The following is a 230,686-nucleotide window of genomic DNA, read 5'->3' as shown; positions in this document are numbered from 1 at the left end:
CGGTCGACCGAGCAAGATGTTTCCGAAGACGATGAGTGCCGAAATCGAGTACCCGATCACCTCGGTGATAATCGCAACGTGATAAGCCAGGTAGCCGCGACCCCAAACGGGATTGGCACGACGATAAAAGTGCTGATACGGCCCAAACAGAACCGCAGCCAACGACTGCCAAAAGCCCAGGCGTGGCGGTGGCGACTCGAATGTTGGTGATATTCCCCGAAAACGGCGCTTCGTCAGTAATGCCATAACGAATCGGCCCAGGCGCAAGCCAACACCGACTACAAAAATGGTCATTGCAATTGGTGCAACAATATTCAGTAACGTGATAAGCATAGGACACCTCTACTTACGAATAGCGAACATACTAATCGGCGGTAATTGAGCGTTGTTTTGGTGCGGTCACGACTTCACGCCAGGCCCGTAACAGGTCGTACACGTGAGGATGATCCTTGCTGAATCGTCTGACAATATCATCCTGCTCAAGCCAATCAAGGAGGGCTGGAAATTCGGGAAGCTGCATCAACATTGACAGGCGACCCTCAATACTGTGCGCAACGAAAAACTCGTGATCACGATTCTGTAATTCGGCCGGAATGCGCATCCGATCCAGTTCACCGCGTTTGGCAAGCGCCTGCTCCATTGCGGCATACACAACCTCAAACAACACCAGTGCCATACGTTCGCCTTGCGGGGCCAGGCCGTAGGTCTGACAGGTATCTTCCAGTGACAGCGTACACACCACGCACGGTGATGTCACGTATGTGGCATTGGTGGCGCGAATCTGGTTGGCCTTCAGCACCGAAATCTTGCGACGAGTCGCAGTGTTTTCCGGTAACCGCATCCCACCGGCACCACCATTGCAGCAATAATTATGCTCGCGGTTGGGTGTCATCTCGATAAAATTGTCGGTGACGAGATTCAGTAATTCGCGGAACAGATCGCCCAGGCCAGAAAGACGGGTCGCATAACAGGGATCGTGCAGCGTCACCTTCAGATGAGTCTTTTCAACCGGTAGCCGTCCCTGCTTGATCAAATCAAGCATCAGCGCATCAACACTAACAATCGGATAGCGGAAAGGCCGGCCCAGGGTTTCAGAGGCTTCGGCGTAAAGGGTGCGGGTATCGCAGCCACACTCTACGAGCAGAATGTTCTTCACGCCCAGCCGATCCGCTTCCTGTTCCCAATCTTCTAACATTTGCTTTGAAAGGTTATGATGCACAGCAATATGGTCAATCTCAGTGCCGGTATCAATCACATAAGGCGAAATAGTGTAGCTGACACCAGCCGCATTCAGAATTTTGATAAGTTTAATGCCGTAATCAGGAATTTTCGTATTACCGGCTGCCGGGCACACAAAGAGCATGTCAGCCCCAGGCACATCAACCGGCACCTCCAAATCCTCACTACGCAAAAACAGGCCGACGCGACCGATGACCTGGGGCATGGTTAACCCAAAACTATGTCGATGTCGATCAGTATTTTCGATAATTGACCGAATGGTGGGATTGGCGAGGCTCAGACCGGAATCGGCGTATGCGGCGCGGGCCAGGCGAACAATCCGGCGAATACTAATCCCGGATGGACAGGCCAGGGTACAACGTCCACAGGCAGTACATGCCCAGAAGTATTGCATATGTTCCCGCAAATCGGCGACTGTGGGAGTTGGCACTAACCCCAATGCACCCCCAATGCGCCCCTCCACCGTCATATAGCGATGATAGATCTGGCGAATCAGACCGGTCTTATACGTGGGATGAAGTTTCTCATCACCGGTCACCAGATACCATGCACATGCCTCGCCGCACATCTTGCAATCCATGCAGGCTTCGAGGTTGACCACATCCTCGGCAGTCAGGTTGTGGCGCAACGAATCGACGAACGCTTGCATCTCCGGTTCCATGCAAAGCCCTCCTCACGATGGTTTTGATATCCAAATGTGTCAAATGCGATTGATTGAAGATGGGAATTGGTAACAGGACGAACATGGGTAACGCACTCCCCCTCAGCGCAGGCCGAGAAATGGTTCTGATAAATGTCACCCCGATAACGTAATAACCAGGAAAGATGTATAAGGCATCAAAATCAAGTAATTTTGTGTACTAAAAAATGTTTTATTAAAAACATTTTCTTGCTATTGTTTTTATCTGTTTATTCATATCTCAAATTGCGATGTTTGAATTATAATCATTCCCTCAGAGAATATTTGTTAAGATATAACAACCCGGAATTGTCGCATGATCCATCTGTTATCAATCAGCACAACGGTGCGGCGTATAGCGCATTGCAAAGGGCAATAATCGGTTTCGCAAACTGGTGCCCACGTTCACAATATTCCGCAGGTATTTACTCATCGATGCTGTCTGCGCTTGAACACGTTGCGGAGGAGGCGAAATCAGCGGGATATTCCAGGATATTGTGATGCGGCGTAAGGCGTGTTAGCCCGCACATTTTGTCTGCCCTGGACTCAGGATTGCCCGCCAAACTTCGCGCCACGTGCATCACGAGCGGGCAAGGCAACTAATTCAGCGTGTGATTGCTGCTGCGGCAGCCACGCTGCCGCACGCCAAACTCTGTGAAAGGGGTTGTGCTTGCTTGCACGATCAGTAGGGGCGACGCATACGTCGCCCCTACTCGTCATCATATCAAAGATGGCAGCATAATGTGACACACCAGCCAACTCTTGCCTTGATACTGTACCTGAACGAGGCACTGCTGGACGCCAGCACTAGTAGGGGCACGGCATGCCGTGCCCCTACCGCTGCACCGCCGACAACCAACCAGTGCTCGCCAGTAGCACTTCTGAACGATACACGTTGTTGAGAACGATGTGGGGTCAGACTAGAACCTATTTCAAAAACATCGACGAGAAGGTATCTCATTCATTGCCAACCGATTCCATGGTCGTGACGAGCACACCCGGCGTCCGCGTGACCAGCCGGGTCAACGGCGTACCACGCACCGGGTCGTGAGCACGGCTGCTGCGGCAGCATGGCTACCGCACTCCAAACTACGCGCCACGTGCATGCCGAGCGGGCAAGGCAATTAATCAAGCGTGTGCTTGCAGTGCGGTAGCGTGGTTGCCGCACGCCAAACTACGCGCCACGCGCATCACGAGCGGGCAAAGCAAGTAGCACCTGTTTCACCATTACTGGATGATGTTGTCAACGGCGTGCCACACGTTGGGTCGTGAGCGCGGCTGCTGCGGCAGCATGGCTGCCGCCCGCCAAACTACGCGCCACGTGCATGCCGAGCGGGCAAGGCAAGTAGCACCTGTTTCATCATTACTGGATGATGTTGTCAACGGCGTGCCACACGTTGGGTCGTGAGCGCGGCTGCTGCGGCAGCATGGCTGCCGCCCGCCAAACTACGCGCCACGTGCATGCCGAGCGGGCAAAGCAATCAATCCTACGTCTCATTAGACCGGAGATAGTCGTTAGCCCTCCTATCTCCTATCTCCTATCTCCTATCTCCTACCTCCTATCTCCTATCTCCTACCTCCTACCTCCTATCTCCTATCTCCTATCTCCTACCTCCTACCTCCTATCTCCTATCTCCTACCTCCTATCTCCTACCTCCTATCTCCTACCTCCTACCTCCTATCTCCTACCTCCTATCTCCTACCTCCTATCTCCTATCTCCTCCCTCCTCCCTCCTCCCTCATCCCCCCAACTCAACCGTCGCGCTGAGCGCCGTTGCCCCGTCAGGTCCCTGTGCTTCCAGATCGATGCGGTCGCCGTTGGGGCGGGCCAGCAGGCGGAAGGGGGCCAGATCGAAGAGTGGCGCCTGGCTGCGGAACGAAAAGCCAACAATCGGGCGGGATGTATGGTGACGGGCCAGTTCCATTAGCAGGACTGCTACCAGGGGGCCATGCACGACCAGGCCCGGATAGCCCTCTTCGTGCTGAGCGTATGGCCGGTCGTAGTGAATCCGATGCGCATTGAAGGTGAGGGCTGAGAAGCGAAAGAGCAGACGCGGATCGGGCACAACAGTACGGGTGATTGCATCGTGTACCGGTGGTAACTCTACCGGTGTGGGGGCCGGCACCGGTGCCCCCGGCTCACGGTACACGATGTCTTGCTCTTCTTCGATACAAAGCATCTCATGTTGGTATATCTGGTAGCCGACCGTCACAAATGCCAGCGGCCCGCTGCGACCGCTTTTTTGAGTGATGTTGCGGATCACACCTTCACGACGCGCCGGTTGGCCGATGCGCAGCGGGTGATGAAAGCGGATGCGGGCACCGGCAAACATGCGGCGTGGATAGGGTATCGGTGGGATAAAGCCGCCGCGCTGCGGATGACCATCACTGCTGAGCTGCGACTGTGGGGCACGGGGCAGAAAGTAAAACCAGTGCCAGAGCGGAGGGAGCGGACTATCCGCAGTTGGTGCTCCCGACGGCGGCTCAAGCGTTGCGGCTGCGGCAATCGCCTGGGCCAGACAAATATCATCTTCCACCTGCTCAGTACGCCCAATCCAGGCCATCCAATCCGCGCTGCTCATGGTCGGTTGACCTCCTTGTTTGCAATATTGATACGTTTGGTACGTGGAACAGGCCTATTATACTATGCATAACCCACGTATAACCATCGCAAATTGTGCAGGAGGTGCAAGTATTTACTTACATTAACTCACAGTTAACTCTTAGAAACTGACAATTGCGCACGTTTCGCTTTTATGCTATGGTATGAATACACGACTCCATGATCCATATTCTGGATGAGCCAGGGCGGCCATGGTGGCCTCATGCTTAGCCAATGGTGGCTGCGGGTATTCTTTTTGTTTACGGCAAGGAGAGGGAAGAGGAATGGCAAAAGCGTCACGCCTGACCAGATCAACCGGTCAGCCAACGGAGGTGTCAGAAGGACAGGTCACCGGGACAAGCGAGATGCCCCCCACAGGAGAAGAACCATCAGGACACGCAGAATCAAAGCCGCCGGCCAGTGATCCGATGAGCACACCGGGCACCGGTCAGGAGCAGTTGCCGTTGAGTGGCATTCGGGTCATTGATGTAGGTAATTTTCTGGCCGGCCCGTATGCTGCTTCCATCCTGGGTGAATTCGGTGCCGAGGTGCTCAAGATCGAACACCCGCTGGGTGGCGATCCGATGCGTCGTTTCGGCACTGCAACTGCGCGCCACGATGCAACACTGGCCTGGCTGAGCGAGGCCCGTAACCGTAAGTCGGTCACGATTGATCTGCGTCAGCAAGAGGGCGTTGCGCTCTTTCTGAAGCTGGTCGCCAAATCCGACATTCTGATTGAAAACTTTCGCCCCGGTACGATGGAAGAATGGGGCTTGAGCTGGCCTGTTTTGCAGGCGACGAATCCCGGACTGATTATGCTGCGGGTGTCGGGCTATGGTCAGACCGGGCCGTACCGTCGGCGTTCGGGGTTTGCCCATATTGCCCACGCTTTCAGCGGCCTCTCGTATCTGGCCGGGTTCCCCGGCGAAACGCCAGTCTTGCCGGGAACGGCACCGCTCGGCGACTATATCGCCAGTCTGTTCGGGGCGATTGGGATTTTGATCGCGCTGCGCCACAAAGAGCAGACCGGACGCGGGCAGTTGATCGATGTCGGGATTTACGAAGCGGTCTTCCGGATTCTGGATGAGATTGCCCCGGCTTACGGTCTGTTCGGCAAGATTCGTGAACGCGAAGGGGCCGGGAGTTTTATTGCTGTTCCGCATGGCCATTTCCGCTCGAAGGACGGCAAGTGGGTTGCGATTGCCTGTACCACCGACAAGATGTTTGAACGGCTGGCCGAAGCAATGGAGCGCCCGGAACTGGCTTCGCCGGAACTGTACGGCGATCAACGCAAACGGCTGGCAGCACGCGATATTGTGAACCAGATCACGATTGAATGGGTCGGTTCGTTGACGCGCGACGAGGTGATGCGGCGTTGTCTGGAGAAGGAAGTTCCCGTTGGCCCACTCAACAGCATCGCCGATATGTTCAACGACGAACATTTTCTGGCTCGCGGCAACTTTGCCTGTATCGAAGCCGAGGGTATCGGCGAAGTGGTGGTTCCGAACGTGATCCCCAGACTGTCAGAAACACCGGGACGGGTGACCAACCTCGGCCCACCGCTGGGGAATGCCACGTATGAGGTGTTGCGCGAGCTGCTTGATATTTCTGCCGAAGAGATCAAGCGTCTGCGCAGCCGCAAGATTATTTAGCCATCCCGATCACAAGTTGCTACCTTGGTCACCACAGAGACACGGAGGACACCGAGGAACGGGTATAACCTGACTTACTGCCTTGAGGCGTGACGTAGTGCGTCGATGGGAACTGGATGCTACCCAAATCATGCAGGTACGTCACACGGTGTTATGCGCAACGTCGTGCTGTTCATCCTGAAGGTCAGCTTCCGTGTCCTGCTCACAGCACAGATGGCAACCTGGGTTATGCTGTAACAATACCACTTACGAGGTGAAGGCAATGGATGGAACGACCACAACGTTGCCGCTGGCCGGAATTCGCGTTATCGATGCCGCGACGGTGATTGCTGCGCCTTTTTGTGCGACCCTGTTGGGCGAATTCGGCGCTGACGTGTTGAAAGTAGAACATCCTATCGGCGGTGATGCGCTGCGCCGCTTCGGGACGCCGACCGCACGCGGCGATACGCTGACCTGGCTGAGCGAGTCGCGCAACAAGCGTTCGGTTACGCTCAACCTGCAACATCCCGAAGGGGCGCGTGTCTTCAAAGAGCTGATCGCCCACTCCGATGTGCTGTGCGAAAATTTTCGCCCCGGTACGCTGGAAAAATGGGGGCTGGGTTGGGATGTGTTGAGCAAGATCAACCCGCGCCTGATTATGTTGCGGGTCACCGGCTATGGGCAGACCGGGCCGTACCGTGATCGACCGGGGTTTGCCCGGATTGCGCACGCCGTCGGTGGCATCGCGTATCTGGCCGGTATGCCGAAAGGGACACCGGTGACGCCGGGGTCAACGACACTCGCCGATTACATGACCGGTCTCTACGGCTGTATTGGCGTGCTGCTGGCGCTGCGCCACCGCGAACAGACCGGACGCGGCCAGTACATTGATGCCGCTCTGTACGAATCGGTCTTCCGCTGTAGCGATGAGCTGGTGCCGGCCTACGGGATGTATCGCAAGGTGCGTGAACGCCACGGTTCCCACTACAACGAGTTTGCCTGTCCTCACGGCCACTTCCAGACCAAAGACGGGAAATGGGTGGCGATCTCGTGTGCGACCGATAAGCTGTTTGCCCGACTGGCAAATGCGATGGGGCGCCCCGAACTGGCGTCGTCGAGTGTCTACGGCGACCAGAAAGTACGGCTGGCGCACGCCAGTGATGTGAACGAGATTGTGCGTGACTGGTGTAGCTCGCTGACCCGCGCCGAAGTGCTTGAGCGCTGTTACGCCACGGCTACCCCGGCGGCACCGCTGAACGACATTGCCGACTTCTTCGGTGATCGCCACGTCCACGCTCGTCGGAATCTGGTCGCGATTGATGCCGAAGACCTGGGGGAGACGTTGATCATGCCGAATGTGGTGCCAAAGCTCTCGGAGACACCGGGCAGCATTCGCTCGCTCGGCCCGAAACTCGGCGAGCATACGGAAGAGGTCTTGAAAGAGATTCTCGGCATGTGCGACGAGCAGATCAACGATCTGCGTTCAAAGCGGGTGATATAGGTTCTGGCTATGGGAGCGAGGGCGTGGCACCGATGCACGGCGATGCGCTCTACACGTCCTCGGCTAATGGTGGCCTGTATCGGCAAGAGTAATGGCACCGCAGCGCACCCATACCTTGCCTGGCACGGTATGGGGAGCACGGCGATCAACCATCTCCCGTTCGGCTGGGGCAGGGCGGCACGATTGACCGGCGACCGGCGACACCAGGCACTATTCGCCGGCCCGGCCCGCAACCCGGCGCAGATCACCGATCTGCGCTCGCAGCGGGTGACTCAGGTTCTGGCTGGGGGAGCGAGGGCGTGGCACCGATGCACGGCGATGCGCTCTACACGTCCTCGGCCAATGGTGGCCTGCATCGGCAAGAGTGATGGCACCGCAGCGCACCCATACGTTGCCCGAAACCGTATGGGGAGCACGGCGCGGCTGGTGCAGGGCAACGGTACGACCTGGGGCAGGGCGGCACGATTGACCGGTGACCGGCGACACCAGGCAGTATTCGCCGGCCCGGCCCAAAATCCGGCGCAGATTAGCGATCTGCGCTCGCAGCGGGTGACTCAGGTTCTGGTTGTGGGAGCGAGGGCGTGGCACCGATGCATGGCGATGCGCTCTATCCGTCCTCGGCTAATTGGTGGCTTGCATCGGCAAGAGTGACGGCACCGCAGCGCACCCATACCTTGCCTGGCACGGTATGGGGAGCACGGCGATCAACCATCTCCCGTTCGGCTGGGGCAGGGCGGCACGATTGACCGGCGACCGGCGACACCAGGCACTATTCGCCGGCCCGGCCCGCAACCCGGCGCAGATCACCGATCTGCGCTCGCAGCGGGTGACTCAGGTTCTGGCTATGGGAGCGAGGGCGTGGCACCGATGCACGGCGATGCGCTCTACACGTCCTCGGCTAATGGTGGCCTGCATCGGCAAGAGTGATGGCACCGCAGCGCACCCATACGTTGCCCGAAACCGTATGGGGAGCACGGCGATCCACCATCTCCCGTTCGGCTGGTGCAGGGCTGCGCGGTACTGGCGATCCTGAAGCGAATGACGCTTCGTCACGTTCGAGATGACGTCTTCCCATCCAACAGGCTATACCATCGCATACTTGCGGAGGCAGTGAGTGGTATCCGCATTGATTTGAGAGGAGCACCATGAAGGGTATTCTCCACGGATTGCGTGTAGTGGAGGGATCGGCCTTTGTTGCCGCACCGCTGGGGGGCATGACGCTCGCGCAGTTGGGGGCCGATGTGATTCGCTTCGACCCTATCGGCGGCGGTCTCGATTATAAACGCTGGCCGGTTACGCTCGACGGTAAGCATAGTCTGTTTTGGGCCGGTCTCAACAAGGGCAAACGTTCGATTGCGATTGATATTCGCCATCCACGCGGGCAGGAGTTGCTGACGCAGCTTATCTGCGCACCCGGCGAGCATGCCGGTCTCTTTATTACCAATTTTCCGGCGCGCGGTTGGTTGAGTTACGATGAGCTGAAGCGTCACCGCGCCGACCTGATTATGGTCAATCTGGTCGGGCGGCGCGATGGCGGGTCAGAGGTGGATTACACCGTTAACCCGCAGTTGGGGCTGCCGTTTATGACCGGCCCGGTCACGACGCCTGATGTGGTTAATCACGTGCTGCCGGCCTGGGATATTGTGACCGGGCAGATGATTGCGCTCGGTCTGCTGGCTGCCGAGCGTCACCGTCGGCTGACCGGTGAGGGGCAACTGGTGAAGATTGCGCTGAAGGATGTCGGGCTGGCGATGATCGGCCATCTGGGGATGATTGCCGAGGTGATGATCAACGATACCGACCGTCCACGGCAGGGGAATTATCTCTACGGGGCGTTCGGGCGCGATTTCGAGACCCTCGATGGGAAGCGGGTGATGGTGGTTGGTTTGACCGATTTGCAGTGGAAGGCGCTGGGCAAGGCGACCGGTCTGACGGATGCGTTCAATGCGCTCGGTGCGCGGCTGGGGCTGAATATGGACGAGGAAGGCGACCGCTTCCGTGCCCGCCACGAGATCGCTGCGCTGCTTGAACCCTGGTTCCACGCCCGCACGCTGGCCGAGGTACGACGCATCTTTGAACAGCACCGCGTCACCTGGGCGCCGTACCGCACGGTACGGGAAGCGATTGCCCAGGACCCCGACTGCTCCACCGATAACCCGATGTTTGCGATGGTCGAGCAGCCCGGCATTGGGAGCTACCTGATGCCGGGTTCGCCGCTGGATTTCACTGCCGTCCCGCGTCTGCCTGTCCAGCCTGCGCCCCGGCTCGGCGAGCACACCGATGAGATTTTGCTGGAGGTGCTGGGCTTGAGTGAAGCTGAAGTCGGTCGCTTGCACGATGAAGGGATTGTGGCCGGGCCAGATCGGGCAGCGTAGCCGTATGCACTGCCGCCGAATGATGAGATTGAAACACGGAGGGAGAAGATCATGCGCAAGCTAGCTCACAACTTCTACAAACCGTTGGCCATCGGTGCTCCGGAGCCGATCCGCGAGCTGCCGGTTCGCCCAGAGCGGGTCGTCCACTTTTTTCCGCCCCACGTGGAAAAGATTCGCGCCCGTATTCCCGAAGTCGCCAAACAGGTTGATGTGCTGTGCGGCAATCTGGAAGACGCGATTCCGATGGACGCCAAAGAGGCCGCCCGCAACGGCTTTATCGAGGTAGTCAAAGCAACCGATTTCGGCGATACCGCGCTCTGGGTGCGGGTCAATGCGCTCAACAGCCCATGGGTGCTCGACGATATTGCCGAGATTGTGGCCGCGGTGGGCAATAAACTCGATGTGATTATGATCCCGAAGGTCGAGGGGCCGTGGGACATTCACTTCGTTGATCAGTATCTGGCGCTGCTCGAAGCCCGCCACCAGATCAAAAAGCCGATTCTGATCCATGCTCTGCTAGAAACCGCCCAGGGCATGGTCAATCTGGAAGAAATTGCCGGTGCCAGCCCCCGCATGCACGGCTTCAGTCTGGGGCCGGCTGATCTCGCCGCTTCGCGTGGCATGAAGACCACCCGTGTCGGCGGTGGGCACCCCTTCTACGGCGTGCTGGCCGACCCGCAAGAAGGTCAGGCCGAGCGGCCATTCTATCAGCAAGACCTCTGGCACTACACGATTGCGCGGATGGTTGATGTGGCAGTTGCCCATGGCCTGCGCGCCTTCTACGGCCCCTTCGGCGACATCAAGGATGAAGCCGCCTGCGAAGCCCAATTCCGCAACGCCTTCCTCCTCGGCTGCACCGGTGCGTGGTCGCTCGCGCCCAACCAGATTCCCATCGCCAAGCGCGTCTTCAGCCCGGACGTGAACGAGGTGCTCTTCGCCAAACGCATCCTGGAGGCGATGCCCGATGGTTCGGGGGTGGCGATGATTGACGGCAAGATGCAAGACGATGCGACCTGGAAGCAGGCGAAGGTGATCGTTGATCTGGCGCGGATGATTGCGAAGAAAGACCCCGACCTGGCCCAGGCGTATGGTCTGTGACGGTGCAGCAAGGAGAGAGGGATGAGCGCTAAAACCAATCCCGGCAACTTCTTCGAGGATTTTCGGCTTGGTCAGACGATTGTCCACGCCACGCCGCGCACGATTACCGAAGGCGACGTTGCCCTCTACACGTCGCTGTACGGTTCCCGCTTTGCGCTTACCTCATCAACCCCCTTTGCGCAATCGTTGGGGCTGGAGCGAGCGCCGATTGATAGCCTGCTGGTGTTTCATATCGTCTTCGGTAAGACGGTACCCGACATCTCGCTCAACGCGATTGCCAATCTCGGCTACGCCGGTGGACGCTTTGGCGCAGTGGTCTACCCCGGCGACACCCTTTCCACCACTTCAAAGGTGATCGGTTTGCGCCAGAACAAAGACGGCAAAACCGGTGTGGTGTATGTCCACTCGGTGGGGGTGAACCAATGGGACGAGGTCGTGCTCGAATACATCCGCTGGGTGATGGTGCGGAAGCGCGACCCGAACGCACCGGCACCGGAGACGGTTGTCCCCGACCTGCCCGACTCGGTACCGGTCACCGATTTGACCGTCCCGTACACCGTATCGGCGGCGAACTACAATCTGGCCCACGCCGGCAGCAACTACCTCTGGGACGATTACGAGGTGGGTGAGAAGATCGATCACGTGGACGGGGTCACGATTGAGGAGGCCGAGCACATGCAGGCGACCCGGCTCTACCAGAACACAGCGCGGGTCCACTTCAACCTCCACGTTGAGCGGGAAGGGCGGTTTGGCCGGCGGATCGTGTACGGCGGCCACATCATCAGCCTGGCGCGTTCGTTGTCGTTCAACGGGCTGGCCAATGCGCTGAGCATTGCGGCCATCAACAGCGGGCGCCACACCAACCCCAGCTTTGCCGGCGACACGATCTACGCCTGGTCAGAGATTCTTGCCAAGATGGCGATTCCGGGCCGCACCGATATTGGCGCCTTGCGGGTACGTACCGTCGCCACCAAAGATCGCCCGTGTCACGATTTTCCCTACCGTGACGCGGAGGGGAACTACGATCCGGCGGTGGTGCTTGATTTTGATTACACAGTATTGATGCCGCGTCGGGGATGACTGGTCGCCCTCACCTCACCCCCCGGCCCCCGCTCCTCTCCCCTGACGGGAGAGGAGCGGGGGAGGGAGGGGCGTGCGCCATTATGGTTGCCGGTTACTGCAATCCCGGCCCCCCTCCCGGCCTCCCCCCGCTGGCTATGCATTACCCATAACTGGTGTCAACCACGTGCGTATCAGCCGGTATGATCGCCATAGGTGCTGTTGTGGGCGACTGGACTGGTGGCAGTGCGCTGCTCCAGCCGTGCTATCACGTGCTGAATGGATTGCCTTACACGCTCATCATGCGCGTGGCGCAAGGTTTGGAGTGCGGCAGCCATGCTGCCGCGCCAGCCGTACACACGATCCGGCGCGTGGTACACCGTTACCCATCCTGGTCACGAGGGTGTTGGATGTGCTTGTTTCGATCATCGCGTCGGTCAGGCATGCATGCGACCCCTACGTGTAGGTGGTTATGTTGCAAGAGATTCGTGCTTGCGCACCAGCGGCCACGGCCAGCACCTGCCGGCGGTGGCGAGGATGCCTGCACGCAGGCTGGAAGCCTGCGCCACGGGGAGCCGCCACAGGGGGCACTTGCAGCCAGCCTAACGCAGCGTGACATGTGGGTAATGCATAGCGCGCTGGGGCGCGGGAGAGGGGCAGGGGGTGAAGGCGTGCTCTGCATAGCTCCCATGCATCTCATTCCCGCCCCCCTCCCGGCCTCCTCCCGCTGGAGGAAGGTGGCGGTGTGCTACATCAAAAATCAGCTCGTCGCCCGTGTGATGGGGGAGCAAAAGCGATGCGCTCCGGTCAACCAGATGTGATCTGACTGCACCCTTTCTATCCCTGAACTGCTGAAGGCGACAGCCCCGGCACTTCAACCACTATCTTCTTATCTCCTAATCTCCTACCTTCTACCTTCTACCTTCTACCTTCTATCTCCTATCCCCTATCCCCTATCCCCTATCTCCTATCCCCTATCCCCTATCTCCTATCTTCTATCTCCTATCTCCTATCTCCTATCTCACACTTTACGCCGAAAGCGACGCAATAACGCGCTAAACTGTCGCCGTTCGGAGCGGTCGAAGGGCTTGCCGGCATACACCACCCGTTGATACGCCTCGGTGAGCGCCTGTAATTCGGCGGCACCTGCGGGTAACTCGCCGCTGATCCGTTCCGCATACTCTGCCGGGGTCTGCGGTGGCCGGCGGGGGTAGCCACGCGCAGTGGCGTGACGGAGCGCAGCATGGTAGCAGGCAATCACCGTATCCACCGGCCCGCTGCGGCTGCACCGTGAGTGTGGTGGGGGAGGCGGCTCCTCTTGCGAATGCCACCAGTGCGGCCAGCCCCCGATACGCCGGTGGCGCAGGTGGTGCCACCAGGCCGTCAGCCAGGTCACGGCATTCACCCATGCCGCCTTCAGCCACGTCTGGCGGCGCGCAATCCGCCAGAACGCCAGCACGGTGAGCACGGCTACACAGAACCAGAAGATAAGGCCGGGCCATACCATCGGCTCGCTGGCGGTGGCCGGAGGAATGAGCGGCGGCTGCGGGATGGGCATCGCGGCGGAGGTTGAGTTTGTGGTGAGGAGCCAGTTGAGCAGCAGGTAGAGGAGCATTGGCAGCAGCATGATCAGACTGATCAGGCCGACGAACAGGAGCGATGCGATGAGGCCGATGAAGATGACCAGCCCGACCAGTGAGTAGATGGCCCGGCGCCATTCTTCCGGCATGGACATCTCGCGGGGGAAGGGAAATACCAGCGTCAGCACGATCATCAGACCGATGAGCATTACGCTCAGCAGGTGCCAGCTTCGTTGCACATCAACCGCGACCTCGGCACCATCGCTCTGCCAGTCGGCCAGGGACGCCCGCCGGCGGGCAAGCTCGATCAGGCTGAGTCCGCCGATCAGATACAACGCAATCCAGCCGGAAAACGCATCTGCATTCCCTGGCCGCCAGCTCTGGAGCCAGATGATCAACAACCCGCCCCAGCTTACGCCGCTGATGATCGCTTTGACTGCATTCCAGCGGCGAATTTTTGCGTCGCTGTTGTAGAAGAGTACGTCGAGAGTGTACAGGGGCATTTTTTGGGGTGGATTTGGTGTTATGGCCGCGATGGCAGCGATCCCGCTCCGACTGAGCATCACCACCGTAGTCAGCGCCAGCAGGCAGATGAGAAATGGAACATCGAAGAAGGCCAATGGATCAGTGATCCAGCTCATCATCGCCCGGATACCCTCGCCGCCGAAGCCCAGCGTCGCTACCAGCCGGGCCAGCACAACCAGCGCAAAAATCTCGGCGGCCAGATAGCGCAACGTGCCACCTTCCGCTTCGTGCAGGCCGGCCAGCATCCGCATCCGCAAGGCAAACGCTTCCATACCGGCGATGATACTGGCACCGATCAACCACAACGGCTGCCAGCCGATCTGATCCAGGATCAGATCGCCGATGGAAGCCAGGGGCAGCGTGATCAGAAGCACAATCAGGATCGCCGGGCCGATGAGTGAAGGCTGGTGCATAGCCCCTCCGCCGAGTCGTCGCCTGTCAGATAACTTCTATTGTACCTGATAGAACTATCATTCGCATGTCAGATACCATCTCGATCATGACGTGCTATACTACCTGCGATGTCGGACTATACGCGGCGCAGAGCAGGACGCTGCAAGACAATACATCAGGTCATACATCTTATGATTCGCTCACGTCGTTTACATGCAAATGGTCGCAATGGTCGCCGCCACGTGCCGCCACATCTGTTGCGCGGGTTGCGGGGCCGATCAACACCACGATCTGCGGTCAGTCGCTGGCTTGTTAATGCGCTCCTGGCCGGACTTGGTTTAGTAGCGGTGGTGATCGTCGCTATCGCCGGCTTTGCCTACAATGCCTACGCGCAGGTTGCCGAGAGTCTGAAACCGCGACTGGCTTTGCTCGATAACCGGGAATTGTTCGAGAACTCGCGCATCTTTGACCGTAACGGTGAGCTGCTGTACGAGTTTTTCGATACCGGCAAGCGCACAAAAGTGACGATTGACGAGATTAGTCCGCTGTTGATTCAGGCGACGATTGCGATTGAGGATAAGACCTTCTATACCAATCCGGGCATCGATCTGGCCGGTATTGTGCGTACTCTGATTGACAGCCTGCGGGCAGGTGAAGAGACCGGTGGTGCCTCGACGATTACACAGCAGGTGATCAAGAATAGCGTGCTCACCCCGGAAGAGCGTCTCCCGGAACGGCGTTACGAACGGAAACTGAAGGAGATTATCCTCGCCCAGGAGCTGGATCGCATCTATACCAAAGATCAGATTCTTGAGCTATATCTGAATGAGAATTTTTACGGCAATCTGGCCTACGGTATTCAGGCGGCCAGTGAGGTCTATTTTGGGGTGAGCGCGGCTGATCTTGATTTGAACCAGGCGTCGCTCCTTGCCGGTTTGCCACAGTTACCATCGGTCTACAATCCGATTAACTATCTGGAGCGCGACGAGCAGGGTGGTTATCTCCCGCCCGTCTTTGTCGGCGATGGCTGGCTTGACCCCGATGCCCGTCTGCCCGCCGGCACACCGCTGCCACGGATCCGGCAGGCGGCTGTGTTGCGTCGGATGGTTGAGGATGGCTACATCACCGAAGCGCAGGCTCGCCAGGCATTGGCCACACCGCTGCGGTTCGCGCCGCAAGAGGCACCCCTCAATGCGCCGCACTTCGTCTTCTATGTGCGCGACCTGCTCTTGCAACGCTACGGCGCTCAGATTGTGTATGGCGGTGGTTTGCGGATCACAACCACGCTCGACCTGCAATTGCAACGGATGGCCCAGCGCACCGCCTTCGAGCGTATCGCTGAACTGGAGTCGCGCAACATTCACAATGCCGCGGTCGTGATTATGCAGCCGAACACCGGTCAGATTTTGGCGATGGTCGGTAGTATTGATTACAACGCGGTCAAACCAACCACTACGCCCGGCGAGTCGGGTAATGTGCTCGACGGTCAGGTGAATGTGGCGACACGCGAGCGGCAACCCGGTTCGGCGCTGAAGCCGTTTACCTACCTGGCGGCGATGGAACAGGGGATGACCCCAGAGACGGTGCTGTGGGATGTGCCAACTCGCTTCCCAACCGGTACCGGTGACTGGTACGCGCCGCAAAACTATAACGGCCAGTGGAACGGGCCGGTTCGTATCCGTACCGCACTGGCGAATTCGTTGAATATGCCGGCAGTGCGGGCACTGAAGTTTGCCGGGATTGACTACACGATCCGGTTGCTGGAACGGGTTGGCATCCGTACCGGTCTGAAACGTGGTGCCGGTTTCTACGGCCTTTCGTTGACGCTCGGTGGCGGTGAGGTGTCGCCCCTGGAGCTGACAACCGCGTACAACACTCTGGCCAGCGGTGGTCGTTACTTTGCACCGGTCGCTATCCTGGAGATTACCGACTCGCAGGGCCGTGTTCTTGAACGGTTTACCCAAACCCCTGGCGAGGAGGTGGTTGATCCGGCGCTGGTCGCAATCATCTCTGACATGCTCAGTGATGATCGTGCGCGCCAGGCCATCTGGGGACTGAACAGCCCGCTGCGGCTCAGCCTGCCGGCTGCGGTCAAGACCGGTACCACCAACGACTGGCGTGACGCCTGGGCAGTCGGCTATACGCCGTTTGTGACGGTTGGCGTCTGGACGGGTAACAACAACAATGAACCAACCGCCCGGGTCGAGAGTCTGACCGGTGGTGGCATTATCTGGCGCAACGTGATGGAGAATATCTTTCGGCTGATCGCCGAAGATGAGCGATACCGCGACCTGTTCGCCGCACCCTTCCCTAACGGAGAAATCCAAACCGAATTTGTGCTACCTGAAGAGGTGGTACCGCGTCCGATCTGTGAACTGCCCGGCCCATTCGGTGGCTATCGTGAAGAGCTATTTACGCTTGATATGATCAAGCGGCTGGAAGAGGCAGCGCAACCGACACCGGAAGCGACCACCGGTGATGCCATCCCGAACGAAGGTTTCTGTTCGGCCTACACAAAAGTACGTGTTGTCCGGATTCCGACCCCGGAAGAGTGGACAACCAGCGGCGAGCTACGCCCCAATCCGCCACCGCCGCCGCCAACAGACCCCAAAGCACCACCGTTGCCGCAAGACCTCAGCGCCTTAACCGATGGTGCTTATTGCCGACCGGCGCCTGATGCCGCCTATCCGCCGGAGCTGGTACGGGACATCTACCTGTGGAAGCTGCCACCGCCCGATCCTGATGAAGAGGTTGAGTATAAGTGGCGCGGCGGTGATGCAACGGTTCCGCTCAAGTACGAAGAGCTGCCGGAGTGTACCCCGGCAATGTTTGAGCCACCGATCCCGGTGCCACCGGTTGAAGGTGCTATCCTGATGCCCGATCTGCGTCGGTTGGGTGAAAATCAGGCGAAAGAAGTGCTGGCGCTGTTGGGCATTGACCCCGGTCGGATTTACGTTGATTACCAGGGGCCAGATCGTGCCGGCGAGGATTATTATCGGTATGGGCCGTATGTGGTCCTGAGTTCACTCCCGGCAGCGGGCGAATGGATCTTGCCGGACACAACCATCGTGCTGGGCATTCGCGCACCTGATCCAAACCCCGAACCACCAGCATCCGACAGTACTGAGGGCAATTGAGGCGACAGCACAACCGTACAGGAACGTTCACGGAGTCAGGCAGGCTGAAACCCCGCCTGACTCCGTGTAAGCCCCTACGGGGTCAGGGCATCACACCTCACCGGCAGGCCGCCAGCCGCGCTGTTAGGCGAGCGATAGCCCTCCCTCACGATGTGTAAGCCCTGGTGGGGGCTAGAGGCACACCTCCTGCCAGCAGGCCAGCCACGCTGTCAGACGAGCAGAAGCCCTTCCTCACGACGTGCAAGCCCCGTTGGGGCTAGAGAGGTGCCACTCCCGCCGGCAGGCCAGCCCCGGAGGGGCTTCAATGTCTTGAGGCAGGGTTTTAACCCGCCGACCTGTATCAACCCGCTGCCTCCTCAACCTGCTGCTCACCGCCGATCCGCCGTCCGCTTGTAACCTTTCGGCGGCTGATTGCATCACCTTATATAGTGGGTGAATATACAGGTAATCACCGGACAGGTAGGAGCATTATCTTCATCGAACATACGGAGAGGCGTTATGAAGCAGATTGTCGTGATTGGCGGTGGGGCTGCCGGTGTGGAAGCAGCAGTTGCTGCCGCCCAGGGCAACACAAAGGTAACACTGGTCAGCGAAGGGCCAATTGGCGGTCGTACCGGTTGGGATAGCCTGCTACCGAGCAAAGTATGGCTCCATGCCGCTGAGGTTGCCGGTATCGCGACGGCGGCAGCCGGCGAGGGCGTGGCGGTTAACGGGGTGCAGGTCGATCCGACAGCCGTCTTACAACGGATCAAACACGTTGCAACGCGATGGAGTGATCACGAGCAGCAGCGGTTGCAGGCGGCTGGCGTAACCGTTATGCAGGGGGTTGCCGCCTTCAGCAGTCCTCACGAATTGACAATCCAGACTCAGGCAGGCCAGCAGACGATAACCGCCGATGTCATCATTATTGCGACCGGTTCTGTTCCCCGCTTCCCCCCGACGATGAAACCGGACGGGCAGCGGATCATCGCGCCGCGCTTTGCCAGCCATCTCCATACCCTTCCCGACGACATTATCGTAATCGGTGGTGGCCCGACCGGCAGCGAATTTGCCTCGCTCTTCAGTCGGCTGGGTGTCAAAGTGACCTGGCTGGTCGGTAGCCCTGGCGTTTTGCCGATGTTTGCCACCAACGCCCGTTCAACCCTGGCCGCAGCGATGCAGGCACACGGTGTCGAGATACATCAGGTTGATGTCGAACGGGCCGAGCGCACGGAAGAGGGGGTAAGCGTTCTCGCGGCAGATGGCACTACCTATACGGCGGCCATGGCATTCCTGGCGATTGGCCGCACACCCGATCTGAGCCGGCTCAACCTCAGTGCCGCCGGCCTGACCGTTGAGGCGAATGGTCAGCTAACCGTTGACAACTACGGACGCACGCCAGTCAACCACATCTTCGCGGTCGGCGATGCGGCGGGCGGGCCGATGCTGGCGAACCGTGCGCTGGCGCAGGCGTGGATCGCCGGGCGCACCGCTGCCGATCTGCCGGCACCGGGGTATTGCCCGCACACCATCGTGCATGCCGTCTACACTGTGCCTGAAGTTGCCCAGGTGGGACTGGTCATGGATACAGAGCTGTCACGTATCCGCGCTGAATATGGCTCGTCGCTCAAGTCCTACCTTGGTGCAGAGACATCTGGCTGGATCGAGCTGACCTTTGATCCGATCACGCGCCAGGTTCGCGGTGGGGTAGCAGTGGGCGATCATGCTGCCGATCTACTGGCCCCGGTTGCCCTGGCGATCCAGACCGGGGCTACCCTGGCCGATCTGGCAGCCGTCTTTGCCGCCTATCCAACGTTAAGCGAGACTGTTTTTGCCGCAGCGCGCGCAGCAGGGTGATAGGCTGAGATCCTTATCAGACTGGTCACCGCGCACCGGTTACTTCAAGCCGGTGGAGAGTGGTACCCTTCCCAGCAGGGGCGAGGCGCGGGAGAGAGGAGAGGTGCGTGCTCTGCATTACGTCCCTCTCCCTATTCGCCTGCTTACGATGGGTTCGGGTAGGGACAGCAAATATGCGCTAATATCAAATCTGGTGTCGTAGCGTGTATAACCCGTAATCCGATAATCACCCTGCCACCACACCTGCACACGGAAGTGTGCAACCAGCGTTCCTACTCCCCACACAGTAGTCACACGTTTCAGCGAGGATACCGTTGCCAGACAGGATTGCCCGTGGCGCATTGTTTGGAGTGCGGCAGCCATGCTGCCGCGCCAGCCGTGCTGACGATCAGGGGCATGTTGTAGCGGTTTTCACGCGAGTCATGGGGATACTGTGCGGGTAGATCGCGTCCGTCGGGTCTGATCATCCGTGATGAGTCGACGGCGCGTGAGCGGTGGTGTAGGTTGTGGAGCAGACGTCCGGCCTGCCTATCAGCCACTTTTCGCTCTCGTCCGATGACGAATGATGGACTACTCAGTCGGCAAATCTCATCACTGGGTCGATGCGCAACAATGCGTCCATCAGCAGTGATGCACGGTATCGATGAAGATGTGATCCAGTACAACGGCTATCGTATCAGGCAGCCCCAGCGCATGCTTCTGATCTCCCCTCTCCCGCGCGCCGCAGCGCGGGAGAGGGGCCGGGGGTGAGGGCGTTCAGAGCGTCCTCACGTCCTATCTCTTGCCCAGGCGCATAGATGTTGTGTCCGCCCTTGAACCCCAACGGGGTGTGGCGCATCACTCTGCTGCAACCAGCACTGGCGTATCACGCTCGTTCATGTCACGCCAGTGCTGTACCTGAACGCGACTGCGCATGAATTCAGTTGACGGCGCCGACCTACCAACGACTCGCCGGTGTCGCACCCGGTGGTGCGCCAGCACAGTTCCGATAGCCAGAATGATGCGCACTATCAGCCGAGACTTGATATACGTCGTGCCCTCTCCTCGTGCTCAGCGAGTCGTCACCGGCTGCGGATGGCTGGCTTCGTAGGCGATAATCGCCTCTTCCTGTTGGAGCAAGAAGCCGAGTTGATCGACCCCATGCAGCAGGCAGTATTTGCTGAAGGCATCAATCGGAAAATGCACCTGTCGGCCATCCGGTAATGTCACCGTCTGTGTTGCCAGATCAATCGTCAGATGCATCTGCGGATCAGCCGCATAACGGGCAACCAGTTCATCGTAGACCGCCTGGTCAATCGTTACCGGCAGCAAGCCAATCTTGAGCGAATTACTGCGAAAGATGTCGGCAAACGATGGTGCCAGCACGGCTTTGAATCCGTAGTCCTGCAATGCCCAGGGGGCGTGCTCGCGCGAGCTGCCACAGCCAAAATTACGCCCACTGATCAGAATGGTTGCCCCGGCAGCTTCCGGTCGGTTCAGCGGAAAATCGGGATTGGGTGTGCCGTCCGCCTGGTAGCGCCACGCCTCGAAGAGACCGGCAGCCAGACCGCTGCGGTCGGTCACTTTGAGAAAGCGGGCTGGGATGATCTGATCGGTATCAATATTCTCTACCGGTAACACGACGGCTTTGCCGGTAATGGTTGAAACTGGTTCCACGAGAGCCTCTTCTAGTTCAACAACGTGCGCGGATCGGTAACCACGCCTGTGATGGCTGCCGCTGCTGCGGTGAGTGGACTGGCCAGCATCGTGCGTGCTCCCGGCCCCTGCCGACCCTCAAAGTTGCGGTTCGAGGTGCTGACAGCGTATTTACCCGGTGGCACTTTGTCGTCGTTCATGCCCAGACAGGCGCTGCAACCGGCTTCACGCCATTCGGCACCGGCTTCTTTGAAGATGCGATCTAACCCTTCGGCCTCGGCAGCGCGCTTGACCTGCTGCGATCCGGGAACCACCATTACTCGCACGCCGGGGGCTACCTTGCGTCCACGGAAAAACTGGGCTGCCTGCCGCAAATCTGACAGGCGCGAGTTGGTGCAGGAACCGATGAAGACAACATCAACCGGGTGGCCCAGGAGCGGTTTGCCCGGTTCAAGCCCCATGTACGCCAGCGCCTTGTCGAGTGCCGCCCGGCTCCGTGCATCGGGCATATCCTCCGGGCGTGGAACTGGGGCGTCAATGGGAATGCCCATACCCGGGTTGGTACCGTAGGTAATCATTGGTTTCAGTTCACTGGCCGAGAGGGTTAACTCGTGATCGAAGGTTGCCCCCTCGTCACTGGGGAGTGTTCGCCAGCGTGCCACAGCGGCCTCGAAATCGGCCCCCTTCGGCGCAAAGGGCCTACCGGCGATATACTCGAAGGTCGTATCGTCGGGTGCGACCATACCGGCCCGTGCCCCACCCTCGATGCTCATATTGCAGATCGTCATCCGCTCTTCCATCGACAGCGCACGGATCGCTTCACCCATGTACTCAAAGACGTACCCCGTACCGCCGCCGACGCCGTATTTGGCGATCAACGCCAGAATGATGTCCTTGGCAGTGACCCCTGGCCCCAGCCGGCCATCAATCCGTACCGCACACGTCTTTGGCTTGCGTTGGAGCAGGCATTGGGTTGCCAGCACATGGCCGACTTCCGAGGTGCCAATGCCGAAGGCCAACGCACCAAAAGCGCCGTGCGTGCTGGTGTGACTATCACCACAAACGATGGTCATCCCCGGTTGCGTCAATCCTTGCTCTGGCCCAATGACGTGCACAATGCCCTGATTCTCGTCACCCAATTCAAACAGTGGAATCCCAAACTCGGCGCAGTTTTTTCGTAATTGTTCAAGCTGGCTGATTGCCATTGGATCAACGACGGGAATAATGCCCAGATGATTACGCGGCGTTGTCGGTGTGCTGTGATCCATCGTCGCCAGCGTCTTGTCGGGTCGGCGAACCCGCAGCCCGCGCTGGCGTAATTCAGTAAACGCCTGCGGTGAGGTTACCTCGTGAATGAGGTGCAGATCAATGTAGAGCACGGCAGGCGTTTCAGCGGTTTCTGGTCGTACCAGATGTGCTTCCCAGACTTTCTCAAACAGGGTGCGCGGTTTGTTCATCTTTGCTCTCCTCCTTGCCGCAACCTACGACGCATGATTACCATTAGCGCCACGCCAGCGCGGATAGCTACCAAAGATTTTCAGCATGCCCGTATGCAGGCGAATGCGTTCGAGGGCACGGGCAACGTGTGGTTCGCGGCGGTGTCCATTGATGTCAACCAGAAAGATGTATTGACCAAGAATCGCACGGGTTGGGCGCGATTCGAGCTTCGTCATATTAATATTTTCGACGGCCAGCTCCTGGAGGGCGCTCACCAGACTGCCGGGTCGATCCTCGCGGGTGAACCCAAAACAGAAACTGGTTTTGTCATCACCGGTGGGCGGGGCATCTTCGCGGGCCAGCACAATGAAGCGCGTCACATTGTGAGGGCTATCGGCAATCTCACGGGCCAGGATCGTTGCACCGACCAGTTCGGCTGCGCGCAGTGTGCCAATTGCCGCCGCCGGACGTTCATCAGCCATCGCCTCGGCGGGGGCAGCCGAATTGCTCAGCGAAGCGACGGTAGCCACGCCGGGCAGGCAGCGCTCAACAAAGCGCCGACACTGGGCCAGTGATTGCGGATGCGCGTACAGCACTTTAATATCGCTCAGTTGTAAACCGGGTCGGGCCAGGAGATACTGGCGAATTGGCACAACAATCTCGCCGGCGATTTGCAAATTCGTCTCGTGGATCAGCAGATCAAGCGTATAGCTGACGCTACCTTCCAACAGGTTTTCAATCGGCAACACCCCAACGGTTGCCGCTTCCGTTTCAATGGCTGTGACCACAGCCGGAATACTGGCCAGCGGCAGCAGTCGTGCCTCGCGCCCTGCGGCATAGGCAAGCGCTGCTTCTTCGCTGAAGGTTCCCGGTGGGCCGAGGTAGGCAATGGTTTGCATACGTGTACTGACGCAGGTGTGTTGCAGATGAGATGCCAGGTTACGCTTGTGGCATCCCGGTGTCGTGGTTAACCGATCCTGGCGGGAAGTATATGCTTCCCGTCAGGATCGCACAAGATCATCTACCCAAGCGTACTACCGCCGAAGATGTCAACCGGCAGTGTCCCGCTTTCTCCGCTGTAGCCGGCGGCATACGCCACTGCCTCAGCCTTGATTCGCTCCTGACGGGCAGCCAGCATCTTGTTGAGGGCCGCCATGTAGGCTTGCGCAGCGGCCACAATCGTATCGGTATGTACACCGTACCCACTAAAGATTTGCTGCGCCGGTCGGCGACCGGTCAGGCTGGTTGCGGTACTGCTGCTCTCGTTCAACCGGGCCGGTGCACCCTGTTCGCGAATACGCACAGTCACTTCAGCGACTGCATCAAGCCCTTCGGTGATCGCATTGATCGAGAACTCGATCAACTCGTTCGGACGCTGAATAATGCGGTTGATTGCCTGGTAGACCGCATCAACCGGGCCGGTACCCTGGGCGCTGTCAATCCTGGTCTGCCCATCAGGGCCGATCAGCCGTACAGTCGCCGTGGGGATCATGCCGATACCCGACGCATACTGGACGTGATCGAGTTTGTATAGTTCAGGCGTATGCTGCATCTCACCGGCGATCAGCGCCTCGATATCGCGGTCATCAACCTTCTTCTTGCGGTCACACAAGTCTTTGAAGCGGGCAAAGACGTGCTGGAATTCTTCCTCATTGAGCTTGTAGCCCTTCTCTTCCAGATACTTGCGGAAAGCGTGGCGTCCAGAGTGCTTGCCGAGCACCAGGGTATTGCTGTCGAGACCAACCGTCTCGGCACTCATAATTTCATACGTTTGCCGGTACTTCAAGACGCCATCCTGGTGAATGCCCGACTCGTGGGCGAAGGCATTGGCACCGACAATGGCCTTGTTGGGCGGTACCGGTACGCCGATGAAGCTGCTCACCAGGCGCGATGTGCGAGCAATTTCGCGCGTCTCTACGCGAGTGCGCAGACCGTAGTACTGCTGACGAGTGTGCAGGGCCATCACCACTTCTTCGAGCGAAGCGTTACCGGCCCGTTCGCCGATGCCGTTGATGGTACATTCGACCTGCCGCGCCCCTGCCCGCACGCCGGCCAGCGAGTTGGCGACCGCCATGCCCAGATCGTCGTGGCAGTGGGTCGAGAGGATACAGCGTTCGATGCCCGGTACATTCTCGCGTAGATCACGGATCATCGCCCCGTACTCGTCAGGGGTGAGGTACCCAACTGTATCAGGAATATTGAGCGTCGTTGCGCCGGCGGCCACTGCCACTGCTACCGCTTCACGCAGGAAGAGCGGATCGGTACGACCGGCATCCATCGGTGAGAATTCGACATCTTCGCACAGCGAGCGTGCATAGCTGACCATCTCGTGAATCAGGGCCAGAGCTTCGGCACGTGTCTTGCGAAATTGATATTCCAGATGGATGTCTGAAGTTGACATAAACGTGTGAATGCGCTTTTTGGCCGCCGGCTGAATTGCACTCCACGCCTTGTCGATGTCGTCGCGATTGGCACGCGCCAGCGCAGCGATAATCGGGCCGTCGGGAGTACCAATTTCGCGGGCAATTTCGTGCACTGCTGCCCAGTCGCCGGGGGAAGCTGCCGGAAAACCGGCCTCGATAATGTCAACCCGCAGCCGGGCCAACTGGCGGGCAACCTCCAGCTTCTCTTCCAGAGTCATCGTACAGCCGGGAGCCTGTTCACCATCGCGCAGGGTTGTGTCAAAGATACGGACGTACTCTACACTCGGTTCAGTCGTGTTGCTCATGGGTACCTCCTGTGATGTGGTGGTGTGTCGTGGCCGGAGCAACTACCGGCCACGATCTATGCAATCTACTCTCAGGCGCCACCTTCACCCGGCTTGACTTCGCGCGGGTTGACGAAAGGCATCATGCGGCGCAGCTCACGACCAATCTGCTCAATCGGATGGTTAATATCAGCCTGTCGGTAGGCGTTGAAGCGCGGTCGGCCATTGTGATTCTCATCGATCCAGTCTTCGGCAAAGGCACCGCTCTGGATGTCGGCCAGAATCTGGCGCATAGCGGCACGGGTCTGATCGGTAATGATCTTCGGCCCCGCTGTGTAATCGCCCCACTCAGCGGTATCGCTGACCGAGTAGCGCATGTAGTTGAGACCACCCTGGTAGAAGAGGTCAACGATCAGCTTCAGCTCGTGCATACACTCGAAGTAGGCAACTTCTGGCTGATAGCCGGCCTCGACCAGGGTCTCGAAGGCGGCCTTGACCAGCGCACTCACGCCACCGCACAAGACAACCTGTTCGCCGAAGAGGTCGGTCTCGGTCTCTTCGGCAAAGGTTGTGCGCAACACCCCGGCACGGGTGCAGCCAAGTCCTTTGGCGTAGGCGAGCGCATCTTCAAATGCTCCTCCAGTCGCATCTTGCTCAACCGCAATCAGTGCCGGAACGCCACCACCCTGCACGAAGACCTCGCGTACTCGATGACCGGGCGCTTTCGGCGCGACCATGCTGACATCGATACCCTGGGGCGGGATGATCTGACCAAAGCGAATATTGAACCCGTGCGCGAACATAAGCGTTTTACCGGGTTCCATTGCCGGTGCAATATGCTCGCGGTAGAGGTCGGCCTGGCCGATGTCAGGGGTCAGGATCATCACGATCTGCGCTTCGCGGGCAGCCTCGGCTACCGTCATCACTTTCAACCCGGCAGCTTCGACCTTGGCCCAGCTCTTCGAGCCGGGGTAAAGACCGACGCGCACATCGAGGCCGCTGTCGGCGAGGTTACGGGCATGGGCGTGACCCTGGCTGCCGAAGCCGATGATGGCAATCGGCTTGTTCTTCAAGCGGTTGAGATCGGCCTGATTGTCGTAGTACAGTTCTGCCATGATTCTCTAATTCCTCACTCTCATGCGATGCCCGCTGCATCGCGCACGATGTAAGAACCACTGAGACGCCCAAAGCGGGCGTCTCAGTAGCTAACGATTAATTGAGAACCGGTACGGATGCGCCATTCGTTGCCGGCTCTACGTACTCTCCGGCGTTGTGGCCGCGAGCGCCACGTACCATGGCAATGCGACCGGTGCGCATCATTTCCTTGATCCCGTAGGGACGTACTACCTCGATGAAGTTCTCGACCTTGCCCGGCGTACCGGTCATTTCGACGATCATCGTATTGCTGCCGACATCGACGATCCGTGCCCCAAAGACGCTGCACATCGAGATGATCTCGTGGCGTACTGCCGGTGGCGCATGCAGCTTGATCATGGTCATTTCGCTCTCAACCGTCGGATCGTCGGTTACATCGCTCACCTTGATCACTTCGATCAGGCGGTAGAGCTGCTTGACCACCTGCTCGACATCTTCCGACTCGACAACCAGCGTCAGCCGGCTAACGCCGGGGGTCTCGCTGTGTCCAACGGCCAGGCTTTCGATGTTATAGCCGCGACGGCGCACCAACCCGGTCACACGACTCAGCACACCGGGTCGATCTTGCACGAGGGCGACGATGGTATGTTTCTTCATTGTCTGCTACTCCTTCATCTCACAAGGTTGTCTGCGCCCTACGCCTGCGACTCAGACAGGATCATCTCGCCGATTGACTTGTTCTGGGGCACCATCGGGAAGACGTTGACCTCCCGTTCGACCCGGAAATCGATCAGGACTGGGCCATCGGTCGCGTGGGCTTCATCAATGGCATCCTGCACATCCTCGCTGCGTTCGACGGTCAGACCCTTCCAGCCGTAAGCCTCTGCCAGTTTGGCAAAGTCGGGGCCAGAGAGAGGTGTCCCGCTGTACCGCTTGTGCTCGAACAGCTCCTGCCACTGCCGCACCATGCCGAGATAGCCGTTGTTGATGACGGCGATCTTGACATTCTTCAACCCTTCCTGCACGATGGTCGCCATCTCTTGATTGGTCATCTGGAAGCCACCGTCACCGACAATAGCCCAGACCGTATCGTTGGGGCAGGCGATTGCCACGCCCATGGCTGCCGGCACTGCAAAACCCATCGTTCCGGCACCACCCGATGTAATATGCGTGCGTGGGCCGTGGTTCCAGTCGATCAATTGGGCTGCCCACATTTGGTGCTGACCGACATCGGTGACCACCCGATAGTTGCCACGTGCGTTCAGAGTGCGGCTCAGCGCCTCGTAGACATCGTGCGGCGGCAAGGCCATATTTACCATCGCGGCCCGGTTCTTGTACTGCTGCTTCCCCTGGTGCTTATCCTGCATCTCGCGGATGTGCTCCATCCAGTCCGAAGCATGCGTGTGCAGATCGGCCAGCTCGCTGGGTGGGGGCAAATCCTCCAGGAATGCCTGCAACACCAGCCGGGCGTCGCCGACAATCGGCACGTCAACTCGCACGTTCTTACCAATCTCAGAGGGATCAATGTCAACGTGAATGATGCGGGCGTTGGGAGCAAAGGTACTGGCCTTACCGGTCACCCGGTCGTCGAAACGACCGCCGATGTTAAAGAGAACATCACACTCCTGAATAGCGCGATTGACATGCACCCAGCCGTGCATACCCGGCATACCAATGCTCAACGGATGATTTTCGGGGATAGCGCCAATGCCGTGCAGGGTGGTAATCACCGGAATCCGCAACCGTTCGGCAAACTCTTGCAGCTCGCGGTGCGCACCCGCCATGATGATGCCGTGACCGGCGATGATCAACGGCTTCTTCGCGCTGATCAGCAGCTTAATCGCTTCCCGAATCTGACGACGGTTTCCATGATAGGTTGGCTTGTAACCGGGCAGATTGAGCTTGATGTCCCAGTTCGGTACCGTCGTCTTCTGCATTGCATCTTTGGTAATGTCGATCAGCACCGGGCCGGGTCGTCCGGTTGTTGCGATGTAAATTGCCTCTTTGAAGACATAGGCCAGCTCATCGACATTCTTCACCAGATAATTGTGCTTGGTAATCGGCATCGTAATTCCGGTAATGTCCGTCTCCTGGAAGGCATCCTTACCGAGAACGTGACTGCCGACCTGTCCGGTAATTGCCAGCAAGGGCGTACTGTCCATCATCGCATCGGCAATTGGCGTAACCAGATTGGTCGCGCCGGGGCCACTGGTGCCGATACAGACCCCGATCTTGCCGGTGGCACGGGCATACCCCTCGGCGGCGTGACCGGCTCCCTGCTCGTGGCGACACAACACGTGGCGCAGCCGGTCGCGATAATCCCACATCGCGTAGTAGAAGGGCATGATGGCACCGCCGGGAATGCCGAACATCACTTCGACTCCCTCCCGGATGAGGGCTTCACACATAATCTGGGCGCCGGTAAGAGGTTTGGTCATCGAACTTACTCCTGTCCACAATGAATCTGTAACCGAGCTTTTGAGACACAGCCATAGGTAGCGGTCATTAGCGCAACCCTGCGCTATGCCGTTCCAAACGACCAGGTCTATAACCGACGAGCCACAGCAATGGGGCAATACGCCGCTACTCACTCCGCTGTGAGTAACCGAACGCGCAGCGATGCGTCGGTAGGCGACGGTGAACTGAATTGAATACCAGATGCCGGTGAGATGCTACCGGCACGAAAACGAGTTGCGGCTGCCATGCCTGTCGTAGCCAGAAGAGCAGGTTGTGTTTGCTGAGCCGCACCACGTTGATCCTCTCACGGGTACTAAAAAACCTCCCGATGTTCGGGAGGTTCAGTCTTGCATCCTGATCTGGGGCTTTGCGTCCTTCCCCTCCCTAAACACGTTTGCTCCACCCGCCAATAAGGCTAAGGAGGAGTACGAGTACGAGAAGGATAAGGCTTACAAAGTGAGCAACCATAGATTTGTACTTTTCACCCAAATTGACGATCCGCGAAGAGGATACCACAGAGCGTCGGGTTTGTCAACAGGGCAGGCAGAACCTGATCGTCATGAATCTTCCTCAACCTGCTGCTACGGCTAACAGCCTTTCCCTTGCGCTGAAGTGGTGAGGAAACGATAGTCTATCCTGCTCCCAGGCTGCCGGAGTAGAAGCGAGGAGCGCTGACGACCATCGCCAGTGCCATCACTCGTCGGATTGGGTGCCCTACTCGTCTGTCATGCGCGTGGCGCAACGTTTGGAGTGCGGTAGCCATGCTGCCGTGCCAGTCGTGCTTACGATCCGGCGCGTGTCACGTCGTTGATCTGGCTGGAGACAAGGATGCTGGGTGTGTTCGTCACGATCAGGGAGCCGGTCGGCAATGGGAGATGTTTTTTTGAAATGGGTTCTATTCCTCGCTGGGAACACACGCCTCTGTTCACACGTCTCCTCACCACAGCACGCTTCCATCTCTGGGAGCGCACATTTCCAGCGCGCACTCCCCGGCCTCTGCCTCCCCTCACTACACCCCACCAAGAGCGGCTCACACCCGATGCGAGAGAGAGGTTTTCAACCTGGTTCCAGGATGCCGGGCTTCCTACCTCCCCGCTCTCCGCCAGCCCGCTTCAATCGCTTCCTGTTCGGTACAGAACCAGCGCTCGCCGTATTCTTCACGAATACGGGTGCTATCGTAGTCTCTCATACCGGGCAGATGGTAGATTTTCTCGCCGGTTTCGATGGAGATGTTTCCTTTAATGACACACTCAGGCGGGCCGGGACGTTTGGCAAAGATTTGGGCTACGGTTGTTGTGACAGTATCACCCGCAAATGCAACTGTAAAGAGTCCTCCCGCCACAAAGAAGAGCACGATAACTGTCAACAGCAACACAACATCGGTGAGGCTCCAGGGCTGACCTTTTTTACGGTGTTGATGAACATACGACCTGCGTCGGGGAGCAGGTAAGCCCTCAATCCAGGCGTAATCGGCGCGGATTTTGCCATCTCGATCAATAGTCGTGGTGTAGAAGATCGTGTCGCCTACGACCGGGCGACGGGGAATGCGGCCAAAGGCAGTGATGTGAACGAACGTTCTTTCCTCTTGAGGGTCAACGATAAATCCATACCCTTTTTCGTCGTACCATACGCTGAGTGTGCCTTGCTTCAATGTGGTGTCCATGATGGTGCTCGTCTGGCATGAATGCGATGGCGTATACAACAAAATATTGTACTATTGCTGATAAAAAATTGACAATAGTACTCAAGTATTCTCATACCTGGTACTGCAATTCGTGAGCCGCTTATGAAGCAACATGTGTGCTGATACAGGTGATGGAAACGAACGGCGGGCGAAGGTTGTGGCTTCGCCCGCCTGGAGCAGCGGTTTCAAGTAACGCTCAGTTGTGCTGACGATGACCGCAAGTTTCCCTGCGTATGGGTCGTACCTTACGATGAGGCGAGCATAATGATCACGCTGGTCTTATTATCAATCACCGAGACAAGAATGGTCGCCGTGCGCCCATCCTTGCTGAAGGTGAGCTGGTAATCGCTACCGTATTGACTGACTTCACCGGCCTGCCAGCCCTGGGCCACCATCTCGGTCTGGTAGAAGGAGACAATGTTATCCGGTGACTCGGTGGTTTCAAAGCTGATCAGGTCACCCATCTGAACCCTGTTGCTGATATTCGCCGGTAGGGGAATCTCGGCACCTGCGGCCTGCTGCTGAGCACAGGTTTCGGGCAGGGTGATGTTGGTATTGGCGTCCAGTTGGGTGACGTTGTATTCCCAACGGATGTTGCCCAGTTGGCCAGGGAGCGGTGTTCCACCTTCTTCCGTAGTGACACCTGTGATCGTGCCGGTAAATTCACCAATATGCCGCACGACAACTGCCGGGTCTTGTGCAGCCCAGATTTCGCCTTTGGCCTCACCCTGATAATTGGGGGTCTGTTCATTGATAGTAAAGGTGTAGCGATCAGTGGTAAAACCGTTGACCTGCACCCCTCGCTCAACGAGCTGTGCCTCTGGGATGCTACCGATCAGGGCGTCGGGAGTGAGCATGCTCCCACTGAACAGATCGAAGTTCCCCATGGCCATACAGTACGGCTGATTGCTGTCTTCTACATACTGGTACACCTGACCGCCAACCTGAACGCTGATAATGCGAACTAATCCAGATTCGGGCGATGTGCTTTCCATCGTGAGACTGCGATCACCATTGGCGAGGATGATTTGCTGCATCACCAGATTGAACGGTTCTGCCTCCTGCCCTGATTCCTGTGATGTTCCTTCCAGCTTCATCTCTACCTGCACATTACCCAGTGCCGTCAGGTCAGCGTTCGTGCTCAATACTGGCGCTTGCTCGACAGTAGTATCGGTGGTCGGAGCAGTGGTCGGCGCAGTAGTTGGTGATGTAACATTTCCGGCGGGGCGAGGGGTGCGGGTTGGGCGGGCTTCTTCGGTCGTTGGCGTGGGCTGTGAACTGCTGGTTGCGCCACCGCCACAGGCTGTCAGCAACAGAACAAGGGCAGTGGTGATCAGAGAGAGGATTGCTTTTTTTCCAGTCATCGAAATTGCTCCCTTGTTACGATAACCGCAGGCGTCCAGGGTTGACACCGCCAGATACTGTAGCATGCGAGAGAAGGTCTCACAAGGGAAACAAGATGACGATTTTGTCAGGTTGATACGCGATGTCGCTGCGCGTATGCCCATTCGATGGCGCATAAGAGGTGTTGGGCAGTGTCCTGCCAGCGTGGGAGGGTACTTGCTCGTTGCCGGGCAGCAGTGCTCAAGTGCTGACGCAGGTGTGCGTCGCGCATTACAGTGCGTAAGGCAACGCTCAATGCCTGCTCGTCATCGGGATGAACGAGCATTCCCCCAGCGCCAACCAGGGCTGGTACCGGCCCGACTGCGCCGGCGATCACCGGCAACCCACAAGCTAACGCTTCGGCAAAGACCAATCCATACCCTTCAAACCGCGAAGGTAAGGCAAACAGACTGGCCCGCGCATAGCGTTCGGCAAGTTCGTCATCTGCAAGGACGCCACGCACAATCACGTTGGCCGGACAGTGCTGGATGGCCTGCCAGACCTCACCGGCATACACCGGATCGGCATCGCTTTCACCGATCAGCTCCAGCCGCCAGGGATGCTCTGCTACCTGCCCCCACACCCGTACCAGATGGGCCAGATTTTTGCGCGGAATCCATTGGGCGACGGCGATAACCAGCTCTTCCCGCGCTTTGCCAACCGGCATCCGACTCAGCAGACGGTCACAACCGCCAGAAGCGATATGAATGCGGGCAGCTTCAACGCCGCGCGCAATTAACGTGTTAGCCCCATCATCGCTGACTGCAACCAGCGCATCAGCCCGTAGTAGCATCTGTTCCCATTCGTACTCGCGCGGATCGCTTGCTCCGGCAACTGTCGGCAGTTCGTGAACCAGCGTCACCAGCGGACACAGCCTCTGCCAGTGCGCCAGCCAGGGAGCCACGACGGCGCGGGCCAGCGCATCAACCACAATCACATCATAGCGGCCTGCCTCAACCAGTTGGCCGGCCCGGTTGCTGGCCGCGATCTGTCCGGCTACATCCGCCGGCCCCAGCACAATCTCCTCGACCGGTTGATTGCGAGCCTGCCAGCACCGAAAGACCTCGCGATGGTAGAGGTAGCCGCCGGTACGCCGTTGCGGATCGCCGACGGTGAGAAACGCAATGCGCAGGGCCATACCTTCATCCTTCCAGCCTGCTCTGATAACTGGCGAAGGCTTGCGGATTTTCCCAGATGCGCACGGTGAGCGTCATTAAACCAACGCCACGAATGGCAGCCGCAATCCGATCCCAGCAATAGCGCGCCACGTTTTCAGCAGTGGTATTCACGTTCTCCAGACCGGCGACAGTACCCAAATCACGGTAGTGCAGGTCGGCAACGATGGCGTTGACCGCCTCTTGCAGGCGTGTAATGTCGAAGAGGGTGCCGTCCGCTTGCAGACGCTCCCCGCTCACAATCGCCTCCAGCCGGTAGGTATGCCCGTGCATCCGGGTGGCTGGGCCGAAGTTCCCTTCCAAACGATGAGCCGCTTCAAACTGGGCAATGACGCCGACTTCATACATACGTGTCTCCTTTGCACAGAGCGCGAGGTCTTCGCTTCTCAGAAATCCGGGCCATCTTCTACTGGCCCGTGTTATTGGGATGTATCGCATCCTTACAGACGATAGTTTTCGTTCGCTGCACCCCGGCTGGTCACCACACCAGCACGGCCCAGGGACGAGAGCGATTCCGGCGGGCCTATCACTCCCATCGTTCACGTTTGTGGTGCGTAATCAGCATACGTCAACATCACCTGTACCAGCCCTGGCGGTGCCTGATCAAGCAGATCATACGCTGCTGCGGCTTGCACGAAAGGAATGCGGTGGCTGATCAACTCGTTCAGGCATAGGCGCGGTAAGAGGTTCATCACGGTGGCGCTCCGCCGTGCGTAATCCCAGCGTGGCAGCGTTTCTGGAGCCAGCCGACCAACCTGCGATGAGCGCAGGCGTACCCGACCACGGTGAAAATGCCCTCCCAGGATCAGTGGTGCCGGTTTTTGCCCGTACCACGATGCAACCACCACCAGCCCCTCTGTCGCTGTTAGTTCAATCGCCTGTTGTAACGCAGCCGGTGACCCGCTCACCTCAACCACTATATCGGCCCCCCGTCCATCGGTAAGTTCGGCAATGGTTGCCGGATCAGCCTGGGCAAGGGTCGTGGCACCGAATTGGGTGGCCAGCGCCCGACGATGCGCATCGGGTTCGACCGCAATCACCTGCGCACCGGTTCGTTGCAAGAGCTGTGTGACCAGCAAGCCAACCACACCCTGTCCCAGCACAACGACAGTTTCTCCCAGCCTTGGTGCTGCATCGTGGCAAATCGTCAGCGCTGTTTCGACATTGGCGTAGAACCCACCCAATGCCGGATCAAGGGTGTCCGGTAGCCGTTTGACCAGATGCGCCGGTAGGGTGAAGATAGTCTGGTGCGGATGGAGGGCCGCGACCGGATCACCAATCTGAAACTGCTCAACCCCTGGGCCAATGTCGATGACTCTGCCGGCGATGGCGTAACCGTATTTGATGGGAAAGGCAAAACTTCCTTGCAGCGTTGGGAGATCGAGGGCCAGGGTTGGATCGACCTCACCGCGATAGACCAGGCGTTCGGTGCCGTGACTGATCAACGATGCAATAGCTGCGATCCGCACGTCACCGTAAGCCGGTGGTGGAGCAATCTCCTCACGGATGCTCACCGTGTGGGGGGCGGTAAACCAGATGGCTTGCGCGGGTAAGGGTTTCATACCGTCTTGACTGCTTCGCTGATTGCTACTGATGGTGTGCCAGATCGCCTTCGATCACCACATCAGCGCCATACGTCGTCCAGGTGACGTTCGTCAGTCGCAGAGCCTGATTTAGCGTGAGGATGCCCAGATCGCCGATAGCTGACGGCCCACTACCGAGGATGATCGGCGCAATCGTGACTGCCAGCGCATCAACCAGGTTTGCGCGCAGCAGACTCGTGATCAGGCGCGCACCACCTTCAACCATCACACTCGCCACACCCCGTTCGCCGAGCGCTGTGAGGAGTGCTGCCAGATCGACACCACCGCCAGCCGCTTCCGGCATAGTCAGCACCGTCGCGCCGCATTCCTGTAAGGCGATACGTCGTTCAAGCGGCGCCGCAGCAGTGCAGGCCAGCAGGGTACCCGTGCCGGCACCATCACGAATGACGGCAGCGGTCGTTGGTGTGCGGAGATGGGTGTCTACAATCACCCGCAAGGGATCAGGCCCTGCTACCAGCCGCGTGGTGAGGCGTGGATCATCGCGTAACACCGTACCAACCCCAACCATAATCGCATCACTGTTTGCCCGCAGGTGATGACAAAAGCGGAGCGATTCGGGGCCGCTGATCCACTGCGAGCTGCCGTCAACGGCTGCCACCCGACCATCGAGGGTTTGGGCAAAACATAGCGTAACCCGAGGACGCATCATCTTCGCCGCACAATTTCTACCATCGAACCGGCGAGGATTGTCTCGCCCAACCGCACTCCCGGTTTCGTCACCCGCACCGCTACTGCGACTATCGTCGGATGATCGTGCAAGACGGCAGCGGCAATCCGCTCGGCGACGGCCTCGGTTAGTTTGAGCGGTGGCCCACAGACAATCTCGCGCACCCGGTCGTGAATCTGACTGTAGTCAACCGTCTGACTCAAATCATCGCTTACACCGGCTGCCTGCAAATCAAGCTGGACGGCTACATCAACCACAAAGCGCTGGCCGAGTCGATTCTCTTCGGGGCGAGTGCCATGGTAACCGATAAACTGCATCCCGCTCAGAATGATCCGGTCGTGCCCAATCCCCCACTCATCCATCGCTCGTATCCTTTTCTACAGCCAGACCGTACATCAGCGGGATTGCAGGCACATCTGCCGGGGGATACATCCGGCGCTCCGGAGTTGCCACCATGCGCGTGAACGGTCGCTCGCCATTAACGTAACAATACTCTCGCAATACGTGCAGGCGCAAGCCGGCCTGCACCAGGGCAGTCACCACCTCACCAACCCCCCACCGATAGAGGGTACACGGCTCTGGGTTGACAAAATCGCGTACTCCGGGCAAAAACCCGGACGGTGATAGCCCACCGTCGGCAGCACCAACATAATCGCCGACACCGGGCAGGGTCAGCGTTTGACCACCCTGTGGATAATCGTAAGCCAGTTGCCAGTCGGCGTTGAACATATTCGAGGCCGGATGAAACTCCATCAACACAAACCGGCCACCGGGTGCCAGCAGATGTGCGATACCATTGGCAAAGGCCGTGAGGTCGCGCAACCAGCAGATAACACCATAGCCGGCATAGATACGTTCAAAGCGGGTATTGGCTGCGGCAGCGGCAGCCAGATACTCGTACACATCGGCCTGCACGAACGTAGCCGGAATACCGCTGGCAACACTCAACGCCCGTGCGTGAGCTATAGCGGCATCGCTCAAATCAACCCCCGTCACGATAGCACCACGCGCAGCCAGCGACAGGCTATCCGCACCCGTATTGCAGAGGAGATGCAGAAGCCGACAACCGCGCACATCACCGAGCAGGGCCACTTCTTCGGGGAACAGCGTTGAGCCGCCCTGGCGGAGAAACGCCGCTTCATCGGCGCGATGGCTGACGTGGGCAGGCACAACCGCATTCCACGAGCGACGGTTTTGTTCTGTAACCGGGTCTGGCATAGCGTTAGTAGTATAAGGTATCTTCGTCCTCATCAACCCCAAAAAAACGTAGCCATTCTTCGACTTCGGCCTTACTCAAAGGGCGGTCGCCCCGTTTATCACGCGCATTGATGCGCGGCTGATCGAGCATCTGCAAACGGCGGGCAAACTCTTGGGCCGACATCACCCGAATGCCACGGGCTTGCGCTTCACCGACCACTGCCCGATCCGAGGAGACGACCAGCCACTCATCGCAGCGGCGAATCGCCCGAATTTGCCTGATCAACTCGTGGTCGGCATTCTGTGGTGGTTTAACAAAGCGTGTCTCAACTCCGAACCCGTTGAGATTTTGGGGATGACCATAGACACCACCATCAAACACAACCACAATTTTCCGGCCACGCTTTTTGGCGACGTAGCGACGTAGTTTAGCGACCAGCTTTGCTTCGTCATCGGGATCGCTGAGTTCAATGTCGGGCATTTGACCGATCAGATTGTGGCCATCGATTAAAATAGGCATGTCTGTATTGTACCTGAAGAGTGATTGGTTAAAGCAGAATATGCATAATCTGCTTTTGGTGACGTTGATAATGATAGTTCCTTGATTGATTGATCGGCGTTCTACGCTATGCTTCCTCATCCCAACGCATATCTGGTGACAGAGAGATTTATCGCCGGGGAATATCCTTTTCCGACCGCCGCTGACATCCAGCGACTTGCGTGGTATCAGGCCGCAGGAATCACCTGTTTCATTGATCTTACCACACCGGGCGAAGCCTGGTCTTACGCGCCCGCATTACCATCACCCATGCACCATCAGCGTTTCAGTATTCCCGATTTCGGTCTGCCTGCTACCCCGGCCCAGATGCAAGCCATCCTCGCTGCCATAGACGAACAGCTCAACCGGGGCGCGACCGTCTACCTTCACTGTCTCGGTGGAGTTGGCCGTACCGGCATGACCGTTGGCTGCTGGCTGGTGCGCCACGGATTTAGTGGCGACGAAGCCCTGGCAACAGTGGCCCGCCGCTGGCAAACGGTGGCAAAGGCTGCTATGCACCCACAAAGCCCTGAAACACCAGATCAGCGTGCGTATGTTCTGAATTGGCCGACATTGCAACTCTCGTTGTCGGTACGGCGTCGGATGGAGTAGAGATTGGAAGCTTACCGGTCTGCGCAGGGTTGTGTCATCTTGACCTGACAGTTACAAGATGTTTTGTCCATTGTTAATATGTTCATGTTCAATAACGTGTAAGGAATAAACCATGAAAACCGTTGAACCGCCTGTCTCCCCACAACGTCCACCTGAATATCCTCTCCGACGCCGTCTGTTGGGGATTATGCTAATCATAGGTGGACTGGGCTGGTTACTGTTTGAACTGGTCAGTCGCGGCTCAATTGCCGGCTTTGACCTGCAACTGGCCCGTGAAAATAGTGCTCAAACGCTACCAGTCCAGCGTTTCGCCGTCAGCCGCGTCGAAGTGACTGGTGTCAATGATCAGGTGACATTATCGGCAACCGATGGGGAAGAGGTCATCTTACGTGGCGAGCGGCGTGGTTTTGGATGGGCAGCCAACGCTGCGGCTGCGGCTGCGGCCCAGATTACGATAGAGGTCGAACAGCGGGGTGACACACTCTTCGTCCATGTGCGCCGTCAGCCGCAGATAATGTGGTATTTTGGCCGCGATCCGTATGCAAGCCTCGAACTGTCCCTGCCACGCGATGTAACGTTCAACGTTGAATTAGTTTCAGGTGATGTAACGCTGCGCCAGATTGAGGCGAGCGGAACGATCACTACCGTCAGCGGTGATGTGGTTGCCGACCGTACTAGCGGTCAACTGACCGTGAACACAACCGGCGGCGATATTGAACTGCGCGATCATCGTGGCGGACTAAAAGTTGTGACCATTGGTGGCGATACGGATGTGAATGGTCAATTCACCGATCTCGATATTCAGGCTATTGATGGTGATGTTACCTTACAAGGTTCATTTAATACTGCTGTGATCGGTACCGTCTCCGGCAGAGTGGCTGTCGAGGCTACCGAGGCATCCCGGCTTACCATCAGTACGACGAGCGGTGATGTACGCTTTACCGGCCAACCGGCTGCCGAACGCCAGGAGATAGAGACGATTGCCGGGAATGTTGAACTCGTTCTGCGAGAGCCACTTGATACACAGATGACGTTCACAACCGTGAGTGGAAGGATAAACATCCCGTCGGAACTGTCTGCGCTGTCGGCTAACTCGCGCTCATTTACGGCCACGTTCGGCCAGGGCCGCACCGTTCTGAAGACCAACACAACTTCTGGTGACATTACCCTCCGCCTGTACAAATAATCGCAGGCAAAATCTGTGCATAGTATTTGCAAACGTGGTATCCTGATAACAGGTATACCACGTTTGTTGCTTTAAGTGACCCAAACTAGATTGAGGATATAGATCATGTCAACCCCAACCGAAATCAATACCACCCGCAAATTTGAGATTCGGGAGGAGTACCGCAGTGGCCCTGATGGCTTAATGCGGGTCTGGATGTCCTCACCCGTCCAGGGCTTGCCGGTGCTCTTGATCCACGGGTATGGTGCCCTCATCGAACACTGGCGTCCGGTGATGAGAGCAATTGCCGGTGAACAGACGTTATACGCTCTCGATCTCTACTATTTCGGTTACTCGGCGCGGCCTGCCGGTCGGCCCAGTCGCGAACGGTGGGCAGCCCAGGCCGCAGCATTGATCCGCAATACGATTGGTCGTCCGGCGGTGGTGGTTGGTCATTCGATGGGAGGTGTGGTCAGCGCGCAACTGGCGCGTGCCTACCCTGATCTGGTACATGCCCTGGTTCTGGTCAACAGCTCAGGAGCACAGTTACAGGCACGGCCACTCAGCACCTTTGATCGTTTCATGCTCGATGCCATAGGTTCACCGCTGATTGGCGAGGCACTGGCCGGCGTATTCGGCAATCGCTGGGGGGTACGGCAGGGGTTGTTGTCGGCGTACCATCGCAAAGAATGTGTCACCCCGGAGCTGGTTGAGCTATTTAGTGGCCCGCTTCGCCGTTATGGTGCAGGTTCATACCTGAAAGTCAGCCGTGAATTTGCCAATCTAGTCCTCGACCTTACGCCCGGCGAAATTAAACAACCCACGCTCCTCATCTGGGGAGCCGAAGATCGCTCGATTCCACCCGCCCATGCCGAAATTATCAGGCAACGGATGATCCCACACGCCGAGATCAAAATCATCCCCGACAGCGGTCATTGTCCGTTCGATGAGACACCGGCTGCATTTCTCGATATTCTCTTGCCGTGGTTGCGTAAAGTTGGTGAGCAGACTGTGGTGGCTTAGTACCGCCGCCGGGTAGCCCCGCCGGGTCAGGTGGGCTAAAGCCATCCCTGACAGCATGTAAGCCCCGTTGGGGCTGGAGGCACCCACACCCCGCCGCCAGGTAGCCCCCTATGTATTACCCATAACGCGAATACTGCATTGCCCGCGTGCCGGCGCGGGTCGGGGGCGTGATGACGGGTGTGCTCCCCAGCCGGGAGCTGGGAGCGCGCGCCTCCGGCGCGCATGGTGCCGGTACCAGTGCTGGAGGGAGGAGCCAAACGCAAGCTCCCGCCCCTGGCGGCATTCACGGACGGCCAGGATAGATGAACGAATACAACGTCTACCCTATCAGGAAGCCCTCGATCAAATGTCTGCCCTCCCCTCTCCCACCCGGCTACGCATTACCCATACCTGGTGTCAACTACGTGCGTATCAGCGGTGATGATCGCTATGGATGCTGTTGTGGGCAACTGGCCCGGTGATAGCGCGCAGCTCCAGCCGTGCTATCACGTGCCGGATGGGTTGCCTTACTCACGCATCATGTGCGTGTCGCGTAGTTTGGAGTGCGGCAGCCATGCTGCCGCGCCAGCCGCGCTCGCGATCACGTGGAGGTCGCAGCGGTTACCCCGCAGCTCTGCGCACAGTGGGATCACGTTTCAGTGTCGATACCGTTGCCGACCACCATTACCCGTGTCGCGTAGTTTGGAGTGCGGCAGCCATGCTGCCGCGCCAGCCGTGCTCACGATCCGGCGCGTGGCCCACCGTTACCCATCCTGGTCACGGCGGTACTGGATGTGCTCGTGACAATCATCGAGTCAGTCAGGCATACATGCGATACCTGGGCGTAGCGGTGTTGTTACACTTGGTTCGTGCCTGCGCACCAGCGGCCACGGCCAGCACCTGACGGCGGTGGCGATGATGCCGGCACGCGGGCTGGAAGCCCGCGCCACAGAGAGTGCTTGCAGCCTGGCCTAACGCAGCGTGACATGTGGGTAATGCATAGAGGTAGCCCCGAAGGGGCTTCCACGAATTGAGGCAGGGTTTTAACCCACCGACTCCTGAAACCCGCCGATGAATTAACCCGCCGCCCGGCACCCACACCCCGCTGCCAGGCAGCCCCGGAGGGGCTTCCACGAATTGAGGCAGCGTTTCAACCCGCCGACCCATGAAACCCGCCGCCCGGCACCCACACCCCGCCACCAGGCAGCCCTGCCGGCCTTCCGCGAATTGAGGCAAGGTTTTAAGCCGCCGGGCTATGAACCCGCCGATCTATGAACCCGCCAACCCCAACCTCCCCTTCGCGCACCTCTCTGGTATAATCTGCACACCATTATGCATAGTTCGATGTAATTGGAGTCACTCCACGATGATCGAATTTGTTGCCATCGGCCACGTTACCCGTGATTTGTTACCGCAGCAGACTACTGCTCCTGGCGGTACAGCTCGCTTTGCTGCTCTGCTGGCCCAGCGCCTTGGCCTGCGTGCAGCCATTGTGACGGCCAGCGTCGAGCCTGCTCCGCCTGGCGTTGCCTGGATCAGCCTGCCCACAACGTTCAGTTCTACCTTCGAGAATCGCTACACACCTGCCGGACGGCAGCAATGGCTACATGCGATTGCGCCGTCTATCCCGGTCACCGCTCTACCGGCGGCATGGCGGACAGCGCCAATCGTGCTGTTGGGGCCGGTACTGCATGAGTGTTCACCAGACCTGGCCGGTGCGTTTCCTGGTGCCCTGATTGGCGCAACTGCACAAGGCTGGTTACGCGATTGGAATACCGATCTGCCAACACCGATCCGGCCTCGACGCTGGCGACCGACTCCTGCGGAACTGAGGCATCTCCACGTTCTGACGCTCAGCAGCGAGGATGTCGCCGGTGATGATGAGCTAGCTGCGTATTACGCCCGGCTGGTACCAATCGGGATCGTGACCCACGGGGCAGCGGGTGCCACCCTCTTCATCCACGGTAAACCGCATCACATCCCGGCGTTTCCTGCCCAAGAGAGTGATCCAACCGGCGCCGGTGATGTCTTCACCACCGCGTTTCTGATTCGCCTGTGGGAAACCGGCGATCCGGTAGGAGCGGCTCACTTTGCTGCTGCGGCGGCGGCATGTGTTGTTGAGGGAGTCGGTGATATGGCATTACCGGATCGGGTACAGATTGCCCAACGGATGGCTCGTGTCCCCGATCACGGCTAGCATCATTGTGAGCAGATCAACGCGCTAAGCGGTATGGTACGCTGGTCACGACTGTACCGCGTAAGCGCAATGCCGTTTTGATCAGCAAACCGGTCTGGTTATGCAAGAGATGCTCCCACCACCGCGCCGGCACAAATTCGGGCAAGATAACCGTGATCACATCATCACCATAGCGCGACTCAACCTCTTCGATGTAGCGTAAGATCGGATTGATCAACGAGCGATACGGCGACTCAAGTACTACGAGCGGAATATCACATCCCCAATTCTGCCAGCGCTGGCGGAGCTTCGCCGTCGCTTCCGGGTCAAGATCGACATACACCGCTGTCACATTATCGGGCGCAATCGAACGGGCGTATTGTAAAGCGGGGAGAACGCCGCGATGAATCCCACTCACCAGCACAATTGCTGTATGCCGACGCAGTTCCGGCGGCAGGATAGCACCGCTTAGCGACAACTGCTCCGCCACACGCTGGTAGTGCTGATTGATGGCGCGGAAGACCATCACCAGGATCGGAATCGCCGTAATTACCATCCATGCGCCATGAACGAACTTGGTGACCATCAAAATCACCAGCACAATGCCCGTCAGCGTAGCTCCGATACCGTTAATCATCGCACTGTAGTGCCAGCCCGGTTGCTTGCGGCGAAAATGCCGGCGCACCATCCCTGATTGCGAGAGGGTGAATGAAGTGAATACACCCACCGCGTACAGCGGCAACATCGCGATCTCATTCGCCTGAAAGATCACAACCAGCACCGCAGAGCACAGCCCCAGCACCAGAATCCCGTTGGAAAAGACCAGCCGGTCACCGCGCGAAGAGAACTGACGCGGCAAGAAGCGATCACGCGATAGAAATGACGCGAGGCGCGGAAAATCGGCAAAGGCGGTGTTAGCGGCTAATACTAAGATCAGGGCGGTTGCTATCTGGATGAAGACGTAGAGCGGCCCCACCCCAAAGATCGTGCGGGCAATTTGCGAGACAATCGTCTCGTGGGTAAACTCATTTGGTACAGCCTGATGCGTATAGGCCAGCCAGGTAATCCCAAGAAACATCGTCACCAGCAGGCTAATCATCAAGGTCAGCGTAATAGCAGCGTTACGCGCCTCCGGTGGCTTAAACGCCTGCACACCATCACTGATGGCCTCAATCCCGGTGAGTGCCGTACAACCGGCGGCGAAAGCGCGCAGAATGAGCCAGAGCGATAATACCTCACCGGTCGGTGGAATGTCGGGATCAATCGAGTGGACAACAGGGTCGGCACCGAACATCAAATCATGGGCGATACCGAAGACAATCATCGACAAGATACCGCTGATGAACGCATATGTTGGGATCGAGAAGATAAAACCGCTCTCTTTGGCACCGCGCAGATTGGCAATCGTAACGATCAAAATACAAACCAACGCAATCTCAACGGCATGATCGCGTAGTGTTGGGAAACCCCAGTTCGTTGCGAGCGAGGTAATGGCTGCCACACCGGCGGAAATACTCACAGCCACTGTCAAGACATAATCGATCAGCAGCGCACCGGCAGCAACCAGACCCGGTAGATCGCCCAGATTATCGCGGGTGACAATATACCCACCACCGCCTTGCGGATAGGCATGAATTGTTTGCCGGTAGGAAAAACCGACAATCAACAGCAATCCGGCAATCGCTGCCGCAATTGGCAACGAAAGTCCTAATGCGACACTGCCGCCTAAAACCAGGATTGTGAGGATTGCTTCTGTTGCATATGAAACCGAGGACAACGCATCAGAAGAGAAGACAGCCAGTGCAGTTGCTTTGTTAAGACGTTCGTGATGTTGGTGTTCAGTTGCAATCGGTCTTCCAACCAGAATGCGTTTAAGCTGGGCGAACATAGCCACACATTCCTTGCTAAGGTGCCGTTGATTCGGTTTCCACATAAAAAACGGAACGCAAACCGCGCACGGCAGTCGGCGTTCCGTCGGCTGTCGGTCGCAGAGTCGATAGATCATCAACCTGCGCATCATCCCTGACGCTCACCGGATCATAGCACTTTTGTTCCCTGGCGTCAATGGGGTGGTTCTGCTTGATAGTAGAAGTCAGACCATCGTTCGACAAGCACCGGCACACTCAGCCACTTACGGTCAGTGCCTGACCGATTTTCCACTTCATGCCTGGGTGACGATACGAGTGCATAGCCTCCAGGATATTTCTTACAATTCGTATTGTATTTTGGCCCGCAGTGTTGGAGATATAATTCCGAGTGCCATTTCTATGATATGCTTGATATCACGCTTACTGAAGTTTTTCCCCATCCACCATCCGGGGATAATTTCAACGGAGCATTGTTTAGCCAAATCAGGCCGATCGGGATAGAGTTCTAGCCTGTTGCGGGCTATGTATTTCCGTTTACTGCCGTGCTTCATTGCGGCAAAACGGTCAAGGAAACCCGGGTCAGCTTCTGCCAGCCGTTGGAAGAGCTTGAGCATAGTTCTAATTGCTGATCCAGGTTTATATGTTTTGCCTTCAAACATAATGAAACATTCACTACCGGCTCTGACCCGATCATCTGTCTCAATCCTTTCCGCCGGCAGGGGATTTCGAGTTCGTGGTAAGGTCGGATATTGGGGAGGCACATCAACGTGATTTCGCATCACAGTTGTGATAAATCTACTGCACACGTCCAGGTCAGGCTTGTAACCACACAAGTCTTCAACTTTGTCGGCGAGCAGTTCCAATAACAGCGAATCCGGCTCTTCGAGCAAGCTTTTCCAGGCTTTCGGGAGTGCTGCCTCTATCTCTCTGGTACGGGCAACATTTTGGTAATCGGAAAGCGTAGCTTCCAGTGCCTCACCGGAGCAGACCCAATCATATTGCAGGTATCGCTCAAGTCGGTAAATAGACTCTTCAATATCGCTTTCAAGAAGATCGAGTTTGTACACTCTTCTTTCGTCGTAGGAACCTTGTGCATTAGTAAGATAGAAACTCCATTCCTGACCATTAGTAAAAATGACCATTGGGATTCCTTGAAGAAAGGCATATTCAAATAGTTGTCGATCTGCCCAATCAGACATACCAGCCTTCTTAACCACGATAAATATCAAGGGCCGACGGCTAATTGGATGGCAAAGGGCAAAATCGACTCACCGCCCTTCGACCGAATACTCCGGAATCACGACATTTGTGTCAAATACAGGCCATCCAAGTTCGTGCAGGGAAGGAAGTACAATTCCTTGAGATACCGCAGCCTCAGATGGAAACTCACCACGTCGTAAACGTTCGCGAACCTTTTCTATGTGGTTTGCAACGGGCATTACGCAACCTCATCGTTACACTCATCGGATGCCAGGATGTTCTCATATCTGTACGATAGGTTTTTTGGATGATTGTCATAACTACATATCACAATTTTGCCCATTCGTCAATCCTCTTTAGCGCAAAGCTGTCTTAATTATAGTGAAAAAATGACTATTTTGTGGAATCTAAAATGCACAGCAGCGAAGTCAGTTCGGCTTTACCAGCGAATGTAGGCGATAAGACAGTAATGAGGATATAGAGGTGTTCTTTACCAGAAGACCAAATCTTGCTCAACGATGTGCATTGTTCAGGTGTAATCCTCGTGCAGAAACGGTACCAGGTGTGCTACCGGTGAGACACTGGTGGGTTGTCGTCGGCGTTGTAGGGGCGACGCATGCGTCGTCCCTACTGTCATCTAGCGGTATATCGTTCAGGTGCAGCATCAGGGTTATTCTGCCCCTGGGTTGCCGGTATAGAAGCGAGCAGCGTCGGCAACCATCTCCAGTGCCATCACGCGGATTGATGGCCTTGCCCACTCGTCATGCGCGTATCGCGGCGTTTGGAGTGCGGCAGCCATGGTCACGATCAAGTGCGTGTCACACTGTTGCCCCTGCTGGTTACTGGGATGCCGGGTGTGCTCGTCACGTATTTACTCTATGCGCCGGTCCGGTAAGCTGATTTTAGCATGGATTTGTGAGCTGAAGACGCTTCACCTTCTCACGAGAAGTGCCCATCACCACGGGATGGGCACACAGCTATTGCAGCATGCTTACTGCTCTGACCGACAAGCGGTGAATTCCTACAGTTGCATAACCTGCGTTCCCCTACCGACGAGCGAGTGTGATAATGGCCGGCACCCGGTCGAACATCCAGAATGCGAAGACCATACCGATGATTGAAACACTTAGTGCCCACGCGACCAACAACCATAGCGCGCTCAGCCACCATCCCACCAGGACGAACCAGAGCGCACGGATCAGGAATGGACGCTGCGGGACACTGCTCTGGTAGACCTGATTGCCGACGATGACAAGGTTATTTCGCTGCGGGGCAAGCGTGACCACCTGCGGCATCCGATTGAGCATCCACAGCCCAACCGGTAGCCCAACAATAGTCACACACAAAATCCATCCAATCGCGGCCCAAATCCCGCTAAACCATAATCCGAAGACGAAGAAATAGATCACGCGGATCAGGATGTTGGGGCCGCTGCGTTGTTCAATTCGGATTGGCTGCTGTTGCACAGTTTGCCTCCTTTCCAGTACCTGTACACTTACTAATACGTCAGAAATGTCAGTAAGTTGCAGCAGTGAACGTTGCCATAGAAAATAGAAAAAGAGTAGATAGGAAATAGATTCGATGGTGTTATTATGTGATAACAGGCTGGCTGTGTATCAGGCATTCGCTGTGGCGTATGGTGAAGGTAGCAGCATGACTTCCACACCAGTTTTGCGCCGCAGATACCGGGGCTGTGCCATCCCGTAGCGCTGTTCACTGGGCAGAGTGTCTTATCGCGCTCAAGTTACTCGATCTGCAAGTAGTGATATAATCAAAATGTGACAATTATCACGCTCTTTACACGCGAGCTATGTTATGGATACACCGGCAATCGAGACAATTGATCTGGTCAAGCGCTATGGCAACCTCACGGCCCTTGATCATGTCAATCTACAGGCTCCCTCTGGCAAGATATATGCGTTGCTTGGCCCAAACGGCGCCGGCAAAACAACACTCCTCAGCATCCTGACCACATTGTTGCCACCCACGGCAGGCACGGCACGTATCCTCGGCTATGATGTCAGTCGCGAGGCTGCCGAGGTGCGCCGCCGCATCGGCGTAACATTTCAAGAGATGGTACTCGATCCTCTCCTGACCGGTCGTGAGACGCTTGATTTTCATGGTCGCCTCTATCGGTTGCCGGCAGCGGTGCGGCGACAACGGATACGCGATCTGGTGGAGCTGGTTCAGTTGACCGACGCGATTGATCGTCCGGTCAAGAGCTATTCTGGCGGCATGAAGCGTCGCCTTGAGCTGGCCCGTGGTTTGATGACCGATCCGCAGGTGTTGGTGCTCGATGAGCCGACGCAGGGTCTCGATCCGCAAAACCGGGTGAATATCTGGCAGTACGTGCGTGATCTGAACCGGCAGCGAGGTATGACCATCTTGCTCACCACGCATGCGATGGACGAAGCCGAAGCACTGGCCGATCTGGTGGGAATTATCGACCACGGTCGCCTGATTGTTGAAGGTCAACCAACCGACTTGATCGCATCTCTCGGTTCGGACGTGATTCGGGTGCGCGGGCAGGGTGACTCTCACCATCTGACCAGCGCGATATGTGGTATTGACGGTGTGCAGCGGGTTGAAACCGATCCGACAGAAGGATTGATACTCATCTACACCGACAATGGGAGTCGGCGTTTGCCGGTGGTCTTGAGTGCCGTAAGTGGCAACGGCTTTGCGATTGAAGATGTCACCCTGGCGCGACCATCGCTCGGTGATGTCTTTCTGCACTATACCGGCACTGCGTTACGTGATTAGGTGAAAGAGATATGTACGCAACCTACGTTATCTGGACGCGCCACATGCGCAAGTTCGTTCAGCAGACCGAAGAATTGTTTGGACTGGCGCTTCAATCGGTGTTGTGGGTGGTGCTCTTCGGGGTTGGGATGCGCGGCATGATCGGTGCGGTTGGCGGCAACGACTATATGTCGTTTATCCTGCCGGGCATCATTGCGCTGAGCGCACTTGGTGGCGCCGTTGGCGGCGGCATGGTCTTACTCGACGAACGCCTGCGTGGGATTGTCAAAGAGTATCTGGCAGCGCCAATTCCGCGTCTGAGTATTTTGCTGGGAAGTGCCGCCAGTACTGCGACTAAAGCCCTCTTCCAGGCTGCTCTGATGCTGGTGGTTGGTTTGTTGATGGGAGCGCGCTTAAGCGTGAATCCTATCGGTTGGCTGGGCGCACTGGCGTTGCTGGCGGTATTTGCAATTGGTTTCAGTGGCCTGGCTCTCGGTGTTGCGGCTATCTCGCGCAGTATTGCCGGGTATCACGGGATGATTTTTCTCTTTAACTTACCCCTGTTGTTCGCCTCTAACGCACTCTACCCGCTCGATGTATTACCGGGCTGGATGCGGGTGATTGTGCTGATCAATCCGGCTACCTACTTCATTGATGCGGTACGGGCACTGGCATTTGGTACTGCGGCTACCTTACCGCTCTGGCTTAGTGGCCTGATTCTGATCGGCTTTGCTGTCCTAAGCATGATGTTTGCGCTGACACTCTTTCAGCGCTCATTGCGGGCATAGATCATCTCGCCTCGTGCAGGCTGTATAACCGCATAGAGCTTGTCTCAAATCTGGTTTAGTGTCAGTCATAACACGCTATTTACCGTCACCCTGACTCTGTGGTTGTAAGCGCTATGCCACGGTGGGTAAGCGCTGGTATACCCTGCGAGCACGCGCCTCCCGCTCGCTCACCGGTAGCACTGGGAGCGGGCGCCTACGGTTCGCTCCCCACCTGAACCAGCTCGCGACAGCGAGAGCCATTATGCACCAGCGCTTCCCTGCCCCCAGCGGGGGCTATGCATTACCCACAACTGGTGCCAACCATGGGTGTATCAGCGGGTATGATCACCATGTATGCTGTTGCGGGCGACTGGCTCGGTGGCAGTGCGCCGCTCCAGCCGTACCAGCACGTGCTGGATGAATTGCCGTACCCGCTCGTCATGCGCGTGTCGCGCGGTGTGGAGTGCGGCAGCCATGCTGCCGCGCCAGCCGTACTCACGATCCGGCGCGGATTGCAGCGGCCTCCCGTGCCGGTACGTGCCCCTGATGATGGGGATGGCTGAACGCAGGCCGGCAGCCTGCCCCACAGCGTACTTGTGCTGGTGGTGTGTAGAGGCGGGTTCCGTAGGGGCGGGTTCTCAACCCGCCCCTACGGACGGTACCTGTACCGTTCACCTGACTATCCACGGGATTCGGTGGATGGGAATGTCTTGCATCGCGTGCCGTGAATGGTTGTTCAGATGTGATCGCAGCCACTACGCTTCCCGCTCCCGCGCAGCGCTATGCATCACCCATACCCAGGTTGTCACTTTCTTCGCTCATGAGCAGCACCTATCTCATTGTGCGCGATCCTGGGCACTATCGCGTTGCATCGCTGTCGCGTGAGTCTCACGTCACGCATGGGCAGCGGATGGTCGCAGTGGTAGCGGCAGTAGCCAGTGTGTCAAACCGTGGGGCAGGCTGGAAGCCTGCCAGCGGGGCCAGCGCCTGCTGGCGGTGGAGAGGATGCCTCTCCAAGCAGGCTGGAAGCCTGCGCCACGGGGAGCGCTTGCAGTTCGGTCTAACGCAGCGTGACATGTGGGTAATGCATAGGGTGGGCCGGTCCTGAACCCGGGACGGGTTGTGAACCCGCCCCTACTCCACTATGCATTACCCATAACTGGTATCAACCACGTGTGTATCAGCGGGTATGATCGCCATGGATGGTGTTCTGGGTGACTGGCCCGATGGCAGCGCACAGCTCCAGCCGTGGTATCACGTGCTGAATGGGTTGCCTTACACGCGCATCATGTGCGTGTCGCGCAGTTTGGCGTGCGGCAGCCATGCTGCCGCACCAGCCGTGCTCATGATCCGGTGCGTGTCACAACGTTCCCCATCCTGGTCACGAGATTGCTGAATGTGCTCGTGCCGATCAGCGAGTCGGTCAGACATGCATGCGATCCCTGCGCGTAGACGGTTATGTTGCACGAGATTCGTGCCTGCGCACCAACGGCCACGGTCAGCATCTGCCGGCGATGGCGATGATACCTCCACGCAGGCTGGAAGCCTGCGCCACGGGGAGCGCGTGCAGCCTGTCATAACGCAGCGTGACATGTGGGTAATGCATAGCCTACTCCAGGGGGCGACGTGGGGCGACACATGTGTAGGGGCGACGCATGCGTCGCCCCTACGGAATGATGCACCGCTGGACACCCGTAGGGGCACGGCATGCCGTGCCTCTCTGGACTTTGGCCCTTGTTCCACCTCCCCCCAGCGGCTATACATTACCCATAACTATTTTGTCAACTTCTTCGCTCACTAGCAGCGTCTACCTCATCGTGTGTGATCCTGGGCACTATGCGCGTTACACTACTGTCATGTGGGTCTCACGTCACGAACGGGAAACGGATGGGAGCAGTGGCGGTAGCCGGTGTATCAGCCTGTGGTGCAGACGTCCAGTCTGCGCACTAGCGGCCACGGCCAGCACCTGACGACGGTGGAGATGGTACCGGCACGCGGGCTGGAAGCCTGCACCACGGGGAGCCACCACGGGGATCGCTTGCAGCCCGTCTGACGCAGCGTGACATGTGGGTAATGCATAGCCCAGCGGGGGCGGGTGAGGGTGGGGGGCTGCTGTCCCGTGACAGTGGTACAAGTGATGGACAAGTACAGGCAGGATGTTCACCCTGCGGAGCGTGTCAACTGCCATTACTGGACTGATAAATTGGCAGTGGTGCATAATATCATGCGTCTGCGCCGGTGATAACTCACCGGCGGCTCGCTGTGGATGCCTGGCAACACTCCAGCATGGTCTGACAACCGGCATACTGTGTCAATCAGGGTTTGATAGTACTACACCCCACCAGCGTAGTCGGATCGATATTCTCGTCACCACGCCAGACCTGGTAATCGAGATGGGGGCCGCTGGCGAAGCCCGTATTGCCCATCAGGCCGATCACGTCACCCGCCTGTACGTATTGCCCATCGATGACTGTAACTACCGCGAGGTGGGCATAACCGGTTCGCCAGATGCCATCCGGCGCCATGACCCAGACGTGATGCCCGGCTGGGTAACTATCGAGGGTCACGCGAACAACACCATTGTGGGTGGCGACAATCGGGGTATACCAGCTTGATCCAGGCTCGGCAATCCCGTCGCCATTGCCGTCAACTGCCAGATCGACTGCACCCCACACATGGGCCGGGGCGTGGGTGCCCACCCCGTATCCCTGGGTGATCACTACCTGCCCCGTTGTGGGTTGGACCGGGCAACCGTGTGGGCCGGCTTCATCGAGGTAAAAGCTGGGGGTGGGGATTGGGGTAGGCGTCCGTGGCGGGAGTGGCGCGACCAGGGGGGCCAGCGCATCAGCGGTTGGCGTGGCAGGTATTGAACGAGCGGCCTGCGGAGCAGTTGGTAATGGACGAATGATGTCAGGGGTTGGCTGACGATCAGGGGCATTGAGGGCCTCGCCGACGTGGTGTATGGTTGTGCTAAGCAGTTGCTGCTGCGCACGTTGCCACTCGGTCATCACCAGCGGACTAAGTGCCAGCGATGTTGCCAGACCGGCTGTGAGTATAAGCGGGGTTAAATTAGGTGATGAAGAACGTTGCTGGAACGGGGGAAAAAGGGTTGTCGGCGAAAGCCCCAACACCAGCGCAATTGCTTCGACTTCGTGATTGCTGAGGCGGCGTAGACCGTACTCTGCCTCAGCAATTGCACGTGCAGGAATACCACTCAAAAGAGCCAGATCAACGAACGTCAGATCACGGGTTCGACGAATAGAGCGAAGTGTCTGCATACCTGTCCTCTTGCAACAACACGATTAGCTTGAAGATAGCACAATCGTGCAGCGGGCAAGATGACAGAATGCAGACAAATGACGCTTTAATCACCCTTCGCTATCTGTTCTTTCGCGGCGTACTCGGCTTCCAGCTCGGCCAGTTTGCGCTTGCGCTCACGTTTCTCCAGGCGATTCAGGGTAATGTAACCGGCCAGGATCGATACGAAGAGTGCCGGCCACACCAACCAGGCAAAGCTGATCTTGATGCTGATCGCAAACAGCAGGCCGAACAGACCAATAAATACTCCCCCGGCAGCCATGTATACTTCAAAGCTGGTGCTGGTCAGGTAGACTTCATCCCGTGGACTGAACCGTTGCTGTCGCGCCATAGGTATACCTCGTCTTGTGAGGAGCTGCCAAACCTGTACGTCTATGCTAGCACAAGCGCCCGGCGGATGGTAGTAGGTGAAACTATGCACTTTTTGTGCAATTTCTGTGCTTTTATGTCAAAGGTGTCCAATCAAAAAGGGGCAACGGTCAGTCGCCCCGGACAGTCTAGCGAGCCTGCGCTGCGGGCTGGCCCTTCCCCTCAATCAGCATGCGCAGACGGTCGAGCTGAATCCGCATGTCCAGTGAAGCAAAGATTTGCCCAAGACCGACAACAAAGACGCGCAGACTCGGATCGGGCACTTCATACTCAACCCGATTTTGCACAATCGTGCGGTCGCCATCGGCAAACCAGCGCCAGAGTTCTTGCCCACGCCAGAGGCCATCGATAGTGAGCAGGATATGGTTACTATCGCGTTCAGTAACGGTGTAGGTCGAGCCGGCCAGCGCCAGTGATTTTAAGCGCAGTTTGTGCTTGCTCCCCAGAGTCATCAATTCGCCTTCAATCGGGTCAAGTACGACTAACGGTGATCGCCACTCCATCATCAGTTGCGGATCGGTCAGGTAGCGCTCGACGGTAGCGGGTGGCGCTTTAATTGAGACAAACTGTTCCTGGACAATCATACGTCTCTCCTGTGACTAAGCACTCTCAATCGTTGCCCGGTAATACTCTTCGATGCCTCGTTTCAGCATAAGCGCCGGATAGCCGGTAATCGGCACGCCCAGGGGGTTGCCGACAGCATCATTTGGGCCGAGTGATACCACCTCGCCGAGTTCAACCGGCTCGTAGGCGCGAGGTGCTTCACCGCGAGCTTCGGCAGCCAATACCTCGGCCAGATGTTCACCTTGTCGCATGGCATACGATGCCGTTGGTGGCAGGGTGCCACCCCGTCCATCGGGCACTGCTGCACAATCACCGATGGCGAACACAGTGGCGTGGCCTTGCACGCGCAGATAGCGATCAACCAGCACCCGTCCGAGGCGGTCGGTAGGAAAGCCTGCCTCGGCGAGCAAGGCCGGGGCGCGTACACCTGCCCCCCATACAATCGTGCCGGCCCGCAAAAGGCGACCATCGGCGAAGCGCAGACGTTGTGGTTCAACCTGCACAACCGGTGTCTGCAAAAAGATGTTAACACCGAGACGTTCCAGGCGGCGTACAGCCTCGTTGCTTGCCCAGGTGCCGAGATGGGGCAGCAGATGGTCTTCACGCTCGATTAGGGCGATCCGTACCTCTTTGCGGGGAGCACCTGTCTGGCGGCAAAGATCATCGGCCCAGGCCGCCAGTTCACCGGCCAGCTCACAACCGGTATAACCACCGCCGACAATCGCTGTTGTCATCGTGATCCGCAATTCAGTGGGATCGGTGATCGATGCAGCACGGGTGAACTGTTCAATCAGGTGCTTGCGCAGCTTAAGCGCATCAGAAAAAGTGCGCAGGGGGAGCGTATATTCACGAGCACCGGGTACCTGGAAGGCAGTTTCACTCCCTAAAGCGAGGACCAGCCGGTCGTATTCCAGCGTTTGACCGGTGTTGAGCACGACTCGCCGCTCAAGCGGATGAATAGCCTCGACGCGACCTTCGATCCGCTCGACTTCGCGCCCCCGGAAGAGGGTATCTAACTGATAAATCGACTTCTGGTCGGTAATACCGGCAGTTGCCGTGAGATGGAGCAACTGTACCAACTGATGATACGGATTCTGATCGACGACCTGAATAGTTATTTCCAGCCCGTATGCCCGGCGTAGACGGGCCAGATCAAGCGCAGTCCGTAAACCGGCGTAACCGGCACCAAGAATCACGATCCGCATAGTGACAATGCTCCGTGGAACAATCGCGATTGCAGAGGTATCGTCATCGCATCCCTCTCTTTACAGCATACCACGGTCTGGTTGCCGGTCAACCTTATAACAGAGCGACATTCCTCTCAGAGTGGCAAACGCAGAGGCCAGGATGTTCAATTGCCCATCCTACACCTCTGCGTCACTCAGCAAGCGGTAAACGATCACGGCGCCGGTGGTGTCTTGGGTGGTGTTTCGACCCACTCATCAACCTTCGCCGCACCCTGTTCGACGGCATCAGCGGCACGACCGGCAGCCCGGCTAAAGCTGGTGCCCAACTCTTCTGCCGCACGGGCCAGGCGCTCGGTAAACGAACGCACCTGTTCGCCGACACGCTGCGGGCTGGGCAGGTTGATCTGGGGTGGATCGGCGGCAAAGATGTCGTCAACCACCCGTTCAGAGACGTTGGCCAGCTCTTTGGGAAAAGCTACAACGGCCATTGCCACTTCAGCCATCGCCCGTCGTACCCGGCGGCGCGAGTTGCGCGGCAGCAAGACCAGCGGTACGGATGCTACCGTCAATCCAATCCGTGTAGCACCACCGACGAAGCCGGCTGCCATCTCAAACAGCCCATCGCGCTCGTTTGTTGTCTCATTGCTCATACTACACTCCTCCTCTGCTCTGAAGAGAGCAAATGGCCCTACTTCGCCTCTCCTTTTGGCTCTTCACCCTCTTCCGCCCATTTCTCGATGCTCTTACCCGCAATCTCGGCGAAATCGCGTGGTAGTGAAGCAAAGGCGTACATCAACTCTTTGGTAGCATTGTGCATGTGCTGGCGCGACTCCGGCGGCAGCAGAGCCAGGGGGAGGGTAAAGATCGAGAAACCGAGCCGAACAATCCCACCTCCGAATTCCATCGCCGACTCAACGAAGCTGTCGTTGCGTCGCACCGGTACGCTGCGTACCCGCACCTCGCCTTCACTCTCTGTCATCATCGCACCTCCTTAGATACGGTCAGCCAAAATAGCCGCCTACGAGAAAACCCGAAATAATCTGAATCAACGCGACGAATGGATTTGAGGCCAGTAGATAGCGAACATAGTTTTGCTGGGTTGGTTCCTGGTAGAGTTTGATCTGATTGTAGATCGGTGCCACCAGGGCCAGAAACATAAATGCCGCTACCCAGTACTGTCCCCAAATCAACGCCAGGATCATCAGCATTGCCTCGAAGCTGTTAATGGTGACGTAGGCAACGATCAGGGTGCGTTTCACCCCGATTGCTACCGTGAGCGATTGCAGACCCAGCTTCCGGTCGCCCTCAACGCTCTTGATGTCGTTGAGGAAGAGCAAGCCGGCTGCCAGACCGCCATTGATCAACGCTACCACCACGCTCTGCCAGGTCAGTGGGGCAAAGATTAGATGCCCGGCCATCCAGCTCATACTGACATAGCCTAGCCCCACTGCCGGCGGCCCAAGCCAGAAGTGCTTCTTGAGCTTGATTGGCGGCATGCTGTAGATCACCGACAACACGATCCCGACCACAGCAAACAAAACGATGAGTGGATTGCCGAAGACCAGTGAGACGAGAAGGGTGGCCGCACCGAGTACGATCCAGTTCCAGCGGGCTTCGTTCAGTGAGATGATACCGGCAGGAATGGGCCGTTGCGGATCGTTGATCGCGTCGAGATCACGATCAAAGTAGTCGTTGATACTCTGGCTGAAGCCGGTACCCAACGGGCCGGTCATTAATGCCCCCAGTAGCATAAGCCACCAGTGATCGGGTCGCGTCCAATCAAAACCTCGCTCGTAGCCTGATGCCAGGGCGCCACAAAAGCAGACCAGCACTGGCGAGATCCATGTCACCGGATCGGCAAGTTCAATATGTGCCCGGATTTTTCGGCTGAGCGAGACACGTTGTTCAGTCGAAATCATAATTGCTTACCGCATTGCCGGGCAGAATCTGCACCGGTCACAAAACCACGACTCCGCGTTACGGCTTGACCGCCTGATACAATACGTGTTCGTACCCTTCATCGAGAGTGACATCGGTAAATCCAACCTGGCGCAACAAATCTGGATAGACGGCATGATCTTTGAATTCCAGTACCGAGAAGCCCATCCCAATCGCGCACAGGTAGTGGGTGAGGTAGTCGTAGTTGGGATGGTTTGGATCACTGATCACCATATCCAGAATCAGAATTCGTCCGCCGCTGGGCAGGGCATCGTAAGCCTTCCTGAGCAACATCGTGCAGAACTGCGCATTCATCGGGTAGAGAATGCGCGAGAAGAGGACGGCGTCGCCAGGTGGGTATGGCTCGCGGTACATGTCAATAGCGACGGGAGTGATGCGGTCGGCTAGCCCTTTGGCCGCCACATTTTCACGTACCAGATCAAGGGCGCTGGGCAGGTTGATCAGGGTCACTTTGAGTTGGGGGAATGCCTGGCAGAGGGCGGCAGCAATATCACCAATGCCGCCACCAACATCGATTAAGGTCTGCACATCGGCAAGCCGGGCGCGCTTGATCAACAATTCAGTAAACAGTTGAATGTTCGAGCGGTGTAAGGTTTCGTAGAACAGACTGTCTTCACGGGTGCGGGGTGGGTGTGGCACGATGCTGGTAAAATCGACCTTGCCACGCACGACATCGGCAAGTCGCAAATAGTAATTTTCGATCAAATCAGCAATGTAATCAACGAATGGTACCATCGTCATATTGCGATGGCGTTCGGGATCGGCGAAAAATTGATCGGCGAACGGCGTCAACTGCCAGGCGTCACCCTGCCGCGTTACCAGACCAATCTGTTCCATGGTAATCAGAAACTTCTCGAGGCGCGGAGGTACCGTCTCGGTAAGCGTTGCTAAGTCGGCCAGGGTGCGCGGGGCAGATGCCAGCAGGTCGAACAACCCCAAATCTTTGGCGGCTTTAATCACGAAGAAGTCAACCGTGCCTTTAAACACCATATCGTAGGCGCGGTTGGTCGCCGCAAACAGATCGTGCTGGGTCAGATCTGTCCCGTTCGTTTTTGTCGCATCCACTGATGGTACCGTTGTCATGCATTCCCCCTCGTGCACAGATGTGTGCCACTATGAAAGAACTGAAGTCGAGTCATTGGTCCTGGCAGCCATTCGGTTGAGCCAGGGCTGGAAGAAGATCGGAATAAAGCTGAGCCACCAACTGAAATAGCCGACCCAGGCAAAGATGCGATGTAACCGTCGCTGATGCGGATGATGGTGCATCGTTTTTTCCCAGCGATGTCCGGTGATCATCGCGCCGACCATACCGATAGTCGGTAGAGGGCCGGTGATCATAAAATAGATCTTCAACCAGCGCGGCTGGTGTTGTCCGCCAAATTGCTCTTCGCGAAAGAGTCGCCCAATGCCAACCAGGGCAATCAACAGGTTCATCAACCAATCGAGAGCGTGCGCCAGATTGGCAAGACGGGTGCGCAGCGTTGATCGTGTTGGTTGCGATCCACGAGCTTCCTGCCGGCAGAGATAGAGCACTGCGGTATAACATGCGAGCGACACCCCCGACACAGCGGCCATGACGTACAGAATAATTCGGTCAAAGTGCGTTGAGTTCATGTAATTTGTATTATAGTACAAATCGGCGACATTTCAAACAACAAGTGGTGATGATCTCATTAACACGCGTTGCCACTCTCGCAACCCATCCGGGTCGCCGTACCAGGGACGTCCGTGGATGGGTGAGTGATGAAGGCCGGGCACGACCAGATATTCAGCTCCAGCCAACGCTGCACAACGGAGCGTTGTAATTCCATCTCCCCACGCTTGAGCGCCGGCAGGACCATCGATCATGACATAACTGTTGTAGGCCATCCGTTCAATCCAGCGTCCTTTGCGATTGGCCTGAATGCTTCGCCCAATGATCGAGGTGTAGCGAATGTGGCGGTAATATGCGCCTGGATAACTGCGATTGGTGAAGCCGACAGTCTGCCGGGTCCAGAATTCCTGACTGTGGTGCGGTGTACCGAGCATGATGAGGTGATCGACGAAGCGGTGTCCGCCATAAATCTCGCCTTTGTAGGGCTGATCGCCAAGATACATGCGGGCGACGGTTCCACCTACACTGTGCGCCAGAATCGTGACGGTCTCGGCACCCGTTTCGTGCAGAGCCTGCGCGACCGTCTCGCGGACAATCCGCAATACCGGGCGAAAATCCCAGTCGCGGGTCAAGGCCCAGCGCAGGCGTCCGATGGGGGTCACGAAGACCCGAAAATCAAATGGGGGCTGCGATAGCGCCTGGGCCAGGGCGCTAAAGTCGTTGGGACTGGTCAGATACCCACCGATGATGACCAATGGACGAACCATACCTACCCTCACCCGGCATCAAACCAGAGTGGTACCACGTCACGTGCCCCGTACCAGGTTGCCGGTGCGTTGTACGGTGCGTGACGGGCACCTTCCAGGATCAGGTTGTCGGCACCGGCCAGGTAGCAAGCTGCGGTCGGCACGATACCGTCGCCGATGAGATTGCCGTTGCCGAACGAGACTTCATAGGAACGATAGGCAATCATCTCCTCCGGTGAACCAAAGCGCCGCCCACGCACGCTACGCCCCGCAACAGCCCGATATCTAATGTGGGGAAATGCCGCACCTGGATAACGGGCTTCGAGCCAGTCGGCAAATTGCTTGACCCATACCTCTGAGGTGGCGTGGGCAGTACCTAACGTTGTCAAACTTGCTACCACCTTGTGTCCGGCATAACGAACGCCCTGGTATGGCTCATCGGCCAGATACGCACGGGCAATCCGGCCACCGGCGCTGTGTCCGATTAAGTCAATTGTATCGGCGCCAGTTTCGCTTAAGGCAATCTGCACCGTTGCTGCCAGGGCATCAAGCGCCGGGCCAAAGTTGGGGTCACGCAGTGCCAGCCAGTCGAGCCGACTGAAATTGACAACGTAGACGATGCGATTGTAGGGTGGCGCAGCCAGGATGCGCGCCATTCCGAAGTAATCGGCGGGTGACGATAGCCACCCGCCCATGATCACCACCGGACGAGTCATAGCTTACTCTTTATCCTCAGAGCGCTCTGGTTCAGTCGTGGTCTCGGCTGAACCGGTTTGCGCAGTCGATGTGGCGTTGCTGCTGCCGTTGCCGTTATCGGCTACGACCTTGATCCGACGAATCGTCTGGTTCTGCGGTTTGGCCGGTTCACCGGGCAAGGCATTGATGACAGCGTTGCACAGATCGCCACCGATACGGAACAGTTCCTCGGTCTGGAAGCGCAGCCAGTGGCCGTAGAAGTTGAAGACCTTTTCGGTAGTGGTACGCACTTCGCGGGTGAAGGCTTCCAGTCCTTGCGGCGGCAGAGCACCACGGGCATACGACCGTAAGAGATAGCCGATGGGCTGAATATCGGTTGGTAATTCATCACCGGCCAGGCTGCGTTGTGTCGGTGTCGAAGGCGTACCTTCACCGCTCGTTGGTCGATAACTCGCCGGCGCAAACCCGCGTGGTGTCGGTGTAAACGAGGGGGTACCAGGTGTGTACGAGCGTGGCGGTGGTGTGTAGGTTGTGCGTGATGACACCGACGGGGTCCCTTCATCGGTGTAGCGTACCGGTTCTTCGTAGGTCAGCCCGAAAAAGCGCTGGAGCCAGCCGGGCATCCAGCCGGGGCCGGCGGCCTCTCGGCGCTGTGGCGTTTCATCGGTCAGACCAAACCATCGGCGGACAAATCCGGGTAGCCAGCGAACGGTGTCGTTGTCCTCATTGAAGCGATTCATACCCGCTCCTCTCTATCACGAGCCAAAGGCAAAGAGACGGCGACGTTGCGGCACATACGGTGCAAAGCAGAAGTTGATAATCTGTTCCAGATCATCGTTGGGATAGCGACGATCAAGTGTTGCTATCGAGTCGAGCACGTAGAGTAGCTGTTCCACCGGTGTTTCGGGCTTGCAGCGCACGAGTTTTTTGATCAATACCCGGCGTAATGCCAGACTGTAGCGTAATGATGTGGTTGCTAACCGGGCCAGCAGTTGATCGCGCACGTCAATATTTTTGGTTAACCGATCCAGCCAGCGGGCCAGCCCCAGGCGTTCACTCCGATCAAGGTAATAGTTCACCAGATCGGCCAATCCAACCATCGAGGTTACGCTGATCACCTCTGCCCAACGCTTGGGAAATGAGAGGCGATTGAAAGCAGACAACGACTCCAACTGCTCGACTAACTGACATGCCGAGTGGTACGGTTCGCGTTCAAAGGTGCGGCGCAGACCGGCTTCTCGCTCGGCCAGCATCGCCACGGCTTCACGTACCACACCGTCGCTATCGTCGTATCCCCCGTGGTACAGATGCATCTCGTGGGCCAGTTCGTGGAGTGCAATACCAACACTACCATCTTCGTCCCAGCGACCCAGCAGGACTACTGAACCGGAACGTGGTGAGAAACTCCCGCTATCGCTCCAGGCAGTGTCGCGAACGGTATCCATGGCCTCGAAGGTGAGCCGTTCGGCGAGCACTGTCGGCGGCAGATCGGGCCACATTTTGGTCGCCAGCCGTCGCACCTTGCCGGCCAGGCGGCGTGGACGGTACGTATACTGGCCCACCGTCAGCGGACGGTCATCGGCACGTTCCATGTCAATGATCAATTGCTGACCGCCGGAACGAAGCAACAATTGCATAGACGACCCTCCCTAGCGAACACTTTTCAAAAAGAGGCGCATAATCTGAATAACCTGTTCGGGCAACTCAAATAAAATCAAATGACCACATTTTGGTACTTCCAGGAACGAGCCGTTTGGAGTTAATGCAACCAGTTTGCGGCCATCAGCCGGACGCATAATGGGATCATTCGCGCCGGCTACCAGCAACAATGGCTGGCGGATCATGCGTGCCTGTTCGGCCACTGCATTGAGAATCTCCGGGCGCGACAATTCGGTTGCCGATACCCGGACTGCTGCCGGATCACAGTAGCGTAGCCCTAGCGTGCCGAGTCGAATGTCGCTGATTGACGGTGTATGTTGCGCCATGACCAGTCGTGCGTAGATGAACGGGAGCCACCACAGGTTTCGCCGTTCGATTGGTCGTAGCACTCGATTAAATACGACATCGAGCAGACGCGGCACAAACGCTGATGCCAGTTTGTTGTACGGTAGCAGGCTGAAGTTGAAGAAGATGAGCGAACGTACCATATCCGGGTGATGTGCGGCGACGTGTAGCCCGACGAACGCACCGAGCGAAAAAGCGGCCAGATGCACCGCACCGAGATCGAGTGCGCGGATTAACGCCTGGAGATCGGCGCTAAAGCCGGCCACCGTATAATTCTGACGTGGATCGGTATCCGAAAAGCCATGTCCCTTTAAGTCGTAGCTGATCACGCGATAGCCGGCTTGAGCCAGCGGATCAACCACGTGGTGCCACCAAAACGACGAACAGTCCCAACCGTGGATCAGGACGAGTGGCTGACCATCAGAAGGTCCAACGTCTTGATAGTGATGCACAACACCGTTCAACTCAATAAATCGGGCACGGGCCAGGAGCGCTCGTTCGCCTTCCAGTCGTCGCCGCTCACGGCCACTCAGGCGACCGGCAAGGCGGGTTGCCACTTCATTCGCGTAGGCGACATACTTTGCCGTTGGTGGCGCATCAACCGGTCGCGCCGGCGGTCGCTCAAACGGAACAGGTTGGGCAAGGACTGACATACGCGCCCCCTTCGCTATTCTACCCATAACCGAAGCTGTTCCCCTTCAACTCTGGCCCGTAACCGACCACCATCCACCAGGCCAGGCAGGAGTACATGGCGACGCATCTGTCCGAGCTGGACAACGACTTCTTCACTGGCCACAGCAATGTCAAGCGCTTTGGGATCGAGGAATGGAATCAGGAGGCGCATGTCTCGCTCGCTGCTTTGTGGACGCGGCGGCTCAGTCGCAAAGATGTCGCCATCGCGGTAGAGTGCTGCCCCGCGCAAAGCCCATGAATCCCGATCAGTTGGCGTTAGATCAAGCTGTCCAATCCGCAGCAACGGTCTGGCCCGACTGGTTTCGTGACTAAAGTCGTGGCGGCTCTCATCATCAACCTGATCGGGTGAGCCATTCACAATGACTTCATCACTGGCCATTCCATAAAGGCCAAAGGCGGTTAAAGCCGAGCGTAGTGGCGGCAGGCGCAACTCTGGTGGCAGCACAACCATGCGCACCCGTGCACCGCTTTCGGTTTCCAGCCGTGCCCGTTGGGTCTCCAGCTCAATGCGCAATTCCTGCAGGGGGGCAGTGGCGCTTGGGGCCAGAATAGCCGCCGGGATCATTGCCTGTTCCTGAGAAGCACGTGATTTTCCCGGCCCCCGGTCGAGGCCGAAAATGAGACGGACTGCCCAACGCAACACATCCGGTAGGGTCAGTGCCCGGATCAGTGCATCGGGTGCCGGGCCATCAAGGATCAGCAGGTCGAAGCGCCCTGACTGCCGGGCACGTTCGGCAACCAGCATTGCTGCCACCGCATCAATACCGGGAAAAGCGGGCAATTCATCGGGGCCGAGGTCACGCAAACGGGCAACCAACCCACTCCGAAGCGAGGGGCGCACCTGTTCCCAACGACGTGCGACCTCCTCGTGGGGATGGATTTCCATTGCCGCGAGATTCGGTTCAAGTTCGAGTGGGCGGGCGCCGAGGCTCTGGTGCAACAGATGCCCAATCAGGTGTCCTGGCCCACTCGACGCCAGCAGCGTGCGATAGCCGCGACGGGCGGCGTGACAGGCTGTTGCGAGCGCAGCCGCGCTCTGTTGGAGTTGATGATGAGCAGTAAAGATCAGTGTGCGCATGCGAGTGCTCGCGACCGGCGCTCAAGGCAACCGGCATAATCAACCATACGACCCTGAGCAAGCCAGTTTGCTCAGGCTGCTTCAACTTGCTGCTTATTGGCGGTGCGCACGACATTTGCCTCGTAGAAGGCCAGGCGCAACACTCCATCTTCGTACCGATAATCACCAAGGGTGCAGTCGTACAAAACGCGCGGCAAGGCGATGGTACGCTCCAGGCGACCAACGACAATCGTCAAGTCGGGGCCACTGTGGCTGACCTCAATTGCCTCACCGGGATCAAGAAATGGCAGGCGCAGACAGAGATCGTACTGACCAGGCTCGCCATCATCACTCCATTGCTCCAGCCAGATCGGACGTTCGTCGTATAACAGCGCGCCCGGATCAACCTCGCCAAACGTCAGCCGGCCCACGTGTAGCAGCGCCTCAACCCCAATCGGCTCGCCACCCTGCAACACCGTGCGGAAGATTGGTGTTGGGGCAAAACTGCTTTCAATTTCGGCCAGGTACTGCTGCTGGAGATTTACCCAGTAGTCAAAGTATGGGCCGAGATCGGTGCGGTGGGGCAAAATCTTATTAACCAACACGGCATCCAATTGCAAGCCATACAGGCTCAGGAAGGTGTACGCCCGTCGGGTTTCGAGCAGGGGTAATCGTTCAGGATTCAATACTAGCCGTACCGATACATTCGAGCTGACTAAAAAATTGGCCAGTTGATCCATCCGCTCCAGCAGTTTACCAACCTCTTCAAAGAAGCGGTCGTCGGGCAGATCGCGGCGGAAAGGACGCGCAACATTCGCGATTCCACGATACACCCGGAAGAGGCGTTTGCCGGCTTCGCCACCGATAATCATCTCGGGATACGCCAGGAGCCGCAGGGTATTACCGGTAGGTGCTGTATCAAGCACTATCGCGTCCCAACGTCCACTCTGGGCCTCGTCCATTACTCGTTGCAGAGCCAGAATTTCATCGAGGCCGGGTTGATTAGCCAGCTCAGCAGCCGTCGAGCGTTCGATCCCTCGGGCCGAATAGGTGGCAGTTACGAATTGTTGGAAACCACCCAGATTTTGACGCCACTCGTAAATGGTATCCACCTCAAGGCCATAAAGATGAGGTGCCAGTGGCGTTGGTCGATCACGACTAATCGCGATCCCCATCACATCGGCCAGCGAGTGTGCCGGATCGCTCGACAGCACCAGTGTTCGGCGACCGGCTTGCGCCAGCATCACCGCAGTTGCCGCCGAGAGGGTTGTCTTACCGGTGCCACCTTTCCCGGAGTAGATAATGACGCGCGTCATAGTTCCTCATGTGCCTGCTGTGTTGTGATACCCCAACCCCATTACCTTATTCCGCATCGCTATCGTTGTGTCCGTTACGTGTTTCAGGCGTGATGCCTGTCCCACTGCCACTCACCGTTGCCGGGCGGTCGGTGCGATTAACAACAATTCGTCGCACCGGCACAGACCCATCCTGTCCACTATCAGGTGTCTCCGAACGACGGATACTGATGGCCCGCCGTACCGGTTGGTTCGCCGGGGTGGCCGGGTTGTCTGTGGCAGCCGGAGCGGTTGTCGTCGGCTCTGGCGCAGGGGCTGGCGATGATTGACGGACTGCTGCCCGAACGGCGATCCGCCGTTGGGGTGGCTCAGCAGCCGATTGTTGTTCGGTGGGTTCGGCAAACCGTACTGCCGCCCGCACGACCGGTCCAACCGGTGCCAGTGGGCCACCTTCAGCCTCTTGCTGCGCCGCAGCGTAATAGAGACCACGCATCGCATTGCGCCGTACCCGTGGGTCTTGCATGTTATTGATCAACTCGGTTGCGCCACTCAGGATTTCACTCGCTCGCCGCATCCCGCGGGCAAGACCACGCGGAACTTCAAGCATCAGGCGCAACGAACGACTCACCTCGTACATATTTGGCTGTTCGGGCAGTGTCGGCAACGGGCCAACCGGTGCCGGCGGTGTCTCTGGCGACACGCCACTACCGCTACGCTGACGTTCGTAAGCCGCAATCAGGTTCCCCGGCGAGGCTGGTGTTGCTTCCTCTTCCTTATCAGCCGCGCCAAACTTCCACCATGGCTTCTTCTTTGGTTGTTGCGGTGCCGGCTCTGGCATCGGTGGTGGTGCTGGTTCAGAAGCCAGGAAAAATGGCGGTAGCGGTTTCCGCTCAACTGCCGGAAATTCTGCTTCAAATGCCTTGATCAGTTCTTCACCGGTGACACCGGCTACTACCTGATCACCAACCCAGGCCACCATTTTGGCCAGCACATCGACGTCCTCAACCGGCATATAATCGAGCGTATTGATAATGACGCGCTCCGGCTGACCGGCTTCCTGTACTTCGCCGAGGGCCACCCGGCGTTTGCGCGGTGGTGTTGCCGGTATCCGCAGGGCCAGGCTCACCCGCCCGTGCCACGGATCCCAGGTCTCGGCACGAACCACATCAACATCACTCCACGGAAAGCCATCAACAGTATCATTGAAAAACCCACGCGCCCACAGAATCAGCCGCCGGTCGGTCAGCGCAACGAAATCGGCGAGCGCGAGGCCACCAATGCGACGTCGTTGTTCGTCGAGGAGCGTACCATCGAACAGTGCCAGTAGGGTCTCGCCTTCTTCAAGCAAACCGCGCTGCTGCATCTCTTCGACGCTGGCCATACTCACATTAACACCGAGAAATGGTCTCATACCTGCTCCTTGGGCGGTTGCGACCGCCGATGATTGCAACACTTATGTCGTTCGATCTTGATCGGCATCACCCGATCCACTCAACGCTGCCAGCGACGTGCGGTGAAGAGGGGTTGTCCGACGGCGGAGCGGAATCTCGCGCCGATCCGTGATATTCAATGGAGATGAAGCCGTTGCAGTCGGCTGAGTCATTGCCGGTTCGCGAGAGGGTGTGGCACGTCGGCGCAACGGAATCTCGTGGTAGCGGTGCGGTGCTGGTGTTGCTTCAGGCGTGGGCGGCTCAACCGGTGGAGAAGGCGCAGTTGACTGCTGATTCCCCATCTGCCGGTTAAGAAACGCCAGCGCAATCTGTTGAGCTGCCGGATTATTTGCGACAGTCTGAACCAAATCATTGACAGCACGAATAGCATCGGTTAATTCACGAATACTGGTCGGACTTAAATCAAATGGCAAATCCGCCTCGCGCAACGTGCGCCGCAGCGTGTCCCATGCCGAACGAGCGAGGCGACCAGCGGTAAAGATTTGATTTGGCGGCAGGTTAGCCGGATCAATCGCAAAGAGTGCATTTGGCGCTGCCGGGGTACGTGCAGCACCTCCCGGCCAGCGGTATGGAGTTTCATCTATGCGCAACGCATCTTCGGAACCATAAATAGCAGCACCGAGCGCTGTCATCACATCAGGAGCGGCTTGCCGGGCATCGATGCCGGCAGCCAGCGCCGATCTTGCCGTTTCGGCGGCTGTACGCAACAACACCATCAATGCCGGCACATACGCCTGTGGTACCAGAGTCAGCGTAAAAATCTGATCATCGGTATCTGGCGCGCTAAAGCCCATCGTCACTGCGCCGTGGATCGGATCAATCCCGCGCCCATCAATCAACGTCAGCTCATGCAATGGAAAGGCATAACACAAATGCCGGCCATAATCTCGTGCCCACAGGATCACCCGCAAGTCGGTGATCAGACAATAATCGTGCAGCGTTGGGCCGCTCAGCCGCTGTCCCTGCTGATCGACCAAAACGCCATCTATCGCGACCAGCACTTGCTCGTCAGGATCGAGCACATCCAGTCGCGTAATCTCTTCCAGATGAGCCGGTACGGTGGTATGACTGTAGTAGAGCAGGTTAATCATAACGCTCCCGAGGGATCGGCGTGAGGCGACAGAACGCACGCCTCACGCCTGCCCGCCAGCCTAGCGGTTGAAGCGCGAGCGAATGCGCTTCGGACGGAAGCCGTTGCTCGGGCTGCTGCTGAACGCTCCCTCGCCCGAGCCGCTCCGGGACACGCCCGGGTAAGCATTGCGGTTGATGTTGTCAACCGCTGCCGCGGTGGCCTGTAGCGCATTCGAGACCCATTGCCAGTGGCCCTGGAACATGATGTCGCCGATTTGCGCCACCTGCGCCGACGACTCCGAGAACCAGCCTCTCGTCGCCATGCACACACCTCCTTATCAAACGGACTCCATTATTCAGGTCACCGGAGGCAAGCCTCCGAGAAACCCCACAGTTCAGGCTGCCTCAGCGTTGCGCCATTTGCGGCGCCATGAAGGGGACAATCAACCATTCACCCTCCATCTCGGCCTGACCGGCTTCCAGGCCGGCCAGACTGGTCGGCAGCGTAATGACCCGCCGGAAGTCGCCGATCTGTATCACCAGCTCGTCGCCGTTCTGATACAGATCGAGCTGCGACACATCAGCGAATGGCAGGCGGATCTTGACCCGGTACGATTTATCACCAACTTTGGCAATGTCCAGCGGTGCCCGGTCGTAGAGCACGGCAGTTGGATCCATATCGCCGTAAATGTCATCTCCCATCTGGCGTAGCTTCTCCAGGCCCACCACTTCTTCGGGATAGTACGGTACCCGCCGGATAGGCAACGGCACGAAGGCATGTTCAACATCCTGGAGATAGCGCTGTTGCACATCGCGCCAGTGGTTCAGATAGCCGCTATCCTGATCGAGGGGCAAAATCTTGTTCACCACTACCATATCGACGGTCATACCGTACATCGACAGGTAGGTTAAGGCGCGCTGGCTCTCTTTGATGACCATCTTTTCCGGGTTCATCACCAGGCGGATCGATGTCTCCCGCGGGTTGGCCAGTGTTGCCGTTACCCCCTCCATCTGGCGGAACATCTCATCAACCGCATCATAGACTTCGGGTGGGGCAACCATTTTGTTAAGGCCGGGCGTAATCTTGCTCATGGGCCGGATCAACGGCCTGATGACGTAGCGCTCGGCACCGCGTAGCATGTTGATTGCCCATTTGAACGTCTCGGGGGCTGAGAGCAGGCGCAGCGTTTCTCCCGTTGGTGCGCAGTCGATCACCAGGAGATCGTAGTCGCCACGCTCTTTGTGTTTCTTGATGCGGATGAGCGGAAAAGCCTCTTCCATACCTGGCAGGACGCTCATCTCGTCGGCCAGAATGCCCTGTACGCCCTGCTCGGCCATCAGTTGCGCGAAGTGCTCACGCACGATACCCCAGTTGCTCTCGATATCGTGATAAATGCTCACTTCAAGCGCATCGAGGTTTTTGGTAATCCGAACCGGTTCCGGGCCGAGTGGCCCTTCCAGATCGAGCGAGTCGGCCAGCGAGTGGGCCGGATCGGTGCTCATGACTAGCGTCTTCAAGCCTCGATCGGCGGCCCGGAGAGCTGTTGCTGCGGCGACACTTGTCTTGCCAACGCCACCTTTGCCGGTGAAGATTAGAGTGCGCATCAGGGCCTTTCCAGGAGCTACTGCTCGGCTAGTAACGACCGCCACAAAACGGTGTTAATGAGGTCTGCAATCGAACACGACATGAAGTTTTTGCTTAAAAGCCAAAACCCTTCTTCCTCCCGCTGATTTTGGCCTGTACCGCAATAGTAGCACGAATATCCGCATGTGTCAACAAATTTTTCTCATATGCATCAGGCTCGTATTGCAGTCTGATGCCTTTCTGATACTGTGTAAGCCGTGTTTTGACGTTTGTCAACGCAGTAGAGTTTGACGGTTCGTTGCAATATAATAACAGGAATCTGGCCGGTCTCTGATCACGTCTGCGATAGAGTTCGTAGTATGATTTGCAACGAGCATACGAAACAGAGCGCGGTCAGCGCTCTGTCGGGATGTTCTGTCTGTTGCATCACAGTTGCAATTTTGACGTGTTATGTACTGACATTATACCATCTCTGCTGCTCTTTGGGCGAGTGTTGTAAACAGATCAGACTGATCCAGGTCGTCCGTCCAGGGAATAACCTGCCAGATTTCAGTGTGGCTCACCGAAGCGCCGGGATCGAGGCGGCAGAGCGGGGCCAGTGTTTCGAGTTCGGTACAACCGCGGTCGTAATAGATTTCAAGATTGCAGTTGTTGTCCGGGTAATGGGCAGCAGGCTGGTACACCGTTCGTTTGATGAAGAGGGTCGCCTGGTGGAGATAGGCCAACCAGCCGGCAGCGCTATGCGCTCCCACTTTGGCCGGTGGCCCGGCAATCGCGGTGTCGATCAGGATGAAGTCATCGCAGAAGGCGAGTCGTGGATCGGGCAGAGGGGTGTAGGGCCAGAAGGCGATCTGGCGATTGGGAAGCAAGGGATTGGCAGGGGGCTGGCCGTTGTGTAATGGTAAGATCGCTTTTCCTCCCGGTGCCAGTTGGGTAATCGCCCACGGCGCCAGTTCCACCGGCCACAGCCCATGGTTGGTGAGTGTGTGTTGCAGATGTAACCGTGGTTGTTCAGGATCAAGGGTTACAGTCAGGCTCTTCGCGATATATCCCGGATCAACGGCGCTGCGCAGCGTGACGCCGTGATCGATCTGTTCTGCCGCAGGACCATTGAGATCAGGCCAGTAACTGCGAGGAAAAGCTTCAGGCGCATGCCAGAGCCGATGTCCACCGAGGAGAACAAACTCGCCCCACGGCGTCTCCCAGCGGGCGTTTGGTGTTTCGGCCAGCAGGTTTGGGCCGTTGTCGAGGTGCAACGCGAGGATACGCGGGCCTCCGGCTGCCAGGACTGTCAGACGTAAACGGCGTGACGTGATCGTCAGGGTTTCATAGCTCATACGGGTGTCTCTCTGCACGCAGGTTTCAGGTGAACTCAGTGCTATAGGAATCAAAATGGCTTCTCATGGTAGCATGCAATCGTGCATGACGTTCAACCACACTATGGAGAGGTTTACATAATGAGTGAGCCAACGATCTACGAGCAAATAGGTGGTGAAGCAACCTTTCGGCGGATCGTCGATATTTTTTATGCGCGGGTGGAAGCCGACCCACGTTTGCGCCATCTTTTTCCAGCCGATCTCGAACCGGGCAAAGAGCATCAGCGTCTCTTCTTGATGCAATATTTCGGTGGTCCGCGCACATACAGCGAGCGTCGCGGACATCCACGGTTACGTATGCGGCATGCGCCATTTCCCATCGGACCACGTGAGCGTGATGCCTGGCTGGAACATATGCTGGCCGCGCTCAATGAAGCCGGTGTTCCGGAGCCGGCCCGTTCGGTGATGGAGAACTATTTTCGCCATGCGGCACAGGCAATGATGAATCGTTTGGGGGAAGACTAGGACTTATTTCATAAAAGCTGTACTGTCGCGCTCTCATAACCATCGCCGGTGCCATCACGCGCCGGATTGGTTGCCTTGCTCGCTCATCATCCGCGTGTTGCGTCGGTTGGAGTGCGGCTCGCGCTTGACCTTAGCGATTGATGGTCGTCCCGGGCGCTCATCATCCGCGTGTTGCGTCGGTTGGAGTGCGGCAGTCATGCTGCCGCGCCAGCCGTCCTCACGATCTGGCACGTGTCACGTCGTTGACCTGACTGGTCACGCGGATGCCGGGTGTGCTCGTCACGATCATGGAATCGGTCGGCAATGAACGAGATACCTTCATAGCAGATGTTTTTTGAAACAGGTTCTAATATCAAACCCGAAACACACGATGCCATGGTGCGATCCGGGATGTCCCCTTTCTGTTCGCCGCATTCCCTCGCATGGTAAAGTGAGCAGGTATATGTACCACGTAGGGGTGGGTTCTGAACCCGCCCCTACAACCCGCCCCTACGGAACCAGACCATATCACGCAGGTTAATATAAGGGGGCAAAAGCAGTATCTGCCCGATCACCATTCCGGTTGGTTTCCTGTGTGAACTGTGCATTATAAAGCCAGCGTTACCCGGCACAACGCCGGGTAACGCTGGCTCTTTCATCAATCAATCGTGTTTTACGAATGCTTGGCGGGATAGATCACAATCTTACGATTCTCGCCCTCACCTGAACTTTCGGTATAAATTGTTTTGTCGTTACGCAGGGCGAGATGAACGATTCGTCGTTCGTAAGCTGCCATTGGCTCCAGCATAATTGGCCGACCGGTCTGCCTTACCCGTTCAGCCATCCGCCGGGCCAGACTTTCCAGCGATTCCTGGCGGCGCTGGCGGTAATTGCCAACATCAACCACCAGTTGTGGCCATTTCTGCACGCGGCGGCTCACCAGCAAATTGAGTAAAAACTGTAGGGAGCGGAGAGTCTCACCGCGCCGTCCGATCAAAAGACCCATTGCTTCTTCATCAGCGCCTTCGACATGGAGCGTGATCGTTGCTTCAGGTTCGCCATTTGGGCCGGTGGCATGCGAAATGACCGCCGTCACATAGGCGTGAATATCCATGCGCTCGAGCAGATCTTCAAGAACACGCTGCGCAATTTCGCTCACTTTTTCTACTGATGGCGCCTCTTCCTCGTCTTCAACAACAGTGACACGCACCAATGCTTCATCACCATTCTCACCCGGGTCCAGGACTTCAATCGCAACTTCGTCACGATCACGGCCCAGTTGGGCGAGCGCCAGCTCGACAGCTTCGGCGACGGTGCGTTCGCTGATCTCGATGCGCTTCATAGACACCTCTCGGTCATGGTGACCGTCTTACAAATCTTGCTAACGACGGCGACGGGGATTGGGGTGCTGGCGTGAAGGGCGCTGTTCCGTGTGCGTCGGATCACTCTCCTCCACGGCTGCTTCGGTTAATGGACGCATAACTGACCAGAAATCAATTTTTGGCGTTTCGGGTTGGCTTTCAGACGTGCTTCCTGTCGATGCTGATGCCAGTGCTAACGTTGGTGTTGGACGATTATCGGGTGGCAGGAAGCGCAGGTAATTGGCCAGCGATCCCCAACCTGACGTGAAGTACTGTTGCACAACACCCACAACACTGCTGACTACCCAATACAACACTGCTCCAGTTGGAAAGGTGAATGCGATATAGCCGAAGACAAACGGCATAATCAACATTGCCTGCGTAAAGGCTTTCTGTTGCGGATCCTGGACTCGTGGTGTAGCCATCAACTGTTGCATCAACTGTAAAACAATTGAAAGCACCGGCAAAATCAGATACGCAAAACCGGCAAAACCATTCGGCCCGAACGCCGGTACACCCAGATCCATACCAAAGAAGGGGGCAGCCAGGATCTGAGCCAGCCGCTCGTCTTTCAACATTTCAGCCGCCGCCGCACTCAGATTCACCCGCTGCTCAGGCACCATCAGGTGATAGACCGCCTGATAAACGCCAAAGAAGATCGGCAATTGTAACAGGAGGGGTAGACATCCACCTACCGGATTAATTTTGTGCTCACGGTAAACGCGCAGGGTCTCTTCTTGCAGCCGTTGCGGGTCTTTGCCGTATTTGCGCTGAATCTCTTTCAAAATCGGCTGCACCTCTTGCATCCGGCGACTCGAGCGGAGTGAGCTGAGGGTGAGCGGCAAAATGAAGAGACGGGCGGCAATCGTGAAGAGCACAATGCCCAGCGCCATATTGCCGGTCAACGACGAGAAGAAGAGTAAGAGTTGTTCAAGCAATCCAACAAATGCCGACCAAATGTTCATTGCGATCCTCGTTCGTGTTGTGGAAGTGGTGTATCTGAAACCGGTGACACTGTTTCATTCGTGGGTGCCGGCAGGAGACAGGCCTGCCGCAGTAGCGCAGTAATATCGTCCTGCAATTGTGTGAACGGTGCGTCAATCACCTCTGGTGTGCGAATGGTGAACACCATATCGTAACCGGCTGTCAGTCGTGGGAGCAGCAAGCGCACAGCTTCGCGCACACGACGGCGGGCACGGTTGCGTTGTACGGCGCCGCCGACACGGCGACTGACAACGAAGCCGCAGCGTAAGGTACGTCGTCGAGCCGGTGCGACGGTGAGAATGAGCCACGGCGAGGTGAATGTGCGTCCTTCCTGACGCACACGACGAAACTGTTCGGGTCGGCGTAGCCGATATGCACGTCGCATGGATAAGAAAACAAACGGGTTATCGCCGACAGATGACCTGCTGCTCCAGCGTGCTGCCCGGTTCTGTTGGTGATAACCCGTCCCATTCTGCGCTTAGCGGTGGCCGCGGCGCACAGCTCGCCGCTCATCACTGACGGTCAATTTCCAGCGCCCCTTCAGGCGTCGGCGGCGAAGAACTTCGCGTCCATCTTTGGTTGCCATGCGCGCCCGGAAGCCGTGCTTACGGCGGCGCGGAATGCGCTTTGGTTGCCAGGTTCGTTTCGGCATTGTATGTACTCCTCAAGGTGTTATTTATAGCATGCCAAAAGCTGATGCCATTATACCCGTCACGGCAGATTGATGTCAAATAGTTGCCTGCCAACCCGCAGGCTGGCAGGCAACAGGTTTTCAACAGTCAGACTTATTCGTCGTGACCAATCTGCTGGAGCGTGCGGCGGATTGCGTCACGCTGCCGCCGATTGGTTGGTCGCTCCATGTCGTCTTCATCGTCGTCGTAATCACGGCGGCGACGGTCACGGTCGCGGTCGCGGCGGTTACTGGAGCCACCAAACTTGGTCAGCAGATCTTCGAGGGTTGCATTACCCTCAAAGGTCTCGTCATCGTCTTCACCAACGACATAGGTTTCAGGTGCTGTCTGCGCTGCCCGGCGGTCTCGGCGGTCACGCCGCTCATTACGCTCGCCACGCTCGCCACGCTCGCCACGCTCACTGCGTTCACCGCGCTCGCCACGCTCACCGCGCTCGCTGCGCTCACGAGCGGCCTGGGCTGCGGCGGCAAACCGCTCCATATTGCTCCGACCGGCACGGGCTGGCGCAGGCTCGGCAGGAGTGGTCGCTGGTTCGGTGGTGGTCTCAGAAGCAGGCTGCTCCTCTTCGAGCCGCATGGTCAGGCTGATCCGCTTGCTCTGCTGATCAACGCCGAGCACCTTCACCTTGACCTTGTCGCCAACCTTGACCACATCTTCAACTTTCTCTACCCGATGAGGGGCAAGCGCCGAGATATGGACAAGGCCGTCGCGGCCAACCCCAATGTCGACGAATGCACCGAAGGGAGCGATACCGCTCACCGTGCCTTCGAGTATCTGGCCGGTCTCGAGCTGCTGCATGCGTTGCGTGCGGAGTGCTCGCCGCAGGCTCAGGCTGATACGGGCAGCTTCGCCATCAATCTCAAGGATCTTGAACTGATAGCGCTCGCCAACTTTGACCGCATCCTCTGGTTTCTCGACCCGACCCTCGGCCAGTTCGCTGACGTGGATTAAGCCATCTTTGCCAACACCGATATCGGCAAATGCCCCGAAAGGTGCGAAACCGGTAATCACTCCTTCGACCACATCACCGACACGCAGTGCAGCCAGCTTCTCGCGATCAACCTCTTGTCGGCGCGGTTGCTGCTGTTGTGGCTGAGGCTGACGCGCCCGCCGTGGGGTTTCGGCCCGCGCAGGATCACGCATCGTCAGGCTAATCCGACGTGCTTCTGGCTCAATGCTCTTGACCCACACTTTCACCGTATCACCGATCTGAACTACCTCTGAAGGTGTCTCGATGCGACGGTCGCTCATTTCGGAGATGTGTACGAGGCCATCACGACCAACGCCAATATCAACGAATACTCCATAGAGCGCAATCGAGGTGACCTTCCCCTCCAGCTCCATACCGGGCTGCAGGTCTTTCAGCCGTCGCGGCTTGTGTGGTTGATCATCGCTGACCGGTGTAAAGCTGGCGCCCGTTGCCTCAGAGCCGCTTGAGGCGCTCTCACCCGCTGCGGTTGGGGCCGTTGCTGAAGCGTCAGCCTCCCCTGTGGCGGCGGGCAAAACCGCCTCCTCTTCAGGGGTAGGCGCTGCCGCCTCCGCCGCCTGTTCGTGTGCAGCGACGGCAGCTTCAGCCGCCGGAGCGCTGGCTGCCGTGTGAGGTGTGTCAGGCAGCTCGCCCGCAGCGACCTCTTCCCTACGTACCTGATCCGTCATTGCCTACCTTCCTCCTCGCGTAATGACAGGTTACCCAATTATGCTTGTAGCATCTGACAACAGAATTGCCCGACGCTCACCGACAATAGTTATGATCTCATCTGTTGCCGTACAGCCCTCACCAGACCATCATCATGGAGATCTTCCAGCCGGTAGTATGTTCCGCGCAGATACTCTGCCAGTCGTCGTGATAGCCCTCGTTCAAAGTGTGGGTGTTCGGTATCGATGACAATCGCATGAATTTGATGTTCAGCAATCATCTCGGCAATCCGATACGCCTCTTGTTGAGGCGGCAGATCGGAGATAGAGACATTTGCCTGACCATCGGTCAATAGAACCATCAGCGGTACTACCTCTGCATCACGGCGGCGCGCCCGCTCAAGCAACTCGAACGCGGTTAGCATCCCACGCGATAATGGCGTCTTGCCACCGGTTGGCATCGATTGCAGGCGCCGTTGCGCCAGTTCGACGCTATTGGTGAGCGGCAGGAGCACGCGAGCGTAATCGCGCTGGAAACTGACCAGACCAACCTGGTCGCGGCGTTGATACGCATCGCGCAGCAGCGAGAGAACAGCCGCTTTCGTTGCCTGCATCCGCTCTTCGGCAGCCATACTCCAACTGGCATCCACCACAAAACAGACCGCATTGCGTGTCCGGCGTACCCGCACCTTTTGGCGCAGGTCGGTACGCTTAATCAGTATCTTCGGTCGGCGCCGGTGGGGCATACCAACGGTATGCAACAACTCGGTACGCCGCTTGCGCTGGTAGATAGCTGCTTCACGCAAGGTCGCATCGAGCGCCAGATCGGTTACCTTTGTGGCACGGCGGCTCGTGATATAGCGGCCCTGCTTCCGTGTCGTGCGCGAGCGTGAACGTCGTCCGGGTGCACGTCGTTGGGTGCGGTCGGGTGTTGCTTCCAGGCGACGCGGCTTAAACAGATCGCCGGCACGGTGTTGTGTTCCACCGGTCTGCTGTTCGCTTACAGGTGCTGTCGCTTCTGGTTGCCCGGCACCACCGAGAGGCATGGTTGTACTACCTCCGCCACTCTCGTTGCCACCTTCGTCGTTCGTCTCGCTCACATCGGTGAGGTCAGGGTTTTTTTTTACTTCCGCCTGCACACTCACCTCTTCTGCCCGTTTCCCGTACTGATCGAGAATACTCGCCAATCGTTGCTCATCAAGTTTGACTTCACCGAACGGTTGGCGACGCATACGATGTGGCAGCGCCAGCTCGGCAGCGAGACGAATGTCTTCGGCTACCAGTGTGCGTCGGCCACTCCAGGCAGCGTGGGTGCGCGCCGTCTCCAGAATGGTCAGGTCGGCCCGATGACCATCGACCCCCATTTCGATGCACAGGCTGGCAACTACTGCCATATCGGTGCGATCAATCCGCACGTGGGGCAACAACGCACGGGCAGCAGCAATCCGCTGGGCTAACGTCTCCTCGGCAGCCTGCCATTGCTGGATGAAGCCAATTGGATCAGCTTCATAGGCCATACGGCGCTCGATCACGGCGATCCGGTCGTTGACATCGGTGAGACCGACGACTTCTACTGCCAGCCCGAACCGGTCGAGAAGTTGCGGACGCAACTCACCCTCTTCCGGGTTCATCGTGCCAACCAGGATAAAGCGAGCCGGATGCGAGACACTCACCCCCTCGCGCTCGACCGTATTGATGCCCATCGCGGCAGCGTCGAGCAAGAGGTCTACCAGGTGATCGTCGAGGAGATTGACTTCATCTACATACAGAACGCCACGATTCACCTGTGCCAGAAGTCCTGGTTCAAAGCGGCGCTGGCCTTCCGTGATCGCGTGTTCGAGGTCAAGCGAACCAACAACTCGATCTTCGGATGCCGAAACCGGTAATTCAACCAGACGGATCGGGCGAACCATCGTTGGCAGCGGCCCTTGCTTCAAACGCTCCTGACAATCGGCACACAGGGCGGCTGGAGTGTCGGGGTCGCAACTGTACGGACAATCAACCACCACGGTAATTGATGGTAGCAGGCGGGTTAGCGCACGTACAGCAGTTGATTTTGCTGTTCCTTTCTCACCCCTGATCAGCACGCCGCCGATCCGTGAATTGATCGCGTTGAGGATCAGTGCGCGCTTCAAACGCTCTTGGCCGACGATGGCGGAGAAAGGATAAACCGGTCGTTGCGGAAGATTTGTGATATTCACGACAACAAAAATCTTCTAGCTCAGCGTGAGCCAGAAGCCATAGCAGCAATGCCGCGCAGTTTTAGAATGCAGCATGTTCTTCATCCGACGGGCGAACCTGACCTACGGCAATGCTCACAGCGAACACGTCCGCTTGCTTGCAACGAAGCAGCATAGCAATTGTGTCACAAAGCCGCCGAAAAGTCAAATGGTTCAACTATTGTATTCGCGATGGCGCAGTGATGTAAAGACAATGTTTGGCGGTATGCTATAATGAAGCGATGTAATCCGGGCTAACCGGATGGTAAGGAGCGTATTCGTCTGGCTCAGGCAGCGGTTTCGCCGCCTGGTAACACGTGGAGTATACCTGTGGGTCTCAACCCCTTCAATACGATCTTTGGCGCCTTTAGCCGTGACCTTGGTATCGATCTAGGCACTGCCAATACCCTGGTGCACGTGCGGGGGAAAGGGATTGTGATTAGCGAACCATCGGTCGTCGCAATTGACACCCGCACGAAAAAGGTGCACGCGGTTGGTGCCGAAGCCAAGGCGATGGTCGGCAAGACACCGGCCAACATCGTGGCGGTACGCCCACTTAAGGATGGGGTGATCGCCGATTTTGATGTGGTCGAGCAGATGCTGGCTTACTTTATCAAGAAAGCCCATACCTATGCTGCCCTACCCCTGATCGATCCGCGCCCACGGGTTGTGGTTGGGGTACCATCGGGTGTGACCGAAGTCGAAAAGCGGGCAGCGCGTGAGGCGGCATTGAATGCAAAGGCTCGTGAGGCTTACGTGGTCGAAGAGCCGATGGCTGCGGCAATCGGTGCCGGACTACCGGTTGAGGAGCCGATTGGTTCGATGATTGTTGACATCGGTGGCGGTACGACAGAGATTGCCGTGATTGCCCTGGGTGGCATTGTCATCAATCATTCGATCCGCATTGCCGGCGATGAGATCGATGAGGCAATTATTCAATTTGCTCGCCGGGAATACAATCTGCTGATCGGCGAGCGTATGGCAGAGAAAGCCAAGATCGCTGCCGGTTCGGCGTATCCCCTTGATGAAGAGATCAAAGTTGTGCTGCGTGGGCGCGATCTCCTTACCGGCTTGCCGAAGGCCATTGAAGTCAGCTCGGTTGAGTTGCGTGAAGGGATTGCCGGGCCGGTCAATGCGATTGTCGCCGAGGTGCGGGCTGCGCTGGAAGAGACGCCTCCCGAACTTGTCGCCGATATTATGGAGCACGGGATTATGCTGGCCGGTGGCGGATCGTTACTACACGGTCTCGATAAGCGGATTGCTGCCGAGACCAAAATGCCGGTTCACATCGCCCAAGACCCGCTTTCGTGTGTGGCACGGGGGGCAGGGAAGATGGTTGAACACTTCGACAACAGCGTCTACCAGGATATTCTGATGCGCACCCAGACGACGCGGCGGGTGCGGAGATAGTCCATGCGCGATTTTCTCGACGAACGACCGTTAAAACTGCGGCGTGAAGTAGCCGGTGACCGTGGCTACTGGCGGGTCTTTGCGCTGGCCTTGAGCCTGGTATTGGTCAGTGTCCTGCTGATTGTCCTTGATCGGCAGGGTGTGATTGCACCTGCACGGCTGATGGTACGAGAGACGATCCAGCCGCTTGCCGGTTGGTTAACCCAGCGCCGCAGTGAGCTATTGTCGTGGTGGGCAACGCCGCGTGATGCGGCCACGATGCAGGCCAGGATTGCTGAACTTGAAGCGGAAAACACCCGTCTCGCCGCCGAAGTGTTGCGTCTTGAGCAGGCGCGGGTTGAGAATATTTTCTTGCGTCAGCAACTCGCGATTACGCAATCATACCCCTGGACTATTTTGGGCGCAGAGGTGATGATTCGCGCCCCCGATGCAGCACGGCGGGTCTTAACGATTGCCCGTGGTGCCAACGATGGAGTGCGCGTTGGGATGGCTGTGATTGGCCAGCAGCCAGGTGGGCCACCGGCGCTGATCGGTGTGGTGGAAGCAGTTGGACCACGAACTGCTGATGTTTTGATGATTACCGATATTAGCAGTCAATTGAGTGTGCGTTTGCTGCAAGCTGATACTGCACCGCTCGGTCTGATGCAAGGGCAATGGCAGCGGGGATCACGGATGCGGGTAGAGTTGATTGATCGCAGTATTACCATGCGCGAGGGCGATCACGTGGTCACAGCCGGTATTAGTGGGGCGCTTAATCTTCCACTCGATCTGGCATCAATGCCGACCGCAGTACCGATTGGGGTTGTGGAAGCGGTGCGTCAGGAAGGTCAACGGCAAATTGGCGAGATTCGGCCATTCGTCGATCCGGATCAGGTGCGCTACGTGTGGGTAATTCTCAGCCAAGACGATTAGAAGAACGCCTGGCCCGCGAGCTGGGTTTGCTGCTGATCCTGCTGGTAATCGCACTGATCCAGGTGACGCTCTTAACCGGCCCGACAGGGTTTTCTGTGCCGATACTGCTGGTGTTGGCAATTGCCAGAGCACTGGTTGGATCAAGCACCGCCGAACCGGTACGTGGGCTGATACGAAGTCTGTGGTGGGCTTTCTACGGCGGTCTGGCCCTGGATGTCCTGGGATCATTGCCGATTGGTAGTCATGCTATCGCCCAATTGCTGGCGGTCATCGTTGTTGGGCTGGCAACACGACGATTCGCGGTTGAACGTCCAATCGTGCCGCTGCTGGCAGTAGCATTTGGCACGTTGATTTACGAGGCAGTTCTCTGGCTGATCGTACTGCCGCCCATCAGTGACTGGCAGACCTATGGGTTGATTGTGATGCTACCATCGTTGTTATTAGCACTTATTCCAACCCTGCCGGTAGTGGCCATAGTGCATCGACTGGTGCGCAATACCGAATATCAATGATGGCGTTCTATGCAGACGATTGCCTGGAAAGCGTGATGAACGGCCATGGCACGACTGATTGCTCTGCGCAGTATCCTGTTACTGGTTGTGGTGGTGCTGGTATCCCGGCTGGCCCAACTACAACTGATTGAGACTGATACGCAGCGATTCGGTGCCGACATCGAAGTTACCACCCGTCGTTACCTCACCAATCAGCCACGGCGGGGAGAAATTTTCGATGCCCGTGGTGTGCTGTTGGCCGAGAGTGTGCCGATTTATAACCTGGCCGTTATTCCCGGTCAACTGCCTTCCTCCAGCGCTGCACCAGAACAGCGGGCACTAACGCTGGCGCGGCTGGCGCAGATTGCCGAATTACCGGCGACACTGGTGATTGATCCTGGTACTGCGATTGACACCACACCCGGCTTGCGCAGCGATCTCAGGTCATTTGGCAGCTTGCCGACGGCAAGTGATGTTGTGACCATGACTATCGCACCATCTGATGTCCTGCGGGCGCTAGATGTGAGTCAAAAGTACCGCGATGTGGCAACGCTGGTCAACCCGATTGAACAGCTTCTCACGCAGGCGAATGTGCGTAGCTACCAGCCCATTGTGATCAAGGAAGACATTTCACCGGAACTGGCACTGGCACTACGCGAAAATGCCAATTATCTGCCCGGTGCCCGTGTCGTTGAAGGTTTTCGCCGGCGCTACCCGTTAAGTGGTGAGATACCTTCATTATCGCACCTGCTGGGATATGTCGGACGGATCAATGCATGTGAGCTGGTAGCGGTCAATCCGGCAAGTTCCTGGTTGCGGGCATTGACTGACATCACTGCCAACGCGCCAACCTGTGGCCTGATGGCAAAATCGATTGAACCGACCAGCGTTGGTTTACCGCCCTATTTGTCGAGTGATCAAATTGGCAAAGATGGCCTGGAAGGTGCTTACGAGTCGGTGTTGCGCGGCCAGATGGGGATTGACTCGCTCCTGGTCGATGCGTTGCAGCGTCCGGTCAGCGGGGTCACCACCCTGCGGGCAGTGGCTAACGGGCATGATCTGATCTTAACCATCGATACCCGGTTTCAGGCCGAGGTCGAACGCATCCTCCAGCGCTGGATCAATGTCGGTGAAGAGCGCCGGTTAGCAGCACGGGAAGCGCATAAACGGGCGTATGAACCGATAGTCGCCGGCGTAGCAGTCGCGCTCGATCCACGTGATGGGCGCATCCTGGCCATGGTCAGTCTCCCCGACTACGATAACAACATCTGGGTAGACCCGGCGCGGATCGCTGAGTTGCAGGCTCTGCTGGCACCACCTGATGCCGAGACCCAACAGACATTGCAACGTCTGGCACCATTCACCAACCGAGCGATTGCCGGTCTATACCCACCCGGCTCGACAGTCAAGCAATTTGTTGGTGCAGTTGCGCTTCAACAGGGCATTATCGCGGCAGATACCCAACTCCGTGATCCCGGTTTGCTGCGGTTGATCGAGCGCAGTGGTGCTGAGTTCATCTTGCCCAACTCGGTGCGTAATCGTGATAATGGGCTGATCAACGTTCGTGATGCCTTGCGGCTCTCTTCAAATGTCTTTTTTGCCAGTATAGCGGGCGGGAACGATCAGGCGATCAACCTGGATCAGCGAGCATTACGGATTACCGGTCTCGGTATCGACCAACTGGTGGAAGGGCTGTCGTGGTTCAATTTTGGCCGTCCAACCGGGGTTGATCTGGTTGGCGAAGCCAGTGGACGGGTGCCAACCCAGGCATGGAAAGCCCAGGTTCTACGTGAAGCCTGGACGACCGGTGACACCTATAACACAGCGATTGGTCAGGGTTATCTGGAAGTAACACCGCTCCAGTTGGCAGTAGCAGCGGGGGCTGTCGCAACAGATGGTACTCTGTACCGACCGCATCTGGTTGATCGAATTGTCGATGAGAATGGTCAGCTTATTCAGCAAATGCAGCCAGAGGCCATTGGGCAGGTGCCGATTGACCCCCGACACCTGGCAGCGATCCGTGAGGGATTGTTTGCGTCGATCACCGATGGTCTGGGTGTTGCAGCCCGTGAAGTCTGTTCAGGCTTACGCATTGCCGGCAAAACCGGAACAGCAGAGTTTGGCCCACTCTTGACGACGGCGGATGGGCGGTTAGTGCGGCAAAGCCACGCCTGGTTTGTCGGGTTTGCCCCCTACGAAAACCCGGAGATTGTGGTGGCTGTGCTGGTTGAGGGTGTTGGTGACCTGAACGATGGCTCGTCAACGATTGCTGTGCCGGCGGTAACGCAGATTATGCAGGCCTATTTCGGGATCACGCCACCGGCTAACCGACCGGCGATCTGTCCGGTGTTGCCAGGGGAGTGATCTCGTCGGCATTCTGCATGTGTGCCAGTGTAACCGGATGATCAAAATGGGCAAAAAATGTGATTGATAGCTGTTGCGTAATTCATCATCTGATAATGTCTGTTCATCTCATCAGTTTATAAGGTTATGCCCGCCTCTTGCTCACAAATGGGCATCATCATATCAAATCTGGCAGAATAGAATAGAGGTTAGGCCAAACCAGGCAGCTATTATCCTGATATTGCACCTGAACGATGCACCGCTGGACGGTAGGGGGGCGACGCACTACGGCCTGGTGGCACACCTGAACGATATGGTATCACGGGGCATTCCCGTGCTGAAGCGCTATCAGTGAGCCGCTGGTGAGTGGTTACGGGTATGGGAGAACCGGCTCGGCACATCCGTGCTCAAGGGTGACGTCAGAGTGGATTATGCCGTGTTTCTGTGCTCCCGATGGGCCACTGACCGATGCGACACCCGCCTGACATAGATCACGGCCAGGGCGAAGGCATGGTTTCCACACTCCAGACTACGCAACACAGACATCAGTAAGTGTGAGCGATGGACTATACCAGCGTTCTCTTGTGTGGCGTCACCTTGCCAGAGAAGTGCTACGTTGCTGCTGATGATTCGGTTCCAAACTCCAAATCGGTCAGTACAACCAGGGCATCGAAGTCGTCGATCAGATCGGGGGCATATGTGGCTACAGTTGTACGGGCAATTGAGCGTTCGGTGTGATCTGTGCGACGCAGCAGACGGGTGATGTCTGCAATATCCTGTGCCCGACCTGCCTGGAGCTTCATCAGGATCAGAAATTGTCGCGCCAGTACCGGGAAGCCGGCACAATCGCACACAGGCTGTGCCAGTGCCTCGTCCAGCCAGGGTTCATTCAATACCAGTACATCAATACTGTAACCGGTTTCATCCTGCGGATGTGCCGTAAATCTGCTGATGGGCAAGGGGTTGCCAATGCGATAGCCGGCAGCGGTAAACGCCGCTCGTGCTACCTGTTCATCGCGAGCATGAATGATAATATCGACATCCTGGGTAAGACGCTCTGGAGCATAGGCGCGTAGTGCCATTGCCCCAACCAGTGCCCAGCGGATGTGGTGCAGTATCTGCGATAAGTCCGGTAATTATTGCAAAGCGGTTCTCTGATCCAGGAATGCATCCGATGAGCCGGTACCTCTGGCAGCACGACGGAGGGCAATGCGAACATACGGGTTTTTGGGTTGTAGCGTTTGCACAACTTGCTCCAACGGTAAAGCTGCGCCAGTTACAGAGGCTTTTGGGTAACGGTGAGTTGTTCTGATGCTTCTTCTGGCATTATACCCTGCCGACACTCTTCCTTACAACACAACGCAGGTTGGTGTATACCAGGTATTTCCCCTGTTGTGTTGGAAGGGGAACGACGTGAGGTGGGGTTGTTGTCATATTCAGTGTGGCAGGACGCTTCAGACACACTGGAAGTTGTCAATTACTGACAGACTACAGAATGTGACGATAACACACAGCATCCCTATGACCAGCAGGGTAAACGTCGTGACACACGCCGGATCGTGAGCACGGCTGGCGTGGCAGCATGGCTGCCGCACTCCAAACGCTGCGACACATACATGACAAGCGGGCAAGACAACCAATCCAGCGTGTGATGGAACGACCGGAGCGACTCTCTTGCATAAATGGGTTATGAGCAGGACAGGCAGTCTTTGTTTATTGGCAGACGTTCATTCGCCTGTGCGATGCCGGGTAGCACGACCGCACCGCTTTGTGAGATAAGTTCTACCCTGCCCGCGGCAATGTCAGCGTGAAGGTGCTTCCTTTGCCGATGCCGGCACTGGCAGCGCTGATGTCGCCACCCATGGCCCAGGCCAGGTGGCGGGCAATGGTGAGACCAATCCCACTGCCGCCACTGGTACGGGCACGTGAAGGGTCGGCCCGGTAGAAGCGTTCAAAGATGAAGGGCAGGTGTTCGGCAGAAATCCCGATCCCGGTGTCTTCCACGATGACCTGTACGTTGTCGTTGTTGAGTTCGGATCGCACAGTGATACAACCGCCTTCTGGGGTGTAGCGTACTGCATTGCCAAGCAGGTTGAGCAGGATTTGGGCGACGCGGTCAGCATCGGCATGAACCAGGATCGGTTGCTGATCGGGGGCAAACTGTACCTGGAGACAACTGTCGAGCACTTGTGGTTGAATTTGCGCCACGACCCGCCGGATGACGTCGTTGACATCGAAGGTCGTGAAGTGGAGTGCGATTTGACCGGCTTCAACTCGCGAGAGGGTCTGAAGATCATCAACCAGCCGGCGCAGACGACGTACTTCCTGTTTCATGTCGAGGAACGTATCGGCGGTGTTGGGTAGTACGCCGTCGATCAACCCTTCGAGGTAGCCTTCAATGCCGGCGAGCGGTGTGCGTAGCTCGTGGGCAACGTTGCCAATCATCGTGATGCGCCGTTGTTCAATCTGTTCCAGTGCCTCGGCCATCTGGTTGAAACTCTCGGCAACGGCACGTAGTTCGTCGCTGGCGGGTACCGTAACTCGTTCGTCGTAGCGTCCGGCAGCAATGCGGCGACTACTGCGGGCAATGCTGCGCAGCGAACGCAAAATGACCTGAACCAGCAGAATACTGGTGGTGAGACCGGCAATGGTTGCGGCCACTGCGGCAACCGTCAGCGCCTGCACGACCGCAGTACGTACAGTGGCAACCTGGTCGGGGGCGATGCTCTGTTCAATCAGTATATTGGCGGTGAGGTTGAGTGTCACCACTCCGACCACCACCACCAGCATTTGGGCGCCAATCATTTGCCAGCGTAGTTGCCGCCAGAAGCGCATGGCTTGCCACCTTCACCATTATCGCATTGACCCCCGCTATGCCGGTGTATCAACAAAGCGATAGCCAACGCCGCGTGCCGTCCGAATAACATTTTCGCCGGTAATGGCCTCGATTTTGCGCCGAAGCTGACTGACATACACATCGACAACCCGGTCGGTGCCAAAGAAATCAGCACCCCATACCTTTTCAATCAGGTCTTCGCGACTGAGCACACGATTGTGGTTGCGGGCCAGGGCCAGCAAGAGATCGAATTCAGTCGGTGTTAGCTCCAACAGTTGACCATTGGCCCGGGCTTCGCGCGCTTCCGGGTCAATTTCGACATGCGTAAAGCGCATCAGCGAGCTTTTGGCCGTTTTGTTGCGTTGCCGGCGCAAAATAGCTTCTACCCGTGCCACCAGTTCGCGTGGGCTGAAGGGTTTGGTAAGGTAGTCATCAGCGCCCACGCGCAAGCCGGCAACCCGATCCATCTCGTCGCTCCGTGCAGTCAGCATCAGGATGTAGACATCTGAACGCTCGCGCAGGCGGGCAGTGATCTCCATGCCGTCCATACCGGGCAGCATCAGATCGAGAACGATCAAATCAGGTTGCTCTTCAAGCGCCATCTGCAACCCTTCCGGGCCGGTCGTTGCACACAAGACGCGGTACCCGGCGTGTTCGAGGTAGGCTTTGGCGACATTGCGAATACTGGCTTCGTCATCGACAACGAGAATGGTTGGTTGCATACATCCTCGCACGAATACTGACTGTTCACGCGGTAGAGACGGTATCGATGTTTCTGTCGCGATACACCTCACAGGCGAGCATTGCTAAGCACAACGCCGAGGAGGTTGGCTTTCACCTTCTCAAGTTTTTGACGGGCCTCGCGCACGCGATCACGGCGCGAGCGACCGGCCTGCACCACCAGGAGTACCCCATCGACACGGGTAGATAGCACCAGCGCATCGGTCACGTTCTGCACCGGCGGGGTGTCGAAGATGACAATGTCGGCGGCCTGGCGCAGACGGTGCAACAGCCCTTCCATACGCCGTGAACCGAGGAGATCAGCAGGACGGGGTGGAAGCGGGCCACTTGGGAGCAGGCTCAACCCTGGCACCTCAGTAGGCTGGATCGCCAGCGGTGCTTCCTGGTCAAGGATGGCGCTGGTCAGTCCCTGCTCGTTGGCCAGCCCAAAGATCGTGTGCAGCATCGGCTGGCGCAGATCGCAATCGACCAGCAACACGCGCTGTTCGGCCTGGGCCATCGTGACGGCCAGATTCGCTGCGGTCAGACTCTTTTCCGGGGTCGGTTCGGCTGATGTGATCAACAGAGTGTGAATTGGTTTGTCAAGACTCGAAAAGAGAATATTGGTACGAAGGGTGCGATATGCTTCCGCAGCGGCAGACGCCGGTTCGCGCAAGGTAATCAGCACCTGCTCAGACGACGAGGTCACGATCATGACTCCTACCTTCAAACCCAATGCATAGCGCGGGTTACACTCTCGCAACAAGATGGCCGGACTGACGAGTTACTACCGTTCGCTAAGCGGAATAGCGCCGAGTGTGGGCAGCCCAACAAAACGCTCAACATCTTCAGACGTTTTCAGGGTGTCGTCGAGATATTCGAGCACGAAGGCCAGGACGATCCCTAAGACCAGGCCGAGGATCGCTCCGGCCAGCATGTTGATGCGGGTGTTGGGGCGAATCTCGACCAGACGCGCCGGCTGAATCCGGGTTACGTTGATGCGAGCGGTGCCTTCCAGGGTTGCGTTAATTCGATTTACTTCGGCGACGATCCGTTCGCCCACGGCATCGGCCAGCGCCTGCGATTGATCGAGACGGGGTAAATCGACCTCGATCACGATCTTCTGCTCGTCAGGACGCGGCTGGATGTTGACATCTTCCATTAACCGTTCACCGCTGATGTCAAGCCCGATCTGCTGGCTGATCTGGTCGAGCACGCTGGGTTGCATCACCAGCTCGCGGTAGCTGTTCATCGAATTGCGCAGCACAATGTTCAGGCCGTTGTCGGCCTGATTGGCCAGCGCCAGATAGACCGCCTGCGAGCGATAGGTTTGCGGGAGTAACTTGCTGATCACATAGGCACTGCCCACGGCGGCGATGGCGGTGAGAACGATTACCCACCAGCGTTTTACCAGGACATTTACATAGTCGCGGATTTCCATAATCGATTCTCCCTGCGTTCGTAGAGCACAGTAGCAGCAACTGCCAGCGCGAACCCGGCGATTAGACCAAGCGCCGTGCGCAAGGCAGCGTCAAATACTACCGAGCGCAGTGATGTGGCCGGTTGGGGGGTGCCGACACCATCAAGAACGACCACGCTCAGTTGGGTGTCGGTGCGACCCCAGAATGTCAGACCTTCGGTTTGTAACACGGTAATCGCCGCTTCGACTAATGCCTGTGCCGCAGCCGGTGACGATGCCTCGCCGGAGATGTCTACGGCGCGGTGAAGCGGATTTATCCGCAAGCCTTGCTGAATCTCGGCCAGGGTGAGGTTGATGTTGCGTGTCGCCAACAGTGGGCTAACCTTTGCCGCAAAACTGGCACTGCTCACCACCTGTGGCATATCGTCGATAATATATTCGGTTATCTGCCAGATTTCTGCCGAGTCGGTGGCTGTTGTCGCCGGATAGGTAATCAAGAGCCGGGCAGTGGCAGTGTAGCGGGGTGGCTGTTGCAGGTCAAACCAAAGGCTTAGCCCACCGGCGATCAGCGCCGGTACGAGCATTAACAGCCAGAAACGGCGCACAATGCGAAGAAGGGTTGTCAATTCCATAGTCGTGCAATATTCCCATTGTTGTTCTCGCCACCATCTTACTATACTTTGCCGCATCGTGCGAGATGAAGTGATTTAGCAGACATAACAATAATCGCTCAGACGGCCAGTAAGCGTTGGCCGGTCAGGCTCTGTTCAAACTCGAAGAGCCGCCCTTCACGCTGGGCCGTCAATGCTTCGGTGACGAAGTTGCGGAAGGTGTTGAGAAAACGCTCGCGGCTAAACTGTTCGGCGTGGTGACGGAGTACCAGCGGGTCAATCGTATCAGTTCGCGAAAGGGCGACGGCAGCGGCCAAAGCGGCAGCGGTGGGCTGATAGAAAAAGCGACCAGTGACACCCTCGATCAGGGTTTCCAGCGCACCACCGGCTGCGTAGGCAATGACCGGTCGGCCTACAGCCAGCACTTCGAGCGGTGTAATACCAAAATCTTCTTCGCCGGGGAAGATGAAGGCGCGGCAGCGGGCAAACAGATCGAGGCGGGTGGCTTCATCGACCCAACCCAAAAATTCGATGTTCGGGCCGGCCATCCGCTCAAGCCGGGCGCGGTCGCGGCCATCACCGAAGATTTTTAGCGGCAAGCGTAAACGATTAAATGCCTCAATCGCCAGTTCCAGCCGTTTGTACGGGATTAACCGGCCACCGGCGAGGTAAAACTCTTCAGGTGGCTGCGGCTCATACGGCGGTAGATCAACCGGGGGCGGAATAACCTTTGCCGGACGGCGATAATAGCGGGCGATGCGTCCGGCAACCTCGTGCGAGTTGGCTACGAACAGATCGACCCGATTGGCGCTCACCGTGTCCCAGATGCGGAGATAATTCAACAGGAATGGCAGCAGGTGGGCCTGGATACCGTTAATCTGCTCACGGGCCACGTAGTCATCGGTGCGCCAGGCGAAGCGCATCGGGGTGTGGCAATAGCAAATGTGCAGCGCACCCGGACGCGGAATAATCCCTTTGGCAAAAGCGCTCGAACTACTGATAATGAGATCGTAGCCACTCAGATCAAACCGTTCAAAGGCGGTTGGGTAGAGGGCAACGTAACGGCGAAACTGGGTTCGCCAGGCCGGCAGTTGTTGCATGAACGAGGTGCGAATGTCCCAGGTTCGATACGCAGCCGGCATGGTAGTCGGATCAAAGATCGAGGTATAGACCGGCGCCGTTGGAAAAAGATCGTGGAGCGCCTCGAGCACGCGCTCGGCGCCGCCGTACTGATTGAGATAGTCGTGAACAAGAGCGACCCGCATGGTCAATGCCTATCCTACCCGGCCAATTGCCGTTGCTGGATAGGATAGCACAAGTTGGTAGTTATGATGCATTGGCTGTGGATGGTGGACTGAATTGACGGCGCAGGGCCAGACTGATGGCGGTCATCAACGCCATGGCGCCGGTGCAGGCCAGGTATGCGGTAGAGAGATCAAAGGCGTCGGCGATGCTGGCCATCAGAGCAACGGCGATCAGGGTACCGATGCTGATCGCGATGTTAATGACGCTCTGAGCCACACCGCGATCACCGGCGGCGACCTCTTCAAGCACCAGAGCGCGCAGGGTGCCACCAACCACGATACCCAGGCCGCTCCCCATAATCAGCGTTGCCAGAATAAAAAGCCAGAAGGGGGCGGCGGGCAGACCAAGCAACCCCGTCCCAATCATCAGTTGGCCGTAACCGATCAGCATCGCCATCCGACCTCCGATCCGTGGCAGGATGCGTCCGGCGATGATCGACGTTACCGAAGCCAGAAAGACCAGCGGTAGCAAGAAGAAGCCGGCCTGACTGATTGGCACGCCAAAGTTGACCGCTACCGAGGTGATAAAGATAATGCTCCCCATGGCAATCCCGGAACCGGCAGCCAGCAGGTAGACAATCTGCAACTGGCGATTGGTAAACAGACGCGGTGGAAGCAACGGAACCGGGGCGCGCACCTCACGCCATGCCAGCAGTGGGGTGAGCAGAGCCACCAGCAGGAAGAGCCACGGCCAGAGCGTCAACCCCAGCAAGCGATCAAGAAGCTGATTAATTCCCAGAGTGATGCTGACCAGAATCAGCACCAGCAGCGTCAGTCCCGGCCAGTCAAAGGCAGTGGCGGCAGTTGCCCGGTGCACGGCAGTCGCACGGGGGAGCGCGCGCCAGCCCAAAAAGATAACCGCAGCCGCAACCGGTAGATTGAGCAGAAAGATCCATTGCCAGGCGGCCACCGCCAGGATGAGCGACGCCAGTACCGGGCCGACCAGGAAGGCCATGCCCGACGTGGCGCCGATCAGCCCCAGCGCCTTCGCCCGTTCCGCCGACGGTAACACGTCACCGATCACGGCACTGGCAGTGGGCGTGATCCCACCGGCACAGACACCCTGCAATGCCCGCCCAATCAGCACCATCGTCAGGTCGTGGGAGAGGGCGATGATCAGAGAACCGAGGGCAAACCCAAACACATTCAACAGATAGACATTGCGGCGTCCGTAGCGATCACTCAGACTTGCCATTAACGTCGTGCTACTGAGTGAGCAGAGCGTAAAAATAATGGTGACCAGCACAACCTGGGTATTGTCAATTGCGAATGCTGCTCGCAACGCCGGCACTATCGGCCCGATAATCGCCGAGTCGAGCGCTGACATAAAGACGCCTACAAACAGCACCGTCATAATGGCACGGCGGGTATCAGTTTCAGGCACAGCCACTGAAGCCATGAGACCTCCTTTTGTGCTGGTCAATGCTGTTATGATCTGACAGTTGCCGGTTAAGCGGGCGGTGTCAGGTTACTCAATCACGTGTAATTGGGTCTGCCGACCGTGCAGCCACTCCATGCGACCACCGGTTAACACAGCGTCTTCTTCCAGGGCGATCCGTACCGGCTGATCGTCCCACTCAGGCACGATTGCCACATTATTCAGCTCAATCGCGTAAACCGTTTCGTCGTAGAGCGGGTAATCACCGGCACCGGGAACACCATCTTGCCTGTCCCAGAGGCCAATGGTCGGGCCAGCCGCATGACCGTGAAAGCCGAGGGGATGCGAATAGATCGACGGCTGTAAGCCTGCACTTATTGCCCGCTCACGGGCGGCTGCCAGCACCTGATTACCGGTGCGTCCCACCTGCATCTCGGCCATGACAATATCTTGCAAGTGGTTGGCCTGCGCCAGGGCAGTGACCAGGCCGGGCGGGGGGGCGGTTTCACCACGGGCAAGAACGTAAGCGTGCTGTTGCTGGTCGGTACACAGACCGAGATGACAAAAACCAACATCGCAATGGAGCAGGTCGCCGGGCCAGATACGATTGCGCGTCGCGGGTGTATTGAACGGCATACCACGCGCCTGGATACTGACCGTAGGCTGAAACCACGCCCGTAAACCGGCCTCGTGCATCGTCTGCCGCAGCCACCAGACGACATCGTCGGTGGTCGTGATGCCGGGAGTGATAACGGCACGGGAGAAGGCGGTAGCGATCAACCGGTGTCCAAGCGCAACCAGCTCTGCGTACACCGCCAGTTCCGCCGGGATGCGTCGTTCGAGCCAACCGATGACCAGTGGCTCCGCACTGACACAGCGGGCAGCGAGTGGGCCGAGTGCCGCCAGCAAGCGTTCGTACTCGTGGTGGGAAATACCATCGGCGAAGGCGAAGGTGGCTGAGGTGTTGATACCGATGCGCTGCGGATCGTACTCGCCGACAATCCGGGCCAGACAGTCGTCTTGCGACTCGGTATCAGGGTTCCATACCTGCTGGTAGAGATCGCCGTAGCCGTAGCGATCTAACGTGAGCCGGTCAACGACACCATCATCACGGCGGGCAAAGATCAAAATCGTGCGGCGGCGAGCGTTCATTGCCGGCGCCGGCAACAGAGTCATGATAACCGGGTCTTCATTGTATTCACGGGCAACAACAATCCAGAGATCAATGCCGGTGCGTTCCATTAAGACGGGCAACAGCGTAGCGAGACGTTCGGCCAGCCACTGATTCTGCACATCGGCCTGCCGGCGGAGCGAAGGTTCGATTGGCGTGATTGTCATATGAGTAACAGTCTACACATGAAAGGTAATCGTCGCTTTTCATTATACCGTATGTGATGACAGTGCCGTTGTAACTGCCGCTGTCAATGTGGTCAACGTAAACGGCTTCGCCAGAAAAGAGACCCGTCCACTCGTGCGTAAATGTGGTGGCAATTCCTGTTGCGAAAAACCGCTCATTAAAATGATGCGCAAGGTTGGAAACTGTTCGAGCAGCGTGGTTGCCAGTTCATCGCCGGTCATGCCCGGCATGGTGAGATCGATCAAGGCCAGGACGATCTGTGATCCGTATTCCTGCATAAGCTGGAGAGCTATATCGCTGTTTTCAGCTTCGTGAACGGTAAAACCAAGGCGACGAAGCATACGTTGGGCAACCTGACGGACTTGCGGTTCATCATCAACCAGCAACACCATTCGCCCATCGCCCGGTGTTGTCTCTGGTTGGGATGTGACAGTCGATGGCGATGGCAAGGGGGGATCGTCGGATACGTCAGGTGCGGTGGCGAGTGGCCAGAAGATGGTAAATGTTGTACCTGCGTGCAGCGTAGTGTCGAGCTTGAGGGCACCACGATGAGCGCGGATAATCCCGTTCACGGCTGCCAGGCCAAGGCCACGACCGGTAAATCTGGTACTGAAGAATGGATCGAATATCCGGGCTTTGGTTAGTTCATCCATACCGTGGCCGGTATCCTGCACAATCAATGCCGCATACCGGCCAGGTGGCTGGTCGGCACCGATCTCCATCTTCTGCATATCGGTGGCACTCAACTCGCGGAGTTCGGTCGTAATCCTTACGATGCCAGCACCATCAATTGCTTCGGCGCCATTTATCACCAGATTCATCAATACCTGACGTACCTGAGCAATATTGGCTTCGATAGGGAGTGGGGTTGCTGAAGGGTGGAAAATCAACTCGATGCGATGTGGTACCAGGCTACGCAGGATGGTTTGCATTTCATCTACTGCTCGTCGCAAATCGATGCGTTGCATAACCGGCTGGTGGCGACCGGTATATGTCAGGAGATGATTGGTCAATTCGGTGGCACGCAGAGCCGCCTGCTCAATCTGCACCAGCAGGTCGTAGAGTGAATGATCGGCGGATACTTCATTCAAGGCGAGCGATACATTGCCCAGCACACTGACCAGCAGATTATTGAAATCATGGGCAATACCGCCGGCCATAACGCCCAGACTTTCAAGGCGTTGGGCTTCACGTAGACGTTGTTCGATCCGTTCCCGTTCCAGTTCGAGCTGTCGTCGTTCGGTTACATCGAGCGAAATACCAGCCACACCGTAGAGGTTGCCTTCGTGGTCGAAGAGAGGAAACTTTACAGTTGTAAATGCTGTTAAGCCGTCGGCTGTCCAGCGATCATCATCGCGCTGAATGGGACGACGTTCCCGAATCACTTCCTGATCGAAAGCGCGATAATAGGCAGCCAGAGCAGGTGCGAAGAGTTCATCGTCAGATTTCCCGATCATCTCCTCTGGCCGATAGCCAGAGAAGCTGGCTAAACGCTCATTCACCATCAGATAGCGACCTTCTGCGTCTTTGACAAAGATGAGGGCTGGTATCTGATCGATGATGTCTTGCAAGAGGCGGCGACCGGTTTCGATGGCAGCCTCTGCCTCGCGCCGGGCAGATACGTCTTCCACCAGGCGTACCAGAAACGTAATCTCGCCGTTCTCATCACGCACTGCCAGGCAGGTCATGCGAGCGTACACAATATGACCATCTTTGTGGAAGTAGCGTTTCTCTATCGTATAGCTGTCACGCTCGCCGTTGAGTAGCTCAATCCACAGTTCCAGATCACGTTCACGATCATCGGGGTGGGTGCGCTGCAAGATCATCTTACCGATCAATTCGTCTCGTTCAACCCCCAGGATGGCAGTGACAGCACGGTTGCAATCGAGAATACGCCCACTCTCTTCGATAACGACAATACCCAGACTCAACTGATCAAACAGGGTTGCGAAGCGACGTTCACGATCACGCAGGGCGATGGCGAGGCGATGCTCTTCGTCGCGCACCCGTATCCAATCGGTAACATCACGATTGATCTCGCCAATCAGTATCAGGCGATTGGCGACATCGTAGACCGGAAAGTAGGTTGTTTCAGACCAAAACTGTTGATCAACAACCCGACCCTCAAGCCTGGCTTCGGCGGTGTTGTATGGAGTTGGTGGCATGGTGGTAATCTGTCCCCGTCGTGCTGACTCAAATGCAGCGACAAAGCCGTGCTTTTGCGCGGCTGGATCGTTGTAGATGTTGTAGACGCCGACAACCTGATCAATGGGTGTAGCAACCAGTTGCGCGTTGGCCTGATTCATCGCTACTGCCAGTCCATCGAGCGAAAAGAGCACCATTGGGATCGGCAATTGGTGAAAAAGCGTATCGAATGGCAACTGGTTTGGGGCCAGATTGGCGGAAATCTGTGCTCTCAAGATCGAGAGTTGCTGGCGCAAGAGAGCATTTTCGCGTTCGAGAGATCGCAATCGCTCGTGTATGTCCATGATCGTCTCCTTTGGAGCATTGCGTTGTTACCCAACCGCTTATCTGGCCAGATTGATAGAGTATTTACCCTTTACTGCTCGATCATCTGGTAGTATGGCGGCAGGAGGCAGTACGTGCAGGTATTGCCCCTGCTGCCATGTTCTGCGCGTGATCAACGACCACTGAAGTTGGGAGCGCGTTTCTCGATAAATGCCTGCATCCCCTCTTTTTGGTCAGCACTGGCAAACAGCAGATAGAAGTTACGCAGCTCGATAGCCAACCCCTCGCGCACAGTGGTTTCGGCGGCCATACGGACTGCCTCTTTCGCCAACTGTACAGCCAGTGGTGATTTGGTGGCAATGGTTTGCGCGATCCGACGGGCTTCATCGAGCAGGCTTTCAGGCGGGCAGACCCGGCACACCAGGCCGTGGGCGAGAGCTTCCTGAGCACTGATGGTCGCGCCGGTCAGGATCAATTCCATTGCGCGATACGGGCCAAGGGCGCGGGTCAGCCGTTGGGTGCCACCAGCACCGGGAATGATGCCCAGATTGATTTCCGGTTGTCCGAACTGCGCGTTTTCACTGGCGATGATGATGTCGCACATCATTGCCAATTCACAACCACCACCGAGCGCATACCCATTCACGGCAGCAATCACCGGTTTGCGCACCGCGGCGATGCGTGCCCAGCGCGCAATCATGCCACTGGTGAGCATATCAATAGGCGTGGCATTGGCCATCGCTTTGATGTCAGCGCCGGCAGCAAATGCCCGTCCGGCGCCGGTGATAATGATCACGCGGATTGTGTCATCGGCATCGCAGGCTTCTAAATGGCGAATGAGGTCATCAATCAAGGCCGGACTGAGCGCATTGAGGGCCTGGGGGCGATTGAGGGTGAGGATGGCGATGGGGCCTTCAATTGTGCTGAGAACCAGAGACTCTTCACTCATACGTTGATCTCCTTGTACATAAACGACAGGACTGTCGTTTGCCGACAATAATACCCTGTAACAGATGCACGTGTGCAGGATTGGATAGCTTTTGCGAAAGGTTGCTCTCGATTGTACCACGCCCGTTGCACGAAGTAACCGCTCTATGGTACATTGAAGCCAGGAAAAGCCGGGTTGCTCGCGCCACCAAAAGGAGACGCGCCTTGACCCCAGTAGAAGACCCTAACCTGCCCGGTCGGATTACGCCGGCAATTGAAGATTATCTGAAAGCTATCTACCTGCTCCAGCAGCAGGTCGGTGCGGTGACGACGACCTTGCTCGGTGAGCAGCGTGGTTCGCGACCCGCATCGGTCACCGGTATGATTAAAAAGCTGGCCGAGATGAATCTGGTGCAGCATACTCCGTACCAGGGCGTGATCTTGACGCCAGCCGGTGAGCGGATTGCGCTTGAAGTGATTCGGCATCATCGCCTGCTCGAACTCTATCTGGTGGAGGCCCTCGGCTATAGCTGGGACGAGGTTCATGAAGAGGCTGAGCGGCTGGAACATCATATCAGCGAGAAACTTGAAGCCCGGATCGCCGAGCGATTGGGGTTTCCCGATTTTGATCCGCATGGCGATCCAATCCCAGGCATTGATGGTGTCTTGCCGACCACACGGGCGATCCGCCTAGCCGATCTGCCGCTCAATCAGGTAGCCCGGATCGTGCGGGTGCGCGATCAGGCGGCTGAGCGGTTGCGATACCTGGCCGACCTTGGGCTGGTGCCTGGGGCACGGGTCACAGTGGTAGCGAGTGCGCCTTTCGATGGCCCACTGACGGTGCAGATCGGGACGAATGAGCCAACACCGCTCGACCGTCGGTTGGCGCGCACGATTGAGGTTGAGGTGGAGTCAGAGGCTGCGTGATGTGGGCAAGGGGGAGCGTTCTTCTTCGTTGTGCTTCCGAAGGTGCACCACAGAGACACAGAGAGCACAGAGGGATGTAGTGCTGCGGCATGTTTTCCTCCCCCGGCGTGTTTCCGGTGACAGGGTGGTAGGTGTACCACAGCGGCACGGAGGGCGCAGAGGGATGTAGCGCTGCGGCATGCTTTCCTCCCCCGGCGTGTTTCCGGTGGCAGGGTGGTAGGTGCACCACAGCGGCACGGAGGGCATAGAGGGATGTAGCGCTGCGGCATGCTTTCCTCCTCCGGCGTGTTTCCGGTGGCAGGGTGGTAGGTGCACCACAGCGGCACGGATGGCACAGAGGGATGTAGCGCTGCGGCATGCTTTCCTCCTCCGGCGTGTTTCCGGTGGCAGGGTGGTAGGTGCACCACAGCGGCACGGATGGCACAGAGGGATGTAGCGCTGCGGCATGCTTTCCTCCCCCGGCGTGTTTCCGGTGGCAGGGTGGTAGGTGCACCACAGCGGCACGGATGGCATAGAGGGATGTAGCGCTGCGGCAAGCTTTCCTCCTCCGGCGTGTTTCCGGTGGCAGGGTGGTAGGTGCACCACAGCGGCACGGATGGCATAGAGGGATGTAGTGCTGCGGCATGTTTTCCTCCCCCGGCGTGTTTCCGGTGGCAGGGTGGTAGGTGCACCACAGCGGCACGGATGGCATAGAGGGATGTAGCGCTGCGGCAAGCTTTCCTCCTCCGGCGTGTTTCCGGTGACAGGGTGGTAGGTGTACCACAGCGGCACGGAGGGCGCAGAGGGATGTAGCGCTGCGGCATGCTTTCCTCCCCCGGCGTGTTTCCGGTGGCAGGGTGGTAGGTGCACCACAGCGGCACGGAGGGCACAGAGGGGGTAGGAGTTTCACCACAGAGGCACAGAGGGGATTGAGGCCATTTGCTCTCTCCCGTACCATCTGCGTTGTGCTGCTGATGGCGGGGTGGTAGATTCGCCACAAAGACATGGAGAGTACAGAGGGGACATCTTTGCGGCATGCCCTCCCCTCTCCCGTTGTGTCGTTGTGTCAGTGGCATGGTAGGAGTTGCACTACAGCGGCACGGAGGGTACAGAGGGGCATCTCTGCCAGACGTAGAAGACCGTTTTGAGAGCAGAGTTATGTGGCAGTGAAAGACTCGTTCTGCCCCTGTCACGTAGCCGGCGAGTTACTTGCCGGTTAATGTGGTGTGGAAGCCGAGTTGCCGGCTACACGCCAATGCTGCTTCGCGCACCCGTGGTCCCAGTTCTTCGGCTCTTGCGCGGTTGAGGCGGGTGGACGGGCCAGACAGACTGATCGCGCCAACGACCTGTCCGCGGCGGTCGAAGATCGGTGCGGCAACGCAGCACACACCCTCCTCGCGCTCTTCATCATCGAGAGCAAACCCTCGTTCGCGGGCAGTCATGAGTTCAGCGCGGAGACGTTCGGGGTCGGTAATCGTCCTGTTTGTCCAACGCTCGAAGTGACCGCCGGCAAGGTACTGTTCGAGTTCGGCAATTGGTAGCGCAGACAGAATGGCTTTACCACCGCCGGTACAGTAGAGTGGTGCCCGTTGACCGATTTCGGTGAACATCCGTACCATATGCGGGCTGGGAATCTGTTCCTGGTAAACGGCGAGGTCGCCCTGGCGAACGATCAGATTGCTGGTCTCACCGGTCTCGGCGGTCAGTTTCACCAGTTCGGCGCGGGCAATGCGAATCAGGTCAAAACGACGACTGCGGGCAGCGCGGGCCGCGACTTCCAACAGCCGCGGCCCCGGCCCGTAGCGGCGGGTGCTTGCCTCTTGCGTAACATAGCCACGTGCGGCTAAACTAGAGAGCAGCCGATGGACGGTGGCAAGGGGGAGATCAAGCTGCTCGCTTAGCTCGGAGACACTTAAGTCGTCGTCGGCGAAGGCCAATGCTTCCAGTACATCGAAGGCACGATCCAGTGACTGTACCATACGCTTTTCACCATTCAAAACCTCTTTCCAATCATAGTGTAATGGAAAGTCGTCTTTTTTGCCAACTGGGACAGCAAAACTTACATTTGTGGTGCGCAACATATGAACGCTATGCTTGAGACCTTCTCTTCCGATGATCTTGGCTCAACGGCAACCCGTAAAGCTCGTTTGCAGAGTGTACCTGTACCTGGCCCGCACAACGCACTCTGGTATTTTCCACAACTGGCCGGAGGCTATTTGCGTATTATGCGTAATGCCGCTCTGATTCAACTGGCGCGGTACACGCCATTTATCGCGGTAAAAAACATGATCTACCGCTGGTTAGGGGTGAATGTCGCGCCGCACGCCAGCGTTGGGCTGATGGTGATGTTCGATATTTTCTTCCCTGAAGATATTACCCTGGGGGAGAACTGTGTGATCGGCTATAATACAACTATACTCTGCCACGAGGTGACTCGTCGGGAATGGAAGCGTGGCCCAGTTGTGATTGGCCCTGATGTGACTATCGGGGCAAACTGTACCATTTTGCCCGGTGTGGTGATAGGGGCTGGGGCAACCGTTTCGGCGATGAGCCTGGTGAACCGGGATGTGCCGCCAGGGGCGTTCGTGGGTGGCGTGCCAATTCGCCGTCTCGACCGCTAATGGAATGACCAACGGGTTTTCGTTGCAATGAACAGTAACCGCCAGCGAGGTTGTTATGCGTCAGGTTCGTCAACTTATTGATTGGATATACGCCCTGATAACCGGCCATCCCCTGCTTTTTTGGGCGTGTATGCTGATAAATCTGTTTGGGGTGGTCTGGGGTGGTATTGTCTGGTATGGGCCAATGCTGGCTTCTTCACCGGCCTGGGCCTGGATTTTTATTCCCGATTGTCCGGCAGCGGCCCTCTACGCGACGATTGCGTTTATTTTGCTCCGCTATGGGCGGCAGGTGCCCTGGTTTACTGCGTTCGCTGCGTTTGCCTGTATCAAATACGGTTTGTGGACGCTGGCCTTCTGGACGCGGCACTGGCTTGGTGCAGGTACGGTCGAGCCGCTGGAGTTGATGCTGTTCGTTTCGCATATCGGCTTGACCTGCGAAGGTGTGTTGCTGGCGACACGGATCGGCCCGCTTGGTATGACGGCACGGGCAGCGGTTGCGGCCTTTTTCAGTCTGTCGATCCTGGTGGATTACGGGCTTGGTTTCCATCCGCCGTTGACCTGGGTGGTAACGCCAACCTTTGCGCTGTGGACGGCGGTGATCCTGACCAGTGTTTTAGGGTTCTGGCTGACTCGGCCATCGCTGGTAGTGGCCCAGCGTGCCGAAGCGTTGGGGTTGCAGGTGCCGCGGGAATGAGTGGTTGTGGATGGGCAGATTTGATAGCTGGTATTGTTAGGACGCCCTCATCTCCGGCTCCTTGCCCGCGCATCAGGCTATGCATTACCCACATATAGCGCTGCGTTAGGCTGGACTGCAAGCGCCCCCCGTGGCACAGGCTTCCAGCCTGCGTGCCGGCATCATCGCCCCCGCCGGCAGGTGCTGGACGTGACCGCTGGTGCGCAGGCACGAATCGCTTGCAACATCACTGTCTACACGCAGGTATCGCATGCATGCCTGACCGACTCGATGGTCGGCATGAGCACATTCAGCACCCCCGTGACCAGGATGAGTAGCGGTATGCCACGCGCCGGATGGTGAGCCTGGCTGCCGCACGCCAAACGTCGCGACACGCGTATATCGAGCGGAAAAGGCTTGCGCTTCCAGTGGTGCGCATTCCCAGGGATGCGAGCCGGAGGCTCGCGCTCCCAGTGGCGTGCGCACTTCCAGGGATGCGAGCCGGAGGCTCGCGCTCCCAGTGGTGCGCACTCCTGGCGCTCCCAGGGATGCGAGTCAGAGGCGCACGCTTCCAGGAAGCCGGCGCTTGCGCATCACGATGGAGCGCTTGAGGTCGTCGGGTGCGAATGATGGTGTGCTGTGACTTTTATGAAGCCAGCAGGATCAACGGTATGCCACGCGCCGGATGGTGAGCGCGGCTGGCGCGGCAGCATGGCTGCCGCACTCCAAACGTCGCGACACGCGCATAACGAGCGGGAAAGGCTCGCGCTTCCAGTGGTGCGCACTCCCAGGGATGCGAGCCGGAGGCTCGCGCTCCCAGTGGCATGCACGCCTGGCGCTCCCAGGGATGCGAGTCAGAGGCGTACGCTTCCAGGAAGCCGGCGCTTGCGCATCACGATGGAGCGCTTGAGGTCGTCGGGTGCGAATGATGGTGTGCTGTGACTTTTATGAAGCCAGCAGGATCAACGGTATGCCACGCGCCGGATGGTGAGCCTGGCTGCCGCACTCCAAACGTCGCGACACGCGCATAACGAGCGGGAAAGGCTCGCGCTTCCAGTGGTGCGCACTCCCAGGGATGCGAGCCAGAGGCTCGCACTCCCAGTGGCATGCACGCCTGGCGCTCCCAGGGATGCGAGTCAGAGGCGTACGCTTCCAGGAAGCCGGCGCTTGCGCATCACGATGGAGCGCTTGAGGTCGTCGGGTGCGAATGATGGTGTGCTGTGACTTTTATGAAGCCAGCAGGATCAACGGTATGCCACGCGCCGGATGGTGAGCCTGGCTGCCGCACTCCAAACGTCGCGACACGCGCATAACGAGCGGGAAAGGCTCGCGCTTCCAGTGGTGCGCACTCCCAGGGATGCGAGCCAGAGGCTCGCGCTCCCGGCGGTGCACACTCCCAGGGATGCGAGCCGGAGGCTCGCGCTCCCAGTGGCATGCACGCCTGGCGCTCCCAGGGATGCGAGTCAGAGGCGTGCGCTCCCAGGAAGCCGGCGCTTGCGCATCGCGATGGAGTGCTTGAGGTCGTCGGGTGCGAATGATGGAGTGCTGTGATTTTTATGAAGCCAGCAGGATCAACGGTGTGACACGCGCCGGATGGTGAGCGCGGCTGGTGCGGCAGCCATGCTGCCGCACTCCAAACGTCGCGACACGTGCATATCGAGCGGGAAAGGCTCGCGCTTCCAGTGGTGCGCACTCCCAGGGATGCGAGCCAGAGGCTCGCACTCCCGGCGGTGCACACTCCCAGGGATGCGAGTCAGAGGCGCACGCTTCCAGGAAGCCGGCGCTTGCGCATCGCGATGGAGTGCTTGAGGTCGTCGGGTGCGAATGATGGAGTGCTGTGATTTTTATGAAGCCAGCAGGATCAACGGTGTGACACGCGCCGGATGGTGAGCGCGGCTGGCGCGGCAGCATGGCTGCCGCACTCCAAACGTCGCGACACGCGCATAACGAGCGGGAAAGGCTCGCGCTCCCAGCGGTGCGTACTCCCAGGGATGCGAGCCGGAGGCTCGCGCTTCCAGGAAGCCGGCGCTTGCGCATCGCGATGGAGTGCTTGAGGTCGTCGGGTGCGAATGATGGTGTGCTGTGACTTTTATGAAGCCAGTAGGGTCAACGGTGTGACACGCGCCGGATGGTGAGCGCGGCTGGCGCGGCAGCATGGCTGCCGCACTCCAAACGTCGCGACACGCGCATCACGAGCGGGAAAGGCTCGCGCTTCCAGTGGTGCGCACTCCCAGGGATGCGAGCCGGAGGCTCGCGCTCCCAGTGGCATGCACGCCTGGCGCTCCCAGGGATGCGAGTCAGAGGCGCACGCTTCCAGGAAGCCGGCGCTTGCGCATCACGATGGAGCGCTTGAGGTCGTCGGGTGCGAATGATGGTGTGCTGTGATTTTTATGAAGCCAGCAGGATCAACGGTGTGACACGCGCCGGATGGTGAGCGCGGCTGGCGCGGCAGCATGGCTGCCGCACTCCAAACGTCGCGACACGCGCATCACGAGCGGGAAAGGCTCGCGCTTCCAGTGGTGCGCACTCCCAGGGATGCGAGCCAGAGGCTCGCATTCCCAGGAAGCCGGCGCTTGCGCATCACGATGGAGCGCTTGAGGTCGTCGGGTGCGAATGATGGTGTGCTGTGACTTTTATGAAGCCAGCAGGATCAACGGTGTGACACGCGCCGGATGGTGAGCGCGGCTGGCGCGGCAGCATGGCTGCCGCACTCCAAACGTCGCGACACGCGCATCACGAGCGGGAAAGGCTCGCGCTTCCAGTGGTGCGCACTCCCAGGGATGCGAGCCGGAGGCTCGCGCTCCCAGTGGTGCGCACTCCTGGCGCTCCCAGGGATGCGAGTCAGAGGCGCACGCTTCCAGGAAGCCGGCGCTTGCGCATCACGATGGAGCGCTTGAGGTCGTCGGGTGCGAATGATGGTGTGCTGTGATTTTTATGAAGCCAGCAGGATCAACGGTATGCCACGCGCCGGATGGTGAGCGCGGCTGGTGCGGCAGCCATGCTGCCGCACTCCAAACGTCGCGACACGTGCATCACGAGCGGGAAAGGCTCGCGCTCCCAGTGGTGCGCACTCCCAGGGATGCGAGCCAGAGGCTCGCACTCCCGGCGGTGCACACTCCCAGGGATGCGAGTCAGAGGCGCACGCTTCCAGGAAGCCGGCGCTTGCGCATCGCGATGGAGTGCTTGAGGTCGTCGGGTGCGAATGATGGAGTGCTGTGATTTTTATGAAGCCAGCAGGATCAACGGTGTGACACGCGCCGGATGGTGAGCGCGGCTGGTGCGGCAGCCATGCTGCCGCACTCCAAACGTCGCGACACGTGCATCACGAGCGGGAAAGGCTCGCGCTCCCAGTGGTGCGCACTCCCAGGGATGCGAGCCAGAGGCTCGCACTCCCGGCGGTGCACACTCCCAGGGATGCGAGTCAGAGGCGCACGCTTCCAGGAAGCCGGCGCTTGCGCATCGCGATGGAGTGCTTGAGGTCGTCGGGTGCGAATGATGGAGTGCTGTGATTTTTATGAAGCCAGCAGGATCAACGGTGTGACACGCGCCGGATGGTGAGCGCGGCTGGCGCGGCAGCATGGCTGCCGCACTCCAAACTACGCGACACGCGCATAACGAGCGGGAAAGGCTCGTGCTTCCAGTGTTGCACACTCCCAGGGATGTGAGCCAGCGGCTAGCGCTTCCAGGAAGCCGGCGCTTGCGCATCACGATGGAGCGCTTGAGGTCGTCGGGTGCGAATGATGGTGTGCTGTGATTTTTATGAAGCCAGCAGGATCAACGGTATGCCACGCGCCGGATGGTGAGCGCGGCTGGCGCGGCAGCATGGCTGCCGCACTCCAAGCGTCGCGACACGTGCATATCGAGCGGGTAAGGCAACCAATCCAGTGCGTGATGGCATTGGCTCTGATCGTCGGTCATCCTTGCTATTGCGCCAGCGTGCCGGAAGCAAGATGTGCTGTGGTTGGTGATTGGCAAGCGTTTATACGCCTGGGCGATGGTCGGGTAGCACGACCGTACAGCTTTGATGAAAGAAGTTCTTGTGCAACGCTGCTGTGTCCGGTCGTGGTGTGGGGGTGATGGCCGGGTGGTGGGTTTTGCTGCTACCAGATGTTCGGTGACTGCACGACGCCGGTTGTCTGATTAGTGATCATTTCCACTCATTTGAGCCAGCAGGATGGCACGCAGTTCGTGGCGGCGCAATTTGCCGGCAGCCGTGCGTGGCAATTCGTGCAGGAATACGATGGTGCGCGGTACTTTGTAGCCGGCCAGGCGACTACGGCAGTAGGCGATGAGTTCTTCGGCAGTGGTGGGCTGTTGGGCGACGATGGCGGCCACCGGGCGCTGGCCCCATTCCGGGTCGGGTAAGCCGACCACTCCCGCTTCGGCGATTGCCGGATGGCTGAGGAGAATGGCTTCGATTTCGGCGGGGTAGATGTTTTCGCCGCCAGCGATGATCAGGTCGCTGCGCCGGTCTACGACGTAGAGGTATCCTTCCTGGTCGAGGTAGCCTAGATCACCGGTGTGAAACCAGTCGGTGGGGGATCGAGGCGGTAAGCCGAGGTATCCCGGCGAGATGTTTGGGCCGCGCAGGCAGATTTCGCCGACTTCGCCGGGTGCTGCCGGTTGACCGGATGGGGTGACGATGGATAGTTCGACCGGTAGCAGTGGTTTGCCGGCTGAACCGAGTCGGATTAGCGACTCGGCGGGGGAGAGGGTTGCCGCCTGTGATGCCGCTTCGCTCATGCCGTAGGTTTGGGTTACCGGAATGCCACGGGTGGCACATTGTTCGAGGAGTGTCTGTGGTGCCGGCCCGCCACCGAGCAGGACGCAGCGCAGGTGGGGCGGGAAGGGGCTGGGGTCGATGGCAAGCAGCCGTTGGAGCATGACGGCGACGAGTGAGACAATGGTGATGCGCTGTGCGTCGAGGTCGTGCCGTACCAGCGCCGGATCGAAGCGTTCGTGGAGTATCACCGGTATGCCGTAGATAGCACCGCGCAGCAGGATGCTCAGGCCGCCTACGTGAAACAGCGGGAGTACTGCCAGCCAGCGATCATCTTCGTGCAGGCCAAGGTTGAGCATGGAACCGATGGCGTTCCACCAGTGGTTGCCGGCGGTCAGGATTGCGCCTTTCGGGCGGCCAGTGGTGCCGGAGGTGTAGATGATGGTGTGCATTGCGTCCAGGTCAATTGGAGGTGCCGGTGCCGTCGGTGCTGTCGTTGCGGCGGTGAGTTCTTCGAGTACGATCAGGGGACGGTTACCCGCCGCTTCGCGTGCGACCGGTAGCAGGTCGTGTTCGATGATCAACAATGCCGGGTCGCTGTCCTGGATTTGGAACGCTAGCTCGGCTGCTGTGAGGCGGGTATTGAGTGGCACCAGGGTGATTGCTGTGCGTGGTGCGGCGTGGACAATGGCTACAAAGCCGGGGCGATTACGCGACAGTAGGGCGACTCGTGCGCCGGGTGTAACCAGTTGGCGCAGGTGGGATGCAACTGCACCGGCCCAGCGATCAAGTTCGGCGAAGGTGTATGTTGTGCCGGCGTAGATCAGTGCCGGACGGTGTGGATGCAATGCGGCTCTGCGAGCCAGCCAGTCAGGTATGAGCATGGGTCAAACTGTCTTCCAATCGCGAACAGAACACCGAAGATGAGCTGTTAGCGGTCAGCGCCAACCGGGGTGTGAGCAGCCACGACATTATACGGCAAGATACTCTCGCCATTTGGCATGGCCGGGCGGTGGGGATGCAGCGCAGCCTGGGCGCTGGTTAGTGTGGTGTCTGTATCGGCCACATCATACCCCAATTGCACAGAGCACACTGAACTCCAGGTGTAACCGGCCAGCGCCGACCAGGGTGTGAGCAGCCACGACATTGTACGGCAAGGTACTCTCGCCAGTTGGCAGTGCCGGACGGTGGGAGTGCGGCGCAGCCTGGGCGCTGGTTAGTGTGGTGTCTGTATCGGCCACATCATACCCCAATTGTACAGAGCACACTGAACGCCAGGTGTAACCGGCCAGCGCCAATCAGGGTGTGAGCAGCCACGACATTGTACGGCAAGGTACTCTCGCCAGTTGGCAGGGCCGGACAGTGTGGATGCGCGGCCTGGGGTGCCGGTCGGTCTGGTGTCTGGATTAGCCAAATAACAACCCAATTGCGAAGAGTACGCCGAACGCCAGATGTAATCGGCCAGCGCCGACCAGGGCTTTGTTGAGGGCCCGACCGCGTTCGCGGTTGACGAAGTCGATCAGGTTGAGTGCCATTGGTGCGGTTAGCCAGGCCAGCAGGGTGAATGGTGAGGCTCCGCCCCACATCCAGGCCAGGGGCAGTGATACGAATGCTCCGATGACCAGGATGGCAAATTCGCTGCGGGCGAACCGTTCGCCGAAGATGACGGCCAGGGTGCGTTTGCCGGCTTTGCGGTCGGTGGGTGCGTCGCGCAGGTTGTTGACGACGAGGATCGCGGTGACCAGCATGGCTATCGGTAACGCTGCCCATAGGGCAATCCAGCGGAACTGGCCGGTGTGGGCGAAGTCGGTGCCGATAACGGCTACCAATCCGAAGAAGACGAAGGTGAACAGGTCGCCGAGGCCGTGGTAGCCGAGGGGGAAGGGGCCGGCGGTGTAGAGGATGCCGGCGGCGATTGAGAGTAAGCCGATGACCAGGATGGGCCAGCCGGCAACGGTGATCAGGTAGATGCCGGCCAGGGCCGCCAGGCCAAAGCTCACCAGGGCTGCTGTGAGTACTGTGCGTGCGGGGAGCAGGCCGCTCTGGGTGACCCGTACCGGGCCGAGGCGTTCGCTGGTGTCGGCGCCTTTTTGGGCATCGAAGTAGTCGTTGGCGAGATTGGTGCCGATTTGAATGAAGAGTGCACCGAGTAGTGCAGCCAGCATCACCAGTGGTTGAAATGCGTCACTGCTGTAGGCCAGGGCTGAGCCGACCAGTACCGGTACGACGGCTGCCGGGAGTGTTGCCGGGCGGCTCGCCATTAGCCAGATTTTGAGGTGTGATGGTGGTACTGATGTTGCTTTGGTTGTCATAGTGTGCTCTTTCTGTCACGTGAGTGGTGGCGCTCACTTCACCCCTCGCCCCCCTCCCAGCCTCCCCCCGCTGGGGGGAGGAGTTAGGGGAGGGGAGATGGGCGTGCTCCGGGTGGCTTCCGGTCATCGGTCCCCTCACCTCACCCCCCAGCCCCCGCTCCTCTCCCCCGCCGGGAGAGGAGCGGGGGAGTAGGGAAGGGCGTGCTCCGGGTGGCTTCCGGTCACCGGCCCCCCTCCCACCCTCCCCCCGCTGGGGGGAGGAGTTGGGCGCAGGCTGGGGTGAGGGTGTTTCTCCTTCGCACATCACTTCCTGGCCCCCCTCCCAGCCTCCCCCCAACGGGGGGAGGAGTTATCTTTTTCGGCCTCCCCCGTTGGGGGGAGGAGTTGTCAATTTTTTCGGCCTCCCCCGCTGGGGGGAGGAGTTGGGGGAGGGGGTGGGGGTGTGCCCTTGCCTACCGGTGTGTCGCGTTTACGGGTAGCGACGGAAGCGGCGGAAGTTGGGCTTGCGCTTTTCGAGGAAGGCTTGTTTGCCCTCCTGCGCCTCTTCGGTCAGGTAGTAGAGCAGGGTTGCGTCACCGGCCAGTTGCTGGAGTCCGGCATAGCCGTCGGCGGCAGCGTTGATGCTGGCTTTGAGCATGCGGATGGCCAGTGGACTCTTTTCGAGGATTTCGCGTGCCCATTGCACGCCCTCGTCTTCGAGGCGTTCGAGGGGGACCACGGCGTTGACCAGCCCCATTTCGAGTGCCTGCTGTGCGTTGTATTGGCGGCAGAGGTACCAGATTTCACGCGCTTTTTTGTCGCCGACCATGCGGGCCAGCAGGTTTGAACCGTAACCGCCGTCAAAGCTTCCCACTTTTGGCCCGGTCTGACCAAAGATGGCATTGTCGGCAGCGATGGTCAGGTCGCAGACGACGTGCAAGACGTGTCCGCCGCCGATGGCGTAGCCGGCGACCAGGGCGATGACCGGTTTGGGAATGATGCGAATCAGGCGCTGGAGGTCGAGCACGTTCAGGCGTGGAATCTGGTCTTTGCCGACGTACCCGCCAATGCCGCGCACGCTCTGATCACCGCCGGAGCAGAACGCTTTGTCGCCGGCACCGGTGAAGAGGATCACACCGATCCGTTCGTCGTCGCGTGCACGCGAGAAGGCGTCAATCAGCTCGTTGACGGTTTCCGGACGAAATGCGTTGCGCTTTTCGGGACGGTTGATGGTAATTTTGGCAATGCCTTCACCGGCAGCATCGTGTTCGTAGATGATGTCGGTATAATCGTGAACTTTGACCCACTCGATTGGCATAGGTTTCCTCGCACTTGTGCTTATCGTTCCCTATTAATAATGTACCACAATCATTGGTGTCGGTGGTTTGGCGATGTGCGGAATGGCCTGACGTATTTCACCACAGAGGCACAGAGGGCACAGAGGTTTTAAAAGTATCTCCTCTACGTCTCTGTGGTGTACCAACATGACGAGACTTCCCATCGCCATCATGGTTAGTGCTGGAACACGCCCGTCACGGTGAGCACAGTGGGCGCGGCAGCATGGCTGCCGCACTCCAAACATGGGCAATCCTGGCGGGAAAGGGTATCCTTGCCGGTGTGGGATGCCACCGCATTTGATATTACCCTCTCTGTGTGCTCTGTGTCTCTGTGGTGCAAGACAAACGTGACGAGAGCGCTGGGTGGGGAACGCGGATACGCGCGGATGGGGCGGATGGCCGCGGATGATACCATGTTGGTGCGACGCTCGGCACCACCAGCGCGTGGGGCACCTGGTGCGCTGGGTGGGGGACGCGGATACTCGCGGATGGGCGGATGGTCGCGGATGATACCATGTTGGTGTGGCGCAGCATCTGGGAGGGACAAAAAGTTTCGGCAGTTACTGTCGATGCCCATGTGGAGAATGCCACTTGTTCGTTTACTACCGTTGGGTTATGCTATTCGCCAGATGATTAGGCTGCGGTTGATTGTCTGCGCCAGGGTTGAGGCAGAGATTGGGCAAGCCGGCGGTAGCGATTGGGCAGTCTTTTCAGGAAGTTCCTGTGTCTGAACAGCCCCCTGCACTGGCATCGTCTCTCCCCTTCACTCCTGCTGGTGGAAACTGCCGGCCCGACATGCGCAATTCGTATACGGGCAACATCACGATCACCGCGTGAAAGAGACATCATCATGGCGCGCAAAGACCTGGATATTCGGATCAAGTTCTTGCTGATTGGCGCAGAGGTGCTGTTTGTTGGCATCCTCAGCTTGATGCGCATTGCAATTACGGGCTGGCTGGTGTTAATTTTTGGCTTTCTGCTGATTGCATGGGTGGTGTTTCACCTGGTGCTGATGTCAGTATTCATTCTGAATCTCAGATCAAGCACCATGGATATGGTGCTCTTCATTACCGTTCATCTGTCTTACCTGCTGGCCTGGTTATTTCAATCCGATGCCGATGATGTGCGGGTCAGGTGGGTGATTCAGTTGTTCCCGTTCACTGGCGGTCTGGAGCCATTTTTGGCGGCATGGGGCGGCACGCTGTTTTTGATCGCGACTGCGGTGAACCTGGTGTGTTATGCGGTTATCTTCATTCTGGTTATAGTTCGGATCGTGCAATTTCTGGTGTCCCTCAATAAGGATGCGCAAGCCGCGTAGGGTTGCTGGCTGGAAGCTGTTTGCACCATCGCGCTGGTGGATCAGGTGTTAACCACAGAGGCACAGAGGGTACAGAGGTTTTTTATTGTGACCGGTGTCTCGGTGGTGCAATACCGACGTGACGAGACTGCCCATAGCCAGCGGGGTTAGCGCTGGAAGACACACGCCACGGTGAGTGTGGTGGGCGCGGCAGCATGGCTGCCGCACTCCAAACACGGGCAATCCTGGCGGGAAGGGTATTCTTGCCGCTGTGGGAGACCTCGGTATTTATCCTCGCTGTGTCCTCTGTGTCTCGGTGGTGCAATACAGACGTGTCAAGACTTCCCATTGCCAGCGGAGTTAGCGCTGGAACACGCCCGCCACGGTGAGTGTGGTGGGCGCGGCAGCATGGCTGGCGCACTCCAAACACGGGCAATCCTGGCGGGAAGGGTATTCTTGCCGCTGTGGGAGACCTCGGTATTTATCCTCGCTGTGTCCTCTGTGTCTCGGTGGTGCAATACAGACGTGTCAAGACTTCCCATTGCCAGCGGAGTTAGCGCTGGAACACGCCCGTCACGGTGAGCATGGTGGGCGCGGCAGCATGGCTGCCGCACTCCAAACACGGGCAATCCTGGCGGGAAAGGGTATTCTTGCCGCTGTGGGAGATCTCGGTATTTATCCTCGCTGTGTCCTCTGTGTCTCGGTGGTGCAATACAGACGTGTCAAGACTTCCTATTGCCAGCGGAGTTAGCGCTGGAACACGCCCGCCACGGTGAGTGTGGTGGGCGCGGCAGCATGGCTGGCGCACTCCAAACACGGGCAATCCTGGCGGGAAGGGTATTCTTGCCGCTGTGGGAGACCTCGGTATTTATCCTCGCTGTGTCCTCTGTGTCTCGGTGGTGCAATACAGACGTGTCAAGACTTCCTATTGCCAGCGGAGTTAGCGCTGGAACACGCCCGCCACGGTGAGTGTGGTGGGCGCGGCAGCATGGCTGGCGCACTCCAAACACGGGCAATTCTGGCGGGAAGGGTATTCTTGCCGCTGTGGGAGACCTCGGTATTTATCCTCGCTGTGTCCTCTGTGTCTCTGTGGTGCAAAACAAGCGTGACGAGACTGCCCCTTGCCAGCGGGGTTAGCGCTAGAATACGCACGCTGCGGTGAGTGTGGTGGGCGCGGCAGCATGGCTGCCGCACTCCAAACACGGGCAATCTTGTCGGGAAGGGTATCCTTGCCGGTGTGGGAGACCTCGGTATTTATCCTCGCTGTGTCCTCTGTGTCTCGGTGGTGCAATACAGACGTGTCAAGACTTCCCATTGCCAGCGGGGTTAGCGCTGGAACACGCCCGCCACGGTGAGTGTGGTGGGCGCGGCAGCATGGCTGCCGCACTCCAAACACGGGCAATCCTGGCGGGAAGGGTATTCTTGCCGCTGTGGGAGACCTCGGTATTTATCCTCGCTGTGTCCTCTGTGTCTCGGTGGTGCAATACAGACGTGTCAAGACTTCCCATTGCCAGCGGAGTTAGCGCTGGAACACGCCCGTCACGGTGAGCATGGTGGGTGCGGCAGGATGGCTGCCGCACACCAAACACGGGCAATCCTGGCGGGAAGGGTATTCTTGCCGCTGTGGGAGACCTCGGTATTTATCCCCTCTGTGTCCTCTGTATCTCTGTGGTGCAATACCAACTACAGAGGCAACTCTGTATCCTCCGTATCTCTGTGGTACAACATTCCCCTTTTAAAGGTTTCCGGCTAGACGTTGTACTGTGTTGTATAATAGATTTCAGTTATCACTCAATGTAATTAACCCTACAACAACAACAATGATTTCCCTGCAATTGCAACAAGCCCTGCAACGACTCCGCGATGGTATATGCACCTCGTCTGATCTGGAGGTTGTACGTGCTGCCTTGCAGTCTGGGCAGATTAGACTCAGCACCCCCACGCCTGGAGGGGCAATCGGTGGCAGTGGCGATGCTGTGCTGGTCGTCACTCGTGATGGCAATGTTTTGCAGCGGTTGCGTGGTACCGCTGCCAATCAGGTGAAGCTGGCCGACCTGACTGTTCGTTATCTGCGTGCCGTCATTGAGGACTGGCAGTATCTGACGGTCTTAACTCGTGGTGAGGATCGGCGGGTACCGTTGACCGGGGTCTTTATTTATGCGTCAGGTTTGCCCGCGACCTGAACGGCCCTCGTTAGCGCCATCGCCGCCCATTTCTGAGCCATCTGCTCAGCAGGCGACGGACACTGGATACGTTGCGGTAGGTGAAGGTCATGCTTCTGCCCGCTCCGACAGCGTGTCCGTATCGGATGTTGCGTCGGCGCCAGTTATACCTCTGGAGACGATCCTGCACACTCGTAGACATCTGGCTATTCTGGGTGAACCGGGGGCCGGGAAGTCAACCACGTTACAATTCATTGGGCTAAGTTATGCTCTTGCCACTGCACAGCAGCCGGTCGAGCGGCTTTCGATTACTCGACCGGCTGTTCCGGTTTATCTGCGCTTACCGGTCAGCGCTTCAACCATCACTCAGCAGACCGTGCGTGAGGCGATGGTGGCCGAAGTACGCGACCGGTTGCAGTGTTCGGCTGCTGAAGCCGAGGCTGTATTGCGCTCGTGGCAGGAGTGGCCTGGAGTGATCATTCTGCTCGATGGCCTGGACGAAGTTCCGGTAGCATTGCGGGTGCAGGTGCGGGAGCGCATCAAGACGCTCATGCGTAGTGGAATCGGGAGAGTGATTATTACCTCTCGCCCGTCGGTGCTACTGCACCTGGGTGGCCTGGACGAGTATACGCTCAAACCTTTCGAGCACTTTGATCGGGATGTGTTGCCCTACCTGAAGGGATGGTTGCGTGTATTGAAACCCGACTTGCAGGCGCAGGTCGTGGACAACGTAGCGCAGGATGTGATGACGAAGTTGCGGGCCAGTCCTGCGCTGCGTTCTCTGATCGGTAATCCTCTTCTGTTGCGTCTGATTGTGCAGTACTTCGTCACCACCGGTGATATTGCATGGAACCGTGCCGATCTCTATCGGCAGTGGGTGACAGAGGCGTGGGCGCGTGCCCGCTGGCGAGGTGCCGCAGCGACCGAAGAACCACACTACCTGATTGCACTCCATACGCTGGCCTGGCATCTGCATGCCGGTAGAGACAACACCGAAACCGCCTTGCAAACGGTATTGCGTACCAGCGGGCTGGCTGCCGATGACCGTGCTGCTGCCGATCTGCTGCATCGCCTGCAAGCACAGACTGGACTCCTGCTCCGGTTGAGCACAGGACAGGATGGTCTGGCACACGTTCGGTATGTCTTTGCCCATCAGACCCTGCGCGAGTACCTGGTGGCGTTGCGTTTGCAACAAGCCTGGCAGCGGGGTAAACACCGTACATGGCGCTTCCTGCAACCGCGCCTGCACCTGCCGGAATGGCGCGAACCGCTGGCATTGCTGGTAGGACTGCTGACGGAAAGTGAAGCGCAGCATCTGCTACGCCAGATTCTGCATGCCAAATCATCTGAAGAGCGCCTGCTGTGCCGTGATCTGTTGCTGACAGCTAACCTGGCTGTTGAGAGTGGGTACATCCATTCAGTGTGGGAGTCGCTGGCGCCGAAACTGGCCCGTGCGTTGAGGCGTGAGCACCTGTCTAAAGAGACGGCGGCGGTGCTGGCGCGGGTGGGGAAACCGGCGGTGCCAATGCTAGCGCAGGCGCTCAACGATCCATCTGTAGAGGTGCGACGTGCTGTCGTGCAGGCGTTAGGTCTGGTTGGCGATGCAGCAGTGCCGGTGCTGGCGCAAGCGTTGAATGATGCCCAGCCAGAGGTGCGGTGGGCGGCAGTAGCGTCATTGGTTGCGGTCGGCAATGCGGCAGTTGACACCCTGGTGCAAGCGCTCGGCGACGATGATGCGGAGGTGCGCCGGGTGATAGGACAGGCATTGCTGGAGATAGGTGATGCGGCAATGCCTGCGCTGGTAAAGGCGCTTGCTGACAAACGTGCGAATGTGCGTGAAGCGGCGGCAAGGGCATTGGGTGAGTCTGGTTATGCAGCAGCAGTGTCAGCACTGGTGCAGTCACTGCGTGATGAGAATCCGTGGGTGCGTCAGGCAGTGGCCGAGGCGCTGGGTGCCATTGGTGATGCGGCAGCAGTGGTAGCGCTGGCGCAGGCACTGAATGATGAGAACGTATGGGTACGTCAGGCAACGGCCAGGGCATTAGGGCGGATCGGCGGTGCGGCGGCAATGTTGCCATTGACGGTAGCACTGAATGATGAGAATCCGTGGGTGCGCCAGGCGGTGGCCGAAGCGCTGGGTACCATCGGTGATGCGGCAGCGGTGTTACCCCTGACGCGGGCATTGAGCGATGAACATGCGTGGGTGCGGCGGTCAGCCGCCAGGGCATTGGGCCAGATTGGCGATGGAGCAGCAGTACCGGCACTGGCGAAGGCGCTCAGTGATGGTGATGTGCAGGTACGCCAGCAGGTTGTCGAAGCGTTGGGATGCATAGGTGACTCAGCAGCGGCAGCCGCACTGGTAAAGGCGTTGGGCGACACGAATGCTGAAGTACGCTGGACGACAATGAAAGCGTTCGAGCAGATCGGTTCGCGTAATGTCGCAACGCTCCTGCGGGCGATCAGCGATGGAAAATGGCAGTTCCCATGGCAAGATGCTCAGGCGTGGAAGATTGGTAACCAGGCAATAGAGGCGATAGGTAGTGTCTTTAACGGTGGTGATACTGGCAAACGGATGATTGCAACTTTGGCGCTAGGCGAGACTGGTAACTCAGCAGCGCTTCCGGCCCTGGAGCGGGCGCTGCGCGATACCGATCTGTGGGTGCGGCGAGCTGCGTTAGAAGCACTGGCAAAGATCGGCGATCAAGCCGTGATAGTACCGGCCCTGGAGCGGGCGCTGCGCGATACCGATCAGTGGGTACGGCAGACCGCAGCCGAGATGTTAGTAAAGATTGACGATACGGCAGCAGTGCTCCCAGCCCTGGAGCGGGCGCTGCGCGATGCCGATCAGTGGGTGCGCCGGACCGCAGCCGAAGCGTTGGGGAAGATCGGCGATGCGTCGGCGGTGGAGGCGCTGCAGCGGGCATTGGCCGATACCGAATCAATGGGTGCGGCGGGCCGTAGCCGAGGCGCTAGGAAAGATCGGCGATGCGTCGGCGGTGGAGGCGCTGCAAAAGGCATTGGCCGATACCGATCAATGGGTGCGGCGGGCCGCAGCGGAGGCGCTAGGAAAGATTGGCGATGCGTCGGCAGTGGAGGCGCTGCAAAAGGCATTGGCCGATACCGATCAATGGGTGCGGCGGGCCGTAGCCGAGGCGTTGGGGAAGATCGGCGATGCAAAAGCGGTAGTATCACTGATACAGTTACTGAATGACCCCAATAAAGATGTGCGCAGGAAGGCGATAGAGTCGTTGATTTTGCTCTTGCCTGATGTATTGCCTCTCGATCCAAAAGAACGCGATGACTGGATACGACGAATACATTTACTGCTGAAAGTGGCGAAGCAGGATAACCTCCTTGATCTGGTTAAAGCTATTCTGGAATTGTTGGATGGCTGGCGGGGGAAAGATCAGCCAGAACCGCCACAACCGCCATCTTGTCCCACCGGGTGGAGTGGGCAGCAGTGGATCGTTGTCGACTTCTTTAATCTGGTTATAGCTATTCTGAGAGTGTTGGAAGAATGGCTGGTGCGAGATCAGCAAGAACCGCAACAGCCGTCATCTCGTTCCACCGGATGGGGTGTGCAGCAGTGGATCGTTGTCGGCCTCCTGATAGCGCTTGCTGTGCTGGTTTGTATAGTTGCAGCGCTGCTGTCAGTTATAGGCGATGTAGTGACTACGCTATGGATGGTCCTCCTGCAAACACCACTCTGGTTGGTAGGGGCTGGGCTGGTCTTTGCTCTGGTCGGGCTGGTTGCGTTTCTGGGCTGGTGGGTATATGTGAAGAAGCGCGGGATGTAGCAGGATAGGTTTCCCCAGCGTCTGAGTGACGTGATGGTCGGAATGGGTTAACCACAGAGGCACAGAGGTTTTTATCCCCTCTGTGTCCTCTGTGTCTCTGTGGTGCAAAACAAGCGTGACGAGACCGCTGAGTGGGGACGCGGATACTCGCGGATGGAGCGGATGGCCGCGGATCATAACATTTCTGTGCAGTAGTCACCCTATCGGTCAACGTGTGGTATCAGAGGAGGTCGGCGCAGGATCTGGGAGCGAAAAAAATCAAAAAAAGTCCTGGCAATTGTATATATGTAGATGCTCACGCGGAGAATGCCACTTGCTCGTTTGTTGCCATTGGGTTATGCTATGCGCCGAATGATCAGGCTGTGGTTGATTGTCTGCGCCAGTGTAGAGACAGAGATTGTGCAAGCCGGCGGTGGAGATTGTGCAGTCTTTTCAGGAGATTCCTGCGTCCGAACAGCCCCCCTGCCCCTGGCATTGTCTCTCCCCTTCACTCCTGCTGATGGAAACTGCCAGCCCGACATGCGCAATACCACTACAGACAACGTCGCGATCACAATTTGACAAGAGGTATGGCAATGGCACAAGCAGAACTGGATGATCGGATCAAATTCTTGCTCGTCGGGGTAGAGGTGCTGTTTGTTTACATCTTCGGCCTTGTGCGACTAGCGACTATGGAATGGTTGTCGCTGTTCGCCTGGATAGGGCTATTGATGTGGCCTTTTGTTCATGTGATGATAGTGTCAGCATTCATTCTGAGTTTTAGATTAAATTTCAAAGATGCAGTGCTCTATATTGCTGTCCATCTGTTTTTCCTCCTGGCCTGGTTGTTACAATCGGATTTTGCCAATAATCATACCTGGGTGGTGTTTGGGAAATTCCCGTTCATCCGTGGGTTGGAACCATTTTTGATCGAGTGGGGTAGTACTCTGTTTTTGACAACGGCTACTGCTACCCTGGTGTGTTACGCGGTTATTTTCATTCTGGTCATAGTTCGGATCGTGCAATTTCTGGTGTCCCTCAATAAGGATGCGCAAGCCGCGTAGGATTTCTGGCTGGAAGCTGTTTGCACCATTGCACTGGTGGATCAGGTGTTAACCACAGAGGCACAGAGGGCACAGAGATTTTATCTCTCTGTGTCCTCTGTGTCTCTGTGGTGCAAAACAAGCGTGACGAGATTTCTCGTTGCCAGCGGGGTTAGCGCTGGAACACGCCCGCCACGGTGAGCGTGATGGGTGCGGCAGCATGGTTGTTGCACGCCAAACGGTGCGGCGCGGGTAATCCTGGCGGAAGAATTACAGAGGCACAGAGGTGGCTACCCCCTCTGTGTCCTCTGTGTCTCTGTGGTGCAAGACAAACGTGGCGTCAGGCCAGAAATGCGCTGACAAGCGTGGCAACTGCGTCTGGCTGTTCCAGGTGAACTGCGTGCCCTGCATCGGGTACGATTTCGTGTCGGGCATGGGGCATGAGGGCGGTCATTTGTGCTGCGATGGCGCAGAACTTGCTGTCGAGCGCACCGGTGATGAGCAGGGTGGGAGTGGTGATGGTCGGCAGCGTGGCCCATAATGACGGTTGGCGGCCAACGCTCATGCCGCGCAGAGCATTGGCATAGCCCTGCGCACTCCCGGCTAGGCGCTGAGCGCGTTGGGCAGCCAGGACTGCCGGCGGCAGGCGTTGTTGGGAAGCAAAGATAGGCTGGGCAGCCCAGTAGTCAACAAACCATTCCAGGCCGCGCTCTTCGATAAGACGGGCCAGTGCTTCGTCACTGGCTAAACGGGCGGTACGTTCGGCTGGATCGGCCAGTCCTGGCGAGGCTCCGATCAGAATCTGTCGTCTGATCCGGGTCGGTGCATGGGCAGTCAGGAGGAGGCCGATCCTGCCACCCATGGAATAACCGAGCAGGTCAGTGTGTTCGATACCAAGGTAGTCGAGCAGAGTGAGGAGATCGGTGACACACTGCTCTATCGTGTAGCGGTGCGGATCGGGTGGCGCGGCACTGGCACCGTGTCCGATCAGATCAACCAGCACCAGGGTGTGATCCTGGGCCAGTGTCGGCACGAGCGGTTGCCAGGTTTGACCACTGCCGGTAAAGCCGTGGATAGCGAGGAGGGCCGGCCCGGAGCCGGTGATCTCGATGTGGAGTGTGATGTCGTTGATCGTGATCTTCACGGTTGTGTCCTCTGCTCTATGCCTATCCCTCATCTTGCCCCCGGCATCCGTACCTCTCTACCGTGGGGTGAGGAGAGAAACTTCGCTCAGCATCAGCCGACAGTGAACGTCTTGCCACTATCGGGCATTGCTGGTGCTACCAATCATCAACGCGCAACATGTCAGTATGTGCTACACTGAACATACTATCATGACAATGCGCAGATGGTTTACCATCGTCTCTCTCGGATGCATCTGCGCAGGAGCGAGCATATGACCACAACGCCGGCAAATGAACAGTCACCATCTCCTTCCGGTACCACATTGTATGAGCGACCGGTCTTGCCACTGCTGGACAGTGTTTTGTTTCCGCAGATGCTGGCCCCGCTGTTTGTCAGTGATGAGCGGGCAATCAATGCGGTTGAGCAGGCAGTGGCTGAGGATCGCCTGGTGCTGGCGGTGGCGGTGCGCGGCCCGGTTGATGAGCTGACGTTAGGCATTGATGATCTCTACCCGGTTGGGGTAGAAGCGACTGTACAGCGTGTGCGCCGACTGCCCGATGGTACACTGAGCGTCGTGTTGGAAGGGCGTCAGCGCATGCAGATTGTCAGTGTGGTGACTGAACATCCCGCCTTGCGTGTGCTGGCGACGCCGCTTGAAACACCGCCGCTCGATGAGGATGCTGCGTTGATGGTCGAGGCATTGAGCCGTACCATCTTGACCACCTTCGAGAAGATCGTTCGCCTCTCGCGCAATCTTCCCGATGACGCTTACCTGTCGGCGCTCAACAGTGCCGAACCCGGTGAGCTGGCCGATATTATTGCTGCACTGCTGCCTATCTCAGTTGAAGATCGCCAGCGTATTCTGGCGTTAGCTGATATTCAGCAGCGCCTGCGTCAGTTGGAGATTCTGCTTGCTAAAGAGTTGGATTTACTAGAGCTGGAAAATCGTATTCATAGTCAGGTGCAGCAAGAGGTTGATCGCAGCCAGCGCGAACTCTTTCTGCGCGAGCAATTGCGGGCGATTCAGCGTGAACTTGGGCAGGAAGACCCCTCACGGCGCGAGATTATGCTCTTGCGTGAACGGGCGGCGGCAGCCGGTTTGCCCGCCCATGCGATGGCCCGCTTTGAAGAGGAGCTGGCCCGGCTGGAACTCATCTCACCAATGTCGCCTGAACACGGCATGCTGCGCACCTATCTCGACTGGCTGATTTCACTGCCGTGGAGTAATGCCAGCCCTGAAAACCGTGATCTGCGAGCGGCAGCGGCAGTGCTCGAACGCAACCATTATGGTTTGCGGAAGGTGAAAGATCGCATCCTCGAATACATTGCAGTGCGCCAACTGGCCGGGCCGTCGCGGCGGGCACCGATCCTCTGCTTTGTCGGCCCACCCGGCGTTGGCAAGACCAGTCTTGGGCAGAGCATTGCTGAAGCACTGGGTCGGCGCTTTGTACGCCTCAGCCTGGGTGGTGTTCATGACGAAGCCGAGATTCGTGGTCATCGCCGTACCTACATTGGGGCGATGCCAGGGCGCATCTTGCAACGGATGAAAGTTGCCGGGACGATCAACCCTGTCTTTATGCTCGACGAGGTTGATAAGCTGGGCAGTGATTTTCGGGGCGATCCTGCGGCAGCATTGCTAGAGGTTCTTGATCCGGAGCAAAACAGCACCTTCAGCGATCACTATCTCGATCTGCCTTACGATCTCAGTCAAACCCTCTTTATCACGACGGCAAATGTTGCTGACGACATTCCCGATCCGTTGCTCGACCGCATGGAGCTGGTTGAGTTGCCCGGCTACACCGAAGATGAGAAGCTCCATATCGCCCGCCGATTTCTCATTCCCCGCCAGATGACCGACAGCGGTTTGCCGCCGGCAACCATTCGTTTCGGCGATGCGACCATTCACACAATTATCCGCAACTACACCTACGAAGCCGGTGTGCGTAATCTCGAACGCGAGATTGGCGCGATCTGCCGCAAAATTGCCCGTCGGATTGCGGAAGGAAGACGTTACCCCCGTCAGATTACACCGCGTGCGTTGCCGAAGCTGCTGGGGCCACCCCGCTTTGAGATTGGCAAGATTGATCCTCGCGACCAGGTAGGGGTAGCGATTGGGATGGTCTACACCAGTGCCGGAGGCGACATCATGCCGGTTGAGGTCGTCTTGATGGATGGCAAAGGCAACCTCCTCCTCACCGGTCAGCTCGGCGAAGTGATGCAAGAATCGGCGCAGGCAGCGCTCTCGTTTGCGCGGGCGAACGCGAGTCGTTTGGGGATCGAAATCCGCCATTTCGACAAACTCGATATTCACGTTCACGTCCCCGAAGGCGCTACCCCGAAAGATGGCCCTTCAGCGGGGGTGACGATTGCGACAGCGCTGATTTCGGCCTTGACCGGGCGAACGGTACGGCACGACATTGCCATGACCGGTGAAATTACCCTGCATGGGCGTGTATTACCGATTGGCGGGGTAAAAGAAAAGGTGCTCGGTGCGTATCGGGCCGGCATTCGCCAGATCATTCTGCCGCGGCGCAACGAGCACGATCTGGTTGAGATACCGGTTGCCTTGCGGCGACAACTGACCATTCACCTGATAGAGCGCATCGAGCAGGCGCTTGAGCTGGTGTTAGGGCCGCCACCGCCGAAAGAGCCGCGCCGGGCGCCACGAGTCATTCCACGCCGGGATGAGGATTAGGCGGGGTGCCACAGTCAGCAGCGACAACGTGCTGTAGCGCACCTTGCCTCTCTGCGATCTCTCCGGGTTATCAGAAGCAGGGTAAGCGGTCATCAGACACCTCTGCCCCCTGAGTGCGCACGCCTCCGGCGCGCTGTGTAGCTACTGGGAGCGCGCGCCTCCGGCGCGCTTTGCGTCTGTCGGGTTTGTCAGAATGCACCTTCATTCATACAAATCGCAGCACTGGGAGCGCGCGCCGGAGGCGCGCTTTGCGTCTGTCGGGTTTGCCAGAATGCACCTTCATTCGCACCGATCACCACCCGGCGCAGCACTGGGAGCGCGCGCCTCCGGCGCGCTATGGAGCTGCCGTGTTTGTCAGAATGCACCTGCATTCGCACCGATCACCACCCGGCGTAGCACTGGGAGCGCGCACATCCGGCGCACTTTGCGTCTGTCGGGTTTGCCAGAATGCACCTGCATTCGCACCAATCATCACACCGCGCAGCACTGGGAGCGCGCGCCTCCGGCGCACTTTGTGTCTGTCGGGTTTGCCAGAATGCACCTGCATTCGCACCGATCATCATACCGCGCAGCACTGGGAGCGCACGCCTCCGGCGCACTTTGCGTCTGTCGGGTTTGCCAGAATGCACCTTCATTCGCACCGATCACCACCCAGCGCAGCACTAGGAGCGCGCGCCCCCGGTGCGCTTTGCGTCTGTCGGGTTTGCCAAAATGCACCTGCATTCGCACCGATCATCACCCCGTACAAACCATCACTGCGCTGGCGGAAGGTCTAACACCGGCGCAGATGCCAGCTCTGGATCATTGACCAGCGCTGTCATCGCGGTTTGCAGGCGTGCCAGATCAATACCACGGTAGAACGACGGCAAACGGCTCAGACGGCGTTGCGCTTTCGCCCAATTGAGCCGCAAACCGCGCAGGTTGCCCTGGCGCCATTTCACCAGCGCTGCCGCGCTCTGGATCAGTGCCTGATAAAAATCGGCATCCATACCCTGGGCAGCACGCCAGCAGATTTCCCATTGTTCATGGGCGTGCCAGAACTCTCCCTGGTTGAACAGATGAATCCCGCAAACTAAAGCGTCTGCCGCTTCAGAGCATTGGTGATCGCTGCTTCCCATCGCATCCTCCCGGCCCCGGCATTGGCATATCAAAGCTAACTACCAGCCATTGCACACTCGCTACCATCACCCGCACGCTGCGCCTGTCAGTGCTCTGTCGTGATGTGCATATGCCGGCGTCTCCCAAGATCGCGAACCTCCGGCTGGCTCACAAACCTCACACTACACACTACTGACCTCTGCTGAACCGTTCACACCCGCCTCTAGCAAGGCTATGTATTCCCCACATGTCACGCTGCGTTAAGCCAGGAGGCAAGCGCTCCCCGTGGCGGCTACCCGTGGCGCAGGCTTCCAACCTGTGTGCAGGCATTCTCGCCACCGCCGGCAGGTGCTGGCCGTGGCTGTTGGTGTGCAAACTTGGTACAACAACATGTCTACGCGCAGGTATCGCATTCATCACTGACCGACTCGATGATCGAAACAAGCACATCCAGCATCCCCGTGACCAGGATGGGGAACGGCGTCCCACGCGCCGGATCGTGAGCGCGGCTGGCGCGGCAGCATGGCTGCCGCACTCCAAACTCTGCGACACGCACATGATGTGCGCGTAAGGCAACCCATCCAGTACGTGATCGCACGGCTGGAGCTGCGCACTGCCACCGGGCCAGTTGCCCACAACAGCACCCATGGCCATCATACCCGCTGGTACACCCGTTGTTGATACCAGTTGTGGGTAATGCATAGCCAGCGGGGACGGGCTGGGGTGGGGGCGTGTTCCCACCTCCAGCGGGGGCGGGCTGGGGTGGGGGTGTCGCATAGCCCCGCTGACAGCATGGCTGGCGTATCCCGCTTGCACCCATCACCCTGACGTTGCCTCTGAGCGTGGATGTCGTGAACCAGACAGTACACCTCTGCCAGCAACAACGTACCGGGCGTTTCTATACTGATCTGACAACCTGAATAATGCACAGTGTCAGGCAAGATTTGATACAAACTCTGCTACCGCGATTGTTGTAACAGCACTGCCAGTGTCTGCCGGGCACAGGTTTCCCAGTTGAACAGATGCGCCCGTGCCAGACCGCGTTGGCGCAGGGTTGCTCGCAGATCTTGGTCATCGCTCAGACGCATGATAGCAGCCGCAATCGCATTGGTGTCGAGCGGATCAACCAGGAGCGCTGCATCTCCGGCGATTTCGGGTAATGACGAGCTGGTACTGGTGATGACCGGTGTCCCACAGGCCATCGCTTCGACGACCGGCATCCCGAACCCTTCGTAGAGCGACGGAAACACAAACGCCAGCGCACCGGCCAGCAGCGCCGGGAGATCGGCATCGGCCACGAAGCCGGTAAAATGCACCCGATTGGCAATCCCCAGCTCGCCGGCGCGCCGCTCAATCGGTTCGCTGAGCCAGCCGCGCTTGCCGGCAATCACCAGGTCGAGGTCGTAGCCGGCAGCGATGGTCAGAGCCAGGGCATCAATCACCCGGCTGAGGTTTTTGCGCGGTTGAACGGTGCCGATGTAGAGCAGGTACGGACGTTGATCAAGACCGTAATGCGCTGTGACCGCTGCCACGACACGCGGGTCGGCTGGTGGTGCAAAGATCGAGCTGCACCCAAGATGCGTCACCGTAATCCGATTGGGATCGGCGCCGTACCAGTTGATCAGGTCGCGTTTGGTGGCGTGCGAAATCGTGATAACGTGACGAGCAGCGCGCAGACTCCAGCGTGTCGTCAGCTCCAATTCAAGACGTCGGCGGGCGGTGTGCGTTTCGGGAAATGCCCGGTACCCAACATCGTGAATTGTCACTACCGTCGGTGGATGTAGCAAGGGCACCACGTGCGCCGGTACGAACAGAACATGGGGCCGGGCGCGCCAGCTCGTCGGGCCAAGCCGCAGGTGCGTCCAAAGGCGTGGTAAGCGAATGTCGTGAATCGTAGCGCGTTCGCTTACCGGGGGAAGCTGATCGCGGCGACCATTGACATACAGGCGAAAGTGAATGTCAGACGGAGCAATGCGATCCAGCGCCGCAATCAGTTCATAGCTGTACCGTTCCGTGCCGGTACGTTGGGCAACCGTGACCCGACTGGCATCGATGTCAATAACGATCATACTGGTCTGTGGTAGCATACAGAGGGCGAATATTTGTACATGGAGTGTACCATGAACTATCCTTTCATCTATCCGGGCGCGATCCACATGCATACCACCTATTCGGATGGCTCGGCGACCTTTCCCCACCTGATCGCTGCGGCTCGCGAAGCCGGCTTGCGCTGGGTGATTGTCACCGATCACGATACGCTCGAAGGGCTACCGTTTGCCGGCTGGCACGATGATGTACTGGTGATTGTCGGTCACGAAATTACCCCCGATCACAATCACTTCCTGGCTCTCAATGTTGATACCGTGATCAGCAACGAACTGCCACCGCAGCAATTCATCGATGAAGTCTACCAGCGGGGCGGCTTCGGCATCATTGCTCACCCCGACGAGCGCGTGCGTAATTCCTTCAAAGACATCTACCGCTGGGATGACTGGACGATTGACGGGCCGAGTCAGCGGACCGGTCGCGTGGTTGGGCTTGAACTGTGGAATTTCATGAGTGATTGGGGGGAACACCTGACCGAACGGAACAAACTGGCCCTGGTACTGTATCCGCAACTCGGCCTGAGCGGGCCAACTCTGGCCACACTGGCCTGGTGGGATCGGCTGAACATGGTCGGACGACGCACCTTTGGAATTGGCGGTGTTGATGCGCACGGCTTCAAGCGGAAGGCACCATGGGGCGAAATCGAAGTCTTCCCCTATCCATGGATCTTTCGGACGCTGACCAATTATCTGCTGTTGCCTGAGCCATTGAGCAGCGATGCAACAACTGCCACCAATCAGGTCTACGCTGCATTGACTGCCGGACGCTGCTATTTTGTCAATCGCCTTGACGGAGACGCACCGTCGATCATCTTTCGTCTCAGCCGACCGGGTGATCTGGCGGAGATCGGCGACACCATCAGCCTGGCCGGCGGGCCGCTGCTGGTGGAGGTTGATGTTGGTGCTGATGCCTATGCCCGTCTGATCGTCAATGGCGAAGTCATGACCAGCGGCATTCGGCGCATCCGCCAGACCGTAACCGATGATGGCGTGTACCGGGTGGAAGCCTACTGGGGCGGCAAACCATGGCTCTTCACCAACCCCATCTTCGTCACTGCGGCGGATGCGGGTCGCGAAGGATCGCTCTAAACGAGGTACAACCGATCACCATTGATATACGTCATGTCGCACCTGCATTAATGTCGCTGAGACAACCTGTATGACCATCATCTCGATCCTTACCCTGGGCATCGTCGCGGCCACCATCATCGGGGTGGCGGTCGGACGCTGGCCGCTGTTGCGTGCTGATCGCACGACCATCACACTCATCGGGGCGGCGCTGTTGCTGGGAATCGGTGCCATGTCGCTTGAAGAAGCCTACGCGGCCCTTGATCTCGACACCATCGTGCTACTGTTCAGCATGATGGTGATCAACGGCAGCCTGTTTCTGGCCGGCTTCTTTGGCGTCATCACCCAGCGCGTCGTTCAGTTTGCCCGTGGTCCTCGCTCGCTGCTGGCCCTGGTGATTGGCGCCAGCGGCATCCTCTCAGCACTCTTTCTCAACGACACGATTGTCTTGATGATGACCCCAATCGTGCTCGATGTTACGCGTGCGTTACGGCGTAATCCGCTGCCCTACCTGATCGGCCTGGCGGTTGCCGCCAACGTCGGTTCAACGGCAACCATCACCGGCAACCCTCAAAACATCATCATCGGTAGCGCCTCCAAAATCTCGTACCTCGACTTTGCGGCAGCCCTATCACCAACGGCGCTGATCGGTCTGGTCATCTGTTGGATTGTTGTATTGCTGGTCTACCGCGACGAATTTCGTGGCGGCCCGTTGACCACCCCCGATGTTCTGCGCACGCGGGTCTACCGTCCGCTCCTCCGCAAAGCGGCGCTGGTGATCAGCCTGATGCTGATCGCATTTCTGGTTGGCGTACCGGTACCGCTGGCAGCGTTCGTAGCCGCAGCAACCCTGCTCGCCACCCGGCGGCTGCGCCCTGAGCGCGTCTTCAAAACCATCGACTGGAACCTGCTCACCTTCTTCGCCGGTCTTTTCGTCGTCACCCACGCCCTGGATGTTCAGGGCTGGACGGACATCCTCTTCACGAATCTGGCCCCGCTGGCTCAGGCCGGCATGGTTCCATTCGGCCTGGTATCGGTTGTACTCTCGAACCTGATCAGCAATGTACCGGCAGTACTCCTGTTGCAGAGCCTAATCCCGGCGTTTGCCGATCAAGAACGGGCCTGGCTCACCCTGGCCGCTACCGCGACTCTGGCTGGGAATCTGACCTTATTGGGATCGGTTGCCAACCTGATTATGGCCGAGCTGGCAGCGCGCTGGGGGGTACGGGTGACCTTTGGTGCCTATTTGAGAGTCGGTCTACCGGTAACCATCTTAACCGTGGCGGTGAGTCTGATACTGGTGTGAAAAAAACAGTGCATCCTCCCGCCCTCCGCACTGCAGGGCGGTCGAGCATGGGAGAGAGGTTTTGGGCGTCGAACAACATCACCTGCTTGCACGCCATTGCGGAGTATGGTAGACTTTTTGCGCAATGCCCTCGTAGCTCAGGGGATAGAGCAGCAGTTTCCTAAACTGCGTGTCGTGCGTTCGAGTCGCACCGGGGGCGCCAGCGGCGGGCGAAGGGTTCTCTCTTTGCCCGCTTTATTATTGTGAGCAGTGTCATTCGGGCTGATCATTACCTGATCTTCTCACCTCTGCCGCCAGAACCACACCAGCAAACCGCCGCAAGTCAGCCACCACAACGAACCGAACAGACCGTAGGCAACCTGAGCCAGCCGGGGTGAGACGGTGAGCGCAAAGGGAAAAATATCGGGCACTGCGTACAGATAGAACCCCAGTAAAGCCAGCGTAGAGACAGCGGAATAGACAAGCACCGCTCCCGGACGGGCAGCCATAATCATAAACGGCAACACCCACAGCAGATACTGCGGCGCGATCCCAGCGTACACGACATAAAAGAGCAAAACGATCAGCGTTGCCTGCATCGGCACACTCATTGACCGACGCTTCATAGACCACACAGTCAGCGCGTACAGGATCAGAAATCCATACGCCGACAGCGAAATAAGCAGGCGGGTCGTTTCCACCGGAAAACGTTCACCGACCAGCGGCACATACACAGTTCGTACCGGCACCATGATCCCCAGCAACGCATGCCCACGATACCCGAACAACTCACGGACAACTGCGGAAGCATCATCGACAACAAACGGTGCCAGCAGCAAAAGCACCGGCACCAGCGCGAGCAGCCCGAACTGCACCTGTCGGCGTAGCGGCTGCAAGTGCCACAGAAACGCCGGAACCAGCAACACGGGAAACGATTTCAGCGCAATCCCAATGCTCAGTGCAATGGCCTGCCACTGCCAGGCGGTGCAGATCATTGCCAGCGCTGCCCAGAACAGTGGCAGTGCATCGAACTGGCCGTGCCAGCACGAAACAATGATCGACACCGGATTCAGTGCGTAGATCATTGCCGCCTGCATTGCTTGCCGTGACGACCCACTGTGGCGATGCACCCATTGCCAGATCACCGCCACAATGCCCGCATCGGCGGCAATGATCGGCAGACGGATCGCCAGCGAAAAGGACAGGATATTGTTTTGGGCAAGCCAGTATGCAGCTACCTCAAACCCTGCCCACAATGGTGGGTAGGGATAGATGTCCGGTGTGTGGCGGTACAGACCAGATACGCCAAAGCGATCAATGACTTCAGCGACTTGCTGATAATTACGTACATCGATAATATCGTTTGCGAAAATACTTGCCAGCAAACGCACGAAACACGTCAGAATCAGTAAAAAGGTTAGATGTATGGCTGGATTTAGACGGGGCATGGATGTGTCATTTCACAAAAATCCAGAGTACGATCCATGTTACTGCATACTTGACCCTGGAATGCGCTCTGTTTTGTAGCGGGACATCCGGTTGCTGTGTCATTGTACTTCATAATCCTGACAATGGTGATCAAATCAAAGGTTAGTATCGCTCCCAAATCAAAGCCCTGATGATGAGCAACGTTGTTGCGTTCGCTAGCCTCTCAGGGTAAAAGATTTCTGTTCCGAATGACTATACATTCCCTTCCTCACCACAGGCTACGGATGATGATTCGTGCAAGCACATCTCTGGCGTCTATGTGATCGTAGATATTACCGGAAACGCCTACGCTGATCTTCGTGCTCTTCCACTACAGTGGTATGCGTGCCTGAAAGCTTTCTATAACTGTGGCAAAGTCGATTTCGGATGAATGATATGTTACTTGCTACATAATCCTATAACTTGGATGAAAAATTTCTTATTTTTCAAGCAAAAATTGTATGTTCATTTTATCACAAACGAGTTTTTTAACATTCACGATAAGTAAAGCAGTTTATACAGGTTATGATTGCTCACAAAACCTATAATAGACTGGCAATTGATATTGGTCTCCTTGTGAAGACCTCACGTACCGGGCGGCGAAGGTGCGGTTTGCATAACCGCTGAACGAGGTCAAGATCGCATCGAGACGCATGCATCTTCTCCTCGCTTCATCATATCTGCAACCCCCAGCAGCTCTCGGCGCATTCAGGTATTTAGCTCAAGGAGGAGATCATGCGTTTCCGTATCAATGTTTGGGCGATCCTGGGCACAACCGTGCTTGTCAGCGGATTCCTCCTGGCTTCACGGAGTGTCTGGTCGGCGACCATCCCGGTCCTGCCGCCGCCACACACGCAGGCGGTGATAAGCGTGTGTGATCCGATCACGACGGATACCACCTGGACGACGGGTAATGTGTATGTGGTAGGAGATTGTGCCCTGGTGGTTCAGAGTGGGGCAACGCTGACGATTCAACCGGGCGTCATTGTCAAGTTCTTCTGGGTGTCTGCCTACGGTGGGTCAAGAGGGGGTGGCATACGCGTAGATGGACGCCTCATTGCTCAGGGCACAGCCGATCAGCCAATTGTTTTTACCAGCCTGGCCGACGACAGTGCCGGTGGCGATACCAATGGTAATGGCCCCAGCAGTGGTGCGCCGGGTGACTGGCATGGCCTGATCCTCAACACCGGTAGCCAGACCACTCTTGATCATGTCAGCATTCGCTATGCTGGTGGCAATCTGATCAACAGTTCTCTTGATGGCTGGAGCGAAGCGCAGATTGAGGTAAAAGCCGGAGCGCAATTCTCACTCACCAATAGTGAAGTGCGCGACGGTGGACGTATCGGTATCTACCTGAATGGAGCAGGACTGTCGCCGACAATTCAGCATGTTCAGTTAAGTGGGCATACTGCGACAGGTTCATCCTATGGGTACACTGTCCTGCAATCCACCATCAACATGCAGCCAACGTACAGTAACCTGACGTTCAGCAATAACACGCGCAACGAAGTAACCATCGGTAGTTTCGAAGGTGAGATAACTCAGAACGCAACCCTGGGCGGCACGAATTTCGGTGCCACCTGCGGTTCCACGCTCTGTCAGCTTATCATACCTAATGGTCGCACCCTGACCATCCGGCCCGGTACACGGTTAGCACTCGGTCCAGCCTTTGGGATTACTATCGCCAGTGGTGGTACTCTGAACGCTGAGGGAACTGCGACGCAGCCGGTCATCTTTACGTCTGCTGCCGCGGCAACGACACCTCCAGGCGGTACCGTTCCGAGTAACAGCGAGTGGCTGGGGCTGTGGGCGCAGGCAGGCAGTACACTGCGCCTGGCGTATTGCGATATTAGCTACGCTACCGATTCCAATTATGGCAATGGTGGGCTTGAGATCAATACCGATGACGCTCAGGTGCAGAATTGCAAGATCCATCACAATAAGCGCACCGGTCTCTACCTGGCGAGCAAGAATAACAGCACGATCCGCCCGGTACTATCCAACGTCGAGGTATCCGATAACGGCCAGTATGGGGTCTATTTGGAAGCTCAACGCGGCACGGTGCTGGCACCCACATGGGAAGGCGGCGCCATCCGCCGCAACGGCTGGTCAGGCATCTTCGGCTACACTTATGAAGGCATCCTCGAACCGACACTGCGCAACCTGACAATTGCCGGGAACGGTGCGTCGGGTGGCCTTGACCGTGAAAAGCATGGCATTTACTTCAACAACCATAACATCAATCCTGTGTTAGAGGGTGTTTCTTTCAACAACAACACTGGCGCCGCCGTTCTCTGGTACTGCAACGGTTCGATTACGGCGCGCAACCTGACCGCCACCGGCAACACCCAGAATGAGCTGGTTTTACCCGGCTGCGATATAAGTGGCGGTCGCCGATGGGATTTGGGCGATGCCGGTATTCCGGTGCGTGTCGCTGGCGACATCAATGTGACGCCCAATGCGCTGCTATCCATCCTGTCGGGGACAATCCTCCGCTTCGACAAGAATCAGTACAACTCGCCGACGTGGCTGGAAGTGCAGGATCAGGCGACGCTGAACGCTTCGGGCACAGTCACCAGGCCGGTCGTCTTTACCGGCGCCACGCAGACACCGGGATGGTGGATAGGCATCCAGGCCCGCCAGCGCGCTACTCTCATGCTACGCCATTGCGAGATCGGCTATGGTGGTGCCCAAACCACCGGTAGTCTGTTAATCCGTTGGGGTTATCCCCGTACCGGTATTCCGGTGGCTAATATCCAGAACTGCGAGATTCATCATTCCAGTACGCGGGGGGTGCATTTTTACTTTGACAACGAGCCACCAGCGTCACCACCAGTGTTCCGCTACAACCACCTGCACGATAATGCAGAGTTAGCGGTTGCCGCCTGGGGGACGCCTCCCATCGACGCACGGTACAACTACTGGGGGCATGCAACCGGTCCCTACCACGCAACCCAGAATCCTACCGGCCAGGGCAACGGTGTGGGCGACAATATCCTGTTCTATCCGTGGCTGAGTGCGCCATCCAGTGGTGAGGTGGCCGGTGAGATGATAGTGCGTACCGGTGCACCCACCCGGGTTAGCCCAGGTGAGACGGTAGACTACGCGATTCAGTACTACAACGGGATGAGCATTACCGTAGAGAATGCAGTGCTGCTGATTCAGCTTCCTCGAGCCGCCGAGTATGTAGACAGCACCGGTGGCGGTATCTATTGGTCAGACCGCCATCAGGTGTTCTGGAAGTTAGGTGACTTGCTGCCGCAGGCCGAGGCGTTTGTTTCCGTGCGCGTGCGCTTCCAGTGGGGGCTGCCGGCCGATTACAAGGACGGTTCAATAACTCTCCTGGCGGCGGACAATTACAACGCCGGAGCGTTCAACACGGCTGAATACCTCGCCCATCAGATGGAAGAAGTTATTACTGGAAAGACCATCGTCAGCCAGACAGAATTTGATGCACTACGCAGAACCGTACCCGATCTACAAACGCTCTACGAGGAAGCCATTGCACAGGGCTACCGTTATCTGGAAGCCGGACGTATCACCTATGACGATGGCACGTCCGTTACCGGCGCCGTGTTCCGCACCCCCGATCGCCGTGCAGTACGCCTGCTGACACTTTATGAAGGTATGGCATTAGCGATGACTAGCGCCGACGGCCTCTACACACTCCACGACACCACCGGAGGGATAACGATGACGCTCAACGGGCTTTCCCGCTCGTATTGGGGCGACTGGATGCCTGGCGCTGATTCACAAACTGTCGGATTGAGGGCATCAACGGGGTGTTCGGTGAGTGACTGTAACTTCAACTGCATCGGCCAACAAGTGAACTTCAAGGTCATGGCAGACAGTTTGACTAAGATGTTTATGTGGACAATCGCTACCGGCGGTAGTGGCGGGACGGTAGCTTTGGCTCTTGAAGTCCTCGATGTCACCAAGATGATTTACGATTGCTATACCGAATGTGAAGCTGACCCTAACTCCAATTGTTGCACCACCACCGGACAAGTGCGCTGGACGGTTCCCGGTTGGTCTAAGCTACTTGGTGACGCATGCGTGAAAGAGGAGTGCAACGGAACCACCGGGACATACGGGACACCCGGAGTCATTTACTGCGCCGGCGGTCAACGTTGCGTGGCTGGCTATGGAAATGAAGGGGGTTGTAAATCTTGCGTGGAAGCGACAGCTTCCTACAGTGCAGTGTCCCTCGCATCACCAGGTATCTGTGCAGCCGGTGAGACGTCCAGGTGTAGCGAACTCGAGCTGCTGCGCGCCAAAGACCCCAACGACATCACCGGCCCGACGGGTGATCTGCTACCGGGCCAGGTGGTGACCTACACCATCCGCTATGAAAATGAAGGGGAAGGCCGGGCCTACGGCGTGTTCGTGGTCAACCCCTTGCCGGCGGTGTTTGACGAGCGCACGCTGACCTTTGTCCACGGCAGTGGGCAGTATCTGACCGCCACCCGCGAAATTGTCTGGACAGTCGGTGAGCTGGCGCCGAAGGGGCAAGCCGGTTCGTCTGGCGTGCTGACCTACACGGTCGCGCTGACCAATGGCCTGCCGTCCGGTACCGTCGTTGCCAATCAGGCCACCGTCTACTTCCCCAGCGTGCCGGAGGAGACGCCGACCAACACCTGGGTGAACGTTGTAACGCCATTGGTCGCTGAACCGCAGAGCCTGACCACGGCCTATATGGCGCCGCTACCAATCACACTCAGTGGTCGTGAGGTAAGCGGGTTGCCGCTGACCTATGAGATTGTTGATCGTCCGCACGGTGGCACACTCACCGGCACAGCACCCAATCTGACCTATACACCTGGCGAGAACTTCACCGGCGCCGACGCCTTCACCTTCCGGGTGAGCAACGGTACGTCAACCAGTCGGGCAGCGCAAATCTCCGTCATGGTGACGGCCCAGGGTGACACGACGTCGCCACGGGTGCTGTGGACCAGTCCTGCCGATGGTGCGAAAGGTGTAGTTGTGTTAGCGACGCCGGTGTACACCGATACGGCTGGCCCAATCTATGTACCTGAGATTCTAGTCGGTATGTCGGAACCGCTGGATGCGACAACCGTCACCACCACCACGGTCATCTTGCGGCGGAGTGATGGAACGGTTGTGCCGGCGTGGGTGCGGTATGATGCAGCGGTGCATCAGATCGTGATGATGCCGCGCACGGTGTTGGCGAATGGCACCTATCGGGCTGAGGTAACAACCGGAGTAAAGGATAGTGCCGGTAATACATTGAGCGCACCTTACACCATCCAGTTCACCGTTGGTAGCGAGCGCAAAGTCTACGTCCCTGTCATTCAACGATAGGTTTGGTGCGTGACGCGGGGGTATTCTACAGAGTACCCCCGCTTGTAATGACACAACGAGCCGTTGTACGCTCCTGAAGGTTCTCAATGCGGTAGCAATGCATAGTGTAGAGTAAATAACGACAATCGGTGCCCTCAGCAATTGCGCACGCCGTGGGATCACACACCGGAGTGGATGCTGTTTCCAGGCAGGCTTGCTCGTGGCGCACAATGCGGAGTGCGGCAGCCACGCTGCCGCACCAGCCGTGCTCGTGATCAGGCGCATGGTGAGGTGGTGCCTCTGATAATTTTGGCGAGGATAAGCGGTCGCGTCGTGTACCCTGGTCTGGCCGTTCATTTGACGGTGCGGGAGAAGTGGTGCGGATTTGAAGAGAATGCTGGTACAGGTGATGCACACGTGCGGCCGAAGGCCGCCCAACAGGGAGCGGTATCAGTGTCGCCCTGCCAACGTAGTGTGAAGCTATATCGTGGATGCCTCAAAGACTACCCTGCCGGTCACGGGGGCGATGTGCGTGCATGTCACGATGCTCTATCTTGCAATGATTTCTGGTTAGCGACTGCTTACCGCACATTGTTAATTTGACATAATTTTAATCTTCTTCCTTCCGCAACCTGAACGCCATGAGTTTCAGCAACACCTGATACCCCAGCAACCCCACCCCCAGCAATCCGGTCGCCAGCGGCCCGTAATGCTTCTGATAGAAATAGCGCAGGCTTTGCCGGTAATGCTGACCGGCCTGCCGGGGCGTCGGCCAGCTCTGCCCACCCAGATGCGTCACGGCGTAAGTGGGAACATACATCACTTTCCAGCCGGCGTTGCGCATACGCAGACACCAGTCATTATCCTCAAAGTACAGAAAAAAGCCTTCATCAAGCAGCCCGACCTGCTCGATAGCAGCACGCCGCACACACATACAGGCCCCGGAAACCCAGTCAACTTCGATAGGTGCGGCAACCCCCCAATCGTGCAACGGCTTACGCCAGATCAGCCAGCACAGCCCACGCTGCAGAAGGTAGGGCAGAGTGGGATCGCAACCGTATGCAAAGGCTTGTGGCAAGCCACTTGCCGTTTGCAATTGTGGTGAAACGACACCCACCTGCGGATAGTGGGCGAGAAACTCTGGCAGACGGCTCAGTGTCGCAAAAGAGGCCAGCACATCACTATTGAGCAGAATCACCGCCTGACCCATTGCCCGGCGCAGACCGAGATTATTACCGGCGGCGAAGCCGCGATTCTGCTCGCTCCGCATCACCTCTACCGACGGAAACAACCCGGTTAGTCGTTGATACGTACCATCGGTTGAACCGTTATCAACCACAATCACCTGCCACCCATGATCTAATGCCTGTTGATAAAACTGTTTCAAACAGGTGATTGTCAGCTCACAGGTATTGTGCGTCAGTACAATAACCGAGGCAGGTGGTAAAAGAGAGGTGTTTTGGCGCATATCAGAATGGTGCATACAGGAATGATATGTACAGTAGCAGCACAAACATATCAGAACATGGCCGATATGTTTGTGCTACTCATTATGTCGCAATTAAAATGCGAACGTTTGATAATCCGTTCAAAACCTGAAGTACGGACCTGCGAAAGTTATCAATGCGAAGAAAATGCATAAACCGATAACACCAAGGATAATGCTAACAATACCTAATGCGAACGATCTCTTGAGTAAGAAAGGCACCATCGAAGTGAACGGCATATCAAAGTCCTCAACCTGGACTCGATGCACCGATTGGGCAAATTGACTCACCTCGACCTGAAGACTCGCAAGTTGCTCGCTCAGTGAACGAAGCACCTGTAATTGCTCTTGTTGAGTGCGATAAATATCGGTAGCGAGAAAACGCAATTGCTCTTGCTGGGTCTGGTGAATGTGAGCAAGCAGGGTTACCTGATCTTGCAGCATTTCGACCGGATTTTTCTGCGCTGTCTGGGGTGGTTGTGAGGTCATAGCGTTGTTCTCCATTCGGTTGTTTGGATGATGGCATACATTGAAGTCAATATTCCGCTGAATGATACCCCTTTTGTACCTGGTGATTCATATATCTTGTCATATAACATTCAACATCCATCAGACACGGCACGATGGGCGGGCAAGACCGGCCAGCTCACCGTAGTATAGCACGTGGTCTGTGAGCAGCTCACTGCGCGAAGAAGTGGTAGCCCAGAACCTGTGATGGCAATGTGTCTCTGATACCAAATCTGGCGTAATTGAAGTCACGGCCCGCTGTCAGGTCATGACCCTGACGCTACATCTGCGCACTGCATCGCTGTGTGCGCACCGGCATCCCCCTGAGAGCTGGGAGCGCGAGCCGGAGGCTCGCTCAGGGTAGGGGTGTGATCCCGCCTCCAGCGGGAGCGGGCTGGGGTGGGGGTGTGCTCCTGGAAGCTGGGCGCGCGAGCCTCCGGCTCGCCCTGACCCACGCTGAACCATTCACCCCTGCCCCCAGCAGGGGCGGGCCGGGGTGGGGGCGTGCTCCTGGAAGCTGGGAGCGCGAGCCTCCGGCTCGCCCCACACTGAATCATTCACCCCTGCCCCCAGCAGCTATGCATTACCCACAACTACACTTATGGTGTCAACCACGTGCGTATCAGCGGGGATGATCGCCATGGGTGCTGTTTGAGCAACTGGCCCGGTGGCAGTGCGCAGCTCCAGCCGTGCCAGCACGTGTTGGATGGATTGCCTGACCCGCTCGTCATACACGTGTCGCGCGGTGTGGCGTGCGGCAGCCATGCTGCCGCGCCAGCCGCGCTTGCGATCTCGTGGAGGTCGCAGCGGTTACCCCGCAGCTCTCCGCACAGGGGGATCACGTTTCAGCGTGGATACCGTTGCCGACCACCATGACCCGTGGCGCGACGTTTGGCGTGCGGCAGCCATGCTGCTGCGCCAGCCGTGCTCACGATCACGGGCGGGTGGCAGCGGTTGCTGTGCGGGCCACGAGGACGAGGGTGTGCAGCGCATATCTGGCTGGTTTGCTCATCCCCACTATCACATTTTGACCAACACCGTACATCATCGCCGGAAACCCTGGGCAATATCGCAGGGCGTCGGTCGCGGGCGTGGCGCAGGCGAGAAGCCTGCGCACCAGCGGCCACGTCCAGCCCCTGCCGGCGGTCGAGAGGAGGCATCCACGCAGGCTGGAAGCCTGCGCCACGGGAAGCCGCCACGGGGAGCGCGTGCAGCCTGTCCTAACGCAACGTGACATGTGGGTAATGCATAGCCTCCAGCGGGAGCGGGCCGGGGTGGAGGGGTGCTCCTGGAAACTGGGAGCGCGAGCCTCCGGCTCGCTCAGAGTGGAATGTGCACCCGCTCCCAGCGCTATGCATTACCCATAACCTGGATACTGCATAGCGCGCAAGCGGGAGAGGAGGTGATGGCTGGCGAGTCGGCGGGTTACAACCCTGTCTCAATGTGTAGAAGCCCCTTCGGGGCTGGCCTGGCGGCGGGGAGTGGGGGCCGGGCGTGCTCGTGGATAGCCCCGCAAGGGCATGCAGGTCGTGAAGCAGGGCTTCAGCCCGCACGACCGCAGGACTGGGCTGGCGGTGGGGAGCAGGACGCTGCGGGGAACACAGGACCGCCTGGTGCGTGTGACGGATGCTGCACTGTATCCATAATGATGTGATATGAGGCATCACATCGGCTTCTGTGTGACATGTGGGTAATGCATAGCCCAGCGGGGGCGGGCCGGGGTAGGGGTGTGTCTCATATCATCTCTGTGAGCAAACGTCAGGATGATGACACCTACAGCCATCTCCATCGAAGCCACCATCATCTATTGCCGAAACAGAGCCTTGTTGTTCGACCTGATAGTAATCTCACATCGACAAAAACAGCTTCCTACTGTTCCACCTCTCAAGCCACGATCTCCCGATAGATAGCAAGCGTTTGTTCCGCAAGATGACGTTGCGTGTAATATGTTTCAGCGCGTATACGGCCACGCTGCGCCAGCGTTTGCCGCAGATCAGGTGTAGAAAGCAGATGTTTCAGCGCTTGCGTTAATGCCTGAACATCTCCTTCGGGCACGATCAATCCCGCATCTCCGATGACTTCAGGAATGGCACCTGATGTCGAGCCGATGACCGGGACGCCGCACGCCATTGCTTCCAGCAAGACGCGACCGAGCTGTTCCTTCCAGACGTTCGTGGTGCGGCTGGGCAACACAAGTACATCAAGGTGACATAAGATTTTTGCGATCTCGTGCGGAGGTTGTGCGCCTTTCCAGACTACCCGCTCTTCTATGCCAAGTTGTCGTGCCAGTGACTGTAATTCAGCTTGCAGCGGCCCAGCCCCCGTCACCCATACCTGTATCTGCCTGTCAGGCATCGCGCTGGTCAAAGCGGCAACCGCCTGTAATAAGAGATCAATTCCCTTCTCCCAAACCAGTCTTCCAATATAGCCGATAGTGTACGAAGACTTCGCGGCAGACTGCTCTGACAAGCCATTATATGCAGCGCATGGACGAAAGAGCGTTGTATCCACACCAATTGCCGGCAGGAGTGGTGCCGGTCCGGTAAAACCAAATCGCCGCAAGAGCGTGATCGCCTCACTATTGGCACAGAAGACCAGATCAGCCGCCTCCAGCGTTTGCCGGATCACCCAGCGCACTGCCCTTGACTTGCGACGGTCTTGATTCTGCCAGGTGTGGAGTAAAAGCCGGGCCTGGGGTGCCCATATGCGGCGTGCCCAGACAATTTGCAACGCACTCAGACTGTCTGGCTCCTCTTCAGCGTGAATGATGTCGGGACGAAAGCGGTGGAGATGAAATGTCACGGTGCGGTACAGTGCGCGGTGCGGATCACTAACACTTCCCAGCATTGGGATGGTGAGTTGTCGATACCGACGCTGCTCATCGAGTGGACGTAGATCGGCGGATTGGGGCTGGTACGCCGGCACAATGTGACACAGATCAATATCAGGTGCCTGCGCCAGATACTCTACCTTACGTTGCGTGGTAGGGTGGTGATAGCGTGCGATAAAGAGGATTTTCATAGGTGTCGGGAAAGGATTGGTAAAGACAGCCTGGAAATTCTTTCCTCAACGATATGCGCAGCAGGTTCCGCTGATACGACCGCTAACCCTAATGTTGTTTCCTTCGTATACCCGGTGCCAAACGTGGTTTGCCGTTTGGTATAGCTTTTCAATGGTGGAAGAGGTGATTTTTGATTAAAAGAAGAACACTCAACTTCAACCGGGCTAATTCAAGATGAAAATCTGTATAAGATTAACCCTTGTCAATCTCTGCTGCTCGCCGGAGAGTCAAAAATGCTTCTTTCAAAGGTTGATTTACAGCACTGTCAGGTTCATTCAGCAATAATTGTTGATAGTGGTTCAAGAATTGTATCCGTGATCGGTGAAAAAGGTGTAAGAAGTGACGTAAAAACCCTATACAGTCCAGTACTGTGATTTCTGTGTCATTAGTTTCTTCATAACATTTGGCTGCATAGAACTTGACATCGTCGGTTATAACATCGGTAGTGATAAAAATATAATTGTGAATCTTATCTCTTGCTCGTGCTACCTTCTCGCGTGCACGATCAATGTCATCAATAGTAACTTGCTTCATTTTCATCTCGTAGACTGTAACTACCCGGTCGTCATTTGCAAGGCATACTTCAACGTCTCCGAACGAACCGGTTTGTTCATCGGCAGCGTTATGTTTTTGTAACGGTTGTATGTACTCTCCGATCTTCTCACTGACTGAAAGATAGGCTGCTGCAATAATCAGGACTGGTAATCTACTGGAATTTTTGCATTTCAGGTGTTGTTCAATTAAGCTGACAATATCTTCACTCGATAGTGGCAAGGGGTCTTCAGTAGATGCAAGACCGGCGAGTAACGTTCTTATGCGATTCCGGTTCTCTTCACGAATCACCACTAATATTCGGATGATCTCGGCTAACATATCTTCAGCACTTACTCGTCCTCTGTAAACATCGTCGAGCAGTTGTAGAGTGTCTTTGTACGTGCGTCGTGGTCGGCCTACTAGCTCTAAGTCGGTGGTAAGCGGCTTGTCTAAATTGCGAAAAGCTGGTGTGAGGAATGCAGTGGTAGGATTGAGCGGTAGTTGATAGGTGTTAATAAAGTGTGTAATATACTTTTCGTCATAGGTTCGTCCAGAAAAAGAGTCTTCTCCGCCAATTTCAGTATAAGGTTTTCGAGGGTCTATTTCTGGACGGTGAATTTTGGCAAGTAAACAAGCCATAAGCATGCGGGTGCATGCCCGATTGCTGATCTGCCGACACACAGATTCTATACGTGTGCGTATCTCCTGGTCAGTTATTGATGATCTGGAGAGATCAACAGATACGTATTCCAGGATACGTTTTAGGATTTCATGAGGATTTTCCAAGTTCTACTCCAAACAATGTATGAGATTGATAGAGAATTGGATCGTAATTCGTCCACAGAATTTCAGTTCGTTGGTCTTTGGTCGAGTGTATGGTTCTTGTTGGTCCTACATGCTTTATCCATTTCGGAGGCGAATAAAGTTCATTCATTAAATCACAATCGTAGCCAGAGATAGCAACGAAACCCTGTACTGAATTGAGAACATCAGCGAGTTGTTGATGTTCTTCGTTGCTCATCTCATAGGCATATGCATTATTGTCACCTCTCGTCTCATGGACGTAAGGGGGATCACAGTAGAAAAGCGTGTCAGGTGAGTCGTACAGCCGGATGACCTCAAGCGCAGGTCGATTCTCAATCTGTACACGTAACAGGCGTATGGCAATGTCAGGGAGATCTTCGATTGCACCAAACCAGCGCGAGATTGCACCCGCCATTCCTGACCGACTGGTTTGTTTGCAATTTGCCCATCGGCCAAGTGAAGCAGATTGAGCCAGCCCTGTTCGTACCTGACGAGCGCGCACATAGAATCGTCTCGCGCGTTCAATTGGTTCAAGTGAGGGGTCTATTTCGCAGGCCAGAGCAAACTCTTCCCGCGAAAAAGGAGTGAGTGCAATCGCTCGTGTTAATTGATCCGGTTGATCGCGCAGTACGCGAAAAAAATTGGTGACTTCACCGTCAATATCATTGTACGTCTCAACAGGTGCTGGATCTCGGTTCAGCAATACAGCAGCCGATCCTCCGAAGGGTTCACAATAATGGTGACACGGAGGAAGTAATGGGAGAAGCCAGTCGAGGTGTGAGTATTTCCCTCCGTACCAGCCGAATGCAATGAGTCTTCTCGTTCTCCGCTGCAGGATTGGCGATGGTGTCCGCTGATGCTTCACTTGTGACTCCGTATCTATAAAGAATCAATTCGGAAGGGTATTTTTGCTGAACATGTCAGGTATTGTAAGTTTGATTTCATGCCAGATGGTATTATATCAAACATTTGTTTTGCCTTGCGCTCAGCCTACAGTATCTTAAACAGGTTCTCAGGCGTCTCTCTCGCCCTTGCCCCTGATCGCTCGCCACACCTCACCGATCTGGCGCCGAAACAATGCTGGTTGTAGCACATATGCCCAACAGAAAAACCCACCAAACGCTACACCTGCCTTCCAGCCGACGGCCAGCCAGAGCGGTTGCCCACTACCAACCAGACGATCCAGCAACCAGAAGATCAGGAGTGTCCCCAGCGCCGCCAGCAGCGGGTTTCCCAAGACCTGGCGTAGGTCAACAACAAGCTGCCGCCGTACCTGCCAGTATGCGATCAACAAACTGCACCCGGCAGCAATGACGGCACCAATTGCCATCCCGAATTCACCGCCCATCAGTGTCAGCGGTGTTCCAATCAGCACCAGTAACAACAATTGAATCGCCGACAATGCCACGACCCGCTGCGGTTCACCGCTCCCGATAAACCAGGCACTGAGATTGTCCCACACCGGGCGGATGACCGCCAGCAAGATCAGGACGCGCAAGAGCGGTATCGCCGGTTCCCATTGAGCGCCGAACAGCAACGGCACCAGTTCATTGGCGCTCAACATCACTGCCAGTGCTACCGGCACCGCCAGATGCAGCGATCCCCACAACACCCGTGTGACTGCCCGTTGCAACCGGATCACATCATCGCGCAACTGACTATACGTGAAGATGGCTGCCCGTCCGAGCACTGCACTCAGCAGCAGGGCCGGCCATTGGGCAACCCGATAGGCTCGATCATAATAGCCCAGGTGGACTGTTCCGGCGATAGTGCCCAGGATCATATTGTCTACCTGCGTGGTCAGGCCGGCAATCGCCTGCCCCAAACCGGACGTCATCCCGAAACGGAGGTACGCTACCGCCAGCGTCGACTGGTAACGCCAGCGTAGCCGTAGCAGATGGCGCTGTGTATACAGTGCATACAACCCAATGCCAATCAACGACAACAGCGTAAATGACGTGCTCTGAGCCAGGATGCTATACCGCTTCAGATCGGTAAAAGCGCACACAAACGCCGGGATATACGACAGTGGCATCGCAATCCCGTTGATGATGCTTATCGGCTTAAAATGCAGATCACTCTCCAGTACGATCTGAAACACGCCCAACAGGCTTTCGATACCAGACAGAATCGTCAACACCAGCATAATCTCGATCACTGCTGCCGGATAGCCCAACCAGCGTAACAGTGGTGCCACACTGAACGCCAGCAGCACCCCACCCCACCCGGCAAGCACATCCAGCACAAACAGCGTTCCTACCGTCTCGCCGGTGATGGCCCGCTGCTGAGCGAAGGCGTAGTTGAGCGCAATCTTACTGCGTACCTGGAAGAGTGAAAAAAAGAACATCGCCAGCGCAAACTCGCCATACACATCAGGGCTGAGCAGGCGCATCAGCAGCATATTGGCCAGAAACCCAAATCCAATCGTCCAGTAAGAACTGGCCACAACCCATAGACTCCCCCGCACCGCCCGCGTCGCCAGCAGGGCGGGCGGTGGGTTGGGATGTGGGTGAGGTGAGTGGGGGGTGGGCATGGGGCAGTTATATTGACATACAACAAATGGTGTTTCGCACTACGCACCTACCGCCTCATCACCGCAAACGCCGACCAGATCGCCGGGTGGGCCAGCGCCGGGTCGTGTAACAGATCGCGTTGGGTCTGGCGCAGCGCCACTGCCGGTGACTGCGTTTGCATCAGGTTCTGGTAGAAGCGAGCCATCAAACCCGCGGCAGGTTCGTCTTTGATTGGCCACAGGCTGACGAGCAAGCGTTGCGCGCCGGCAATCAGGAAGGCTGATTGGAACGCGATCAGCGCACCACCGCTCTCCATACCGTAAGCGGTGGTACATCCGTTGAGCGTAACCAGTTCGGTGCCGGCCAGGTTCAGCCGGTAGCATTCTTCGATGGTGAAGGTGCGGTCGGCCAGGTGTAAACCGGCGAAGATGGTCGGTTCTTCGTCGAACGTGGTATGCGCACTGAAATGGAGAATGCGTGGCGCTGTGGTCAGGTTGTGCAGCGCAGTAAGTGCTGCCGGATCATCCAGATAGACCTCAGCGTCGGCCAGGATGCCGGCAATCGCGTTGATTTCTCTCTGCACGGCGGCGAGCATACCGTCTGCCGACGCGCCGATGACGAGCGCCGGGCCTGATGGGCCTGCCGGTACTGGTATACCAAGCAACGCACCAGTCGGAATCTGCTCGATCAGATACCGTTCCATCAGGTAGTTGTTGCCGTTCCACAGCGCGGCAAAGGGTGCCAGATGGATAGGTGCGCAGGGGGCGATGAGCAGTTTGCCTTCAACCGGGATCGGGAGTGGCTCGATCAGGGTGCGGTACAGCCGTTGCAAAAGCACCCTGGCATCGCGAATCAGCGTTTCACCCCGTTGCTGGCGCTGTTCGTCGTTGAGGCGGAGTGCGTTCAGGTTTTTGAGTTCGAGCCGCTGTAACAGTTCACTGATGGTCGATGTCGAACCGAGCGTGGTGATGGTGCAATCACCGTTGCGGGTGAGACACCATGCGTATAGTTCGTTGTCAATACTGACGTATTCAATCAAACAGTCGGCATCCAGCTTGCTCAGCACCGTTTGCCAGTTGTAGATCGACGCATCCGATTGACCTGGCTTGTGGATATGATAGCGGCGTTCGTGATACGCCTGCGCTTCCAGGTCGCGAATCTGCCTGCGCAGTTCGTCCAGTCGCTCCTCGCTCTCTTCATCGCGTTGTTTGCGCTCCAGCTCCCAGCGCAGCACGGCAATCCGTTGCTGGAGTTGGGCAATCGTTGGGTTGACGTCAGTGTAGCCATCGTGACGACGGATCAGATCAATCAGTGCCCCGCCTTTCCAGCGCCAGACGGTCTGGAGTGCTGTCTGGAAATGCCCGGCCTGCCATTCGAGTTTTGCCAGCAGGGGCAGCGCGTCATTCCGCCGTGACTGAAAATCTGCGGTCAATTCGGCCACACTCAATTCCGCGCGCATCAGCTCGTCAATGCGAACAGCATCCTGAAGATATTGGATGGCGCTATCGGGCTGACGCGCAGCCAACAGATTGCCGAGCGCAACCAGCGCCTCACGTTCAGACCAGATTTGGGCACCGTTCTGGCTTTGGGTCAGCGCGGAAGTGAAGGCAGTCAGTGCACCTGCTTCGTCACCCTGCGCCATGCGCAGACGACCCCACAAAAGCTGATGATCAATCGCGAGGTGCAGCACCGTATCCGCATCCTCCGACCATGCAGTCGTGAGTAGAGATTCGGCCTGGGCATAATTGCCGAACAGCAATGCCAGCCTGGCCTGTTCCAGCAGGGTCTCGTTGCGCCAGATGGGAAGCTGGAGGTTTGTAAACATATCACAGGCGCGGTTCAGCATCTCTGGCAGTTCGGGATCGGCAGGGTTGATTTCCCGCCGCACTGCGGCGCCGGCAAGCAGGGCCTGGGCTGCATATTGGGTCAGATTATCTTCGCGAAACGCCTGATAGGCGCGATCATAGGCCCGGCGCGCCTCGCGCAAGGCACCCAACCGTTTGAGCAGGTTGGCTTCGTAGAGCAAGACGGTGGCGTAATCCATCGCCACATTCTCTTCCTGAAAGCCCTTGCTGGCATCCCGAAAGTGGTTCAATGCAGCCGACAGGTTGGCAGTTGCGCTGTAATAATCCCCCAGATTGAGGTCGATCCGGGCAATGGTGAGCACAGGTTTGGGAGTGAGCTGTTCCAGACGCTGCCGACTGTCGATCAGCAGTCGCTCACACTCCGCCAGTCGTCCCATTGCAGCCAGGGTGAAGGCTTGATTGACCTGAAGCTCGGCCAACTCCTCTTGTAGACCATGATTGCGGGCGAGGGCTATCATCTTTTCATTGACATCCAGTGCTTCCTGGTAACGGCCACATTCGTAGAGGAGAAGACCGTAATTCATGCCGAATTTCACCCGGTAGATAACCGGCCCTGCTGCGATCTCTTCCAGGAGGCGCTGCGCTCGTTCGGCAAAGGTCAATGCGTCTGCGAAACGGCCAAGCGTAGTACAGGCAAGGATCAGATTGCTTGAAAGCCGGGCAATGGCTTCGCTATCACCGATCTGTTCGTAGACCACGAGAGCCTTCTGGTATAGATCAACGGCCTCTTCCGGGCGGCGATACACTGCCCAATTCCCCCGCGCCCAGTACGCCAGTGCCCTTGCGATTGGCTCGGTAGGGAGCTGTTCGGCGACAGCAATTGCTGCCCGCGAGATGCGATCAGCCCTGGCCGAATCTGACTTGATAAATTGATCACTCCGCTGTTTCAGTCGGGCAACCGTTTCGAGTGACAACCGACTGGCGTGTGTCGTCAACCAACCCGGCCACTCCGCTTCGGGCAAGTCGATCAGTTCGGCGATAAGGTCGTCCATCTCAGTCGTTCCCTATCTGGAGTGAGCGAATGACGATCTCTTTGTCGGGTGTGTACACGGTGAGGCGGTATGTCCCTGGCGGTAGATCGCGGATGACGAAGACGCCATCCTCATCGATTTCAGCAGTAATCGTGTGCGAGTCGGTAACGGTTGCAACCACCTGCTCGATGGGTTGATCTGTAGGAGCGCCATCGGGCATTTTCAGCTCACCGATGACCGTCCATTGTGGCACCCCCTGTTTGGTGCGGCGCACCGTCAGGGTAAGCAGAACCTCCGGCGCTGCATAGATGAGTGCCTGTCCACGCAGTTGCAAGGCCAGCGCCGGTTGCAGGATTGCCTCGACGACCTGGCGGACACGCTCGAATGGCGATGGTTCGATCAATGGTGTTTCGTCCATCACCTGCAATAGTGCAAGCTCTTCCCGGCAGAACAAACAGTCTTCGACATGCCGATGAACAATCAGGTGTTGCGTCGCTTCCAGTTCGCGATAGTAGTAGGCGTGAAGGGTGTCAACATCAGGACACTGTAAACGGTACAGGCTAGCCTCAATCGCCGCTATTTCAGCCGCCAGTCGCTGCGCCTGTGCCACACAATCAGGATTGGCTTCAACAAGCAGACGCTGCTCTACCGATAATCGTCCGGCAGCGTAATCGAGCAGAATCTGTTCGTCGAGTGTGCAAGGAGTACCCATAAGCCCTGGTTCCTTTTGTTCTTGATCCAACTCTATCTTAAGAGAATCTGGTCCACGCGGTTTTTGGCGACGATCTTGCGGCGAGTCTATCGGTGGATCACGATGATCGCTCGATTGTTCCTGGGGAAAGACGAGATCACGAATCACCGGATCATTGCGTAAACGGCGCAGAGCATTCTGTCTGATCTGATAAATATGATCAACATCCACAAATCGTTCGGAAAAATAGTGAATAATGTCTTGTGGTTTATACCCTTTGAAAAAGAGATGTTCAATAACGAAGAGTTCATCCTCGTTCAACACCTCTCGCAGACGCTGGTAGAGCGTTATTCTTGTCTCAGCGTCGAGAAAATGTGCTACATGCGGAGTATCGTCTTTGATATACGAAATTTCTCTTGATCGGTTACGACGCCGAAACAGTGTTTGCACTTCTCTTATAGCACACCTCTTCAGGTAAGCGAGGAGCCGACTCAAGTCATCCCCAGTCGTTAATTCTGGTAACCGGTTGGCGCTGTCGCGCAGCTTGAGGAGTGCGTCATGAGCGACTGCCGTCAAGTCATCATCGTCAATGAAATCCAGGCGGGTACCACGTACCCGTCGCAGCCAGGAGTCAATGAGCGGCTGAAAAATGTCGATGACGTAGCCCCATGCCTCTTGCTCGCCGGCAAAAGCGCGGCGAAATAAGTGCATACAACATGGTGACGCTAGTTCACCGGAATCGCGATACGACTGGCGTTCTTGCTTGCAGCAGCGTACAAGGTGGTCAAGCGGCAGGTGAGAGGTGGTCATTGCAGCCCTCATCAGCACAATGCATGCACGGCAACACGCGGCTGTTCAGTGTCGCAGCGGTTTCTGTACAGGCGGAATCGAGGATAATCTTTACACCAGTTTCGTTTATACAAGTATACCACTTATTGTGTGCACAACTGTTACCTGGGAACTGCTTTACGGAGAGTTGAAGCCACGCTTCTGGGCCGCCTCACTCACAACTGTGCTTACGCAAAAACACGTTTGTCTGCATATCGCCGATATATGGCGCACGACGATCTTGCTGTCACAGGATTGTGTACAACTATATCGAAAAACTGTTGTGACCTGTTGCGATTTTTGGTCAGGTGAAGTGCTAACATAGCAACAGCAGATCAGTATGCACTTATCGAATCAGGAGTAGTTATGGGAAAAGGTCGCGGGCTTTCACGGGCTGAACGACTGAGTGAAATGAAACGATTGTATGTTCAGCGGGCTTTTAGCGATGCCGAAATTGCCGAACGGCTGGAGATTGATCGGACGACTGCGTACCGGGATCGGATTGCTCTGGAACAAGAATACCCGTTCGTTGAGGAGTCGCCAGGGCGCTATCGCATCGACCGCAGTCGTCTGGTGTCTGAGGTGCGGCTTAATCCCCACGAAGCCCTCTTTCTCTACTTACCGGCGCGACGTTTGTTGCGTCAGACCCGATTCGCGAATGTTCATGTTGTGCAGGCAGTAGAAAAGCTGGCCGCCTGTCTTCAGCAGCCGATGACTGAACGATTATTGCAGCTCTCGACCAGTGTGCTGAAGCAGCAAAAGCAGCCGCAGCGGTTAAGTATTCTTGAGCAAATCACTATGGCGTGGCTCAATCAGCGCAAGGTGCGAATCACATATCGGGCACTGCGCGCCCGCCGACCACTGATTCACACCATTTGCCCGTATCTGATCGAGCCTGCCCTTTGGAGCGATAGTGTGTACGTGGTTGCGTATAGTGATATTGCCCGCGATATTGTTCCGTTTAAGCTGGAACGCATTGAAGATGCTGTGACAACCCTGGAGACCTTCGATATTCCCGATGATTTTGATGAACAGCAACTGTTGCGGCATACCTGGGGAATCTGGTTGGGTGATGAGGAGCCGGTGACGGTCAGGTTGCGCTTTATGCCCGGCGAGGTAACGCGACGAGTCCAGGAAACAATCTGGCATCCGTCGCAACAAATCACTCTGCTTGACGACGGTGGTTGTGAGTGGCAGGCGCAGGTCACCGATTGGCGCGAGATGTTGCCCTGGGTTCGTGGTTGGGGGGCTGGCGTTGAGGTGCTTGAGCCGCTGGAGTTTCGCGAGACGCTTATGGGAGAAGCGCGAGCGTTGGCCGAACGGTATGGCTGGCACGTTTCCTCGGTACCGACACCGACCGGCTCGACGACGCTACACGATTTCTTTGGAGGGTAAGATATGCAACTCTATCCGTACCAGCAGCGGGTGAAGGATATCATTCTTGCCGGAGAGAATGTTGTGCTTCAGGCGCCAACCGGAGCCGGCAAGACGCGGGCGGCATTGGTGCCGTTTATTGAGGGATTTTTTGATCGACCAGACACCACGCCCCGCAAATGTCTCTATGTCACGCCGATGCGGGTGCTGGCGAATCAGTTTTATGCTGAATATCGCGAGCTTGCTGCGCGCTATCAGCGCCTGCACGGACGCCAGCTCGATGTGCGTATTCAAACCGGTGAGCAGCCGGAAGATCGTCGCTTTGAAGGCGATCTTATCTTCTGTACCGTGGATCAGTTTCTCAGTAGCTATCTGATGATGCCGTACAGTTTGCCGTATCGCCTCGCAAATGTTAATGCAGGCGCGCTTGCTGGTGCGTATCTGGTCTTTGATGAGTTTCATTTGTTTGATCCTGATGCAGCATTACCCACAATCCTCCACGTCCTGCGGCAGCTTCATGGCCTGGCCCCGTTTATGCTGATGACGGCGACGTTTAGCAGTGCAATGTTGCAATCACTGGCGACGTTGTTGCAGCCGGCACAGGTGGTTACGCTGTCGGCGGCAGAGATTGCAGCGATTAACACCCGTGGTGGTCAACCGGCCCGGCAGCGGGTGTGGCAGGTGGCCGATCAGCCGTTGCAGGCTGCGGCAGTGCTTGCCCATCATCAGCACGCTTCGCTGGTGATTTGCAACACGGTCCGGCGGGCGCGCGAGGTCTATGCTGAACTGAAACAGCAGGCGCCGCCGGAAACTGAGGTCCTTCTCCTCCATAGTCAGTTCTTACCCGATGACCGTCGTCAGATCGAGGCAAAGTTGCGGAGTCGGCTTGGTGTGTCCTCCCAGCGCCAGCAGGCCAATCTGATCGTTGTGGCCACTCAGGTCGTTGAAGTAGGGGTTGATATTTCGGTAGAGGTGCTGCATACCGAACTGGCGCCCCCGGCCAGCCTCATTCAGCGTGCCGGACGTTGTGCGCGCTATCCTGGTGATACCGGCACAGTTATCGTGTATCCGGTTGAAACATATGTCCCTTATGCGTTCAAACCAGACGAGATCCTCAAGCACGAGATGGATGCGACTCTGGCGTGGCTGAAGGAACGACAGGGCGCAGTGTTTGACTTCGACCACGAACAGGAGCTGGTCAATGCCGTGAGTGCTGCTCGCGACCAAAACATTATTGCAGGTATTCAGGCTGACCGTCACAATCGACGCGCGTCTATTCAGGGTTGTCTTGAGGGACAGCGTGCGGGAGCGTCACGCCTGCTGGTGCGCGATGTCGATAGCCGCCTGGTACTGATCCATCCCGATCCCGATCAGCTTCTGGCTTCGCCCTACGATGCGGTTGGTCTGAATATCCCGCTCTATTCGTTGCGGAGTATGGGAAAAGATTGGTTGCAGCGTCCAACTGATGCTCCCTGGCGCGTGCGCCGGCTCGATGAAAGCGATGCCGGCGATCAGGCAGAGAGTAATCGCCCGCTGTACCGTTGGGTTGACGTTCACGATAGCAAGGAACTGGCGCAAAGTGCGATTATTGTTGTTCACCCGGCATTAGCCGGCTACTCGGCGCACGAAGGCTTTTCACCGGAAACCGGTAATCTACCGTTTATCTCGACGTTGCCGCCAGCCAGGCCATTGATCGACCGGCCTCGCTCAAGCCTGTACGTTGAGACCTATGCCGAGCATATCCAGCGCGTGCTTGACGCATTTCAGGAACTGGTGCTCCCGGAACTCCGCTTTGCCGCATCTGCACTTGAATGTGCTGCCGGGTGGTCGCCTGGCAGTGTGCTGCGCGCTGCGTGGCTGGCATGCCTGTTCCACGATGTTGGCAAACTGTCTAAGGGCTGGCAGCAGTGGGCGCATGCCTATCAGCAAGCCATTGGTCAGCCGGTTGCCAAAACGATTGCGCTGGCCCATACCACGTTTGATTTCCAAAATCCCACCCATCGCCAGGCCGAGCGAGAGGTGTCACGTAGCACGCCTCGACCACGCCATGCCGCGGAAGGAGCACTGGCAGTTGCACAGATATTGGCCGGTGCGTTCAACATATCTCATGAGAAGGAATTGGTACAGGCAATACTGACTGCGATTGCCCGTCATCATGCCCCCTTCGTTCAGGATTGTCAGGCATTTTCGTTGGTGTCAGAGGCAGGCAATCTGATTCAAAATACGCTACAATTCCTGCCAGAAGAGGTAAACTATTCTCTCAATATCAACGACTTATGGGTGAATAGTCATCATCACCAGCAATTTGCCGAATTGCTGATCAAGCCAACCAGCCGCTACGGTTGGATTGCCTACACATTACTGGCTCGTGCCTTACGACGGGCCGATCAGCGGGGCACGGAGATGGGCGCCGGGCAAACGCTTCCCTGAGCAGTGGAGTATCTATGAATGCGTCAATCTATCGCAGTAAGTATTACGTTGAAAAGCGCACCGGTACCTTTGCCGATAACCTGGTTGCGTTTGGATTGGCTTACGTTCTCGATGGGATTGCCGACAGCCGGGCACGGGTAACAATTGCAGACCACGGATCACATTTTGCAGTTATCTGTGACCCACCCTTACGCGAAGATTGGGTAAAAAACTGCCAGTTTTTTTACCGGCGCTTTTCTTTTAGTCACTGTTGATCGCAAAACACAACAAAAGTTGATCAAAGGCACGCGCCTTGCCCTTGCCGATGTAGCGGCAATGGTGGGTGTGGTTGAAGATTACGAACAGGCCAAAGCCGACAACGAAACCTACTGGACGTGGCGTAAAAGTGTTGGTGGTCAGCAGCCGCAGCTTCATCCGCCGGTTGAACCGCATCCCGACTGGGAACTCTTTCGGGCAATCAACCCGACAGCATTGCAGGCTGCCAATAGTGCTGCCGCAGAGTGGTTTCAGGGACGGGTTGCGTTTCCGGCTTTGCTGGAGACAGTGCTGATCTATGCCAGTACGTTGCCCAATGATCAGGAAGGTGCTGAAAAGCATTGGGCTGCGGTTTGTAAGCAGCACGGGCTACACCATACAAAGCAGCTCAGTGCTTCACAGGTGATCAATCCTACCCAGGGCAAAGGTACGGCCAACGGTAAGGCGATCTTCGCCAAACCGGGGAACCTGAGCAATTTCTGGCTCACCGAGTACCTGAAATGGGTTGGGTTGCGGTGGGCCGGATTTACCCGTCTGATCAGGGATAGCAAAGATCGCAAGATTTATGTGTTAGCGCCCAACCAACTGGACTGGCATGATCATCGCGGCATCCGCGAGGAATTTCGCCGTTTGATGGTCGGCTCAGGTGGCGCGATCCAACTCGATGTGCTGGCTGCGCTGCGTTATACCAGAGCAGTACTGGATTATGCCGCAGTTACGCAGAGTGAGCGCCTCCTTACCCAGATTTTTGGCAGTCATCAAGGCGTGAACAGGTTGGTCTACGGCCTCGATAGTGCCTATTACAAGAACCTCGGCCAGTCGGCGGCAGTCATGAATATTGCCCGCATTGGCTTACCGGCCTGGGTGCAGCCACGTGTTCGGCAGGATATTCAGCTCTATCAGAACATGATCGATGAGCATATACGCATCGTTCGTAATCTCGATGAGAAGCGTGGCGAGGACTATGAATTGCTCCGTCTCTACCGCGATTTTCTTTCGACCAACGAATTGACGGCGCTGCTGGCATTTACCGATGCCTACTCTGGCTTTGTGATCCAGCGCGACAAACTCGCGCCTCAGTTTACCGTTCATCATCTGGAGGTTATTATGAGTTCGATTGCGCCACCCCTAAGCAAGATTACCCAATCACGCGGCTTTCGCAACCTGGCCTATGCCATTCGCATGGCAACCGTCGAGGCTCATCGGCGCAACCTGAAGCGAAATCAAGGTCGCTACGATGTGTCGTATGAGGTGCGCTACGGGCTTGGTCAGGAATTGCTGCGCAAATCCGCCTATCCCAACGAGTTTATTACTGCCCTGAGCGAGTTTATTCACGATTACAATGCCGAAAACGCCCGGATGCGTGAGCGGCTTGAACGCCAAGGGTATTCCCAGCCGCGCGGGGCGCGTAGTGATGTCTCGATCAAGGATATCGATGAATTGCTGGCTCTGATGGATGAATATCGCGATCCACAGATGATTGCCAGCCTGCTGGTGGCGTATGGCTATGCCAGTACCTTCCAGCGTGATGAAACCTATACCCCCGATAGCGACGCTGAAGAGGTGACAGAGCCGGTCAGTAGTGATGGTGATGATGATAATTCGCCTGAAGCAGAGTAGTCGTGCATATTTACGAATGGAGACATGTGTATGAAGCCAGTGTTTAGCCTGTCAATTGCTGCTCGCGCCGTCTTGAACCTGCACTCGTTGAACAACGAAGGTGGTGAAGGGAATCAGATTCAAACGCGCATGGTCAATGTCTTCGCCGATGGTCGCCTGCACAGCGTGAATGCGATCAGTGGCGATATGTTCAAGCACATTCAGTCTGAACATTTGCACCGCCTGGCTGTGCAGGCAGACTTGCCTCTCTCAATGGGTGCACGGCTGTTTAATGCCAATCGGATCAACTATGATCTCGACCTCGATAAAGAGTTCCTCAATCAGTTGCAGACGGCCAAAAGCAATGCGGGTGAACTTGATCTTATTCTCCAGCGTTGTGCAGTGACCGATATGGCCGGCGCGCTGATCACCGCCGGGAATCGGTCGTTGCCGCGCAAAAGTGTGGTTGAGTTTGGGTGGGTGGTAGGCGTACCGGGCAGTGTCAAGACCGACTCCTACTTCCATGTCAAGTTTGAGAGCGAGCGCGGTGGGGGGAGTGCCGGAGTTGACGAGTCTGGTTCGATTGCCGGCAAACAGACGCCGTTCCATCGTCCGGCATCGTCGGGTGTCTATGCGATTGTTGTGCAGGTGGAAGCGGCGCGGATTGGCTTTAACGATATTTCCCAACGCTATGCAGTGGATGCGGATCAGCGTCGGAAACGTCTACGTGCTTTGCTGGAAAGCATTCTCTACACCTTCATCGAACCTGCCGGAGCGATGCGCACGGCCCAAAATCCGCACATTCTCGATGTGAGTGGGGTGATGACGGTTAGCTCGAATGTCATCCCGGCTCCCTGTATCTCGCCACTGAAAGACGATTTTGTGAGCGATGTCCAGCGGGTTGCCGAGAGTCTGAATCAGCTTCACCCTGATGCGATTGAGCTGTTTTCGTTCGACTCACTCGGTGCCTTTGCCGAACAGATGAGCCGACTTATCCAGGAGGCTGAACCGTTTACCTTGCCGGCGGTGAATGGAGCATAATTATGTGGTTGATTGCTGAATACGAGGCAGTCTCACTCTTCTCGCTGCGTCCCAGTTTCACAACGGCATCCGGCGGGAAGACATTGCTGGCACCGACCCCATTTGCGATAAAGATGGCCATTTTTGATGCGTTGTGTCGTGCCCAGTCGCTAGACGTAGCCCGCTCTCATTGGCCGGCTATTGCCCGCCTGGAGGTGGCGTTGCGCCCCGCCGCACAGGCTGTCGTCTCGAATGTCTTTCAACGGGTGCTCCGTCCCAGTCGGAGTGAAGCTAAACCAAACGATCCCGACTTTGAAGGCTTTTTCCAGCGCACAATCGGCTATCGCGAGTATGTCCATCTGTTTGGCGACTTCGCGATTGGTCTGGGCTGGGAAGGTTCAGATCAACGCGATTGGCTGCGTGATGCGCTGCTTCATATTACCTACCTTGGTAAGAGAGGTGGATTTGTCCAGGTTCTGAGTGTGCCGGCGTACAACGAAGTCTTGCCTGCGGAGTTTGTCTCACTGACCCGACCAGAGACAAATTTTCCGCTTGATGGGACGATGCAAGTGGTAGACGATTGCGCTCCCAATCTGAGCTTTGAGAAGATCGATGTCTACAACCCGGCCAAAAAGCTGAGCAAGGGTGATCGTACAGAGCGGCACGTCGTACTGCCGTATCGACTGAAACGATCTTCTAAGTCGTTCTCGTGGTATGAGCGGGTGTGACACGTTCTGAGCATTAGACAGTGACATGTATAGGCTGAGGCAGGTGGAGAAACCGCCTCAGCCTTCACTTGCCAGCGCATCAAGCACTGCCGCCAGCTCTGCCGGACGTGGTGGAGTGAAAACAACCGACAACGGTGCAGCCCAGCTCCAGCGGATGATGCCATCAGCATCGATCACGAATACACCCGGCAAGGGCACTCCCATCGCCGATCCCATACCGTAGCGGTAAAATACGCCCCATTCGGGATCACTCAAAATGGGATACGGCGCACGCAACACCTCGGCGACGTAGCTGGTCATTTCGAGATCGGTGCTGCTGACCACCAGCAGGTGCGCATTGCGCTGAACGAAGAGATCATAGTGCTCCCGCAACGCATCCAGTTGCGGCGCGCAGTGCGGTCAGAAGAAGCGATCACTGACAATGCGGGTGAGATTGAGGACAACGGGCCGTCCACGCAGCGCGCTCAGCGTGATCGTTCGACCGTATTCAACCCGATCTTCCGGCGGCCCACTGAGGAATTGGGCATACGGAAGCGTAAAATCGGGTGCCTCGCTACCAACTGCGGGCACATTGGCCGGTCCTCGCGGCTTGATAAACTCTTGCCGCCACTTGGCGGTCATGGGAATGAACGGACGCGACATACGACCTCCGTTGGGGTTTGTAGTGCTCTTTTTGTAGTATACCCTGATATGTCAGAAAGCGGAAGCATTGTCCATATGGTGCGCGGAAGCTATGCTTTCGTGCGTTGCGTTGGATCGGATTGTGCTTGAGTAAAGCAGGATGGCGCGGATGTCCCGCTTCTGTAACGCGATCCTGCCACCCGTCAAGTTTCCTTACAGAATCCCTCTTGCAATTTCAGAAAAGTGTGTTACACTGAGCAGGTCAATCAACGTCGTGTGCTGCGAGACCGGCATCAGAGAACTCTCAGGCTCAGGTCAATCGGCAACGCTTCAGCGCTCGAAGCAGGTACGTTGTCGAACACCGGAGCGACTGGTCGATGGGTTTCCATCGGCAGCGGTAGTACGAGAGTTCTGTGATAGCCGGTTTTGATATGCCACGCAGGTGTGTCAAACCAAGTCTCTGTGGAGTGTGTACAATGTTGGTGAAACTGTTCGTCGGGAATTTGCCGTGGAATGTGGGCGACGCTGAGCTGGGTTCGATCTTCGAGCCGCATGGTGAAGTGCAAAGCGCACGAGTGATCAATGATCGCGACACCGGTCGTTCGCGTGGTTTTGGCTTTGTCGAGATCGAAACAAATAACGTCGCTGCTGTCATCCGCGCAACCGACGGTCTTGAAGTTGGTGGTCGCAATTTGCGGGTGAATGAGGCCGAAGATAAGCCGCGCAATGCACCGCGTGGTGGCTTTGGTCGCCGCTATTAAAGCGTCACCCCTCATACTGTGATCAGGCCGGCAATCAATGGTGATTGCCGGCTTTGTGTTTTGTTAGTGGCTTGCGGTGTGGTTATTCTGAGCGTGCACGCCACCGGTTCGTCTCCAACCTGGCACCTCTGATAGCAGAGAAATGATGACGCGCTATCCAATTATTACCCTGGTGTCGCACGTAAACGATGCGCTTCTGTAGGGGCGACGCATGCGTCGCCCCTACAGAAGCGCTGCATCAGGCTGCTCTGGAAATACGACCACAATGACCCACCTACAGGTATGACATCTGAACGACTCGCATCGTTGAGCAATAGTTGTAGTTGATCTAACCCATGCTGAACCGTTTACACCCGCCCCCGGCGGGGGCGGGCTGGGGTGGGGGCGTTCTCCCACTGCCACTGGAGTGGATGCGTGCTCCTGCCCCCGGCATGGACGGGCTAGGGTGGGGCGGGTCGCACTCACATCTGGGAACGGCGACAGACCATAGCCATCCACGCACGTCGCGTCAGGCAAGCGATTGCTTCAACCGCTCTACCAGCTCGATGTAACGCTGCATGGCATCGGCTGCCGTAACACCTTTCAACTTCGCCCACGCATCGTATTTCAGCCGTCCGGTCATATCGAGAACGCCTGGGCGGCTGCCCTGGACATCACCAACGGTTGCCTGCTTGTAGAGCGCGTACAGTTGCAGGAGTGTCTCGTTATCGGGCCGGCGGGGTAGTTGCTGTACCTCTTGCGCGGCGCGCTCGAACGCTGCTTGCAGATCGCTCATGGCTTTTCCTCCTCACTGTGTGCGGGTAACGCCTGTATCATACCATACTTTTAGCAACTCTATGACGCGCCGTGTCAAAAATTACTCATCGCGTAAGGCCACCGCCGGACTGGTACGACTCATCTGTAGCGCCGGCCAGATGCCGGCCAGCAGTGCCGCTACAATCGCTACTGCCAGTGCCTGGACAAACAGGGTGGGATCGAGTGTAAATTCCAGCGTCCAGCCAAACGACCGCTTGTTGATCACATACGTCAGCACCACGGCCAGTGCCAGTCCAAGAGGGGCTGCCAGCAGGCCGGCAGCCAGTCCCATCAGACTGGTTTGCCCCAGCACTACTCCCCAAAGCTGGCCGGGTGTTAAGCCGATTGCGCGCAACACACCCAGTTCGCGCGTGCGTTCAAGTTGTAAGGCCATCAATGCGCTCAGGATACCGATGAATGCCACGATGGTGGCCAGCAATTGCAGTACAGAGGTGATGGCAAAGGTTCGATCAAACACAATGAGCGTCCCTTCGCGCAATGCCCGACTCGAATTGACAATGATCGTCCCGTAGGCAGCGCTGATTGCCCGCACCCGCTCCATCACGGCATCAACCTCATAGCCTTCACGCACATAAATCGCCAGTGAGGAGAGGGCTGTGTCGTCCCACAGTTGACGATACGTTGCTTCGTTGATGCGGACAACGCCGCGATCTGACGTGTAATCGTAGTAGACGCCGGCAATCGGGAGTTCGCGCAGGCCGCGATCAGTGCGTACTGTTAAGGTGTCACCAACCCCCAGACCGCTACGAAACGCCAGCGGTTCAGAAATCAACACGGCACCATTTTCCCAGGCTGTCCAGGTTGCCTCATCACCACCCTGTTGAAAGCGCAGTGCCCGGCGACCACGGTCGGTTGTGCTTCCCACGGCAACAAGTGTTGTTGGCCCGGTGGGCAGATCGATCTGCACGCTCCGGAATGTTGTGATCGCCTCGACCTCTGGTAGTGAAGCCAGCGCAGCAGGTAAAGCCGGATCGATTGTAGTGTCAATTCGATTAGCAACATTGCTGGGAGGCGACAGGTAAATATCAGCGATCAGGCTCTGCTCAAGCCAGTTGATAACGGTCTGGCGAAAGCTGCCGATCATAATACCCACACCAATAGTGACCGAGACGGCAACCATCAGTGCAGCCACTGCTACCGCCGTTCGTGAGAGGCTATTGACGACATCACGGGCTGCCATGTTGCCCAACATCCCCGCTGCTCGCCCAAGGATCGGTCGTAAAACCGCCATCAGCGTCATCAGGATAAGTGGTGTGAGTAGTGCAGTCCCAATCACGATGGCAAACAGACCCCCAAAAGCGATGTAGAGGCTGCTTGTATCGGCTGTAGCAGGTATGAGGAGAAGTCCCCCTCCCAGCAGCAGAAGACCGACACCACCTCCGGCCAGACGGGGGATTGCTCGCCGAATCCGTTCTTCAAGGCTCGAACGACGTAGCACAGTGCGTGGCGGCGTGTACATTGCTTCCAGCGTGGGGGCCAGCGCTGCCAGCAGGGTGGCGATGATCCCCAGGGCTGTACCCTTGATCAGCACCAACGGCTCGATAGCCAGATCGCGCACTGTGACTACGAAATAGAGATCATTGATCGTTTGAGTGACCAGACCAACCAGTCCCCGGCCCAGCACGACTCCCAATACCAGCCCAGCGGCAACACCCACCAGACTGATGATGAATGCCTCTATCAACACCATGCCGGCCAACTGGCCCCGGCTGACCCCTACACAACGGAGCGTCCCCCACAAACCGCGCCGCTGCACAACACTAAAGGTCATGGTGTTGTAAATGAGGAACATGCCCACAATCAGCGCCAGCAGACTCAGGGCAGTCAGATTTAACTCGAACGCTGCTGTCATCTGCTGCAAGGTGCCGGCTCGCGCTGCCACAGGTTGGACGGTTACGCCAGCCGGTAATTGCGCGGTAAGGGCGGCCAGATCAAATGCTTCAGGCACAATCAGGTCAATTCGACTCAAGCGACCGGTGTTGTCGAGCAGCTCTTGCGCGCTCGAAATATCGACAATGACCAGTCCAGCCAGTGACCGTCGGCTCAAATCGTCCGCCGGATCGAGCACACCGACGATCCGTAATGCCGTCTGACGAGCGCCTATCTGAACCGGTAACTGATCACCCGGCTGTAGACCGGCCTGTTCACTTGTTGTGCGGGCCAACAGAGCAGCACCTGGTTCTACCAGCAGTGCGGCCAGATCAACCGCACCATTGCCGGCCAGGTAGGGCCGGAACGGCGCTTCAGCAAAAGGATCAACGCCAAAGAGCTGATACACCCCAGGGCCGAGCGCAGGTGCCGTCAGGTAGCCTTCGACGACGGGGGCAGCCGCCAGGGTGGGAAACTGGCGGCGAATAGTCGGGTAGACCGTTTCGGGTAGCCCTGTTGGACCACCCACGATCTGATGCGTTGCCTGCCCGGCTACCGTATCACCGGCCAATTGAAAAGCCCGCCGGGCACTGGCATTGGCGAGATCAATAGCAACAACGACAGCAACTCCTAATGCAACCCCGATGATGCAGAGCAACATCTGCCAGGGATGCTGCCTGATCCAGCGGAGCGAACTGCGTACAAGCATACGACTCAGCATTCTAGCGCGGTACCTCGATGCGATTGAGGATGCGATTGATAGCCATATCAGGGTTTAGCCCTTCAATTTCAGCTTCTGGACGCAGGATGATCCGATGGCGCAAGACCGGGCGGGCCAGTAACTTTACGTCATCGGGCGTGACATAATTGCGATCATGAATGGCAGCCAGTGTTTTGGCAGCCAGCAACATCGCAACACCGGCCCGTAACGAGGCGCCGACCAGCAGTTCAGGACTGTTGCGGGTTGCCTGTATGATCGACACGATGTAGTCGAGAATGCCTTGCTCGACCTGTACCTGCGTGATTTCAGCCCGACATGTAGCGAGCGCTTCAGGACTTACAATCGGTCGTAACCCACTGGCCGTCAATTGATGAGCATCGAAACCGAGATGGTAACGACGTAATACTTCAGTTTCGACATCCCGTGAGGCATAGCCAATCACAATTTTGAATAGAAACCGGTCGAGTTGGGCTTCTGGTAACGGATACGTGCCATCATACTCAATCGGATTTTGGGTGGCGATCACAAAAAAAGGTTCCGGCAATGGTAAGCGCTGCCCTTCAATCGTGACCTGTCGCTCTTCCATGGCCTCTAACAGAGCACTTTGGGTCTTCGCCGGCGCCCGATTGATCTCATCACCCAGTAATATCTGCGTGAAGATCGGTCCGCGATAGAGGCGAAATTCGCCACTTTTCATATCGAAAACCTGTATCCCTATCACGTCTGCCGGCATCAGATCAGGCGTAAACTGAATGCGCCGAAAGTCGGCCTGAATCATTTGCGCCAGTGTTTTGGCCATGAGGGTTTTCGCCGTGCCGGGTGGTCCTTCGAGCAAGACATGGCCACCACTTAGCAGAGCCGTTAATAACAGTGTCAGATTTTCCTCTTGCCCAACCAGTGTTTTGCGGGCTTCGTTGAGCAGCGCAGATGCTAATTGTGCAGTTTGCATTGGTGAATCTCCGCAAATTGTCCTACAGGTATGGTACCACGGTTTATCTGGAAATCAGGAGTGGAAAGCGTTTCGTGGCCCGGTGGTTGCATATCACCACAGGGGTGCCGATAATACAGAGGAGTGTGCCAGGGTGCGGGACTTATATCAAATCTCGCTCAACGATATGCATTGTTCAGGTGTATCACCAGTGAGTAGGAGCACGGCATGCCGTGCCCCTACGACGCCTGTCATACCGGCGATTCTTGCGCCAATTCATCCCTCTATGCCCTCTGTGCCTCTGTGCCTCTGTGGTGTACACCTGACCCCACGCTCAGCCATTGATAATGAAAGCAAGGCTGATCATCAAAAAGATGGACAGCAGGGCAATGACACTGAGACAGATAATTCGCTCCCAATGCAGAAACCGCCAGTCGGGTGGAATGTTATGCTCGAAGCCGTATATTGCAAGACGTTCTCCAGGCCCTTGTTTACCGAGATCTAACGTCACTTCAGTCAGAGGAATGAAATGAATCTGCAACTCGGCCAACACGATACGGCTATCGTTGTTGAGGTTTTTTCGCCGTTGTTCTAAAATCTCTTTGATCTCAGTGATCTCAAGCCATTCTTTCGGGATGCGATCCACCCGCTTCTTGTAAACCAGTTCGGCTTTACAGGTGCGGCGCAACCACATTTCATCAACATCAGGCAAGTCAGTGTGGGCCTGATCTTCCACAGGCCAGCGCGACCACTCAATAAGTTTGCGCTGGATGACGCGAGTGAAACTGTCACAACGCTTACAGGGCAATGAACCGCGTCCCTGACATTCCGGGCATGGGACAACACGTTGACGGGCAACCGATGATGAATCCGCAGCATTCTCTGTTGTTGTCGCGGCCTGGTCGGTCACTGTAACCCGTCGACTACCCTTGCACATCGCGCAGATATGCACTCCGTGTCCTTTACAAGACGGACAGGTGACAACCCGTTCGGAACCCGGCACGATCACCCGCCCGCCAGGATGTTTCTGAAAATCTTTTGGTGGCGGTAGCTCGACCTGCCAGCGTTCGAGTTCACGTTGTGGCGGAATCTGTTTCTGCTGCGAATCAGGCTCCTCTTCTGTTCCGGCATCCAGGCGCTGTTCAATAAGCAGGCGCAGTTGGAAGAAGAAGACATTATGATGCTTCGTATCCTGAATCTGGGCAATTCTCCCAAGGTGAGGTTGATAAAAACGTTGTCTCTTCGCCCATTGCTCGATCAGGCTTTTAATTGTCGTTTCATCAAGCTGACGGGCGCGCATTAATGCCCGTTCGAGCGGTTCACGGAATAATGATCCACTTAAGGCCAGTTCCACTTCATTCGGCTCGATGAGCACAATGTGCTTACGCCGGGTTGCGGTCTGATCGACTTTGACCGGCTCACTGCTCTGGATTTGCGTGACACTCAAATGACGCTGCATCACCGCGACAAAATCAATGGCCGCTGCCCCGGCACTCGTGTAGCGATGAGCAGGTTCAAATGCCAGCATAACCCGAATGATGCGATCAACCTCACTGGGGAGCTTCACCCCGGTATCGGCCAGTGTCCGGATACGCAAGAAAGGATCGAGTGAACTGCCCGGCTGCGGCATTTCGTACCACGGCTTCTCACCGGTCAGCATGAGAAAGAGGATCACCCCCAGGCTGAAAATGTCAGACAGATGGGTGGCATTTGTTGCCGAATGCATACATTCCGGCGCGATGAAGCCCGGCGTCCCCATCGTCACATTTGTCGATGTCAACGACTGATCGGGGTTGCGTGCAATCCCAAAGTCAATCAAATAAGCTTTATGGTTCTCTGTATCAATCAGGATATTACCCGGCGAAAGATCGCGATGGATGATGTCGAGGCTATGTGCGTAATCGAGGGCATCGGCTATCTGCTGAAAATATGCCATCACCTGATCAGGCGGCAAGCGCTGATCGTGGCCCTTGATCAGATCGCGCAACGAGCTGCCGGGGATATATTCAAAGACTGCGTAGTGAAACGGATTTTGGATGCCGTAATCGAGCAAGCGCGAGATATGGGGATGCCGGAGACGAGCAGCAATTTGCGCCTCCTGCTCGAAACGCTTAATGCGTGCCGCCTCCTGGCTCAACAGCACCTTCAGCGCAACCTTATGCTCTTTGATCTGACGGTGATGGGCGCGGAAGACACGGCTCGACTCGCCGCGCCCAATTTGCTGCTCGACCTCGTAGTGACCGTAGAAACGCGGCAGGCTGGGTACCGAAACAGGATTAGTCGTCATATCCGTGTGGATGTGTGCGGTGCCATTCCCAGGCCGATGCGATGATCGACTCCAGATCAGGAAATCGTGGTTGCCAGCCCAGCTCAGCCCGAATCGTCTCGGAAGAAGCCACCAGTACTGCCGGATCGCCTGGTCGACGCGGGCCTACGACTGCCGGGATTGGGTGACCGGTAACTTTGCGCGCCGTTTCAATGACTTCGCGCACCGTAAATCCCTGTCCATTTCCCAGATTATAGCGTCGCTCACCCAGCCGATCAAGCGCCTCCATCGCCAGAATGTGCGCACTTGCCAGATCGAGCACGTGGATATAGTCGCGGACACAGGTGCCATCGCGTGTTGGGTAATCATCACCGAAAATCGTGACGTGTGGGCGTTGGCCGAGGGCTACCTGCAACACGATTGGGATCAAATGGGTTTCAGGGTCGTGATCCTCACCTCGTTCAGGCGTATCGCCACAGGCGTTAAAGTAACGCAAACAGGCGTAGCGCATCCCGTAAATACGCGCCATCCAGTGCAGCATCCGCTCAATAAAGAACTTTGACTCACCGTAAGGTGAGCCGGGCACAATCCGTTCATGTTCAGCAATCGGAATCCGCTCCGGCTGGTCAAACAGATTGGCCGTGGACGAGAGAATAAAGCGACGCACCCCGGCAGCAATCGCAACTTCGAGCAGATTGCCCGCATTGGTCACATTATCACGCAGATACAGCATGGGTTTTTCCATGCTTTCGCCAACCAGCGTATACGAAGCAAAATGCATAATACCGTCAATGCCTGGGTACGCTGCAAAAATCTCGCTCAACTCCTGCCGGTTGGCGAGATCGGCCTGGATAAAGGTGGCCTCTGGCGGTACTGCGGCCCGATGACCCTGATACAGATTATCGATAACAATCACCTCGTGCCCGGCACGTATAAGCTCGGCGCTGGTAATGCTGCCGATATAGCCGGCACCACCGGTAACTAAAATTCTCATACGGAGTGTCTCCCTCTCAGTCAGGCTTCAGCATTGGTATTGGACTCAGGTACTGTCGCGGTTGTATCGGCTGGCGGTTCAGAGTGGTGGTCTGCCGGTGTATGGCCACGCACACTGTAGAGCACTTGAATCGCGCGTTGCGCCAGGCAAACGAACGAACGGTGAAGCGGTGCGCCGCCATTGATCGGAAAGATCGTCACATTGCGGAGCGGAATAAAATCATCGGTCAGCCCGCTCAGCATCTCTTCCAGATCCATGTCTGGGCGCTTATACATCTCGGCGCGCACAGCAAACTCTGCCGTGAAAAACATGACCGGATGGGTTTCCCGTGGGGGAGCAACCGGATGGTAATCAGGTGGCGGTTCAGGTTCGGCCAGGACTGCTACCAGCAACGCATCCCCCCAGGCGACCAGCGCATGCTGTACCCGCTGAGCCTGTTGCGGTCGCCAGAGCGGAGCGATACTGACGTCGTGCAGATTCACAAACCGGCTGAGCCGATTGTTGAGCGCATCGCTGACTCTACGGTACATTGGAAGCGTGTAACTACCAGTACAGAGCAGCGTTGGTGTGAAGATCTCAACGGTAAAGGTAAAGCCATCGTTCATGCGGCCTCCTGTACCATAGCCAGCGTCTGCCAGAATTCGGGATAGCTTACCGCAGCCGCAGCCGGTTCAAGAATCGTTGTCTCACCACGAGCTACCATTGCGGCAATCGCCCAGGCCATTGCCAGCCGGTGGTCATGAAAACTATTGAGTGTCGTACCCTGGAGTTGCCCCGGCTGCCCGACAATCACCATACCATCAGCGGTTGGTTCAACGACTGCGCCCATTGCACTCAGGCCGGCAGCCACCGTCGCGATGCGGTCGGTTTCTTTGGCCCGTAGCTCCTGCGCATCACGAATCACTGTTTCACCACTAGCACAGGCCGCAGCAACTGCCAGCACGGGAATTTCATCGATTAAGCGCGGAATCAACGTACCCGCAATCGTTGTGCCGCGCAGTGATGAAGAACGCACAACAACATCGCCGACCGGTTCGCTTCCTTCCAGTCGTTCATTCATAACAGTAAGGTCGGCCCCCATCGCTTGCAAAACCTCTATCGCCCCAATCCGGGTCGGATTCAGGCAAACGCCGGGCGTCACCAGTTCAGCATCGGGATGGATGGCAGCCGCTACCCACCAGAATGCTGCTGATGAGGGATCGCCGGGGACACGCAGCGAGAGCGCAGTGGGGGCAGTTGCCTCTGATGGTGGCTGGATCGTGATCTGATCCGCAGTAACGGTAATCTCCAACCCCATTGCTGCCAGCATACGTTCGGTATGATCACGCGAATCTATGCGTCCGGTCAGTGTTAAGGGTTGTTCAGCATTCAACGCTGCCAGTAACAACGCTGATTTCACCTGTGCTGAAGCAATTGACAACTCATAATGGCCACCACGCAGTCGGTTACCTCGAATCGCCAGTGGTGCCCGATCACCATCGTCACGGCCATCGATCTGCGCACCCATTGCCCGCAACGGGACGACGATTCGGCGTTGTGGCCGTGAACGCAATGAGGCATCACCGGTCAAGACACTGAAAAACGGATGGCCCGCCAGCAAGCCGGCCAGCAGGCGCAGGGTGGTACCGGAATTTCCACAATCAAGCACGTCAGCCGGTTCTCGTAAGCCACCTAACCCGACACCATGGACGATCAACTCGCGTTCGGCGGGTTGTTCTACCGTCACGCCTAATGCCCGGATACACGCAACCGTCGAGAGACAATCAGCGCCAGGCAGGAAATGGGTGATGTGGGCACTGCCCGTAGCGATGGCATTGAACAACACTGACCGATGCGAAATCGACTTATCGCCCGGTACCTCGATCACACCGCGCAATCGCTTAGGGGCGGTTAGCGTTATACCTTTCATTACGTGATTCCACTCCAGTCTGACAACTCACGCTTATGACTCAAGTTCAGGCGCTACAATTAGCTTATAACCAAAACCGCGCTGGGTAATCAGATACCTTGGTTTTGACGGATCTGGCTCAATGCGCTGCCGCAAGCGATAGACGAGTGCATCAATGGCATTGTAATCAAAGATCGCGTAATCCCATACCTGATTGGCGATCTCTTCCTTACTGACAACTTCGCCTTGCCGGCGATAGAGCAACGCCAGTAACTGAAACTCTTTCACGGTGAGCGGCGGTGATAACAGCTCACCGCGAATATAGACCGACTTTGTTGGTTCATCCACCCGGATTTCAGCGCGTACCGCTCGTAACAGTGTTGGATCAAGGGTTCCCTTCATCGTTGCTGCCGGGTCGTTAAAAATAATAACCGTATCGGCAATCATAATTTGATCGGAGTGATGCAGGCTGCGCGTGCCGATCAATCGTTCCTGGTTAAGAAATGTGCCGTTGGTACTATCAAGATCACGGATAAAAAAACCTTCGTCAGTCCGTTCAAATCGTGCGTGGCGTCGGGATGCGAGTGGGTGATCGATAATAATGTCATTGGCACCATCACGGCCAACGGTAATGACCGGTTGATCCCACACTATTTCGCGGTAATCGCCGTTGCTTCGTTTGACGATCAATTGGGGGGCGGGAGCGGATTGCATCGTTCACCAGCCTCCAGAGCTTTGAATGCGCGAATGCGATATGGTACAATCGATTTAACCTTGCTGATTATACCATGGCATTTTCGCTTGTGGCAGACATGATCGCACACGACAGCGATAGTAGGTGATTGGAGATACTGGTGACTGGTGGAAGCGGACGGCGAATCGGTCGCTACGAATTGATCGAAGAGCTTGGCCGCGGCGGCATGGCACGAGTGTATCGCGCCCGTGATACACAACTTCAACGGATCGTTGCCCTGAAAGTGCTGGCCGCGCAACTAAGCATGGACGCAGAGTTCATCAAGCGCTTTGAGCGCGAGGCCCGCACGGCAGCCAATCTGCGCCATCCTCACATCGTAACGGTTTACGACATTGGTGAAGATCAGGGACTGCACTACATTGCAATGGAGTATATTGATGGCCGGCCGTTGCACGCGATCCTCGAGCAATACGGTTCACTCGGCCTGAAATACGCTATTGCTATTCTTGAACCAATCGCGCTTGCCCTCGATTATGCTCATCAGGCCGGTGCCGTTCATCGTGATGTCAAACCGCACAATATTTTGATCGACCGTAACGGGCGGGTGGTATTAACCGATTTCGGCATTGCGCAAACGCCTGAGGCTGATGAACAACGATTGACCCGCACCGGTGTGTTTATGGGCACACCAGAGTATATCTCACCTGAACAGGCTGAAGCCCGGCGGGTTGATGGTCGTAGTGATCTCTACTCATTAGCGGTAGTTGCGTATGAGATCATTGCCGGTCGTGTACCGTTTAGTGGTGCCACGCCTCAATTGATCGTTGCCCATGCTCAGTTACCACCGCCACCTATCACCTCATTTGCCCCTGATTTACCGACTGACCTTGATTTGGTACTGACGCGGGCGTTGGCCAAGCGTCCAGAACGACGGTTTCAGACCGGTGCAGCATTCATTGCTGCCCTGCGTGATATTGCGGAACGGAACGGAATCGTACCGGCAACAACTGCCGAGCTGGTGGCGCTGTTGAATCCCTCGTTGCAAGTAGAGTCAACTATTCCGGGACTGGTACAATCTTCAGCGACTCCCAAACCGGTCGCGCCACCACTTCTATCCTCAACCCCCACAGCCAGCAGACAACCCAAACAACCGGACGGCCTGGCGGTTAATCAAGACCAGCGGGCAACACCACTGCCGCCAGCACCAGTGATACCACGACGTCATCTGCCAGAACCTGCCGTAGCAGAGCCAAAACCTCGTAATAATCGCTCGGATCAATGGCCATTTTTCATTATCGGCGGTTTACTTTTTATTATTGTTGGCGCACTTGTGGTGCTGATTATGCGCAACTTTGATGACAGTGATGCTCCGACGCCAACTCCAATCGTTCCGGCTGGGCCATCACCGACGCTCGCTGTGCCACTACCGACAGCTACTGCAACCTTTACTGCCGTACCAACGCTAACGCCGACCCTGACACCATCGGTCGAGCCAACGCCGACACCGGTACTACCAACACCCGTACCGCCAACTTCACCACCGCCACCACCACCGCCGCCCCCGCCGTCACCGACTCCAACCGTCACAGCGACACCGACGGAGACGGTGACACCAACCGTCTCGCTAACACCGACGGAACCGGCGACACCAACCGAGACGGCGACGCCAACCGAGACGGCAACACCGACGGAGACGGCGACGCCAACCGAGACAACGACACCGACCGTCTCGCCGACACCAACGGAAACGGCAACACCGACCGTCTCGCCGACGCCAACCGAGACAACGACACCGACCGTCTCGCCGACACCAACGGAAACGGCAACACCGACCGTCTCGCCGACGCCAACCTAGACACCCTTCCCGACACCAATTGTCGTGACACCGGTATATCCGTAGGAATTGGTTACAGATCGGCCTTCACCAACAAGCGAGAAAGCAATGCCAATCGCATTTGTGATAGAAGTGCATGTTCCATATCTCCGTCATCCCGGACGTCAACCGATTGGGGAGGAGCGACTGCACGCATTCACGGCTCACACGCTTATCCCCCTGCTCGATCTCATTGGTGAATTGCAGCGCCACTCGCTCCCGCTGTCCATCACGCTGGCCTGCTCACCGATTGCGCTGGAACAATGGCGTGATCCGGTAGTACACAAGCATTTTGTGCAGTGGCTGGAAGGGAGGATAACCCACCACCAAAACGAACTCTCTCGTTTCGAGCACGAAGGTAACCAGCATGGGGCATATCTGGCCCGTTTTTACCTCGATTGGGACCGTCAACTACTGCGTAGTTTCACCATCCGCTATCAGCGCAATCCGCTTGGCCGGCTTCAGGAGCTGGTAGCAGCCGGGCTGATTACCCCACTCTGCGTACCAGCCAGTTATGCAATCCTGCCTTTCCTTGGGCACGAGGGCATGGTTCGCGCCCAACTTGAGCACGGCTTGCTCTACATCTCGCGCTACCTCAAGCGACCGGAAGGACTCTGGCTGCCCGGTAGTGCCTGGCGTGATGGGTTAGAGCGCATTATTCTAGAACTCGATCTACGATATGTGATCGTCGATCCTTCCAATGTCCAACTCCAACACGGTCACCTACCCGGCTGGCTTGTACCACGTCGGCTGGCTGCGATTGGGGTAGAGGCTGACCTCGCTCGCCACATTTGGTCGGTGGAACTGGGTTACCCTGGCGATCCGCTCTACCGCAACCCTGCCGATCCAACCGGTTATACCGCCAATGGAGCCGATGCCCCGCAGCCATACGATCCGTATGATGCGCTACGGCGTGCCCAGGAACATGCCAATCACTTCGTCGATCAATTGCTTTTCCGATTGAGCCAGCTTCCATCAGAGACAACGCTGGTAGTACCGATAGATGCACGGCTTTGGAGCAGGAACTGGTTTGAGGGGCCTACCTGGTTGCAGGCAGTATTAACACGCTGTGCCACCGATCCCCGTCTGCGTCTGACCCAGCCGGGTAGTCTACTGCACCATCTCTCCAGCAATGATACGGTTGTCCTACAGGCTACAGCGCAGGCAGACGCATCTGCGACCTCCTGGCAATCGCCATTCACCGACCATTACCGGCAGTCATTGTATGAGGCCGAACGTCGTTTTGCCGAACTGGTGACCTACTATCCGGCTGCTGAAGGCTTGCGTGAACGAGTCTTAACCCAGGCGGCGCGTGAGCTATTGCTGGCTGAGATGAGTGACTGGCTGATGGAGAGTGATCCCGGTTGGCAACGGTATCTTGATCGCTTTGATCACCTTCTGCTCCTTGCCCGTCAGGAATCGCTTAGTGCAACAGACCTCTTCGCACTGGAGCAGATCGAGAGCCACGACTCCATCTTTCCAGTGCTGAATTACCGTCTTTTTGGCGAAAAGCATCACAGGTCGTGATCACAAATTCAGGTTGCTATGGCCGATGCAGAAACCATTCGCAGCTACGATCAACTGGCCCGTGAACAGGCAGCGTTTCAACGGCATCTCCAGCCAACGGCCATTTATCGGCTGGTGGAGACCTTCTTTCACCCCGGTCGGCCCACGATTGACATTGGCAGTGGCAGTGGGCGCGACGTGGCCTGGCTGAACCAACACGGCTACCAGGCAATTGGATTGGAGCCGTCGGCGGGGATGATCGCCGAAGCCCGTGCCGCCTACGCCGGGATCGAAATACGACAGGGAGCACTCCCCGACCTGGCCGGGATCGCCGATGCCAGCTTCGACAACGTCCTGTGCGTAGCCGTACTGATGCACTTGCCGGCTGCTGAACTCATTGGCGCTGTAATCAACCTGGCACGCATCTTGCGTCCCGGTGGCCGGCTCATCGTCTCGTACCGCACCCCACCGCCAGAGGGCGAACGCGCACACGATGGCCGCCTCTACACCGTCATCCCACCCGCCCGCCTGATGTTACTCCTCGAATCGAGCGGATTACAAATCTTATTCTCCGAAGACCTGCCCGATCCGCACCGGCCATCCATTCGCTGGTTTAATATGGTGGCGGAGAAGAGTGATCGAGATGTTTCACGTGGTCTGGAACGGGTTGGGTCCGTGTTGGCTCACGACCGCAAGACAGCAACCTATAAACTCGCTCTCCTGCGAGCATTGTGCATTATTGCGCGTAACGCTTTTAACCTGGTTGAGTGGTCTTCTGATGTTGTGTATGTTCTATTACGGGCAATCGCAACACAGTGGCTTATTTTCTATTGGCCACTATTGACAAGTAGCGAGTTTATTGCTCAAATTCGCGGTGAACATCCACTCTCACCGAAGCCAATAGCCTTTCGACCGGCGATTACCTCGCTGGCAAAACAGCTTGGCGGTGCAGCAGGACTCTACAATGTCTTGCGAATACTGGAAGAAGATCCACATCGTTACGATGATATTCTCAAACTGATTGCGAATACTATCCGAAAGGGGCCGGTTACCTATTCTGGAAGTATACATAGCCCAATTTTTAGCTATCGTCCAGGGAAAAGTGATACATTTGGTTGGGTTGCTGTTCCGATTGATATTTGGCTTGATATTTGTCGGTTTAACCATTGGATTGAAGATAGTATCGTGCTACGGTGGGCATATCTAACCGATGAATTGAATCGAACAGCAGATCCCGGACGTTATCTATCTCTGCTCGTTGCAAAGCCTTTACATGAACGAGATACGCAGGAGGTGCGTCAAGCGCTTAACCGTAGCCCCGAACTTTTTTGTGTGTGGACCGGACAGCGTTTGGGGCATGGCTACGAGGTTGATCATGTTATTCCCTATTCAGTCTGGGGTAATAACGATCTCTGGAATCTGCTTCCAGCTCACCCACGCATCAATCAGACAAAACGTGATGCCCTGCCAGCGCGCTCAATCTTGCTTGCCCGTCGCGAAGCCATTATTGATTACTGGCAGCGATATGCGCAGATTGATGTGTTTCAGCCAAGGTTTGCGGTGCAAATCCATCGGGCATTAGGTTGCAATCTTCGTCATGCCGATTGGCCAAAGCTGGCATTTGCTGGACTTGAAGAAGTGGTAGAGCGTACAGCAATAGTGCGCGGACTTCCACGTTGGTCGCCGTAAGATCTGTTACCGTACTACCACTTCTCCATTCGACTGTAAACAGTTCCCTGTTTATTGGCAGCGTTAGGCTTCAATGCCACGCCAGACCAGGATCACTGAAATCGTTGTACCCCTCTCACGGCGCAAACACGCACGACCAGGAACTTTCACTTGCCCTGGCACTTCAAACGTGCCTGACGTTCCATCGGCGGCAACTACAATCGTGCCTTGCCACAACGTTTCTTCTGCTGCGTCCGATGGCCCGATGCCAATGATGATCGTCGCTGGTGAGGGCTGGCCGGGGGTGACACCTGCTTCGGCGGTGATGGAGAAGACTCCAACAGGGGTGGGTGGCTGTGTACCAGGGGGTGCATTGAAGGCGACAATGAATGGGACATTATATGGCCTCGAACACATGGAAAATCCCATGAAGCCAATGGCTTTGATCTCCGCCAGGGTGGTGACGCCGGCTGCTTCCGCCGGGCTTTCGATGGTTACTTGCATGTCTATCAATGATCCGGAGACAGGGCCTGGAGCAGTGGCCGTTGGTTGTTCCGCGACGATGTCGTCAGGGCGTGGAATGAGCCGCCCGGTGAGCCATTGGGCGAGTGTCAAAGCGCTTGCGCGGGGAAAGCCACGTGTCGATAGGGATACATACCAGCCATTGAGAACCGCATCCAGTGAGACCAGCCCGTCCTTTTCTTTGATGACTGCAATGTCTCCTATGTTTACCGGTTCTGCGTCTGCCGATACGTCAACATATTGCATCACGCTATCGTACACTTGCCTGCCAGGACTATCCAGCTCAATCCTGATCGAAACGTCTTTATCGCCTTCAAACGTGTACGTACAGCCTAGTGTGCCGTATTCGGCATAAGTGGGTTGGCTGTATATGGGTACAGAATTCACGATAGACTCCAGGTCTGAATCTGAAATGATGGAACACTCTTCCATTCCGGCAGTGTCTAACGGACGTGGGTCGATGGCTTCGGCTGGTGCGAGTTGTGCGGTTGGGGCGGTGGTGGGGTTGGTTGTACCTTCCATGCCCCCGTCAGGGCTGCCGCTGGTAGCGCAGGCTTGCAGGGTAGCAAGGAAGATCAGCAGAAGGTGGGCTGCTTTTTTTCATTTGACCTTCCTTTACATGGGTTTAGATAACAATTTTGGGCGGTTCCACGCTATCACAAAACCGCCCTTTAGTAGAAATCTGGAGTTATAGAAACACAAATTTCTACTAATGTGTAGATTAGCAAATGCATCGCATTTCGTCAATAGGGTAAAGCGTGTTTTTAGTGGTGACATGTTGTGTTCGACAACCAGAGTACTTTACACTGGGAGATTAAAGTCATGCTTTTGGCTGAAATCTATACCGATTCCCTGCAAATATATTGCATATATAGTTTCTCAAAGGGGGAATTGGCCTAGAGCCGGGGTTTATTCCTCTGCTTATGGACGAGCCGTTGTAGTGCCTTACGGCAGCACAGGCTAATGGATATTGACCGTGAAATTTCTTAATTATGCAATACAAAAGAAGGAAAAACTCCCGTTGAGGATGCCGTTTTCGGCCTTGCTTGACTGTATCGCGTAGTGTGGAGTGGCGCAGCCACGCTGCTGCATCAGCCGTGCCGTTGTACGCTCTATCCTCTCAACGCCTTGAAGCGCAGAATACGCTGCTCCAGATTATGAACAATCCCCTGGGCAATATCCCGATCTGGCTGGCTGATAAATGCACTCAGTTCGTGCAAGATGTCGTCGATGGGTGGGGCGTAGGCGAACATGAGCGTTGCAATATCGTTTTCGTAGAGTCCTACGCGGGCAAAATCACCCTGTCGGTAGAGTGATGGTAAGGCGTATAATTTGAGCAAGATTAATCCACGTACTGTTGCTGTTGGGATAGTTCGCTCAGCAAATGGCAGTTCAACAACGTGATGTTTCTGGATATGAGCAAATAATGGATTTTTTGTTAAAAGAAAATCGATTTGCAGTTGTCGGTACATGCCTCTTGCGAAGAATATGTCTTTTTGGGTGATAGTGACTTCTGGGAGTTTGCGTAGCGAGGTGATACTTATGACAATGTCAATATCTTCTGTATTTCTCCCCTGAATGTACTGGAGCATGGCAATACCGCCAACTAATGTGTATCTGACATTTCGTTCCGTTAGCATTGCGAATAGTTCGTTAACCGATTGCAGTAATTCATCCATGATCGGTCGTCCGCTTTGCCAGTTTCTGGCATTGAAGAAGATTGCATGACGAATAGTGCGTCCAATACTGAGTGGATGATCTTTGTTTACCATTCGATGTGTACCTTGCCACCGAGTTGTTGTATGTGGTTTCAGGATAACATACGTTTTTGTTGGACACAATGCAGGTGTGATGATTTATAGCCTCTCTTTCCCCTCACCCAGCCAGTCAGGTGGTGGTGTGTAGATTTCCCGTCGCCAGCGCCAGCCCGGTTCGATGATGGCTCCCGGTTCGGCGGTTGCCAGGGCCTGGAGTGCGGCGTGGAGGACAGAGAGCTGTTGGGCGCGGTTGCCCGGTTCACCCAGCGGATGGCCGAATGGCCAGGCCAGGTGCAGGGTGCGCGGCGGTCGTACCTGTTCGGCAATCGGTTTCAGGCTGACGATGCAGACTGTGCTGATGCCGGCTGCTTCGATGATGCGTGCGATCAGTCCCACGGACTGATTGCATAACCCTCAAGCCGGGGTGAGGAGTACGGCGTCAACCTGTTCTTGTTTGAGGAACGTTGCTACTTCCGGTGCCGTCTGTTGCAGCAGTGTCGTCAGGTGGGGTGGTTCGATATGGCCCATGAAGCCGTAGCAATCGGCGAGGCTGCCGATGATGCCGCGCTGTACCAGTGTGCGCACCAGGTCGAGCGGGAAGAGGATGTTGAGATCGCGCTCGGCGTCGCTGTGATCGTAGTAGTCGTGGGTGATGGTCAGATCGCTCAGCGGGGTTGTGGCCGGAATGCGGCGGTAGGTCGGGTCGCCACGGGGATCGGCCATGTCGAACGGTGGCTGATCCCGCAGATGTACCCCGCCGGTCGTGATCAGGGCCAGTCGAGCCTCATGCAGGGGTTTGCGGAATGGTGTGAACGGAATTTCGTCGAAGTTGAGCGCCCGGTACGCGCTGCCCCATAGCCGGGCCAGTGCCGGTATCTGCGAGAAGATCTGTCCGGTCAGGCGGTACAATTCTTTGAGTGACTGCTTGCGCCAGTCGTCGGTCATAGCCGCTCCTTCAGGCCAGGTTCAATCGCCAGTCGTATGGGCGGTAGATGAGACGGGCCTGTCGTGCCTGCAAGAGCCAGGCGCGTCGTTCGTCGGCGGGGAGTGCCTGTCGTAAGAGTTGAATAATCCCATCCGTTCCCCCAAAATCTTCCCGGTACCAGTCAAAAATGCGTGACAGATGAATCTCGGCGCGCGTCGGGTCAATTGCTACATCGGCGGCTACGAAGGCGCGCAGCGCCAGGTCGAGTTGCTGGTCTATCTGTTCTGCGCGATATACCCCAATCGGCGGACACGAGAGGCTGGCGCAGTTGAGCGCAAAGTGGATGCGTGGATCTGGTGGATCGATGATCCAGCCTAGCCGTGGATCGCTGGCGGCAAATTGTGGGCCGGGAATGAAGGGGTGGCCGCGATTGGCGCGTAGAATACCGTGTTCGATGTCGTCGAGTGAACAGCGTAGACCACCGATCTGGTAGGCAGCCGCTCGAAAGAAGCGTAAGCCCGACCATTGATCGGCGACGCTGGTTGTGATGCCAAAGGCGATCACCGCATCTATCACCAGGGCGTTGTACAGGTTGATCCAGAAGGCGAGACGAGTGGCGCGATCAGGAAGTGACGCCGGATCAAACCGTTGCAGTTGTGGGGTTAGTTCTGAACGGTAGGCAAGGTACGCCGGATCGTTGCGCAGGCGCTGATACGCCACCAGCTTCCCTTCTTCATCCATGGCCTGGGCTTTGAATTGCTGCATCGCCTGCCTGAGCGCGGCTGCCAGGGCTACGCCGTCGTCGGTAGGTGCAGGTACGGTTCCGGTGCCGGCATTGAGCACCTGCTGCTCGTTTATGCTCAATACGGTATCGATCACCGCTTCGCGCAACCGGATGAATGGGTTCATGTAGTCTGCTCCAGAATGCGCCGAAATGTTGTGATGGCAGTGGCTGTGCGTGGGCCGGGCCAGGTCAACGCCATCCCATCACACAGCACGATCCGGCCACGATATGCTACGGCGTTGAATGCCGGCAGGTCGCGTTCGCTGAACGGGTATGGTTCATTGGGCAACAAGATAATGTCGGGATCGAGGGCCAGAAAGTCGGCCAGCGCTGCCCGTGGATAGCGTCCGGGTAACGTGGCCGCGACGTTGAACCCACCGCTCAGGCGAAGCAAGTCACCGGCGTAGGTGTCGCGCCCGATAGCCATCCACGGATCGCGCCAGATCAGGGCCAGGACTCGTCGGGAGGGAGGTGGCGGTGCAGTCACTGTCTGTTCGATGGCCTGAGTGATCGGTGCAGCACCATCTGTTACGTCCAGCACCTCGGCCAGCGCCGCCAGTTGCGTCATTGCGTCGGCGACACTCCGAATTGCGGTGACATACACTGCCAGGCCGGCTGCTGTCAGTGCCTGTACATCGCGTTCCCGGTTTTCTTCCTGTTCGGCGATGATCAGATCGGGCTGAAGCGCAATGATTGCCGCTCGATCAGGATTTTTGGTGCCGCGGAGCCGGGGTAGATGCTGGAGTGCTGCCGCCGGTTCGATACAGTAGTCGGTGATGCCAATCACGCGCTCGCCGGCACCAACGCTGAACAACCACTCAGTTACACTCGGCACAAGCGACACGATTCGTTGTGGTGTTCCTGCCAGCTCGATCTCCCGGCCAAGCGCGTCGTAGACCAGCATCACCGACTCCTGCGTTGCGTTTACTCGTCAATGATGAAGACCGGAACGGTACTGCCGCCGCCGGCAGTCACATTCAACAGCGTCACAGTTGAGAGGCGGCACAAACAGCCATTCACCTCTGTTCCGAACAGGAAGGGATCACTATCAACCAGACGCTCGCCAATCACCACTTTGCCATCGATCAAGGCGGGGTACGGCTCGTAGGCGATAGTCACCCGCTCTTGCACCACAAACGGCGAGCTGAGTGCCGCTTGCAGGGCGGCATCCCATTCGTCGGCGCTGACCTCCCAGCCAATCGTAATCCCTTTGCCACCATATTCATCGTTCGGCTTCAACAACAACCGTTCGCGATTGGCACGCGCGAAGGATAGGAGATCGATCTGTTCGCCCTGGTACGTGGTTGTTCCCGGTCGCACGACGCGCGTCCAGGGCACGTGGGCCGCCACTGCTGCCCGCTGATCAGCGCTCAACGGATCGTGGAAGCGCTCGTCGGATAGCAGTGCAAAGAGCGATTTTTTGTGCAGCAGTTTGGCCCGGAATGAATTGACAATCACGCAGGCACCGGCAGCATACGCCTGTACCAGCGGATGGGATAGTGCCTCTTCACCGTAGTGAGTAAGGAATTCGCTGGTTAGCACCCGCTTGAACACAATGGTGACCGGCATTTCACCACCATCAGGGGTGGGGGCCAGCAATTGACCATCGCGGAAGCTGAGGTCCTGGGGGGCACATATGACGGCTGGCAGGCCGTGCTCAACAAAATACTGGCGAAACATCTCGAACTCGGTCGCTGTTGGTACACCGTGCCAGTCAACAATAGCCACTTGTGGCTCGTGACCGGGGCTGCCCGCCGCTCGCCAGCAATCGAGCAATGTGCGCAATAGATACTGGCGAGCCGGTAAGGGCAGAATTGGATAGCGTTTGGCAAATTCTTGCATCACCGGCATCGCCAGAAATGCCTGCGCCAGCAGATCTTCATAGGCAATTGCCGCCGGACTCTCGGCGTTGTACTCGACAAACTGCAACGATGACCCATCCACGGTCAGGAAGGTGTCCATCCGCGAATGAGCACTCGGTTCGAGATAGCCCGGATGCATCTCGATCAGACGTTCTTCAAGGGGCGTGAGCATCAATACTTCACGCACGGCCTGGCCGGCTTCCGACGAGTCGAGGGCAGCCGCTACAATGGCACGTGCCGCTTCAGCAACCTGCTGCGTTCCACGACGGAGAAGTTCATACTGCGAGGCGGTGATCAGGCGTGGCCGGAGGACGGTTGCCAGTGGCCGTTCACCAAAATACAGCCGGCGAGCACGCATCTCTGCGGTTAGTCGCTGCCACGACTCGACCGCCAGCGTCGGTTCAAGCAAAGCGTGATAGTCGGCAATTGCCTGGGCGAGGGTCATAATTTCACACCTCTATTGATGATCGTTCTGGCACAACACATTAACGCACGCTGCAATTATGATGGCTCTTCGGCTGTCTTCTTCCGTGTCGTGCGCCGCCGTTTGGGCGTAGCTGATGCTTCTGCAGCCGGTGGGTCGTTGTTGGCCGAGTCGGTTGTTACCGGTGCCGAGGGGCTGGTGGCCGGTGCCATCGGGCCGTTGAGGAGGCGATGCCAGGCAAACTCTTCCGGTTTGGCTCGTCCCTGCAAGGCCAGCTCGATAGTGAAATCGGCCATTGTGCGCACCACCCAGTCGAAGTAGTGGGGCGTTAGTGAGTTGACATCAAAATCGGGCGCTGGATTCGTGAAGTCGATAGCATAAGCCACACCGTTACGGATGGCGAACTCAACCGTGTTCATGTCGTAGCCAAGGGCCTGGTTCAACTTGAGCGCACCTTCGACCACCTGAAGCCCCTCCTCAGGCGTGAGGTAATTGTCATCACGGAAATAGCGGTGCGGCCAGGGTGCATTGGCGTCGAACTTGATCGTCATGATATGGCGGCGACCGATCACAATACAGCGCACATACTTCTCCCAGGCGATGTACTCTTGCAGCATCATGCACTCGATGCCGGTCTCGTTGTACGCCCGCCACAGCTCCTCATACGAATGGACTTTGTACACCTTTTTGAACCCACCACCCCAGGCTGGTTTGAGAATCACCGGAAAGCCGCCAACATAGTCGACGTGCTCTTTCCACGGAATGGGGTATTGCAGATTGCGCAGCGACTCCTCGACGATGCCTTCGATGTAGGAGTGCGAAGGCAAGGCTACTGTGCGCGGATGGGGAATGCCGAGAGCGGTGGCAAGTGAGGCACCGAAGAACTTGTCGTCGGCACTCCACCAGAACGGATTATTGACAATCCGGGTACCGCTGAGTGCTGCTGTCTTGAGAAAGGTGCGATAGTAGGGAATCTCATGGCTGATGCGGTCGATGATTACGTCGTAATCGCAGAATTCAGCCATGCGGGTTCCACCCAACTTGATGAACTCAGCCCGTACCCCGGCGTTACGTCGATTGACCTCTTCGATGTATGCCGGTGGCCACGACCACTCACGACCGACGAGAATGCCGATCTTTTTTACACTCACAATAAACCTCCTGATATGGCAAAGAGTATGGAATATCGATCTGACAGGGCTGATTGTAGCATAAGGTTGCGCAGGCGCAAAATGGGGGTGAGGGAGGGAGTACTAAGTTGGATTTCAGAGGATGCCGGTCTGATCGAGGCAGGCAGGAGCGGACATTGCCGATGACTCCTGCCTGTATCGAGTTAGCGTCAACCCATTATGCGCAAATCTCGTTGGCTGACCATAATATTTCGATGCTGTGCGGGCAAACCAGCCATCACGAACGAATGACGGCCAGCACCTCATCGCGTTTTGCCTCCATCTCTTCGCGTGAGGCAATCGATTCGAGATTGAGCCGGATCAGCGGTTCGGTATTCGACCCGCGCACATTAAAGTGCCAGGTATCGTAACTCACCGAAACGCCGTCAATTCGTTCGATTTTGCCATCACTGTAGCGTTCGGCAATCTCATTGAGCTTGGCGGCTACATCGCTGACCCGTGAGTTGATTTCACCCGAAATGAAGTAGCGCGACTCCAGCCGACCGAGCAGTTCGCTCATCTTGACCCCGCGCTTCGAGAGCATTTCGAGCAGGTAGAGTGATGGAATGATGCCTGAGTCGGCGAACGCGAAGGCTTTGAAGTAGTAATGTCCGGAGACTTCACCGGCAAAGATTGCGTCTTCATTGGCCATGCGGCGCTTGATGAAGGCGTGACCGACCCGTTCGACCAGCGGAACACCACCGGCAGCACGCACCTCATCGGGTACCGCCCACGATGCCCGCACGTCGTAGAGAATCTTTGCGCCTGGTTCTTTCTCAAGCAGGTAACGCCCCAGAATTGCCGTGAGAAAATCACCGGAAATAAACTCACCGCGATCATCAATCGCGAAGAAACGATCACCGTCACCGTCGAATGCGAAGCCGATGTCGGCTCCCTCATCTTTCACACGCTGTTGCAATTCGGCGCGGTTTTCCGGCATCAGCGGATCAAGCCCGTGATTGGGCAGCGTACCATCGGGATCGAGGTACATCCCGGTCAATTGGATCGGTAAGCGGGCATACACCTCCTGCAAAATCGGCCCTACCATCCCGTTACCGGTGTCAACAATCACTTTCAGCGGCTTGATAGCGTCTACATCAATCAACGAGAGCACCTTCTGCACGAATTGCTCTTTGAAGTCGTACTCCCGGCGCTGACCACGGCGGGTTGGGGTCGGAAAGGCTTCACTCTCGACTAACCGGCGCAAATCCTGAATACCCTCATCACCCGACAAGAGGTACGGCATCCGGCGCACCATCTTGAAGCCATTGTACTGTTTGGGGTTGTGTGATGCCGTCACCATCATACCGGGGAAGCCAAGTTGCGTACAGGCAAAGTAGTACTGATCGGTGCTGACCATGCCAATATCGGCCACATCGGCACCCTGATCCATAATCCCACGGGTGACGGCGTCGAACAGGGCTGGCCCTGATGTGCGCATATCCCGGCCAACAATCACCGTTTCGGCACCGAGAAAAGTGACGAACGCCCGACCAATCAAATAGGCGACCTCTTCGTTAAGCTCGGTCGGATAAATGCCACGAATATCGTAGGCTTTGAAAATGGTTGGATTAACCTGCACAATATTCCTCCTTACTGAGAAGGTGTTGTCACCACAGAGACACAGGTAGAGTTGTGTCACCACAGAGACACAGAGCACTCGGAGATGTTGAATGGTGAGAGGCAGAGAAAGGCTAATTGCCTGATCTCACCTGCTTCACGGTGCATTGGACTTACCTTTAGATACTACCAATCCCTCTGTGCCCTCTGCGCCTCTGTGGTGCATATCTCCAGGCCACTGGAGCACATCGTCTACTCTTCCCCATCACGCACGATCACATCGGCTGTGAGCAACTCGTTCGCTGCGGCGTATGGATCACGCTGACGGGCAGCAATCTGCTGTACCAGCTCACTCCAGCGTGAACCGCGTAGTCGTTCGAGAACGAGTTCTTGTACAGCGGCAGTCAGTTCTCGTTCGGCAGCACTCAGTGCTCGCTGCGACTGGCTGTTCGACGCGATGAGATGTTGACGGTGCTGTTCTACTGCATCAACGATCTGAGCACACCCTTCACCGGTGGTAGCAATTGCCGTCAGCACCGGCGGCATCCAGCCATCGACTGGTGGTGCACCGAGGTTCAACATCGTGCGGAGCTGACGCACCGTCTGGTCGACGCCGGGGCGATCTGCCTTGTTGACCACAAAGACATCGGCGATTTCGAGCATCCCGGCCTTAATGCTCTGCACATCATCACCCATGCCGGGCACTTCAACAACGATGGTAGTATCAGCGGCTTGCGCAATATCAACTTCATCCTGACCGGCGCCGACGGTTTCAATCAATATCACCGGGAACCCGGCTGCGGCAATCAGCGTGACTGCATCAGCCGTGGCCCGTGCCAGTCCTCCCATCCGGCCACGACTGGCCATACTGCGGATGAAGACGCCCGGATCGCCACCGAGGGCCTGCATTCGGATGCGGTCACCCAGTACGGCACCGCCGCTGAATGGTGACGAGGGATCGACAGCGACAATCCCGACCGGCACCCCGCGCTTACGCCATTCCTGGGCCAGTGCAGTGACCAGGGTCGATTTGCCGGCGCCTGGCGGGCCGGTAATACCGACGCGATGAGCGGAGCCGTAAGGGTACGCGGCGGCCAGTAATGCGCGCGCTGTTGGCCCACCCTGCTCGACCAGGGAAATGGCACGCGCCAGTGCCCGACGCTCACCGTTGCGCAGGCGCGTCACCAATTCGTGTTCACTCATGGTTCAACCCCGCGTTAACTCGACGTGAGAACGAATGAAATCGATGATCGCCTGTGTTGACGAACCGGGGCCGAACACCTCGGCAATGCCGTGCTCACGCTTGAGAATCTCGGCGTCTTCATCGGAGATGATACCGCCGGCAACGACCAGCACATCGGTCATCCCTTGTTCGCGCAGCAACTGCATGACTTTTGGTAGCAGAGTCATGTGGGCACCGGAAAGGATCGAGAGACCGATCACGTCAACGTCTTCTTGCAATGCCGCTTCAACAATCATTTGCGGCGTTTGCTGAAGGCCGGTGTAGATCACTTCCATTCCGGCATCACGTAAGGCCCGGGCAATCACCTTCGCGCCACGATCATGACCGTCGAGACCGGGTTTGGCGACCAACACACGAATCTTTCGCTCCATCGAGCGCTCCTTCCGCTGTTCACGATTCTGGTTCGGTAGCGTGGCCTTCAGTATAGCATAGCCGGCCAGTCAAGCGGCAATCGCAGCAACTACCGCATCACCGACGGCTGCGGTACTGTACGCAGCCTGTCCCGGCACAGCAATATCGGCGGTCACAATTCCCCGTTCGATCACCGAGGCAACTGCCGCTTCGACACAATCGGCTTCGGCGGGTAGATCGAGCGAGTAGCGCAAGAGCATCGCTACACTCAGGATCGTTGCCAGTGGATTCGCCTTGCCTTGACCGGCAATGTCCGGTGCCGAGCCGTGGATCGGTTCGTACAAACCCAGCCGACCATCAGCCAGTGACGCTGATGGGAGCATACCCATCGAACCGGCCAGCATCGAGGCTTCATCGGTAAGGATGTCGCCAAACATATTCTCGGTGACGATCACATCGAAATCAGCCGGACGGCGGATGAGGTGCATAGCACACGCATCAACCAGCATGGTCTCAAATTGCAGATCGGGGAACTCGGTTTGCATCAGACGTGTGGTGATACTCCGCCATAGACGGCTCGTCTCCAAAACGTTGGCCTTATCAACCAGAGTAACTTTACCGCGTCGTTGACGGGCCAGCCGTGCTGCAACGCGCACAACGCGCACAATCTCTTCCTCGGTGTAGATGCAGAGGTCGCTGGCCCATTCGCCATCGGCAGTGCGTTCGCGACGTTTCTCGCCGAAGTAGATACCGCCGGTCAGTTCACGGACGACAATCAGATCAACTCCCTGCAACCGTTCAGGTCGGATCGGCGAGGCGTTGATCAACTGCGGATAGATGCGTACCGGACGAAGGTTGGCAAACAGGCCGAGTGCTTTCCGAATGCCCAACAATCCCTGCTCTGGGCGCACACGGGCTTGCGGATCGTCCCATTTCGGCCCGCCTACTGCACCGAGCAGCACCGCATCGGCGGATTGACATAATGTAATCGTAGCCGCTGGTAGTGGCTCTCCTGTCGCATCAATCGCGCACCCACCGATCAGAGCCTCGTGAAAGGTGAATTGATGACCGAACCGCCTGGCAATCGCCTGTAGTACCTTCACGCCCTCAGCCACAACCTCTGGCCCGATTCCATCGCCGGGAAGGACAGCAATCACAGCTTGCACAGTAAACCTCGCAACACATTCAAAAATGGTTATGAAACGGTAAGGACACGCATGTATGATACTACTAAGTGTGCGAACGCCTGTCATAGATGGTAACACGAGGAAAAATGTATGGCGACTCGGCGAGTCGAATCATTTCTGGTGCGGATTGTAGTGGCTGACAATGGCGATTCTACGTCGCCACGGTGGCATGGGCGCATTCAACACATCGGTACCGGCCTGGAGAGCCGGATTGATCAGCTCGATGAACTGCTGGCGTTTATTACGACGCATCTCAGTCATGCCGAACCTGCACCTGTAACCGGTCAGTCAACCAATCCTTCCGGGTAGTCTGCAACGCCAGAAGCTGGTGCATTGCCACGATGTCAGCACAGATGATGCCCGTCTTCTGTTTGTGGTCAGTGTGCAACGGAAATGTGCCGATGGATTATGAAGCACGCTTACCGCGCACCAGCTCAAACAAAGCGACCGTTTCTGGTAATGGCTCAACCCCCAATTCTTCGCGCAGTGCGGTAACGCAGCGTTGATAGAGGCGAATCGCCGTACTGCGCTCTCCGATAGCATGGTACGCCTTAATCAGTAACTGATACGCCTCTTCTTGCGCCTTGTCGTATTCCAGCACCCGCCAGCCCAGCTTAATCGCCTCGTGAAACTGACCTTCATCAAAGAAAATGACCCAGGCCGAGTGCCGCTTCGATAAACAGCAATTCCAGCCGTTCACGTTCCACAACTGACCAGTCTTCGTACAGACTATCCGGTAAGAATGGGCCATTGTACAGGTTGACCGCCTCTTGAAATGCCTTGCGTGCCTCATTAATGCGTTTGAGTTGCAGGTCACGTCGGCCCTGTTCGACAACCTGCACGAATCTGGCTACATCATACGAATGGTCACTCTCGACGTTGAACCCATACGTATCGCCTTGTTGGAGCAGGTAATACGTTGGCGCACCTTCTGGTCGATCCGGTTCCAGGGCCTTAATCAGCCGACTCACTGTTACCCGCAGATTGTTCGACGCCGACTCGCTGTCAAGGCCCGGCCAGAGCATATCCATAATCTGCTCACGGGGTAGCATGCGCCCCCGTTCGATCAGCAGCAACTGTAGCAGATGGCGAGCTTTCACACTGCGCCAGTCACGATCACGAATCTCCTGGTCGCCGCGCAATACCTGGAAATTACCCAATGCGCGGATCACCAGGCGATAAGGGGGACGATAGACCAGGCGCTCCAGCGCCTCGCTCGCTGCTGCGCGTACCTGTGGTGAACGTTCTTTCAGTAAGCCGCGAAGGGTACCATACGCATTGACCAGGCCCAGTTCACCGACGAGATTGATACTCCGCAGGCGCACCGCTAATGGAAATGTCTCTTCCAGCAGTGGCATCAATATGACACTCAGCGTTGTCGTATCGAATTGGCGAAGGGCAGCGATCATTGCCCGACTTGACAACCCGATCCGAAGCGCCGCAGTGATCGCCCAGTTCATAACCGTTTGCGGGAGGAACGGCAGCGACTCAACCCCTGTGCGATCACAAATGGCACATGCCGTCGCCAGATCGGTGGCAATTGCAGGATCATCAGGTCGCTGCTGGGCAACGAGGTAGGCGCGATATATATGAACAAGCGCCCGGAACAGACCATCGTTTCGTTGTGCCATCTGCGTAACAAGCTCATTGGCCAGTTCGAGCGCACGTTGCGGCTCACCACCTTCTCCTAACACAATCAGCAGCAGACTCTGCATCCAAAGCTCTTGCGAGAAGAGAACGGTGTTATTGCCGGCTACTGATCGTTCAACGTTTTCTCCCTTCGCCTGGAGCTGACGCAATAATGTCAGTGCCTGCGCTGTAGCGGCTGCTGAGCGGGTACTGCGAAACAGGGCATAGATCTCAACAATACGGGCGCGTGTCGTCAGAAAATGATCATCGAGATGTCCGGCTATCTGGCGTACTCGCTGGAGATAGGTCGCGGCTACCTCAAACTGTTCGTGTTCAATCAACAGCAGGGTGAGTATCAAGGCTGCATTACCGACCAGCACACTGCCGGGTGCATAATCATTCAAGCGGGTATAACTCTCTTGAGCGAGACTAAGCGCATCATCACGCTTTCCCTGTTGATACAACGCCATCGCCTGCAAGAGCAGCAGTGACTGGCGTAGCAGATCGTTACGGTCTATACGCGGTAATTCCAGCGCTGCGCGAATTGCTGATAGTGCTTCGGTGGGATACCCTTGCTGGATGTAGATGGACGCACGTAAAACAGCCAGTAGCCATTGCCACAACACACTCAACGGTCGGCGATCAACCCAACGTGCCACGCGCAGCGCTGCCCGGAAGCGACCACGACTGTAAAGCAGCGCCATCAGGCCGATCAGGGCTGCACCTCGTGACCAGGTGTCGTTGGCACGCCCCGCTGCATCGATGACCTGCCGACACACCAGATTAAAGCGAGCTGGTGTATCAGCCCAAAAGAGGAGCACCGTCATATCACGCAGCGCACGCAACTCCTGAGCTGGTAGGCCGCTGCGGCGGTAGGCTTCAGCCGCTTCACCGATCAGTTGCAACGCCCGTTCCCGATCAGTGTTAAAGAGACTCCAGCCGTACATATGGAGTAGTTCGGGGTCTCGATCACGTACTTCTGGTGGCAAACGTTCGATCCAGTTACGCAGACTCTCGCGCTGCAACGTATCGATCAACGGCCAGGCATGTTCACGCAACGCACGGGCAATCGCAGTCGGATTCTCGGCCATCGCCAGATGACGCAATGCGGCTTCGATCTGATCATGGCGGGCCAGCACTTCACCGAATCGTTCGTGAAGTTCGCGCACAAAGACGCGATTGAAACGGGTCAATGCCCGGTTGGCCAGCAACCGCTGCCAGAGCGGATGAAAACGGAAAACACGCTCGCCATTGGTGCTGCCGGAGTCAACAGTAATCGGTAACCCGAAAGCAATCGCCTGCTCGATTAATTGGGCGCTATCTCTGACATTCAGGGCCTCATCGAGCAATGCCGGATTGACCTGCCCCAGCAGTGCTGCGCAAATCAGACGATCAACTAATGGTTCAGGCAACTCGGACAAGACCTCGGATGCCAGATACTCGAACAGATCGTGCTGATTCGTCACCAATCCCTGTAAATAGCTGCGGCGCTGGGAAGGGGCGTGGCGGGTAAGTGTGCGGACGGCGAGCTGCACACTAAGCATCCACCCACCAGTCCGTTCGAGCAGGAGATCAATATCTTCATCAGAAAGAGTTAACCCGGCTCGCTGTAATAATTCAACAACTTCGTGACGCCGTAGCAAGAGATCATTTGCCCCAACTTCAAGCAATGTCCCCTCAGCGCGAAGGCGAGGTAGGGGAGCAAAGGTGAGGGGGCGGCGTGAAGCCATCACAATGTGAAGATGTGGTGGTGCTGCTCTGAGCAGATAGCCCAGCAAATCGGCAGTGATCGGCCCATCAGCCACCAGATGTACATCATCCAGGATCAGGACAGTCAGTGATTGTAATTCGCGTTGAATATCGCTGAGCAATGCACCTGCTACCAGCGGCCAGTTCCGATCCAGGCTTGAGATACTCTGCAAGATTCGTGATGCCTGATCGCCTAGTGAAGGTATGACCCGCCGTATTGCCCCAATGAGATATGCCAGCAGCAACGCCGGTTCTTGATCGGTGGCCTCTAAACCGAGCCAGGCGACCTGCGCCCCGGTCTGGATTAGTTGATCGGCCCATTGGGCGAGGAGTGTTGTCTTGCCATAGCCGGCCGGCGCGACAACCACTGTTGCCGGCAGCAGACGAACTTCAGCCAACAGCGCCTGCAAATCGGGACGCAGCATCTCATCAGACCGCACCGGTGGCGGCGTGATTTTCAGAGGTAATAGGGGGGCGCTTACCGCAACCGATGGCACCTGTTCGGCCAGTTCGGTCATGGATGGCTCCTTGCGACTATCAGAGAGCGCCGTGAACGATAAACAACACGTGACAATAACTGGCTAGCTGCCACTACACATTAAACGGTTGATTGTGTTTTCATGTATGATACAGTTGTATACTATATCATGATCTTTATTGTAGCATGACCCACTAAGAATGCGCACATTTATTTCTGGTATTCCAACGCCTAAACCGGCACTCTTCTTCTCGCGCGCAGCACGCGATCAGGCTGTCATTTTCGATCCGGCCTGCGCTCCCCTTCTGCGTCCGGTTGTTGACCGCGAATCATTGCAGCCCTGGTATACGCCAACCGGTGAACGCTGGCTGTTGACGCTGCCACACGGATATTCGCAGCGTCTGGGTATCAATTCGTTTGCTGACCTGGTCAGGCACCACCCTGGCTTGCAACGGCATCTGCGTGAGTATGCCGATGATCCGGAACCGTACTGGTGGGAATTGCCGGCTGCGGCGACTGCGGTGCTGACCGCACCAACCCCGCGGATATGTATCGGCGATGGTGATCAAGTGTGTCTGAGTTGGGATGCCGGTCAGGCAGTCGTTCTGGCGCCGGTTCGGATGGTGGCACCTGCCGATCACCTTACCCTGGCTCTGCTTGCTTCGACTAAAGGAAAGCAGATGATCCGGCAAGCTCACGACACGTTTACCCTGCCGCCGGTACCCACTGCCATTGGCGGGCGACTGGCGGAGCTTGCTGCACAGGCAGTGACCATGGCCCACGAACGACATACACTAAGCCGTGAATTTGCCCGCCGGCTGTTGGCCGATTTCGGGCCGCCGGGCAGCACGCTTAGCCCGCTGCTTGAACGCTGGTGGGAACTGGAATTTCGTGATCTGCTGGCTGAAGTTGCCCGTGCGCTCCGTAACCCAATCCCAGAACCGTTCCAACCCTTTTGGCTGGCCCGCCATACCGAGGGTCGTGCCCGCTACTACACACTGACGGCTGAAATTGCCGCGCTTGAAGCAGCCATTGATGAGATTGTTCATCCACTGTGGCCAGAAGAATTGCCATGACGTCGCCTCACTATCCTGTTCCTGCCGGTACCGCCCGTACCGAATTGATTGTGCGTGGTTCGCGCTTTATTGCTCAGCTCTTCCCTACGCCAACCGTCGATGCTGCACGGGAAGCAATTGCGATGGTGCGCGCAGCAATGCCTGACGCAACACATCACTGCTATGCCTATCTGGTTGGCTATGGGCAGAGTACCATCGCCGGTATGAGTGATGACGGCGAGCCGGCCGGCAGTGCCGGTCGCCCGATGATGGCAGTCTTGCGAGGGGCTGATCTGGGTGATGTTACGGTTGTGGTAACCCGCTATTTTGGCGGAACCTTGCTGGGCATCGGCGGGCTGGTGCGAGCGTACAGTGATGCGACGCGGGCCGTGTTAGAAATCGTACCGCGCACACAACGGGTTATCTATCAGCGGATCATCGTACACTTGCAGTATTCCGATTACACGGCTATTCGCCGCTTACTTGAAGCTCACGCGGCAGTAATTGTCGAAGAAGTATTTGCTGTCGATGTCGTCATTACCGCCGATCTACCGACCGATCACGTGGCTGTCGTCAACCACCAGATCGGCGAGATCAGTGCCGGTCGCGCACGGCTTGAGACAGCGCCTATGGTATAATAAAAGCGATGTACGCACTGCATCCGGCTACTGTCCATATTCCAATTGGGCTGCTGCTGGCCAGCAGTCTCTTTACGTTCATTGCCCTGCGCACCGGTCGTATGCAGTGGGAACAGAGTTCGTTCCACTGCCTGATCTTCGGCTTGCTTGGAGCTGTGATTGCTATGGTCAGCGGCCTCATTGATGCAGCACGCCAGGTCACAAGTCCGCAGATCGCACCTGACGATCCGGTCATTATGTGGATCAACGGTCACGCTGCGGCCAGTCTGGCGGCAACCCTGTGTTACGGTCGCGTCTGGCTCATGCGCCGTCGCCAGCCGGGCTTGTTAACCGATTCGACGCAACGCAATGCCTATCTTGGCTGGCATGTCGCCGGAATCGTCCTGCTGGTGCTTGGGGGCTGGCTGGGTGGCCGTCTCGTCTTCGAGTTTAACCTTGGCCGCTTGTGAGGGTCTTATGTTTGCCTACGTGGTATACGGTATTCTCTACCTCATCATCAACTTCTTTCGCCTCATCGGCTGGTGGCGCTGGTCAATCAGCGGTATCGAGCGCCTGCCGCCACGCGAGCAAGGGGGCATGATCCTGGTTATGAACCATATCAACTGGGTGGACATCCCTGCCGTTGGCGCCATGCTCCCATTTCGCTATCGCCTCTCGTGGCTGGCCAAGATCGAGATTTTCTCCCACCCGCTGGCCGGCTGGTTTTTCCGCAATATGGACGTTATTCCAATCCGGCGCGGCAAACGCGATCTGGCAGCGCTCGACGCGGCAGCACAAGCGCTCCGTAATGGCGCTGTACTGCTGATCTTCCCCGAAGGCCACCGCAGCCGGAATGGCATCCTGCAACCCGGACGTGGCGGTGCTGTGCGGCTGGCGATGCAGGCCGGTGTGCCGCTTGTACCAATGGCCATTACCGGTACCGAGCACGGTTTTCGCGGCACGCTGCTCCGCAAACCGGTGCATATCACCATCGGCGAGCCGTACCGTGTCGAACCGCTTCCCGACAACAAGATTCCCGCCGATGTGATGGAACAGTTGACGAACGAGATGATGCTCAAAATTGCCGCCATGCTCCCCCCAGCTCAGCGGGGGCCGTATGCCGCATTGCTGGAAGCCGCTGCTGTGAAGGAACAGGTCTGATCAGGTTCCGTCAACCCGTCGCTCTACGGGCCGGCACCTCTTCACCCCGGCCCGTCCATAGGTGAGAGTGCTGAACCGCTGGCGCAAGGTGTTTTTGTTCAGGTTTCGGTAGCCTGTCACACTATGGGCCAGCCTCTTTATCCCGACCCGTCCATAAGTAAGAGTACTGAACTGCCGGTGCATGATGCTTGTGAAAGAACAGACTTAATCAGGTTCCGGCAACTCGTCGCTCTACGCGCTGCTACCTCTTCACCCCGGCCCGTCCATCACAGAGAGTGTTGAACGTCGGCCAAAGCAGCATCCACACCGACCACGAGCAGCAGATTGATCACCCGCCTCTCCTGCGTGCGCCACAACACCCGGTTTGATCCACAACGGGTGTGTTGGCGTATCAGGGGGCAACCGGTTCCAGAAAGGTCAACCCATCAGGTGTCGCGACAGCGCACCAACCGCTTTGTGATCCGACCTCAACACGCCACCATGTATAACCATCGACCTCAATCGGCCCTTCAAGCAGCACCACTTCACGTCCGGCAGGGATGCGGGCAATCACGCGGGCTGTCAGTCCTGGTGAAGCGCGTAGACGCAGGGCAGCTTCACCGACATTCACAACGACCGCTCGGCCACCAACCTGGAGGGTTGGTGGGGCCTCTGTTGGAATTGGTGTGGGTGAAGGGAGTGGTGTTGGCGTCGGAGGGATTGGTGAAGGTTGCGGAGTTGTAGCCACTGTTGTCGGTGATGCTACTGGCTGCGCTACGACAGCCGGGCCAATACGTCCAATCAGCCATACCAGCGCAACCAGTCCAACCACACCAATGCCACTTATGAGTAATATGCCGACCCGGTTTATACCTGGTCGGTTACGGCGCCGTACCGAGTCGTACCCTTGCCGGTAGTAGTAGTAGTGCTGATAGTAGAACGGATTAAATTCACCACGCTCGGCATCGGCAGCACCGCGTTCATACATCTCACTCGTGGTTGGCATACATCCATGTCGAGTACTACCGGGTTAATACCAGGTCTTCGCGTCCCATCTCTCTCAGCATCCGCGGGTACAGGGTGTACATTGGTTCAACCGCGGGTAGCAGTTTGAGAATCTTGGGAATCGGTCCTTTAGCAATAATCTGGCGTCGAGCCAGGGCGGTCATCAGATTAATCTTACCATGCCAGAATTGATGCGCAATATCCGCCTTCATGCTCATTTCAACATCTGGCTTCAGGTCTACTTCACCCCAAAACACATCGCAAAACGCGCCGGGCTGCGTTGGCGGGTGAGCAGCATCGATGGTGACAACACCGTGCGGTTCTTCGTAGCGGAACTGAATGACGATGCGTCCTTCACAAATTCGGGGTGCAATCTGGGCATCACATTTCACCCGGTCATACAGTTCACCTAAGATTTGACGCAGTTCTGCCTCGTCTTTGAAGAATGGCATTGTTCATCTCCCTTTGCCGTCTGTGAATGACGGTGCTGTACTGTAGGAAAATCCTGTGAAAACGATTATACGAGGTTCAGCAGGAGAACGCAAGAGGGTATAACGCATCGCGTTAAAAGGTGCAGGTAGAGACATAGTTGCTGACATCTGTTATGCACTGCCCGTCCTGAACCTGATCCGTGCCTTTGTGGTTCGCATCTTACACCGCAGAGACACGGCGGACACCTATGCATTACCCATAACTGGCGTCAACCACGTATGTACCAGCGGGTATGATCGCCATGGGTGCTATTTTGGGCGACTGTCCAGGTGGCAGCGCACAGCTCCAGCCGTGCTATCACGTACTGGATGGGTTGCCTTACGCGCACATCATGTGCGTGGCGCAGGGTTTGGAGTGCGGCAGCCATGCTGCCGCGCCGGCCGTGCTCACGATCCGGCGCGTGGTACGCCGTTACCCCTTCTGGTTACGGGGATGCTGGACGTGCTCGTGACGATCATCGGGTTGGTTAGCCACGAATCGCTACCTGCGCGTAGAGGTGTTGTTGCACCAGGTTCGTGCCTGTGTACCAACGGCCACGGCCAACACCTGACGGCGCTAGAGATGATGCCTGCACGCAGGCTGGAAGCCTTTGCCACGGGGAGGGCTTGCAGCCTGGCCTAATGCAGCGTGACATGTGGGTAATGCATAGAAGAGGGGGTAGAAGCAGGACGTCCGCACGCCACACCCTGTGATACGTGCATCACCGAGCGTGGAAGATGTCGTAATGTCTGCGTGGATGGACGAAATAGCTCCTACCCATCAAATACACGGATTACGGGTGGGTTCTAAGGCGAACAGGCTGGTGCTACTCCCCTAGCCGGATGTTGTCAGCATGAACACCGGCCAGCCAGGCTGAGCCACTCATGGGGCGGCGACTGGCCGGCTGGACTTCAATCAGCTCCAGGGCATCACTGCCAGTTTGCACCAGTGGATGCCCACTGCCACTACGCCCAATAACGGTACCCGGCACGTTTGTACCGTCAGCCGAAGCTACCGCCGCTTTGATAATACGCAGTGGTTGACCACGCCAAAAGGTATAAGCACCAGGCCACGGATCATAAGCCCTCGTCATCCGTTCAATCACTATCGCCGGTAACGACCAATCGATACGACCGTCCTCTTTTTTCAGCATCTTAGTCACGGTCGCCCGACTGTGATCTTGTGGACGAGGCTCAATCTCGCCACGGGCATAGCGTGGCAACACTTGCACCAGCAAATCGGCGCCAATCCGAAAGAGTTCATCGGTCAATTGACCGGCGCGTGCGGTTGGTGGCAGATCAACGACAGCCTGAGCCAGGATCGGTCCGCTATCCATACTGGGATCGAGCAACATAATCGTCACACCGGTTACCGTCTCTCCGGCCAGGATAGCGCCCGCTACCGGGGTAGGGCCACGGTATAGCGGCAGCAGCGATGGATGGATGTTGAGATACCCCAATGGCGGAATACTCAACACAGCCCGACGTAGAATTTCACCGTAGGCAGCGACGACCCCAACTTCTGGTTGCAGAGCGCTCAACGTCTCAACCACTGTCGGATCGCGCAATGTCTCTGGTTGGAGCACCGGCAGGTTATGGGCCATTGCTGCAATCTTTACCGGTGGTGGTGTCAGCCGGCGGTCACGACCGGCCGGTCGGTCTGGTTGCGTTACAACACCGACAATCTCGTGTCCGGCGGCAACTAATGCCTCTAATGCGTGAACGGCGAATGATGGACTGCCCAGAAATAAAATACGCATGTCATCCCTTTTCAGCTAGAAATCGCTACAGAATAACAGAGGTGAACAACATAAATGATGCAGCTTTTTACCTGCTATTGCTGAGTCTGAATTTACTGGCTTCCCTGTCGGGTAGTGTCTATTCTTCAGCGTAGAACTTCTTTCATAAAAGCTATGCTGTCGTCCTACCAGACCGTCGCACGGACTCATGAACGCTGACCAATCACTCGTTGGATTGGTTGCCTTGCCCGCTCGTCATGCGCGTGTCGCGTCGTTTGGTGTGCGTCAGCCATGCTGCCGCACCAGCCGTGCTCGCGATATGGCGCGTGTTAGGCCGTTGACCATGCTGGTCACGGAGATACGGTGTGTGCTCGTCACGATCATGGCGTCCGCAGGTAATGAGATAACTTTTACTGTCGTCCGGGCAGTCATCTCTGACCTCTCGACGTATCAGCCCATATCTTTGGCCTGTTGATTTCGCGGCAATTGTTGAACGGATAGCTTGCAATCCTTGCCTTCAAACTTCTGATGACGCAACACAGGTATCGCCGAGCGATTGGCATCGTAGTTAACTCCTCGCCTTGACTTCATAACATAGCGAGTAGCAGCATATAGTATAATAGAGTTCGGTGTCATTAAGCGTGAAGACAGCATTGTTATGCGAGCAATTTTTTTCAATGGTGACCTGCAATATACCACCGATTATCCTGACCCCGTTCGTCAGCCCGGTGAGGCCTTAATTCGTCCGCACCTGGTCGGTATCTGCAACACCGATCTGGAGATCACTCGTGGCTACATGAATTTTCGCGGCGTACTTGGTCATGAGTTTGTTGGTACCGTTGTCGCCAGTGACGATCCATCCTGGCAGGGGAAGCGCGTCGTCGGAGAAATTAATGCGGCCTGTCGCCGCTGCCCCACCTGTTTGCGCGGCGATGTCAGCCATTGTCCACAACGCACAACCCTTGGTATCTACCGGCGTGATGGAGCGATGGCCGACCTGTTCACGTTACCCGAGGCCTGCCTGCACGAAGTGCCTGCCTCGGTGAGTGATGAAGCTGCGGTCTTCACCGAACCGCTGGCAGCCGCGCTCGAAATCGTCGAACAGAGCCATATTCGTCCAACCGAGCGGGTTGCTGTCGTAGGTGACGGCAAACTCGGTGCTATGATCGTTCAAGTTCTCCGTCTCACCGGTTGTGAACTCACGCTGATCGGTCGGCATCCCGAACGGTGGGACGTTTACCGTCAGCAGGGAATAACCTGTGTGCGCAGTACAGACCTTCCCGGCACCTTATTTGATGTCGTCGTCGATTGTACCGGTAATCCATCTGGCTTGAATATCGCACGACAAATCATTCGTCCACGTGGTCGATTAATCTTGAAGAGCACCTTTGCTGCCGAGACTCAGCTTAACCTTAGCATGGTGGTAGTTGATGAGATTCAATTGATTGGCTCGCGCTGTGGGCCATTTGCGCCCGCATTACGCTTACTAGAACGGGGACTGATTGCCACCACTCCCTTGATCAGTGCCCGTTATCCACTTGCTGAAGGTTTACAAGCGTTTGCCGCTGCTCCCGGCCAACTTAAGGTTTTGCTCAGTGTCTGAAGAAGTTCATCTGCCAACAGTTCTTTTCGCCGACGACGACCCCCATATTCGTACCTTGCTCAGTGATACATTGACGCAAGCCGGTTTCGCTGTACTGGCTGCCGAAGATGGGTTGTCGTTGATTCGGATTGCCCAAGAGCAGTTACCAGACATCATTCTCGTTGATCTAATGCTCCCTGGGGTTGATGGTTACGAGGCAATTCGGCAACTGCGGAATGATACCCGCACTGCCCATCTGCCTATCATTATTGTGACTGCACGTGCCAACCCATCTGATGTCGTCATCGGTTTTGATACCGGTGCCGATGATTACATCACCAAGCCGTTCAACGAAGCCGAACTTGTGGCACGTATTCGTTCGTTACTGCGGCGCATAACGAAGCGTCCGGTTCGCAACCCATTGACCGGTTTGCCCGGCAATGTGCTCATCGGTGAGGAAATTCGCTACCGGCTTCAGCGCGGTGAACCATTTACTTTACTTTACACAGACATCAACGAATTCAAGGCGTTTAACGACAAGTATGGCTTTGCCCGTGGTGACCAGGTAATTCGCCTGGTAGCCGAACTTTGCGAGCAGGCACAACAATTCTTTGCACCTCATGCTATCTTTGTCGGCCACATAGGCGGTGATGATTTTGTACTGCTCTGTCCGAGTACAGTTGCTGCTGACCTGGCGCGGTGGCTGGTTGATCAATTTGAACAGGCAGCATTATCGCTCTACGATGAGGAAGACCGCCAACGCGGCTACCTGGTCGGGTATGATCGAGCCGGTAATTTGCGCCATATTCCACTGGCTACGATGGCTGTCGGTGGGGTTTCGAGCCGCCTGGATGCGACCGTTGATGAATTGTCACGGGAAGCAGCAGCCATGAAACACGCGGCCAAGGTCTTTGGTACCAGTGCAGTCATCATTGATCATGTGCGCCTGCGCTAATGGATGGTCTTGCCAGGGGTAGCACGGGCATCAGCCTGTGCTCCCTTATTCTCTGTAACTTGTCGGGCCATACATCTACACAGCCAATTTTCAGTTCAGACTCCAGGTGTGGACAGAAAGTCACCGGCTGACATCTCCCGCATTGCGTGTTCGCAGTTATCACGCTATCGTGGTGATGATGTCTCTACCGTTGCATTACCAGCTTTATGACCAGTTCATCCTCACATCAATAGTTAACAGATCTCAACCGGATTGAGCGCTTTCTGGTGCGATAGAAGGCGATCCGGTGTTGAAATGTTCATTGTTGTCTCAAATCGGGGCATGGTATAATTTCGCCAGTGTCATTATCGTGAAAGAATCCACGAATATTAGGTTACTGCAATGATTGCCTGGTTGATTTTCTGGCTCGCAGCGATTGTAGCTATCGGTGGTCAAATTCCGTTGATTCTTGCCGCGTGGCGTCTGTACCGGCAACCATTCCAGCAGGCACCGGCCAACGTACCGCGCAGTGATGGTCGGGCAGATTTGGGGTGGACAATTCTCACTGCGCTGGCGACGCTGGCGCTGTTTGGTGCTGCGTATCTGGCTTTGCCGTAAGAGCGTGAGGAGTGTATGGCAGCGCGTTCTCTAATGCGAATCTTGCTTGTTGGTTTAGGCTTAACGCTGGCCACAATCATCTCAGGTGCACTGGTCACTATCTCGGCCAGTGCGACCGTCTGTTCGTCGTGGCCTTTGTGTCTGGAAGAACTGGTACAGAGCCAGAATCCATTGGTCTGGATATCACTCTTGCACCGACTGTTCGTCGCGCTGGCACTACTGGCTGTGTTCGCCGGTCTGGTAGCTGTCTGGCGGTCATCGGACACTGCCGGGTTACCGCGCATAACGGCAGGTATAGCTGCCGCATTCTTTCTCTTACAGGCTCTGGCAGGCGCGTTGCTGGTCTGGGGCGTTCCGGCGATGGTGGCTGATGTATGGCACCTGAGTGGCGCGCTACTGGCGTTCGGGGCGCAAAGCCTCACCATTGCCCTCATCGCCGTGCCAACGCCGGCCACACCAGAGCGACTGGCCGGGCGAGCGGCACAGATGCAGCGCCGTCTGCGCAGTCTGGCGTGGTGGTCAGCAGCCGCTGCCGGGGTTGCGGCCCTGGCTATCGGCGCACGCAGTGTCGTTCCCGGCTTTGGGATGATGACGGCGGTGCCGACAAACAGCGTCAGTGCAGTCGGCTTTGCCGCTTTGCTGTCGGTGTGGATGGCCCTGGAAGCGCGACGGCGGCTACGACCCGTCGCTGAAACTCCAGCACTGGCGCTGGCGTTGCCGCGCTACAGTCTGTTCCTGCCGGCGCTGGCCTTACTTGCCCTTCTTGGCGCCTTCATCCCGGTGGCTGGACATCTGATCAGTCTGACCGCCATTGCGCTCCTCTGGGCCGCTACGATCATCGCTGCCGTGATCCTGCAACGGGTACCATTCTCATTTGCAACCGCTACCGCAGGTGTGCGTTCGCAGCCGGCCTGGCGAACAGTTGTAGCCGACTATATTAGCCTGACCAAGCCCAAAGTTATTTCGCTGCTCCTGGTAACCACTCTGACCACCATGTTCATCACCGAAGCCGGGCTACCATCGTGGTGGCTGGTGATCTGGACAATGATCGGTGGCTATCTGGCTGCCGGCGGTGCGGGGGCGATCAATTGTGCCTTCGACAGCGATATTGACATCAACATGGGGCGCACCAGCCGGCGTCCGGTACCGAGTGGTCGCATCTCGCGGCGGGCGGCGTTCATCTTTGGTTTGATTTTGAGCGTGCTATCGATCATTGTGCTCTGGGTCTTCACCACACCGCTGGCGGCCTTCTTCGCCTTGCTGGGCATCATCTACTACGCCTGGTTCTATACGGGCTGGCTCAAACGATCAACCTGGCAAAACATCATCATTGGTGGTGGGGCCGGCGCCATTCCGCCACTCGTAGGCTGGACGGCAGTAACCGGTTCGGTTAGCCTGATGGCAGTCGTGCTGTTTGCAATCATTTTCTACTGGACTCCACCCCATTTCTGGGCGTTAGCCCTGGTGAAGCAGAAGGATTATGCGCGGGCCGGCGTGCCAATGTTACCGGTTGTGGCCGGTGAAGCCGAAACGCGCTGGCAGATTCTGGTCTACTCGGCAATCATGGTGGCGGTATCATTGTTGCCGGTAGCGATAGGGGCCATGAGCTGGATATATCTCATCGGGGCAGTCGTCCTGGGTCTACGCTTCATGCGCGATGCCTGGGCCGTGTGGCGCGTGGGCGATCAGGCAGCGATCTGGGGTCTATACAAATACTCGTTGCTCTACCTGGCGCTCGTATTTGCCGCGATGGTGGCCGACCGCCTGATCATCGGCTAACCTGGCCCAGTGATGACTTTTGAAAGATAGTACTAGCATTTTCGGCCAACATCGTGTATACTGCACATATTGAAGGAGGCAGGCGCTTCGGCGACTGTACATTATGGTCAAGGAGTAGTCCATGACAACGGTTGATCTCAATCAGATCACATTCCAACCGGCCACCCCACAACCGCTGCTGACCATCAGCGAAGCGGCGAGCAGCCGTCTGCTCAAGATGATGCAGGAAAAAGAACTGGAAGGCTATGCCTTGCGCGTATTTGTTGCTGGTGGTGGTTGTTCGGGCCTCCAGTACGGCATGACCTTCGACGACGAGGTACGCGAAGGCGACAACGAGTTTTACGCCGGCAACCTGCGGGTACTGGTCGACCCGATCAGCGCCCAATACCTGTTTGGCGCATCGATTGATTTTGTCGATACGCTGATGGGTGGTGGCTTCAAGATTGACAACCCGAATGCCGTTTCCTCGTGCGGTTGTGGCCACTCATTCCGCGCCCGCGACACCGACTACAGCGAAGACGATGAGGACGCGCCGGTCGGTGGATGCAGTGCGTGTGGGATGTAGGCACAGCATCTGGTAGGCTAAATCATTTACCCAAATCTCCTCATCTTCTGAATGATGAGGAGGTTTTGTGTTTCATTGAACCGGGTAATCTCTGGCAGGACATAAAGGGGCGGGTTTTTCAGCCGCCCCTTTCATGTGTTGTATGTTACGAGTGGATGACCATGCTGTTGTTCACCGGGAACGCGCATGTCGTATGCTTGGGTGGTGTGGCATGCTCGACATATATGGTATGCCGTTCCACAATGCAGTCCTCTGTGCTGTACCGCGAATATGCGTAGCAGCAATAGTTTTACCCTGAACAAAATTATTATTTGTTCACATTCGTGCTCTTGTGTCTAATCTCTACTCGAAGTCGGCCTTCCTGTGTTTACAACGATTGACCTCTTTACCCGGTAATCGTGTAATACCCCTCCCCCCCACACGTCCGACACAGGGTTTGACCATCGCGGATTACTTCGCGGGCGTTGATGATCTCTTCGCCGCAGTGGTCGCAGGTAGTCCGTAAACCGTTGCGGCTGATGATGGCCTTGAGATCAACGGTCAGGGTGATCGGTTGGGCGATGAGGAGATCGGTTAGTGGCATCAATTGATAGGCGATTAGATACGCATGCCAGCGGCTGCGGGCGTTGGGTGCGTACTGCCGGGCCAGATCGCGCACATTGGGGCGCGGCGCAATGCGGAATGCCTGCCCGGTTTGGGTGTCTACGAAGGTTGCCGCGACTTTGCCTTCGTCCATCAGCCGCATGGTGCGGCGCCCCAACCAGCAACCGGTCGTTACGCTTACGCCGTCGGCAAAACAGCCGTCGGTTTCGACAAAGGTGTAGAGGCGTTTGTTCTTTTGAGGCAGGGTTAGACCCAGCAGTTCACCAGCATACATGCCCATGCGGGCACCAAGCACCTGACGTGGGCAGAGATGACGGTGCATTGCCGATGACTGGCGGAGAAAGTCGGCTAACGGGGCAGGGGCAACGAGCAGTTCCAGCGATGTGGTATCGATCAGATCATCAACCGACACGGTCGTTCCTCCTCTAGCTTTGTGGTGATGTAGCCTGGTGTAGTGCGGTACGTGCCCAACGCAGTGCCATCATCATTGTTGGGAAGCCAAGTGTGGTTACGCCCAGGATCAGGGTGTGTTCAATCTCTGCCGCAGTTGCGCCTGCTGCCAGCGCACGATGCACGTGGGAATGGACGGCACCCTCTGAGCCGAGAGCGGCTGCCATTGCCAGTTTAACCAGTTCGCGGGTTTTGGCGTCGAGTGGGCCGGCCTCGGCTGCTGCTGCACCCAGTTGTTCGTACACGCCGGCTACCGTTGGGTAGTCTTGCAAAAAGGTACGGTACGCTTCGGGCAGTTGACTCATGATAGCCTCCCAGGTGTATATTCCAGTTTGACGTTCTATGTCAGTTGCAAATACTGGCGATGCAGAACGGGCATAGATACCGCATTGCGCCGTCCGGTGTCGCGCATCCTTGTGATGGTATCTGCAATGACTTCTCGTTCCTTGCGCAGTACAATGCGCTTCACCTGTTGTCTGAATGAGCGAGCAGGCATCCTGTTCTGAGTTGTTGAGTGTGAATGTATGATAACTCAAGTTGCCACCTATGCTGTGAGCAGGTCATGGAGGCTGACTGTCAGAATGAACAGCATGACGTTGCCCACAACACTGTGTAGAGTAACCGAATGAACAACGTGGGTAGCAGCCTGTTCCCATAGACGTGCTACATCACGTCTCGCGGTAGCAACCCAGGTTATACCCATCCTCTGTGTCCTCTGTGTCTCTGTGGTGATAAAGGTAGTAGCTTGGGTTATGGTACCAGATTTATCTGAAACGAAGATGCGACACACGTTCGTGGTGTGTCGCACCCGCTTATCCCTGCCTTCCTGTATCGTGTCACGGTTAAGGAGTGCCACCTCTGTGTGTTAGCCAACTCGCTCCAGTTTCACCTTCGTGTCGTAGAAGACGGCACTGCCGCCGACCAGGTCGCTCAGGGTTACATTGCCCAGTACTGGATCAACGCGCATGGCAGCATTGGCGTGAATGCCGGCAGCCCGGCGCGGGTCGGCGGGGATGGTGACGCCGTCAATAACGATGTCGCTGGCGCCGCTGGCGAAGTGGCCCCAACCGAGCGGGAAGGAGATGACACCAGGGCGGATGCCCTCGATCACCTTCACTTTGCCGATCATCGGTTTGCGCGTACCGTTCTGCAAATCCCAGACCCCGTCGGGGTTGCTGGCCGAGCTGATGCGTACCCGATCACCGTTGCGTAAACCGAGACGTTCGGCATCGAGGCGATTGATCAGGATGGCGTTTTCGGGCATTAGGGCGAGGAGCCAGTAGTCGGCAATGCCACGCGCCTTCGCCATCATTGCCTCTTTGTAGGTGACCAGGTGCAGGTCGTAACCTTCATCAACGATTGGTGTGCCGTCGGCAGCCAAACCAGCCGGGATGTAGGTCGGGTAGCCGATCAGATGATCGCCGGTCATGGAGTTGATGGTGGTTGCCGTCTTCTCTTGATACAGGTTGATCTGTTTGGCGTATGGGTTGCCGGCCAGATCACCCTTCCAGCCCTTCTCGTAAGCCTGGTAGCGGCCACCACGGTTGAGAACGTAGACCGTTTGTCGCCAGAGCTGTTCATCATTGCCGATAGCGGCACGCCATTTGGCTTCATCAAACACGCTCGGCGGCAGGAAGCGGCGTGCCCGGCGGAAGACCTCTAATTCGGCATAGTCGGCTGGAGGTACGCCATCGCTGCCGTCTTCCTTCTCGCCGAAGGCGATGTTGGCCGCCAGTTTCAGGTAGAGGTGTTCGGGCCGGGTGAAGGGGATGCCTTCGCCAAAACCGTTCGGGCCGAAGCCAGGTAGTTCGAGCCGCTCGGCAATCGCGAGCACCAGTGCCTCGAAGCTGAGCGGAATCTCTTCGCCGAAGACCTTGACGGTTGGCCAGTTCGGTAAGCTGATCGCAGGCTGGCGAATGTTTTCCACCTTCCACGGGACGCTGGGGTGTGAGCCGTGGAATTCCCAGCGCTCAAGGAAGCTCAGGTCGGGGAAGATGTAGTCGGCATAGGTGCTGGTTTCACCAACCATGACGTCGCTGGTGATGATCAGCGGGATTTTCTTCGGGTCGGCCAGTATCTCGATGGTCGTCTGCGCCGCCGGCAAGGCGTAATTGATGGCCGACATGTAGAACATGGCGACTTTGATCTGGTACGGATAGGCATCACCCATCGAGGGGATGTCTTCCTGGTAGACATCGGTCGCCAGCGGGAACCATGGTCGGCGCGCCGGATAGCCATTGAATAGCGTTGATTTTTCGTAGGCGGTATTCGTGCGCAGCAGGTCGATGCCAAACGGGACGTTGGCACCGTTCGTCATCTTCTCAACCTCAAATGGCCCCTTTGCCTTCGTCCCCAGTCGGTCGTAGGTCGTAGGCTTGATCAACCCGCCGCGGTGGTCGAAGTTGCCGATCAGGGCATTGAGGGTGTAGAAGGCGAAATTGGTGTAGAAGCCGTTGGTGTGTTGCGATGGGCCCCGGTGAATGTCGGCCACTGCGCGCGTTCCGTGGCTGGTAAATTCGTAAGCGATCTCGATGATGTCTTCCGCTTTCACATCGGCAATCGCCGCCCATTCCTCAATGGTATGCGTGCTGGCTGCCTCGTAGATCACCTGCAAGCTACTCTTCACCGCGATGCCATTCAGTTCAGTATCGACCAGGAGATCACCAATCACCGGGGCGGCTTCGGGATCGTTCGGATCGATGGGGGTCGGTACGCCGTTGACCAGGGCAACGAAAGGATCGAAGCTGAAGCGCGTGCCATCAGCCGTCACATACGCTTTCGTCTTCTTCCCTTCGGCATCGGTCTCTTCAACGACAGTCGTCAATCCAATCTCACTGGCACGGAGGAACTTGCCCGGTACGCCGTCTTTGACCTTCACCAGCCAGGTGGCATTGGTCCAGCTCGGTTCGCCGTTGGCGGCAGCGGCGGCTTTGTTGGCAGCGGCGAGGAAACGAGTGTTGTAGCGCTGCTGTTCGATGATCCAGCGGATCATTGCCATTGCGAAGGCGGCGTCGGTGCCCGGTTTGATTGGTAGCCATTTCCAGGCTTTGCTGGCCAGTTTGCTCAAGCGTGGATCAAGTACGACATACCGCAGCCGACTGTTGATCACGCCTTGCGTAATGCGTGGTGATTGTGGAGTGGGGCCGTAGTTGGCTTCAAAGTGGTTGGTACCGACAAAGATGACGAATTCGGCATTACCCAAATCGGCCTGCCAGTAGAATTTCTGGCCGCCACTGAATTTGCCGGTCTTGGGATCGAACTGCTCGCTCATCGCTTTGCCGGTGAAATAGAGCGATCCCTGGCAAACGGTGGTGTGGCCGTTGGCGTTGACCGAACCGAAGCCTTTCTTGACGAAGCGTTGCACGAGGTCGCCACGACCGTTCTTCAACCGTCCCCAAACGAAGGCGAATTGATTGTTCTTTGGCCCCAGATCGGGATGGTCAGGATCGATCAGTACATCGAGATGGTCGGCAAAGTCGCGTTTGAATTGCTCGACGAGGGCCGGTTTCTCTTCCGGCCTGGCGGCTAAAATTGCATTGACCGCGTTTGCCATCTCTTTGGCCAGTTTGGCGTCCTTGAGGGCATAGAGCGCGCGCAGCCCTTCTACCGGCCCTTCGCCGAACAGATCGCCACCTTCCACAATCTCAGTAATTGCCTGGTCGAAGTCAATGGTGATCCATTGGCCGCCACCGCGCGGTGTGCCCGGTTTGCGTTTGAGCACCCGCATCAGTCGGTACGGGTCGTAGGCGGTCTGGATGCCGGCATGACCTTTCGGGCAGAGCGCGCCGTCAATGGAGCCGCTGGCGCTAATTGGGGTGCTGAAAGGCAATGGCGGTTCCATCGTCCACGGGCTGTACGGATTACCTTCCAGCTTGGCTGCGACGCCATCGATCAGTTTGACTTTGAGACCGCAGCCGGTATTGCATTGCAAACAGACCGTCTGGATAGAGTTGGCCGCATCGACGAGCGGCAGTTCGAGTGCCGGTGCTTCGCCGCGAGCCAGGCCGGCCAGCGGGCCAAAGCCGAGGAGCGCAGCGCCGCCACCGAGCAGAGCCGAAGTCTTGAGAAAGTCGCGTCGACTCATGCTTTGGTCGGTGCGAGTGGATGTTTCAGGTTGCCGTTTCATATCAACACTCCTGTCGTTGGGGCAGGGGATAACGACCAATGATACGTGTCATCTAATCGGCAGCGCTACTTGCTTCCGTTGGTAGACGATTGAAGAGCGGTAATCGATCTGTGCCGAGCAGGAACCCGATGGTTGCAGCACCGACGATACCCGCCGTAACCGCCCATTCCATCAAACTGGGGCTGTAGGTGAAGCTCAGATGTGGGCCGTGGAACGCTTCACCCAGACCTTGCAGTTCGGGCAGGCTGAGAGCCGGGAAGATGATGTTGGCACGCGCTACCGCCAGGCCGATCAGCACACATACACCCATCAAACCGGCAGCAAAGCCGCGCTGTCCAACCGGCATAGTCAGCACAATGAGCGGGATCAGCATGCCGAGTCCGAGTTGCAACAGCCAGAATGCCCAGCCGTAGGGGCCAAACAGGACGAGATTGATCGCTGCTGCGCCGTGGCTACTGTTCTGGTAGAGGGCTTGCGAGACGTCGCTCCAGAGGTAGTAGCCTTTCACCAGCAAAAGCACGACCATCGCCAGGCTGAGAATGCGTAACTGTTGCGAGCGGCGTGGATCGCGGAGTGGGCCGAACCAGCCGATGGCGATCAGCATTAGCGCCACACCAGAGGTGAGGTTGAAGACGGGGAACTGCGCCGGTAAGTTGCTGACGTGCCAACTGATCCGGTTTTGGTTGACACCGAGCAGGGCACCGATCCCACCACTGAGGAAGATGGCGAGAATAAGGCCAATTGCCATTACCGGCTTTAACCAGCGTGAGGGTTGTGGCCGTAAACTGAGCCAGAGGCTGATCACAACGATACCCAAAAAGATGGTGTAGCCCCAGACCAGTTGCGCCATAACCGAACCGAAATTGGGCTGGAGATAGACTTTCCAGATGCGCGTCATGTGACCGAGGTCAAGGCCGATTGCTACCAGCCCTGCCGGCATTGCCACCAGCGATCCCCAGAGTGCCATGCGTCCGCTCCCACGGAAGATCGGCAGCTCGAAGAGCAGATCGAGGGTTGCCAGCATAAAGGCTCCGGTTGCTACCCCGGCGAAGAACATATACAGCGCTACCCACAGCCCCCAGACAACGTATGAGCCGTAATTGGCATGCATATGACCGTAGACAAGGCGGTCGTACAATCCCCACAGGCCGACGAGCAGGCCAAGGGTGCCGGCGAGATAGAGGAGTCGCTTAAGCATAGGTCTGCTCCTCACTGCAAATAGTAGACACGCGGCTCGGTGCCGAGGTCTTCTTTCAACCGCATGACATTGGGTTTGGCAATCAGTTCGCTAACCAGGCTATCGGGATCATTGGCATCACCGAAGAAGGTGGCGCGCCCGATGCAGGTCGTGACACAGGCCGGGAGTTGACCGTTGAGTACCCGGTGCATGCAGAAGTGGCATTTACGCACGTTCCCAACCGGCGAGTCGTGGAGGTTGCGCCGTGCGTGGGCTTTGCCGTACTCGAAGGTGGTGACCGTCTCGTAGGTCGCTGCCTGATCGGCGCCAAACATGACGCCAGGGTCGGTGGTGTCGGCGGTGTAGGTGTATCCGAAATCGAAGGTGCGCGCACCATACGGACACGCAGCGATACAGGCACGGCAGCCAATGCACTGCTCGTAGTCTACTTCGACGACGCCATGCTCGTTGGTGAAGGTGGCCGAGACCGGGCAAACCCCGGTGCAGGGCGGATTGTCGCATTGCATACAGGGTCGGGGAATGAAGCGGCGCGTGACATTGGGGTAGCGACCGATCTCTTCGTCGATCACCGGTCGGTAGACCACGCCGGGTGGCAGTTTGTTCTCGGCCACGCAGGCGATGGTGCAACCGTGACAACCGACGCAGGCGCGGAGATCAATCACCATCACCCAACGGCGTTCGGCGACCGGTTTGGCGAGTGCCCGCAGCAGTTCGGCCCGCATCCGCTCCAGATGATCGAGGGGTGTACCGCTCACTTTGGTTGCACGGAGGCGAGCAATCTCGGCTTCGTAGGCGGCCAGGGCTTCTTCAGGCGAAAGCACATCGATAGTGTCGGCTGATTTTCCGGTGCTGGCAGGGAGACCTGCCTGTACTGAAGCCGCAGCGAGGGCACCGGCGCCGGCTACCAGTGCACCGAGTAAACCTCTGCGGCTTACCGGGGTTAAGGGGATAGTTGGTTGCCGGGTCATAGTCCAGGCTCCTTGTACTAATGCGGATTGCTTATCTACGGCATTCCCGCTAATCCCACTTTACATCTGTGCCGGTGCCACCGGTAGCAGGAAAAGTCAGGTTATTGATCGGCTTGTGTCAGGATTTTCCCGACAGCCATTGTCCGCTTGCAACCGGATCAGGTCGGTGTCAACAGGTTATGGTTGAGTGCGTACTGCACCAGCGCGGCGCGCGAGCGCAGGCCAAGTTTCTCCATGCCACGGGTGCGATAGGTTTCGACCGTTTTGGGACTGAGGCTCAATTGTTCGGCAATCTCGGCGGCAGTGTAGCCACGGGCGACCAGCAAGAGAACCTCGCGTTCGCGCTCGCTCAGACTTTCCCAGGGATTCAGAGCCGGTGTCTGTGGAAGCAAATCCTCTAGTAACTGACGGGTTAGCGCTGGATGGATGTAAAGTTCCCCGCGTAGAACTGCCCGAATCGCCGCAATCAGTTCGGCGTCAGCGGCACGCTTCAGAACATAGCCGTTGGCACCGGCAGCCAGAGCCTGTCGCACGTACCCTTCGTCATCGTGCATGGTAAGCACCAGGATGCGACTGTGCGGAGCTACTGCGCGTAAGGCTGGAATGGCTGCCAGACCACTGCTCCCGGTCAGGCTGAGATCGAGCAGGATCAGGTCGGGCTGCAGAGTAGTGGCCTGCACCACGGCTGTCCGTACATCTTCCGCCTCGCCGATAACGCGCAGATCGGGTTGCCCGTCGAGCAGAAGCCGTAAACCGGCACGCAGCACAGCGTGATCATCAACTAAGAGAATGCTGCTCATAGCACTCCTCATGCCTGGTCGTTAAAGGAATTTCCACGTACAACGTGGTGCCACTACCGGGAGACGACTCGATGATGAGCTGGCCGTTCAAAAGCGCTGCCCGTTCACGGATGCCGTTCAATCCCAGATGACCGTCACCGTGCAGGGCATTCGGATCAAAACCACATCCGTCATCCTCAATGATCGCACGCACTCGATCAGCACGACGTTCAATCACGACGCTGGCGGTGCTCGCGTGGGCATGTCGGATGATGTTCGTTAATCCCTCTTGTACAATCCGGTATAGTGCTGTCTCTACCACCGGATCGAGGCGGAAATCATCTAACCCCGGTAGTGCCAGATCAATGATCAAACCACTGCGAGCACGACACTCGGCTACATACCGTTGCAAGGCAGCCGCCAATCCCAGATCGTCAAGCACGCTTGGCCGTAGTTGCCGGGCCAGTGCATGGAGATCGTTGAGAATTTGCCCGACGATGCTCCGCAGATCATCTACCTGTTGCGCAATCTCCGGCGAGCGGTGGCGGTCGGCGAGTGAGCGTAAGCCGACCAGCAATGAGGTCAGAGCCTGACTGGTGCTATCGTGCAGTTCACGGGCGATCCGCTTGCGTTCCTCTTCCTGAGCGGTAATAATTTGCGTGACATACTGAGCACGTAGATGTTCACGTTCGGCCCGTTCACGCTCAGCCTGCGCCAGCGCCTCACTCATCGCGTTAAACGCATCGGTGAGCTGCCCAATTTCATCGTTGGCCCAACGTCGGGCACGCTGACTGAAATCACCGAGCGCAACCGCCTTAGTGAGCGCTACCAGTTGTAAGATGGGCCTGGTCAGAAGCCAGGTTAGAAACGCTGCGGCAGTGATGCCGATAGCTGCCGCCATAATGGTGGTGATTAACAACTGCCCGGTGACGGCAGCGACTGTCTGTTCACGGGCGGCCAGCGAGAGGCCGACTCGGGCGATACCGGCACGACCGTCGAACATGGGCACCGCCGTATCCCAAATATCACCTTCATTCGTTGCCAGCAGCACACTGCGATGATGTTCTTGCGCTGTTACCGTGTTGGCATCGCGCAAACCGACCGGAAAGCCGCTGCCAAAAGTGTGAGCGACAATCGTGCCCTCTGAATCAATGATGAAAGCGTAGCGTAGATCAGGGTTATTCTCCTGAGTGTCTTGCAACAAGCGGAAGAGTCTGTAATAATCGCGCATCAGTACCAAATCGGTAGAGCGGGCGGCAACGTCGCGGGCAATGGCAATTGACCGTTCGTGCGTTTGCACAGTGAGGGTATGCTCCAGCAGTGTCCGTACTTCGATGGTAGCAGCCACACCCATCAAGACTACCAGTCCCAGTACAATACCCAGAATTTTGGCGCGAATATTTACCGAGCCGACAATCTGCCATAGCGTTGTCGCCCATCGTACAACCTGATGTGGCAAGAACCCTGCGTTCATGGCGATACCGGTCCTACTTGTGAGCGTAGTAGCCGGGCACTGGCGTAGGCTGCATCGTCAATCATGACGAAGCGATCAATGCCTAACGACTCCAAGGCAGTTTGGGCCAGGGGTGAAGGATCGTCAGCCATGCCCAGCAGAATATTTTGCAGCTCAGCACGCAACTGAGGCCGGACTCCCGGTCCAACCACAACCGGTGGAATGCCGAACGGCGGTGAGGTGTGGATCACTTTTACCTGCTCACGTAGTTCGGGATGCCGGGATAGGGCAAAGTGGAACACCAGACTATCAACGGCGGCACCATCGGCGAGGCCGTTAGCCACTGCTTCGATTGCCGCGTCGTGACTGTAGGTGAAGAACGTATCCTGGAAAAAGCTCTCTGGACTATCACCCAGCTCTTGCACCAGGGCCGTTGGGTAGACGCGCCCGCTAAACGACGTTGGATCAGTAAAGGCAAAGACCTTACCACGCAGATCGGCCATAGAACGGGCCGGGCTATCCGTCGGTACAATCAGGAGCGAATGGTACGTTGTTTCACCGTTGACCTGGGGAGCAACCAGCAGACTCATCCCGTAGCGGTCACGTCCATCAATGTAGGCACTGGTGCAGACAAACGCAACATCGACTTCATTGCGCCCGATCAACTCGTTCGTTTCGGTGTAGGTACGGCGCTGAATCAAGGTTACTTCACGGCCAAGCCGGGCGCTCAGGTAATCGAGCAACGGTTGGTAGCTCTGCACCGTTCCCTGGGCTGAAATGACCGATGCCACCGATACCCGCAGGGGTGGTGACGTTACCGGCGTGGGCATTGGCAGTGGTTGCAGATCGTCAAGCTGGATGAGAGAGGTTGTCGTGCGCTGGCAACCACTGATCCCAAGCAGTATGATAAAGATGATGAACAGATAATATTTCATAACTCGTCACTATGCCATTCTTTGTGACAAAGCGATCATATCATTTGCCTCTTGCCTGATACAGAAAGAGATCGTAACTGTTGGTGGACATTCGGCACATGCATCGTTGATAATCTTCGGGAAGGTCTGCCTGAAGATAGCGAGCGCGGTGCTGAAACCTGCCCCATCCGTGCTGTTCTGCCCGCCAGAGAGTGCGGCAGTGCTGACACCCAGATGCTGTGTGATCGAATCTGGCGCTCGTGGGCGCGAGCGGCAATATCAAATCTGGGAGCGGTGGGAGTATGCGCCGCTGACTGGCTCATCTGAAAGCGCTGGGAGCGCGAGTCGCTGGCTGGCTCTTACCTGCTACCGCCCTCCGTACCTGCTGCAAACGGAGTCGTGCAACCTTGAACCAGAGCACGACAGCGAATGCTATCCGGTATTGGTGATCCCCGCCCCTAGCGGGCTATGCATTACTCATATGTCACGTGTCACCAGCGGCAGGTGGGGTTGCGTACAGGAGTTGCCAGCGATCGGCGATGTAGTGCAGACGACGCAGCCCGGCAGCCCGTGCCAGATCGTCGTCACGCCCGGCTCTCCATCGTGTATTCGCCCCAGGAACCCGCCCAGGTGGGCAATCCATCGTACCGCGTCACTCAGTGTCGGTGGCGTGGCCGATAGGATCGGGGTAGTGTGGTGGATAAAAGAGCGTGCTTGCCACTCGTGCGGATCCAGGGCGATCTAACACGAGGCAGTGGGATTCTGCCGTGCCTCATATGTGAGCCACAGCAAGCGTCACGCGACGATGCACTAGGTCGCCAGGTCTCGCTGAATCCGGTCTGCGTCTTCCAGTTGCAGTTCATCCAGCCGACACCCGCTTTTCAGGACGACGTGATACCGCTCTACCACCCACCGATGACGGTACCAGAGGATGCACTGGCATGCCTCGGCTAGTGTGGTGACCGGTAGCGTGGTGATCGACAACCAGCACACAGGGGTTGCCTCAGGAGGTAGACTCTCCTCTTCTGCCTGGATACTGTGCAGCGGAAGCGACGATAACGAGGACCGCTGCCACTGCTGTCGCAGGGGAAGGATGGTCAGCGGTATCGTGCGCACGGTGATGGTGCCTGACGTAGTGGCTGGTTATCTGTGCGCTGCATCGGAATGGTAACGTGCCCTCACGCCGGATGCTGGCGGATGGCCTGCCACAGATACCTGGCTTGCATTGTCTAACAGCCCCAGACCTTGGGTAGTCGGATGTTGGGTGACGTTCAGCTCAGTCGTACCTGGATGACCAGAATCATCGGATGTGCTCGCACACGTTCCGTCGTCACGTGTCAATGCGTCGCCCGAATCGCCGCTGGACTACCCCAATCCGAACGCCATAGCCGATAGGCCCCGTTGGTGGTTGCCCGGCTCACGCACGCCTGCGGCACGCTGGCGGTCGGCTGCGCAGCCACCGCCTCGACTAGGCGAATTAGACGCCGATTCCTGCGGGTATCACCTCATCGAGCGTATCGCATCGTGCGCAGTCCACGATGGCATCGTCGTGTCACGCTGCCTCCTGGTTGATTGCTCCTCATACGATTACCACAACCCGCACGTGGGTCCGAGTTATGGGTAATGCATAGCCGCTGGGGGGAGAGGGGAGCATCTGTCTTTGCTGGGGCGTTTCGATGCTACAGAAGTTGCATTGGTTCATATGTTCTGTCTGTTCTTGAATGGGAGAAGGGGGAGATAAGGTGTCATCACTCCTGGAACAGGAAATGGCACGCAGGAACCAGCCGAGAAACTCTTCCCTGTGACGACCGCGCTTCCTCCACCCTGCTCGCCCGATATGAACGTCTCTATGGCTTGGTAAGGATCGCAGCGTAGAACTGCAACCCGACGCCTTCCTGATCCGATTCGGTGATGTAGTCGGCGGGAAGCCCAAGGAACTCGTGCAACGGCATTAATCCCGTTGGTGGGATCTGCCACGGTCGACTGAGCGCGATGCACTCCTCTAGCGAATAGAGCCAGAAGGGTGATCCTGCCTGACGGAACATGTCGATAAACTGTTCCATACGCGGAGTCATTAGCCCTGGCATTTTGGTTTCGTAGGTGATGTAAAGACGGGAGCCTGGCGCTGCCCACTCATAGAGATCATGGAAGAGGTGTGAAATCTCGTCAGGAGAGAGAAAGACGGTGATACCGTTCAACCCGAATGCCACCCGCCGCTCACCTCCCAGAAAATTCTGCACCTCCGGCGAATCGAGCAGCACCCGTGCCTCGCGCACATCATGCCTCAAATACAATACATTCGGAAGATGTTCAACCAGTTGCCGCGCCAGGTTGTACGTTTCGGGATCCAGGTCGGAATAAACCACACGCGCATCTGGAAGCACGTGATGAATGTGATCGTCGGTCGGCAGACCAGAAGCGAAGTCGATGAAATGGGTCAATCCTTCCGCCCAAAGACGACGGGCGGCGTGCTGGAGAAAACTGCGCAGCATACGCACCCATTTTGGGGTGGAAGGCACGAGCGAGAACATGTACTCCGCGGCTGCCCTGTCAACCGGCAGATAGTACGAACCGCCCAGAGTATAACTGTAGATACGGGCGGCATTTGGCGTTTCCGAAGGGGATAGTTCGACTGCGCCAGACGGTTCCATACTGAGAGTCCTCCCTGTTTACACTGGTATGCGAAACACGTATCATCAGCAACGAAACGCAGTATCACCGTCCTGTTCGCGCCAGATGTACAGCGCACAGGTGCAAGCCTGCGACGTCGCCCCGATCAGGAAACAGGTACAATCAGACGTTGATGATATACAGCGATTGCGACAATGCTATGGATTATACACGATCATGCCGGAGACGAGCAATTCGCGGCGCTTCTTTACGTGCTAAAACAACGGAGGCTCATGTTCAAACTCGGTGCAATAGGGTACTACGCAGCCCTTACACCGCAGTAAACACCGATGGTTGACCGTTTTGAGATGTGCGCAGTGCACTGTGGTTAAGGGGCTATTGCTATCTGCAAGCGTTAACTTGTCCGAGCTGTGGGTGTGGTATAGCTCCCCGTTGTAGTTCTTAGTTGGTTGGGCTGCACCACTTTTGAACATGAGCCACAACGGATTATTTGTCAAGAGGACATCAATCCGAAGACCTCGATAGTCCCCCCGCGCAAAATAAATATCTCTGTGAGTAAGATTAATTTCGGGGAGTATCTTCACTTACACTTAAGATAAGGTCAATATCCTCGGTATTCCGACCCTGAACATATCTCAGGAGAGCAATGCCTCCAACCAGTGCATAAAACTGATCCTGCGCTTTTGCAGCAAATCAAACAAACGTTGAGCAGCTTGTCCATGTTGTGACGTACTTTTGAGCAGCACTGCGTATTAAGAACCTATCCGAAAACATATGGTATTATCATCGTATCGTAGATGAACCTATGGAGGAGGCAAATGAGTGAGCAACCGGTTGACGGTGGGTGGCGCATTCCCAACGAGCTGTGGTCACGCATCGAGCCCCTCCTTCCGCCTAAGCGGACGTACCCCAAGGGATGACGCCCGCGGATGCCTGATCGCCAGGCGATGGATGCCATCTGCTTCGTCCTCTGCACGGGCTGCCAATGGCAGGCTCGCTCCCGCAGCCCTATGCATTACCTATAACGCTATAGTTGTCATCTGCGTTGCTCATCAGGGAGTATCGCAGCCTGCGCTCGCCTAGTCATCATTGCATGGCACCAGCGCGGTCGTGATGCCGGAGGTGTCCGGTTCATCCCGACCGTTGCCGCAGAGCGCACTGACGGAATCCGGATGGTGACCATGGTGGCGGACGGTGGCGCCGTGCCGGATAGGGCAGGGCTGGACGCTTTCCCGCTGGGCGCTCATACCTGCCCTGGGCGCTACTACACCCTGAGCGGGCATCACTGGGTACCAGCCGGTGATAATTGTCGTCCTGTGGATGGTGACATCATCCCACATCAGTATTGGTAGGGGCGCACGGCCGTGTACCCCTATCGGGCGCGGTCAGGGTGATCCCTGCTGGCCTGTGACACGACCGATGCATCATACTAGCTGCTGGGTGACTTATAGGTAATGCAGAGCGCAGGGCGCGAGAGCGGATGGGGGCGTGTCGTATACCCCTGCCGGTCGTAGGACTAGCGTACCACGCTTGCCGCTCATCACCCTGACGTCGCATCTGAGCGCGGATGCGGTGAACCGGTCAGAATGCCTGCACCGGCACTAACACGGCATCATTCCTGCACCGAGCTGACAACCTGAATCATGCCCAGTGTTAGTTGGAATTTGACATAAGACAGGCTTCTGTTAGTCGTTCTGGAATTGCACGTTAACGTAATACGCAGGTGTCTGTCCATACATCCGTGTGGCATGGAACTCTGTTAGATTCTTTTTGGGTCTGGCGATGCCCGTGTCGTAGTTTTGATGTGCGAAAACCATGCTTCGCTACTCTCCACACCGGATGTGTGTGGTACGTGCCAGACTCCTGATCGCTATCGATCCCTGCAAGCCATTCCAGCTCAACGCCTTGCCCTGATGCATGTGACGATGCCAGATCCATCGGGAGGATATCCCGTGAAATTCAGCGAACGTAGAATGCGAGCTGCATGAGTCTTGATATAAGATGTGCTGTGAATATAATAACAACCAAATGCTCGTAATCAGACCATACCAGGAGGGTATATGTCCGGTAGCCAGTTTGGCCGACGGCAGATACTGTCAATTATTGCCGGTGGTTATGGTGGCCTGCTTTGCGCATTTGGTGCATTACTCATCTTTTTTGGCTTAGTCAACTATTCGGAAGTTGGACTGGGTGGGTTGGCGGCATTTCTGGCGATCATCTTTAGTGTGCCGATCATCCTGTTTGCGGTTGTGTTGATCGTTGCGGCTATCGGCTTGTGGAACAACCGACCCTGGGCACGGATTTTGCTGATGGTGTTAGCCGCTATCCATCTTGCGATAGCCGTGAGCATGATTCCGCTTGGCGATCTCTGGCCGATTTCACTGCTCGGTATTGCCCTGTCGGTAGGAATATTCTGGTTTGTGCGAGGTCTTCAAGAGTGAATAGAGAAGCGTGATAGCCACGCCTCTCTATCGCTATATTACGATCACATCATCAGGTTGAACAGATAGCCGACCAGGATGATCCCGCTGGCCACGACACCGACAAACGTCGCGATCAGCGGTAGCTTGAGCACACGTCGCAAAATGATCAGCTCTGGCAGGCTTAGCGCTACTACAGACATCATAAAGGCCAGCACCGTGCCGAGAGCGGCCCCTTTCGCCATCAGGGCCTGGACGACCGGAATGACACCGGCGGCGTTCGAGTACAGCGGAACGCCAAGCAAAACTCCCATCGGCACCGACCACCACGCTTCACGGCCCAGGATGCCGGCCAGCGCATCTTCGGGAACGTAACCGTGAATGCCGGCTCCAACCGCAATCCCAAGCACGACGAAGAGCCAGACCTTCCCGACAATCTCACGTGTGTTCGCCCAGGCTATGGCAAACCGGTCTGGCCACGTTGGCGTAGCCAGCGCAACCGTACCGTTGCCCCCTTTAATCTGCCAGACAAAGTCTTCGACATACCGTTCGAGATGCAGGCGTCCGATCACAATCCCGGCCAGAATAGCGACACTCATCCCGGCTACCAGATAGAGGAGAGCGACCTGCCAGCCAAACAAGCCGAAGAGCATGACCAGCGCCACCTCGTTCACCATTGGCGCGGCAATCAGAAAGGAAAAGGTGACCCCAAGCGGAATGCCGGCCTCAACAAAACCGATGAAGAGCGGTACCGCCGAACATGAACAAAATGGAGTCAGTACACCGAGACCGGCTGCCAGGATATTACCAACCCCTTCCCGCTTACCTCCCAGTAACTCGCGGGTGCGTTCCGGGCTGAAGAACGAGCGAATCGTGCTGATCAGAAAGATCATACCGCTCAAGAGTAAAAGGATTTTCGGCACATCGTACAGAAAGAAGGCAACTGCCTCACCCAGATGGGAACCCTCTTGTAGACCAATGACCTGGAAGGTGAGCCAGTTTGCCAGCGGTTGTATCAGGTTATACGCAATCAACCAGACTGCGGCTCCGCCAACTACCAGCAGCCATATCCGCCAGGCGGGACGACGATCAGCGGTTGGTGAAATGGTTTGCGCCATGATGCTATTCTCCATAAGATATGCAAGTTTTTGCATATACCAGGTTGAGAAAGAGCGGGTTGTGGCATCACCCGCTCGTGCTTGATGAACGTTTATCTCAACCAGCCGGCAATCTCCTCTTCCGAGGGAATGCGTCCGGCGGCGACCAGGACATCGTTTACCACCAGTCCCGGCGTGCGCATCACGTTCCAGCGCATAATCTGCGCGTAATCGGTAACCTTTTCGATCTCGGCTTCCAGTTGATGCTGGCGAATGACATGCCGTACACGCTCTTCCAGCTTGCGACAATTGGCGCATCCCGGCCCCAGGACTTTAACGCTGACCATAGATTGTGCTCCTGTAACGGTTCTATGCGGTTGGTGCCGTACAACGCGGACATGAACAACGTACCGTCGTCGGCGTCACCAGTTCATCCTCACCTACCAGGGTGCGGGCCACATCGAGAATAGTGAATACATCGCGATGCCCGATGCGATAGTAGATGTTCGGCCCTTCGCGCCGATCTCGGATCAGACCTGCTTTACGTAACACAGCCAGTTGCTGCGACACATACGCCTGCCGTAGCCCAAGCACGGCTTCAATGTGGCAGACACATGCCTCACCCTCGCGCAGAATGTCGAGGATCTGAATACGAACCGGATGCATGAGGGCCTTGAACAGGCGTGCCTGTTTGACGGTCGTTGTTGTTTTCATAGCTCTTATCATATTCAATTTCTTGAATGTTTGAGTTGCAAAGCCATCATCTTATCCACGCTTCAGACAACTATTGACGGTGGTATACGTGCGTTCAGACACGCTTCGTAACAGTCAGTGTGCCTCGGCGTTGGCTATGTTCGGTGTCTTTGAACTTATTTCATAAAAGCGCTGCGGTCGTGCTACCATCGCGCAGGCTTATGAATGCTTGCCTATCACGAGAGGCAGTATATCCTGTTCTCTGTCTGCCGGTATGGCAGCGAAGATGGCTGACGACCATCTCCAGTGCCATCACGCGCTGGATTGGGATTAGTTACCTTTCCCGCTCGTCATGCGCGTGTCGCGGAGTTTGGAGTACGGCAGCCATGCTGCCGCAGCAGCCGTACTCACGATCAGGCGCGTGTTATGCCGTTGACCCTACTGGTCATGAGGATGCGGTGTGTGTTCGTCACGATCACGGAGTCTGTCAGTCGTTAATGAGATAACCCAGGTTGCCGCCAATGCTGTGAGCAGGCCATGGAGACTGACTGCCGGGATGAACAGCACGACATTGCGCGTAACGCCGTGGGTGTACTTGCATGAACGATATGGCGAGCATCCAGTTCCCATCGACGCGCTACGTTACGTCTCACGGCAGCATCTCAGGTCATACCCATCCTCTGTGTCCTCCGTGCCTCTGTGGTGAAATAAGGTAGCAACTTGGGTTAATGAGATAACTTCTGTCATTCGGTTTCCTATTCTGACCTTGTAGAGATGTGCTATAGTGTGCGTATCATTGCTCCCTTGCGCGCAGGTAACGAGATGACGGTCTAACGCTACCGTCTCCTGAACAGCGCATGTGGCGAACAGAGATGCTCACCGGTCGGCACAGCGTGGATAGCGTGATGTGAAGTGCGGAAGTCAGGCTTCCACGCTCCACGTGTTTGATACCAGGTGCGGGTGTGAAGGTATCAGGTGTGTTCTCGTCACGATCATCCGGCTTATCGATGACCTCTCCTGATAGGTCAATGCTCTTTTGAGGTGCGTGATGATGCGTATTGGTGAACTTGCCCGCCAAACCGGTGTGTCGGTTAAAACCATTCGTTTTTACGAGCAGATTGGGGTGTTGCCACCCCCGCCGCGGATGGAGAACAATTATCGGTTCTACTCACCAGACATGGTTGACCGCTTACGTTTCATTACCCATGCGCGCAGTCTGGGTCTGTCATTACGCGAGATTGCTGCTATTCTCGCGCTAAGTGATCGCGGCGAACCCCCGTGCGGTGAGATGCTTGCCTCCCTGGATCGGTAAATTGCAGCTATCGATCAGCGCATTGCCGATCTTCAGGAACTTCGTACTGCGCTGATCGATCTTCGTCAGCGCGGCAATCAGGCCGCGACACCCTGGACCGATTGCATCTGTGCGCTGGTGCGTGATCGCCAGGTATGAGCGATCCCGCCTTTATTCCTCTACCTTCCACGTGCCGACGACCGTGCGCGTTGGCGTTGGTAAGCGGATCGACAACAAACCGGCGATTAAAATGAAACCAGCCGATGCCCACAGGCATGCGATCAGGCCACCAAATGGATTGCTCTGCATTCCCCACTGGTAGAGTGCGCCAGAGAGAACTGTGCCGGTGAGGCGCCCCAGGGCATTTGCCATATAGTAGAAGCCAACGTTCATCGCAACTTTGGCATCGTCGGCGTAAGCCAGGATCAGGTAGCTGTGTACAGCCGAATTCAGGGCAAAGATGATCCCAAAGGCGAGCAGACCACCAACTACACTCAGCGTTGGGATCAGACCCGCATGCAGTGTGATGGCAATCCCTGCCGGGAAGGCTGCCAGTGCGAAGGCCAGCCACATAGCGGTACGTCCGTCCGGAGCCTGGGCATTGGCGATACGCCGCCGAATGAGGGCCGGTGTGGAAGCCTGCACAAAGCCGTAGCCGATAGTCCAGGCAGCCATAAAGCCACCCGCCAGCCAGAAATCCCAGCCTAAAACGGTGATGAAGAAGACCGGCAATCCGACCACAAACCAGACATCGCGCGCCCCGAAGAGAAAAATGCGAGCTGCCGCCAGCAGATTGACCGCCCGGTTCGGCGAGAAAATCTGCTTGAATTTGGCTTTCTTGTTGGCAACACCCAGGTCGCCACTGATTGTGCTCACCGCACCAACCAGGGCCGTCAGCACCAGCACTGCCAGCATGATCAGAGCAGTCTGGAAGCCGAATAGACTGAGCAACAGTGCACCGACAAAGAAGCCCAGTCCCTTGATCGCATTCTTCGATCCGGTCAACACACTGACCCAGCGGTAAAGCTGACCTTCGCCGGTGCCGGCCACCAGCTTCACCGCACTCTTCGACGACATCTTGGTCAGGTCTTTGGCGATCCCCGACAATGCCTGCGCCGCCATCACGTATGGCACAACCAGCAGTGAAGGTGGAGCAAAAGCCAGCATACTCAGTGCAACCAGTTGGGTTGCCAGGCCGAGAAACAGCGTCAGCTTGAGACCAAAGCGCGCACCGATATAGCCACCGAAGAGATTAGTAATCACCCCAAAAATTTCGTAGAACAGAAAGAGCGAGGCTACCGCAAACGGCGAATAGCCGAGCTGAGCAAAGTAAAACAACACCAGCATCCGAATCGCGCCATCGGTGAGCGTATCGGCCCAGTAGGCGATTGTTACCAGCACATAGTTACGGCGGTCGGCGCGCTGTTGGGTCATGGTCGCCGATGCCTCAGTGGAAGGCGTTGTTTTCATAAGAGCAGGGCAACCTTTCGCGCTAATTCCACATACCGATTGGCGTATCCCCATTCATTGTCGTACCAGGCGTAAATCTTCACCTGCGTCTCGTTGGTGACCATCGTGCACAGCGAGTCGACAATCGCCGAATGTGGGTTGCCGAGGAAGTCAATCGACACCAGCGGGCGCGTCTCATAGGCGAGAATCCCCTTCAGCGCACCCTCTGCCGCTGCCTGTAACAATCCGTTCACCTCGGCAACAGTTGTCGGACGACGTACCTCGAAGACGCAATCGGTGAGCGATGCGTTCAGCAACGGTACCCGCACCGCCTGTCCGTCGAGTTTACCCTGCAATTCAGGAAAGATCAGACCGATAGCGGTTGCCGAGCCGGTCGTAGTGGGGATGAGTGACAGACTAGCCGCTCGTGCCCGTCGCAAATCTTTGTGTGGACGGTCGTGCACGGTTTGGGTGTTAGTCGAGCTGTGAATGGTTGTGATCATGCCATGGCGAATGCCAATCCCTTCGTGGATTACTTTCACAATCGGTGCCAGACAGTTGGTCGTACACGAGGCGGCCGTCAGCAGGTGATGGCGATCTGGCTCATACCAGTGATCGTTCACCCCCATAACCACATTCAGCGCCTCACCCTTTACCGGCGCCGCCACAATCACCTTCTTCACCCCAGCGCTGAAATAGGCCGCCAGTTGCTCCGCAGTGCGGAACTTGCCGGTTGCTTCAAGCACAATGTCAACGCCGGCATCTGCCCATGGCACAGCACCGGGATCGCGAATCTGACTGTAACCAACCGTTTTGTCATCGATCAGCAACTGATTGCCTTCACCGTGCACCTCAACCGACCATCGCCCCTGCGTCGAATCAAAGCTGAGGAGATGCGCTGCGGTAGCGGCATCACCGCCAACCTCGTTAATATGGACGATATCGAGTTCGGGCCATGCCCACGCCGCCCGCAGCGCGAGCCGTCCAATCCGCCCGAATCCGTTGATCCCTACGCGCACAGCCATGATATGCTCCTGATTTATATCATTCTGAATTGATGTAATTGTACGGGATGCCGGGACATCTGACAAGGGGATATTTGTACGCCTGTACGTGCCTGATAGAGGAGCTGATAGAGAAGCTACAGCGGGCTGGTTTCGTAAATCGGTCAGCCTGCTCTGGTGTGGAGTGCGGCTGGCCTGCTGCCACGAGCGCACCTGTAGCGCCCACCCCTGCCTCGCCGGTATGGAGTGCGGCTGGTCTGCTGCCACCTCCATCGCACTCACGGTCAGATGTGTGTTGTATCGTAGTGTTGCATGTGTCGCAGAGTTTGGAGTGCGGCAGCCATGCTGCCGCGAGGACATCGCTCGGAGGCACGAGGTCACCTGGAACGCCCGCCCATCCGAATATGGAGTGGCGGCAGCCATGCTGCCGCGCAGACATCGCTCGGATGCCCGCGGTCACCTGAAACGCCCACCCCTGCCTTGCCGATATGGAGTGCGGCAGCCATGCTGCCGCGCAGACATCGCTCGGATGCCCGCGGTCACCTGAAACGCCCACCCCTGCCTCGCCGATATGGAGTGCGGCAGCTCTTCATGCACCCTCGTCAACTCAGGTCTAACAATGGCTACCTTCTGGCACTGTTGTCGTTTTCAGACAAAATAGAGCGTACAAAAAGCGTTCACTATGCTATAATTGCAAACAATCATACGTTCTATCTGGTAGTATGACCATGAGTGATCTGATCAGTATAAAAGGTAGCCGCGACGGGCTACGACTTCGCTTAGATGCCAATGTTGCCTGGTCGGAATTGTTACACCGGCTCGATCTTCATCTGGGTGAACGTCAAAGCTTCTTTCACGGCGCCAACCTGGTGATCGATCTGGGTGAACGCGAAGTGTCGTCGGCACAATTGGATGAAATGTTAGCGCTCATCCGGCAGCACGGCGTGCAGGCCACAGCTATTGACTCAACGGAGCGTTCAACGCGGGCGGCTGCACGTTCGGTTGGTTTGACGGCACGACCGTTATCGCGTTCCCCTGAAGCAACACCGATGCCAGAGGCCGAAGCCTTACTGGTCATGCGTACATTACGATCAGGCCAGGTATTGCGTCATACCGGCCACATTACGCTGATCGGTGATGTCAATCCAGGCGGTGAGATTATTGCTGGCGGCAGCGTGGTGGTTTGGGGGCGGTTGCGTGGTCTGGTTCATGCCGGTGCGTTAGGTGATCGTAGCGCGATTATTTGTGCGCTTGAATTGCGCCCGACGCAATTGCGAATTGCCGATCTGATTGCACGCGCACCAGATCAACAGGCGTTGAGCCGGCCAGAGTTTGCGCGTGTGATTGCCGGCGAGATTATCGTTGATGGATGGGAAGCCTTCAAGCGCTAGTGGGGTACTATGGGGCGAGTCATAACCGTAACTTCGGGGAAAGGGGGCGTTGGCAAGACGACAACCACCGCCAATCTGGGTACGGCGCTGGCCATGCGTGGTGCCCGCGTTGCTGTGGTCGATGCCGACATTGGCCTGCGCAATCTTGATGTCGTCATGGGGCTGGAAAATCGCATCGTCTACGACCTGGTTGATGTGGTTGAGGGTCGTGCCCGTTTACGGCAGGCATTGATTAAAGATAAACGCCTGCCGGAATTGTGTTTGTTGCCGGCTGCACAGACACGTGATAAGGATGCGGTGAGTGCCCAACAAATGATCGATCTGACCCGTCAGTTACGGGCGGAGTTTGATTTTGTCTTGATTGATAGCCCGGCTGGTATCGAGGCTGGCTTTCGCAATGCTATCGCTGGTGCTGATGAGGTGATTATTGTTACGACGCCGGAGGTGTCGGCGGTACGCGATGCAGATCGAATTGTAGGTCTGATCGAGGCCGCCGAGAAAGGGCCGGCTTCGCTGATTATCAACCGCATCAAACCGCGTCTGGTGAGCCGTGGTGAGATGCTCTCGGTTGAGGATGTGCTGGAGCTACTGGCAATCTCGCTCCTGGGGATTGTTCCCGAAGATGAAACAATTGTGATTGCTACCAATCGCGGTGAGGCCGCAGTGTATGATCCAAACTCGCTGGCCGGTCGTGCTTATATTAACATTGCGCAACGGTTGGCCGGTGAGGATGTGCCGGTGATGGCGATTCCTGATCAACAAGGCATGCTTGATCGCCTGCTTAGTTTGTTCGGGCGGCGACGAACATAGACGAAAGGAGTGCCTGTGTCGTTTCTCAACGGCCTCTTCGGTCGAAAACGTGACTCCAGCGCCGAACTGGCCAAGCAACGGCTGTTGACGGTGCTGATCGACGACCGTTACAAATTGACACCGGAGATGATGGCGCAGATGAAAGCCGATCTGGCGGAAGTGCTAAAGCGCTACTTGCCGGCAATTGATGCTGAGCAGATCGAAGTCACCTTGAGTCGGGGTGAGGCTCACGATTTGCTCAAGGCTGATGTGCCGCTGCGCCGCGCAACCGATCATCCGCCGAACCGGTAGCTGTATCGTTCGCTGTTGCCGCTATAATACAGGGCGACGAATCACGCAATGGGTGGTTCGTTCGCCCTTTCGTGTCAGCGGAATCGAGGAAGAACACAATGGGACAGGAAGAGAGGCCTATTCGTTTTTCGTATCAGGCGAAATGGATTAGTAGTGCCCTGATCGTCGTCCTGACAATCTGGTTGTTGTTTGCAGTGACGCATATTTTGCCGCCATTTATTGGTGCGATCATCACTGCCTATCTGTTTAATCCATTGATTGGCTGGTTGCACCGCCGTACTCGTATCGGTCGTGCGATCTGGATTATCGTGCTCTACATTGTGGCGTTTTTCGTCCTGTATAGTCTGTTCACGGCACTCTGGCCACGGATTGTGCAGCAAAGCCGTGATCTGGCCGCTAACGCACCCGTGATCATCCGAGAATTGACGATCTTTTTTGAGCAAAATCAGACTATCGAAGTCGGTGATTTTGTGATTAGTCTGGCTCCGCTGGAAGCACAGGTTATCGGTTTAATTCGCGATGTGGCCGGTTGGTTGAGTGGAAATGTACCCAAGATCGTTTTTTCTGCCCTGGAAAGTGTGATTTATCTGTTGGTGTATCTGATCATTACGTTCTATCTGTTGTTGCAGGCACCCCAGTTGAAAGCCTGGTCACGGAGTCTCATTCCTGCACCTTACCGACGCGAAATAGGGCACCTCGGCTATCAGATTGATCGTGTCTTCAGCGCGTATATTCGCGGTCAGTTGATTTTGATCGTGATTATGTCGGTGTTGCTCTATATTCCACTTTCTATTTTGCAGGTACCATACGCGCTGGTGATAGCGGTTGCATCTGGGGTGTTGGAGATTTTGCCAATCATTGGGCCGTGGTCGGCTGCCGGCATCGCAATGACCGTAGCGCTCTTCCAGCCGGTGACGCCGTTTGGTCTTTCTAACGTCGCTCTGGCCGTGTTGCTCGGTATCATCTATTTTGTGTTGCGCCAGATCGAGGATCATTTTATCATTCCCAACGTGATGGGGCCGCTCGTCCGCCTGCATCCGGGTGTGGTCATCTTTGCGATTCTGGCCGGCGGTGCTCTGGCTGGTGCCTTCGGTCTCTTTATCTCAATTCCTATCGCAGCCGTTATTCGTATTCTGCTCAGTTATATCTATCGAAAATTGACCGATCAGCCCGAAACGCCATCTGATACCGATCAACCGCATACAGCGGCTCAGCAAGAAACGGTGACCGGTGAAGTGGCGCTCGGTTCACAGGGATAATCGTATGAAATATTGTTCGCTTGATCCAGACGTCGGTACCCTCTATCTCTACTTCACCGACATTGAAGAGGGGCAGGCGACGGCAGTAATGGAATACCCGGTTAGCCTGTTGCTTGATGCGCAAGGGGCAATCTTCGGTTGCCGACTCGATCTCGACGATGAGGTGATTCTTAGCCAGCTCGAACTGGTGCTGGAGGGGTCGTATAACTGGCTCGACGGGGAATATGGTCATCTCTACATTCGGATTGCCGATGAGGATCCGGTAGAGACGATCACGTTGAGCGAGACGGCCATCCTCGATCTTGATGATGATGATCTGGTGTTGGGGATTGAGCTGGCGTTGCCGGAAGAGTGGCGTACTCCCGAACGATTGCAACGGTTGACGCCGTTGATGGTGACATTCGACGATGAACCGGTTGACGGCGAAGGGCCGGTTGTGTTCACGCCGCCGGCAATCTCTGCCGATGATCTGCCTGATTCAGACGAAGAACCGGCAACGCCGGTTGCAGAAGAGCCGCTCCAATGGCGGTCGGGTTTTGTCGCGCTGGTCGGCAAGCCGAATGTCGGTAAGAGTACCCTGCTCAATGCATTGTTGGGTGAAAAAGTTGCTATCGTCTCACCCCGCCCGCAGACGACGCGCGTCCCGGTACGCGGTATTCTTTCACGACCGGGGGAGCAGATTATCTTCATCGACACACCCGGTATTCACGAACCCAGTCATCGATTGGGAAAACTGATGGTCGAACTGGCCGAACGCACGCTCCCCAACGCTGATGTGATCTGTTTTATGGTTGACATAAGTCAACCGCCTACTCGGCTTGATCGGATGATTGCGCAGCAGGTGCAGCGTGCTCGTGGGCATAAGCTGTTGGTGTTGAATAAGGTTGATCAGAAGCCAAAACGCCCCGGTGAGAACTATCTACCCGCCTATCGTGAATTGGGTCAGTGGGAGATGGAGATTGCGATCTCGGCCCGACGTCGGTTAGGTCTGACAGCGTTACTGAGCGAGATTAGTGCCCGCTTACCCGAAGGCCCACCACTCTATCCGCTTGATCAGATGACCGATCAAACCGAGCAGCAACTGGCTGCCGAGTTTGTGCGTGAGAAAGCTCTCTTCTACCTTCAGCAAGAGGTACCGCACGCCATTGCCATTGAAGTTGAAGAGTGGCAAGAGAAAGAGACGGCCACCTACATCCGTATGACAATTAATGTCGAGAAGGAGAGCCAGAAAGGTATCCTGATCGGTGCCGGTGGTGGTATGCTGAAGAAAATAGGCAGTGCTGCCCGCGCTTCGATTGAGCGCATGCTAGGGCGACCGGTGTACCTCGATTTGTGGGTCAAGGTGCGTCCAAACTGGCGTGATGATCCGAGCGCATTGGGCTGGTTAGGGTACCGGGCGAAGAATTTTCTGTGATTGCAACTCAATCATTGTTATCTGCGTATTATCTTGTAGGTTCAGGCCCACTGGTTCAAATACGCGGTAACGATGATGGTGCAACGCTCGCCTATTACAACAGCATGGAGTCATATGGCTGAGGTGACCGAAATCCTCTGCCCAATCTGTCATAAGCCGAATCTACGGCGGGCGAAATTTTGCCAGCATTGTGGTCACGATGTGGTATTGAACAATGACCGGCCAACTGATCGCCGGCGTTACGTGATCACGCGCATTGTGAAGCGTGGTGGCCAGGGCGCTGTGTACGAAGGGATCGATCAGGACGGACAGGTCTACGCGATTAAAGAGATGCTCGACCGCTTTGCCGATCCAAACGAGCGGGCCGAAGCGGTTGAGCGCTTTAACGCTGAAGCCGAATTATTGCAACGACTGCGCCATCCGCGTATCCCGCGTGTCTATAGCCACTTTACCGATGAGGGACGGCACTACCTGACGATGGATTTTATTCGCGGTGAGGATCTCGAACAGATCATCGAACGCGAAGGGCGCATCGATGAGCAGCGGGTACTGCGCTGGGCCGATGAAATCTGTGATGTGCTCGGTTATTTGCATGGCAAAGGCTTTATCTACCGCGACATGAAGCCGTCTAATGTGATGATCGAGCCATCCGGTGATGTCAAACTGATCGATTTTGGGATTGCCAAGCTGTTTAAGCCAACCGAACGTGGGACGCAGATTGGTACACCGGGCTATGCGCCTCCTGAACAATACCAGGGGCTGGCAACGCCACAGTCCGATGTCTACGCACTGGCAGCCACACTGCATCACCTGTTGACCGGTCGTGATCCCACGCAAGAGATGCCCTTTTCCTTCCCGCCGGCGCGCACACTGGTACCGACGATCTCGGAGCGTACCAGTGCTGCCCTTGAACGGGCATTGCAGAAAGTTCCGGCTGATCGCTTTGCAACTATGGACGAGTTTCGGGCGGCATTAATCCCTGCTCGTCAACCGCAACCGGTACAGGTACAGGTTAGCCGACCCGCATCACCACGTGCCCCTGCTGCACCGGCTGCTGCTCGTCCGGCAGGGCAGACACCGTCGGCTGCTTCGGTGTCGCCACCACGTCCACGGCCACCAATCTTCGCTGATCCTCCGATCTCGATCCAGGGGGGTGGGGCCGCCTCTTCGGCTAGTACTCGAAGGTCAGCACCACCAGCCACCGTTTCACCGGTACAACCGCCACCATCGCCGACAACATCGTCACGGTCGCGATTGGGTGGGCAGATCGTCCTGTCACTCATCCTGCTTGGTCTCATTGCCTTGACGCTGTTTAGCGGCTACGTGATTGTCACCCGACCTGCCTGGGCTGCGCCGGTCATTGAGCTGATTCTGGGTAATTCTGGCTCCTTGTCCGGCGAATTGCAAACTATTGAATATGAGCTTGAGGCTACTGTTCCAGTTGGAACATCGAACAGGGAGCTGCTTGAGGTTTTTCGCACAATGTATCAGGAACGGGTACAGCGCGAACTTGGCAATCAGGCCCAAATCAACCCTAACGTACCCATCAGTTATGTCGGCACGCCAACCGAAATTGCCCGTGACGGTGACCAGATTACCTACCGGGCACGTTTGACCGGCACAGTCTGGGTGACGGCGCCGTAGCTACTGTCAGCGCGACTTGTTACCTCTACCTGAAGGTGTGGCCGCCTTATGGAGGTTGCAGGTCTTGAGCGAGAGCTTTTACCCACCTGCATACCATTCACAACATGACATAAACAAACAGGAGCAGGATTGTAGCCTGCTCCTGTCTGCCTTACCTCACGGTACGACTATCGCGATTACTCCTCAAGCGTTGAGACATCGCCTTCGGGCAGACCGAGGGCACGGGCGCGCAAGACGCGGCGCATAATCTTGCCGGAGCGCGTCTTGGGCAGCGATGTCACAAACGTGATCGAGTCGGGACGGGCAATTGGGCCGAGTTCGTGACCAACGTGTGCCCGCAGCTTCTCTTCGAGGTCGTGGCTCGGTTCGTAGCCGGCGCGCAGGATCACGAAGGCGTGAATGGCATTGCCCTTCACTTCGTGCGGCAGACCAATCGCAGCCGCTTCGGCCACTGCCGGGTGGCTGACCAGCGCACTCTCGACTTCGGCGGTACCGAGGCGATAGCCTGACACCTTAATCACGTCGTCCAACCGGCCAATGACCCAGATGTAGCCATCCTTGTCTTTACGGGCACTGTCGCCGGCGGCGTAGTAGGGGGGCACCTTCTGCCAGTAGCCTTCTACGTAGCGCTGTGGATCATTCAATATCGTGCGCATCATACCGGGCCACGGGTTTTTGATCACTAGCAACCCGTCCTCATCCGGTGCGCAGGGTGAACCGTCCTCATGCACAACATCAGCTTCGATACCAAGGAAAGGTCGAGTCGCCGAGCCGGGCTTGAGTGGCACGGCGGGTGTCGGCGTAATCATAAAGTGACCGGTTTCAGTCTGCCACCAGGTATCCATAATCGGGCAGCGGCCATGACCGATCTTCTCGTAGAACCACTTCCACGCTTCGGGGTTAATCGGTTCACCGACCGAACCGAGCAGGCGCAAGGTACTCAGATCGTGGCGTGACGGCCAGAGGTCGCCGAACCGCATCAGACCGCGAATGGCGGTAGGAGCGGTGTAGAGGATCGTAATCCCGTGTTTGGCAACCATGCTCCACCAGCGGTCGGGATAGGGATAATTGGGAGCACCCTCGTACATAAACGATGTCGCGCCATTGATCAGCGGTGCATACACAATGAACGAGTGACCGGTGATCCAGCCTGGATCGGCGGCGCACCAGTAACGGTCTTCGTCCTTAATATCAAAGACAAACTTCAGGGTCGTGTACGTACCGACCATGTACCCACCGTGGGTATGGACAACCCCCTTGGGCTTGCCGGTCGTCCCCGACGTGTAGAGGATAAAGAGCATATCCTCCGCGTCCATCTCTTCGGTGGGGCAATGACCGTTCGCGATTGGCAGGCCGAGCAGATCGTGCATCCAGAAGTCACGGCCCTGCTCCATCGGGGCACCGTGGTTGGTGTGGCGGAAGACCAGACAGGTTTGAACAGTCGGCGTGCGCGACAGCGCCTCGTTGACGATCTTCTTCAGCTCGACCACTTTGCCGCGCATGTAGCCACCGTCAGCAGTGATCAGCACTTTGCTCTTCGCGTCGGCCAGGCGGTCGGCGAGGGCCGCTTCCGAGAAGCCACCGTATACAACGCTGTGGGCAGCACCGATTTTCGCACAGGCCAGCATGCTGAACATCAACTCAGGGATGCGGGGCATATAAATGGTAACAATGTCCCCTTTCTTTACCCCCATGCTCTTGAGCACATTCGCAATACGTGATACTTCGTAGTTGAGCTGGTAGTACGAATAGGTGCGCTGACTGCCATCTTCACCTTCCCAAATCAGGGCAAGCTTATTCTTGCGCCAGGTTTTGAGATGGCGATCAATCGCGTTGTAAACGATGTTTGTCTTCCCGCCCACAAACCACTGATAGAAAGGCTTGTTGCTATCGTCGAGCACCTTGTCCCATGGCTTGAACCATTCGAGCTGGCTGGCCATATCGGCCCAAAACTCCTCACGATGGCTGATCGTCCACTGATACAGCTCATCGTAGGAATTGAAGCCTTTGCTACGGGCATACGCCATCACATTGGATTGCTCAACCAGCGCCGGATCGGGGTAATACAATTCACTGGTGTCAGGCAGCGCCACATCGCGAGTCTCGGTCATGTGTCGAACCTCCTTGTTACGAATCCATGCGGCGGGGTGCTTACATTGCGGATGCTTCGATTATAGGCTGCGCCGCGTATCTGTGTCAAACCATTGCACTGTGGATATTTTCACAATAGCGAATAAATGTGATCAGAGATTAAAGATACGGTAAAGTTTTGCCAAATCGTTATCGTAGAGCGCTCTACGGATGCCTGCCATAGAGCGCTCCAGTCAATTGTTATGAGAGATCGCCGCGCAGCAACTCAATCGCTTCGCGCACCATATCGACGGTGGCGTCGTCTTCAATGGTACTCAGATCGCCGAGGTTGTCACCCTGATACACGGCACGGATGACTCGTCGCATAATCTTGCCCGAACGGGTCTTGGGTAACATACTCACAAAGTGTACCGCTTTCGGAGTTGCAATCGGGCCGATCCGTTCGCGCACCAGTTGGCGAATTTCGTTGGCGATGTCGTCTTGCATCTGAGGAGTGATATGCTGTTTAAGGACGGCAACAACCAGCACATCTTCGCCCTTCAGTTCGTCGCGCACGCCAATCACACTCGCCTCAGCGACTGCCGGATGCGCCGAAACCACCTCTTCAATCTCGCGCGTGCCCAATCGGTGACCGCTCACATTCAACACTTCATCGGCGCGTCCGAGCATAAACAGGTAGCCATCAGCATCCTTAATCGCATAGTCGCCGGTCATGTAGAGGAGCTTATCCTTGAAGTGGCCCCAATACCCCTTCACGAAGCGCTCATCGTCGTTCCAGAGGGTAAGCAGTGTTCCCGGCGGGAGTGGCCCATGTTCAACCAGAAAGCCCTTTTCACCGGGTGGTACCGGGTTGCCGTCGGCATCGACCACTTCGAGGCGATGACCGAAGGCCGGTTTGGTTGGAGAACCGGGTTTGATCGGTAACAACTCGACGCCGACCGGATTGGTCACCATCGGCCAGCCACTCTCTGTTTGCCAGTAGTGGTCAATCACCGGGACTCCGAGCGCTGCGCTTGCCCATTCGTAGGTTGGGGCATCGAGTGGTTCACCGGCGGCATACAATAGCTTCAGTGAACTAATATCGGCGTCACGCATCCAGTGTTCGGGGAATTTGCGCAGTGCCCGTAGCGCAGTTGGTGCTGTGAAGACGTGGGTCACACCGTATTTTTCAATCACCCGCCACCAGACGCCGGGATCAGGGTGATCGGGCCGGCCTTCATAGACGACTGTTGGTACACCTTTGAGCAGTGGTGCGTACACGATGTACGAATGTCCGACCACCCAGCCAATATCGCTGGTGCTCCAGAAGACATCGCCATCGCCGCAATTGTAGATGGTGCTCATGCTGGCGTAGAGGGCAACCATATAGCCACCGGTATCGCGGACAACTCCCTTGGGCTTGCCAGTGGTACCCGACGTGTACAGGATGTACGAGGGATCGGTGCTGGCAACCGGTACCGGTTCGACGTAGCGCTCACCGCGTTTAGCCAGTTGCTCGTACCAGTCGAGATCGCGACCTTTCTTCAACTCTACCGGTACCAATCCTCGATTCAACACCAGCACATCACGTACACTATCAGTATTGGCTTCGGCCAGGGCCTTATCAACAATCTCTTTCAGTGGTACCGGTTGGCCTTTGCGCATACCGGCATCAGCCGTCACAATCAGCACCGGTTCAGCATCATCAATTCGTGAGGCTAACGAGGTTACCGAGAAGCCGCCGAAGACGACCGAGTGAATGGCGCCGATGCGCACGCAGGCCAGCATCGCGAAGATGGCTTCAGGTACCATCGGCATGTAGATGATGATCCGATCTCCCTTTCGCACACCCAGGTTGTGGAAGAGACCGGCCAGGCGGTTCACTTCCCGGTACAGCTCGAAGTAGGTGAGGGTTCGCGATTGTCCGGTTTCAGCACTCTCCCAGATCAGGGCGGCCTGCCCGCGCCTGCCGCCCAAGGCGTGACGATCAACGGCGTTGTAGCAAAGATTTGTCTCACCACCAACGAACCAGCGCGTAAAAGGGGGATTACTATTATCGAGTACCTTCTCCCAGGGTTTATACCAGTGTAGTTCAGCGGCGAACTCGGCCCAATACGCTTCGGGTTCCTCAATCGACCGGCGGTAAACGGCTTCGTAGCCCACGGCGATCCTCCTCTGCGAGTAACAAGGTATCTGTTTACGGGAGACAAAAGGTTGTCTTATTATAGCATTATCGAGTCACAGATGTGATATTAGCCTGATAAAACAGACAGAGCACTGTCCAACAGTGCTCTGACGGGGTGGCGTTCGTTTATGGTACAGTTTTTCTACCCGCGCAGCATCTGAATGCGTTCGCGGATCGCCATTACTTCGCTACGTAAACGGCTATCACTGTTGATCTCTTCGGCAATCTTTTCGCAACCGTACATTACCGTAGTATGGTCACGCCCACCGAGGAGATTGCCAATATCGACCAGCGAGCTTTCCGTCTCTTCGCGAAGCAGATACATCGCTACCTGTCGTGGCACAACTACGTGGCGCGAGCGATTGCGCGCCCGGAGTTGCTCTACTTCAATCCCGTAGTGCTCGCTCACAATCTGGAGAATGGCTTCGGCGCTGATCCGCCGGCGACGCTGATTGCCGAGCAAATCGGCCAGGGCAGCGGTTGCCGTCTCGATGGTGATCGGCGCACGGTTAAGTTCGGCGTAGGCCGCAACCCGATTGAGGCTACCTTCCAGCTCACGGATATTGCTCTGAATCTTGTGGGCCAGAAAGTCGATCACCTCATCGGGCACATGGACACTCATCTGCTCCGCTTTGGCGCGGAGAATGGCGGTGCGCGTTTCCAGATCAGGGGGTTGCACATCAACAATCAGACCCCATTCAAAGCGAGAACGCAACCGCTCTTCGAGAGTTAAAATGGCCTTCGGTGGACGATCAGAACTAATCACAATGTGCTTGGCTGCTGAATGAAGGGTATTAAACGTGTGAAAAAACTCTTCCTGGGTCGCATCTTTGCCAGCAATAAATTGAATATCGTCAATCAGCAAGACATCGATGTTGCGATAGCGCATCCGAAACTCTTCAGTCTGCTGCCGACGAATGGCGTTAATCAAATCATTTGTGAATTTTTCTGACGACACATACAGAACATTGATTTCCGGATCGCGGTCGAGGACGCGATTGCCGATAGCGTGCAGCAGGTGGGTCTTGCCCAATCCTACACCGCCGTACAGGAAGAGCGGATTATACGCCTGACCGGGATTATCGGCAACAGCCAGGCAGGCCGCGTGGGCCAGTCGGTTGCTCGAACCGACGATGAAACTGGAAAATGTATAGCGAGGGTTCAGCATACCCGATCGCATGGCGCTGGCCAGGTCGAGCTGAACCACACGCTCGCCGGTGCCGTTACCCGGCGTAAGTGCTGGTGCCGGAGTCTCGGCAACGACCGGCTCTGGATCACTCATCAGGCGTGAACCATTGCTCAGGGTAAGTGAAGGTGAAGGCTCAGTACGCGAGTTCAGGTTGGCAATCAACACCTGCACCTGTACCGGATACCCTACGACACGGGCGAGAGCATTACGCAGTGGCATGAGCAAACGATTCTCCAGCCCTTCCTTCTGCCCTGGTGAGGAAACTCCAATGAAGGCTGCACCATTATCGAGAGATAAGAGCGTAGCCGGTCGCAACAGCGCCTCGTAATCGTGACGCGAGGTCTGTGTTTGAAGGGCCGATAGTGTTGCTTTCCAGATTTGTGTTAGATTCACCCTGCGCCTCCTTGCGAGCCGCGCTTCGCCTTCGCACACATAATGAATGACCCGCGCCGGGACGCGGGGAGGGCAACATCATTGTTGGTGTTTGCAGTGCGCTCGTGGTGAGAGCGGGCAGCAAGTCTTCTCTTGACGTGTTGTCATCATACTCGATCTGTTCTCATATTTCAAGCAACAAGATACAGGAAATCTATAACGGTTTCTTATAGTGATAGGCGGTGGTAGTGTCGTGTTTCTTGCGATCATCGTCAACCCAGGTGTATGTTATGTTGAGATTAAGTTGTGGATAATTGTGGATAACTCAATGGAGAAAGGGTTTGTTAAAGAGTGAT

The 230,686-nt window shown here is 56.9% G+C and carries 186 protein-coding genes, 1 tRNA gene and 3 pseudogenes (1 of these 190 cut by a window edge); 62 read left to right on the top strand and 128 right to left on the bottom strand.

Features of this window, described 5'->3' with window-relative positions:
• The 3 genes from CAUR_RS00930 to CAUR_RS00920 form a co-directional block, all read right to left on the bottom strand.
• Positions 1 to 333: the start of a hypothetical protein gene (locus CAUR_RS00930; protein ID WP_012256092.1), read on the bottom strand. Its footprint begins 489 nt before the window's first position; 333 of the gene's 822 nt are visible here — the first part of the coding sequence; it begins with the start codon at positions 331 to 333; its stop codon lies beyond the left edge, outside the window.
• Positions 334 to 364: 31 nt separating this feature from the next.
• Positions 365 to 1,900, bottom strand: a complete 1,536-nt coding sequence (locus CAUR_RS00925; protein WP_012256091.1) for a (Fe-S)-binding protein — start codon at positions 1,898 to 1,900, stop codon at positions 365 to 367.
• 1,757 nt (positions 1,901 to 3,657) lie between these two features.
• Positions 3,658 to 4,500 carry a mesaconyl-C(4)-CoA hydratase gene (locus tag CAUR_RS00920; RefSeq protein WP_012256090.1) on the bottom strand — a complete coding sequence of 281 codons (843 nt, stop codon included), beginning with the start codon at positions 4,498 to 4,500 and terminating at the stop codon, positions 3,658 to 3,660.
• A 304-nt stretch (positions 4,501 to 4,804) separates the two neighbouring features.
• Here CAUR_RS00920 and CAUR_RS00915 point away from each other — a divergent pair, with 304 nt between their 5' ends.
• The 6 genes from CAUR_RS00915 to CAUR_RS00885 all read left to right on the top strand — a co-directional run bounded on the left by CAUR_RS00915 (position 4,805) and on the right by CAUR_RS00885 (position 12,205).
• Positions 4,805 to 6,172, top strand: coding sequence for a CaiB/BaiF CoA transferase family protein (locus CAUR_RS00915; protein ID WP_012256089.1), 1,368 nt, complete (start codon positions 4,805 to 4,807; stop codon positions 6,170 to 6,172).
• 262 nt (positions 6,173 to 6,434) lie between these two features.
• Positions 6,435 to 7,652: a CaiB/BaiF CoA transferase family protein gene (locus CAUR_RS00910; RefSeq protein ID WP_012256088.1), complete on the top strand. Its 1,218-nt coding sequence runs from the start codon at positions 6,435 to 6,437 to the stop codon at positions 7,650 to 7,652.
• Between the two features lie 42 nt (positions 7,653 to 7,694).
• A complete protein-coding gene (locus CAUR_RS00905) occupies positions 7,695 to 8,303 on the top strand; it encodes a hypothetical protein (protein ID WP_242605012.1) in 609 nt (202 codons plus the stop codon).
• 494 nt (positions 8,304 to 8,797) lie between these two features.
• Entirely contained in the window at positions 8,798 to 10,027 is a 1,230-nt protein-coding gene (locus CAUR_RS00895; RefSeq protein WP_012256085.1) for a 2-methylfumaryl-CoA isomerase, read from the top strand.
• 51 nt (positions 10,028 to 10,078) lie between these two features.
• Positions 10,079 to 11,125, top strand: a complete 1,047-nt coding sequence (locus CAUR_RS00890; protein ID WP_012256084.1) for an HpcH/HpaI aldolase/citrate lyase family protein — start codon at positions 10,079 to 10,081, stop codon at positions 11,123 to 11,125.
• Positions 11,126 to 11,146: 21 nt separating this feature from the next.
• Positions 11,147 to 12,205: a MaoC family dehydratase gene (locus tag CAUR_RS00885; protein ID WP_012256083.1), complete on the top strand. Its 1,059-nt coding sequence runs from the start codon at positions 11,147 to 11,149 to the stop codon at positions 12,203 to 12,205.
• Between the two features lie 173 nt (positions 12,206 to 12,378).
• On the opposite strand, the gene CAUR_RS21125 is transcribed toward CAUR_RS00885, so the two are convergent.
• Both CAUR_RS21125 and CAUR_RS00875 read right to left on the bottom strand, forming a co-directional pair.
• Positions 12,379 to 12,522 carry a hypothetical protein gene (locus CAUR_RS21125; protein WP_162015833.1) on the bottom strand — a complete coding sequence of 48 codons (144 nt, stop codon included), beginning with the start codon at positions 12,520 to 12,522 and terminating at the stop codon, positions 12,379 to 12,381.
• A 683-nt stretch (positions 12,523 to 13,205) separates the two neighbouring features.
• Positions 13,206 to 14,702 carry a DUF4129 domain-containing protein gene (locus CAUR_RS00875; protein WP_012256082.1) on the bottom strand — a complete coding sequence of 499 codons (1,497 nt, stop codon included), beginning with the start codon at positions 14,700 to 14,702 and terminating at the stop codon, positions 13,206 to 13,208.
• A 171-nt stretch (positions 14,703 to 14,873) separates the two neighbouring features.
• On the opposite strand from CAUR_RS00875, the gene CAUR_RS00870 reads away from it, so the two are divergent.
• Both CAUR_RS00870 and CAUR_RS00865 read left to right on the top strand, forming a co-directional pair.
• Positions 14,874 to 17,819: a transglycosylase domain-containing protein gene (locus CAUR_RS00870; protein ID WP_012256081.1), complete on the top strand. Its 2,946-nt coding sequence runs from the start codon at positions 14,874 to 14,876 to the stop codon at positions 17,817 to 17,819.
• Between the two features lie 498 nt (positions 17,820 to 18,317).
• Entirely contained in the window at positions 18,318 to 19,655 is a 1,338-nt protein-coding gene (locus tag CAUR_RS00865; RefSeq protein ID WP_012256080.1) for a dihydrolipoyl dehydrogenase family protein, read from the top strand.
• A 1,050-nt stretch (positions 19,656 to 20,705) separates the two neighbouring features.
• On the opposite strand, the gene leuD is transcribed toward CAUR_RS00865, so the two are convergent.
• From leuD to CAUR_RS00785, 16 genes are all read right to left on the bottom strand, one after another.
• Positions 20,706 to 21,311, bottom strand: a complete 606-nt coding sequence (gene leuD, locus CAUR_RS00860; protein WP_012256079.1) for a 3-isopropylmalate dehydratase small subunit — start codon at positions 21,309 to 21,311, stop codon at positions 20,706 to 20,708.
• A gap of 11 nt (positions 21,312 to 21,322) precedes the next feature.
• The gene (gene leuC, locus CAUR_RS00855; protein ID WP_012256078.1) at positions 21,323 to 22,747 is read right to left on the bottom strand and encodes a 3-isopropylmalate dehydratase large subunit; all 1,425 of its coding nucleotides are present in this window, start codon (positions 22,745 to 22,747) and stop codon (positions 21,323 to 21,325) included.
• Positions 22,748 to 22,771: 24 nt separating this feature from the next.
• Positions 22,772 to 23,626, bottom strand: a complete 855-nt coding sequence (gene pheA, locus CAUR_RS00850) for a prephenate dehydratase (RefSeq protein WP_012256077.1) — start codon at positions 23,624 to 23,626, stop codon at positions 22,772 to 22,774.
• A gap of 122 nt (positions 23,627 to 23,748) precedes the next feature.
• Positions 23,749 to 25,455 (bottom strand): 2-isopropylmalate synthase, encoded by a 1,707-nt coding sequence (locus tag CAUR_RS00845; RefSeq protein ID WP_012256076.1) that lies wholly within the window; start codon positions 25,453 to 25,455, stop codon positions 23,749 to 23,751.
• A gap of 71 nt (positions 25,456 to 25,526) precedes the next feature.
• The gene (gene ilvC, locus CAUR_RS00840; protein WP_012256075.1) at positions 25,527 to 26,549 is read right to left on the bottom strand and encodes a ketol-acid reductoisomerase; all 1,023 of its coding nucleotides are present in this window, start codon (positions 26,547 to 26,549) and stop codon (positions 25,527 to 25,529) included.
• A gap of 97 nt (positions 26,550 to 26,646) precedes the next feature.
• Positions 26,647 to 27,186: an acetolactate synthase small subunit gene (gene ilvN, locus CAUR_RS00835; RefSeq protein ID WP_012256074.1), complete on the bottom strand. Its 540-nt coding sequence runs from the start codon at positions 27,184 to 27,186 to the stop codon at positions 26,647 to 26,649.
• Positions 27,187 to 27,224: 38 nt separating this feature from the next.
• Entirely contained in the window at positions 27,225 to 28,967 is a 1,743-nt protein-coding gene (ilvB, locus tag CAUR_RS00830; protein WP_012256073.1) for a biosynthetic-type acetolactate synthase large subunit, read from the bottom strand.
• A gap of 1,103 nt (positions 28,968 to 30,070) precedes the next feature.
• Complete coding sequence (locus CAUR_RS00825; protein WP_012256072.1) at positions 30,071 to 30,649, bottom strand: cold-shock protein; 579 nt, start codon at positions 30,647 to 30,649, stop codon at positions 30,071 to 30,073.
• 266 nt (positions 30,650 to 30,915) lie between these two features.
• On the bottom strand, positions 30,916 to 32,034 hold the full coding sequence (locus CAUR_RS00820) for a hypothetical protein (protein WP_012256071.1): 1,119 nt from the start codon (positions 32,032 to 32,034) through the stop codon (positions 30,916 to 30,918).
• Between the two features lie 107 nt (positions 32,035 to 32,141).
• Positions 32,142 to 33,191, bottom strand: coding sequence for a glycosyltransferase (locus CAUR_RS00815; RefSeq protein ID WP_012256070.1), 1,050 nt, complete (start codon positions 33,189 to 33,191; stop codon positions 32,142 to 32,144).
• 4 nt (positions 33,192 to 33,195) lie between these two features.
• Complete coding sequence (locus tag CAUR_RS00810) at positions 33,196 to 33,576, bottom strand: 6-pyruvoyl trahydropterin synthase family protein (RefSeq protein ID WP_012256069.1); 381 nt, start codon at positions 33,574 to 33,576, stop codon at positions 33,196 to 33,198.
• A 191-nt stretch (positions 33,577 to 33,767) separates the two neighbouring features.
• Positions 33,768 to 34,790 carry a zinc-binding dehydrogenase gene (locus CAUR_RS00805; RefSeq protein ID WP_012256068.1) on the bottom strand — a complete coding sequence of 341 codons (1,023 nt, stop codon included), beginning with the start codon at positions 34,788 to 34,790 and terminating at the stop codon, positions 33,768 to 33,770.
• 25 nt (positions 34,791 to 34,815) lie between these two features.
• Positions 34,816 to 35,481 (bottom strand): RibD family protein, encoded by a 666-nt coding sequence (locus tag CAUR_RS00800; RefSeq protein WP_012256067.1) that lies wholly within the window; start codon positions 35,479 to 35,481, stop codon positions 34,816 to 34,818.
• Complete coding sequence (gene folB / locus CAUR_RS00795) at positions 35,478 to 35,861, bottom strand: dihydroneopterin aldolase (protein WP_012256066.1); 384 nt, start codon at positions 35,859 to 35,861, stop codon at positions 35,478 to 35,480. The genes CAUR_RS00800 and folB overlap by 4 nt, the downstream gene beginning before the upstream one ends.
• Positions 35,854 to 36,669: a class I SAM-dependent methyltransferase gene (locus CAUR_RS00790; protein WP_242605011.1), complete on the bottom strand. Its 816-nt coding sequence runs from the start codon at positions 36,667 to 36,669 to the stop codon at positions 35,854 to 35,856. The genes folB and CAUR_RS00790 overlap by 8 nt, the downstream gene beginning before the upstream one ends.
• Before the next feature lie 52 nt (positions 36,670 to 36,721).
• Positions 36,722 to 37,216 carry an NYN domain-containing protein gene (locus CAUR_RS00785; protein WP_012256064.1) on the bottom strand — a complete coding sequence of 165 codons (495 nt, stop codon included), beginning with the start codon at positions 37,214 to 37,216 and terminating at the stop codon, positions 36,722 to 36,724.
• 135 nt (positions 37,217 to 37,351) lie between these two features.
• Here CAUR_RS00785 and CAUR_RS00780 point away from each other — a divergent pair, with 135 nt between their 5' ends.
• The 4 genes from CAUR_RS00780 to CAUR_RS00765 all read left to right on the top strand — a co-directional run bounded on the left by CAUR_RS00780 (position 37,352) and on the right by CAUR_RS00765 (position 42,210).
• On the top strand, positions 37,352 to 37,846 hold the full coding sequence (locus CAUR_RS00780; RefSeq protein WP_242605010.1) for a protein-tyrosine phosphatase family protein: 495 nt from the start codon (positions 37,352 to 37,354) through the stop codon (positions 37,844 to 37,846).
• 112 nt (positions 37,847 to 37,958) lie between these two features.
• Positions 37,959 to 39,032: a DUF4097 family beta strand repeat-containing protein gene (locus CAUR_RS00775; RefSeq protein WP_012256062.1), complete on the top strand. Its 1,074-nt coding sequence runs from the start codon at positions 37,959 to 37,961 to the stop codon at positions 39,030 to 39,032.
• A gap of 105 nt (positions 39,033 to 39,137) precedes the next feature.
• Complete coding sequence (locus CAUR_RS00770; protein ID WP_012256061.1) at positions 39,138 to 40,034, top strand: alpha/beta fold hydrolase; 897 nt, start codon at positions 39,138 to 39,140, stop codon at positions 40,032 to 40,034.
• A 1,345-nt stretch (positions 40,035 to 41,379) separates the two neighbouring features.
• Positions 41,380 to 42,210 (top strand): carbohydrate kinase family protein, encoded by an 831-nt coding sequence (locus tag CAUR_RS00765; RefSeq protein ID WP_012256060.1) that lies wholly within the window; start codon positions 41,380 to 41,382, stop codon positions 42,208 to 42,210.
• A gap of 16 nt (positions 42,211 to 42,226) precedes the next feature.
• On the opposite strand, the gene CAUR_RS00760 is transcribed toward CAUR_RS00765, so the two are convergent.
• From CAUR_RS00760 to CAUR_RS00745, 4 genes are all read right to left on the bottom strand, one after another.
• The gene (locus CAUR_RS00760) at positions 42,227 to 44,077 is read right to left on the bottom strand and encodes an APC family permease (protein WP_012256059.1); all 1,851 of its coding nucleotides are present in this window, start codon (positions 44,075 to 44,077) and stop codon (positions 42,227 to 42,229) included.
• Between the two features lie 318 nt (positions 44,078 to 44,395).
• The gene (locus CAUR_RS00755; protein ID WP_162015831.1) at positions 44,396 to 45,256 is read right to left on the bottom strand and encodes a hypothetical protein; all 861 of its coding nucleotides are present in this window, start codon (positions 45,254 to 45,256) and stop codon (positions 44,396 to 44,398) included.
• A 671-nt stretch (positions 45,257 to 45,927) separates the two neighbouring features.
• Positions 45,928 to 46,056: a hypothetical protein gene (locus CAUR_RS21690; RefSeq protein WP_278043624.1), complete on the bottom strand. Its 129-nt coding sequence runs from the start codon at positions 46,054 to 46,056 to the stop codon at positions 45,928 to 45,930.
• 247 nt (positions 46,057 to 46,303) lie between these two features.
• Positions 46,304 to 46,723: a YccF domain-containing protein gene (locus CAUR_RS00745; RefSeq protein ID WP_012256057.1), complete on the bottom strand. Its 420-nt coding sequence runs from the start codon at positions 46,721 to 46,723 to the stop codon at positions 46,304 to 46,306.
• 349 nt (positions 46,724 to 47,072) lie between these two features.
• Here CAUR_RS00745 and CAUR_RS00740 point away from each other — a divergent pair, with 349 nt between their 5' ends.
• The 3 genes from CAUR_RS00740 (at position 47,073) to CAUR_RS00730 (ending at position 49,329) form a co-directional block, all read left to right on the top strand.
• Positions 47,073 to 48,020 (top strand): ATP-binding cassette domain-containing protein, encoded by a 948-nt coding sequence (locus tag CAUR_RS00740; RefSeq protein ID WP_012256056.1) that lies wholly within the window; start codon positions 47,073 to 47,075, stop codon positions 48,018 to 48,020.
• 11 nt (positions 48,021 to 48,031) lie between these two features.
• A complete protein-coding gene (locus CAUR_RS00735) occupies positions 48,032 to 48,787 on the top strand; it encodes an ABC transporter permease (protein ID WP_012256055.1) in 756 nt (251 codons plus the stop codon).
• A gap of 329 nt (positions 48,788 to 49,116) precedes the next feature.
• A complete protein-coding gene (locus CAUR_RS00730) occupies positions 49,117 to 49,329 on the top strand; it encodes a hypothetical protein (protein WP_162015829.1) in 213 nt (70 codons plus the stop codon).
• Positions 49,330 to 50,041: 712 nt separating this feature from the next.
• Here the strand turns inward: CAUR_RS00730 and CAUR_RS00725 are convergent.
• The 22 genes from CAUR_RS00725 to CAUR_RS00620 form a co-directional block, all read right to left on the bottom strand.
• Positions 50,042 to 50,197, bottom strand: a complete 156-nt coding sequence (locus CAUR_RS00725) for a hypothetical protein (RefSeq protein ID WP_157866354.1) — start codon at positions 50,195 to 50,197, stop codon at positions 50,042 to 50,044.
• Between the two features lie 884 nt (positions 50,198 to 51,081).
• Positions 51,082 to 52,044: a peptidoglycan DD-metalloendopeptidase family protein gene (locus CAUR_RS00720; RefSeq protein ID WP_012256054.1), complete on the bottom strand. Its 963-nt coding sequence runs from the start codon at positions 52,042 to 52,044 to the stop codon at positions 51,082 to 51,084.
• Positions 52,045 to 52,130: 86 nt separating this feature from the next.
• Complete coding sequence (locus CAUR_RS00715) at positions 52,131 to 52,415, bottom strand: hypothetical protein (RefSeq protein WP_012256053.1); 285 nt, start codon at positions 52,413 to 52,415, stop codon at positions 52,131 to 52,133.
• Between the two features lie 166 nt (positions 52,416 to 52,581).
• Positions 52,582 to 53,037, bottom strand: a complete 456-nt coding sequence (locus CAUR_RS00710; protein WP_012256052.1) for an SRPBCC family protein — start codon at positions 53,035 to 53,037, stop codon at positions 52,582 to 52,584.
• Positions 53,038 to 53,052: 15 nt separating this feature from the next.
• Positions 53,053 to 54,222: an NAD(P)/FAD-dependent oxidoreductase gene (locus tag CAUR_RS00705; RefSeq protein WP_012256051.1), complete on the bottom strand. Its 1,170-nt coding sequence runs from the start codon at positions 54,220 to 54,222 to the stop codon at positions 53,053 to 53,055.
• A 194-nt stretch (positions 54,223 to 54,416) separates the two neighbouring features.
• Positions 54,417 to 54,854 (bottom strand): hypothetical protein, encoded by a 438-nt coding sequence (locus tag CAUR_RS00700; protein WP_012256050.1) that lies wholly within the window; start codon positions 54,852 to 54,854, stop codon positions 54,417 to 54,419.
• A 38-nt stretch (positions 54,855 to 54,892) separates the two neighbouring features.
• Complete coding sequence (locus CAUR_RS00695; protein WP_012660391.1) at positions 54,893 to 55,186, bottom strand: hypothetical protein; 294 nt, start codon at positions 55,184 to 55,186, stop codon at positions 54,893 to 54,895.
• A gap of 19 nt (positions 55,187 to 55,205) precedes the next feature.
• Positions 55,206 to 56,123 (bottom strand): (bacterio)chlorophyll synthase, encoded by a 918-nt coding sequence (gene bchG / locus CAUR_RS00690; RefSeq protein ID WP_012256048.1) that lies wholly within the window; start codon positions 56,121 to 56,123, stop codon positions 55,206 to 55,208.
• A 58-nt stretch (positions 56,124 to 56,181) separates the two neighbouring features.
• Positions 56,182 to 57,246 (bottom strand): bacteriochlorophyllide d C-20 methyltransferase BchU, encoded by a 1,065-nt coding sequence (gene bchU, locus CAUR_RS00685; protein WP_012256047.1) that lies wholly within the window; start codon positions 57,244 to 57,246, stop codon positions 56,182 to 56,184.
• A 30-nt stretch (positions 57,247 to 57,276) separates the two neighbouring features.
• On the bottom strand, positions 57,277 to 57,777 hold the full coding sequence (locus tag CAUR_RS00680) for a hypothetical protein (protein ID WP_012256046.1): 501 nt from the start codon (positions 57,775 to 57,777) through the stop codon (positions 57,277 to 57,279).
• Between the two features lie 33 nt (positions 57,778 to 57,810).
• A complete protein-coding gene (locus CAUR_RS00675) occupies positions 57,811 to 58,524 on the bottom strand; it encodes an esterase/lipase family protein (protein WP_012256045.1) in 714 nt (237 codons plus the stop codon).
• A gap of 8 nt (positions 58,525 to 58,532) precedes the next feature.
• Positions 58,533 to 59,219: an esterase/lipase family protein gene (locus tag CAUR_RS00670; protein WP_012660390.1), complete on the bottom strand. Its 687-nt coding sequence runs from the start codon at positions 59,217 to 59,219 to the stop codon at positions 58,533 to 58,535.
• Positions 59,220 to 59,222: 3 nt separating this feature from the next.
• Positions 59,223 to 59,939 (bottom strand): hypothetical protein, encoded by a 717-nt coding sequence (locus tag CAUR_RS00665; RefSeq protein ID WP_012256043.1) that lies wholly within the window; start codon positions 59,937 to 59,939, stop codon positions 59,223 to 59,225.
• 15 nt (positions 59,940 to 59,954) lie between these two features.
• Positions 59,955 to 60,836: a hypothetical protein gene (locus tag CAUR_RS00660; protein WP_012256042.1), complete on the bottom strand. Its 882-nt coding sequence runs from the start codon at positions 60,834 to 60,836 to the stop codon at positions 59,955 to 59,957.
• A 12-nt stretch (positions 60,837 to 60,848) separates the two neighbouring features.
• Positions 60,849 to 61,856, bottom strand: a complete 1,008-nt coding sequence (locus CAUR_RS00655) for an alpha/beta fold hydrolase (protein ID WP_012256041.1) — start codon at positions 61,854 to 61,856, stop codon at positions 60,849 to 60,851.
• Positions 61,857 to 61,870: 14 nt separating this feature from the next.
• The gene (locus CAUR_RS00650; RefSeq protein WP_012256040.1) at positions 61,871 to 62,974 is read right to left on the bottom strand and encodes an ArsA-related P-loop ATPase; all 1,104 of its coding nucleotides are present in this window, start codon (positions 62,972 to 62,974) and stop codon (positions 61,871 to 61,873) included.
• A gap of 71 nt (positions 62,975 to 63,045) precedes the next feature.
• On the bottom strand, positions 63,046 to 64,269 hold the full coding sequence (locus CAUR_RS00645; RefSeq protein ID WP_012256039.1) for an ArsA family ATPase: 1,224 nt from the start codon (positions 64,267 to 64,269) through the stop codon (positions 63,046 to 63,048).
• Positions 64,270 to 64,315: 46 nt separating this feature from the next.
• Entirely contained in the window at positions 64,316 to 65,659 is a 1,344-nt protein-coding gene (locus CAUR_RS00640) for a hypothetical protein (RefSeq protein ID WP_012256038.1), read from the bottom strand.
• Between the two features lie 42 nt (positions 65,660 to 65,701).
• Positions 65,702 to 66,790 (bottom strand): hypothetical protein, encoded by a 1,089-nt coding sequence (locus tag CAUR_RS00635; protein ID WP_012256037.1) that lies wholly within the window; start codon positions 66,788 to 66,790, stop codon positions 65,702 to 65,704.
• A 60-nt stretch (positions 66,791 to 66,850) separates the two neighbouring features.
• Positions 66,851 to 67,093: a bacteriochlorophyll c-binding family protein gene (locus tag CAUR_RS00630; protein WP_012256036.1), complete on the bottom strand. Its 243-nt coding sequence runs from the start codon at positions 67,091 to 67,093 to the stop codon at positions 66,851 to 66,853.
• Between the two features lie 82 nt (positions 67,094 to 67,175).
• Positions 67,176 to 68,375, bottom strand: coding sequence for an ArsA family ATPase (locus CAUR_RS00625; protein ID WP_012256035.1), 1,200 nt, complete (start codon positions 68,373 to 68,375; stop codon positions 67,176 to 67,178).
• A gap of 441 nt (positions 68,376 to 68,816) precedes the next feature.
• A complete protein-coding gene (locus CAUR_RS00620) occupies positions 68,817 to 69,692 on the bottom strand; it encodes a hypothetical protein (protein ID WP_012256034.1) in 876 nt (291 codons plus the stop codon).
• A 120-nt stretch (positions 69,693 to 69,812) separates the two neighbouring features.
• On the opposite strand from CAUR_RS00620, the gene CAUR_RS00615 reads away from it, so the two are divergent.
• Entirely contained in the window at positions 69,813 to 70,196 is a 384-nt protein-coding gene (locus tag CAUR_RS00615) for a globin (protein ID WP_012256033.1), read from the top strand.
• Positions 70,197 to 70,848: 652 nt separating this feature from the next.
• Here CAUR_RS00615 and jag read toward each other — a convergent pair.
• The 6 genes from jag to CAUR_RS00585 form a co-directional block, all read right to left on the bottom strand.
• Positions 70,849 to 71,517 (bottom strand): RNA-binding cell elongation regulator Jag/EloR, encoded by a 669-nt coding sequence (jag, locus tag CAUR_RS00610; protein WP_012256032.1) that lies wholly within the window; start codon positions 71,515 to 71,517, stop codon positions 70,849 to 70,851.
• A 39-nt stretch (positions 71,518 to 71,556) separates the two neighbouring features.
• Complete coding sequence (locus CAUR_RS00605; protein WP_012256031.1) at positions 71,557 to 72,501, bottom strand: YidC/Oxa1 family membrane protein insertase; 945 nt, start codon at positions 72,499 to 72,501, stop codon at positions 71,557 to 71,559.
• Complete coding sequence (gene rnpA, locus CAUR_RS00600) at positions 72,498 to 72,905, bottom strand: ribonuclease P protein component (protein ID WP_012256030.1); 408 nt, start codon at positions 72,903 to 72,905, stop codon at positions 72,498 to 72,500. Before rnpA ends, CAUR_RS00605 begins: the two co-directional genes overlap by 4 nt.
• A 93-nt stretch (positions 72,906 to 72,998) precedes the next feature.
• On the bottom strand, positions 72,999 to 73,172 hold the full coding sequence (gene rpmH, locus CAUR_RS00595) for a 50S ribosomal protein L34 (RefSeq protein WP_012256029.1): 174 nt from the start codon (positions 73,170 to 73,172) through the stop codon (positions 72,999 to 73,001).
• 133 nt (positions 73,173 to 73,305) lie between these two features.
• Positions 73,306 to 74,868 (bottom strand): S1 RNA-binding domain-containing protein, encoded by a 1,563-nt coding sequence (locus CAUR_RS21685; RefSeq protein WP_012256028.1) that lies wholly within the window; start codon positions 74,866 to 74,868, stop codon positions 73,306 to 73,308.
• Between the two features lie 89 nt (positions 74,869 to 74,957).
• Positions 74,958 to 77,048: a putative cobaltochelatase gene (locus CAUR_RS00585; RefSeq protein WP_012256027.1), complete on the bottom strand. Its 2,091-nt coding sequence runs from the start codon at positions 77,046 to 77,048 to the stop codon at positions 74,958 to 74,960.
• A 348-nt stretch (positions 77,049 to 77,396) separates the two neighbouring features.
• On the opposite strand from CAUR_RS00585, the gene CAUR_RS00580 reads away from it, so the two are divergent.
• Genes CAUR_RS00580 through CAUR_RS00565 form a run of 4 tightly spaced genes read left to right on the top strand, consistent with a single transcriptional unit; the run spans position 77,397 to position 82,243 of the window.
• Positions 77,397 to 78,476, top strand: a complete 1,080-nt coding sequence (locus CAUR_RS00580) for a rod shape-determining protein (protein WP_012256026.1) — start codon at positions 77,397 to 77,399, stop codon at positions 78,474 to 78,476.
• 3 nt (positions 78,477 to 78,479) lie between these two features.
• Positions 78,480 to 79,388 carry a rod shape-determining protein MreC gene (mreC, locus tag CAUR_RS00575; protein WP_012256025.1) on the top strand — a complete coding sequence of 303 codons (909 nt, stop codon included), beginning with the start codon at positions 78,480 to 78,482 and terminating at the stop codon, positions 79,386 to 79,388.
• A complete protein-coding gene (locus tag CAUR_RS00570) occupies positions 79,361 to 79,900 on the top strand; it encodes a rod shape-determining protein MreD (RefSeq protein WP_012256024.1) in 540 nt (179 codons plus the stop codon). The genes mreC and CAUR_RS00570 overlap by 28 nt, the downstream gene beginning before the upstream one ends.
• Before the next feature lie 45 nt (positions 79,901 to 79,945).
• Complete coding sequence (locus CAUR_RS00565; protein ID WP_012256023.1) at positions 79,946 to 82,243, top strand: penicillin-binding transpeptidase domain-containing protein; 2,298 nt, start codon at positions 79,946 to 79,948, stop codon at positions 82,241 to 82,243.
• 590 nt (positions 82,244 to 82,833) lie between these two features.
• On the opposite strand, the gene CAUR_RS00560 is transcribed toward CAUR_RS00565, so the two are convergent.
• The 11 genes from CAUR_RS00560 to CAUR_RS00510 form a co-directional block, all read right to left on the bottom strand.
• Positions 82,834 to 83,304, bottom strand: a complete 471-nt coding sequence (locus CAUR_RS00560; protein WP_012256022.1) for a hypothetical protein — start codon at positions 83,302 to 83,304, stop codon at positions 82,834 to 82,836.
• Between the two features lie 700 nt (positions 83,305 to 84,004).
• Positions 84,005 to 85,057, bottom strand: a complete 1,053-nt coding sequence (locus tag CAUR_RS00555; RefSeq protein ID WP_012256020.1) for a sensor histidine kinase — start codon at positions 85,055 to 85,057, stop codon at positions 84,005 to 84,007.
• A gap of 36 nt (positions 85,058 to 85,093) precedes the next feature.
• Positions 85,094 to 85,780: a response regulator transcription factor gene (locus CAUR_RS00550; RefSeq protein ID WP_012256019.1), complete on the bottom strand. Its 687-nt coding sequence runs from the start codon at positions 85,778 to 85,780 to the stop codon at positions 85,094 to 85,096.
• Between the two features lie 68 nt (positions 85,781 to 85,848).
• Entirely contained in the window at positions 85,849 to 86,493 is a 645-nt protein-coding gene (locus CAUR_RS00545; protein WP_012256018.1) for a CpsD/CapB family tyrosine-protein kinase, read from the bottom strand.
• A gap of 72 nt (positions 86,494 to 86,565) precedes the next feature.
• On the bottom strand, positions 86,566 to 87,219 hold the full coding sequence (locus tag CAUR_RS00540) for a YveK family protein (protein ID WP_012256017.1): 654 nt from the start codon (positions 87,217 to 87,219) through the stop codon (positions 86,566 to 86,568).
• Complete coding sequence (locus tag CAUR_RS00535; RefSeq protein ID WP_012256016.1) at positions 87,198 to 87,830, bottom strand: YveK family protein; 633 nt, start codon at positions 87,828 to 87,830, stop codon at positions 87,198 to 87,200. Before CAUR_RS00535 ends, CAUR_RS00540 begins: the two co-directional genes overlap by 22 nt.
• A 98-nt stretch (positions 87,831 to 87,928) precedes the next feature.
• Positions 87,929 to 89,074 (bottom strand): glycosyltransferase, encoded by a 1,146-nt coding sequence (locus CAUR_RS00530; RefSeq protein WP_012256015.1) that lies wholly within the window; start codon positions 89,072 to 89,074, stop codon positions 87,929 to 87,931.
• A gap of 61 nt (positions 89,075 to 89,135) precedes the next feature.
• On the bottom strand, positions 89,136 to 90,512 hold the full coding sequence (locus tag CAUR_RS00525) for an MFS transporter (RefSeq protein ID WP_012660385.1): 1,377 nt from the start codon (positions 90,510 to 90,512) through the stop codon (positions 89,136 to 89,138).
• Between the two features lie 69 nt (positions 90,513 to 90,581).
• Positions 90,582 to 91,829, bottom strand: coding sequence for a M24 family metallopeptidase (locus tag CAUR_RS00520; RefSeq protein ID WP_012256013.1), 1,248 nt, complete (start codon positions 91,827 to 91,829; stop codon positions 90,582 to 90,584).
• A 42-nt stretch (positions 91,830 to 91,871) separates the two neighbouring features.
• Complete coding sequence (locus CAUR_RS00515) at positions 91,872 to 94,337, bottom strand: PAS domain-containing hybrid sensor histidine kinase/response regulator (RefSeq protein WP_012256012.1); 2,466 nt, start codon at positions 94,335 to 94,337, stop codon at positions 91,872 to 91,874.
• Between the two features lie 152 nt (positions 94,338 to 94,489).
• Positions 94,490 to 95,266 carry an enoyl-CoA hydratase-related protein gene (locus CAUR_RS00510; RefSeq protein ID WP_012256011.1) on the bottom strand — a complete coding sequence of 259 codons (777 nt, stop codon included), beginning with the start codon at positions 95,264 to 95,266 and terminating at the stop codon, positions 94,490 to 94,492.
• Positions 95,267 to 95,469: 203 nt separating this feature from the next.
• Here CAUR_RS00510 and CAUR_RS00505 point away from each other — a divergent pair, with 203 nt between their 5' ends.
• Entirely contained in the window at positions 95,470 to 96,171 is a 702-nt protein-coding gene (locus CAUR_RS00505) for a metal-dependent transcriptional regulator (protein ID WP_012256010.1), read from the top strand.
• Between the two features lie 1,184 nt (positions 96,172 to 97,355).
• On the opposite strand, the gene CAUR_RS00500 is transcribed toward CAUR_RS00505, so the two are convergent.
• The gene (locus CAUR_RS00500; RefSeq protein WP_044233792.1) at positions 97,356 to 98,129 is read right to left on the bottom strand and encodes an IclR family transcriptional regulator; all 774 of its coding nucleotides are present in this window, start codon (positions 98,127 to 98,129) and stop codon (positions 97,356 to 97,358) included.
• Positions 98,130 to 98,231: 102 nt separating this feature from the next.
• Here CAUR_RS00500 and CAUR_RS00495 point away from each other — a divergent pair, with 102 nt between their 5' ends.
• Positions 98,232 to 98,771, top strand: a complete 540-nt coding sequence (locus CAUR_RS00495; RefSeq protein WP_012256008.1) for an acyltransferase — start codon at positions 98,232 to 98,234, stop codon at positions 98,769 to 98,771.
• 55 nt (positions 98,772 to 98,826) lie between these two features.
• Positions 98,827 to 99,465, top strand: coding sequence for a DUF1405 domain-containing protein (locus tag CAUR_RS00490; RefSeq protein WP_012256007.1), 639 nt, complete (start codon positions 98,827 to 98,829; stop codon positions 99,463 to 99,465).
• A gap of 4,119 nt (positions 99,466 to 103,584) precedes the next feature.
• Here the strand turns inward: CAUR_RS00490 and CAUR_RS00485 are convergent.
• The 4 genes from CAUR_RS00485 to menB form a co-directional block, all read right to left on the bottom strand.
• Positions 103,585 to 105,048: an o-succinylbenzoate--CoA ligase gene (locus tag CAUR_RS00485; RefSeq protein ID WP_012256006.1), complete on the bottom strand. Its 1,464-nt coding sequence runs from the start codon at positions 105,046 to 105,048 to the stop codon at positions 103,585 to 103,587.
• A gap of 47 nt (positions 105,049 to 105,095) precedes the next feature.
• On the bottom strand, positions 105,096 to 105,311 hold the full coding sequence (locus CAUR_RS00480) for a hypothetical protein (protein WP_012660383.1): 216 nt from the start codon (positions 105,309 to 105,311) through the stop codon (positions 105,096 to 105,098).
• A 259-nt stretch (positions 105,312 to 105,570) separates the two neighbouring features.
• The gene (locus tag CAUR_RS00475) at positions 105,571 to 106,476 is read right to left on the bottom strand and encodes a 1,4-dihydroxy-2-naphthoate polyprenyltransferase (protein WP_012256005.1); all 906 of its coding nucleotides are present in this window, start codon (positions 106,474 to 106,476) and stop codon (positions 105,571 to 105,573) included.
• Between the two features lie 469 nt (positions 106,477 to 106,945).
• A complete protein-coding gene (menB, locus tag CAUR_RS00470) occupies positions 106,946 to 107,773 on the bottom strand; it encodes a 1,4-dihydroxy-2-naphthoyl-CoA synthase (protein WP_012256004.1) in 828 nt (275 codons plus the stop codon).
• An 869-nt stretch (positions 107,774 to 108,642) separates the two neighbouring features.
• Between menB and CAUR_RS00465 the strand changes: the two genes are divergently transcribed.
• The 5 genes and pseudogenes from CAUR_RS00465 (at position 108,643) to CAUR_RS00445 (ending at position 116,091) form a co-directional block, all read left to right on the top strand.
• Positions 108,643 to 109,110 carry a hypothetical protein gene (locus tag CAUR_RS00465; protein WP_012256003.1) on the top strand — a complete coding sequence of 156 codons (468 nt, stop codon included), beginning with the start codon at positions 108,643 to 108,645 and terminating at the stop codon, positions 109,108 to 109,110.
• Positions 109,111 to 110,909: 1,799 nt separating this feature from the next.
• Positions 110,910 to 111,272 (top strand): HEAT repeat-containing PBS lyase, encoded by a 363-nt coding sequence (locus CAUR_RS00460; protein ID WP_012256002.1) that lies wholly within the window; start codon positions 110,910 to 110,912, stop codon positions 111,270 to 111,272.
• Positions 111,247 to 114,177, top strand: a pseudogene (locus CAUR_RS21345) (HEAT repeat domain-containing protein); the annotation flags it as partial. The gene CAUR_RS00460 and the pseudogene CAUR_RS21345, both read left to right, overlap by 26 nt.
• A complete protein-coding gene (locus CAUR_RS00450; protein WP_423191601.1) occupies positions 114,089 to 115,048 on the top strand; it encodes a HEAT repeat domain-containing protein in 960 nt (319 codons plus the stop codon). The pseudogene CAUR_RS21345 and the gene CAUR_RS00450, both read left to right, overlap by 89 nt.
• Positions 115,049 to 115,623: 575 nt before the next feature.
• On the top strand, positions 115,624 to 116,091 hold the full coding sequence (locus tag CAUR_RS00445) for a hypothetical protein (protein ID WP_012255998.1): 468 nt from the start codon (positions 115,624 to 115,626) through the stop codon (positions 116,089 to 116,091).
• 319 nt (positions 116,092 to 116,410) lie between these two features.
• Here the strand turns inward: CAUR_RS00445 and menH are convergent, their stop codons facing one another.
• Positions 116,411 to 117,214 (bottom strand): 2-succinyl-6-hydroxy-2,4-cyclohexadiene-1-carboxylate synthase, encoded by an 804-nt coding sequence (gene menH / locus CAUR_RS00440; RefSeq protein WP_012660381.1) that lies wholly within the window; start codon positions 117,212 to 117,214, stop codon positions 116,411 to 116,413.
• Positions 117,215 to 117,466: 252 nt separating this feature from the next.
• On the opposite strand from menH, the gene lon reads away from it, so the two are divergent.
• A complete protein-coding gene (gene lon, locus CAUR_RS00435; RefSeq protein ID WP_012255996.1) occupies positions 117,467 to 119,890 on the top strand; it encodes an endopeptidase La in 2,424 nt (807 codons plus the stop codon).
• A gap of 752 nt (positions 119,891 to 120,642) precedes the next feature.
• On the opposite strand, the gene CAUR_RS00430 is transcribed toward lon, so the two are convergent.
• Together CAUR_RS00430 and CAUR_RS00425 are read right to left on the bottom strand one after the other, a co-directional pair.
• Positions 120,643 to 121,008: a DUF309 domain-containing protein gene (locus CAUR_RS00430; protein ID WP_012255995.1), complete on the bottom strand. Its 366-nt coding sequence runs from the start codon at positions 121,006 to 121,008 to the stop codon at positions 120,643 to 120,645.
• A 939-nt stretch (positions 121,009 to 121,947) separates the two neighbouring features.
• Positions 121,948 to 123,057, bottom strand: a complete 1,110-nt coding sequence (locus CAUR_RS00425; RefSeq protein WP_012255994.1) for a glycosyltransferase family 4 protein — start codon at positions 123,055 to 123,057, stop codon at positions 121,948 to 121,950.
• 51 nt (positions 123,058 to 123,108) lie between these two features.
• Between CAUR_RS00425 and CAUR_RS00420 the strand changes: the two genes are divergently transcribed.
• The 3 genes from CAUR_RS00420 (at position 123,109) to CAUR_RS00410 (ending at position 125,669) form a co-directional block, all read left to right on the top strand.
• Positions 123,109 to 124,182 (top strand): CehA/McbA family metallohydrolase, encoded by a 1,074-nt coding sequence (locus CAUR_RS00420; protein ID WP_012255993.1) that lies wholly within the window; start codon positions 123,109 to 123,111, stop codon positions 124,180 to 124,182.
• A 70-nt stretch (positions 124,183 to 124,252) separates the two neighbouring features.
• Positions 124,253 to 125,467 carry an anion transporter gene (locus CAUR_RS00415; RefSeq protein WP_012255992.1) on the top strand — a complete coding sequence of 405 codons (1,215 nt, stop codon included), beginning with the start codon at positions 124,253 to 124,255 and terminating at the stop codon, positions 125,465 to 125,467.
• A gap of 126 nt (positions 125,468 to 125,593) precedes the next feature.
• Positions 125,594 to 125,669, top strand: a tRNA-Arg gene (locus CAUR_RS00410).
• Between the two features lie 79 nt (positions 125,670 to 125,748).
• On the opposite strand, the gene CAUR_RS00405 is transcribed toward CAUR_RS00410, so the two are convergent.
• A complete protein-coding gene (locus tag CAUR_RS00405) occupies positions 125,749 to 126,894 on the bottom strand; it encodes an MptA/MptB family glycosyltransferase (protein ID WP_012255991.1) in 1,146 nt (381 codons plus the stop codon).
• A gap of 754 nt (positions 126,895 to 127,648) precedes the next feature.
• Here CAUR_RS00405 and CAUR_RS00400 point away from each other — a divergent pair.
• Positions 127,649 to 132,235, top strand: a complete 4,587-nt coding sequence (locus CAUR_RS00400) for an Ig-like domain-containing protein (protein ID WP_012255990.1) — start codon at positions 127,649 to 127,651, stop codon at positions 132,233 to 132,235.
• A 589-nt stretch (positions 132,236 to 132,824) separates the two neighbouring features.
• Here the strand turns inward: CAUR_RS00400 and CAUR_RS00395 are convergent.
• From CAUR_RS00395 to CAUR_RS00355, 9 genes are all read right to left on the bottom strand, one after another.
• On the bottom strand, positions 132,825 to 133,682 hold the full coding sequence (locus tag CAUR_RS00395) for a glycosyltransferase family 2 protein (RefSeq protein ID WP_012660376.1): 858 nt from the start codon (positions 133,680 to 133,682) through the stop codon (positions 132,825 to 132,827).
• A 120-nt stretch (positions 133,683 to 133,802) separates the two neighbouring features.
• Positions 133,803 to 134,189 carry a hypothetical protein gene (locus CAUR_RS00390; protein ID WP_012255988.1) on the bottom strand — a complete coding sequence of 129 codons (387 nt, stop codon included), beginning with the start codon at positions 134,187 to 134,189 and terminating at the stop codon, positions 133,803 to 133,805.
• Between the two features lie 594 nt (positions 134,190 to 134,783).
• Entirely contained in the window at positions 134,784 to 134,972 is a 189-nt protein-coding gene (locus CAUR_RS00385) for a hypothetical protein (protein ID WP_157866350.1), read from the bottom strand.
• Positions 134,973 to 136,091: 1,119 nt separating this feature from the next.
• Entirely contained in the window at positions 136,092 to 137,228 is a 1,137-nt protein-coding gene (locus tag CAUR_RS00380; protein ID WP_012255987.1) for a glycosyltransferase, read from the bottom strand.
• Positions 137,229 to 137,460: 232 nt separating this feature from the next.
• Positions 137,461 to 138,441 (bottom strand): DNA methyltransferase, encoded by a 981-nt coding sequence (locus CAUR_RS00375; RefSeq protein WP_242605007.1) that lies wholly within the window; start codon positions 138,439 to 138,441, stop codon positions 137,461 to 137,463.
• Positions 138,442 to 138,571: 130 nt separating this feature from the next.
• Complete coding sequence (locus tag CAUR_RS00370; protein WP_012255985.1) at positions 138,572 to 139,471, bottom strand: DNA adenine methylase; 900 nt, start codon at positions 139,469 to 139,471, stop codon at positions 138,572 to 138,574.
• 147 nt (positions 139,472 to 139,618) lie between these two features.
• Positions 139,619 to 141,139 carry an oligosaccharide flippase family protein gene (locus tag CAUR_RS00365; protein ID WP_012255984.1) on the bottom strand — a complete coding sequence of 507 codons (1,521 nt, stop codon included), beginning with the start codon at positions 141,137 to 141,139 and terminating at the stop codon, positions 139,619 to 139,621.
• Between the two features lie 47 nt (positions 141,140 to 141,186).
• On the bottom strand, positions 141,187 to 143,976 hold the full coding sequence (locus CAUR_RS00360; protein ID WP_012255983.1) for a CHAT domain-containing tetratricopeptide repeat protein: 2,790 nt from the start codon (positions 143,974 to 143,976) through the stop codon (positions 141,187 to 141,189).
• A 1-nt stretch (position 143,977) separates the two neighbouring features.
• Positions 143,978 to 145,357 (bottom strand): RNA polymerase subunit sigma-70, encoded by a 1,380-nt coding sequence (locus tag CAUR_RS00355; protein ID WP_242605006.1) that lies wholly within the window; start codon positions 145,355 to 145,357, stop codon positions 143,978 to 143,980.
• Between the two features lie 483 nt (positions 145,358 to 145,840).
• On the opposite strand from CAUR_RS00355, the gene CAUR_RS00350 reads away from it, so the two are divergent.
• The 6 genes from CAUR_RS00350 to CAUR_RS00330 are packed head-to-tail and all read left to right on the top strand — an operon-like array spanning position 145,841 to position 152,880.
• Positions 145,841 to 146,869 carry a helix-turn-helix transcriptional regulator gene (locus CAUR_RS00350; RefSeq protein WP_012255981.1) on the top strand — a complete coding sequence of 343 codons (1,029 nt, stop codon included), beginning with the start codon at positions 145,841 to 145,843 and terminating at the stop codon, positions 146,867 to 146,869.
• A gap of 3 nt (positions 146,870 to 146,872) precedes the next feature.
• The gene (locus CAUR_RS00345; protein WP_012255980.1) at positions 146,873 to 149,278 is read left to right on the top strand and encodes a CRISPR-associated helicase/endonuclease Cas3; all 2,406 of its coding nucleotides are present in this window, start codon (positions 146,873 to 146,875) and stop codon (positions 149,276 to 149,278) included.
• A 14-nt stretch (positions 149,279 to 149,292) separates the two neighbouring features.
• Positions 149,293 to 149,532 (top strand): hypothetical protein, encoded by a 240-nt coding sequence (locus CAUR_RS21340; protein WP_012255979.1) that lies wholly within the window; start codon positions 149,293 to 149,295, stop codon positions 149,530 to 149,532.
• Positions 149,533 to 149,551: 19 nt separating this feature from the next.
• Complete coding sequence (locus CAUR_RS00340) at positions 149,552 to 151,153, top strand: hypothetical protein (protein ID WP_242605005.1); 1,602 nt, start codon at positions 149,552 to 149,554, stop codon at positions 151,151 to 151,153.
• A gap of 30 nt (positions 151,154 to 151,183) precedes the next feature.
• Positions 151,184 to 152,173, top strand: a complete 990-nt coding sequence (locus CAUR_RS00335; RefSeq protein ID WP_012255977.1) for a DevR family CRISPR-associated autoregulator — start codon at positions 151,184 to 151,186, stop codon at positions 152,171 to 152,173.
• Positions 152,174 to 152,175: 2 nt separating this feature from the next.
• Positions 152,176 to 152,880: a hypothetical protein gene (locus tag CAUR_RS00330; RefSeq protein WP_012255976.1), complete on the top strand. Its 705-nt coding sequence runs from the start codon at positions 152,176 to 152,178 to the stop codon at positions 152,878 to 152,880.
• 57 nt (positions 152,881 to 152,937) lie between these two features.
• On the opposite strand, the gene CAUR_RS00325 is transcribed toward CAUR_RS00330, so the two are convergent.
• Complete coding sequence (locus CAUR_RS00325; RefSeq protein WP_012255975.1) at positions 152,938 to 153,522, bottom strand: peroxiredoxin family protein; 585 nt, start codon at positions 153,520 to 153,522, stop codon at positions 152,938 to 152,940.
• 455 nt (positions 153,523 to 153,977) lie between these two features.
• Here CAUR_RS00325 and CAUR_RS00320 point away from each other — a divergent pair, with 455 nt between their 5' ends.
• The gene (locus tag CAUR_RS00320; protein ID WP_012255974.1) at positions 153,978 to 154,262 is read left to right on the top strand and encodes an RNA recognition motif domain-containing protein; all 285 of its coding nucleotides are present in this window, start codon (positions 153,978 to 153,980) and stop codon (positions 154,260 to 154,262) included.
• Positions 154,263 to 154,770: 508 nt separating this feature from the next.
• Here the strand turns inward: CAUR_RS00320 and CAUR_RS00315 are convergent.
• The 8 genes from CAUR_RS00315 to CAUR_RS00280 all read right to left on the bottom strand — a co-directional run bounded on the left by CAUR_RS00315 (position 154,771) and on the right by CAUR_RS00280 (position 164,458).
• A complete protein-coding gene (locus CAUR_RS00315) occupies positions 154,771 to 155,037 on the bottom strand; it encodes an acyl-CoA-binding protein (protein WP_012255973.1) in 267 nt (88 codons plus the stop codon).
• A gap of 81 nt (positions 155,038 to 155,118) precedes the next feature.
• The gene (locus CAUR_RS00310) at positions 155,119 to 157,656 is read right to left on the bottom strand and encodes an FtsX-like permease family protein (RefSeq protein ID WP_242605004.1); all 2,538 of its coding nucleotides are present in this window, start codon (positions 157,654 to 157,656) and stop codon (positions 155,119 to 155,121) included.
• A 13-nt stretch (positions 157,657 to 157,669) separates the two neighbouring features.
• Complete coding sequence (locus CAUR_RS00305; RefSeq protein WP_012255971.1) at positions 157,670 to 158,617, bottom strand: AAA family ATPase; 948 nt, start codon at positions 158,615 to 158,617, stop codon at positions 157,670 to 157,672.
• Between the two features lie 313 nt (positions 158,618 to 158,930).
• Entirely contained in the window at positions 158,931 to 160,883 is a 1,953-nt protein-coding gene (locus tag CAUR_RS00300) for a protein kinase domain-containing protein (RefSeq protein WP_012255970.1), read from the bottom strand.
• Positions 160,873 to 161,856, bottom strand: a complete 984-nt coding sequence (gene galE, locus CAUR_RS00295) for a UDP-glucose 4-epimerase GalE (RefSeq protein WP_012255969.1) — start codon at positions 161,854 to 161,856, stop codon at positions 160,873 to 160,875. The genes CAUR_RS00300 and galE overlap by 11 nt, the downstream gene beginning before the upstream one ends.
• A gap of 20 nt (positions 161,857 to 161,876) precedes the next feature.
• The gene (locus CAUR_RS00290; protein ID WP_012255968.1) at positions 161,877 to 162,461 is read right to left on the bottom strand and encodes a hypothetical protein; all 585 of its coding nucleotides are present in this window, start codon (positions 162,459 to 162,461) and stop codon (positions 161,877 to 161,879) included.
• Positions 162,458 to 163,765, bottom strand: a complete 1,308-nt coding sequence (gene aroA, locus CAUR_RS00285) for a 3-phosphoshikimate 1-carboxyvinyltransferase (RefSeq protein WP_012255967.1) — start codon at positions 163,763 to 163,765, stop codon at positions 162,458 to 162,460. Before aroA ends, CAUR_RS00290 begins: the two co-directional genes overlap by 4 nt.
• 33 nt (positions 163,766 to 163,798) lie before the next feature.
• Positions 163,799 to 164,458 carry a winged helix-turn-helix domain-containing protein gene (locus tag CAUR_RS00280; protein ID WP_012255966.1) on the bottom strand — a complete coding sequence of 220 codons (660 nt, stop codon included), beginning with the start codon at positions 164,456 to 164,458 and terminating at the stop codon, positions 163,799 to 163,801.
• Positions 164,459 to 164,598: 140 nt separating this feature from the next.
• On the opposite strand from CAUR_RS00280, the gene CAUR_RS00275 reads away from it, so the two are divergent.
• The 3 genes from CAUR_RS00275 to CAUR_RS00265 all read left to right on the top strand — a co-directional run bounded on the left by CAUR_RS00275 (position 164,599) and on the right by CAUR_RS00265 (position 169,506).
• Positions 164,599 to 166,293 (top strand): serine/threonine-protein kinase, encoded by a 1,695-nt coding sequence (locus CAUR_RS00275; protein WP_012255965.1) that lies wholly within the window; start codon positions 164,599 to 164,601, stop codon positions 166,291 to 166,293.
• A gap of 87 nt (positions 166,294 to 166,380) precedes the next feature.
• The gene (locus CAUR_RS00270; protein ID WP_012255964.1) at positions 166,381 to 167,838 is read left to right on the top strand and encodes a 1,4-alpha-glucan branching protein domain-containing protein; all 1,458 of its coding nucleotides are present in this window, start codon (positions 166,381 to 166,383) and stop codon (positions 167,836 to 167,838) included.
• An 18-nt stretch (positions 167,839 to 167,856) separates the two neighbouring features.
• Positions 167,857 to 169,506: a class I SAM-dependent methyltransferase gene (locus CAUR_RS00265; RefSeq protein WP_012255963.1), complete on the top strand. Its 1,650-nt coding sequence runs from the start codon at positions 167,857 to 167,859 to the stop codon at positions 169,504 to 169,506.
• 63 nt (positions 169,507 to 169,569) lie between these two features.
• Here CAUR_RS00265 and CAUR_RS00260 read toward each other — a convergent pair whose 3' ends face one another.
• From CAUR_RS00260 to leuB, 12 genes are all read right to left on the bottom strand, one after another.
• Positions 169,570 to 170,529 carry a hypothetical protein gene (locus CAUR_RS00260; RefSeq protein ID WP_012255962.1) on the bottom strand — a complete coding sequence of 320 codons (960 nt, stop codon included), beginning with the start codon at positions 170,527 to 170,529 and terminating at the stop codon, positions 169,570 to 169,572.
• Positions 170,530 to 171,119: 590 nt separating this feature from the next.
• On the bottom strand, positions 171,120 to 171,779 hold the full coding sequence (locus CAUR_RS00255) for a hypothetical protein (RefSeq protein ID WP_012255961.1): 660 nt from the start codon (positions 171,777 to 171,779) through the stop codon (positions 171,120 to 171,122).
• Positions 171,780 to 171,863: 84 nt separating this feature from the next.
• Positions 171,864 to 172,160, bottom strand: coding sequence for a reductase (locus CAUR_RS00250; protein ID WP_012255960.1), 297 nt, complete (start codon positions 172,158 to 172,160; stop codon positions 171,864 to 171,866).
• An 18-nt stretch (positions 172,161 to 172,178) separates the two neighbouring features.
• Complete coding sequence (locus CAUR_RS00245; protein ID WP_012255959.1) at positions 172,179 to 172,709, bottom strand: glycine/sarcosine/betaine reductase selenoprotein B family protein; 531 nt, start codon at positions 172,707 to 172,709, stop codon at positions 172,179 to 172,181.
• A gap of 10 nt (positions 172,710 to 172,719) precedes the next feature.
• Complete coding sequence (locus CAUR_RS00240) at positions 172,720 to 173,598, bottom strand: DUF547 domain-containing protein (protein WP_012255958.1); 879 nt, start codon at positions 173,596 to 173,598, stop codon at positions 172,720 to 172,722.
• On the bottom strand, positions 173,595 to 174,377 hold the full coding sequence (locus CAUR_RS00235; RefSeq protein ID WP_012255957.1) for a helical backbone metal receptor: 783 nt from the start codon (positions 174,375 to 174,377) through the stop codon (positions 173,595 to 173,597). Before CAUR_RS00235 ends, CAUR_RS00240 begins: the two co-directional genes overlap by 4 nt.
• 20 nt (positions 174,378 to 174,397) lie before the next feature.
• Positions 174,398 to 175,780, bottom strand: a complete 1,383-nt coding sequence (locus CAUR_RS00230; protein ID WP_012255956.1) for a hypothetical protein — start codon at positions 175,778 to 175,780, stop codon at positions 174,398 to 174,400.
• 56 nt (positions 175,781 to 175,836) lie between these two features.
• Positions 175,837 to 176,910 (bottom strand): ATP-grasp domain-containing protein, encoded by a 1,074-nt coding sequence (locus tag CAUR_RS00225; protein WP_012255955.1) that lies wholly within the window; start codon positions 176,908 to 176,910, stop codon positions 175,837 to 175,839.
• Positions 176,911 to 177,166: 256 nt separating this feature from the next.
• Complete coding sequence (locus tag CAUR_RS00220; RefSeq protein WP_012255954.1) at positions 177,167 to 178,510, bottom strand: phosphomannomutase/phosphoglucomutase; 1,344 nt, start codon at positions 178,508 to 178,510, stop codon at positions 177,167 to 177,169.
• Between the two features lie 230 nt (positions 178,511 to 178,740).
• Complete coding sequence (gene meaB, locus CAUR_RS00215; RefSeq protein ID WP_012255953.1) at positions 178,741 to 179,691, bottom strand: methylmalonyl Co-A mutase-associated GTPase MeaB; 951 nt, start codon at positions 179,689 to 179,691, stop codon at positions 178,741 to 178,743.
• Between the two features lie 3 nt (positions 179,692 to 179,694).
• A complete protein-coding gene (locus CAUR_RS00210) occupies positions 179,695 to 180,102 on the bottom strand; it encodes a cobalamin B12-binding domain-containing protein (protein ID WP_012255952.1) in 408 nt (135 codons plus the stop codon).
• 69 nt (positions 180,103 to 180,171) lie between these two features.
• The gene (leuB, locus tag CAUR_RS00205) at positions 180,172 to 181,248 is read right to left on the bottom strand and encodes a 3-isopropylmalate dehydrogenase (protein ID WP_012255951.1); all 1,077 of its coding nucleotides are present in this window, start codon (positions 181,246 to 181,248) and stop codon (positions 180,172 to 180,174) included.
• A 111-nt stretch (positions 181,249 to 181,359) separates the two neighbouring features.
• Here leuB and CAUR_RS00200 point away from each other — a divergent pair, with 111 nt between their 5' ends.
• The gene (locus CAUR_RS00200) at positions 181,360 to 181,578 is read left to right on the top strand and encodes a hypothetical protein (protein WP_012660371.1); all 219 of its coding nucleotides are present in this window, start codon (positions 181,360 to 181,362) and stop codon (positions 181,576 to 181,578) included.
• 97 nt (positions 181,579 to 181,675) lie between these two features.
• On the opposite strand, the gene CAUR_RS21680 is transcribed toward CAUR_RS00200, so the two are convergent.
• Positions 181,676 to 181,969 (bottom strand): bacterial transcriptional activator domain-containing protein, encoded by a 294-nt coding sequence (locus CAUR_RS21680; protein ID WP_273067864.1) that lies wholly within the window; start codon positions 181,967 to 181,969, stop codon positions 181,676 to 181,678.
• Entirely contained in the window at positions 181,911 to 185,165 is a 3,255-nt protein-coding gene (locus tag CAUR_RS21675; protein ID WP_273067861.1) for an AfsR/SARP family transcriptional regulator, read from the bottom strand. The genes CAUR_RS21680 and CAUR_RS21675 overlap by 59 nt, the downstream gene beginning before the upstream one ends.
• A gap of 160 nt (positions 185,166 to 185,325) precedes the next feature.
• On the opposite strand from CAUR_RS21675, the gene CAUR_RS00190 reads away from it, so the two are divergent.
• From CAUR_RS00190 to CAUR_RS00175, 4 genes are read left to right on the top strand one after another with little or no spacing between them, the layout of a single operon-like run.
• The gene (locus CAUR_RS00190) at positions 185,326 to 186,201 is read left to right on the top strand and encodes a hypothetical protein (RefSeq protein WP_012255950.1); all 876 of its coding nucleotides are present in this window, start codon (positions 185,326 to 185,328) and stop codon (positions 186,199 to 186,201) included.
• Positions 186,198 to 186,818, top strand: coding sequence for a YigZ family protein (locus tag CAUR_RS00185; protein WP_012255949.1), 621 nt, complete (start codon positions 186,198 to 186,200; stop codon positions 186,816 to 186,818). The genes CAUR_RS00190 and CAUR_RS00185 overlap by 4 nt, the downstream gene beginning before the upstream one ends.
• 8 nt (positions 186,819 to 186,826) lie before the next feature.
• A complete protein-coding gene (locus tag CAUR_RS00180) occupies positions 186,827 to 187,267 on the top strand; it encodes a DUF2231 domain-containing protein (protein WP_012255948.1) in 441 nt (146 codons plus the stop codon).
• Positions 187,268 to 187,274: 7 nt separating this feature from the next.
• Positions 187,275 to 187,958 carry a lysophospholipid acyltransferase family protein gene (locus CAUR_RS00175; protein ID WP_012255947.1) on the top strand — a complete coding sequence of 228 codons (684 nt, stop codon included), beginning with the start codon at positions 187,275 to 187,277 and terminating at the stop codon, positions 187,956 to 187,958.
• A gap of 391 nt (positions 187,959 to 188,349) precedes the next feature.
• On the opposite strand, the gene CAUR_RS00170 is transcribed toward CAUR_RS00175, so the two are convergent.
• The 3 genes from CAUR_RS00170 to fmt form a co-directional block, all read right to left on the bottom strand.
• On the bottom strand, positions 188,350 to 188,943 hold the full coding sequence (locus tag CAUR_RS00170) for an SH3 domain-containing protein (protein ID WP_012660369.1): 594 nt from the start codon (positions 188,941 to 188,943) through the stop codon (positions 188,350 to 188,352).
• A gap of 16 nt (positions 188,944 to 188,959) precedes the next feature.
• Complete coding sequence (locus CAUR_RS00165; RefSeq protein ID WP_012255945.1) at positions 188,960 to 189,394, bottom strand: hypothetical protein; 435 nt, start codon at positions 189,392 to 189,394, stop codon at positions 188,960 to 188,962.
• Between the two features lie 845 nt (positions 189,395 to 190,239).
• Complete coding sequence (gene fmt, locus CAUR_RS00160; protein WP_012255944.1) at positions 190,240 to 191,172, bottom strand: methionyl-tRNA formyltransferase; 933 nt, start codon at positions 191,170 to 191,172, stop codon at positions 190,240 to 190,242.
• A 637-nt stretch (positions 191,173 to 191,809) separates the two neighbouring features.
• Between fmt and CAUR_RS00155 the strand changes: the two genes are divergently transcribed.
• The 5 genes from CAUR_RS00155 to erpA all read left to right on the top strand — a co-directional run bounded on the left by CAUR_RS00155 (position 191,810) and on the right by erpA (position 196,629).
• The gene (locus tag CAUR_RS00155; protein WP_012255943.1) at positions 191,810 to 192,754 is read left to right on the top strand and encodes an MDR/zinc-dependent alcohol dehydrogenase-like family protein; all 945 of its coding nucleotides are present in this window, start codon (positions 191,810 to 191,812) and stop codon (positions 192,752 to 192,754) included.
• Positions 192,747 to 193,688: a GGDEF domain-containing response regulator gene (locus CAUR_RS00150; RefSeq protein ID WP_012255942.1), complete on the top strand. Its 942-nt coding sequence runs from the start codon at positions 192,747 to 192,749 to the stop codon at positions 193,686 to 193,688. The genes CAUR_RS00155 and CAUR_RS00150 overlap by 8 nt, the downstream gene beginning before the upstream one ends.
• Positions 193,689 to 194,069: 381 nt before the next feature.
• Entirely contained in the window at positions 194,070 to 194,285 is a 216-nt protein-coding gene (locus tag CAUR_RS00145) for a cytochrome c oxidase subunit II (RefSeq protein ID WP_012255941.1), read from the top strand.
• A 15-nt stretch (positions 194,286 to 194,300) separates the two neighbouring features.
• Positions 194,301 to 196,064 (top strand): heme o synthase, encoded by a 1,764-nt coding sequence (locus CAUR_RS00140; RefSeq protein WP_012255940.1) that lies wholly within the window; start codon positions 194,301 to 194,303, stop codon positions 196,062 to 196,064.
• A gap of 121 nt (positions 196,065 to 196,185) precedes the next feature.
• Complete coding sequence (erpA, locus tag CAUR_RS00135) at positions 196,186 to 196,629, top strand: iron-sulfur cluster insertion protein ErpA (RefSeq protein ID WP_012255939.1); 444 nt, start codon at positions 196,186 to 196,188, stop codon at positions 196,627 to 196,629.
• A 385-nt stretch (positions 196,630 to 197,014) separates the two neighbouring features.
• On the opposite strand, the gene CAUR_RS00130 is transcribed toward erpA, so the two are convergent.
• The 12 genes and pseudogenes from CAUR_RS00130 to CAUR_RS00085 form a co-directional block, all read right to left on the bottom strand.
• Positions 197,015 to 197,644, bottom strand: a complete 630-nt coding sequence (locus CAUR_RS00130; RefSeq protein ID WP_012255938.1) for an FmdE family protein — start codon at positions 197,642 to 197,644, stop codon at positions 197,015 to 197,017.
• 13 nt (positions 197,645 to 197,657) lie between these two features.
• On the bottom strand, positions 197,658 to 197,987 hold the full coding sequence (locus CAUR_RS00125) for a carboxymuconolactone decarboxylase family protein (RefSeq protein WP_012255937.1): 330 nt from the start codon (positions 197,985 to 197,987) through the stop codon (positions 197,658 to 197,660).
• A gap of 560 nt (positions 197,988 to 198,547) precedes the next feature.
• Positions 198,548 to 201,808: a molybdopterin-dependent oxidoreductase gene (locus tag CAUR_RS00120; protein WP_012255936.1), complete on the bottom strand. Its 3,261-nt coding sequence runs from the start codon at positions 201,806 to 201,808 to the stop codon at positions 198,548 to 198,550.
• Positions 201,809 to 201,860: 52 nt separating this feature from the next.
• Entirely contained in the window at positions 201,861 to 203,006 is a 1,146-nt protein-coding gene (gene nrfD, locus CAUR_RS00115) for an NrfD/PsrC family molybdoenzyme membrane anchor subunit (RefSeq protein WP_012255935.1), read from the bottom strand.
• A gap of 11 nt (positions 203,007 to 203,017) precedes the next feature.
• The gene (locus CAUR_RS00110) at positions 203,018 to 203,974 is read right to left on the bottom strand and encodes a 4Fe-4S dicluster domain-containing protein (RefSeq protein ID WP_012255934.1); all 957 of its coding nucleotides are present in this window, start codon (positions 203,972 to 203,974) and stop codon (positions 203,018 to 203,020) included.
• A 158-nt stretch (positions 203,975 to 204,132) separates the two neighbouring features.
• A complete protein-coding gene (locus tag CAUR_RS00105; protein ID WP_012255933.1) occupies positions 204,133 to 204,774 on the bottom strand; it encodes a response regulator in 642 nt (213 codons plus the stop codon).
• Positions 204,752 to 206,227: a HAMP domain-containing sensor histidine kinase gene (locus tag CAUR_RS00100; RefSeq protein ID WP_012255932.1), complete on the bottom strand. Its 1,476-nt coding sequence runs from the start codon at positions 206,225 to 206,227 to the stop codon at positions 204,752 to 204,754. Before CAUR_RS00100 ends, CAUR_RS00105 begins: the two co-directional genes overlap by 23 nt.
• Positions 206,224 to 207,141 (bottom strand): substrate-binding domain-containing protein, encoded by a 918-nt coding sequence (locus CAUR_RS00095; protein WP_012255931.1) that lies wholly within the window; start codon positions 207,139 to 207,141, stop codon positions 206,224 to 206,226. Before CAUR_RS00095 ends, CAUR_RS00100 begins: the two co-directional genes overlap by 4 nt.
• Before the next feature lie 456 nt (positions 207,142 to 207,597).
• A complete protein-coding gene (locus CAUR_RS21840) occupies positions 207,598 to 207,855 on the bottom strand; it encodes an IS4 family transposase (protein WP_476575577.1) in 258 nt (85 codons plus the stop codon).
• A 75-nt stretch (positions 207,856 to 207,930) separates the two neighbouring features.
• Positions 207,931 to 208,236, bottom strand: a complete 306-nt coding sequence (locus CAUR_RS21835; RefSeq protein WP_207301197.1) for a transposase — start codon at positions 208,234 to 208,236, stop codon at positions 207,931 to 207,933.
• Positions 208,237 to 208,457: 221 nt separating this feature from the next.
• A pseudogene (locus CAUR_RS21830) lies at positions 208,458 to 208,613 on the bottom strand (transposase DNA-binding-containing protein); the annotation flags it as partial.
• Between the two features lie 354 nt (positions 208,614 to 208,967).
• Positions 208,968 to 209,771 (bottom strand): SAM-dependent methyltransferase, encoded by an 804-nt coding sequence (locus CAUR_RS00085; protein WP_012255930.1) that lies wholly within the window; start codon positions 209,769 to 209,771, stop codon positions 208,968 to 208,970.
• 798 nt (positions 209,772 to 210,569) lie between these two features.
• Between CAUR_RS00085 and CAUR_RS21330 the strand changes: the two are divergent.
• Both CAUR_RS21330 and CAUR_RS00080 read left to right on the top strand, forming a co-directional pair.
• Positions 210,570 to 210,755 (top strand): annotated as a pseudogene (locus CAUR_RS21330) (transposase); the annotation flags it as partial.
• A 1,056-nt stretch (positions 210,756 to 211,811) separates the two neighbouring features.
• Complete coding sequence (locus CAUR_RS00080) at positions 211,812 to 212,192, top strand: hypothetical protein (RefSeq protein WP_012255929.1); 381 nt, start codon at positions 211,812 to 211,814, stop codon at positions 212,190 to 212,192.
• Positions 212,193 to 212,236: 44 nt separating this feature from the next.
• Here the strand turns inward: CAUR_RS00080 and CAUR_RS00075 are convergent, their stop codons facing one another.
• The 3 genes from CAUR_RS00075 to CAUR_RS00065 all read right to left on the bottom strand — a co-directional run bounded on the left by CAUR_RS00075 (position 212,237) and on the right by CAUR_RS00065 (position 213,982).
• On the bottom strand, positions 212,237 to 213,289 hold the full coding sequence (locus CAUR_RS00075) for a permease (protein ID WP_012660365.1): 1,053 nt from the start codon (positions 213,287 to 213,289) through the stop codon (positions 212,237 to 212,239).
• A 92-nt stretch (positions 213,290 to 213,381) separates the two neighbouring features.
• Positions 213,382 to 213,615 (bottom strand): thioredoxin family protein, encoded by a 234-nt coding sequence (locus tag CAUR_RS00070; protein ID WP_012255927.1) that lies wholly within the window; start codon positions 213,613 to 213,615, stop codon positions 213,382 to 213,384.
• 22 nt (positions 213,616 to 213,637) lie between these two features.
• The gene (locus tag CAUR_RS00065) at positions 213,638 to 213,982 is read right to left on the bottom strand and encodes an ArsR/SmtB family transcription factor (RefSeq protein ID WP_012660364.1); all 345 of its coding nucleotides are present in this window, start codon (positions 213,980 to 213,982) and stop codon (positions 213,638 to 213,640) included.
• Between the two features lie 1,027 nt (positions 213,983 to 215,009).
• Here CAUR_RS00065 and CAUR_RS00060 point away from each other — a divergent pair.
• The gene (locus tag CAUR_RS00060) at positions 215,010 to 215,273 is read left to right on the top strand and encodes a heavy metal-responsive transcriptional regulator (RefSeq protein WP_242605003.1); all 264 of its coding nucleotides are present in this window, start codon (positions 215,010 to 215,012) and stop codon (positions 215,271 to 215,273) included.
• 150 nt (positions 215,274 to 215,423) lie between these two features.
• Here the strand turns inward: CAUR_RS00060 and arsJ are convergent, their stop codons facing one another.
• A complete protein-coding gene (gene arsJ / locus CAUR_RS00055) occupies positions 215,424 to 216,722 on the bottom strand; it encodes an organoarsenical effux MFS transporter ArsJ (protein WP_012255925.1) in 1,299 nt (432 codons plus the stop codon).
• Positions 216,719 to 217,726, bottom strand: a complete 1,008-nt coding sequence (locus CAUR_RS00050; protein ID WP_012255924.1) for an ArsJ-associated glyceraldehyde-3-phosphate dehydrogenase — start codon at positions 217,724 to 217,726, stop codon at positions 216,719 to 216,721. Before CAUR_RS00050 ends, arsJ begins: the two co-directional genes overlap by 4 nt.
• A gap of 707 nt (positions 217,727 to 218,433) precedes the next feature.
• Between CAUR_RS00050 and minC the strand changes: the two genes are divergently transcribed.
• The 6 genes from minC to CAUR_RS00020 all read left to right on the top strand — a co-directional run bounded on the left by minC (position 218,434) and on the right by CAUR_RS00020 (position 224,514).
• Positions 218,434 to 219,096: a septum site-determining protein MinC gene (minC, locus tag CAUR_RS00045; RefSeq protein ID WP_242605002.1), complete on the top strand. Its 663-nt coding sequence runs from the start codon at positions 218,434 to 218,436 to the stop codon at positions 219,094 to 219,096.
• Between the two features lie 9 nt (positions 219,097 to 219,105).
• A complete protein-coding gene (gene minD, locus CAUR_RS00040) occupies positions 219,106 to 219,906 on the top strand; it encodes a septum site-determining protein MinD (RefSeq protein WP_012255922.1) in 801 nt (266 codons plus the stop codon).
• Positions 219,907 to 219,921: 15 nt separating this feature from the next.
• Positions 219,922 to 220,197: a cell division topological specificity factor MinE gene (gene minE, locus CAUR_RS00035; protein ID WP_012255921.1), complete on the top strand. Its 276-nt coding sequence runs from the start codon at positions 219,922 to 219,924 to the stop codon at positions 220,195 to 220,197.
• Between the two features lie 98 nt (positions 220,198 to 220,295).
• Positions 220,296 to 221,456, top strand: a complete 1,161-nt coding sequence (locus CAUR_RS00030; protein ID WP_012255920.1) for an AI-2E family transporter — start codon at positions 220,296 to 220,298, stop codon at positions 221,454 to 221,456.
• A 4-nt stretch (positions 221,457 to 221,460) separates the two neighbouring features.
• On the top strand, positions 221,461 to 222,870 hold the full coding sequence (era, locus tag CAUR_RS00025; protein WP_012255919.1) for a GTPase Era: 1,410 nt from the start codon (positions 221,461 to 221,463) through the stop codon (positions 222,868 to 222,870).
• Positions 222,871 to 222,984: 114 nt separating this feature from the next.
• On the top strand, positions 222,985 to 224,514 hold the full coding sequence (locus CAUR_RS00020; protein ID WP_012255918.1) for a serine/threonine protein kinase: 1,530 nt from the start codon (positions 222,985 to 222,987) through the stop codon (positions 224,512 to 224,514).
• Positions 224,515 to 224,690: 176 nt separating this feature from the next.
• On the opposite strand, the gene acs is transcribed toward CAUR_RS00020, so the two are convergent.
• The 3 genes from acs to dnaA all read right to left on the bottom strand — a co-directional run bounded on the left by acs (position 224,691) and on the right by dnaA (position 230,351).
• Positions 224,691 to 226,625 carry an acetate--CoA ligase gene (gene acs / locus CAUR_RS00015; protein ID WP_012255917.1) on the bottom strand — a complete coding sequence of 645 codons (1,935 nt, stop codon included), beginning with the start codon at positions 226,623 to 226,625 and terminating at the stop codon, positions 224,691 to 224,693.
• Positions 226,626 to 226,845: 220 nt separating this feature from the next.
• Complete coding sequence (gene prpE, locus CAUR_RS00010) at positions 226,846 to 228,747, bottom strand: propionate--CoA ligase (protein ID WP_012255916.1); 1,902 nt, start codon at positions 228,745 to 228,747, stop codon at positions 226,846 to 226,848.
• A gap of 164 nt (positions 228,748 to 228,911) precedes the next feature.
• The gene (gene dnaA / locus CAUR_RS00005) at positions 228,912 to 230,351 is read right to left on the bottom strand and encodes a chromosomal replication initiator protein DnaA (protein WP_012255915.1); all 1,440 of its coding nucleotides are present in this window, start codon (positions 230,349 to 230,351) and stop codon (positions 228,912 to 228,914) included.
• Between the last annotated feature and the right edge of the window lie 335 nt (positions 230,352 to 230,686).

The organism is Chloroflexus aurantiacus J-10-fl, assembly GCF_000018865.1.
Classification (GTDB): Bacteria; Chloroflexota; Chloroflexia; order Chloroflexales; family Chloroflexaceae; genus Chloroflexus; species Chloroflexus aurantiacus.
The sequence above is the reverse complement of the archived record's forward strand: the minus strand, read 5'-3'. Positions and strand labels throughout refer to the sequence as shown.

Excerpts from the sequence above, each read along its gene's own strand:
- CAUR_RS00925 (WP_012256091.1), bottom strand. The coding sequence starts at position 1,900 with ATGGAACCGGAGATGCAAGCGTTCGTCGATTCGTTGCGCCACAACCTG.
- CAUR_RS00920 (WP_012256090.1), bottom strand. The coding sequence starts at position 4,500 with ATGAGCAGCGCGGATTGGATGGCCTGGATTGGGCGTACTGAGCAGGTG.
- CAUR_RS00915 (WP_012256089.1), top strand. The coding sequence starts at position 4,805 with ATGGCAAAAGCGTCACGCCTGACCAGATCAACCGGTCAGCCAACGGAG.
- CAUR_RS00910 (WP_012256088.1), top strand. The coding sequence starts at position 6,435 with ATGGATGGAACGACCACAACGTTGCCGCTGGCCGGAATTCGCGTTATC.
- CAUR_RS00905 (WP_242605012.1), top strand. The coding sequence starts at position 7,695 with ATGCGCTCTACACGTCCTCGGCTAATGGTGGCCTGTATCGGCAAGAGT.
- CAUR_RS00895 (WP_012256085.1), top strand. The coding sequence starts at position 8,798 with ATGAAGGGTATTCTCCACGGATTGCGTGTAGTGGAGGGATCGGCCTTT.
- CAUR_RS00890 (WP_012256084.1), top strand. The coding sequence starts at position 10,079 with ATGCGCAAGCTAGCTCACAACTTCTACAAACCGTTGGCCATCGGTGCT.
- CAUR_RS00885 (WP_012256083.1), top strand. The coding sequence starts at position 11,147 with ATGAGCGCTAAAACCAATCCCGGCAACTTCTTCGAGGATTTTCGGCTT.
- CAUR_RS21125 (WP_162015833.1), bottom strand. The coding sequence starts at position 12,522 with ATGGCTGCCGCACTCCAAACCTTGCGCCACGCGCATGATGAGCGTGTA.
- CAUR_RS00875 (WP_012256082.1), bottom strand. The coding sequence starts at position 14,702 with ATGCACCAGCCTTCACTCATCGGCCCGGCGATCCTGATTGTGCTTCTG.
- CAUR_RS00870 (WP_012256081.1), top strand. The coding sequence starts at position 14,874 with ATGATTCGCTCACGTCGTTTACATGCAAATGGTCGCAATGGTCGCCGC.
- CAUR_RS00865 (WP_012256080.1), top strand. The coding sequence starts at position 18,318 with ATGAAGCAGATTGTCGTGATTGGCGGTGGGGCTGCCGGTGTGGAAGCA.
- leuC (WP_012256078.1), bottom strand. The coding sequence starts at position 22,747 with ATGAACAAACCGCGCACCCTGTTTGAGAAAGTCTGGGAAGCACATCTG.
- pheA (WP_012256077.1), bottom strand. The coding sequence starts at position 23,626 with ATGCAAACCATTGCCTACCTCGGCCCACCGGGAACCTTCAGCGAAGAA.
- CAUR_RS00845 (WP_012256076.1), bottom strand. The coding sequence starts at position 25,455 with ATGAGCAACACGACTGAACCGAGTGTAGAGTACGTCCGTATCTTTGAC.
- ilvC (WP_012256075.1), bottom strand. The coding sequence starts at position 26,549 with ATGGCAGAACTGTACTACGACAATCAGGCCGATCTCAACCGCTTGAAG.
- ilvN (WP_012256074.1), bottom strand. The coding sequence starts at position 27,186 with ATGAAGAAACATACCATCGTCGCCCTCGTGCAAGATCGACCCGGTGTG.
- ilvB (WP_012256073.1), bottom strand. The coding sequence starts at position 28,967 with ATGACCAAACCTCTTACCGGCGCCCAGATTATGTGTGAAGCCCTCATC.
- CAUR_RS00825 (WP_012256072.1), bottom strand. The coding sequence starts at position 30,649 with ATGGACACCACATTGAAGCAAGGCACACTCAGCGTATGGTACGACGAA.
- CAUR_RS00820 (WP_012256071.1), bottom strand. The coding sequence starts at position 32,034 with ATGACTGGAAAAAAAGCAATCCTCTCTCTGATCACCACTGCCCTTGTT.
- CAUR_RS00815 (WP_012256070.1), bottom strand. The coding sequence starts at position 33,191 with ATGGCCCTGCGCATTGCGTTTCTCACCGTCGGCGATCCGCAACGGCGT.
- CAUR_RS00810 (WP_012256069.1), bottom strand. The coding sequence starts at position 33,576 with ATGTATGAAGTCGGCGTCATTGCCCAGTTTGAAGCGGCTCATCGTTTG.
- CAUR_RS00805 (WP_012256068.1), bottom strand. The coding sequence starts at position 34,790 with ATGAAACCCTTACCCGCGCAAGCCATCTGGTTTACCGCCCCCCACACG.
- CAUR_RS00800 (WP_012256067.1), bottom strand. The coding sequence starts at position 35,481 with ATGATGCGTCCTCGGGTTACGCTATGTTTTGCCCAAACCCTCGATGGT.
- folB (WP_012256066.1), bottom strand. The coding sequence starts at position 35,861 with ATGGATGAGTGGGGGATTGGGCACGACCGGATCATTCTGAGCGGGATG.
- CAUR_RS00785 (WP_012256064.1), bottom strand. The coding sequence starts at position 37,216 with ATGCCTATTTTAATCGATGGCCACAATCTGATCGGTCAAATGCCCGAC.
- CAUR_RS00775 (WP_012256062.1), top strand. The coding sequence starts at position 37,959 with ATGAAAACCGTTGAACCGCCTGTCTCCCCACAACGTCCACCTGAATAT.
- CAUR_RS00770 (WP_012256061.1), top strand. The coding sequence starts at position 39,138 with ATGTCAACCCCAACCGAAATCAATACCACCCGCAAATTTGAGATTCGG.
- CAUR_RS00765 (WP_012256060.1), top strand. The coding sequence starts at position 41,380 with ATGATCGAATTTGTTGCCATCGGCCACGTTACCCGTGATTTGTTACCG.
- CAUR_RS00760 (WP_012256059.1), bottom strand. The coding sequence starts at position 44,077 with ATGTTCGCCCAGCTTAAACGCATTCTGGTTGGAAGACCGATTGCAACT.
- CAUR_RS00755 (WP_162015831.1), bottom strand. The coding sequence starts at position 45,256 with ATGTCTGATTGGGCAGATCGACAACTATTTGAATATGCCTTTCTTCAA.
- CAUR_RS21690 (WP_278043624.1), bottom strand. The coding sequence starts at position 46,056 with ATGGCTGCCGCACTCCAAACGCCGCGATACGCGCATGACGAGTGGGCA.
- CAUR_RS00740 (WP_012256056.1), top strand. The coding sequence starts at position 47,073 with ATGGATACACCGGCAATCGAGACAATTGATCTGGTCAAGCGCTATGGC.
- CAUR_RS00735 (WP_012256055.1), top strand. The coding sequence starts at position 48,032 with ATGTACGCAACCTACGTTATCTGGACGCGCCACATGCGCAAGTTCGTT.
- CAUR_RS00730 (WP_162015829.1), top strand. The coding sequence starts at position 49,117 with ATGTATGCTGTTGCGGGCGACTGGCTCGGTGGCAGTGCGCCGCTCCAG.
- CAUR_RS00725 (WP_157866354.1), bottom strand. The coding sequence starts at position 50,197 with ATGTCTGACCGACTCGCTGATCGGCACGAGCACATTCAGCAATCTCGT.
- CAUR_RS00720 (WP_012256054.1), bottom strand. The coding sequence starts at position 52,044 with ATGCAGACACTTCGCTCTATTCGTCGAACCCGTGATCTGACGTTCGTT.
- CAUR_RS00715 (WP_012256053.1), bottom strand. The coding sequence starts at position 52,415 with ATGGCGCGACAGCAACGGTTCAGTCCACGGGATGAAGTCTACCTGACC.
- CAUR_RS00710 (WP_012256052.1), bottom strand. The coding sequence starts at position 53,037 with ATGATTGTCCAGGAACAGTTTGTCTCAATTAAAGCGCCACCCGCTACC.
- CAUR_RS00705 (WP_012256051.1), bottom strand. The coding sequence starts at position 54,222 with ATGCGGATCGTGATTCTTGGTGCCGGTTACGCCGGTTTACGGACTGCG.
- CAUR_RS00700 (WP_012256050.1), bottom strand. The coding sequence starts at position 54,854 with ATGAGCAATGAGACAACAAACGAGCGCGATGGGCTGTTTGAGATGGCA.
- CAUR_RS00695 (WP_012660391.1), bottom strand. The coding sequence starts at position 55,186 with ATGATGACAGAGAGTGAAGGCGAGGTGCGGGTACGCAGCGTACCGGTG.
- bchG (WP_012256048.1), bottom strand. The coding sequence starts at position 56,123 with ATGATTTCGACTGAACAACGTGTCTCGCTCAGCCGAAAAATCCGGGCA.
- bchU (WP_012256047.1), bottom strand. The coding sequence starts at position 57,246 with ATGACAACGGTACCATCAGTGGATGCGACAAAAACGAACGGGACAGAT.
- CAUR_RS00680 (WP_012256046.1), bottom strand. The coding sequence starts at position 57,777 with ATGAACTCAACGCACTTTGACCGAATTATTCTGTACGTCATGGCCGCT.
- CAUR_RS00675 (WP_012256045.1), bottom strand. The coding sequence starts at position 58,524 with ATGGTTCGTCCATTGGTCATCATCGGTGGGTATCTGACCAGTCCCAAC.
- CAUR_RS00670 (WP_012660390.1), bottom strand. The coding sequence starts at position 59,219 with ATGACTCGTCCGGTGGTGATCATGGGCGGGTGGCTATCGTCACCCGCC.
- CAUR_RS00665 (WP_012256043.1), bottom strand. The coding sequence starts at position 59,939 with ATGAATCGCTTCAATGAGGACAACGACACCGTTCGCTGGCTACCCGGA.
- CAUR_RS00660 (WP_012256042.1), bottom strand. The coding sequence starts at position 60,836 with ATGCAATTGTTGCTTCGTTCCGGCGGTCAGCAATTGATCATTGACATG.
- CAUR_RS00655 (WP_012256041.1), bottom strand. The coding sequence starts at position 61,856 with ATGTCAGTCCTTGCCCAACCTGTTCCGTTTGAGCGACCGCCGGCGCGA.
- CAUR_RS00650 (WP_012256040.1), bottom strand. The coding sequence starts at position 62,974 with ATGCGCACACTGATCTTTACTGCTCATCATCAACTCCAACAGAGCGCG.
- CAUR_RS00645 (WP_012256039.1), bottom strand. The coding sequence starts at position 64,269 with ATGACGCGCGTCATTATCTACTCCGGGAAAGGTGGCACCGGTAAGACA.
- CAUR_RS00640 (WP_012256038.1), bottom strand. The coding sequence starts at position 65,659 with ATGAGACCATTTCTCGGTGTTAATGTGAGTATGGCCAGCGTCGAAGAG.
- CAUR_RS00635 (WP_012256037.1), bottom strand. The coding sequence starts at position 66,790 with ATGATTAACCTGCTCTACTACAGTCATACCACCGTACCGGCTCATCTG.
- CAUR_RS00630 (WP_012256036.1), bottom strand. The coding sequence starts at position 67,093 with ATGGCGACGAGAGGCTGGTTCTCGGAGTCGTCGGCGCAGGTGGCGCAA.
- CAUR_RS00625 (WP_012256035.1), bottom strand. The coding sequence starts at position 68,375 with ATGCGCACTCTAATCTTCACCGGCAAAGGTGGCGTTGGCAAGACAAGT.
- CAUR_RS00620 (WP_012256034.1), bottom strand. The coding sequence starts at position 69,692 with ATGAGCTATGAAACCCTGACGATCACGTCACGCCGTTTACGTCTGACA.
- CAUR_RS00615 (WP_012256033.1), top strand. The coding sequence starts at position 69,813 with ATGAGTGAGCCAACGATCTACGAGCAAATAGGTGGTGAAGCAACCTTT.
- jag (WP_012256032.1), bottom strand. The coding sequence starts at position 71,517 with ATGAAGCGCATCGAGATCAGCGAACGCACCGTCGCCGAAGCTGTCGAG.
- CAUR_RS00605 (WP_012256031.1), bottom strand. The coding sequence starts at position 72,501 with ATGAACATTTGGTCGGCATTTGTTGGATTGCTTGAACAACTCTTACTC.
- rnpA (WP_012256030.1), bottom strand. The coding sequence starts at position 72,905 with ATGCGACGTGCATATCGGCTACGCCGACCCGAACAGTTTCGTCGTGTG.
- rpmH (WP_012256029.1), bottom strand. The coding sequence starts at position 73,172 with ATGCCGAAACGAACCTGGCAACCAAAGCGCATTCCGCGCCGCCGTAAG.
- CAUR_RS21685 (WP_012256028.1), bottom strand. The coding sequence starts at position 74,868 with ATGACGGATCAGGTACGTAGGGAAGAGGTCGCTGCGGGCGAGCTGCCT.
- mreC (WP_012256025.1), top strand. The coding sequence starts at position 78,480 with ATGCGCGATTTTCTCGACGAACGACCGTTAAAACTGCGGCGTGAAGTA.
- CAUR_RS00565 (WP_012256023.1), top strand. The coding sequence starts at position 79,946 with ATGGCACGACTGATTGCTCTGCGCAGTATCCTGTTACTGGTTGTGGTG.
- CAUR_RS00560 (WP_012256022.1), bottom strand. The coding sequence starts at position 83,304 with ATGGCACTACGCGCCTATGCTCCAGAGCGTCTTACCCAGGATGTCGAT.
- CAUR_RS00555 (WP_012256020.1), bottom strand. The coding sequence starts at position 85,057 with ATGCGCTTCTGGCGGCAACTACGCTGGCAAATGATTGGCGCCCAAATG.
- CAUR_RS00550 (WP_012256019.1), bottom strand. The coding sequence starts at position 85,780 with ATGCAACCAACCATTCTCGTTGTCGATGACGAAGCCAGTATTCGCAAT.
- CAUR_RS00545 (WP_012256018.1), bottom strand. The coding sequence starts at position 86,493 with ATGATCGTGACCTCGTCGTCTGAGCAGGTGCTGATTACCTTGCGCGAA.
- CAUR_RS00540 (WP_012256017.1), bottom strand. The coding sequence starts at position 87,219 with ATGGAAATCCGCGACTATGTAAATGTCCTGGTAAAACGCTGGTGGGTA.
- CAUR_RS00535 (WP_012256016.1), bottom strand. The coding sequence starts at position 87,830 with ATGGAATTGACAACCCTTCTTCGCATTGTGCGCCGTTTCTGGCTGTTA.
- CAUR_RS00530 (WP_012256015.1), bottom strand. The coding sequence starts at position 89,074 with ATGCGGGTCGCTCTTGTTCACGACTATCTCAATCAGTACGGCGGCGCC.
- CAUR_RS00525 (WP_012660385.1), bottom strand. The coding sequence starts at position 90,512 with ATGGCTTCAGTGGCTGTGCCTGAAACTGATACCCGCCGTGCCATTATG.
- CAUR_RS00520 (WP_012256013.1), bottom strand. The coding sequence starts at position 91,829 with ATGACAATCACGCCAATCGAACCTTCGCTCCGCCGGCAGGCCGATGTG.
- CAUR_RS00515 (WP_012256012.1), bottom strand. The coding sequence starts at position 94,337 with ATGGACATACACGAGCGATTGCGATCTCTCGAACGCGAAAATGCTCTC.
- CAUR_RS00510 (WP_012256011.1), bottom strand. The coding sequence starts at position 95,266 with ATGAGTGAAGAGTCTCTGGTTCTCAGCACAATTGAAGGCCCCATCGCC.
- CAUR_RS00500 (WP_044233792.1), bottom strand. The coding sequence starts at position 98,129 with ATGGTACAGTCACTGGATCGTGCCTTCGATGTACTGGAAGCATTGGCC.
- CAUR_RS00495 (WP_012256008.1), top strand. The coding sequence starts at position 98,232 with ATGAACGCTATGCTTGAGACCTTCTCTTCCGATGATCTTGGCTCAACG.
- CAUR_RS00490 (WP_012256007.1), top strand. The coding sequence starts at position 98,827 with ATGCGTCAGGTTCGTCAACTTATTGATTGGATATACGCCCTGATAACC.
- CAUR_RS00485 (WP_012256006.1), bottom strand. The coding sequence starts at position 105,048 with ATGCTCATACCTGACTGGCTGGCTCGCAGAGCCGCATTGCATCCACAC.
- CAUR_RS00480 (WP_012660383.1), bottom strand. The coding sequence starts at position 105,311 with ATGTCGTGGCTGCTCACACCCTGGTCGGCGCTGGCCGGTTACACCTGG.
- CAUR_RS00475 (WP_012256005.1), bottom strand. The coding sequence starts at position 106,476 with ATGACAACCAAAGCAACATCAGTACCACCATCACACCTCAAAATCTGG.
- menB (WP_012256004.1), bottom strand. The coding sequence starts at position 107,773 with ATGCCAATCGAGTGGGTCAAAGTTCACGATTATACCGACATCATCTAC.
- CAUR_RS00465 (WP_012256003.1), top strand. The coding sequence starts at position 108,643 with ATGGCGCGCAAAGACCTGGATATTCGGATCAAGTTCTTGCTGATTGGC.
- CAUR_RS00460 (WP_012256002.1), top strand. The coding sequence starts at position 110,910 with ATGATTTCCCTGCAATTGCAACAAGCCCTGCAACGACTCCGCGATGGT.
- CAUR_RS00450 (WP_423191601.1), top strand. The coding sequence starts at position 114,089 with ATGCCGATCAGTGGGTGCGCCGGACCGCAGCCGAAGCGTTGGGGAAGA.
- CAUR_RS00445 (WP_012255998.1), top strand. The coding sequence starts at position 115,624 with ATGGCACAAGCAGAACTGGATGATCGGATCAAATTCTTGCTCGTCGGG.
- lon (WP_012255996.1), top strand. The coding sequence starts at position 117,467 with ATGACCACAACGCCGGCAAATGAACAGTCACCATCTCCTTCCGGTACC.
- CAUR_RS00430 (WP_012255995.1), bottom strand. The coding sequence starts at position 121,008 with ATGGGAAGCAGCGATCACCAATGCTCTGAAGCGGCAGACGCTTTAGTT.
- CAUR_RS00425 (WP_012255994.1), bottom strand. The coding sequence starts at position 123,057 with ATGATCGTTATTGACATCGATGCCAGTCGGGTCACGGTTGCCCAACGT.
- CAUR_RS00420 (WP_012255993.1), top strand. The coding sequence starts at position 123,109 with ATGAACTATCCTTTCATCTATCCGGGCGCGATCCACATGCATACCACC.
- CAUR_RS00415 (WP_012255992.1), top strand. The coding sequence starts at position 124,253 with ATGACCATCATCTCGATCCTTACCCTGGGCATCGTCGCGGCCACCATC.
- CAUR_RS00405 (WP_012255991.1), bottom strand. The coding sequence starts at position 126,894 with ATGCCCCGTCTAAATCCAGCCATACATCTAACCTTTTTACTGATTCTG.
- CAUR_RS00400 (WP_012255990.1), top strand. The coding sequence starts at position 127,649 with ATGCGTTTCCGTATCAATGTTTGGGCGATCCTGGGCACAACCGTGCTT.
- CAUR_RS00395 (WP_012660376.1), bottom strand. The coding sequence starts at position 133,682 with ATGCGCCAAAACACCTCTCTTTTACCACCTGCCTCGGTTATTGTACTG.
- CAUR_RS00390 (WP_012255988.1), bottom strand. The coding sequence starts at position 134,189 with ATGACCTCACAACCACCCCAGACAGCGCAGAAAAATCCGGTCGAAATG.
- CAUR_RS00385 (WP_157866350.1), bottom strand. The coding sequence starts at position 134,972 with ATGGCTGCCGCACGCCACACCGCGCGACACGTGTATGACGAGCGGGTC.
- CAUR_RS00380 (WP_012255987.1), bottom strand. The coding sequence starts at position 137,228 with ATGAAAATCCTCTTTATCGCACGCTATCACCACCCTACCACGCAACGT.
- CAUR_RS00375 (WP_242605007.1), bottom strand. The coding sequence starts at position 138,441 with ATGGCTTGTTTACTTGCCAAAATTCACCGTCCAGAAATAGACCCTCGA.
- CAUR_RS00365 (WP_012255984.1), bottom strand. The coding sequence starts at position 141,139 with ATGCCCACCCCCCACTCACCTCACCCACATCCCAACCCACCGCCCGCC.
- CAUR_RS00360 (WP_012255983.1), bottom strand. The coding sequence starts at position 143,976 with ATGGACGACCTTATCGCCGAACTGATCGACTTGCCCGAAGCGGAGTGG.
- CAUR_RS00355 (WP_242605006.1), bottom strand. The coding sequence starts at position 145,357 with ATGCACTTATTTCGCCGCGCTTTTGCCGGCGAGCAAGAGGCATGGGGC.
- CAUR_RS00350 (WP_012255981.1), top strand. The coding sequence starts at position 145,841 with ATGGGAAAAGGTCGCGGGCTTTCACGGGCTGAACGACTGAGTGAAATG.
- CAUR_RS00345 (WP_012255980.1), top strand. The coding sequence starts at position 146,873 with ATGCAACTCTATCCGTACCAGCAGCGGGTGAAGGATATCATTCTTGCC.
- CAUR_RS21340 (WP_012255979.1), top strand. The coding sequence starts at position 149,293 with ATGAATGCGTCAATCTATCGCAGTAAGTATTACGTTGAAAAGCGCACC.
- CAUR_RS00335 (WP_012255977.1), top strand. The coding sequence starts at position 151,184 with ATGAAGCCAGTGTTTAGCCTGTCAATTGCTGCTCGCGCCGTCTTGAAC.
- CAUR_RS00330 (WP_012255976.1), top strand. The coding sequence starts at position 152,176 with ATGTGGTTGATTGCTGAATACGAGGCAGTCTCACTCTTCTCGCTGCGT.
- CAUR_RS00320 (WP_012255974.1), top strand. The coding sequence starts at position 153,978 with ATGTTGGTGAAACTGTTCGTCGGGAATTTGCCGTGGAATGTGGGCGAC.
- CAUR_RS00315 (WP_012255973.1), bottom strand. The coding sequence starts at position 155,037 with ATGAGCGATCTGCAAGCAGCGTTCGAGCGCGCCGCGCAAGAGGTACAG.
- CAUR_RS00310 (WP_242605004.1), bottom strand. The coding sequence starts at position 157,656 with ATGCTTGTACGCAGTTCGCTCCGCTGGATCAGGCAGCATCCCTGGCAG.
- CAUR_RS00305 (WP_012255971.1), bottom strand. The coding sequence starts at position 158,617 with ATGCAAACTGCACAATTAGCATCTGCGCTGCTCAACGAAGCCCGCAAA.
- CAUR_RS00300 (WP_012255970.1), bottom strand. The coding sequence starts at position 160,883 with ATGACGACTAATCCTGTTTCGGTACCCAGCCTGCCGCGTTTCTACGGT.
- galE (WP_012255969.1), bottom strand. The coding sequence starts at position 161,856 with ATGAGAATTTTAGTTACCGGTGGTGCCGGCTATATCGGCAGCATTACC.
- CAUR_RS00290 (WP_012255968.1), bottom strand. The coding sequence starts at position 162,461 with ATGAACGATGGCTTTACCTTTACCGTTGAGATCTTCACACCAACGCTG.
- aroA (WP_012255967.1), bottom strand. The coding sequence starts at position 163,765 with ATGAAAGGTATAACGCTAACCGCCCCTAAGCGATTGCGCGGTGTGATC.
- CAUR_RS00280 (WP_012255966.1), bottom strand. The coding sequence starts at position 164,458 with ATGCAATCCGCTCCCGCCCCCCAATTGATCGTCAAACGAAGCAACGGC.
- CAUR_RS00270 (WP_012255964.1), top strand. The coding sequence starts at position 166,381 with ATGCCAATCGCATTTGTGATAGAAGTGCATGTTCCATATCTCCGTCAT.
- CAUR_RS00265 (WP_012255963.1), top strand. The coding sequence starts at position 167,857 with ATGGCCGATGCAGAAACCATTCGCAGCTACGATCAACTGGCCCGTGAA.
- CAUR_RS00260 (WP_012255962.1), bottom strand. The coding sequence starts at position 170,529 with ATGGAAGGTACAACCAACCCCACCACCGCCCCAACCGCACAACTCGCA.
- CAUR_RS00255 (WP_012255961.1), bottom strand. The coding sequence starts at position 171,779 with ATGGTAAACAAAGATCATCCACTCAGTATTGGACGCACTATTCGTCAT.
- CAUR_RS00245 (WP_012255959.1), bottom strand. The coding sequence starts at position 172,709 with ATGACCGACGACTGGCGCAAGCAGTCACTCAAAGAATTGTACCGCCTG.
- CAUR_RS00240 (WP_012255958.1), bottom strand. The coding sequence starts at position 173,598 with ATGAACCCATTCATCCGGTTGCGCGAAGCGGTGATCGATACCGTATTG.
- CAUR_RS00235 (WP_012255957.1), bottom strand. The coding sequence starts at position 174,377 with ATGCTGGTCTACGACGCGCTTGGCCGGGAGATCGAGCTGGCAGGAACA.
- CAUR_RS00230 (WP_012255956.1), bottom strand. The coding sequence starts at position 175,780 with ATGACCCTCGCCCAGGCAATTGCCGACTATCACGCTTTGCTTGAACCG.
- meaB (WP_012255953.1), bottom strand. The coding sequence starts at position 179,691 with ATGAGTGAACACGAATTGGTGACGCGCCTGCGCAACGGTGAGCGTCGG.
- CAUR_RS00210 (WP_012255952.1), bottom strand. The coding sequence starts at position 180,102 with ATGGAGCGAAAGATTCGTGTGTTGGTCGCCAAACCCGGTCTCGACGGT.
- CAUR_RS00200 (WP_012660371.1), top strand. The coding sequence starts at position 181,360 with ATGGCGACTCGGCGAGTCGAATCATTTCTGGTGCGGATTGTAGTGGCT.
- CAUR_RS21675 (WP_273067861.1), bottom strand. The coding sequence starts at position 185,165 with ATGACCGAACTGGCCGAACAGGTGCCATCGGTTGCGGTAAGCGCCCCC.
- CAUR_RS00190 (WP_012255950.1), top strand. The coding sequence starts at position 185,326 with ATGCGCACATTTATTTCTGGTATTCCAACGCCTAAACCGGCACTCTTC.
- CAUR_RS00185 (WP_012255949.1), top strand. The coding sequence starts at position 186,198 with ATGACGTCGCCTCACTATCCTGTTCCTGCCGGTACCGCCCGTACCGAA.
- CAUR_RS00180 (WP_012255948.1), top strand. The coding sequence starts at position 186,827 with ATGTACGCACTGCATCCGGCTACTGTCCATATTCCAATTGGGCTGCTG.
- CAUR_RS00175 (WP_012255947.1), top strand. The coding sequence starts at position 187,275 with ATGTTTGCCTACGTGGTATACGGTATTCTCTACCTCATCATCAACTTC.
- CAUR_RS00170 (WP_012660369.1), bottom strand. The coding sequence starts at position 188,943 with ATGCCAACCACGAGTGAGATGTATGAACGCGGTGCTGCCGATGCCGAG.
- CAUR_RS00165 (WP_012255945.1), bottom strand. The coding sequence starts at position 189,394 with ATGCCATTCTTCAAAGACGAGGCAGAACTGCGTCAAATCTTAGGTGAA.
- fmt (WP_012255944.1), bottom strand. The coding sequence starts at position 191,172 with ATGCGTATTTTATTTCTGGGCAGTCCATCATTCGCCGTTCACGCATTA.
- CAUR_RS00155 (WP_012255943.1), top strand. The coding sequence starts at position 191,810 with ATGCGAGCAATTTTTTTCAATGGTGACCTGCAATATACCACCGATTAT.
- CAUR_RS00145 (WP_012255941.1), top strand. The coding sequence starts at position 194,070 with ATGATTGCCTGGTTGATTTTCTGGCTCGCAGCGATTGTAGCTATCGGT.
- CAUR_RS00140 (WP_012255940.1), top strand. The coding sequence starts at position 194,301 with ATGGCAGCGCGTTCTCTAATGCGAATCTTGCTTGTTGGTTTAGGCTTA.
- erpA (WP_012255939.1), top strand. The coding sequence starts at position 196,186 with ATGACAACGGTTGATCTCAATCAGATCACATTCCAACCGGCCACCCCA.
- CAUR_RS00125 (WP_012255937.1), bottom strand. The coding sequence starts at position 197,987 with ATGAGTCAACTGCCCGAAGCGTACCGTACCTTTTTGCAAGACTACCCA.
- CAUR_RS00120 (WP_012255936.1), bottom strand. The coding sequence starts at position 201,808 with ATGAAACGGCAACCTGAAACATCCACTCGCACCGACCAAAGCATGAGT.
- nrfD (WP_012255935.1), bottom strand. The coding sequence starts at position 203,006 with ATGCTTAAGCGACTCCTCTATCTCGCCGGCACCCTTGGCCTGCTCGTC.
- CAUR_RS00110 (WP_012255934.1), bottom strand. The coding sequence starts at position 203,974 with ATGACCCGGCAACCAACTATCCCCTTAACCCCGGTAAGCCGCAGAGGT.
- CAUR_RS00105 (WP_012255933.1), bottom strand. The coding sequence starts at position 204,774 with ATGAGCAGCATTCTCTTAGTTGATGATCACGCTGTGCTGCGTGCCGGT.
- CAUR_RS00100 (WP_012255932.1), bottom strand. The coding sequence starts at position 206,227 with ATGAACGCAGGGTTCTTGCCACATCAGGTTGTACGATGGGCGACAACG.
- CAUR_RS00095 (WP_012255931.1), bottom strand. The coding sequence starts at position 207,141 with ATGAAATATTATCTGTTCATCATCTTTATCATACTGCTTGGGATCAGT.
- CAUR_RS00085 (WP_012255930.1), bottom strand. The coding sequence starts at position 209,771 with ATGGAACCGTCTGGCGCAGTCGAACTATCCCCTTCGGAAACGCCAAAT.
- CAUR_RS00080 (WP_012255929.1), top strand. The coding sequence starts at position 211,812 with ATGTCCGGTAGCCAGTTTGGCCGACGGCAGATACTGTCAATTATTGCC.
- CAUR_RS00075 (WP_012660365.1), bottom strand. The coding sequence starts at position 213,289 with ATGGCGCAAACCATTTCACCAACCGCTGATCGTCGTCCCGCCTGGCGG.
- CAUR_RS00070 (WP_012255927.1), bottom strand. The coding sequence starts at position 213,615 with ATGGTCAGCGTTAAAGTCCTGGGGCCGGGATGCGCCAATTGTCGCAAG.
- CAUR_RS00065 (WP_012660364.1), bottom strand. The coding sequence starts at position 213,982 with ATGAAAACAACAACGACCGTCAAACAGGCACGCCTGTTCAAGGCCCTC.
- CAUR_RS00060 (WP_242605003.1), top strand. The coding sequence starts at position 215,010 with ATGATGCGTATTGGTGAACTTGCCCGCCAAACCGGTGTGTCGGTTAAA.
- arsJ (WP_012255925.1), bottom strand. The coding sequence starts at position 216,722 with ATGAAAACAACGCCTTCCACTGAGGCATCGGCGACCATGACCCAACAG.
- CAUR_RS00050 (WP_012255924.1), bottom strand. The coding sequence starts at position 217,726 with ATGGCTGTGCGCGTAGGGATCAACGGATTCGGGCGGATTGGACGGCTC.
- minC (WP_242605002.1), top strand. The coding sequence starts at position 218,434 with ATGAGTGATCTGATCAGTATAAAAGGTAGCCGCGACGGGCTACGACTT.
- minD (WP_012255922.1), top strand. The coding sequence starts at position 219,106 with ATGGGGCGAGTCATAACCGTAACTTCGGGGAAAGGGGGCGTTGGCAAG.
- CAUR_RS00030 (WP_012255920.1), top strand. The coding sequence starts at position 220,296 with ATGGGACAGGAAGAGAGGCCTATTCGTTTTTCGTATCAGGCGAAATGG.
- era (WP_012255919.1), top strand. The coding sequence starts at position 221,461 with ATGAAATATTGTTCGCTTGATCCAGACGTCGGTACCCTCTATCTCTAC.
- CAUR_RS00020 (WP_012255918.1), top strand. The coding sequence starts at position 222,985 with ATGGCTGAGGTGACCGAAATCCTCTGCCCAATCTGTCATAAGCCGAAT.
- acs (WP_012255917.1), bottom strand. The coding sequence starts at position 226,625 with ATGACCGAGACTCGCGATGTGGCGCTGCCTGACACCAGTGAATTGTAT.